205 protein-coding genes, 4 tRNA genes and 5 pseudogenes (1 of these 214 only partly in view) are annotated in these 227,788 nt (G+C 63.2%); 91 read left to right on the top strand and 123 right to left on the bottom strand.

Going from position 1 to position 227,788, the window contains the following annotated elements:
* A protein-coding gene (locus P6U24_RS19080) for an MBL fold metallo-hydrolase (RefSeq protein WP_407154071.1) crosses the window boundary here: on the bottom strand, positions 1–995 show its 5' portion. The gene continues 1 nt to the left of window position 1, outside the view; 995 of the gene's 996 nt are visible here — the first part of the coding sequence; it begins with the start codon at positions 993–995; its stop codon straddles the left edge of the window (only 2 of its three bases are visible, at positions 1–2).
* 307 nt (positions 996–1,302) lie between these two features.
* Complete coding sequence (locus P6U24_RS19075) at positions 1,303–2,097, bottom strand: transporter substrate-binding domain-containing protein (RefSeq protein WP_407154070.1); 795 nt, start codon at positions 2,095–2,097, stop codon at positions 1,303–1,305.
* A 73-nt stretch (positions 2,098–2,170) separates the two neighbouring features.
* Here P6U24_RS19075 and P6U24_RS19070 point away from each other — a divergent pair, with 73 nt between their 5' ends.
* On the top strand, positions 2,171–2,683 hold the full coding sequence (locus P6U24_RS19070) for a DUF1993 family protein (RefSeq protein WP_407154069.1): 513 nt from the start codon (positions 2,171–2,173) through the stop codon (positions 2,681–2,683).
* Here the strand turns inward: P6U24_RS19070 and P6U24_RS19065 are convergent.
* From P6U24_RS19065 to P6U24_RS19040, 6 genes are all read right to left on the bottom strand, one after another.
* Positions 2,680–3,081, bottom strand: a complete 402-nt coding sequence (locus P6U24_RS19065) for a hypothetical protein (RefSeq protein ID WP_407154068.1) — start codon at positions 3,079–3,081, stop codon at positions 2,680–2,682. The genes P6U24_RS19070 and P6U24_RS19065 overlap by 4 nt on opposite strands.
* A 261-nt stretch (positions 3,082–3,342) precedes the next feature.
* Entirely contained in the window at positions 3,343–4,338 is a 996-nt protein-coding gene (locus P6U24_RS19060; RefSeq protein ID WP_407154067.1) for a hydroxyacid dehydrogenase, read from the bottom strand.
* 33 nt (positions 4,339–4,371) lie between these two features.
* The gene (locus P6U24_RS19055) at positions 4,372–5,472 is read right to left on the bottom strand and encodes an ABC transporter ATP-binding protein (protein ID WP_407154066.1); all 1,101 of its coding nucleotides are present in this window, start codon (positions 5,470–5,472) and stop codon (positions 4,372–4,374) included.
* A 5-nt stretch (positions 5,473–5,477) separates the two neighbouring features.
* Positions 5,478–6,389 carry a carbohydrate ABC transporter permease gene (locus tag P6U24_RS19050; RefSeq protein WP_407154065.1) on the bottom strand — a complete coding sequence of 304 codons (912 nt, stop codon included), beginning with the start codon at positions 6,387–6,389 and terminating at the stop codon, positions 5,478–5,480.
* A complete protein-coding gene (locus P6U24_RS19045) occupies positions 6,386–7,327 on the bottom strand; it encodes a carbohydrate ABC transporter permease (protein WP_407154064.1) in 942 nt (313 codons plus the stop codon). The genes P6U24_RS19050 and P6U24_RS19045 overlap by 4 nt, the downstream gene beginning before the upstream one ends.
* Before the next feature lie 96 nt (positions 7,328–7,423).
* Positions 7,424–8,764, bottom strand: coding sequence for an ABC transporter substrate-binding protein (locus P6U24_RS19040; RefSeq protein WP_407154063.1), 1,341 nt, complete (start codon positions 8,762–8,764; stop codon positions 7,424–7,426).
* Positions 8,765–9,199: 435 nt separating this feature from the next.
* Between P6U24_RS19040 and P6U24_RS19035 the strand changes: the two genes are divergently transcribed.
* Positions 9,200–10,000: a Spy/CpxP family protein refolding chaperone gene (locus P6U24_RS19035; RefSeq protein WP_407154062.1), complete on the top strand. Its 801-nt coding sequence runs from the start codon at positions 9,200–9,202 to the stop codon at positions 9,998–10,000.
* A gap of 237 nt (positions 10,001–10,237) precedes the next feature.
* On the opposite strand, the gene P6U24_RS19030 is transcribed toward P6U24_RS19035, so the two are convergent.
* The 4 genes from P6U24_RS19030 to gspD all read right to left on the bottom strand — a co-directional run bounded on the left by P6U24_RS19030 (position 10,238) and on the right by gspD (position 15,119).
* Entirely contained in the window at positions 10,238–10,639 is a 402-nt protein-coding gene (locus tag P6U24_RS19030; RefSeq protein WP_407154061.1) for a VOC family protein, read from the bottom strand.
* 22 nt (positions 10,640–10,661) lie between these two features.
* Complete coding sequence (locus tag P6U24_RS19025) at positions 10,662–12,068, bottom strand: MFS transporter (protein ID WP_407154060.1); 1,407 nt, start codon at positions 12,066–12,068, stop codon at positions 10,662–10,664.
* Positions 12,069–12,250: 182 nt separating this feature from the next.
* Complete coding sequence (locus tag P6U24_RS19020) at positions 12,251–12,769, bottom strand: tetratricopeptide repeat protein (protein ID WP_407154059.1); 519 nt, start codon at positions 12,767–12,769, stop codon at positions 12,251–12,253.
* Positions 12,770–12,776: 7 nt separating this feature from the next.
* A complete protein-coding gene (gspD, locus tag P6U24_RS19015) occupies positions 12,777–15,119 on the bottom strand; it encodes a type II secretion system secretin GspD (protein WP_407154058.1) in 2,343 nt (780 codons plus the stop codon).
* A gap of 275 nt (positions 15,120–15,394) precedes the next feature.
* Between gspD and P6U24_RS19010 the strand changes: the two genes are divergently transcribed.
* The 10 genes from P6U24_RS19010 to P6U24_RS18965 are packed head-to-tail and all read left to right on the top strand — an operon-like array spanning position 15,395 to position 22,175.
* Positions 15,395–17,107 carry a GspE/PulE family protein gene (locus tag P6U24_RS19010; protein ID WP_407154057.1) on the top strand — a complete coding sequence of 571 codons (1,713 nt, stop codon included), beginning with the start codon at positions 15,395–15,397 and terminating at the stop codon, positions 17,105–17,107.
* 9 nt (positions 17,108–17,116) lie between these two features.
* A complete protein-coding gene (locus tag P6U24_RS19005) occupies positions 17,117–18,331 on the top strand; it encodes a type II secretion system F family protein (protein ID WP_407154056.1) in 1,215 nt (404 codons plus the stop codon).
* An 11-nt stretch (positions 18,332–18,342) separates the two neighbouring features.
* Positions 18,343–18,819: a type II secretion system major pseudopilin GspG gene (gspG, locus tag P6U24_RS19000; protein ID WP_407154055.1), complete on the top strand. Its 477-nt coding sequence runs from the start codon at positions 18,343–18,345 to the stop codon at positions 18,817–18,819.
* A complete protein-coding gene (locus tag P6U24_RS18995) occupies positions 18,820–19,284 on the top strand; it encodes a Tfp pilus assembly protein FimT/FimU (RefSeq protein ID WP_407154054.1) in 465 nt (154 codons plus the stop codon).
* On the top strand, positions 19,265–19,669 hold the full coding sequence (locus tag P6U24_RS18990; protein WP_407154053.1) for a type II secretion system protein J: 405 nt from the start codon (positions 19,265–19,267) through the stop codon (positions 19,667–19,669). Before P6U24_RS18995 ends, P6U24_RS18990 begins: the two co-directional genes overlap by 20 nt.
* Positions 19,666–20,397 carry a type II secretion system protein J gene (locus tag P6U24_RS18985; RefSeq protein WP_407154052.1) on the top strand — a complete coding sequence of 244 codons (732 nt, stop codon included), beginning with the start codon at positions 19,666–19,668 and terminating at the stop codon, positions 20,395–20,397. Before P6U24_RS18990 ends, P6U24_RS18985 begins: the two co-directional genes overlap by 4 nt.
* Positions 20,397–20,783: a hypothetical protein gene (locus P6U24_RS18980; RefSeq protein ID WP_407160810.1), complete on the top strand. Its 387-nt coding sequence runs from the start codon at positions 20,397–20,399 to the stop codon at positions 20,781–20,783. Before P6U24_RS18985 ends, P6U24_RS18980 begins: the two co-directional genes overlap by 1 nt.
* Positions 20,696–20,917: a PilN domain-containing protein gene (locus P6U24_RS18975; protein ID WP_407154051.1), complete on the top strand. Its 222-nt coding sequence runs from the start codon at positions 20,696–20,698 to the stop codon at positions 20,915–20,917. The genes P6U24_RS18980 and P6U24_RS18975 overlap by 88 nt, the downstream gene beginning before the upstream one ends.
* Positions 20,914–21,474, top strand: a complete 561-nt coding sequence (gene gspM / locus P6U24_RS18970) for a type II secretion system protein GspM (RefSeq protein WP_407154050.1) — start codon at positions 20,914–20,916, stop codon at positions 21,472–21,474. The genes P6U24_RS18975 and gspM overlap by 4 nt, the downstream gene beginning before the upstream one ends.
* 44 nt (positions 21,475–21,518) lie before the next feature.
* Positions 21,519–22,175 carry a hypothetical protein gene (locus P6U24_RS18965; RefSeq protein WP_407154049.1) on the top strand — a complete coding sequence of 219 codons (657 nt, stop codon included), beginning with the start codon at positions 21,519–21,521 and terminating at the stop codon, positions 22,173–22,175.
* A 25-nt stretch (positions 22,176–22,200) separates the two neighbouring features.
* On the opposite strand, the gene P6U24_RS18960 is transcribed toward P6U24_RS18965, so the two are convergent.
* Positions 22,201–22,671 (bottom strand): prepilin peptidase, encoded by a 471-nt coding sequence (locus P6U24_RS18960; protein ID WP_407154048.1) that lies wholly within the window; start codon positions 22,669–22,671, stop codon positions 22,201–22,203.
* A gap of 385 nt (positions 22,672–23,056) precedes the next feature.
* Between P6U24_RS18960 and P6U24_RS18955 the strand changes: the two genes are divergently transcribed.
* The 4 genes from P6U24_RS18955 (at position 23,057) to P6U24_RS18940 (ending at position 27,928) form a co-directional block, all read left to right on the top strand.
* A complete protein-coding gene (locus tag P6U24_RS18955; protein ID WP_407154047.1) occupies positions 23,057–25,123 on the top strand; it encodes a phospholipase C in 2,067 nt (688 codons plus the stop codon).
* Positions 25,124–25,279: 156 nt separating this feature from the next.
* Positions 25,280–25,948: a hypothetical protein gene (locus P6U24_RS18950; protein WP_407154046.1), complete on the top strand. Its 669-nt coding sequence runs from the start codon at positions 25,280–25,282 to the stop codon at positions 25,946–25,948.
* A 104-nt stretch (positions 25,949–26,052) separates the two neighbouring features.
* On the top strand, positions 26,053–26,496 hold the full coding sequence (locus P6U24_RS18945) for a hypothetical protein (RefSeq protein WP_407154045.1): 444 nt from the start codon (positions 26,053–26,055) through the stop codon (positions 26,494–26,496).
* Between the two features lie 187 nt (positions 26,497–26,683).
* Positions 26,684–27,928 carry a hypothetical protein gene (locus P6U24_RS18940; protein ID WP_407154044.1) on the top strand — a complete coding sequence of 415 codons (1,245 nt, stop codon included), beginning with the start codon at positions 26,684–26,686 and terminating at the stop codon, positions 27,926–27,928.
* A 70-nt stretch (positions 27,929–27,998) separates the two neighbouring features.
* Here the strand turns inward: P6U24_RS18940 and P6U24_RS18935 are convergent, their stop codons facing one another.
* Both P6U24_RS18935 and P6U24_RS18930 read right to left on the bottom strand, forming a co-directional pair.
* Positions 27,999–28,352 (bottom strand): XRE family transcriptional regulator, encoded by a 354-nt coding sequence (locus P6U24_RS18935; RefSeq protein ID WP_407154043.1) that lies wholly within the window; start codon positions 28,350–28,352, stop codon positions 27,999–28,001.
* The gene (locus P6U24_RS18930; protein ID WP_407154042.1) at positions 28,333–28,818 is read right to left on the bottom strand and encodes a hypothetical protein; all 486 of its coding nucleotides are present in this window, start codon (positions 28,816–28,818) and stop codon (positions 28,333–28,335) included. The genes P6U24_RS18935 and P6U24_RS18930 overlap by 20 nt, the downstream gene beginning before the upstream one ends.
* Positions 28,819–29,028: 210 nt before the next feature.
* On the opposite strand from P6U24_RS18930, the gene csgH reads away from it, so the two are divergent.
* The 4 genes from csgH to P6U24_RS18910 are packed head-to-tail and all read left to right on the top strand — an operon-like array spanning position 29,029 to position 31,125.
* On the top strand, positions 29,029–29,346 hold the full coding sequence (gene csgH / locus P6U24_RS18925; RefSeq protein WP_407154041.1) for a curli-like amyloid fiber formation chaperone CsgH: 318 nt from the start codon (positions 29,029–29,031) through the stop codon (positions 29,344–29,346).
* Positions 29,331–29,828, top strand: coding sequence for a hypothetical protein (locus P6U24_RS18920; protein WP_407154040.1), 498 nt, complete (start codon positions 29,331–29,333; stop codon positions 29,826–29,828). The genes csgH and P6U24_RS18920 overlap by 16 nt, the downstream gene beginning before the upstream one ends.
* 28 nt (positions 29,829–29,856) lie before the next feature.
* Positions 29,857–30,201 (top strand): curli assembly protein CsgF, encoded by a 345-nt coding sequence (locus P6U24_RS18915; protein WP_407154039.1) that lies wholly within the window; start codon positions 29,857–29,859, stop codon positions 30,199–30,201.
* A 33-nt stretch (positions 30,202–30,234) separates the two neighbouring features.
* The gene (locus P6U24_RS18910; protein WP_407154038.1) at positions 30,235–31,125 is read left to right on the top strand and encodes a CsgG/HfaB family protein; all 891 of its coding nucleotides are present in this window, start codon (positions 30,235–30,237) and stop codon (positions 31,123–31,125) included.
* 56 nt (positions 31,126–31,181) lie between these two features.
* Here the strand turns inward: P6U24_RS18910 and P6U24_RS18905 are convergent, their stop codons facing one another.
* The 3 genes from P6U24_RS18905 to P6U24_RS18895 all read right to left on the bottom strand — a co-directional run bounded on the left by P6U24_RS18905 (position 31,182) and on the right by P6U24_RS18895 (position 32,932).
* Positions 31,182–31,469 (bottom strand): hypothetical protein, encoded by a 288-nt coding sequence (locus P6U24_RS18905; protein WP_407154037.1) that lies wholly within the window; start codon positions 31,467–31,469, stop codon positions 31,182–31,184.
* A 390-nt stretch (positions 31,470–31,859) separates the two neighbouring features.
* Positions 31,860–31,949, bottom strand: a tRNA-Ser gene (locus tag P6U24_RS18900).
* 257 nt (positions 31,950–32,206) lie between these two features.
* Positions 32,207–32,932 (bottom strand): alpha/beta fold hydrolase, encoded by a 726-nt coding sequence (locus tag P6U24_RS18895; RefSeq protein ID WP_407154036.1) that lies wholly within the window; start codon positions 32,930–32,932, stop codon positions 32,207–32,209.
* A 336-nt stretch (positions 32,933–33,268) separates the two neighbouring features.
* On the opposite strand from P6U24_RS18895, the gene P6U24_RS18890 reads away from it, so the two are divergent.
* Both P6U24_RS18890 and P6U24_RS18885 read left to right on the top strand, forming a co-directional pair.
* Complete coding sequence (locus tag P6U24_RS18890; RefSeq protein ID WP_407154035.1) at positions 33,269–33,814, top strand: amidase domain-containing protein; 546 nt, start codon at positions 33,269–33,271, stop codon at positions 33,812–33,814.
* Between the two features lie 838 nt (positions 33,815–34,652).
* The gene (locus P6U24_RS18885) at positions 34,653–35,591 is read left to right on the top strand and encodes a septal ring lytic transglycosylase RlpA family protein (RefSeq protein WP_407154034.1); all 939 of its coding nucleotides are present in this window, start codon (positions 34,653–34,655) and stop codon (positions 35,589–35,591) included.
* Between the two features lie 50 nt (positions 35,592–35,641).
* On the opposite strand, the gene P6U24_RS18880 is transcribed toward P6U24_RS18885, so the two are convergent.
* Both P6U24_RS18880 and P6U24_RS18875 read right to left on the bottom strand, forming a co-directional pair.
* Positions 35,642–36,499 carry an alpha/beta fold hydrolase gene (locus P6U24_RS18880; protein WP_407160513.1) on the bottom strand — a complete coding sequence of 286 codons (858 nt, stop codon included), beginning with the start codon at positions 36,497–36,499 and terminating at the stop codon, positions 35,642–35,644.
* Positions 36,500–36,598 (bottom strand): alpha/beta fold hydrolase, encoded by a 99-nt coding sequence (locus P6U24_RS18875; RefSeq protein WP_407154033.1) that lies wholly within the window; start codon positions 36,596–36,598, stop codon positions 36,500–36,502. It abuts the gene before it with no gap.
* Between the two features lie 165 nt (positions 36,599–36,763).
* On the opposite strand from P6U24_RS18875, the gene P6U24_RS18870 reads away from it, so the two are divergent.
* From P6U24_RS18870 to P6U24_RS18840, 7 genes are all read left to right on the top strand, one after another.
* Complete coding sequence (locus tag P6U24_RS18870; protein WP_407154032.1) at positions 36,764–38,023, top strand: D-alanyl-D-alanine carboxypeptidase family protein; 1,260 nt, start codon at positions 36,764–36,766, stop codon at positions 38,021–38,023.
* A gap of 1 nt (position 38,024) precedes the next feature.
* Positions 38,025–38,708 carry a dTMP kinase gene (gene tmk, locus P6U24_RS18865; protein ID WP_407154031.1) on the top strand — a complete coding sequence of 228 codons (684 nt, stop codon included), beginning with the start codon at positions 38,025–38,027 and terminating at the stop codon, positions 38,706–38,708.
* Positions 38,705–39,745 carry a DNA polymerase III subunit delta' gene (locus P6U24_RS18860; RefSeq protein WP_407154030.1) on the top strand — a complete coding sequence of 347 codons (1,041 nt, stop codon included), beginning with the start codon at positions 38,705–38,707 and terminating at the stop codon, positions 39,743–39,745. Before tmk ends, P6U24_RS18860 begins: the two co-directional genes overlap by 4 nt.
* 54 nt (positions 39,746–39,799) lie before the next feature.
* Positions 39,800–41,776, top strand: coding sequence for a methionine--tRNA ligase (gene metG, locus P6U24_RS18855; protein ID WP_407154029.1), 1,977 nt, complete (start codon positions 39,800–39,802; stop codon positions 41,774–41,776).
* Positions 41,776–42,567, top strand: coding sequence for a TatD family hydrolase (locus tag P6U24_RS18850; protein WP_407160512.1), 792 nt, complete (start codon positions 41,776–41,778; stop codon positions 42,565–42,567). The genes metG and P6U24_RS18850 overlap by 1 nt, the downstream gene beginning before the upstream one ends.
* Positions 42,564–43,361: an MBL fold metallo-hydrolase gene (locus P6U24_RS18845; protein ID WP_407154028.1), complete on the top strand. Its 798-nt coding sequence runs from the start codon at positions 42,564–42,566 to the stop codon at positions 43,359–43,361. The genes P6U24_RS18850 and P6U24_RS18845 overlap by 4 nt, the downstream gene beginning before the upstream one ends.
* Before the next feature lie 180 nt (positions 43,362–43,541).
* Entirely contained in the window at positions 43,542–44,171 is a 630-nt protein-coding gene (locus P6U24_RS18840) for an antibiotic biosynthesis monooxygenase family protein (RefSeq protein ID WP_407154027.1), read from the top strand.
* 118 nt (positions 44,172–44,289) lie between these two features.
* Here P6U24_RS18840 and P6U24_RS18835 read toward each other — a convergent pair whose 3' ends face one another.
* The 4 genes from P6U24_RS18835 to P6U24_RS18820 form a co-directional block, all read right to left on the bottom strand.
* Positions 44,290–45,936, bottom strand: a complete 1,647-nt coding sequence (locus P6U24_RS18835; protein WP_407154026.1) for an acyl-CoA synthetase — start codon at positions 45,934–45,936, stop codon at positions 44,290–44,292.
* Between the two features lie 28 nt (positions 45,937–45,964).
* On the bottom strand, positions 45,965–47,860 hold the full coding sequence (locus P6U24_RS18830; protein WP_407154025.1) for a TRAP transporter large permease subunit: 1,896 nt from the start codon (positions 47,858–47,860) through the stop codon (positions 45,965–45,967).
* A 24-nt stretch (positions 47,861–47,884) separates the two neighbouring features.
* Positions 47,885–48,904, bottom strand: coding sequence for a TRAP transporter substrate-binding protein (locus tag P6U24_RS18825; protein ID WP_407154024.1), 1,020 nt, complete (start codon positions 48,902–48,904; stop codon positions 47,885–47,887).
* A 389-nt stretch (positions 48,905–49,293) separates the two neighbouring features.
* Positions 49,294–50,019 (bottom strand): GntR family transcriptional regulator, encoded by a 726-nt coding sequence (locus P6U24_RS18820; protein ID WP_407154023.1) that lies wholly within the window; start codon positions 50,017–50,019, stop codon positions 49,294–49,296.
* 232 nt (positions 50,020–50,251) lie between these two features.
* Between P6U24_RS18820 and P6U24_RS18815 the strand changes: the two genes are divergently transcribed.
* The 4 genes from P6U24_RS18815 (at position 50,252) to P6U24_RS18800 (ending at position 54,853) form a co-directional block, all read left to right on the top strand.
* Positions 50,252–51,829, top strand: a complete 1,578-nt coding sequence (locus tag P6U24_RS18815) for a sugar ABC transporter ATP-binding protein (protein ID WP_407160511.1) — start codon at positions 50,252–50,254, stop codon at positions 51,827–51,829.
* Positions 51,826–53,163 (top strand): ABC transporter permease, encoded by a 1,338-nt coding sequence (locus tag P6U24_RS18810; protein WP_407154022.1) that lies wholly within the window; start codon positions 51,826–51,828, stop codon positions 53,161–53,163. The genes P6U24_RS18815 and P6U24_RS18810 overlap by 4 nt, the downstream gene beginning before the upstream one ends.
* Positions 53,164–53,200: 37 nt before the next feature.
* On the top strand, positions 53,201–54,124 hold the full coding sequence (locus P6U24_RS18805; RefSeq protein ID WP_407160510.1) for a substrate-binding domain-containing protein: 924 nt from the start codon (positions 53,201–53,203) through the stop codon (positions 54,122–54,124).
* A gap of 135 nt (positions 54,125–54,259) precedes the next feature.
* Complete coding sequence (locus P6U24_RS18800; RefSeq protein WP_407154021.1) at positions 54,260–54,853, top strand: DUF1349 domain-containing protein; 594 nt, start codon at positions 54,260–54,262, stop codon at positions 54,851–54,853.
* A gap of 242 nt (positions 54,854–55,095) precedes the next feature.
* On the opposite strand, the gene P6U24_RS18795 is transcribed toward P6U24_RS18800, so the two are convergent.
* The 7 genes from P6U24_RS18795 to P6U24_RS18765 form a co-directional block, all read right to left on the bottom strand.
* A complete protein-coding gene (locus tag P6U24_RS18795; protein WP_407154020.1) occupies positions 55,096–56,019 on the bottom strand; it encodes a DUF2167 domain-containing protein in 924 nt (307 codons plus the stop codon).
* A gap of 178 nt (positions 56,020–56,197) precedes the next feature.
* Positions 56,198–57,145: a hypothetical protein gene (locus tag P6U24_RS18790; RefSeq protein WP_407154019.1), complete on the bottom strand. Its 948-nt coding sequence runs from the start codon at positions 57,143–57,145 to the stop codon at positions 56,198–56,200.
* 166 nt (positions 57,146–57,311) lie between these two features.
* A complete protein-coding gene (locus P6U24_RS18785; protein ID WP_407154018.1) occupies positions 57,312–58,475 on the bottom strand; it encodes a Wadjet anti-phage system protein JetD domain-containing protein in 1,164 nt (387 codons plus the stop codon).
* Between the two features lie 4 nt (positions 58,476–58,479).
* Entirely contained in the window at positions 58,480–61,920 is a 3,441-nt protein-coding gene (locus tag P6U24_RS18780) for an SbcC/MukB-like Walker B domain-containing protein (RefSeq protein ID WP_407154017.1), read from the bottom strand.
* The gene (locus P6U24_RS18775) at positions 61,917–62,555 is read right to left on the bottom strand and encodes a DUF4194 domain-containing protein (protein ID WP_407154016.1); all 639 of its coding nucleotides are present in this window, start codon (positions 62,553–62,555) and stop codon (positions 61,917–61,919) included. Before P6U24_RS18775 ends, P6U24_RS18780 begins: the two co-directional genes overlap by 4 nt.
* Positions 62,548–64,068, bottom strand: a complete 1,521-nt coding sequence (locus P6U24_RS18770) for a Wadjet anti-phage system protein JetA family protein (protein WP_407154015.1) — start codon at positions 64,066–64,068, stop codon at positions 62,548–62,550. Before P6U24_RS18770 ends, P6U24_RS18775 begins: the two co-directional genes overlap by 8 nt.
* Before the next feature lie 189 nt (positions 64,069–64,257).
* On the bottom strand, positions 64,258–65,718 hold the full coding sequence (locus P6U24_RS18765; RefSeq protein ID WP_407160509.1) for a GH1 family beta-glucosidase: 1,461 nt from the start codon (positions 65,716–65,718) through the stop codon (positions 64,258–64,260).
* A 149-nt stretch (positions 65,719–65,867) separates the two neighbouring features.
* Between P6U24_RS18765 and nthA the strand changes: the two genes are divergently transcribed.
* The 4 genes from nthA to P6U24_RS18745 all read left to right on the top strand — a co-directional run bounded on the left by nthA (position 65,868) and on the right by P6U24_RS18745 (position 68,491).
* A complete protein-coding gene (nthA, locus tag P6U24_RS18760; protein WP_407154014.1) occupies positions 65,868–66,488 on the top strand; it encodes a nitrile hydratase subunit alpha in 621 nt (206 codons plus the stop codon).
* Complete coding sequence (gene nthB, locus P6U24_RS18755; protein WP_407154013.1) at positions 66,485–67,144, top strand: nitrile hydratase subunit beta; 660 nt, start codon at positions 66,485–66,487, stop codon at positions 67,142–67,144. The genes nthA and nthB overlap by 4 nt, the downstream gene beginning before the upstream one ends.
* Positions 67,144–67,518: a nitrile hydratase accessory protein gene (locus P6U24_RS18750; RefSeq protein ID WP_407154012.1), complete on the top strand. Its 375-nt coding sequence runs from the start codon at positions 67,144–67,146 to the stop codon at positions 67,516–67,518. Before nthB ends, P6U24_RS18750 begins: the two co-directional genes overlap by 1 nt.
* A 253-nt stretch (positions 67,519–67,771) precedes the next feature.
* Complete coding sequence (locus P6U24_RS18745; RefSeq protein ID WP_407154011.1) at positions 67,772–68,491, top strand: hypothetical protein; 720 nt, start codon at positions 67,772–67,774, stop codon at positions 68,489–68,491.
* A 48-nt stretch (positions 68,492–68,539) separates the two neighbouring features.
* Here P6U24_RS18745 and queC read toward each other — a convergent pair whose 3' ends face one another.
* Complete coding sequence (gene queC, locus P6U24_RS18740) at positions 68,540–69,244, bottom strand: 7-cyano-7-deazaguanine synthase QueC (RefSeq protein WP_407154010.1); 705 nt, start codon at positions 69,242–69,244, stop codon at positions 68,540–68,542.
* Positions 69,245–69,365: 121 nt separating this feature from the next.
* Here queC and mazG point away from each other — a divergent pair, with 121 nt between their 5' ends.
* The gene (mazG, locus tag P6U24_RS18735) at positions 69,366–70,196 is read left to right on the top strand and encodes a nucleoside triphosphate pyrophosphohydrolase (protein ID WP_407154009.1); all 831 of its coding nucleotides are present in this window, start codon (positions 69,366–69,368) and stop codon (positions 70,194–70,196) included.
* A 162-nt stretch (positions 70,197–70,358) separates the two neighbouring features.
* Here the strand turns inward: mazG and P6U24_RS18730 are convergent, their stop codons facing one another.
* The 7 genes from P6U24_RS18730 to P6U24_RS18700 form a co-directional block, all read right to left on the bottom strand.
* The gene (locus P6U24_RS18730; RefSeq protein ID WP_407154008.1) at positions 70,359–70,712 is read right to left on the bottom strand and encodes a cupin domain-containing protein; all 354 of its coding nucleotides are present in this window, start codon (positions 70,710–70,712) and stop codon (positions 70,359–70,361) included.
* A 423-nt stretch (positions 70,713–71,135) separates the two neighbouring features.
* Positions 71,136–72,524 (bottom strand): GTPase HflX, encoded by a 1,389-nt coding sequence (hflX, locus tag P6U24_RS18725; protein WP_407154007.1) that lies wholly within the window; start codon positions 72,522–72,524, stop codon positions 71,136–71,138.
* A gap of 11 nt (positions 72,525–72,535) precedes the next feature.
* Positions 72,536–72,784 carry an RNA chaperone Hfq gene (gene hfq / locus P6U24_RS18720; protein WP_006020546.1) on the bottom strand — a complete coding sequence of 83 codons (249 nt, stop codon included), beginning with the start codon at positions 72,782–72,784 and terminating at the stop codon, positions 72,536–72,538.
* A gap of 306 nt (positions 72,785–73,090) precedes the next feature.
* Positions 73,091–74,461, bottom strand: coding sequence for a sigma-54-dependent transcriptional regulator (locus P6U24_RS18715; RefSeq protein WP_407154006.1), 1,371 nt, complete (start codon positions 74,459–74,461; stop codon positions 73,091–73,093).
* Between the two features lie 17 nt (positions 74,462–74,478).
* Entirely contained in the window at positions 74,479–76,827 is a 2,349-nt protein-coding gene (locus tag P6U24_RS18710; protein WP_407154005.1) for an ATP-binding protein, read from the bottom strand.
* A gap of 270 nt (positions 76,828–77,097) precedes the next feature.
* A complete protein-coding gene (locus P6U24_RS18705) occupies positions 77,098–77,817 on the bottom strand; it encodes an IclR family transcriptional regulator (protein WP_407154004.1) in 720 nt (239 codons plus the stop codon).
* A 93-nt stretch (positions 77,818–77,910) separates the two neighbouring features.
* Positions 77,911–78,591, bottom strand: a complete 681-nt coding sequence (locus tag P6U24_RS18700) for an RraA family protein (RefSeq protein ID WP_407154003.1) — start codon at positions 78,589–78,591, stop codon at positions 77,911–77,913.
* A gap of 236 nt (positions 78,592–78,827) precedes the next feature.
* Between P6U24_RS18700 and P6U24_RS18695 the strand changes: the two genes are divergently transcribed.
* Genes P6U24_RS18695 through P6U24_RS18680 form a run of 4 tightly spaced genes read left to right on the top strand, consistent with a single transcriptional unit; the run spans position 78,828 to position 83,066 of the window.
* A complete protein-coding gene (locus tag P6U24_RS18695; RefSeq protein WP_407154002.1) occupies positions 78,828–79,808 on the top strand; it encodes a hydroxyacid dehydrogenase in 981 nt (326 codons plus the stop codon).
* A 33-nt stretch (positions 79,809–79,841) separates the two neighbouring features.
* Positions 79,842–81,179 (top strand): MFS transporter, encoded by a 1,338-nt coding sequence (locus tag P6U24_RS18690; RefSeq protein ID WP_407154001.1) that lies wholly within the window; start codon positions 79,842–79,844, stop codon positions 81,177–81,179.
* A gap of 1 nt (position 81,180) precedes the next feature.
* The gene (locus tag P6U24_RS18685; RefSeq protein WP_407154000.1) at positions 81,181–82,149 is read left to right on the top strand and encodes an amidohydrolase family protein; all 969 of its coding nucleotides are present in this window, start codon (positions 81,181–81,183) and stop codon (positions 82,147–82,149) included.
* Complete coding sequence (locus tag P6U24_RS18680) at positions 82,146–83,066, top strand: SMP-30/gluconolactonase/LRE family protein (RefSeq protein WP_407153999.1); 921 nt, start codon at positions 82,146–82,148, stop codon at positions 83,064–83,066. Before P6U24_RS18685 ends, P6U24_RS18680 begins: the two co-directional genes overlap by 4 nt.
* Positions 83,067–83,073: 7 nt before the next feature.
* On the opposite strand, the gene P6U24_RS18675 is transcribed toward P6U24_RS18680, so the two are convergent.
* The 5 genes from P6U24_RS18675 to P6U24_RS18655 form a co-directional block, all read right to left on the bottom strand.
* Positions 83,074–84,393: an MFS transporter gene (locus tag P6U24_RS18675; RefSeq protein WP_407153998.1), complete on the bottom strand. Its 1,320-nt coding sequence runs from the start codon at positions 84,391–84,393 to the stop codon at positions 83,074–83,076.
* 157 nt (positions 84,394–84,550) lie between these two features.
* Entirely contained in the window at positions 84,551–85,993 is a 1,443-nt protein-coding gene (gene ntrC, locus P6U24_RS18670; RefSeq protein WP_407153997.1) for a nitrogen regulation protein NR(I), read from the bottom strand.
* 9 nt (positions 85,994–86,002) lie between these two features.
* On the bottom strand, positions 86,003–87,193 hold the full coding sequence (locus tag P6U24_RS18665) for a two-component system sensor histidine kinase NtrB (protein ID WP_407153996.1): 1,191 nt from the start codon (positions 87,191–87,193) through the stop codon (positions 86,003–86,005).
* Positions 87,190–88,143: a tRNA dihydrouridine synthase DusB gene (dusB, locus tag P6U24_RS18660; protein ID WP_407160508.1), complete on the bottom strand. Its 954-nt coding sequence runs from the start codon at positions 88,141–88,143 to the stop codon at positions 87,190–87,192. Before dusB ends, P6U24_RS18665 begins: the two co-directional genes overlap by 4 nt.
* 228 nt (positions 88,144–88,371) lie before the next feature.
* Positions 88,372–88,503, bottom strand: coding sequence for a hypothetical protein (locus tag P6U24_RS18655; RefSeq protein ID WP_407153995.1), 132 nt, complete (start codon positions 88,501–88,503; stop codon positions 88,372–88,374).
* Positions 88,504–88,584: 81 nt separating this feature from the next.
* On the opposite strand from P6U24_RS18655, the gene P6U24_RS18650 reads away from it, so the two are divergent.
* From P6U24_RS18650 to P6U24_RS18625, 6 genes are all read left to right on the top strand, one after another.
* Complete coding sequence (locus P6U24_RS18650) at positions 88,585–89,763, top strand: bifunctional 2-C-methyl-D-erythritol 4-phosphate cytidylyltransferase/2-C-methyl-D-erythritol 2,4-cyclodiphosphate synthase (protein ID WP_407153994.1); 1,179 nt, start codon at positions 88,585–88,587, stop codon at positions 89,761–89,763.
* 58 nt (positions 89,764–89,821) lie between these two features.
* Complete coding sequence (locus P6U24_RS18645; protein ID WP_407153993.1) at positions 89,822–90,436, top strand: CinA family protein; 615 nt, start codon at positions 89,822–89,824, stop codon at positions 90,434–90,436.
* A 189-nt stretch (positions 90,437–90,625) separates the two neighbouring features.
* A complete protein-coding gene (locus P6U24_RS18640; RefSeq protein WP_407153992.1) occupies positions 90,626–90,916 on the top strand; it encodes a hypothetical protein in 291 nt (96 codons plus the stop codon).
* A 91-nt stretch (positions 90,917–91,007) separates the two neighbouring features.
* Positions 91,008–91,991, top strand: coding sequence for an alpha/beta hydrolase family protein (locus tag P6U24_RS18635; RefSeq protein ID WP_407153991.1), 984 nt, complete (start codon positions 91,008–91,010; stop codon positions 91,989–91,991).
* Between the two features lie 8 nt (positions 91,992–91,999).
* The gene (locus tag P6U24_RS18630; protein WP_407153990.1) at positions 92,000–92,986 is read left to right on the top strand and encodes an alpha/beta hydrolase family protein; all 987 of its coding nucleotides are present in this window, start codon (positions 92,000–92,002) and stop codon (positions 92,984–92,986) included.
* 81 nt (positions 92,987–93,067) lie between these two features.
* The gene (locus P6U24_RS18625; RefSeq protein ID WP_407153989.1) at positions 93,068–93,361 is read left to right on the top strand and encodes a DUF3551 domain-containing protein; all 294 of its coding nucleotides are present in this window, start codon (positions 93,068–93,070) and stop codon (positions 93,359–93,361) included.
* A gap of 593 nt (positions 93,362–93,954) precedes the next feature.
* Here P6U24_RS18625 and P6U24_RS18620 read toward each other — a convergent pair.
* Positions 93,955–94,425, bottom strand: coding sequence for a type II toxin-antitoxin system RatA family toxin (locus tag P6U24_RS18620; RefSeq protein ID WP_407153988.1), 471 nt, complete (start codon positions 94,423–94,425; stop codon positions 93,955–93,957).
* A gap of 6 nt (positions 94,426–94,431) precedes the next feature.
* Positions 94,432–95,391 carry a lipoyl synthase gene (gene lipA / locus P6U24_RS18615; RefSeq protein ID WP_407153987.1) on the bottom strand — a complete coding sequence of 320 codons (960 nt, stop codon included), beginning with the start codon at positions 95,389–95,391 and terminating at the stop codon, positions 94,432–94,434.
* A 129-nt stretch (positions 95,392–95,520) separates the two neighbouring features.
* Here lipA and P6U24_RS18610 point away from each other — a divergent pair, with 129 nt between their 5' ends.
* Positions 95,521–96,186 (top strand): DNA-3-methyladenine glycosylase, encoded by a 666-nt coding sequence (locus P6U24_RS18610; protein ID WP_407153986.1) that lies wholly within the window; start codon positions 95,521–95,523, stop codon positions 96,184–96,186.
* A gap of 135 nt (positions 96,187–96,321) precedes the next feature.
* Here the strand turns inward: P6U24_RS18610 and P6U24_RS18605 are convergent, their stop codons facing one another.
* From P6U24_RS18605 to P6U24_RS18585, 5 genes are all read right to left on the bottom strand, one after another.
* Positions 96,322–99,189: a valine--tRNA ligase gene (locus P6U24_RS18605; RefSeq protein ID WP_407153985.1), complete on the bottom strand. Its 2,868-nt coding sequence runs from the start codon at positions 99,187–99,189 to the stop codon at positions 96,322–96,324.
* A 318-nt stretch (positions 99,190–99,507) separates the two neighbouring features.
* Positions 99,508–100,248: a PopZ family protein gene (locus P6U24_RS18600; RefSeq protein ID WP_407153984.1), complete on the bottom strand. Its 741-nt coding sequence runs from the start codon at positions 100,246–100,248 to the stop codon at positions 99,508–99,510.
* 586 nt (positions 100,249–100,834) lie between these two features.
* Positions 100,835–102,220, bottom strand: a complete 1,386-nt coding sequence (locus P6U24_RS18595; protein WP_407153983.1) for a TolC family outer membrane protein — start codon at positions 102,218–102,220, stop codon at positions 100,835–100,837.
* Between the two features lie 489 nt (positions 102,221–102,709).
* The gene (locus P6U24_RS18590) at positions 102,710–103,375 is read right to left on the bottom strand and encodes a protein-L-isoaspartate O-methyltransferase family protein (protein ID WP_407153982.1); all 666 of its coding nucleotides are present in this window, start codon (positions 103,373–103,375) and stop codon (positions 102,710–102,712) included.
* A gap of 152 nt (positions 103,376–103,527) precedes the next feature.
* Positions 103,528–103,713, bottom strand: a complete 186-nt coding sequence (locus P6U24_RS18585; RefSeq protein ID WP_407153981.1) for a hypothetical protein — start codon at positions 103,711–103,713, stop codon at positions 103,528–103,530.
* A gap of 254 nt (positions 103,714–103,967) precedes the next feature.
* On the opposite strand from P6U24_RS18585, the gene P6U24_RS18580 reads away from it, so the two are divergent.
* The 4 genes from P6U24_RS18580 (at position 103,968) to P6U24_RS18565 (ending at position 105,305) form a co-directional block, all read left to right on the top strand.
* Positions 103,968–104,042: transfer RNA gene (locus tag P6U24_RS18580), tRNA-Asn, on the top strand.
* A gap of 112 nt (positions 104,043–104,154) precedes the next feature.
* Positions 104,155–104,418 (top strand): hypothetical protein, encoded by a 264-nt coding sequence (locus P6U24_RS18575; RefSeq protein WP_407153980.1) that lies wholly within the window; start codon positions 104,155–104,157, stop codon positions 104,416–104,418.
* Positions 104,419–104,502: 84 nt separating this feature from the next.
* Entirely contained in the window at positions 104,503–104,679 is a 177-nt protein-coding gene (locus tag P6U24_RS18570) for a hypothetical protein (protein WP_407153979.1), read from the top strand.
* A 377-nt stretch (positions 104,680–105,056) separates the two neighbouring features.
* Positions 105,057–105,305 carry a hypothetical protein gene (locus P6U24_RS18565; protein WP_407153978.1) on the top strand — a complete coding sequence of 83 codons (249 nt, stop codon included), beginning with the start codon at positions 105,057–105,059 and terminating at the stop codon, positions 105,303–105,305.
* A gap of 162 nt (positions 105,306–105,467) precedes the next feature.
* On the opposite strand, the gene tnpC is transcribed toward P6U24_RS18565, so the two are convergent.
* From tnpC to P6U24_RS18530, 7 genes are all read right to left on the bottom strand, one after another.
* Positions 105,468–107,081, bottom strand: coding sequence for an IS66 family transposase (tnpC, locus tag P6U24_RS18560; protein ID WP_407153977.1), 1,614 nt, complete (start codon positions 107,079–107,081; stop codon positions 105,468–105,470).
* 62 nt (positions 107,082–107,143) lie between these two features.
* Complete coding sequence (gene tnpB / locus P6U24_RS18555) at positions 107,144–107,494, bottom strand: IS66 family insertion sequence element accessory protein TnpB (RefSeq protein ID WP_407153976.1); 351 nt, start codon at positions 107,492–107,494, stop codon at positions 107,144–107,146.
* The gene (gene tnpA, locus P6U24_RS18550; RefSeq protein WP_407153975.1) at positions 107,491–107,895 is read right to left on the bottom strand and encodes an IS66-like element accessory protein TnpA; all 405 of its coding nucleotides are present in this window, start codon (positions 107,893–107,895) and stop codon (positions 107,491–107,493) included. The genes tnpB and tnpA overlap by 4 nt, the downstream gene beginning before the upstream one ends.
* A gap of 481 nt (positions 107,896–108,376) precedes the next feature.
* A complete protein-coding gene (locus P6U24_RS18545) occupies positions 108,377–108,847 on the bottom strand; it encodes a hypothetical protein (protein WP_407153974.1) in 471 nt (156 codons plus the stop codon).
* A gap of 869 nt (positions 108,848–109,716) precedes the next feature.
* The gene (locus P6U24_RS18540; RefSeq protein ID WP_407153973.1) at positions 109,717–110,664 is read right to left on the bottom strand and encodes a hypothetical protein; all 948 of its coding nucleotides are present in this window, start codon (positions 110,662–110,664) and stop codon (positions 109,717–109,719) included.
* Positions 110,665–110,744: 80 nt separating this feature from the next.
* Entirely contained in the window at positions 110,745–112,643 is a 1,899-nt protein-coding gene (locus P6U24_RS18535; protein ID WP_407153972.1) for a GumC family protein, read from the bottom strand.
* Between the two features lie 28 nt (positions 112,644–112,671).
* The gene (locus P6U24_RS18530; protein ID WP_407153971.1) at positions 112,672–113,922 is read right to left on the bottom strand and encodes an O-antigen ligase family protein; all 1,251 of its coding nucleotides are present in this window, start codon (positions 113,920–113,922) and stop codon (positions 112,672–112,674) included.
* 828 nt (positions 113,923–114,750) lie between these two features.
* Between P6U24_RS18530 and P6U24_RS18525 the strand changes: the two genes are divergently transcribed.
* The 11 genes from P6U24_RS18525 (at position 114,751) to P6U24_RS18475 (ending at position 128,646) form a co-directional block, all read left to right on the top strand.
* Positions 114,751–116,040: a polysaccharide biosynthesis/export family protein gene (locus P6U24_RS18525; protein WP_407153970.1), complete on the top strand. Its 1,290-nt coding sequence runs from the start codon at positions 114,751–114,753 to the stop codon at positions 116,038–116,040.
* 192 nt (positions 116,041–116,232) lie between these two features.
* Complete coding sequence (locus tag P6U24_RS18520; protein WP_407153969.1) at positions 116,233–116,862, top strand: hypothetical protein; 630 nt, start codon at positions 116,233–116,235, stop codon at positions 116,860–116,862.
* Complete coding sequence (locus P6U24_RS18515) at positions 116,859–117,659, top strand: hypothetical protein (protein WP_407153968.1); 801 nt, start codon at positions 116,859–116,861, stop codon at positions 117,657–117,659. Before P6U24_RS18520 ends, P6U24_RS18515 begins: the two co-directional genes overlap by 4 nt.
* A complete protein-coding gene (locus P6U24_RS18510) occupies positions 117,656–119,086 on the top strand; it encodes an oligosaccharide flippase family protein (protein WP_407153967.1) in 1,431 nt (476 codons plus the stop codon). Before P6U24_RS18515 ends, P6U24_RS18510 begins: the two co-directional genes overlap by 4 nt.
* Before the next feature lie 18 nt (positions 119,087–119,104).
* Positions 119,105–120,670, top strand: a complete 1,566-nt coding sequence (locus tag P6U24_RS18505; protein WP_407153966.1) for a hypothetical protein — start codon at positions 119,105–119,107, stop codon at positions 120,668–120,670.
* Positions 120,671–121,119: 449 nt separating this feature from the next.
* Positions 121,120–122,550 (top strand): MBL fold metallo-hydrolase, encoded by a 1,431-nt coding sequence (locus P6U24_RS18500; RefSeq protein ID WP_407153965.1) that lies wholly within the window; start codon positions 121,120–121,122, stop codon positions 122,548–122,550.
* Positions 122,547–123,755, top strand: coding sequence for a glycosyltransferase (locus tag P6U24_RS18495; RefSeq protein ID WP_407153964.1), 1,209 nt, complete (start codon positions 122,547–122,549; stop codon positions 123,753–123,755). Before P6U24_RS18500 ends, P6U24_RS18495 begins: the two co-directional genes overlap by 4 nt.
* Before the next feature lie 466 nt (positions 123,756–124,221).
* Positions 124,222–125,820 carry an NAD-dependent epimerase/dehydratase family protein gene (locus P6U24_RS18490; RefSeq protein ID WP_407153963.1) on the top strand — a complete coding sequence of 533 codons (1,599 nt, stop codon included), beginning with the start codon at positions 124,222–124,224 and terminating at the stop codon, positions 125,818–125,820.
* Between the two features lie 10 nt (positions 125,821–125,830).
* Positions 125,831–127,078 (top strand): DegT/DnrJ/EryC1/StrS family aminotransferase, encoded by a 1,248-nt coding sequence (locus P6U24_RS18485; protein ID WP_407153962.1) that lies wholly within the window; start codon positions 125,831–125,833, stop codon positions 127,076–127,078.
* A gap of 57 nt (positions 127,079–127,135) precedes the next feature.
* Positions 127,136–127,813, top strand: coding sequence for a sugar transferase (locus P6U24_RS18480; RefSeq protein WP_407153961.1), 678 nt, complete (start codon positions 127,136–127,138; stop codon positions 127,811–127,813).
* Positions 127,814–127,848: 35 nt separating this feature from the next.
* On the top strand, positions 127,849–128,646 hold the full coding sequence (locus P6U24_RS18475; RefSeq protein WP_407153960.1) for a class I SAM-dependent methyltransferase: 798 nt from the start codon (positions 127,849–127,851) through the stop codon (positions 128,644–128,646).
* Between the two features lie 205 nt (positions 128,647–128,851).
* Here P6U24_RS18475 and P6U24_RS18470 read toward each other — a convergent pair whose 3' ends face one another.
* The 3 genes from P6U24_RS18470 to P6U24_RS18460 form a co-directional block, all read right to left on the bottom strand.
* Positions 128,852–129,220: a VanZ family protein gene (locus P6U24_RS18470; protein WP_407153959.1), complete on the bottom strand. Its 369-nt coding sequence runs from the start codon at positions 129,218–129,220 to the stop codon at positions 128,852–128,854.
* Positions 129,221–129,383: 163 nt separating this feature from the next.
* Entirely contained in the window at positions 129,384–130,328 is a 945-nt protein-coding gene (locus P6U24_RS18465; RefSeq protein WP_407153958.1) for a LuxR C-terminal-related transcriptional regulator, read from the bottom strand.
* A gap of 550 nt (positions 130,329–130,878) precedes the next feature.
* A complete protein-coding gene (locus P6U24_RS18460; RefSeq protein ID WP_407153957.1) occupies positions 130,879–131,172 on the bottom strand; it encodes an H-NS family nucleoid-associated regulatory protein in 294 nt (97 codons plus the stop codon).
* A gap of 205 nt (positions 131,173–131,377) precedes the next feature.
* Between P6U24_RS18460 and P6U24_RS18455 the strand changes: the two are divergent.
* Both P6U24_RS18455 and P6U24_RS18450 read left to right on the top strand, forming a co-directional pair.
* Positions 131,378–131,634: pseudogene (locus tag P6U24_RS18455) on the top strand (transposase); the annotation flags it as partial.
* A 65-nt stretch (positions 131,635–131,699) separates the two neighbouring features.
* Positions 131,700–131,991, top strand: a pseudogene (locus P6U24_RS18450) (transposase); the annotation flags it as partial.
* Positions 131,992–132,350: 359 nt separating this feature from the next.
* Here P6U24_RS18450 and P6U24_RS18445 read toward each other — a convergent pair.
* The 7 genes and pseudogenes from P6U24_RS18445 to P6U24_RS18415 all read right to left on the bottom strand — a co-directional run bounded on the left by P6U24_RS18445 (position 132,351) and on the right by P6U24_RS18415 (position 145,202).
* Complete coding sequence (locus tag P6U24_RS18445) at positions 132,351–132,956, bottom strand: hypothetical protein (RefSeq protein ID WP_407153956.1); 606 nt, start codon at positions 132,954–132,956, stop codon at positions 132,351–132,353.
* Positions 132,953–133,618 (bottom strand): hypothetical protein, encoded by a 666-nt coding sequence (locus tag P6U24_RS18440; RefSeq protein ID WP_407153955.1) that lies wholly within the window; start codon positions 133,616–133,618, stop codon positions 132,953–132,955. Before P6U24_RS18440 ends, P6U24_RS18445 begins: the two co-directional genes overlap by 4 nt.
* Positions 133,615–134,652, bottom strand: a complete 1,038-nt coding sequence (locus P6U24_RS18435; protein WP_407153954.1) for a TAXI family TRAP transporter solute-binding subunit — start codon at positions 134,650–134,652, stop codon at positions 133,615–133,617. The genes P6U24_RS18440 and P6U24_RS18435 overlap by 4 nt, the downstream gene beginning before the upstream one ends.
* Positions 134,653–134,708: 56 nt before the next feature.
* Positions 134,709–138,335 carry a hypothetical protein gene (locus P6U24_RS18430; RefSeq protein WP_407153953.1) on the bottom strand — a complete coding sequence of 1,209 codons (3,627 nt, stop codon included), beginning with the start codon at positions 138,333–138,335 and terminating at the stop codon, positions 134,709–134,711.
* Between the two features lie 272 nt (positions 138,336–138,607).
* Positions 138,608–143,788, bottom strand: coding sequence for a Calx-beta domain-containing protein (locus P6U24_RS18425; protein ID WP_407153952.1), 5,181 nt, complete (start codon positions 143,786–143,788; stop codon positions 138,608–138,610).
* A 376-nt stretch (positions 143,789–144,164) separates the two neighbouring features.
* A pseudogene (locus P6U24_RS18420) lies at positions 144,165–144,524 on the bottom strand (calcium/proton exchanger); the annotation flags it as partial.
* A gap of 528 nt (positions 144,525–145,052) precedes the next feature.
* Complete coding sequence (locus P6U24_RS18415) at positions 145,053–145,202, bottom strand: hypothetical protein (protein ID WP_407153951.1); 150 nt, start codon at positions 145,200–145,202, stop codon at positions 145,053–145,055.
* A gap of 389 nt (positions 145,203–145,591) precedes the next feature.
* On the opposite strand from P6U24_RS18415, the gene P6U24_RS18410 reads away from it, so the two are divergent.
* The 3 genes from P6U24_RS18410 to P6U24_RS18400 all read left to right on the top strand — a co-directional run bounded on the left by P6U24_RS18410 (position 145,592) and on the right by P6U24_RS18400 (position 146,946).
* A complete protein-coding gene (locus P6U24_RS18410; protein ID WP_407153950.1) occupies positions 145,592–146,056 on the top strand; it encodes a response regulator in 465 nt (154 codons plus the stop codon).
* On the top strand, positions 146,034–146,477 hold the full coding sequence (locus P6U24_RS18405) for a response regulator (RefSeq protein ID WP_407153949.1): 444 nt from the start codon (positions 146,034–146,036) through the stop codon (positions 146,475–146,477). Before P6U24_RS18410 ends, P6U24_RS18405 begins: the two co-directional genes overlap by 23 nt.
* Positions 146,478–146,760: 283 nt before the next feature.
* A complete protein-coding gene (locus P6U24_RS18400) occupies positions 146,761–146,946 on the top strand; it encodes a hypothetical protein (RefSeq protein ID WP_407153948.1) in 186 nt (61 codons plus the stop codon).
* A gap of 70 nt (positions 146,947–147,016) precedes the next feature.
* On the opposite strand, the gene P6U24_RS18395 is transcribed toward P6U24_RS18400, so the two are convergent.
* Both P6U24_RS18395 and P6U24_RS18390 read right to left on the bottom strand, forming a co-directional pair.
* Positions 147,017–148,759 carry a methanol/ethanol family PQQ-dependent dehydrogenase gene (locus P6U24_RS18395; RefSeq protein ID WP_407153947.1) on the bottom strand — a complete coding sequence of 581 codons (1,743 nt, stop codon included), beginning with the start codon at positions 148,757–148,759 and terminating at the stop codon, positions 147,017–147,019.
* Between the two features lie 75 nt (positions 148,760–148,834).
* On the bottom strand, positions 148,835–149,416 hold the full coding sequence (locus P6U24_RS18390; protein ID WP_407153946.1) for a ubiquinol-cytochrome c reductase iron-sulfur subunit: 582 nt from the start codon (positions 149,414–149,416) through the stop codon (positions 148,835–148,837).
* A gap of 282 nt (positions 149,417–149,698) precedes the next feature.
* Here P6U24_RS18390 and P6U24_RS18385 point away from each other — a divergent pair.
* A tRNA-Cys gene (locus tag P6U24_RS18385) sits at positions 149,699–149,772 on the top strand.
* An 88-nt stretch (positions 149,773–149,860) separates the two neighbouring features.
* Here P6U24_RS18385 and P6U24_RS18380 read toward each other — a convergent pair.
* Genes P6U24_RS18380 through P6U24_RS18355 form a run of 6 tightly spaced genes read right to left on the bottom strand, consistent with a single transcriptional unit; the run spans position 149,861 to position 160,098 of the window.
* Positions 149,861–150,037 carry a hypothetical protein gene (locus P6U24_RS18380; protein WP_407153945.1) on the bottom strand — a complete coding sequence of 59 codons (177 nt, stop codon included), beginning with the start codon at positions 150,035–150,037 and terminating at the stop codon, positions 149,861–149,863.
* Positions 150,038–150,087: 50 nt separating this feature from the next.
* Positions 150,088–150,825: a tRNA-uridine aminocarboxypropyltransferase gene (locus P6U24_RS18375; protein WP_407153944.1), complete on the bottom strand. Its 738-nt coding sequence runs from the start codon at positions 150,823–150,825 to the stop codon at positions 150,088–150,090.
* A 42-nt stretch (positions 150,826–150,867) separates the two neighbouring features.
* Entirely contained in the window at positions 150,868–153,972 is a 3,105-nt protein-coding gene (locus tag P6U24_RS18370) for an efflux RND transporter permease subunit (RefSeq protein ID WP_407153943.1), read from the bottom strand.
* Entirely contained in the window at positions 153,972–157,124 is a 3,153-nt protein-coding gene (locus P6U24_RS18365; protein WP_407153942.1) for an efflux RND transporter permease subunit, read from the bottom strand. Before P6U24_RS18365 ends, P6U24_RS18370 begins: the two co-directional genes overlap by 1 nt.
* A 36-nt stretch (positions 157,125–157,160) precedes the next feature.
* Positions 157,161–158,681 (bottom strand): efflux RND transporter periplasmic adaptor subunit, encoded by a 1,521-nt coding sequence (locus tag P6U24_RS18360; RefSeq protein WP_407153941.1) that lies wholly within the window; start codon positions 158,679–158,681, stop codon positions 157,161–157,163.
* Entirely contained in the window at positions 158,671–160,098 is a 1,428-nt protein-coding gene (locus P6U24_RS18355) for an efflux transporter outer membrane subunit (protein ID WP_407160507.1), read from the bottom strand. The genes P6U24_RS18360 and P6U24_RS18355 overlap by 11 nt, the downstream gene beginning before the upstream one ends.
* Before the next feature lie 604 nt (positions 160,099–160,702).
* Here P6U24_RS18355 and P6U24_RS18350 point away from each other — a divergent pair.
* Entirely contained in the window at positions 160,703–161,737 is a 1,035-nt protein-coding gene (locus P6U24_RS18350; RefSeq protein ID WP_407153940.1) for a cysteine synthase A, read from the top strand.
* 79 nt (positions 161,738–161,816) lie between these two features.
* On the opposite strand, the gene P6U24_RS18345 is transcribed toward P6U24_RS18350, so the two are convergent.
* From P6U24_RS18345 to P6U24_RS18330, 4 genes are all read right to left on the bottom strand, one after another.
* Positions 161,817–162,557, bottom strand: coding sequence for an amino acid ABC transporter ATP-binding protein (locus P6U24_RS18345; protein WP_407153939.1), 741 nt, complete (start codon positions 162,555–162,557; stop codon positions 161,817–161,819).
* A gap of 11 nt (positions 162,558–162,568) precedes the next feature.
* Entirely contained in the window at positions 162,569–164,056 is a 1,488-nt protein-coding gene (locus tag P6U24_RS18340; protein WP_407153938.1) for an amino acid ABC transporter permease, read from the bottom strand.
* A gap of 73 nt (positions 164,057–164,129) precedes the next feature.
* The gene (locus P6U24_RS18335) at positions 164,130–165,335 is read right to left on the bottom strand and encodes an amino acid ABC transporter permease (RefSeq protein ID WP_407153937.1); all 1,206 of its coding nucleotides are present in this window, start codon (positions 165,333–165,335) and stop codon (positions 164,130–164,132) included.
* A gap of 30 nt (positions 165,336–165,365) precedes the next feature.
* The gene (locus P6U24_RS18330) at positions 165,366–166,382 is read right to left on the bottom strand and encodes an amino acid ABC transporter substrate-binding protein (RefSeq protein WP_407153936.1); all 1,017 of its coding nucleotides are present in this window, start codon (positions 166,380–166,382) and stop codon (positions 165,366–165,368) included.
* A gap of 287 nt (positions 166,383–166,669) precedes the next feature.
* Between P6U24_RS18330 and metC the strand changes: the two genes are divergently transcribed.
* A complete protein-coding gene (gene metC / locus P6U24_RS18325) occupies positions 166,670–167,863 on the top strand; it encodes a cystathionine beta-lyase (RefSeq protein ID WP_407153935.1) in 1,194 nt (397 codons plus the stop codon).
* A 97-nt stretch (positions 167,864–167,960) separates the two neighbouring features.
* A complete protein-coding gene (locus P6U24_RS18320) occupies positions 167,961–169,661 on the top strand; it encodes a Na/Pi cotransporter family protein (protein WP_407153934.1) in 1,701 nt (566 codons plus the stop codon).
* A gap of 37 nt (positions 169,662–169,698) precedes the next feature.
* Here the strand turns inward: P6U24_RS18320 and P6U24_RS18315 are convergent, their stop codons facing one another.
* From P6U24_RS18315 to P6U24_RS18290, 6 genes are all read right to left on the bottom strand, one after another.
* Positions 169,699–170,037 carry a lipid-A-disaccharide synthase N-terminal domain-containing protein gene (locus P6U24_RS18315; protein ID WP_407153933.1) on the bottom strand — a complete coding sequence of 113 codons (339 nt, stop codon included), beginning with the start codon at positions 170,035–170,037 and terminating at the stop codon, positions 169,699–169,701.
* A complete protein-coding gene (locus P6U24_RS18310; RefSeq protein ID WP_407153932.1) occupies positions 170,031–170,774 on the bottom strand; it encodes a glycosyltransferase family 2 protein in 744 nt (247 codons plus the stop codon). Before P6U24_RS18310 ends, P6U24_RS18315 begins: the two co-directional genes overlap by 7 nt.
* Before the next feature lie 67 nt (positions 170,775–170,841).
* Positions 170,842–171,675, bottom strand: coding sequence for a phosphatase PAP2 family protein (locus P6U24_RS18305; protein WP_407153931.1), 834 nt, complete (start codon positions 171,673–171,675; stop codon positions 170,842–170,844).
* Between the two features lies 1 nt (position 171,676).
* Positions 171,677–173,419, bottom strand: coding sequence for an ArnT family glycosyltransferase (locus P6U24_RS18300; RefSeq protein ID WP_407153930.1), 1,743 nt, complete (start codon positions 173,417–173,419; stop codon positions 171,677–171,679).
* 51 nt (positions 173,420–173,470) lie between these two features.
* Positions 173,471–175,585 (bottom strand): penicillin-binding protein 1C, encoded by a 2,115-nt coding sequence (gene pbpC / locus P6U24_RS18295; protein WP_407153929.1) that lies wholly within the window; start codon positions 175,583–175,585, stop codon positions 173,471–173,473.
* The gene (locus P6U24_RS18290) at positions 175,582–180,804 is read right to left on the bottom strand and encodes an alpha-2-macroglobulin family protein (protein WP_407153928.1); all 5,223 of its coding nucleotides are present in this window, start codon (positions 180,802–180,804) and stop codon (positions 175,582–175,584) included. The genes pbpC and P6U24_RS18290 overlap by 4 nt, the downstream gene beginning before the upstream one ends.
* A 347-nt stretch (positions 180,805–181,151) precedes the next feature.
* Here P6U24_RS18290 and P6U24_RS18285 point away from each other — a divergent pair.
* Positions 181,152–181,228, top strand: a tRNA-Arg gene (locus tag P6U24_RS18285).
* Positions 181,229–181,716: 488 nt separating this feature from the next.
* Here P6U24_RS18285 and P6U24_RS18280 read toward each other — a convergent pair.
* The 4 genes from P6U24_RS18280 to P6U24_RS18265 all read right to left on the bottom strand — a co-directional run bounded on the left by P6U24_RS18280 (position 181,717) and on the right by P6U24_RS18265 (position 184,475).
* Complete coding sequence (locus P6U24_RS18280) at positions 181,717–181,959, bottom strand: hypothetical protein (RefSeq protein ID WP_407153927.1); 243 nt, start codon at positions 181,957–181,959, stop codon at positions 181,717–181,719.
* A complete protein-coding gene (locus P6U24_RS18275; protein ID WP_407153926.1) occupies positions 181,959–182,207 on the bottom strand; it encodes a hypothetical protein in 249 nt (82 codons plus the stop codon). Before P6U24_RS18275 ends, P6U24_RS18280 begins: the two co-directional genes overlap by 1 nt.
* A gap of 474 nt (positions 182,208–182,681) precedes the next feature.
* Complete coding sequence (locus tag P6U24_RS18270) at positions 182,682–183,575, bottom strand: hypothetical protein (RefSeq protein ID WP_407153925.1); 894 nt, start codon at positions 183,573–183,575, stop codon at positions 182,682–182,684.
* Positions 183,576–184,229: 654 nt separating this feature from the next.
* Positions 184,230–184,475 carry a hypothetical protein gene (locus P6U24_RS18265; RefSeq protein WP_407153924.1) on the bottom strand — a complete coding sequence of 82 codons (246 nt, stop codon included), beginning with the start codon at positions 184,473–184,475 and terminating at the stop codon, positions 184,230–184,232.
* A gap of 356 nt (positions 184,476–184,831) precedes the next feature.
* On the opposite strand from P6U24_RS18265, the gene P6U24_RS18260 reads away from it, so the two are divergent.
* Complete coding sequence (locus tag P6U24_RS18260; protein WP_407153923.1) at positions 184,832–185,038, top strand: hypothetical protein; 207 nt, start codon at positions 184,832–184,834, stop codon at positions 185,036–185,038.
* A gap of 18 nt (positions 185,039–185,056) precedes the next feature.
* Here the strand turns inward: P6U24_RS18260 and P6U24_RS18255 are convergent, their stop codons facing one another.
* From P6U24_RS18255 to P6U24_RS18180, 16 genes and pseudogenes are all read right to left on the bottom strand, one after another.
* Positions 185,057–186,610 (bottom strand): hypothetical protein, encoded by a 1,554-nt coding sequence (locus P6U24_RS18255; protein WP_407153922.1) that lies wholly within the window; start codon positions 186,608–186,610, stop codon positions 185,057–185,059.
* Positions 186,610–186,801: a hypothetical protein gene (locus P6U24_RS18250; RefSeq protein ID WP_407153921.1), complete on the bottom strand. Its 192-nt coding sequence runs from the start codon at positions 186,799–186,801 to the stop codon at positions 186,610–186,612. Before P6U24_RS18250 ends, P6U24_RS18255 begins: the two co-directional genes overlap by 1 nt.
* Complete coding sequence (locus P6U24_RS18245) at positions 186,798–186,995, bottom strand: hypothetical protein (RefSeq protein ID WP_407153920.1); 198 nt, start codon at positions 186,993–186,995, stop codon at positions 186,798–186,800. Before P6U24_RS18245 ends, P6U24_RS18250 begins: the two co-directional genes overlap by 4 nt.
* Positions 186,967–187,377, bottom strand: coding sequence for a hypothetical protein (locus tag P6U24_RS18240; RefSeq protein WP_407153919.1), 411 nt, complete (start codon positions 187,375–187,377; stop codon positions 186,967–186,969). Before P6U24_RS18240 ends, P6U24_RS18245 begins: the two co-directional genes overlap by 29 nt.
* A complete protein-coding gene (locus P6U24_RS18235; protein ID WP_407153918.1) occupies positions 187,374–187,634 on the bottom strand; it encodes a hypothetical protein in 261 nt (86 codons plus the stop codon). Before P6U24_RS18235 ends, P6U24_RS18240 begins: the two co-directional genes overlap by 4 nt.
* Positions 187,631–188,821, bottom strand: a complete 1,191-nt coding sequence (locus tag P6U24_RS18230; RefSeq protein WP_407153917.1) for a hypothetical protein — start codon at positions 188,819–188,821, stop codon at positions 187,631–187,633. The genes P6U24_RS18235 and P6U24_RS18230 overlap by 4 nt, the downstream gene beginning before the upstream one ends.
* A gap of 6 nt (positions 188,822–188,827) precedes the next feature.
* On the bottom strand, positions 188,828–189,022 hold the full coding sequence (locus P6U24_RS18225; protein ID WP_407153916.1) for a hypothetical protein: 195 nt from the start codon (positions 189,020–189,022) through the stop codon (positions 188,828–188,830).
* A gap of 55 nt (positions 189,023–189,077) precedes the next feature.
* On the bottom strand, positions 189,078–190,073 hold the full coding sequence (locus P6U24_RS18220; RefSeq protein WP_407153915.1) for a phage tail protein: 996 nt from the start codon (positions 190,071–190,073) through the stop codon (positions 189,078–189,080).
* Positions 190,073–190,459: a hypothetical protein gene (locus tag P6U24_RS18215; protein WP_407153914.1), complete on the bottom strand. Its 387-nt coding sequence runs from the start codon at positions 190,457–190,459 to the stop codon at positions 190,073–190,075. The genes P6U24_RS18220 and P6U24_RS18215 overlap by 1 nt, the downstream gene beginning before the upstream one ends.
* Positions 190,452–190,613 (bottom strand): hypothetical protein, encoded by a 162-nt coding sequence (locus P6U24_RS18210; RefSeq protein ID WP_407153913.1) that lies wholly within the window; start codon positions 190,611–190,613, stop codon positions 190,452–190,454. The genes P6U24_RS18215 and P6U24_RS18210 overlap by 8 nt, the downstream gene beginning before the upstream one ends.
* A gap of 164 nt (positions 190,614–190,777) precedes the next feature.
* On the bottom strand, positions 190,778–191,053 hold the full coding sequence (locus P6U24_RS18205; protein ID WP_407160809.1) for a hypothetical protein: 276 nt from the start codon (positions 191,051–191,053) through the stop codon (positions 190,778–190,780).
* 81 nt (positions 191,054–191,134) lie between these two features.
* Positions 191,135–191,206: pseudogene (locus P6U24_RS18200) on the bottom strand (hypothetical protein); the annotation flags it as partial.
* A gap of 148 nt (positions 191,207–191,354) precedes the next feature.
* Positions 191,355–193,262 (bottom strand): AAA family ATPase, encoded by a 1,908-nt coding sequence (locus P6U24_RS18195; RefSeq protein WP_407153912.1) that lies wholly within the window; start codon positions 193,260–193,262, stop codon positions 191,355–191,357.
* Complete coding sequence (locus tag P6U24_RS18190; RefSeq protein ID WP_407153911.1) at positions 193,259–193,492, bottom strand: hypothetical protein; 234 nt, start codon at positions 193,490–193,492, stop codon at positions 193,259–193,261. The genes P6U24_RS18195 and P6U24_RS18190 overlap by 4 nt, the downstream gene beginning before the upstream one ends.
* Positions 193,493–193,679: 187 nt before the next feature.
* Positions 193,680–193,880 (bottom strand): DNA-binding protein, encoded by a 201-nt coding sequence (locus P6U24_RS18185; RefSeq protein ID WP_407153910.1) that lies wholly within the window; start codon positions 193,878–193,880, stop codon positions 193,680–193,682.
* A gap of 65 nt (positions 193,881–193,945) precedes the next feature.
* On the bottom strand, positions 193,946–194,410 hold the full coding sequence (locus P6U24_RS18180; RefSeq protein ID WP_407153909.1) for a MerR family transcriptional regulator: 465 nt from the start codon (positions 194,408–194,410) through the stop codon (positions 193,946–193,948).
* 108 nt (positions 194,411–194,518) lie between these two features.
* On the opposite strand from P6U24_RS18180, the gene xerC reads away from it, so the two are divergent.
* Together xerC and P6U24_RS18170 are read left to right on the top strand one after the other, a co-directional pair.
* Entirely contained in the window at positions 194,519–195,727 is a 1,209-nt protein-coding gene (gene xerC / locus P6U24_RS18175) for a tyrosine recombinase XerC (protein ID WP_407153908.1), read from the top strand.
* 368 nt (positions 195,728–196,095) lie between these two features.
* Positions 196,096–196,223 (top strand): annotated as a pseudogene (locus tag P6U24_RS18170) (IS481 family transposase); the annotation flags it as partial.
* 226 nt (positions 196,224–196,449) lie between these two features.
* On the opposite strand, the gene P6U24_RS18165 reads toward P6U24_RS18170, so the two are convergent.
* Positions 196,450–196,803, bottom strand: a complete 354-nt coding sequence (locus tag P6U24_RS18165) for a hypothetical protein (RefSeq protein WP_407153907.1) — start codon at positions 196,801–196,803, stop codon at positions 196,450–196,452.
* Between the two features lie 612 nt (positions 196,804–197,415).
* On the opposite strand from P6U24_RS18165, the gene P6U24_RS18160 reads away from it, so the two are divergent.
* Positions 197,416–198,540 carry a YihY/virulence factor BrkB family protein gene (locus P6U24_RS18160; protein WP_407153906.1) on the top strand — a complete coding sequence of 375 codons (1,125 nt, stop codon included), beginning with the start codon at positions 197,416–197,418 and terminating at the stop codon, positions 198,538–198,540.
* Positions 198,541–198,691: 151 nt separating this feature from the next.
* Here P6U24_RS18160 and P6U24_RS18155 read toward each other — a convergent pair whose 3' ends face one another.
* Complete coding sequence (locus P6U24_RS18155) at positions 198,692–199,174, bottom strand: hypothetical protein (protein ID WP_407153905.1); 483 nt, start codon at positions 199,172–199,174, stop codon at positions 198,692–198,694.
* A 278-nt stretch (positions 199,175–199,452) separates the two neighbouring features.
* Between P6U24_RS18155 and P6U24_RS18150 the strand changes: the two genes are divergently transcribed.
* Entirely contained in the window at positions 199,453–199,698 is a 246-nt protein-coding gene (locus tag P6U24_RS18150; protein WP_407153904.1) for a hypothetical protein, read from the top strand.
* 222 nt (positions 199,699–199,920) lie between these two features.
* On the top strand, positions 199,921–200,184 hold the full coding sequence (locus P6U24_RS18145) for a hypothetical protein (protein WP_407153903.1): 264 nt from the start codon (positions 199,921–199,923) through the stop codon (positions 200,182–200,184).
* 11 nt (positions 200,185–200,195) lie between these two features.
* Here P6U24_RS18145 and P6U24_RS18140 read toward each other — a convergent pair whose 3' ends face one another.
* Positions 200,196–201,800: a DHA2 family efflux MFS transporter permease subunit gene (locus P6U24_RS18140; protein WP_407153902.1), complete on the bottom strand. Its 1,605-nt coding sequence runs from the start codon at positions 201,798–201,800 to the stop codon at positions 200,196–200,198.
* A complete protein-coding gene (locus P6U24_RS18135; protein WP_407160506.1) occupies positions 201,797–202,945 on the bottom strand; it encodes an HlyD family secretion protein in 1,149 nt (382 codons plus the stop codon). Before P6U24_RS18135 ends, P6U24_RS18140 begins: the two co-directional genes overlap by 4 nt.
* 205 nt (positions 202,946–203,150) lie before the next feature.
* Between P6U24_RS18135 and P6U24_RS18130 the strand changes: the two genes are divergently transcribed.
* The gene (locus P6U24_RS18130; protein ID WP_407153901.1) at positions 203,151–203,405 is read left to right on the top strand and encodes a hypothetical protein; all 255 of its coding nucleotides are present in this window, start codon (positions 203,151–203,153) and stop codon (positions 203,403–203,405) included.
* A 70-nt stretch (positions 203,406–203,475) separates the two neighbouring features.
* Here P6U24_RS18130 and P6U24_RS18125 read toward each other — a convergent pair whose 3' ends face one another.
* Both P6U24_RS18125 and P6U24_RS18120 read right to left on the bottom strand, forming a co-directional pair.
* Positions 203,476–203,844 carry a PRC-barrel domain-containing protein gene (locus P6U24_RS18125; RefSeq protein ID WP_407153900.1) on the bottom strand — a complete coding sequence of 123 codons (369 nt, stop codon included), beginning with the start codon at positions 203,842–203,844 and terminating at the stop codon, positions 203,476–203,478.
* A 323-nt stretch (positions 203,845–204,167) separates the two neighbouring features.
* Positions 204,168–204,386 carry a DUF6894 family protein gene (locus P6U24_RS18120; RefSeq protein WP_407153899.1) on the bottom strand — a complete coding sequence of 73 codons (219 nt, stop codon included), beginning with the start codon at positions 204,384–204,386 and terminating at the stop codon, positions 204,168–204,170.
* Positions 204,387–204,632: 246 nt separating this feature from the next.
* On the opposite strand from P6U24_RS18120, the gene P6U24_RS18115 reads away from it, so the two are divergent.
* On the top strand, positions 204,633–204,884 hold the full coding sequence (locus P6U24_RS18115; protein ID WP_407153898.1) for a hypothetical protein: 252 nt from the start codon (positions 204,633–204,635) through the stop codon (positions 204,882–204,884).
* Positions 204,885–204,979: 95 nt separating this feature from the next.
* Here P6U24_RS18115 and P6U24_RS18110 read toward each other — a convergent pair whose 3' ends face one another.
* A complete protein-coding gene (locus tag P6U24_RS18110; protein WP_407153897.1) occupies positions 204,980–205,111 on the bottom strand; it encodes a hypothetical protein in 132 nt (43 codons plus the stop codon).
* Positions 205,112–205,249: 138 nt separating this feature from the next.
* Positions 205,250–205,435, bottom strand: coding sequence for a hypothetical protein (locus P6U24_RS18105; protein ID WP_407153896.1), 186 nt, complete (start codon positions 205,433–205,435; stop codon positions 205,250–205,252).
* A gap of 172 nt (positions 205,436–205,607) precedes the next feature.
* Between P6U24_RS18105 and P6U24_RS18100 the strand changes: the two genes are divergently transcribed.
* A complete protein-coding gene (locus P6U24_RS18100) occupies positions 205,608–206,063 on the top strand; it encodes a DUF4142 domain-containing protein (RefSeq protein ID WP_407153895.1) in 456 nt (151 codons plus the stop codon).
* Between the two features lie 21 nt (positions 206,064–206,084).
* Here P6U24_RS18100 and P6U24_RS18095 read toward each other — a convergent pair whose 3' ends face one another.
* Positions 206,085–206,384 (bottom strand): hypothetical protein, encoded by a 300-nt coding sequence (locus tag P6U24_RS18095; RefSeq protein WP_407153894.1) that lies wholly within the window; start codon positions 206,382–206,384, stop codon positions 206,085–206,087.
* A 275-nt stretch (positions 206,385–206,659) separates the two neighbouring features.
* Here P6U24_RS18095 and P6U24_RS18090 point away from each other — a divergent pair, with 275 nt between their 5' ends.
* On the top strand, positions 206,660–212,956 hold the full coding sequence (locus P6U24_RS18090; RefSeq protein WP_407153893.1) for a HAMP domain-containing protein: 6,297 nt from the start codon (positions 206,660–206,662) through the stop codon (positions 212,954–212,956).
* A 14-nt stretch (positions 212,957–212,970) separates the two neighbouring features.
* The gene (locus P6U24_RS18085; protein WP_407160505.1) at positions 212,971–214,467 is read left to right on the top strand and encodes an HWE histidine kinase domain-containing protein; all 1,497 of its coding nucleotides are present in this window, start codon (positions 212,971–212,973) and stop codon (positions 214,465–214,467) included.
* A gap of 104 nt (positions 214,468–214,571) precedes the next feature.
* On the opposite strand, the gene P6U24_RS18080 is transcribed toward P6U24_RS18085, so the two are convergent.
* The gene (locus P6U24_RS18080) at positions 214,572–215,132 is read right to left on the bottom strand and encodes a type 1 glutamine amidotransferase domain-containing protein (protein ID WP_407153892.1); all 561 of its coding nucleotides are present in this window, start codon (positions 215,130–215,132) and stop codon (positions 214,572–214,574) included.
* A 206-nt stretch (positions 215,133–215,338) separates the two neighbouring features.
* Between P6U24_RS18080 and P6U24_RS18075 the strand changes: the two genes are divergently transcribed.
* Positions 215,339–215,659 carry a hypothetical protein gene (locus P6U24_RS18075; protein WP_407153891.1) on the top strand — a complete coding sequence of 107 codons (321 nt, stop codon included), beginning with the start codon at positions 215,339–215,341 and terminating at the stop codon, positions 215,657–215,659.
* Between the two features lie 205 nt (positions 215,660–215,864).
* Here P6U24_RS18075 and P6U24_RS18070 read toward each other — a convergent pair whose 3' ends face one another.
* The 3 genes from P6U24_RS18070 to P6U24_RS18060 form a co-directional block, all read right to left on the bottom strand.
* Complete coding sequence (locus P6U24_RS18070) at positions 215,865–216,674, bottom strand: hypothetical protein (protein ID WP_407153890.1); 810 nt, start codon at positions 216,672–216,674, stop codon at positions 215,865–215,867.
* Positions 216,675–216,842: 168 nt separating this feature from the next.
* Positions 216,843–217,079, bottom strand: coding sequence for a hypothetical protein (locus P6U24_RS18065; RefSeq protein ID WP_407153889.1), 237 nt, complete (start codon positions 217,077–217,079; stop codon positions 216,843–216,845).
* A 15-nt stretch (positions 217,080–217,094) separates the two neighbouring features.
* Positions 217,095–217,337, bottom strand: a complete 243-nt coding sequence (locus P6U24_RS18060) for a hypothetical protein (RefSeq protein WP_407153888.1) — start codon at positions 217,335–217,337, stop codon at positions 217,095–217,097.
* A gap of 311 nt (positions 217,338–217,648) precedes the next feature.
* On the opposite strand from P6U24_RS18060, the gene P6U24_RS18055 reads away from it, so the two are divergent.
* Entirely contained in the window at positions 217,649–218,002 is a 354-nt protein-coding gene (locus P6U24_RS18055) for a DUF6481 family protein (RefSeq protein ID WP_407153887.1), read from the top strand.
* Between the two features lie 176 nt (positions 218,003–218,178).
* Here the strand turns inward: P6U24_RS18055 and P6U24_RS18050 are convergent, their stop codons facing one another.
* Positions 218,179–218,418, bottom strand: coding sequence for a pentapeptide MXKDX repeat protein (locus P6U24_RS18050; protein WP_407153886.1), 240 nt, complete (start codon positions 218,416–218,418; stop codon positions 218,179–218,181).
* A 496-nt stretch (positions 218,419–218,914) separates the two neighbouring features.
* Here P6U24_RS18050 and dctP point away from each other — a divergent pair, with 496 nt between their 5' ends.
* Genes dctP through P6U24_RS18035 form a run of 3 tightly spaced genes read left to right on the top strand, consistent with a single transcriptional unit; the run spans position 218,915 to position 221,837 of the window.
* Complete coding sequence (dctP, locus tag P6U24_RS18045; RefSeq protein WP_407153885.1) at positions 218,915–219,937, top strand: TRAP transporter substrate-binding protein DctP; 1,023 nt, start codon at positions 218,915–218,917, stop codon at positions 219,935–219,937.
* Positions 219,934–220,482: a TRAP transporter small permease gene (locus P6U24_RS18040; RefSeq protein ID WP_407153884.1), complete on the top strand. Its 549-nt coding sequence runs from the start codon at positions 219,934–219,936 to the stop codon at positions 220,480–220,482. Before dctP ends, P6U24_RS18040 begins: the two co-directional genes overlap by 4 nt.
* The gene (locus P6U24_RS18035) at positions 220,479–221,837 is read left to right on the top strand and encodes a TRAP transporter large permease (protein ID WP_407153883.1); all 1,359 of its coding nucleotides are present in this window, start codon (positions 220,479–220,481) and stop codon (positions 221,835–221,837) included. Before P6U24_RS18040 ends, P6U24_RS18035 begins: the two co-directional genes overlap by 4 nt.
* A gap of 223 nt (positions 221,838–222,060) precedes the next feature.
* Here P6U24_RS18035 and P6U24_RS18030 read toward each other — a convergent pair whose 3' ends face one another.
* Positions 222,061–222,972 (bottom strand): hydroxymethylglutaryl-CoA lyase, encoded by a 912-nt coding sequence (locus P6U24_RS18030; RefSeq protein ID WP_407153882.1) that lies wholly within the window; start codon positions 222,970–222,972, stop codon positions 222,061–222,063.
* A 103-nt stretch (positions 222,973–223,075) separates the two neighbouring features.
* Here P6U24_RS18030 and P6U24_RS18025 point away from each other — a divergent pair, with 103 nt between their 5' ends.
* Positions 223,076–224,032 carry an IS481 family transposase gene (locus P6U24_RS18025; RefSeq protein ID WP_407153881.1) on the top strand — a complete coding sequence of 319 codons (957 nt, stop codon included), beginning with the start codon at positions 223,076–223,078 and terminating at the stop codon, positions 224,030–224,032.
* A 98-nt stretch (positions 224,033–224,130) separates the two neighbouring features.
* Here P6U24_RS18025 and P6U24_RS18020 read toward each other — a convergent pair whose 3' ends face one another.
* Together P6U24_RS18020 and P6U24_RS18015 are read right to left on the bottom strand one after the other, a co-directional pair.
* Positions 224,131–226,137: an acetyl/propionyl/methylcrotonyl-CoA carboxylase subunit alpha gene (locus P6U24_RS18020; RefSeq protein ID WP_407153880.1), complete on the bottom strand. Its 2,007-nt coding sequence runs from the start codon at positions 226,135–226,137 to the stop codon at positions 224,131–224,133.
* Between the two features lie 17 nt (positions 226,138–226,154).
* Positions 226,155–227,762: a carboxyl transferase domain-containing protein gene (locus P6U24_RS18015; RefSeq protein ID WP_407153879.1), complete on the bottom strand. Its 1,608-nt coding sequence runs from the start codon at positions 227,760–227,762 to the stop codon at positions 226,155–226,157.
* Between the last annotated feature and the right edge of the window lie 26 nt (positions 227,763–227,788).

Below are 227,788 nucleotides of genomic sequence, written 5' to 3'. Positions count from 1 at the left end.
CAGTACGGTTCCTCCCGGACAGCCAGCCTGCGATAAACCGCAAGGTCATCGAAGATCGGCCCCTCGCCCCGTCTTGTGCCTGATGTCCCTCCTTCCAGCGAAATCGAGGTGCCCAGGCCGGCGTAGAGGTACTTGTCGCCGAACGCCTTCTTCAGGGCGGCGAAGGTCGGTTCGCCCGTGCAATGTCCCGGCGCAATGCTTTCGACCTTGAAGCGGTCTTTCAGCGCGACGACGACCTTTGCGATGATGTCGTCGGAGGCCACGACCAGGTGGAAGCCGCCGGCGATCAGGCGAATTTTCGGGTTGATCGCTGCGGCGGCCTCGACGATCCGGTCGATGCCGGGATGCGAACAGCCGACGACGAGCACGAGTCCGTCCGGCGTGTTTGCGGCCAGCGACAATTCCTTCAGTTCCCGCGTGCCAGGCGTGTCGGACACCATGGCGATCAGGGTGATACCGGGCGCGATTTCGGTGGTCTGATCGATCAGTTCGAAGCGAGCCTTGGGCCACGCCGAGCCGAACATCATGGTCTCGGGCGGCTTGCCGCCATAGTAGCGCATCTCCGCGGGCAGCGAGTCGTCCTTGCGGTAGAAGCTCGAGGGAAGGGACGAGCCAAAAATCCCAAATCCCTCTTTGGGCGCGTAGATCTTCACCGTCGGATTGACGCTCAAGACGTGGCTCAGGCCCGCCATGTGATCGGAATGGCGATGCGACAGAACAACAAAATCCAGCTGGGTGAGGTCGACGCCTTTCGCCTTCACGTTGGCTGCGAAGATTTCGGCATTGTCGCCGGTATCGAACAGGATGCGCTTGCCCGCGACTTCCACAAGTGCGGAGAATCCCCAGTCCTTGGTCATGGTGGGATCGGTGCCAAAGGCATCGTACAGGATCGTGATGCGGCTGCCGGGCTCTGCCGCCGGACTTGCCACCGGAGTGGCCAGAATAACGATGCCTGCGAGGAGAGCTGTGATAAGCAAGCTTCTTCTGAGAGTCATGCGACGTCCTCCCATTCGCGTGCGCAGGAGAGTCCTCATCGTCGCCCGGGTGAACGCAACTCGAATGGCCTGAGAAACGAGGCTACGTCTGCAGAGTTGTTTGTTCCTGCCGGCGCTGCATTCTCGCGCTCAACGTGCGGCCTGCTAATTCTCACTCACCGCTCAGACGCGCGCAAGAAAGCAATTGCGGCAGAAGTGCTGACTCGATTTGCGGTGCGCAGCCCCAATGGGCGCAACGACATGCGGGAGGGGGATTGGTTTCCCCTCACGTTATCGCTGCGTCCATCGGCGCAGCAAACGTGCAGAGCTATTCGAACCACGCCGCCATCAGCTTCTTGAAGCTGCCGTCCTCGGTCTGCAGATGCAGCCACTGGTCGACGAAAGCCTTCAGCGCCATGTCGCGCTGCAGCCAATACGCCTTCTCGGCGAAGTCGAACGGCTGATCCGGATGAACCGAGCAGAGCACGCCGGGGTGCAGCTTCTGCTGATAGCGGGTCTCGGAGGCATCCGTCATCATCAGGTCGGCGTCGCCTTTGGCGATCTGGTCGAAGATGGTTACGTTGTCATTATAGACCTTGATCTCCGCGGCCTTGATATGGGCGCGCGCGAAGCGCTCATTCGTGCCGCCGGGATTGGTGATGACCCGCGTGCCTGGTCTGTCGATCTCCTCGAGCGTCTGGTATTTGGCCACATCGCCGCAGCGTGCGATCGGCGTCTTGCCTTCGCGCATGATCGGCGTGGAAAAATAGCCCTTCTTCTGCCGGTCGAGCGTGATGGAGACGCCGCCCATGGCGATGTCGAACTTGTCGGCCTCGAAATCCTTCATCAATTGCGGCCACGCCGTGTGGACGTACTCGACCTTGACGCCGAGCGCCTTACCCAGCGCCTCGGCCATATCGACGTCGAAGCCGGTGAACGTGTCCGTCGTCTTGTCGAAATAGGAGAACGGCTTGTAGTCGCCGGTCATGCCGACCCGCAAGGCGCCGCGGGTGACGATCTCATCGAGGCGGCTGGAGGACTGCTGGGCCGGGGCTGTCGATATCGCGAGGATGGACGCGATCAGGCCGGCGAAAAGTGAAATGCTGCACTTGCGAATGTTCATGCTTTGAGGTCTCGTTACCACTCCCTGACAAGCCTCTTACACATCGCGTCCGCGCAAAGCGAGCCCACAAGCCATGAGTATTTCGATGGTCCAGGCCTCGGTCGAGGTCTTCGTGCCGTATCTGACGAATCTGGCCGGGTTGCTCGACCGAGCCGCTGACCATGCCGAGCGCCGCGGGATCGATCCGGCGGTGCTGCTTGGGATGCGGCTCGCGCCCGACATGTTCAACCTGACGCGACAGGTGTGTGAGGCCAACCGCCATGTATTGCTGGGTAGCGCGTTGCTGGCGGAGCAGCCCGCGCCGGCTGTCCTGGAAACGGAAGCGGATATCCCCGAATTGAAGCGGCGCATCGGCGCGGCAATCAATTACATCAAGGGCTTGCCGCACGACGTAATCGAGGCCAGCGCGGATCGCGAGGTCGTCTTTACGTTCAGGAACGGGGTGACCCGGTCATTCACCGGCCGCTCACTGCTTCTCACGTTTACGCTGCCGCAGTTCTTCTTTCATGTCACGACAGCCTACGACATCTTGCGGCATGCCGGTGTCGATCTCATCAAGAAGGATTTTCTCGGACAGCCTCGCTAGGTCGGCGGGCGTTGGCCGGTCATCTCGTTCTTCAGCGCCTGGAAGCGCTCCTGCGCCTCGCGCGCACGATTATCGACGAACGCGATCGCCGCCTCGCCGCTCATCGGCCCGTTGACCACCGGCACCGAGCCGGCACCGACGGTCTCGTCGACATAATAGCCGTCATCGCCATGCCGGACCGTCCACTTGAAGCGGAGCGCGGCCATCGGCCCCGGACCGGTTTTGGAATAGCCTGCGGGCTCGATGGCCTTCTTCGGGGCAGTGGTGGCCTCGTCAGCAGCTGCAGCGGGCTTGTCAGCGCCCGCGGGCGCCTCCCCATGGGTCGTCTCCCGTGCGCGCCCGAGCGGGCCCAGGATACTCGCAATGGTCGCAAGCGCATGATCGGTCGCGAGGCTCATCGGCAGCTCCCATACTTACGCGCGCAAATGAACAATATAATGCTGATAGTTGTAGCGGTATCTCGGTCGGTTGTGCAAGGCGCGCAGGATTGCTCCCATGGATTGCGACAATAAGCCTGTGCACAACGCGCCGGATATCGGCTGCCGAATGCTGCCCACTCTGCCGTCGCATGCAAAGGGCGGCCATTGCGGCCGCCCTTGCTTCGAGGAAAACCTGAGTTCCCGAGTTTAACGCCGCGACTTCGCTGCGAGACCGGCGTGTTACAGCACGTCCTGATTGATGACGTTCTGCCGGATCGGCTCGCCATCGAGCACGCTCAGGATGTTGCGCGCAGTCTGCTCGCTCATGCGGTCGACCGCCTCGCGGGTCACGCCGGCAACATGCGGCGCCATGATGACGTTCGGCAGGGCATGCAGCGCCGCGCCGACCGGAGGCGGCTCCTGCTCGAACACGTCGAGCCCGGCACCGGCGATCCGGCCGCTGACCAGGGCGTCGAGCAGCGCCGCCTCATCGATCAGGCCGCCACGGGCGGTGTTGATCAGATAGGCGGTCGGCTTCATCAGCCTCAGACGCGCCGCGTTGAACAGGCCGACCGTCTCCGCCGTCTTCGGGCAGTGGATGGTGACGAAATCGGCGCGCGGCAGCGCCGCCTCGAGATCAGCGACCGGCTCGCAGCCCGCGGCCGTGATCTCCGCCGCCGGCTTGTAGGGGTCGTAGACCAGCACCTGCATTTCCATCGCCAGGCAGCGCTTGGCGGTCCGGCTGCCGATGCGGCCGAAGCCGATGACCAGCACCGTCTTGCCATAGAGATCGAACGGCAGCATGCCGAGCCGGGCGGCCCAGGTGCCGTCCTTGACGACAGCGTGCATCTCGGCGGCGCGCTTGGCCAGCCACAGCATCATGAACAGCGCGCACTCGGCGACCGAGGGCGAGTTCGCGGTGCCGGCCACCATCAGCGGAACCTTGCGGCGGCTCAGCGCCGGCACGTCGACGGCGTCATAGCCGACGCCGATGCGGGTCACGACCTTCATGTCGCCGGCGGCCTCGAGCTCGCTCTCCCCGAAACGGGTCGCTCCCAGCGCAACACCATGCACAGGGGCATGCGACTTCAACAGCGCAGCAAAATCAACCGCCGAAATCATGTTGGGAAAATGGACCATCTCGATGTCGTCGCGCGCGGCGAGTAGCGCCTGGCCCTTGGGTGAGAACGATTCGGTGACGAGGACCTTCTTCTTGTTGCTGGTGCTGATTGCCATTTCCTGCCCTTGACCACTTCTCTTCTTAGGCCGTCAGATGATGACGCCTGTGGTCACATTTAGCAGGTGCATGTGATTGAGGTCTATCGCCAATCTCAGCGGGGCGCCGTCGCGTGCCCCGGCAGCGGGATTGACGCGCGCGCAGACCTGCGTTGCGTCCAGCGTGAAGTAGACCAGCGTCTCCATGCCCATCGGCTCGGTGACGTCGAGCACGGCATCGAAGACCTCGATGCCCGGCTCACGATGCGGTCGCGCCTCGGTAATATGCTCGGGCCGGATGCCGAGCAGCATGCTCTCGGTGCGGGGCGCGGCTTGATAGCGCGCCGCGCGCGCCGGCGGCAACGGGAAGGCGAGCCGGTCGGTGAGACGAATGCTGAGCGTGCCTGCGGCATCCTCGAGCCGGCAGGGAATGAAGTTCATCGCGGGCGAGCCGATGAAGCCGGCGACGAAGCGGGTCGCCGGATGGTGATAGAGCTCGTTCGGCGTGCCGATCTGCTCGATGCGCCCCTTGTTCATCACCACCACGCGGTCGGCGAGCGTCATCGCCTCGACCTGGTCGTGCGTGACGTAGACGGTCGTGGTGCGCACCTTCTGATGCACCTTCTTGATCTCGATCCGCATCTGCACGCGCAGCTTGGCGTCGAGATTGGAGAGCGGCTCGTCGAACAGGAACACTTTCGGATTGCGCACGATGGCGCGCCCCATGGCGACGCGCTGGCGTTGTCCGCCGGACAGCTGCTTGGGCTTGCGGTCGATCAGATCGGCGATGTCGAGCATGCGCGCGGCTTCCGCCACCCGGCTCTTGATCTCGGCCTTCGGATAGTGCTTCAGCCGCAGCCCGAACGACATGTTCTCCGCGACCGTCATGTGCGGGTATAGCGCGTAGTTCTGGAACACCATCGCGATGTCGCGGTCCTTCGGCGGCACGTCGTTGACGACATCGCCGCCGATCATGATGTCGCCGTCGGAAATATCCTCGAGACCAGCAATCATCCGCAACGTCGTCGACTTGCCGCAGCCGCTTGGTCCGACCAGCACGACGAATTCGTGGTCGGAGATATCGAGGTCGATGCCGCGCACCGCCTCGACATCCTCATAACGCTTCACCACCTTCCGCAAGCTTACGTCCGCCATGACCATCAACCCTTCGTCGCGCCGGCGGTGAGGCCGGCAATGTAGTAGTCCATCAGGAAAGCGTAGATGATCAGCGGCGGCGCGGCGCCGAGCAGTGCGCCGGCCATGATCTGTCCCCAGTTGAAGACGTCGCCCTTGACCAGGGTCGTGACGATGCCGACCGGCAGCACCAGCTGGTCGGTCGAGGTCGTGAACACCATGGGATAGAGGAATTGGGCCCAGGACACCGTGAAGGCGAAGATGGTCGCCGCGATCAGGCCGGGCAGGGCGACGGGGATGAAGATGCGCGTCAGCGTCTGCAGCCACGACGCGCCGTCGATGATGGCGGCTTCATCCAGCTCTTTCGGGATCGAAGCGAAATAGCCGATCATGATCCACGTGCAGAACGGCACCGTCAAGGTCGGATAGACCAGCAGCAGCACATACCAGCGGTTGATCAACTCGATGCCGGTCCAGGCGCTGAATACCGAAAACATCTTGAACAGCGGCAGGAACAGCAGCGAATCCGGGATCAGATAGGTCAGGAACACACCGGTCGCGAGCGTGGCCGAGCCCCAGAACTTCATCCGCGACAGCGCGAACGCTGCCGGCACGCTGATCAGCATGGTGATGATGACGACGATGACCGACACCATCGCCGAATTGAGGAAGAAGCGCAGATACTGGCTGGACGTCAAAAGCTCGATGTAGTTCGAGAGCGTGGGATGGTACACCCACCACGGATTGGTCGCCGCCGAGATCTCGGCGCTGCTCTTGACCGACGTAATCAACATGTAAAGCGGCGGCGTCAGCGCCGCGATCGCAAACAGGACAAGGAAGAAGTACGACCAGCGCAGCGCCCAGGCGCGGTCGCGGCTGATGCTGCCATGCTTGACTTTGCGCGACGGGCCGGCCTTGTCGATCGCGAGCGTGCTCATGAGGCTTCGTTCCCCCGTTTCGAAATATCGCGCAGGATGAAGATCGCTGCGATCGCCAGGATCGGGAACATGAAGAGCGAGACGCTGGCGCCGAGCGGAATGTCGCCGCTCTCGATGCCGAGCTTGAATGCCCAGGTCGCGAACAGATGGGTGTGATCGAGCGGGCCGCCCGAGGTCAGGATGCGCACGATATCGAAGTTGGCGAAGGTGACGATCAGTGAGAACAGCGTGGTGATGGCGATGATGTTGCGCATCATCGGCAGCGTGACGTACCAGATGCGCTGCCACCAATTGGCGCCGTCGATTGCGGCCGCCTCATAGAGCTGCTCGGGAACGGATTTGAGCGCCGCCAGATACATGATCATGAAGAAGGGGGCGCCATACCAGACATTGACGAGAATGACGGAGAAGCGCGCCCACATCGCATCCCCGAGCCACGGCACTGGCCCGATGCCGAACAGCGACAGCGTGTAGTTGAAGGCGCTGTAGGAGGGATCGAACAGCCACCACCATACCAGCGTGCTCATCGCCGGCGGTATCACCCAGGGCACCAGCAGCATGCCGCGCCATTTGCGCTGTCCCTTGGCCGGGACGTTGTGGACGAAATGCGCGACGATGAAGCCGAGCAGCGCCTTGAAGACCACGGCCGTGATCGCGAAGATGCAGGACTGCTTCACCACCATCCAAAATGTGTCCCGCTTGAACAGGAAGAGGAAGTTGCCAAAGCCGACGAACTTCTGCATCGATTTGTTCAGCGTCGCCAGGTGCAGCGAGTAGAACGCGGGATAGACGACGAGGATCGCGATCAGGAGGATCAGAGGTAGCGTCAGCAGGAAGGCGACCGTCGACTTGCGTCTGAGCGCATGCTTCAGGCCCGATCTTCGGGTGGCTGATCGCGCGACGGCGGTGCGGGACTGATCAAGGACGACATCGACCATGGCGCAGAATCCTTGGCTGACTCTCGGAAGTGCTGGGAGGCGATGGCCGACGGCCACGTCGAATGGCCGCCGGCAATACAGCATGCCGGCCCGGCTTCAACTGCGCAGGAAGCCTTCGCACTCGCCCTCGGCCCAGGCGAGCGTATCCTCCATCTTCTCGCCTTGGGCGTAGCGCAGGCACATCTTGGTCATCGTGGCCTGAAAGTAGATCTGCTGGGCCACTTTGGGGGGAGCAGGCGAGGCGGCGATTGATAGGACCTGGCGCTTGTAGGGATCGGGATAGTGGAACAATGTGCCCTTCGGCGGTTCCGCTTCGGCCCACACCTTCAGCTTCGTCAGTTTCTCGAAGGCGGGCAGGTCATAGCCGCCGCTGATATTGACCATCTTCTCGATCGAGGACGGTTTCGAGAGGTGAACGAGCAGGCTCTTGGCCGCCTCCTTGTTTTTCGAGAAGGTCCAGATGGACCAGAAGAACGGCAGGAAGGGCGCGAAGCGTCCCTTCGGGCCAACCGGGAAGCCGTGAGTCCAGCATTGCTCGGCCACCTGCGGCGCGTCGCGCTTGGCAACCGCCCAGGCGCTCGGCGGGTTCATGATCATCGCGCCCTTGCCGGATATCAGCCATCTGTTGTTGGAGGCATCGTCCCAGGCGCCGACATCGGGCGGCAGGAATGCGATCAGCCGCTTGTAGTAGTCGAGGGCTTGCCTGACCTCGTCAGTCTTGACCGTGACATCGCCCTTGGCATCGACGAGGTGTGCTCCAAAGGACTGAAAAAGCGCGCCGGCGGTGTCGACACTGTCGCTGGTCTCGCCGAGGCCGATCCCGAAGGGATAGCCGGCCTTGTGGCAGGCTTCGGCCGCCTTGAGGAAGGTATCCGTTGTCCAGTTTTCATCCTTGGGCTGACTGCCCGCCGGATACATCTCCTGCACGTCGATGCCGGCATATTTCTTCATCAGGTCGATGCGCGAGCAGGGGCCCTTGATCTGGCTGCCGACACAGGCCGGCACACCCATCCATTTGCCGTCGAGCATGCCGAGATACTTGACCGTGCCGTTGACCTCGCCGTTCTCTTTGATGATCGGCTCCATGATATCGTTCACGGGTTCCAACAGGTCGGAGTTGGAGTGGCACCACCAGGTCGGCATCTGGAAGATGTCGTGACCGGCCTTGGCTTGCGCTTCGGCCGCGATCGTGACTAGATTCTTGTTGCTTTGACTGGTGATGTAGTCGATCTGGACCTCGACCTTCTCCTTCTCGCCCCATTCCTTGCACAGCTCGGTGGAAGCGCTGTTGGCGCCCGGCACCCAATGGTCCCAGAAGCCGATCGAGACCTTTCCTGCGGCATAGGCGCTGCGTATGTAGGGGGCGGTAACGAGTGCGGCTGAGGTGGCAGCAGTGGCCGCAACGAACTGACGACGAGTGAGCTTCCTCCGTGACATGGCGTTCCCTCCCTGGTGAGCCGACCGGATGGTGAACCTCAGGAAATCCCGTTCTTTATCTTGTTGCGTCGCAGGCGATTGGTCCTGCGGAGATTTCGCTGACCTGATCAGAGCAGAAATGTTTTGCTCTGTCGAGAAATGAGAGGCGTTCGTCATCTCAAACTAATTGCCAGCGAAAAAAGTTTGAGGCGGGCGTGATGCGGGCCGTGGTGGACTGCTTTTGCGTTGCACACGGTACCAGCCATGTGCCGTGTCCACCAGCGCGCCATGCTGCGCCTGGCGCGGATTTTAGGTCGTGTCGCGCTATGCCGTCCGACGTGGACTTGCGTGAGGCGATAACGCTAGAAATAGAGCCGGAATGCGAGTCGTGCCTGTCCGGTCCAACTTCGAGAATCCCGCTCGATCCGAGCTCAATTTCTGATGGAGTGATTTCCCATGCGCATTCTTCGCTCGACATTGCGGACAGGCTTACGCCCGTGCGTCGCAATAGGCGCGGCGCTCGTCCTGGCCTGGAGTGTGAGCGGGCCGCGACAGGTTGACGCGCAAGGTCTGTTCAAGGGATTGGAGCAGGGCGCGCGCGAGGGCAACAAGGCCGCCGGTCCGGTCGGCGGGGTCCTGGGCGGCGCGATTGGCGGCGTGGTCGGTGTGGTGACCGGTGTGACCGGGACGTTCGCACCTGCGAACAGCAACACCGCGAATAACAACAGCGCAGCTAGCAACAACAGCACGGCTAATGGCGGCGCCCCGCCGAGCCAGCAGGCATCCGAGCCGAACGAGGCGAAAAAGCCCAAGGGCGCGAAGGCCTCGAAGGCAACTAAGCTCGCCAAGGCCGCGCCAGCGGCACCATCGGCCATGCTGACCCAGCAGGGCGTGCCGGAACTGACGGCCGAGCAGATCGTGGCGACCAGCGATGCCAATATCGAGCGGATCAAGAAGGAGCTCAACCTCACGGCCGAGCAGGAGAAGAACTGGGGACCGTTTGCGAGCGCTATGCACTATCTCGGGCATAACGGCGCCGATCGCCTGAACCTGCGCATCGCCCGCGCCAAGCGTGATCCGCCCGATGACATCATCGAGCAGATGCGCAACGAGGCCCAGTTCCTGGTCGACCGCGCCGCTGACCAGCGCAATGTCGCCGATTCCGCCGAGCCGCTGTTCGCCACTTTGGACGATAAGCAGAAGCAGCTCTTCATCGACGAGATGGTCCGGCTCAGCCACGAGCGCGGGCTGGATTAGGTCCGAACGATATTCGATGGGACTGACGCAGTATCAGCGAACTCGGTTCACCTCTCCCCAGCGGGGAGAGGTCGATCGCGCAGCGATCGGATGAGGGGGGCGCGGCTATGTCGATGGACCGTAACCCCTCACCGGGATTGCATCTGGCGATGCAATCCGACCTCTCCCGATGGGTGAGGTGACATCTCTTGCCGCGCCAGATACGCAAACAAGCTCGATCCGGCGGGTGCCGGGTCGTCAGGTCTTCGGAAAGTTCAGCTCCACGCCCACGCCATCGGGATCGGAGAGAAAGATCTGGGTGTCTCCTGTGCGCGGCACGACCTGCTCGCGAAAGCTGACGTTCCCGGCTTTCAGCCGCTCGCGCGTGGCTTCGACATCGGTAGCGGCAAAGGCGATGTGATCGAGCCGGCCGGTATGCTCGTATTTTTTCTCGGTGCCGCGCACCACGATGCCCTCACGCGGCTTTCGCGTGCCCATCAAATGCACGGTGGCGACGCCGCCCGAATAGAGCCAATAGCCGGGGAAATCGAGCGGCGGCCGCTCGCCGACCTCGAGGCCGAGCACGTCGACGTAGAATGATTTGGTGCGTTCGAGGTCGGACGGCTCGATGGTGAAATGCTGCAACGTCCCCAAGGGCATTCCATGCCTCCTGACGGTGAAGTTAAGCTTCGCGCACTTGCGCGGCGGCGAGGTCCGGCTGCACCGCCTCGAGCTCGCGGTCTATGTCCTCGATCGACTTGCCCTTGGTTTCCAGGCCAAAGCAGTAATAGACGATTCCGGCCATCAGGAACCAGCAGCCGAGATAGAGGAAGGCCACCGGGATCTGCGGCAGCGGTACGTCGGGCTTCAAATAGTTGTTGGAGCCGACGATCAGCGCCAGCCCGACGGGCCCGATGATCTTGCCAATGCCGCCGAAGCCATAGGCCGATCCCATGCCCGTCGTGCGCAGATGCGAGGGCCAGACCTCGGCCGCATAGGGACCGACGATGGCGAAGCCGCCGTCGGCGAAGAAGAAGGTCACGGCCAGGATCAGCCAGAATGCCGAAATGCCCATCAGTTCGGCGTCATGATTGAAGCCGGCGAGAATGGTGAGCAGGCCGGCGCCGAAGCCGAGCAGGCCGCCGGCATTGCGGCGTCCGATCCATTCGGACAGGAACGAGAACGAAACCCGCCCGATGAAGCCGAACACGCTGAGCAGGATCATCATCTTGGCGGCCTGCTGCGGTGTCACCCTCAGCAGCAGCACAAACAGAGACGGCGCCCACAGCGTGAGGCCGTAGACGCCGGTCTGCGCGCCGGCATTGCCGAGCCACGACACCAAGAGGCTGCGCGGATATTTGAACAGGTCGAGCCAGTTGCTGGTCACCGGCGGCCCGGCATCGGCCGCCGTCGGCAGAGGCAGGGAGGATGGCGGAACCTGCAGCGCCCAGGCCAACGACTTGCGCGCATCGGCATAGCGGCCTCGGCGGCACAGCCAGCGCGGGCTCTCCGGCACCCAGACTCGGACCAGCAGCACCACCAGTGCGGGCAGCACGCCGATCGCAAACAACAGCCGCCACTGATCGCCGCCCATCAAAGCGCCGAGCACGGCGCCAAGGCCGACACCAAGCGGGATGACGCAGGTGACGAGGCCGCCGACCCAGCCGCGCTTGGACGACGGCATGAACTCCTGCACCAAGGGCAGGTCGACGCAATACAGTCCGCCGACGCCGGTTCCGACAAAGAAGCGCATGATCGCCAGATAGATCCAGCCGTTGTCGGGGGTGAAATACAGTAGGCCGGTGGCGATCGAGAAGTTCAGCACGGTGCCCATGAACACCAGGCGCCGGCCGATGCGATCGGCAAGCCAGCCCCACGCATAGGCGCCGATGATCGCGCCGATGCCGGAGCTCATCAACACGGTGGCGGATTGCCCGAAGGTCAGCTTCCACGGGCCGATCAGGAACGCGAGCACGAAGCCGATCAGGAAATAATCGAAGAACTCCAAGGCGTCGCCGATGATCGCGGCGATCAGGATCTTGAGCTGGTTGCGGGTCAGGCGCGTGCGGCGATCGAGCTCCTCGAACATGGCGTTCCCCCCGAGGCGCATGTTTATCGTGACGGAATCCAATCAAGCGCCGCGCCTGCACCCGACCGCGGGATGAAGGCTACCCCCGCGATAGCGGCGGCGGCAAGGCTACCGCAAAGCGAGATGCTTGCGCGCCGCAGCATTGTGGCGCGCCGGAGAGCTTTCGGATCAGGGCTGGCAGATCAGGGCTGACCTGGCGCCCACAGCAGTGCGAGGCGCTGGCCCTCGGCGATCTGCGCCCGCGACATCTTCGAGGCCACCGCATTACGGAGCCGCAGGACGTATTCGCGCTCGCGGATCGAGGCGCGCGCGGCCGCGAGGTTGAGCCATTTGTAGGCCAGCACGACGTCCTGCGGCACGCCATGGCCCTTGTCGTACATCAGGCCGAGCATGCTCTGACCAAACGGATTGCCGCAGATCGCGGCCTGCCGATAGAGATCGGCGGCCGCGTCATAGGCCTGCGGCGCGCCATAGCCATTCTCATACATGAAGCCGAGAAAGGACTGCGCCCGCGCGTTGCCGTGTAGCGCAAGCGGCGTCAGGATGCGCACGGCCGCGAGATAGTCGTGGCGCGCGTAAGCGGCCGTGGCGCGCGCCACGCCATCGGCACGCGCTGATGCCGCGGGGCCGAGCAGGGCGGCGAGCGCGAGCGCGCCGGCAACAAAGGTCGATCGATACGAGGCGGAGCGGAGCGTTGGCATTATCGCCTCACCGGACCGTTCGCATGGTGAGATCGTCCGTGCTCGCTCCGACGCTGCCACGCAGTTTCGAGCGCAGCTCCTCGGCGATATGATGGGCATCGGTGCCGTTGCGGATGATCTGCGGCCGGATGAAGATGATCAGCTCGGTCCGCGTGCCTTTCTTGTCCTGATGCGAGAAGGCATCGCCAAGGCCCTGGATCTCATCCAGCAGCGGGATGCCGTTGCGGCTGCCGTTCTGCTGCTCGCTGATCAGGCCGGCCAGCAGCACGGTCTGTCCCGACGCAACCGAGATCGAGCTCTTGACCCGCCGCTCGGAGACCGTTGGCGTCAGGCTGGCCGCACTGCCCGGCGCCACATTGCTGATCTCCTGCTCGACCTCGAGCCGGACATTGCCGTTGACATTGATGCGCGGCGACACCCGCAGGATGATGCCGGTGTTGCGGTAGTCGATGGTGTTGACGACGGTATTGCTGGTGGTGAGCACTGTTGCGCTTCCGGTCGAGACCGGCACGACGTCGCCGACCTGCAGGGTGGCGACCTGATTGTTGATCACGACCAGCGACGGGTTGGACAGCACCTTGACGCTGGTGACCGCGTGCAGCGCATCGAGGATGACAGCCGGATTCGTATCCGAGCCGATCAGGAAATTGAAGCCGGGGAAGGCGCGGTTGATGACGGCGCTCGTGACCGTGGACACGACCCCGTTCGCATCCGTCGACGTCGTGGTCGTCGGCGCTGATGTCGACTGGCTGTTCGTGATCGAGCCCTGGTTGCCCTTCAGGCCGAGCTGCTTGCTGGTGATATAGGTCTGGACGCCGTAACTCAGCTCGTTGGTCAGCGTCACCTCGGCGATGGTGGCGTCGATCGCGACCTGAAGCGGCGCCTGATCGAGCTGGGCGAGGGTCGCTTCGATGATCTTGTAATTGGCCTGATCGGCATAGATCAGCAGCGAGTTGTTGACGACATCGGGCGTGATCCGCACGCCCTGCATCAGCGGCTGCCCGCTACCGCCGCTTCCGCGCGAGCTGTCGAGTGCACCGCCGCCCGACTGGCTTGCGTTGCTGGATTGCTGCTGTCCGAAGCCGGAGGGGCTGCCCGACATCGCGCTGGGCGAAGAAGACCGGGTGCCGAAGCCACTCGACTGCGACGCGGATGCCGAATTGGCGTTGAGCGAGAGCCGGTCCGCGCTCGATGTCGACGACGAGCCCGAGCCTGGCGCGAGCTGGCTGTCGGCATTGTCGAGCGAAGACGAGGAGCCGCCGACGAACATGTCGTTCAGCACGCGCGCGATCTGGCGGGCGTCGCCATATTTGATCGCGTAGACATGCACGCTGTTGCGGGTGGAATCCTCGCGATCGAGCCGCTTGATCCAGTTGGCGGCGGTCTGCAGCAACGCCGGCTTGCGGCTGACCACCATGATCGCGTTGAGCCGGCTGACCGGCTGGAACTTGACGACACCCTGGCTGAGCCCGGCTTCACCGGAATCCATGATCTTCTCGAGCTCGGCGACAAGCGGCTCGGGCGCGCTGTTGTTGAGCGGATAGATGCCGACGGACTGGCCGCGCATCCAGTCGACATCGAAGCTCATCGCCGTCTCGACCGCATTGCGGCGCTCAGGGCCGGTGCCCTGGATCAGCAGGAGATTGCGCGTTGAATCAGCGCGAACCGTCCCGGGCTTGGTCGCAAAGGAGTCCATCAGCTTCAGGATAGTTTGCGCCGACACATATTGCAGCGGCACGACCGAGACGCCGTAGCCGGCTTCGGGATTGGCCGCCGCCGCATCCACGCGGCCCGCGCCGACCGCATCGCCGAGCGGGGTCAGCCGATAGCCGGTGGAATCATGGACCAGGACCACGCCGTTCACCCGCAGCGCGTTCTCCAGAACGAACACGATGTCCGATTTCGGCACCGGCCGTACCGAGACCAGGCTGACCGTGCCTTGCACGCGCGGATCGATCGTATAGCCGGTGCCAAGAATGTCGCCGATCACCACCTTTGCGACGGTGGCAACAGGCGTGCTCTCGAAATTCAGGTCGTATCCGCCGCCGCTCGCCGGGACCGGGCGCATGCGTGCATCGGCGACGTCGGTCACCTCCGTTCCTTCATAGACGGCGGCGCGTCCGCGCTGACCGACTTCGCTACGACCCACGCCGGGGCCGTCGGGCTGCTTCGGCATGATGTCAAGCGAACGTATCTTGTCGAGCGGGTCAACGTCCGCAGGTGCGATCGCGTTGACTGTCGCCGAGTTGCAGGACGTCAATATGGCGCCGGCGCCAAGTAAAGCCCCCAGCAGACATGCTCTCAGAACAAGTGCCGCCCGGGACCGACGCCGAATGCCGCTACTCACCATAACCCACGCCGATCCAACTGAATGTCTTTCGTGAATCGTGCGCAGGGCCGACCCATGAAGCGCTATCCCTAGCCCGGCAACATGACAGTAATTTTCACGCCGATAGATTTTTGTCACCCGCCTGTCGATGACTGATGGCAGTGGATGCAATCGACGACAGTCCGGTTTTTCGTACAACTGTCATGGTCCCGTTCGATAAGCAGGGCTCTTGCGCCGCACGGTTCAGCCCCGCGCGACGTCGATACACGCCACGAGAAGTGCGACTGGAAAGACGCATGACGGCTCCACAGCCATCGCAATTTGTCGAGCATCTTCGGCACGCGGGCCATCTCAGGTCGGCGGAAGCAGCTGGTCGAACCGGGGCGGGCATGTCGGAGTCCGCCGCGCCGGGCATTGCGCGCGGACAAAATGGTTCGAGCAAGTTGTGGGAGCTGACCGACCTCTCGGCCAATGAGTTCGCGGATGAGGCGGCACGCTTCTATGGCTGTGAGCGCGTGACATTGCAGCAGCTTCTCGCAGGCGCGCCACTGGCTGAGGCATTTTCGCCACGCTTTTTGCGTGAGACATTTGTCTATCCCTACCGCTCGGCCGACAGCCACATCGTGCTCGCCGTTGCCGATCCGTCCGACCAGGCCGCGCGCCGTGCGGCCGAGATCGTGCTTGGCCCGGACATTGCCATCGCCATCGCCACCCACGAGGACCTCGTGGTGGTGCTGGATCGGCGGCTGGCCGAGGAGGCCGTCGCGGAGGAGGGCGGCCGCGATGGGCTGCCGGCGCCGCGCGACGACGACATCGAGAGCCTGCGCGATCTGGCGAGCGGCGCGCCGGTGGTGCGTGCGGTCAACGATCTCCTGGAAAAGGCGATCGAGCTCAGGGCCAGTGACATCCATATCGAGCCATTCTTGAATGGCCTTGTGGTGCGCATGCGCATCGACGGCCTGCTGCGCTCTGTCGTGGCGCCGAGCGGCGTGCTGCCGCACGCCGTGATCTCGCGCATCAAGATCATCGCGAGCCTCAATATCGCCGAGCGCCGCCTGCCACAGGATGGTGCGGCGCGGCTGCGCGCCGGTCGGAGCGAGATCGACATCCGCGTCGCCATCATGCCGACGCAGCACGGCGAGTCGGCCGTCATCCGCATCCTGCCCAAGGATCGCAATCTCCTGGTCGTCGACAAGCTCGGTTTCTCGCCGGCCGACGAGCGGCGGCTGCGGCGGCTGCTCAAGCTGCCGCATGGCATGATCGTCATTACCGGGCCGACCGGCAGCGGCAAGACCACGACGCTGGCGACCATCCTGTCGATCCTCAACGAGCCCTCGCGGAAGATCCTGACCATCGAGGACCCAGTCGAGTACGAGATCGCTGGAGTCAACCAGTCCCAGGTCAAGCCGGCGATCGGCCTGACCTTCGCAACCGCCTTGCGCGCCTTTGTCCGCCAGGACCCGGATGTGATCATGGTCGGCGAGATCAGAGACTCGGAGACCGCGCACGTCGCCATTCATGCCGCGCTGACCGGCCATCTCGTGCTGACCACGCTGCACACCGAGACGGCGGCGGCGGCGCTGCCGCGCCTGCTCGATCTCGGCGTCGAGGCTTATCTCTTGCGCTCGACCCTGCGCGCGGTGATCGCCCAGCGCCTGGTCCGGCAGCTCTGCGAGCGCTGCAAGACGAGAACGACATTGGGCGCGGGCGACTTCAGCGAAGATCCGCGCCTGGCTGCGCTCGGTTTCCGCGTCGGCGAGAGCCTCTATTCTCCTTGCGGCTGCGAGCGTTGCGGCGGCAGCGGATACCGCGGGCGGCTCGGCGTGTTCGAGGTGCTGGAGCTCGATAACGAGCTGCGCAGCCTGATCGGGGAGCGCACCGACGGCCACAAGATCGATCAGGCCGCGATCAAGGCCGGCATGACGACGATGCTCGACGACGGCGTCGCCAAATGCCGGGCCGGGCTGACGTCGCCCGCGGAAGTCCTCCGCGTCACGACCACGCGCTGAGGTGAAGGGATGCCAAGCTTCCGCTACCGCGCACTGACGCAGAATGGCGAGATCGTGCACGGCACGCTCTCGGCGCCGAGCGCGCGCGAGGTGGCGGCCCGCATCGAATATCTGAAGCTGCTGCCGATCGAGACGATCGAGGAAAAAAAGAAGGCCGTCTCGGGCTCGTTCGGCCTGCGCGTCTTCAACCACCCGAGCTCGGCGGAGGTCACCACCTTCACGCGCGATCTGGCGCTGCTGCTGAAAGCCGGTGCGCGGCTCGACGATGCGCTCGAACTGCTGGCCGCCGATGCCGATGTCGGCCGGCTGCGTCCAGTCGTGGCGAAGCTGCGCACGGCGCTGCTCTCAGGCGAGAGCTTTGCCGATGCGGTCGGTGCGCATCCCGCGTTGTTCCCGCCGATGTATGTCGCGCTCGCGCGGGTCGGCGAGGTCTCCGGCACGCTCGACCAGGTGCTGGAGGCGCTCGGCGCAGAGCGGGCGCGATCCGAGCAGATGCGCCGCAAGCTGACCGATGCGATGCAGTATCCGGCCTTCGTGCTGGTCGCAGCCGCCGGCGTGATGCTGTTCTTCATCCTGTTCGTGCTGCCGCAATTCTCGTCGGTGCTGCAGGATTTCGGCGGCAAGTCCGACACCGCGCTCGGCTTCTTCATCGGCCTGTCGGATGCCATGCGCGCCAATTCGACCGTGCTGTTGCTGGGGGCGGCGGCACTGATCGCCGCGGCCTGGTGGCTGCTGCGCCAGCCGGGCGCCAGATCGGCGCTCGTCGGCGGCGCTGCGCGCGTGCCGGGCCTGGCCGCCATCTTCCAGTTCTACCGCACCAGTCTGTTTTGCCGGAATCTCGGCGTGCTGCTCGGCAGCGGCGTCAGCCTGACCGGCACGCTCCGCATTCTCGTCGACATCATGGCGGTCACAGGCAATGCGGCGGGCTGGTCGGCCGCCGCCGAGCGCGTCCGCCATGGCGGCAAGCTGTCGGATGCGTTGTCGGCCGACAGCAGCCTGCCGCCGATGGCGCTGCGCATGCTGCGTCTTGGCGAGGAGACCGGGCAATTGCCCGCCCTCGCCGGCCGTGTCGCCGACTTCTATGAAGCGAAACTGCAGCGCAGCCTCGACCGCGTCGTCGGCATCATCGGGCCGCTGGCTATCATCACCATCAGCACCGTCGTCGGCGGCCTGATCGTCTCGGTCATGACGGCGCTGCTGTCGGTCACCCAACTCGTCGGATGAATGAGGGTCCAATGTCACGGAAAATGATCGTCGCGCAGGGCAGGCGGCATCTCGATCGCGGGGGCGAGCAGGGCTTCACGCTGGTCGAAATGCTCGTGGTGATCACGATCATCGGCCTGATCATGGGCCTGATCGGCCCGCGCGTGCTGAACTATCTCAGCGAGTCCAAGGTGAAGGCGGCGAAGATCCAGATGCAGAGCTTCGCCAGCGCGCTCGATCTCTACAATCTCGATACCGGCCGCTATCCGTCCTCCGCCGAAGGTCTCGCCGCGCTGGTGCAGCCGACAACGGGGGTGGCATGGAACGGTCCGTATCTGAAGGGCGCCGCATTGCCGAACGATCCCTGGAATCATCCCTACATCTATCGCGTGCCGGGCGAGCACGGTCCCTACGACATCATGTCGCTCGGCTCCGACGGGCAGGAAGGTGGCAGCGGCACCGCCGCCGATCTGTCGCTCGATGCGATCAACACCGTCGGGAAGAACTAGATGGCGCGATCCGGCCAGCAGGGTTTTACGCTGCTCGAGATGGTGTGCGTGATCGCGCTCATCGCTCTCGTGGCGGCCGTACTGTTGCCGCTGGTTCCGCGTCAGACGTCCCGGGCGCGGCTGCAGGCCTATGCGCTGCAGGCAGCCACGCTGCTCAAGAGCGATCGGAATGCCGCGATCCGGCGCGGCGTCGACGTGGCCACGCTGGTCGATCCGCATGCGCGGGCGATCCGGTCGGGTGCGAGCCAGGAGATGCTGCGGATTCCGGGTGACGTACGTTTCGATGCGCTGCTGCCGCAGCGCTGTCATCAGCGCGCATCGCTGTCGGTGATCAGCTTCTTTCCCGACGGCATGTCCTGCGGCGGCACGATCGCGCTCAGCCGTCTCGATACGGCCTATGAGATCCGGGTCAACTGGCTGACCGGCAGGATTGAGATGAACTCCCGTGCGCCGCTTGCCAACTGACCGCCGCGATGCCGGCTTCACCATCATCGAGGTGCTGGTCGCACTGGCGATCGTCGCCGTGTCGATCGTGGCGATCGGACGGCTGATGTCCACCAACGCACGCGGCGTGCGCAAGCTGGAAGAGCACGTTGCGCTGGTGCAGAGCGCGCAGACGGTGATGTCGACGGAAATTCCGGATCGTAGCAAGCTCGCGCCCGGACGGCTGATGGGACGAAACGGGGATACGCGTTGGCAGATCGACGTCGGTCCGGTCGGTGGCGACTGGATTGTCGACAAGGAGGACGTCAACTGGATTCCCGAACTCGTCAAGCTGCGCGTCCGCGATGGCTCCGGCGCGACGCTCGAACTCGAAACGGTGCGTCTGATGCGCAAGCCGAAGCCATGAGCAGCCATCACCCCGACCAACGCAACGGCAAGCAGGGATTCACGCTGATCGAGACCCTCGTAGCGCTGGCGCTCACCGGGCTCGTGTTATCGGCGCTCGCCACCATCACCGCGCAATGGCTGCCGAACTGGAATCACGGTATCGACCGCATCCAGCGCAGCGAGCTGGTCGGGATCGCGATGCAGCGCATCGCCGCCGACCTCGCTGCTGCCGAATTCGTCACGGGGCCGGCAGCGGATGGCGAACGACGCAAGCCACTGTTCGACGGCTCGGCGTTCTCGGTCACCTTTGTGCGAACCGCTGTCGGTCCCAATGTCGGCCCCGGCCTCGACGTGGTCAGGATCGGCGAGACCGCCGATCGGGGGCGGCTCTTGACCGTGCGCTCGCGCGCGTCCTTTGCACCATTGCCGCCTGGCACCTCGCTCTTGGAGCAGGTGCATCCGGGCGATCCAGTGGTGCTGCTCACGCCGCCGATGCGCTTGTCGTTTGCCTATGCCGGCCCCGACCGGGTGTTCCGTGACGATTGGCATGACAACGACCGGCTGCCGGCGATCATCCGGCTGACGGTGAGGGAGGCGGGCAGCGAGCGCATCCTGGCGGTCTCGACCGCGACGCCGGTCCATGTCGATGCGCCGGCGGCGGCCGCATCGACCGACGACGCAAACGGCAAGAAGGCGCCCACAGGCGGCAAGCCGAACGCTGCACAGCCACAGCAGAAGGAGCTGTGATGGGCGCGATCTCACGGCCGAGCGGCGTATTCGGCTCCGAGCGCGGCTTCGTGCTGGTCGCGGTGCTATGGCTCTTGGCAGCGCTGGCGGCCTTAGCGGCGATCTTCTCGGCCTTTCTGGCGAACTCGGCGCGTGCGATCGCGGTCAACGACAATGCCCTGCAGACCGAGGCGCTGGTCTCGGCGGCGGTCGAGCTCACGGCCTATCAGCTCGGCCTCTCCGGCGAAGCCCGTCCGGCGCGCGGCTCGTTCCATACCCGCCTGAACGGCGCCGAGATGTCGGTCAGCTGTCGCGCACGTTGCCGGACACGACCTATGTCACGGAGTTGCGCATCGAGGGCGACAAGATGCAGGTCGTCGGCCTGTCGCAGGATGCGCCGTCGCTGATCCGTCTCCTGGAGCAGTCGCCACAATTTAACCGTGCGATCTTCTTTGCGCCCACGACGCGATCGCCTGAAGAATCGGGCGAGCGCTTCCACATCGAGGCGCATGTGACGCCGTATTTCGGGTCGGGATCATGAACCAGAATGCGACCTTGGTCAGAGTGCTCGCCAAGCCGCTGCCCGCCGCAGCGGCCTATCTCGGCGTCATGGCCGTCCTGCTGTTCGTCATTGTCAGCTCCGCGACCGACATGCTCGGACGTCGCGCCGCGGTCGCGGCCACCGCCGCGATGCTCGACCAGTTCCAAGGGCGGCGATCGACGCCCGCGGCGGGCCACGCCGGCGATGTCTCGGCGCCGTCGGGATCGCCCTTCCTGGAAGGCGCCACGGTGACGGTCGCGGGCGCAGCGCTGCTGGAACATGTCACCACCGCTATCGCACGGCTCGGCGGCAATGTGCAGTCCTCGCAGATCGACCTGCAGGGCAACCAGTCCAAGAGCGGCTTCATCACGATGATCGCGAGCTGCGATATCGATCAGCCGGGGCTGCAGCGCCTGCTGTACGACCTCGAGGCCGGCATGCCGTTCTTGTTCGTGGATCAGCTCGTCGTGCAGGCGGCGACGGGACCGGCATCAGGCGGCGAGGGCAGGCTGCGCGTCCTGCTGGGCGTCTCCGGCCAATGGCAGGGCGCGAAATGAGACCGCCGAAGATGATCCGGCTGGGCAGCTTGCGGGCGAGCCTCATGCTGGCCTCAGTTCTCAGCCTTTCGGCCTCGACCACCGCGCTGTCGATCGCTGCACCAGACATGGAGCTTGACCCGACGCAGCGTCCGGCCGATGCACCCGCGACCCCGTCGATATGGGAGACGCCGGCGCCGATCCAGGTGCGGCCCGTGTTGCCGAAGCCGCCAGCACCGCCGTCCCCGCTCGGTGCCAATCCGCTCTGGGCGATTCCATTGGCGAGCCTGTCGAACACGCGCGAACGGCCGATCTTCTCTCCGTCACGTCGGCCGCCGCCGGCCCAGACGCCGATCGTCGTTGCCGCGCCGCCGGCGCCACCGCCACCACCGCCGCGTGTCGAGCGGCCGCCGCTGACACTGGTTGGTACGGTCGCGGGCGACAGCGAGAGCTTCGGTATTTTCGTCGACAACGCCAGCAGCACCGCGCTGCGCCTGAGAGTCGGCGAGGATTACCAGGGCTGGCGGCTGCGGCTCGTGCAGGGCCGCGATGTGTCGCTGGAACGCGATCAGCAAACAGTGGTGCTCAGCCTGCCGGAGCCCGGCGCTGAAGCCGGCTCCGTGCCTGCACCCACCACCGGTCCCGCGCCGATGCCGGTCATGCCCGCGAACTCGACGACCGATGACGAACAAGCGTCATCGCTGCCGCGGCGACGGCGCTGACCGGAGGTGGACTTGAGCGCCGCCGTCAATCGAGCGCGCCGCTTTGCTGCAGCAGAATGGCGACCATGAGCCCGAACGCGAGAAACGGACCGAACGGCAGCGCCGTGTGCCGTGTCATTTTCGTTCCGGCAACATGCAAGGCCAACGCTGTCGCCAACGCGGTGAACGCCGCGACCAGAAGCTGAACTGGAACTCCGGCGATTCCGATCCACAGCGTGGAGGCGGCCAGTAGCTTGACGTCGCCGAGCCCGAGGCCCTGTGTGTTGCGGAGCCGGAAATAGATCCATCGCAACAGCCAGATCACGGCGCCCACGACCACGGCCTCCGCGATAGCTTCCGCGACGAACGGCCATCCTCCGAGCGATACGGCTCGGACCATTCCGAGCAATGCAATCCCGAGATTGAGCCAATCAGGAATGATGCCCTGGCGGAAATCGATCCAGGCAAGCGATACGGATGCGCAGCCGAGCAATATGAGGCAGAGGAGGGCGATCATGGCGGGATGAGAACAGGACGATTGAGGCGATGCGCCTGATAGCACACTCGCTCATGGCATTGTCTTAGATGTTTCGGAGGGCACTCCTTCGATGGGACGACTGGCGCGCACGCGCGAATTGCGGCGCTTCGTTACAAAAATTGCAAATTGCAATATCTGCGTCACAAAACTGCGTATGAAGCGCGACGATGGTGCAGGACGCGGTGACCATTCGTCATATCGACGCGCGCCGCGGCCGACCTATGTAGTGACCATCGTTCGATGATGGTCGAAAAATATTTCCTTCTGCTACGCTTTGTCGTGCGCTTTCATGCCGGCGATAATCCTGCGTCATAATGACCCACTAGACAGCGCGATGCTAACCGCAACCTCTTGGGGGTCCAGAATGGATGTCAATTTGAAGAAGGGCTGGCGCGCGACCACCGCGCTGTGCGTGATCGCGACGCTCGCGATCCAGACGACAGCTTATGCCGCTGACGGCGTCAGCAACTGGGACACGCGCGCGCATCCGAACCACCATGTGTCGCCACAGAGCTCAGTTCAGGATCTGCTGCAACAGATTCAAAACGACACGGCCAAGGCCAACAAGAGCAAGGACCCGACCGAAACCATCAAGACGGCATCTCCGATCAAGCATGTCATCGTGCTGATCGGCGAGAACCGCGGTCTCGACCACACGTTCGGCGTCTACAAGCCGAAAGGCGCGGGCCAGACGATCTCGAATCTGCTCTCGAAGGGCATCGTCAACGAGGACGGCACGCCCGGTCCGAATTACGCGAAGGCGCAGCAGTTCTCGGTCGCCGCGCAGTCGTCGTTCTATATCGGCGCGCCCGCGATCGCGAAGTCGCCCTATAACCCGGTCAACCTGATGCCGCAGCCGAACACGGCCGGCACGCCGACGGCGCAAAGCGACACCAGTCCGCCCTTCAAGACCATCGCCGAGGCTGGTGTCGAGAAGGACATGGATCCGAGCGACCTCGACATCCTTACGACCGGCGCTAGCGGTCTGCCGACCAACTCGCTGGATACCCGCGTTCCGGGTGCCGGCTCGCTTACCGGTCCGTTTCCGCTGCAGGGGCCCCATATCAGCGATGACGACTACACCGGCGATACAACGCACCGGTTCTATCAGGACTGGCAGCAGGAAGATTGCAGCGTCACCAGCGTCACCAAGACGAACAATTCCGGCTGCCTGAACGACCTGTTTCCGTTCGTGATGGCGACCTATTCGGCAACGAACAAGAGCCAGGGCAACTCCATGGGCTTCTACAACGCCCAGCAGGAGCAGGCTCCGATCCTCAAGATGCTGGCCGACCGTTTCACGCTCGGCGACAACTTCCACCAGTCGTTCCACGGCGGCACCGGCGCCAACCACTTCATGCTCGGCACCGGCGATGCGGCGTTCTGGAGCGATGGTGCCGGCAACCCGGCGACACCGTCCAGCATCGCCAACCCGAACCCGAAGCCGGGAACGGTCAACACCTACACGGTCGATGGCAATTTCAGCAACTGCGCCGACATCAACCAGCCGGGTGTCAAGCCGATCATCAGCTACCTGGAAAATCTGCCCTATGCGGCGGAGCCGAACTGCAAGCCCAACCACTACTACATGCTCAACAACGTCAATCCGGGCTACCTGCCGAACGGCGCGCTCGCGCATGGATCGACCCTGCCGCCATCCTCGGTGCGGACGATCGGCGACGCCCTGATGGAGCGGAACATCAGCTGGGCCTATTATGGCGGTGCCTACAATGACGCGGTCGCGCTGTCGAACGTCGCGGTCGCGGCGAACCCGGCCAGCCCGAACCTCAGCGCCGCGGCGGTGGCGGATCCGGCCCACGCTCTCGGGGTAGCCTACTGCCAGATCTGCAATCCGTTCCAGTATGCCACCTCGATCATGGGCGACCCGACCATCCGCGCGGCCCATATCAAGGATACGGCCGACTTGATCACGGCGATCAAGAACAACGCCCTGCCGGCGGTCTCTTTCGGCAAGCCGGATGGCCTGCTTGACGGACATCCGCAGAGCTCGAAGGTCGACCTGTTCGAGGCCTACGTGCTCAACATCCTTGGTGCGCTCGACGCCAATCCGCAGCTGAAGGCGGAGACGGCGGTGTTCATCACCTTCGACGAAGCCGGCGGCTACTGGGACTCGGGCTACATCCAGTCGATCGACTTCTTCGGCGACGGACCGCGCATCCCGATCCTGGTCGTCTCCCCGTACTCGACAGGCGGCAAGGTCTACCACAACTACAGCGACCACGTGTCGATCCTGAAGTTCATCGAGCGTAACTGGAAGCTGCAGCCGCTGACCGTCCGCAGCCGGGACAACCTGCCGAATCCGACGTTCAAGAACGACAATCCGTATGTGCCGACCAACAGCCCGGCGCTGTCGGACCTGTTCGACGCGTTCGACTTCGGCCGTCAGGTCAAGCTGAACTACGTCGAGTGAACGGCTTTTGCGAACCGCAGCGGAACGGTTGCGGATCGGATCGACAATGGCGTGGCGCCGATCGGACCCAAAGGTCCGGTTGGCTCTGCGCATCTTGCGACGCGCCGCTGGCGCGTTGCGCTCGCTCGGCAGGTGACAAGTGCGATGATCAGATCGATGCCTCATGCCGCGCGCCGCCGCTCGATATCCTACCTGCTGGCGATTGGCGCTTGGCTCATGGCAAGCTCGAGCCTGCCACAGGAGAGCAAGGATTTCGACGCCGATCTGCTCCGTTGGCAGCAGGGATCGACGCCCATGCCGGCTGGACGACTGACCGTCTCGGCGGGCCGGGCGCGGCTTGACCTGTCCGATCTGCCTGACGGCTATTTCATCATCGATGGTGCGGGGCCGTCCGCCACTTTCGTCAAGCCTGGCTCAGCCATCTACATGGAGGCACGGCAATCCAGCCGTCTCACGCAATGGTTCGTGCCGGTCCATCCTGCCGATCCATGCCCGCAGTGGCAGGCGATGGCACGAATTGCCGGCGAGCCGGATCACGGCAGCTGGCATTGCGAACAAGACGGGGAGGCAGTGATCGGCGGCCGCCACGTGATCGGCTATCGCGCGATGACCGGGACGGAGCGGCAGTTTCTCGCATGGATCGATCCGACGCTTTCGTTTCCCGTGCGGATCGAGCTTGGGGATGGCGCCGTGTTCGCGATCGACGCGGTGAAGGAGCGGCCTCAACCGCCCGAGCTCACGCAAATTCCCTCGGGTTTTCGGAAATTCGATCCTCAGGCACTGATCGAACGGATCAAGCAAAGCGATGTCTGGGTCGCCCACTGAGGCCCTGTGGATCGCATCAACCGTAATGATGCCGTCACACTCGTGAGGGAAGACGCTCGCGGGATGTCCTTACGATCGACACGGCATCCTCTGGGCAGTCGGCAATGGACCGGTACGGGTATTCGATCTTCTGTGACGACATCCGCAACGAGCCCGGCGGCAAGCTCAGCTTTGTTGGCTGCTATAACGGTGTGATCTTCATTTCCGGCCAGTTTCCGCTGGTGCTGCCGAAACTATGCGTCCACACGCATATCCTGTCGCCGGCCTCGCGGCCGTTCAGCTCGATCCTGGTTCGCTGCTATCTCCCGGGAGACGAGCAGCCATTTGCCGAGGAGCCGGTCGAAACGCCGCGGCAGGCGGCGCAAAATGAGCTGGTCGCGAGCCTCAAGCCCGAGACCAGCGCGCCGCTCTATATCGTGGCCGCGACCAGCCTGATCTTTACGCCGATCGAGCTTCGCAGCTCCGGCCTGATGCGCATTCGCGCTCTTGTCGACGCCGAGCAGGAGATCAGGCTCGGTTCGCTACGCATCGAACAATCGCGGCCCTGAGGCTATCCAAGCTCGCGACGCCAAAGCGATTGATCCCGTTACGAAGTCACATTTGCAGCGCAGCGGACGCGCTCGGCACGCCATGTCCGGTACACTGTCATTCGGCCGTCAGGTTAATAATGTTTTAACGCTCTCCGAGGGCGGCGATCCCCGCCAGCCCCGCTTTGGATAGCAAGGGATAATTTCCATGAGGATGATGACTGCGCTCGCGCTCGTCCTGGCGAGTGCCCCGGCCGCCTATGCCGCCGGTGCGCTGAGCAATGAATCGTTCATCGAGCAGGTCGGCACCAAGAACGATGCCACCATTACCCAGAAGAACGGCAATAACGACCAGGCGACCTTCCAGGCCGGCAAGAAGAACTCGGTGCTGACCACTCAGACCAGCAATCTCGCGAGCGGCAAGAACACCTCGGGCAACGTCCAGGTCGGCAAGGACAACACCGCGACGACCAGCCAGACCAACTCGGCGCCCAACGCGCTCGCGACCGGCGCCCCTACCACAAACAATTCGTTCAGCGCGCAATATGGCGTGAAGAACAATGTCATCGTCGGTCAGGATGGCGGCCAGAACACCCAGGGCACGCTGCAGGTCGGCAACAAGAACATTGCCGGCACCGCGCAATCCAACAGCAGCATCACTCCGGCCACGGCGTCGCCGGTCGGCGGCGACAACAACGCGTTCACCGGCCAGTTCGGCAACAACAACAAGGCCGCCGTCGTCCAGACCAGCGCGGACGGCACCTCGTTCTTCGGCGACAATCTGCCGGGCCACAGCAACACCTCCAGCACGATGCAGATCGGCGACAAGAACGAGGCCGCCACCCAGCAGACTTCGGTCGGCGACACCGCGCAGGGGCCGCGCAACGTGGCGGCCGCCATCCAGGTCGGCAAGGGCAATCTCGAGACCACGACCCAGGGCGGCAACGTGTCCGGCGCCTTCGGCGCCACCACCGCCGAACAGATCGCCAACTACACCAATGCGTCGTTCACGAGCCAGGTCGGCACCAAGAACGTCGCGGAGGTCGATCAGGAGAATGGTGCCAATACCCAGGCTCTGTTCCAGACCGGCACCAAGAACGCCGCCACCATCAACCAGACCACGCAGACCTTCGGCACTGGCAATGGCGCCAACAACGCTCTGACCAGGCAGGTCGGCAAGAACAACCTCGTCAACCTCAATCAGGCGATGGCCGTTCCGCTTGCGCTCGGCAACAACAACTCGTTCATCAGCCAGGTCGGCGGTTCGAACATTGTCAACGCCGCGCAGACCACCGGCCAGCAGGCCTCAGCCGGCAACAACACGCAGGCCGCGATCCAGGTCGGCACGGGCAATTCGGTGCAGCTCGTCCAGGCCACCGCTGCGAACGTGACCAACACCTCGTTCACCGCGCAATACGGCATGCACAATACCGCGACCGTGTCGCAGCACTAACAAAGCAGGCGGCGGGTCGTGCCCGCCGCCTACTATCTGCCGTTTCGAATTGATCCGAAGATCTGGCCGGTCAGTCCTGTCGCGTCTTCGGCGTGATGATCCTGACCGGCTGGTGACCGACGGTCGATGTCATCGGCGCGATGTTCTGTCCCTCAGGTCGGTCCGGGCGGCGCAGCTCGACGGTGATCTCCCGATCGAGCGCCCAGGCGAGATCGGCGAGCCCGCGCAAGGTGATCTCGGCTTCACCCGACAGCTGACGATTGATGGTCGCCCGTTGCGCCTGCAGCCGCTGCGCCAGCGCCTGCTGCGTCAGGCCGGCGCTGCGCTCCTCCATGACGGCCTTCAGCAGCTCGCGGCGGACCCGTCCCATCAGCCGCGCGGCCTTTCGCGATCGCGCCTGGATGTCAAAGCGAAAGAACGTCATCGGGCGCGCCTCCTTTTACGCATAGGCCAGCATCGATCCCGAGCTCGCGGCGGAGCCGCCGGATCGCGATCCGGTAGCCGCGATAGAGATCATGGTCCTTGATCGTGTCGGCCCAATTGCCGAACACCGCGGCAAAGCAATCCTTGGCCAGAAACCAGCCGAAGATCCGGACATCCGGCGTCTTCAATTCCCACACGGCATTGTCCTCGACCCGGATGGCGCGAAACTGTCTGTTAAAGGCGAGCGGCGCGCCGCTCAAGAACGAATAGAACAGATCGTCGATCTGCTCGGCCGCGGACATGTGATCGAGAGGGCGGGGAGGCACGGCGCCCGCGAGCACGTCCTTCAGCCATCTGACAAAGTCAGGCGTGCCGTAGAGCAGCCGCATCGGCTGCTCGCGGGGCTCGAGCTCGACGTCGATCTTGACGAGCGCGCCACTGTCCACGAGGTCCGAGATGGTTGGCATGAGTGGAAGACCGGGCAGGGCAGGCGGCGAGGATGTTGGAGAGATGAAGCCGACCGCACGCCGCGATCGGTCGGCATTGTTGCACATCTCACACGCGCTGACGACCGGGTGCCGAAAGCGCCGTCCGATATGACCGATTGTCAAAAAAGCGAAAAGAACGGCCGATAGGTTGCGCGCGAAATCGTCGCAGATGCGGCGAACCAGTGACAGGTGAGTAACGCGCCGATGCAGGCCTCTGCAGCCCCGGCCATCGAATGTGTGATCCGCGCCGAGCCGGATGCCGATGGTCTGCACATCGCGGCGTTGGCGCGTGCCGCCACGGCGGCCAGCGGGCAATATCGGCTTCGGATCGCCAAGTGGAGCGAGAGCGGACGCTCCAGCAACATCCAGAGTGGGGCCTTTGCGCTAGTGGCCGGGCGCGAGCAGGTGCTGGTATCGGTGATGCTCGACCGCTCGGCCGTCGGCCATTACCGCGCCGAGCTGACGTTGCAATCGGATCAGGAGACATCGTCGTGCACATCGCCATGATCTCGCGCGCGCTGCTCGGCGGTGCGCTGGTTGCAGCCGGGATGGCTACGAGCGCAGCGCACTGCGCCGAGTCCGCCTATATCTCGCAGGTCAGCGCGAAGGCGGGCGCGACAGCCCCCACCACGATCTCGCAGCCCGCGCCCATCGCGCCAGGCGGCAACTACGCGCAGCGCCAGGTGGCATTCGTGCCGACCCCGGAAACCACGCGCGCCCGGAGCAGCAATTTCGCCAATACGCTGGAGATCGGCAGCGCGAATAACGTGTTTCAGGCGCAGGCCGGCGGCAAGAACTTCTCCAATGTCGGCGTGCTCGGCGGCAACGACAACAACGTCGCCGTCCTGCAGGGCGGCCGGGACTTTTCCAATCTGCAATTGGTCAATACGCAGGGCCTGTCGATCGCGGTGCTGCAGCCGCCGGGTTCGGCTCCGATCAACATGCTGATTGCGCGGCTGCCGAACGGCGGCCTCTTGATCAAGCGATGATCCTTCAATTCCAGTAGAGATCTGTATCATGCGTCATTTCAGCCTGCTCATTTCGTGGATCGTCATGCTCGGCGCCAGCTCGGCTGCTGTTGCATCGGAGATCGTCTATCATCCGGTCAACCCGACCTTCGGCGGCAATCCGCTCAATGGCAGTTCGCTGCTCTCGCAGGCCCAGGCGCAAGGCGAGGGCGTGAAATCCGGCTCACAGGGACCGGACCTGTCGGGCCTCAACAATGCGCTCAGCAATCTCGGCTCGGGCGCCGTCATTATCGGCGGCAACGGATCGAACGGCAACGGATCGAATGGCTCCGGGTCGGGCGGCTCCGGCGGCACGACGAGCACCTCCACCGCGGTCCGCTCTATCGTTCCCTGACCCGCATCGCGCCGCGGCGCAGGATCTTTACTCATGATGAGACAAATCAGACGCATCGCCTGTCTCGCGGTGCTCGCTCTCGGCTTGGCCGGATGTGTGATGGCCGGATCAGCCAAGGACCCGCTTGTGCAGCAGGCGAAGCTGGTGCCGAGCACCAAGACCGGCATCGTGCTCGACAGCCTGCCGCCGCCGCGGCGCAAGCTCGACGTCACCGTCTATAACTTCCCCGATCTCACCGGACAGAACAAGCCGAACGACAATTTCGCGGAGTTCTCGCGCGCCTTGACGCAAGGAGCGAGTGCCGTGCTGATCGATGTGCTCACCAAGGCCGGCAACGGCGAATGGTTCAATGTGGTCGAGCGCAACGATCTGCAACCCTTGCTGCAGGAGCGGCAGATCATCCAGAACACGCGGACCGCGGCCGAGGGCGACAAGGCGCCGAGCCTGCCGCCGCTGCGCTTTGCCGGCATCCTACTCGAAGGCGGCATCATCGGCTATGACAGCGACGAGACCACCGGTGGCATCGGCGCGAACTATCTCGGCATTGGCCTCGACTCCCAGTACCGGCAGGACATCATCACGGTCGCGCTGCGTGCGGTCAGCGTGCAGACCGGCCGCGTGCTTGCATCCGTGACGACCGCCAAGACCATTTATTCGATGCAGCTCCACAGCTCGGCCTATATGTTTGCCGCGGTCGACGAGCTGTTGCAGGCGGAGATGGGCTTCACGAAGAACTCGCCGGCGACGCTCGGTGTTCGCGAGGGCGTGCAGCTCGCGGTCTATTCGCTGATCTTCGAGGGCGTGAAGAACCACCTTTGGGAGTTCAAGGATCGCGCCGCGGGCGATGCCTTCATGCGCGAGCTCGACAAGCAGCAGAAGGCGGCCGTCGTCGTCTCTGCCGCCAAGGACGCGCCCAAGAGCTAGCAGGAAGACTTGACGTGCGCGGGAGCGAGGCGCCGACTGCCGTTCGAGCGACCGTGTCAGCGCGACGCCGGTCGCGCCTGCTGGGTCGCGGTGTAGCAGGCCTGTGACGAGGCAGCGTTCTGCGCGTTGCAGGTGTCGGGCGCGGTCGGCGAGACCGGCGCAACCTGACTGGGCTGGGTGGTTGATTCCGGCGGCGGCTTCGTCATCACGGTGCTGCCGGGTGCAACATGGCCACGCGCCTGTTGAATATAGACCTCCGACCCGGCGCTTGCCGCATGCGGCAGGCTGAGCAGGGCAGCCAGCACCGCCGCAATGATCGAAGGAATGGCTCGGCTCGGCGTCATCCGATGTCGCTCGTCTTTCCGCTGTCTCGCATAGACGCGTCGCGAAGTAGCAGCGTTCGCGCAGAGACCTCATCTTCCGTTGCAGCGGGACATTGCCCGGGATTTTGCACGAGAGCAACAGAGCGCAAACCCATTGTTGTCGGCACCTCTCAAGTGCGCGATATAGCGGGTATTTGGGAGCCAGCCTGCCAACCCAGCCCGCACACACTCACGCCATTGCCGCGATGAACCAGGGGGAAGGGCCAACCGAGCGAGCGACGAGGCCCGGGCGCGCGAGCCGTTCAAACCGCTTGCTCCGGTTGTGCCGGCTGGAGGCGGGCACGCGCGACTGAAGCTGGGCCTGACTCTGAAACGACTGGTCAGGCCGGCGTCCCCAGCTCTGTCAGGAATTGGCGGAAGGGGTGGGATTCGAACCCACGGTACCCTTGCGGGCACGCCGGTTTTCAAGACCGGTGCCTTAAACCACTCGGCCACCCTTCCGGATCAATAATTCAGTCGCTTAGCGCGAGCCAAAGCCCGACGCAACGCGAACTTGGGCCCAAACCGGACCCGACGAGCGCTGGCGACCATGAACCCGATTATGGCTCGGCTGGCAAGAAGGATCAGGCCGCGACTTGAGGGGGATCAGGCGGCTGCCTCAAGCGCGACGACGCGCCGAGCGCCAAGCCGCCGGCGTCAGTCGTGTCGTGGAGAATACAAGACCGACGGTGCCGCCCGGACGAGCCGATTGGGTGCGCTCAGTCGCGGCCGGCTTCCAGGATCGCTTTGGCCAGCCGTGCCGGATCGGAGAAGCAGAGCTCGTGGCTGCCTGTGGTCTGCACGAGCCGAAACAGACCGAGTTTCTCCGAGAGACGCGGATGCCGCCAGGCACCGTGCGGCAGCGCGGTATCCTCGGTGCAGACGAGATAAGACTTCGGCAGCACCATCTCGGCCGGATTGGTCCGCAGCGAAATCTTTTCGGTGAAGGTTCGAAACGGGTGCAGGTTCAGCAGCTCGTAAGCACGCGTCGCGGTCTCGAGATCGGCATCATTGATGAAGGCCTCGCGCCAGACCTGAAACGGCAGGACCACTGAGCCGTCGCCGCGCCCGGCGGCCAGGGCCTCGAGTATCGCGACCCGATCGGGCGGCACCATGTCGACCAGCGCCTCGCCGTCATTCGGAACGAAGGCGACCCAATAGATCAGCCGCCGAAGCCGTTCGGGGATGCGATCGGCGACGCCGGTGATGACCATGCCGCCGTAGGAATGGCCGAGCAGAATGACATTGGAGAGGGAGTTCTCAACCAGATAGTCGAGGATGGATTGGATTGCTTCTGCAAGCCCGGTGGTTTTCACGTCGTCAGAGCGATTCCCCGCGATCGTGGGCGTGAACACGGTATGGCCGGCTTGGCGAAGGTGGGCGGCGACCGGCGCGAACTGCGCACCGGTGTGCCAGGCGCCGTGGACCAGAACGTAAGTTGACATCAGGAGTCCTCCGCGCCTTGACCATCCACGAGACAGGTATTGTCTCGCGATCGTGGAAGCCACCTATGCTTCGGCGACTACGCTTCGGTTACATCCCATCGCAAATCGAATTGCGGTTGAAACACCGCAGACCGTTCGTCGGACCGGATCGCCGCGGCCAAGCGCTCCGGATTTGTGATCAAGCGTCCCCCGAAGGAGGGACGCGCGGCGACAGAGCCTGCCGATATCCCTTCCTCTCCTGCAGCACCTCGCGGAATGCCTGCGGCATCCCCTCAGCAGTGTCACCCGAGTTGCTTTGATCCCAACACCAAGATGACGGGTATGAGGAGGCGATGGATGTCGAACGTATTCGACCGCAAGGCGGCCGCGAACTACGCTATGGCATGGGCGCTGATGTACAATCCCGAATGGCCAATTGTTCAGGGGTCGGATTGCACAAACTTCATTTCACAGGCCCTGCATGCCGGTGGCTGGCCTATGATCGATAACGGTCGAGCACCGTCGGATCATTGTTCCTGGTATTGCTACGGCTCGGCCCGGAGCTACTCCTGGGGAGGCGCTCAGCCGTTCGCGAGCTACCTGCAGGCGTCGGCGCGCGGCGCAAAGTGCCAGAAATCGGAGCTCGAGCTTGGTGACATCGTTCAACTGCTGGACCAAAGCGGCTCGGCTCATCACTCGATGATCGTGACAATGATCGACCCCGAGACCTCAGAGTATTATCTTTCGTACCACACCAAGCATGTCTTGAATAAACCGCTCTCAGCAATTGCGCCGCAAGATTATGACGGCATCACGTATTGGAAGATCAAAGACCACATTCCCAAGCCACCCTCGCTTTCACGGCAGGAAGCGAGCCTTCGTTGGAAGCGGGGACAATTTTGACGTCGGCCTCCCAGCAAGCAGCCCAGTGAGGAGCGGGAAAGCTGCCGGCAAATCAAGGATGTGCCACTGGGCGACCGCCCAAATACAAAGCCCTCGCCGATGCGCTCAGCATCGACAAGGGCCATAAGTCCCCCAACCCGGCAACGCCGCGTCAAGCGCGTACGTTGTCACCATTCATTCCTATGCCAGCGCGAACGCGATCAGGCTCGAGCAGAGCACGGCGAAGCTCGCCGCAGTCAGGGCGAGAAAGCCGCCCGAGACGATGTCTTGATGTCGCATAAGCCACCTCCCGCGTTCGATGCTCGTCCGAATTGGTTAAGACTTTCGGAAGAAGCCGGATTGCCAAAAAGTGCTGCTAGGTGGTCCGGGATCGATCCTTGGGGGATCAAGCCGCGTCGCACGATCAGGCGCGTGAACGCACGCCCTCGAATGCATGAGCGAGGAAGATCCCCGCGCCGACCAAACCCATCATCGCTGTCACTGCTTCGAACATCGCAAAACGTCCTTTTGCGCCCCGCGAGAACCAAACGACGTGCACCCCCGCACAGTCAAAAGGATTCACCGAGGCGAAATCAGATGGGGGCGCACTGGGGATTCCCGGCAACAGGTGTGTCCTGCGGGGATCAGTGGAAACACGCAAACCGTGTGCTGATAGGCTGGTGCTGCCGGCAATCGGTAAGAGCAGGGCAGGGATTGGTTAACCACGCCGCGGGCGACCCCATTTCCGCCGCGTTCGGGTTGCGTTATCCTTGCGTGCTCAGTCGCGGTGGGACGCGACTCGGGACGGTCCGGTACGGCCTGACAGTGGGCGCGACCGGTAGAGTGGTCATTGGGGTCGATGGGGATTCGGCGGACAGATCCGGTCGAGCGGGTGGTGCGTGGCGCGGTCGCGGTGGCGGCGTGCCTGATGGTTGCGAACTGCGCCTCCTCGGGCAAGTTCGCGAGCCGGGTCGATCCGAAGTATGGCGTGTCGTCGAGCCCTCGCGTGGTCGCCTTTGGCGAACCCGTGCCGAAGGGCGGCGGCGTCTACCGGGTCGGCAAGCCCTACACGGTCGCGGGCAAGATCTACGTACCGGAGGAAGACGTCAATTATCGCGCCGAGGGCCTGGCATCCTGGTACGGCGACGACTTCCACGGCCGGTTGACCGCCAATGGCGAGGTATTCGACATGGCGGCGCTGACGGCGGCCCATCCGACCCTGCCGATGCCCTGTTACGCCCGCGTCACCAATCTCTCCAATGGCAAATCGCTGATCGTGCGGGTCAATGACCGCGGCCCGTATCACAATAACCGCCTGATCGACGTGTCGAACAAGGCGGCCGAGTTGCTGGACTTCAAGGGCAATGGCGTCGCCCGCGTGCGGGTCGAATATGTCGGCCGCGCTCCGCTCGAAGGCTCCGATGACGTGACGCTGATGGCGACCCTGCGCACCGGCACGCCGGCACCTGCACCGTCGCTGGTGCGCGTCGCCTCCGCTCGGCCGTTCGTACCGGAATTGTCGACCTCAGGCGGACGTCCGGTTCGCGGCGAGATCCCTATGCCGCAGGATCGACCCTACACGCTCGGCAGCACGTCGGCCGACCTGGCCTCGATCAACGCGACTTCGGAAATGTCGGCATCGAGCCGCAGTCGGGGCCGGGCGCTGTCCAACGCTCGCGCCGTGTCTTATGACGAGAACGGCAGCTACGCGACCGACTCCAGCCGCGCGTCGGCTTACGCGCCCGATAATGGCGCAAGCGAAGCGCGCGAGATCCTGAGCGGGCGCGGCCTTTACTAAGCTTCCATCGTCATGAGGTGCGAGCGCCGCGCGGCGAAATGTTCACCGCGTCAGCCCGTCTGCCTGGTCTGATGCAGGAAGGCGAGCAGCGCCGCATTGACCTCCTGGGGGCGCTCCTGCTGGATCCAATGGCCGGCGCCGTCGATGATCAATTTTTTCGTCAGGTTCGGCAGGACGCGCTCCAGCTCGTTGATGCGCTTAGCGCCGATCAGGCCCGTGACGACGGCGTCCTTCGAGCCCGCAATGAACAGGGAAGGCTGTTTGATCTGCGCATCCTGCCACGGCGCGGTCAGCTCCCAGTTGCGATCGATATTGCGGTACCAGTTCAGGCCGCCGCGAAAGCCCGACGCGCGATAGGCCTGCGTGAACACTGCCAGATCGTCCTTGCTAAGCCACGGCGGCAGCGGCAGGTCCGGTTTCGCGTCGCCGAGAAACCCCTTGTCCTCGTCCACGAACAGCGAGGCGTTCGGGTCGGAGAAACCGCGGCCGAGCAGGGTGCGCATCGTGAGCGCGACATCGCGCTCGAACTCGGCCTCGGCGACGCCGGGCGGCTGGAAATATTGCCAGTAGAAATTGCTGATGCCGTTGTCGCGCAGAGCGTCGAGCGGCCGGGCGCGGCCACGGAACGGCGGCGGCACGCTCAGGCCCGCCACCGCCGTGAAGATGTCGGGCCGGAATAGCGCGGCGTGCCAAGCGACCGGGGCGCCCCAGTCATGGCCGATGATGACGGCCTTGCTCTCGCCGAGCGCCTTGACCAGGGCCACCATGTCACCAACCGTGTCGAAGATCGTATAGGCGCCGATCTCCGGCGGCGCCGAGCTGCACCCGAAGCCGCGCATGTCGGGCGCCACGACATGGTAGCCGGCCCCGGCCAACGCCGGAATTTGATATCGCCATGAATGCGACAGTTACGGCCAACCATGGCAGAGCAGCACCAGCGGGCCATCGCCGTGTTCCAGCATGAACAATTCGATGCCGTTGATGCTAATGGTTCGTGAGGTCGGCATCGCTGTTTCGCTCCGCTTCGGTCGGCGTTTGAGGCGTTTTGTGCTGCCAGCTAGGTATCTCAGAATAGCGTCGCAATTGCGTGCATCGCGCCGCATGGGGCGGGAAGTCGTGTTGTTTGGGCCCGGCCCAACTGTTAGAAACGGCATCTCCAGGACTTATCGTCGATGGCATCGTCAAACTTACCGTTCCGCTCCTGCGTTTCACCCTCCAGGCGGCTGTTGCGTGCGCTGATCGCGCTTGCGACTGCCGTGGCGATCGGCTGGGGCGGCGTGCTTCACGCCGCCAACCAGAGCGTGCAGGGCGCCCGCAAGGATGAGGGCGGGTTCGAGGGCGATGCGCCGACCGCGATCCTGATCGAGGCCACCAGCGGCAGCGTGCTGTTCGAGAAGAATGCCGACGAGTTGCGCGCGCCCTCCAGCATGATGAAGCTGATGACTGCGGAGGTGGTTTTCCACGCCGTCAAGGAGGGCGCGGTCAAGCTGACCGATGAGTACCGGATCAGCGAAAATGCGTGGCGCCGGGGCGGGGCGCCGTCCGGCACCTCGACGATGTTCGCGGCGCTCAACAGCAAGGTCTCGGTAGACGATCTTCTGCACGGCGCCGTCATCCAGAGCGGCAATGATGCCTGCATCGCGCTCGCCGAAGGCATGGCCGGCAACGAGAAGATCTTCGCCGCCGACTTCATGACCAAGCGCGCTCGCGAGCTTGGCCTGACCAAATCGACCTTCGCGAATTCGAACGGCTTGCCCGATCCCGGCAACAAGATGACGGTGCGCGAGCTCGCCATGCTCGCGCGCCATATCATCCTCGATTACCCGGAGTTCTATAAGCTGTTCGGCGAGAAGGAGTTCACCTGGAACAAGATCCGGCAGCTGAACCGCAATCCGCTGCTGAACGCGATGGAAGGCGCCGACGGACTCAAGACCGGCTACACCAAGGAGGGCGGCTACGGCATGGTCGGCTCGGCCGTGCAGAACGGCACAAGGCTGATCGTGGTCGTCAACGGGCTCGAGGATTCCGATGACCGCGCCACCGAGGCGAAGAAGATGCTGGAGTGGGGCTTCCGCAATTTCGAGACGCGGACCCTGTTCGCGGCCAACCAGCCGATCGGCTATGCCAAGGTGTTTGGCGGCGATACCGGCTCGGTGCAGCTGTCGAGCCCGGAGCCGGTCAAGGTGATGGTACAGAAGAACGGCAGCGACAAGCTGATCGCGCGCATTGTCTATAGCGGGCCGGTGCGCGCGCCGATCGAACAAGGCCAGAAGGTCGGCGTTATCAAAGTGTGGCGCGGTACCAATATCGCCGTGGAAACGCCGGTCTATGCGGCGGAGTCCATCGGCAGGGGCTCGACCATGCGGCGCGCGATCGACGGGGTGAGCGAGCTCGTGATCGGCATGTTCCGCGCCGGCGTCGAGAAGCTCTGAGATGGCTGAAGCTGACGTGAAGCGCGGCCCCGGCCGCGGCAAGTTCATCACCTTCGAGGGCGGCGAGGGTTCCGGAAAGTCGACGCAAATCAAGATGTTGGCGCAACGTCTTGAGGCGGCTGGCGTGCCCAATATCGCAACTCGCGAGCCCGGCGGCTCGCCGGGCGCGGAGATCATCCGCCATTTGCTGCTCTCCGGCGTCGGAAAGCTGCTCGGCCCCGAGGCCGAGACGCTGCTGTTTGCGGCGGCTCGCGACGATCATGTCCGAACCGTGATTCTGCCGGCGCTGAATCAGGGCACCTGGGTGCTGTGCGACCGCTTCTTCGATTCCACCCGCGCCTATCAGGGCAGCCTCGGCCAGGTCTCGCCCGATATCCTCAACGCCCTGCAGCGGGTGACGATCGGCGACCTCAAGCCCGACCTCACCATCATTCTGGACGTGCCGGTCGAGGTCGGGATGCGCCGCGCGGCGGTCCGGCGGGGCAGCGGTTCGGCAGATCGCTTCGAGAGCGAGGATATGAGCTTTCACGAGGGGCTGCGCGCCGCTTATCGCAAGATCGCGGCCGATGATCCCAAACGCTGCGTGCTGATCGACGCCACCGCCGATGCCGACAGCGTCGGCCAGGCCGTCTGGAGCGCCGTGCGCGAGCATCTCGCAACCGTAACGGCAGCAAGCCCGGCATGAGCGCACGCAAGGTCGAGCAGGAGATTGCGGTCCGGCATCCGCGCGAAACCACCGCGCTATTCGGACATCGCGACGCAGAGGCGGCGCTGCTCAATGCGTATCGCAGCGGCCGCATCGCGCATGCCTGGCTGCTTGGCGGACGGCAGGGCATCGGCAAGGCGACGCTCGCCTATCGGATGGCGCGATTCGTGCTCGCCAATCGCGATTCCGCTGCGCCGGCCGTGCGTGGGGCCGAGTCGCTTGCGGTCGATCCAGACGATTACGCCGCGCGTCTGGTCACGTCCGGCGCCCATGGTGGCCTCTTGACCTTGGAGCGCTCGGCCAACGACAAGGGCGTGATGCGCACCGTCATCACCGTCGACGAGACGCGCGAGACCATCAGCTTCTTCGGCTCGACCGCCGCGGTCGAGGGCTGGCGGGTCTGCATCGTCGATACCGTCGACGAGCTCAATCCCAACGCTGCCAATGCGCTGCTCAAGATCCTCGAGGAGCCGCCGCAGCAGTCGCTGTTTCTCCTGATCAGCCACGCGCCGGCGCGGGTGCTCGCGACCATCAAGTCGCGCTGTCGCCGGCTGTCCTTGCGTCCGCTCGCGGTCGAGGACGTGGTCCGCGCCGCGGCCGAGGCCACCGGGATGGATGCATCCGACCCGGGGCTGCAGGAGGCGGCGGAGGCTTCCGAAGGCAGCGTCTCCCGCGCACTGGCGCTGCTCGGCGGTGATTCGCTGCAGCTGCAGACCCGTACCGCGGCACTGCTCGCGACCCTGCCGAAGGTTGATCCAGCCGAGCTGCACGCGCTGGGCGATGCGCTCGGCACCAGCGACCGGGTGGCGCTGGCGAGCTTCCTCGACAGCATCGAGCGCTGGGTGGCCGAGCGGCTGCGCACCGGCGATGCCAATGCCGATCTACCCCGCCTTGCACGGCTGGCGGAGGTGTGGGAAAAGATCGTCCGCGCCGCGCGCGACACCGAATCCTACAATCTGGAGCGAAAACCGCTGGTTTTCTCGGTGTTCGGGATGCTCGCCGAAGCCACGCGCTAGTCGCGCCGTCTGTCATCCCGAGATCATTTGTCCGACGTCGAAGAGGAATTTGCCGTGGCGAAGGCCAGCAAGAAGACTGTCAAGAAGAAGCCGGCGAAGCAGGCGCGCAAGTCGCAAGCGCCGCGCGCCGCGAAAAAGGCTGCCAAGAAAACTGCGAAGCAGCAGCGCGCAGTGGCCAAGGCGGGTAACAAGGCCGGCAAGAAGGCTTCCAAGGCGAAGGCGTCAAAGGCCAAATCCGCGAACAAGCCTGCCGGCAAGCGCGGCGTGAAGCAAGCCGCCAAGGCTCCGGCCAAGAAGGCGGTGAAGAAGGCGGCGGCAAAGGCGCCGAAGAAGGCTGCCGCAGCGGCTGCCAACAGGCGCGACGTTAAGACGCCGCCAGCGGAAGTCGCTGAACTGGCATCCAAGCCGGCCAAGGCCACAAAGCCGAAGGCGCCCCGCAAGCCGAAGGCCGCCGCTATGACCGACGTCGCTGCGCCGTCCGCCACCGAGCGCAACAGCTTCTACGTCACCACCGCGATCGCTTACCCGAACGGCAAGCCGCATATCGGCCACGCCTATGAGGCGATCGCGACCGACGCGATCGCGCGCTTCGCCCGGCTCGACGGCAAGGACGTGTTCTTCCTGACCGGTACCGACGAGCACGGGCTGAAGATGGTGCAGACCGCGCAGAACGAAGGGCTGCCGCCATCCGAGCTCGCGACCCGCAATGCGGCCCGCTTCAAGGAAATGGACGAGCGGCTCAACGTCTCATTCGACCGCTTCATCCGGACCACAGAGCCCGTGCACCACAGATCGAGTCAGGCGATCTGGAATCGGATGCGCGACAACGGTGACATCTACGCCGACGTCTATTCCGGCTGGTACTCGGTCCGCGACGAGGCCTACTACGCCGAGGAGGAGACGCGCCTCAACGACGACAATGTGCGCCTTGGTCCGCAGGGCACGCCTGTGGAGTGGGTGGAGGAGAAGAGCTATTTCTTCCGCCTCTCCGCCTACCAGGACAAGCTGCTCGCCCTGTACGAGAGCCAGCCCGATTTCATCGGGCCGGATGCGCGGCGCAACGAGATCGTCAGCTTCGTCAAGGGTGGGTTGAAGGACCTGTCAATCTCGCGCACCACCTTCGATTGGGGCGTGCGCGTGCCGCATGACCACGAGCATGTGATGTATGTGTGGGTCGACGCGCTGACCAACTACATCACCGGCGTCGGCTTTCCCGACGAGAGCGATCCGAACTGGCATTACTGGCCGGCTGATGTCCACATCATCGGCAAGGACATCATCCGCTTTCATTCGGTGTATTGGCCGGCCTTCCTGATGTCGGCCGGCATCCCGCTGCCGAAGCGGGTTTATGCCCATGGCTTCCTGTTCAGCAGGGGCGAGAAGATGTCGAAATCGGTCGGCAACGTCGTCGATCCGTTCTCGCTCGCCGATCAGTATGGTGTCGACCAGATGCGCTATTTCTTCCTGCGCGAGGTGCCGTTCGGCCAGGATGGCAACTACAATCACGAGGCCATCGTCGCGCGCATCAATGCCGATCTGGCCAACGATCTCGGCAATCTCGCCCAGCGCTCGCTGTCGATGATCGCGAAGCAGCTCGGCGGCGTGCTGCCGGAGCCCGGCGAGTTCTCGGCCAACGACAAGGCAATCCTGGCCGAGGCCGATGCCATGATCGGCGCCGCGCGCAAAGCGATGGCGACGCAGCAGATCCATCAATGGCTCAATACCGTCTGGTCGGTCGTCGCCGAGGCCAACCGCTATTTCGCGGGCGAGGCGCCGTGGGCATTGGCCAAGACCGATCCGCCACGCCAGCGCACGGTGCTCTACGTGACCGCTGAGGTGATCCGGCAGATCGCGATCCTGACCCAGGCGGTGATGCCGACAGCGTCTGAAAGACTGCTCGACAGCCTCGGCGTTCCCGCAGGCGAGCGCAGCTTCGATCGGCTCGGCGGCGAGGTGCGGATCGCACCGGGCACGACCCTGCCGGCGCCGCAAGCGGTGTTCCCGCGCTACATCGAGCCGACTGCCGCGTGATGCTGGTCGACAGCCATTGCCATCTGGATTTTCCGGATTTCGCCGAAGATCTCGATGGCATCGTCGCGCGCGCGGCATCCGCCGGCGTCGGCCGGCTGGTGACGATCTCGACCCGGGTGCGGCGGCTCGGCGAACTGCTTGCGATCGCCGAGCGCTACGAGAACGTCTATTGCTCGGTCGGCACCCATCCGCATCACGCCGACGAGGAAGACGGCATCTCCGCGCAAGAGTTGATCGCGCTCACGCAGCATCCGAAGGTCGTCGCACTGGGCGAGGCGGGGCTCGACAATTTCTACGACAACGGCTCTCCGGAGGCGCAGGAGCGCGGCTTCCGTGCCCATATTGCCGCGGCTCGCGCGACAGGGCTGCCGCTGGTGATCCACACTCGCGAAGCCGATGCGCGGTGTGGCGAGATCCTGGAGGAGGAGGTCGCGAAGGGACCTTTTCGTGCGGTGCTGCATTGCTACACCGGCGGACGGGAGCTTGCGATGAAAGCGATCGACCTTGGACTGCACATCTCCTTCACAGGCATCCTGACCTTCAAGAAGTCGCAGGGCTTGCGCGATCTCGCGGCCGAACTGCCGGCTGACCGCATCATGGTCGAGACCGACGCGCCGTATCTGGCGCCCGGTAAGTTCCGCGGCAAGCGCAACGAGCCGGCCTATGTCGTCGAGACCGCGAAGGTCCTCGCGGAGACACGCGGCGTGTCGCTGGAGCAGATCGCGGAGCAGACCACGGAGACGTTCTTCCGGCTGTTCTCCAAGGTGCCGCGCCTGGCGGGGGCTGCATGACATTGACGCTCACGATCCTTGGCTGCGGCTCCTCGGCTGGCGTGCCGCGCCCGGCGCTCGGTTGGGGTGCGTGCGATCCCGACAATCCCAGGAATCGCCGCCGCCGCTGCTCGCTGATGGCCGAGCGCACGTCGCCGCAGGGCACGACGCGCGTCGTGATCGACACCTCTCCGGACCTGCGCGAGCAACTGATCGACGCCGAGGTCGATCACATCGACGCCGTGTTCCTGACCCATGAGCATGCCGACCAGACCCATGGAATCGACGACCTGCGCTCGGTGGTGCTGCATCAGCGCCGGCGCATTCCGGTCTATCTGAACCAGTCGACCGCCAAGGATGTCATTCACCGCTTCTCCTATTGCTTCATCTCACCCGCCGGCAGTGACTATCCGCCGATTTTGAATCAGGAGAGCATCGAGGCCGGCGAGAGCCGCACCATCGAGGGCAAGGGTGGCGCCGTCGAGATGACCGCGTTTCTGGTTCAACACGGCAACATCCCCGCGCTCGGCTACCGCATCGGCAAGGCGGCCTATACGCCCGACCTCAACGACATCCCGGAAGCGAGCTGGGGCGCGCTGGAGGATCTCGATCTCTGGATCGTCGACGGTTTGCGCTACACCCAGCATCCGAGCCATTTCTCGGTCAACGATGCGTTGTCGTGGATCGAGCGCTTCAGGCCGAAGCGTGCAGTCATCACTAATATGCATTCCGACCTCGACTACGAGGTGCTGCGCCAGAGTTTGCCGGACGGCGTCATCCCGGCCTATGATGGGATGCGGTTGGAGATCGGATAGTCTTCAAATCATAGCGACCACTGAGGGCCGCTGGATGTCTGTGTTTCGTCATTGCGAGCGAAGCGAAGCAATCCAGGGCGTAAAGATCTGGATTGCTTCGTCCGCTTCGCTCCTCGCAATGACGGACTGACCGACGGCCCGCGATCATCGCCTATGAATCAGGAACATGGAGATACTGCGATGCTGTCCCTGTTCTTCGAAGTCGCAATCAAGCCGGGCCGCGTCGACCAATATCTCAACCTGGCGGCATCGCTGAAGCCCGAACTCGAGGCGATGGGCGGCTGTCTGTTCCTCGACCGCTTCAAGAGTCTCAAGCGCGACAACCTGATCCTGTCCTACCAGATCTGGCAGGACGAGGGCTCACTGACGGCCTGGCGCGTCCAGACGCATCATCACGAGGTGCAGACGCTCGGCCGGGACAAGGTGTTCTCGGACTATCGCATCCGCGTGGCGCAGGTGGTCTTTGAGGCGAGGCGCGGACAGCCCGTGTGGCAGTCGGAGCAGCGCTCGCTCTACAACGATCCGAAGCGGCGGCCGCCGACCTATGTGCTGGCGACGGAATCGAAGAGTGCAAAGCTTCCGGTTGCCTGCGACTGGCCCAGCGAGGCGTTCGCCAGCGTCTATCGCGAGGGACAATATGGGCATCTGATCGAGCTGCCGGACGAGCAATCCGGCCACGCGCTCGCGCCACGATTATTCGACGAGCCTTCCACCGATTATGTCCGGATCGTCGAGGTCACCAGGGATTACGGTATGTACGATCGCACCGAAGCGCCACAGTTCTATCCTCCGAAGAGCAGGGAAGAGTAGCGGTTCCCCGGCCTTCATTGCGAGCGAAGCGAAGCAATCCAGAATATCGCGGCGCTTAGTCTGGATTGCTTCGTCGCTGCCGCTCCTGGCAATGGCGTTGATGGCGCAGCGTCAAAAGCTACGCCGAGATCGCCTTCGCCGACTGCACCTCGTTGCGCAGCAGGAATTTCTGGATCTTGCCCGTGGAGGTCTTCGGGATCGGGCCGAACACCACGGCCTTGGGCGTCTTGAAGCCGGACATCCGCTCGCGGCAGTAGGCGATGATCTCGGCCTCGGTGGCCTCGGCGCCGTCCTTCAGCTCGATGAAGGCGCAGGGCACCTCGCCCCATTTCGGATCGGGCTTGGCGACCACGGCGGCGAACAGCACCGCCGGGTGCTTGTAAAGGATGTCCTCGACTTCGACCGAGGAGACGTTCTCGCCGCCGGAGATGATGATGTCCTTGGAGCGATCCTTGATCGTGACATAGCCGTGCGCATCGAGCACGCCGAGATCGCCGGTGTGAAACCAGCCCCCGGCAAAGGCCTCCTGCGTGGCCTTCTCGTTCTTCAGATAGCCCTTCATGACGATATTGCCGCGGAACATGACCTCACCGATGGTCTCGCCATCGCGCGGCACCTCCTGCATCGTCACTGGGTCCAGCACGGTGACGGCTTCCTCGAGCGGGTAGGGCACGCCCTGCCGGCGCTTGAGCTCCGCGCGCGCGGCACTCGGCAAGTCGTCCCATCCAGGCTGCTCGGCGCAGACGGACGCTGGTCCATAGACCTCCGTGAGCCCGTAGACATGGGTGAGCTTGATGCCGATCCGCTCGGCACCTTCGAGCACCGCGACCGGCGGCGCCGCGCCGGCGATCAGTCCGACAACAGGCTTCGCTCCCCCTTTCGGCGCATCGGCTGCGTTGATCAGCGTGTTGTAGACGATCGGAGCGCCGCACATATGGGTGACGCCATGCTCCCTGATCAGCGCAAAGATCCTGCTCGGCTCGACCTTGCGCAGGCAGACATTGACCCCGGCCGCAGCCGCCATGGTCCAGGGAAAGCACCAGCCATTGCAGTGAAACATCGGCAAGGTCCAGAGATAGACCGGATGCTGGCCGAGATTGCCGGCGAGGATATTGCTGACCGCGTTGAGATAGGCGCCGCGATGATGCGTGACGACGCCCTTGGGGTTTCCAGTCGTCCCTGAGGTGTAGCTGAGTGCGATCGCGTCCCACTCGTCCTTCGGCCGACGCGGCTCGAACGTTGGATCGCCCTGCGCGAGCGCCTCCTCATATTCGATCGCGCCGATGCGGCTGCCGCCTTTGTAGGACGCATCATCCGCGTCGATCACGAACGGCTTCTCGCCACTCATCAGCGGCAGCGCCTCGGCGATCACCTTGGAAAATTCCGGATCGACCACGATGACCTTCGCCCCGCCATGATCGAGCTGGAACGCGATCGATGGCGCATCGAGGCGGATGTTGAGTGCGTTGAGCACTGCGCCCGCCATCGGCACGGCGAAATGCAGCTCGTTCATGGCCGGCACGTTCGGCAGCATCGCCGCGACAGTGTCGCCTTCGCCGATGCCACGACCGGCGAGATACGACGCGAAGCGGCGGCAGCGTGCGTAAGTCTCGGCCCAGGTGAAGCTGCGGCCTTCATAGACGGTGCTGACATGGTCCGGGTAGACGGCCGCGCTGCGCGCAAGGAAGCTCAGCGGCGTCAGGGGCACGTAGTTGGCAGGGGTCTTGTCCAGGCCAATGTCATACTGGTTCTGCTGTCCGCTCATCCTGGCCTCCTGTGCTCACGTGAAGATTCTACAGGAACCCGATCGAAATCCAGGGGAAAATCGCCACGATGATGAGGCCGATCAGGAGCGCAACCAGATACCCCCAGATCGGCCGCATGCCCTGTGCCGGATCGACCCGGCCGATCGCGCAGGCCGCGTAATAGCCGACGCCGAACGGCGGCGCGAACAGGCCGATGCCCATCGCCAGGATGATGATCATGGCGTAGTGCACCTCGTGCACGCCGACGGCCTTGGCGATCGGGAACAGTAGCGGCCCGAACAGCACGATCGCCGGGATGCCTTCGAGCACGCTGCCAAGGATGACGAAGGCGATGATCGACACCGCGATGAACGAGGCGCTGCCGCCGGGCAGCCCGGTCATCGCTGATGCCAACGAGCGCGAGAAGCCGGATTGCGTCAGGCCCCAGGCCATGCCGGTGGCCGCGCCGATGATCAGCAGGATCGCGCCTGACAGAGCCGCCGTCTCGACCAGCATCGACGGCAGCCGCCGCCAGTCGAAGCGGCGATAGATCAAAAGCCCGATGATGACGCTGTAGACGATGCCAATGGTGGAGACTTCCGTCGCGGTCGCGATGCCCTCGACCACGGCATAGCGGATCACGAAGGGCAGGGCGATGGCGGGCAGGGCGACCATAAAAGTCTTTGCAATCTGGCTGCCGCGCGCCCTCTTCACATGGCTCAAATCCTCGCTGCGATAGCGCCACCAGACCAGCACGGAGAGCGTGATGGCAAGTACGATGCCCGGCAGCAGACCACCGGTGAACAACGCCGAGATCGACACGCCGGTGACCGAGCCGATCGTGATCAGCACGAGGCTCGGCGGAATGGTTTCGGTCTGCGCGCCGGTGGCAGCTAACAGCGCGACGAGGTCGCCGGGCCTGGCGCCGCGCTGCTTCATCTCCGGGAACAGCACCGGCGCCACCGCGGCCATGTCGGCGGCCTTCGAGCCGGAGATGCCGGAGACGAGGTACATCGCGCCGACCAGCACGTAATGCAGGCCGCCGCGGACATGGCCTAGCAGGCTCGCCAGGAACGCCACCATGGCCCGCGCCATGCCAGTCATCTCGATCAGCAGCCCGAGGAAGACGAACAGCGGCACCGACAGCAAGATCAGGTGGCTCATGCCTTCGTCCATGCGGCCGACCAGCACCATCAGTGGCGTATGCGTGGTCAGCGCCAGATAGCCGAAGGTGGCAAGCCCGAAGCCGAACGCGATCGGCACGCCGGCGAACACGCAAAAGCCGGCGACGCCGACAAAAAAGATGATCAGGTTGAGATTGCCGAGCGGCCGCAGCAGCGGCTGGGCCAGCCAAAAGACGCCGATAATGCCGGCGACCGTCAGCAGCGCCGCCAGCAAGGCCTTGACGTTGCCGTCGCGTGCCAGCCGCAGCATCGCAAACAGCGCCATCAGGCAGACGCCGACCGGCAGAGCGGCGGCGCGCCAGGTGTTCGAAATCTGCAGCGCCGGCGTCGTGATGAAGCTTTCCTCGTAGGCATATTCGTAAGCTGGATGCACGATCATGACCAGGAAGGCCAAAGCCGCACAGGTCGCCACCGCATCGAGATAGAACCGCACCGCCGGCGGCGCACTGCCGATCACCGCGGTCATGCGCATGTGCTCGGCGCGCCGGAAGGCGACCGCGGCACCGAGCATCGCCAGCCACAGGAACAGCATCGAGGCCAGCTCGTCCGACCAGATCAGCGGCCGGTGCAGCACGTAGCGGGCGATCACGCCTGCAAACAGGATGACGATCTCGGCGACGACGAGGATTGCCGCCGGGATTTCGACCATGAGGCCGAGCAGGGACTCGATCCGCCGGAGCAGGGAGTGGCGAGGGGGCCCGGCCGTCGTCCCAATGACCGTTTCGGTGACGGAGAATTCGGTGATTTCGACGTGAGCCATAGCGCAGCACGAGCCCCCTACGCGTTACGAGAGCTTGCCGACCGCTTTCTCCAGCAGCGACCAGGCCTCCTCGCCATATTTGCCCTTCCACTCGGCATAGAAGCCGGCGGAGCGCAGCTTGTCGCGGAAGGGGCCGACCTCCGGCTGGTTGAACACCAGGCCCTTGGCCGAGAGTTCGTCCTTCACCGTGGCGTTCAGCTTCTCGGTATCCTCACGCTCCTTCACCGCGGCGGCATTAACGTGCTTGGCGACGATCGCGCGGATATCCTCCGGCAAGGCTTGCCACGCGCGACGGTTCATCAGGAACCAGAAGCCGTCCCACATGTGGTTCGTGAGCGAGCAATATTTCTGCACCTCGTAGAGCTTCGCCGCCGAGATCAACGCGAGCGGGTTCTCCTGGCCCTCGACGATCTTGGTCTGCAGCGCCGAATAGACCTCGCTGAAGTTGATCGAGGCAGGCGCCGCATCGAACGCCTTGAACATCGAGGTCCACAGCGGCGACACCGGCACGCGGATCTTGAAGCCCTTATAATCGTCCGGCCCGTTGATCGGCTTGGTCGACGACGTGGTCTGGCGGAAGCCGTTGTCCCAGATCTTGTCCATGACCTCGAGCCCGGCCTTGTTGATCTGGCGGCGCACATAGGCGCCGAGCTCGCCGTCCATGGCCTTCCAGACCGTGGGATAATCCGGAAACGCGAAGCCGATGCCGTTGATCGAGGCCGCTGGCACCAGGGTGGCCAGGATCAGCCCCGACAGCGTGAAGAACTCGACGCCGCCGGATCGGAGCTGGCTCAGCGTGTCCGTATCCGAGCCGAGCTGGCTGTTCGGGAACACCTGCATATCGAACCGGCCATTGGTCTCGGTCTTGATAGCTGCCGCCATCTCGCGGGCCCGGGCCACAAAGGGATGGGATTCCGGGAGGTTATTGGCGAATTTGTAAGTGAACTCGGCGCTCTGCGCGCGCGCCACATGCGGTGCGGCAATCCCGCCCAGAACCGCTGACGCTGCGGATGCCTTGAGTAGCGTGCGCCGTGACAGGCTCATTCTCGTTTCTCCCAGATGCTTCTTGTTGTGAGACGCATGAGTCCCATCAGGACCAATCCTATACGGACCAGAGCCCGTCAGGTCATCTGCGTTCTCATCGTGCTCAGCGCTTATTTCAGCCCAGGACAATGGCGGCAATCTCGGGAGGCGACGACACTCGAATGCACCTCGGGCCATGAGCTGGGAACCGACGATTTGGTGGCCGAAATTCATGCCGGTTTCGAGCAATTTACGCCAAGCCATTGATTGTCCTTAGAATAGATATATTCCATAATATACCTTATGCGAATTGTGTATTTGGGCTGAACCTGAGCGCGGATTATGCCGCTGATCGATTCTGCTTATGCGGGCAGCCTTTGAGGTCTTGGCTGGCGTCCCCGGCTTTGTGGCTAGCTTCTTTGAAGACTAGATTCGGACCTGGGGTTCTTGGCCGCGAATGCATTCAGCTCGCGCGCGACGCGATCCAGGTGATTAGCCATCTCGTGCTGGGCTTTACGCGGATCGCGACCGGCGATCGCGCCGTAGATCGCCTCGTGCTCGCGGTACGTCCCTTCAAGCCGGCCCGGCTCGGGAAGCAGCGTACGGCGAACGCGTTCAAGATGGGTTCGGATCTGATCAAGCACCTCACCGACGCGTGCGAGACCAAGGCTCTCAGTCATTTGGTGATGGAACCTGGTATCGAGCGCGTGGAAGCCCTCGAGGTCTCCGCTTACAATCGCTGCGTTTTGATAGGCAACATTTTGGCCGAGCGCTTCGATAGCCTGGTCCGACATGCTGGCCGCGCAGACGCCGACGACCTCCACCTCCAGAGCACGACGCATCAGCATCCACTGACGGACGTCTTCGAGATGGATCTTGGCGACATAGGAGCCGCGTTGCGGCTCGACCACGACGAGTCCTTCGAAAGCCAATCGATTGATCGCGGTCGTGATCGAGAGTTTCGACACATCAAAGATGGCGCACCACTCGTTCTTGTCGATCGGCGTTTCGGGCGCGAGCGTGCCGGAGACGATGGCCCGCTTGAGTGCCAGATAGGCCTGATCGACTTTCGACCCTCCTGCCCTGCGCCCACGCGCTGGTCTCGTGCCGCCGCTGAAGCCACCGACTGAATGCATGCTCTGTTCCCTCGAGCCGATCTACGCGTTTCGATCCCGTGACGCCAATCGTGCAGCCAAACCGCTTGACGAGCCTTATCTGATATAACTAGCATGTCAGTTAATAAGCAACGATCACCTGCGGCTCAATGTCTCCAGGGACTGACGGGCACGCCGGGAGGAAAATCCAATGGAGACACGCTTCGGCGCGCTCGGCGCAGAAGATGAGCGCGGCGCTTCTCGATCTTCTCCCATGGTCCAGCTTGGCAGCCGCGCCGGCGCTCCGGGCAGACATGTCGTGCTTTGCGCGGAGCAGATCTCCAAATCCTTCGCAGGCGTAAGGGCGCTCCACAACGTCGATTTCGATTTGCGCCATGGCGAAGTCCATGCGCTGATGGGCGAGAACGGTGCCGGCAAGAGCACCCTGATGAAGATCCTCGCCGGCGTGCACACGAGCTACGACGGCAGCATCCAGGTCGAGGGCCAGGCTGCATCGTTCAGCGGCGTGCGCGACGCCGAAGAAGCGGGCATCGCCATCATCCACCAGGAGCTCAATCTCGTTCCCGAACTGAGCGTGGCCGCGAACATCTTCCTCGGCCGTGAGCCGCTGATCGGCGGCGTGCTGATCGACCGGCGCAGCATGATCAGAGCGGCCGAGCGACTGCTCGCACGTCTCGGCGTGACCATCCCTCCTGAAACCAGAATTTCCGGCCTGCGCGTCGGCGAACAGCAGCTCGTTGAGATCGCCAAGGCGCTGTCGCTCAACGCCCGCATCCTCATCATGGACGAGCCGACCTCGGCCTTGTCGTCCTCGGAATGCGACACGTTGTTCAAGATCGTGCGTCAGCTCGCCAGCGAAGGCGTCGCCATCATCTACACCTCCCATCGCATCGAGGAGGTGTTGGAGCTTGCCGACCGCGTCACCGTCCTGCGCGACGGCAGGCGGGTGGTGACGGCACCGATCGGCGAACTCTCGCGCGGTGCGATCATCTCGGCGATGGTCGGCCGCGAGATAACCGCGAACGAGTCCGGCAAGACGGCGCAGGATGGCGCGGTCGTCCTCTCGGTGCGGAACCTGACGCTGGATACGCTCGGCCCGCACGGATGGCGGCGGACGCTGCACGGCGTCAGTTTCGAGCTCAGGCGCGGCGAGATCCTTGGGATCGGCGGGCTGCTCGGCTCCGGCCGAACGGAGATCCTGGAATCGATCTTCGGCGTCTCACGCGGCTGGCGCGACGGCAACATCGCGATCGATGGCGCGCCTGTCGATATCAACTCGCCGGCCGACGCCTATCGTCTCGGCGTCGCGCTCGTCAGCGAGGATCGCAAGGAGCGCGGCCTGCATCTTGGCGCGTCGATCTGCGACAATGTCGCCCTGCCCTCGATCGGCGTGCTCTCGCGCTTTGGCTTGCGCTCTTTCGCCAGCGAACGTGCACTTGCTGCAGACATGGTCAAGCGGCTCTCGGTCCGCTGCTCCGGTATCGGCCAGGACGTTGCCGCACTCTCTGGCGGCAATCAGCAGAAGGTCGTGATCGGCAAATGGCTCGGGACCGAGCCTCGCATCCTGCTGCTCGATGAACCGACCCGCGGTATCGACATCGGTGCCAAGCAGGAGATCTACCGGCTGATCTTCGATCTCGCCGCGCAAGGGCTCGGGATCATCGTGGTGACGTCGGAAATGCCGGAACTGCTGCTGTTATCAGACCGAATCCTGGTCATGTGTGAGGGACGACAGACCGGGATTCTCGCGCGCGAGAATGCAACGCAGGAGCAGGTCATGCGCCTGGCGGCGCCGGGCATGGCGGCGTGGTCGCAGGTATCGGCATCATGACAACTCTCCTTCGTCTTCTGTCCCGGACCAAGCTCTATTGGGGCCTCTTGCTGATCTGCCTGATCGGCGCCCTCACCTCACCGCACACCTCATCCGGCCACAACATCTTCCTGTCCTATGGCAATCTCACCGACGTCCTGCGCCAGGTCTCGATCACCGGGCTTGTGGCGACCGGCATGACCATGGTCATCCTGCTGGGCGGCATCGATCTCTCGGTCGGCTCGGTGATGGGCTTCTCGACGGTGATCTGCGCGATGCTACTCACCAAGCGCGGCTGGACCTCGGCGTCGATCATGGGCGTGCCGGCCGCTATCATCGTCGGTGGTGTCGCCGTGGCCCTGGCCGCGCGCTTCGTATTCGCAGGGCTCGCCCGCGGCCGTGATGTCAGCGCCGGACGGCGACGAGAGATCACACTCTCGCGCTGGCAAAGCATAGGTATCCCGGGGCTGCTCGGCCTCGCCGCTGCGACTACGATCGGGTGGTGGACGATGCACCAGGTGCCAAGCAAGTTCGGCGTTCTCGGTGTTCTCCTGATCGCGCCCTGCCTTGCCTTGGTGCTCGGCGGCTTCAACGGACTCCTGATCGTGACCGGACGTTTGCAGCCCTTCATTGCGACGCTCGCGATGATGGTCAGCGCGCTCGGCATCGCACGGTTGACCGCCGGTTCTGACAACGCCGTTGTGCCCGTGTACACCGGCACCAACGCGACCGAGGCGTTCGAGCTGCTGCGGTCGATGCTCTGGGGCGTACTGCCGGTACCAAGCGTATTCTTCCTCGCGGCGATCATCCTGTTCGGCGCGATCCTGCGGTTCACGACCTTCGGACGCTACGCCTATGCGATCGGCGGCAATATCGAGGCCGCAAAGCTCTCTGGCATCAAGGTCGCGGAGGTGCAGCTCACGGCCTATCTTCTGTCCGGCCTTCTGGCGGGAATCGCCGGCGTGCTGTTCGTCGCGCAGTACCGGCAGGGCAAGCCTGACGCTGGCGCCGGGCTCGAGCTCGACGCAATCGCCGCGGTCGTCATCGGCGGCACCAGCCTGATGGGCGGGCGCGGCGGCCTTGCCGGTACCTTTGTCGGCGTCCTCATCTTCGGCCTGCTCTCCGACATCCTGCAGCTTCAGAACATCGACTCCAACGTCCAGCTCGTCATGAAGGGATTGATCATCGTCTGCACCGTGCTGGTGCAGGAACAGAATCTCGGTCAGCTCGTCGCATGTTGGCGATTCCGCCGATCGGGCGAAGCACATGCCGATCCGAAAACAGCCGAGTCCCATCGGCTGCCAAGCGCCGCAAAGGCCCAATTCGCAAGGGAGGATCTCGATGAAGCGTCGTGAGTTCTTGAAATTGTCGACCACTGCGGCCGGGGCCGCAATGACGATCTACCTGCCAGCCGGTTGGACCCCTGCAAGAGCCGCCGGCAAGTCGAAGGTCGGCTTCAGCCAATGCACCACGCTCGAACCGTGGCGCGTGCAGTTCAACAAGGACATCCTGGCCGAAGCCAAGAACCATCCTGATATCGACCTCATCATCACCGACGGCCAGGACAAGACCGAAAAGCAGGTCGCCGACTGCGACAACCTGATCGTGCAGCAGGTCAACGTGCTGCTGATCTCGCCGAAGGAATCCGCCGGCCTGACCGGCGTTGTCGAAAAAGCGATCGATGCAAAGATCCCAGTCATCGTGCTCGACCGCAATGTCGACACCAAGCGCATCACCCAATTCATCGGCGGCGACAACGTCGCGATCGGCAAGGCGGCCGGCGAGCACGCGGTCAAGCTGCTCGGCGGCGCCGGCAAGGCGGCCGGCAATGTCGTCGAGATCTGGGGCGGCATGGGCACCCAGCCTGCGCATGACCGCCATGACGGCTTCCACGCCTTCACCGACAAAGAGCCTGGCATCAAGTACCTGCTCAACAATCAATCGGGGGATTGGAAGCAGGACAAGGCCTACGACATCATGACCACGGCGCTGCGCAACAACGAGAAGATCGACCTGGTCTACGGCCACAACGATCCGATGGCCTATGGCGCTTATCTTGCCGCCAAGGACGCCGGCCGCGACAAGGATATCAAGTTCATCATCGGGATCGACGGCCTGCCGGACGAAGGCGTTACCTGGGTCTCCAAGGGGCTGCTTACCGCCACCTTCCTCTACGCGACACCAGGCGCGGAAGGACTGCGGCAGGCCGCCAAGCTCTTGAAAGGAGAAAAGCTCGAACCGGTCATCACCTTGCCGACGATGCTGATCACCAAGGAGAACGCGCCGGACATCCTGAAGAAGAACGGATTGCTCTGATCGGGCAACACTGAACTGGTGTTTCGAAGAGCCAAGCGCGGTCACATTCCGCGCCGGCTCTTCGTCCGTCTCGCCTCTGTTTCACCACACGAGAATGACCTCGTGTGAGATCGTCTCCCCTCTTCGAGTTCCGACATGAGCGATGCGATCTTTCGCAGACAGGACGGCATCTGGCTGAACGAACCGAAACGATGGACCGCGCAGGGCGATGACCTGAAGATCGTCACCGACAAGGCCACCGATTTCTGGCGCGAAACTCATTATGGGTTTTGTCGGGACAGCGGTCATTTCCTGGGCTTTCGGACAGCGGAATCGTTCACCGCGGAGCTGCGTATCCGCTGCGATTTTCAAGCGCTCTACGACCAGGCTGGCATCATGGTGCGCATCGATGCAGAACGTTGGGTCAAAGCCGGGATAGAATTTTCGGACGGGCGGCCGATGCTCGCGAGCGTATTGACCGATGGGCGATCGGATTGGGCAACTGCTCCATATGAGCATGACGCCGGCGACTTCTGGATGCGGGCGACCGTCGCGAACGGCGTTCTTCGATTGCAGGTTTCCGCCGACGGCCAACTCTGGCCACTGACGCGATTGGCGCCTTTCCCGACGGCGACGTCCTATCTTGTGGGGCCTATGGCCTGCACACCCGAGCGAGAGGGATTACCGGTCACCTTCTCGAGCTTTTCCCTGAAGCCGCCGCTCGGCAAGGATCTGCACGACCTCAGCTAGACGACCGTTTACAAAGTCATGGCTCTATGTATAGGCCCTCGCTGTCATCGTCCGCGAAGGCGGACGATCCAGTACGCCGTGACGTTTCGGTTCGATCTCTTCTGCCGCGGAGTACTGGACGCTCCGCCGGAGCCTGTCATCCGGCCGGCCGAAGGCCGGACCGGGTGGCGAAGCATGACAGCGTTGGAGATGGCGAGAGCTCAACCCATCCACCGACCAACCGATTTCAAGGAAACGCTCTTCTAAGGAGCGTCGCTCTGCGGCTTGCGGCGGAAGAACTTGATGATCCCTGCTCCCAGCGCTAGCACGCCGACGAGGATCATCTTGGCGAACTTCAGCGCCATGGCGCCGAGCAGCGCGAACAGGCCGAGCTTCTTGGCCACGGCGCCGCCGACCAATGCCATCAGGCCGTATTGGGCGACAAGATCTGTGGCCGCGCTGAAGTCCTCATAGCGCTTGCCGGCATTGTACTGGAGCGCGGCCAGCAGCTCGCGCGCGGCGGCCTTGTCGGTTGCGATCCGCTGCGAGTCCGACAGCAGGTTCAGGCTGAAATAGCCATCGCGGCCAAGCGCATAGGTGTTGTAATTGACGTTCCTGGGCGTGTCGTCAGCCTGGCCCTTGTCCTTGCCCAGCAGCGACCAGACCAGCCGATGGGTATCGGCGTCATAGGCTGGCGGCTCGATCCAGCCGACCACCTGCAGCTCAGGAAAGCCGCGGGCGACGCGATCCCGGTTGGTCTGCTCCACGCCCTCGCTGATGGTCTTCAGGAGATCGTCGGCGTTCCAATCCTTGGCATCATCGTCCTTGATATAGCCTTCCTTGATGTAGCGGATCACGACCATCCATGGCTCGTTCTGACGCGTGCTCAGCACGAGCCCGATGAAGGTCGTCTCGTCCGGGACGTTGCCCAGCGCGCGCAGCACGCGCAGGCCCTCGGCCTTGGGAACGAAGAAGCGATCGGCCGCCAGGTTCAACGTGGCCTGGTCGATCAGGCTGATCTTGCCGGCGCCTGCGGTACCAGCCTTGCCGGCGGCCTGCCAGGCGGCGCGCAACTCGGCCTGGCGAGCCGCCTCGCTCGGCGGCGCTGCCTGAGCCGACACCGAGAGCGATCCCGGCAAAGCCAGCAACATGAGGCCGGCCACCACGGCGGCAATGAGCTTACGCACCAGCTCCGGTCCTTCTGAAATGTATCGAGCGGCAATATTGTCGTGAGAACGTCGATATCAGGACCGCGATACGCAAGCCGCGGCCATTCAACCGAGTTGGCCAAGCCGCCGAGAAAAGGGCCGCGTGGCCTCGGATTGAGAAGGGGCGTTGCGGCCCCTCCTCGCGCATATAAGGTGCCTATCGGCAGGCGTGCGTCCGGTGGTCGTAGCCGAGATAGGTGCCGTTGTCGGGGTCGTAGCTGCGGAAATGCGTGCACTTCGCAGCCGCGCTGTGGACGCGCCGGCGATGCCGCTTACGCGGTGCGTCCTCGTCCTCATGCGCATGACGCCTCGCGCGCTTCTGCGGTTTGGCTTCCTCATGCTCGGCGTGTTCAGGTTTGGCCGCGGCCGACTTGGCTGCGGGCTTGGCTTCGGGCGCAGCCGGCTTCGCAGCCGCAGGCGTTTCGGCCGGAACGGGCTTGGCTTCCGGCGCAGCGACAGGTTTTGCCTCCGCCGTTGGCGCTGGTTTCTTCTCTTCGGCGACCGCGGGCTTCTCGTCCTTTGCGACCGGCTTGGTCTCCGCCGTCTCGGGCTTGACCTCCGTCGTCGCCGGCTTTGCTTCGGCTGCCGCCGGCTTGGGCTCGGTCACGTCGGGCTTTTGCGCAGGCTCGGCAGGCTTTTCGTTCGCAGCCGCGGGCGGCTTGTCTTCGGACGCGACGGGCTTCTCCTGCGCCGCTGCCGGCTGGGCCTCCAGCTTCTTCTCCTCGACGATTGCAGGCTTTGCCTCGGTCGCTGCGGGCGTCTCCGTCGTCGTGGCCACAGGCTTGTCGGCCGCGCTCGACGAAGCCTCGTCCTTCACGGCCGGCTTCTCCTCGGCCTTCTCCTCGGCAGCGGCCGGCTTGTCCTCTGTAGCCGCAGGCTTGGCTTCCGCCGATTCCGGTTTGTCGGCCGTCGCCTCCGGTGCCTGCTCGGGCGCTTTGGGCTTCTCCTCGGAGGCCGCTGGCGCCTTTTCCTCGACAGCGGCAGGCTTGTCAGCCGTAGGCGTCTCGTCGGCGCGTGCGTGCGCGCCCAGCATCACGGTGAACAGCAGACAGCACAGAACGCCGGCGCGCTGCATGATCGCGGTCGGTAAGGCAGACGAACTCATGGGATGAATGTCTCGATTGGAGGGAAGCTCGACAGGGCTGCATCATCTCTTTACGGCAAGTCTGTGAATCCTGCCGCATCGGCGTGGCGCACCGAGGCATATCGCCGCGCAGTGTGTGCCGGCGGCCTCAGCCGCTGCAATTAACGGGAGAAGTTGGCTTGCCCATCTACTCAGGGACGGCAGGGTCGAGCTCTTCCTGCTCGAGCCATTTGGCGCTCGGCCCGGACAAATAGGCGATCAGGGCGGCGATCGCCGTGTCTTTCGCCTGCTTCGGTGGCCGGCCCTGATCGTCGGGCGGGCGTCCAAGCGTCTGGGCAAGCTCCGGCGTCATCAAATGCGGCCGCAACGGTCGTGCGATGATCCGCTCGATCGTGCGAAAGATCCAGGCACCGTCCGGGTCGATATCCGACCAATGGAAGAACGGCACCTCCTCCGGCACCAGGCGCGCGAGCGCCCGCAGTGCATCCTGCGTCGCTAGCGACGGATAGCCGCCGACATAAATCGTCAGGCCCGTGGCATCGCGATCCGCCTCGGCGATATGCCGGTGGAAGCTCGCATAGTTCTCGATCGTCAGCACGTACCGCGGCGCTTCGCGCAGGCGGATGCGCGGTGCTTCCTGCGGCGGAATGCCGAAATAGGCGGGCCGTGCGAGCGACAGCTCGGCGGAATCGAAATCGATGCGGCCGGCCAGGAGGAGCGGCGGCGCAAACTTCTCCAGACCCAGCGTTCGCAAGGCATCACGCGGGCGGGCGCCCGGCGGCAATTCGAGTGCGGCGCCAAGCAGCCTCACGACCGCACCTTCGAGCCGTTCCAACGCCTTGCTGTCGCCGGCGATGCGGCGCGAGAAGGTGCGGTAGTCGAGACCTTTGTGCTTGTCGTGGAGAATGGCTGTGGCGAGCATCAATGCGGTCCGCAGCCGATCGACCTCCGCCGCAGCAAAACCTTGCCATGGCCGGCCGCGCTCCCATTGTGCGCTGATCGCGGCAATCGAGGGCGCAAGTGCATCCGGTACTTCTAACACACTGAGCAGGCGCTCAACTGTCGTTGCAGCAAGCTCTGCGACCGGGCGGCGTCCGAGCAGATCGTAGAGCCGCGTAGGGTCTTGCAAGCGGACATGCTTGATCTGCTCGCTGTCGCGCCCCTTGCCCTTGGTGATGCGGATGGCACCGGCGGACGCAGCCTCTTCGAGTTGACTGACGAAACGGTCGATTTCAGAGATGTCGCCGAGAGACGAGAAGTCGGGGCGAGCGATCGGATCGGCGACACCATCCTCCCGCCGGTCCAGCAGATAGGACATCAGCGCCCTGGCATCGGAAAACCGGCGTCCCATCGCCCTACTCGGCCGCGAGCTTCTTCAGCTCGTCATCGGACAGCAGGTCCGGGTCCATGGCCCGCAGCTCGGCGCGGGCGCGCTCCTTCAGCTGCGCAACAGTGGCGCGGGCGCTCTCGCCGATGCGGTCGACCTCGATCACGGTATCGATATGCTCGAGCACCGCGACGCGCTTCTCGTTGGGCGCCGCAATGATGATCTGCAGGCCAAGCTTTTTGTAGAAGCTCATCATCTGCCGCTGGTTCTTGCCGTCCATCTTGGAGAAGGCCTCGTCGAAGATCGCGAGCGCCATCCCCGGCGCGCGGCCGCCGTGCCGGCCGCCACTGCCATAGACGGACGCCAAGGAGGCGCCGATCGAGACATAGATCGGCACCTGCTGCTCGGCGCCGGAGCCGGTCGCACGCCGGTTTTCCCACCGGGTCTCGCGGCCGCTGACAATGTCCTTCATCAAAATTTCGAAGGTGAAGAAGTTGCGATAGTCCTCGAACTCGCTGAAATCCTTCTCCGGATCCTCAAGCAGCAGCTCGATCTCGCGCAAGGTGTCACGGTGCGGGAAGTCCTCGGGTACTTCGTCGCCGCGAAAGAGCATGTCGAGCGCTTCCGGAGAGGTCTTGCCGATCTCGATGATCTTCAGGATCGGCTGGAATTCGACCAAGCGCGTGTGATGAAACGAGTATCTTTCATTGTGGAACGGATGATCGGCGAGACCGCGGTTCATCGCAGCCAGCTCGCGCTCCATCTTGGCAATCCGCGAGGTCAGCGCGTTGATGAACTGGCCGCGCAGCAGGGTCGCCGCCTTCTCCGCAGCCTCGCGCGCCTGCCGTTCATACTTGCGCAGCTCGCTGGTTTCCATCTCCTCGATCAGGAGATCCATCCACGGCTTCACCTCGCTGAGCGGCTCGCTTTCGACGCCCACTTGGGTCACGACTCCGAACTTTTCGAAATAGGTTGACAGCGCGCGGCGCACGTCGCGCTCGATCCTGTTGCGCTCGGTCTCGGCGGCCTCGGCCGATTTCGCGGCGGCATCGGCGATGGCGCGGTGCCGCTCCGTCTCGGGCCGCTTGGGCGAGGCATCCAGCCGGTTTCGATACGCCGCACGCCCGGTAATGCGATCGTAGAGCAGCAGCGTCTTTCCGTACAGGGTCCAGGCCAGGCGGACGCTGAGCCTGGAGCCGGGGATGTTCTCGCCGCCTTCGATCGTGCCTTCCGCCTTGCCGGCCTCGACCAGATGCTTGTTGTACGCCTCCTGCTGGCTCTTGCGCTGCTCGAGCCTGAGAGCGCGCAGCTTGCGCTGCTCTCCCCGCTTGTCGCGCAGGCCGCCGTCGCCCTCGCCGTCCAGTGCGGCGATGCGCTCGCCGATCTCGTCGTTTTCCTGGCGGGCTTTCGCGAAGTCGGCCACGACCAATTCGAACGTAACGGACCTATCCTCGAAGAACCGGCGCAGCTCGCCATAGGCCTTGTCGGCGAGCCTCGCCGCCGCCTCGCTGCGCTTACACGCCTCTCCCAATCGCTCGACTTCATCCCGCATCTCATTCGCAAGGCGAGCTTGTGCGCTCTTGCCGATCTTGAATGAGGCGGGATCGGCGGCGCGGTGCGACCGCACCAGGCCATCGTCGTAGAGGCCGTCGCGCATGATCGCCCGACCGGGCTCATTGAACTCCGCGAGCGTGTCGGCCAGTCGCACCGAGCCGTGACGCCGCGCGATGAAGGCGAGCGCGTCCGCATCGTCGGACTTGAACAGCGAGGGAAATGTGCCGGGCAGCGGCGGCGTTTTGAGCGGATCGAGCTTGTTCAAGCTCACCAGGGAGGCGCCGCGGAACTCGCGCCTTCCCTCCTTGAACAGCGCGGTCGCCTGCGCAATATCGGAGCGATCGACGAACACGGCTTCGCGGTCACGGCCGAGCAGACCTTCGGCCGCGGCCGTCCATGACTCGTCTGATACCTCGACCAACTCACAGAGGACCCGCGGCACCATGTTGGCCTGCCGCAGCCTGCGGCAGAGATGCAAGGTGACGTCGCTGAGATGCGCGGCCCCTCGTCCGCTCGCGTGAAGGCGCAGCCGCTCCCGGAGCTGCTCGCCGCGCGCGCGCTCGTCATCGGCCTGCCGGATCAATCGGCGGCGCGAATCGTCAACCCTGTCGAGAAGCGCCTGGTCGGATGACAGCAGCCTCTTTTCGGCCTCGACCAAGGCAGCCGTCGCGCGATCAATTGCGGCGTCGCGACCCGCTTTCGTGAGTTGCGACAATTTCGGGATGAGATCGTCGAAGCCGAACCCGGTCATGGCGCAGAGCGGCTCGAGCGCCCGCACGCGGCCGAGCCGGGTCTCGAACGCAGCCACCGCCCGCTGCGTGGCTTGCGTTGCCGAATCCCGCGCCTGCGCAAGAGCGTTGCGCCCGGTCCTGGCGTCGTGCTCGGCGATCGCCCGGTCGAGCCTGCGGATCTCGGTATCGATCGCCTCGATGTCCTGATCGAGGAATTCCATCTCGGCCTTGGCGGCATCGCGCTTGGCGGTCTCCTCACTGAGTTTTGCGACCTGGATCGCGTAGGCGGCGCGGGCGGCCAGCCAGTTGCCGCGCCGTGTGATCCATTGCTCGCAGGCCCGCCGCTCATAGGCGCCGGCGAGCTCGGCAATGATGGCGCGCAGCGCGAGAAGCGCCTCCAGTTTCTCGCGCATGGTCTTGATGGTATCGTTGATGCTGCGGTAGGTCCGGATCGACTCGCGCAGCTCGCCGACCCGCATGTTATTTCGTTCCAGGACGTAGTTGCGGACGAACTCGGTGGCGGTCTGGTCGTGGTCGAGCGTCATCGCGTTGACGACCGCCTTCTGCAGCGCATTCGCGTTCTGCTCGCCCATCACGGAGACATGCGGCACCAGCTTGCGCATATATTCGCGGACATAATCGATCGCCTTGTCGCGGTGATTGACGAAATTGCCCTGCCCGACAGATGCGATGATGCGGTTGCGGACAACATCCCATTCGGCAGGGAATTTCCTGCCGTCGCGCATCTCGACGAAATCGTCCGACGTCAAGATTTTCCCCGTGACAACAAAACGCCCGAGCACGGTCTCGTTGCTTTCGGAGCGGCGCGCCTCGATCGCCATGCCGATCGTGACCGGATCGCGCTGGCCCTCGCTATCGGCAAAGCCGAGGCAGATATAGGTGCGCGCCTGGTCGCGCTTGCGCTGGTCCTCGCCCAGCGTGCCCAGGCAATAGTCGACCACGCTGCGCTTCGACGCGCTGCGGCTGCGGCCCTTGTCGCCGGCCACGGCATTGAGCCGCTGGACATTGCGGTTGCCGCCGGTCAGCACCACCTGCGCCATGTCGAGGATTGTCGACTTGCCCGACCGGTTCTCGCCGAACACGCCGACATGGCCTGAAATCTCGATGTCCTCGATGTCGAACAAATGCCAGTTCACCATGGCGACGTGACGCAACTCCATCATGCGTCGTCTCCCTCGACCACGGCGAGGCCGACCTCCTGCGAGCGCACGTAGCGCTCGATGCGTTGCAGGGCGTCAGCACCGGAGATCAGCTTGATCATCGGGCGGATCGCAACCTCCAGGTCCTGCGCCTCGGCGTCGAGATCGCCGAGATCGACCAGGCCGCGCTGCGACGCCTCTCTCAGGATCTCGCGGAAGCGCGCCGGCGAGATCGCGCTCGATCCGTTCCGCTGCACCATGTCCTTGTAGCGGTCATGCAGCGTGTTGAGCGTCGTCACGACGATGGCGCGATCCTCGACCGCGCCGACATTGACCTCGTCCTGCCAATGCGCCGCCAGCACCAGGATCACGATGGTCTCGTCGAGCTTCATCCGCGGCAGCGGCACGTCCTCGCCCATCGCGGTGATCCCGGCCCATTGCGCTTCGGCGTCGCGGTGGACGCGATAGCCGCAGCTGTCGAAGAAACCGTCGACGACGGCCCTGAAGCGGCCGTCCATCACAATGTTGTAGACAGTGGCCGAGCGCGGATCGCCTGAAAACACGAACTGCCGCCGCAGCAGGAAGTGCAGCGCCTTGCGCAAATCGCTCGCGCGCTCGGCGCCATAGGTCCGTTCGATGGCCTCGAATTCGCTAAGCATGGGTGCGTCTCATTGCTGTGGCGGCACGCCGGCGGATGATGAAGTTGGCGCAGCGCAGCCATTCGCTGTCATGCGGCGGCGTGCCGGGCGCAAATTCGAGCTCGAAATGCTTGGCAATTTCGGCCGGCACGTCCTTACCCAGGGCAAGGCGGCGCGCAGCATCGAAGGCGAGGAAATCATCCACCGTCTGCAACGAGATGAATCGTGCTTCCCGCATGCCGCCGCCAGGCACCTGCCGCTCCAGGAAGGAGCGGATCTGCGCCGGACCTGGCGCGATGCGCGAGATGTAGTCCAGCCGGAGCTGCTTTCGGATCTCGTAGAGCGGATCGGTCGGCCGCTCGCCGAGCGCCTGCGCCTCCATCGGCCTCCTTGGCTCACGGCTTGGAGCGTGCTGATATTCCGACCATGGCGAGCGCAGCGGCTCGAGACTCCATTCCATGGTGGCGGTCGCGTGACGCCCGAGAGCGAGCAGCCGGTCCAGCCGGCGCACGATGTCGCCCGCGCGACCGACCAGGCCCTGGCTGCCGCGCTCGGCATATTTGATGGTGTTGCGGACCCGCCCTTCGAGCTGGCGGCGGAACGACTCGATTCGCTCGAACATCTCGCCGATCTGGCCGAAGGTGCTCTCGATCGCCAGCAGATCATCCTCGGCGTCGCGCGCGCCCTCTGAAAGTGAAGGCGAGATGCCGGCCGCCTTGTACTCCTCGGCCAGCACTTGCATCGTTGGTGGTGTGTGCGTGATCCGCCGCGCCAGATCGACGATCGCATCCCGGAAACGATAGGGGTGATTGAAAGTGAGGATGGACTCGAAATCCCTCAGCAGCAACTGGCCGACGAACTCTTCGAAGAACGCCTCCAGCCGGTCGCCGACCGTTTTCGAATCCATCACCGCGCGGCGGATGCGCTTGAGATCGGACAGGATCGCGCGCAGGCTCTTGGTGAAATGATCGACCTGGTTGCGGGCCTCGCGGACGGCGAGCGCCACCTCGCGCTGCTTGCGGTCGGTCACGTCCGGCGTGAGCTTCTCCACCGCCTCCAGGTTGAGCCGCACCGTCACGATCAGGCCCCCGAACCGCTGCGAGACGTCCTTGTTCAGGCTCGCCAACCGCTGGATGACCAGGAGCGGCCCCATCGACATGTCCACGGTCACCCGCAGCCCGTATTCCTCCTCCTCGAGCCAGCCCCAGCCGAGCAGCCGCGCATAGACCTGGCGCGCGATGTCGAGCGCCCGGTCGGACTCCTCGCTCTTGCTGGAACCTGCTCGCTTGATGCGGCGCCTTCCGGCCGAGATCACCTCGGGCAGCTGGTCCCCGAAATCGTCATTCTCGTTCCACAGCGTCGGATGGGCCCGCATGACATCGTAGATGGCGTGCGTCACCTCCTGCGGTGTCGGGAACGCCGGCGCACCCGAGAAGAAGCGCTCGTACAGATCCAACAGGCAGGCCGCGTAGAGATGCTTGTGCTCCCGCGAGAAGGCGAGGAAAGCGTCGTCGTGGAGGTAGCGGAACAGCAATGCCTACTCCTTCGGGCGGATGACCTTGCCGGGTCATCGCCCGCGAAATCGTTCCCTTTTCGTTCGAAAATAAGGCGATCAGCGGCAGTTGTCTACCGGCGGCTCCTCATCTTCCGGCCGAACTTTTGAGCGGCCGCTGCATCGTTTCGCATCGCCGCGCCACGCCCGCCCCCGCTCGACCCTGCCAGATCAGGCGCGAAGCGCGTTTTTCGCAATCACGTCGCGGTAGAAGGATGCGCTGAGCTTGGCCGTGCGCGCCTGGGTCTTGAAGTCGACGTGATAGACCCCGAAGCGCTGCTTGTAGCCGAACACCCACTCGAAATTGTCCATGAGGCTCCAGAGGAAATAGCCCTTGACGGGGACACCCTCGGCGGCCGCGCGCTGCAGCTGCGTGAGATAGTTGCGCAGGTACATGACGCGGTCGAGGTCGTGGATCCTGCCATCCGGAGAAATCCTGTCCTCGGACGAGGTGCCGTTCTCGGTGATGTAGATGTCCTTCAGATTCCACACCTTCGCCGCCAGCCGCGGCACCCAATAGGCGATCTCCGGTCCGAGCATGAGCCAGGGTGAGCTCATGTGTGGGAACGAGGTCGGAAACGGCAGGGACTGAAATCCTGGCGGATGATCCGCGGCCACCACATAGGCCTGCGGCGCGTAGATGTTGAGCCCGACGAAATCGACCGGCGCGGAGATGATGGCAAGCTCCTCTGCGGTGAATTTTGGCGCGTCCGTGCCGGCCCAGGACAGGAACGGCTCGGTGTACTGACCTGTGAGGATGACGTTGAGGAAGCCGGCATTCAGTTCGCGCGTCGCGATCTCGGCGGCACGGATGTTCTCCGGCGTGTCGATCGCCGGCACGCAAGCCGTGATGTTCTCGGCCATGCCGACCCGCGTGTCGGCTCGAGCCTTGGCGCGGATCGCCTGCACCGCGAGCCCGTGCGCGAGCGCCACGTGGTGCCGCGCCTGGTTCACCTCGGCCTGCGGCAGCTTCAAGCCTGGCGCGTCGATGCCGGAGCCGTAACCAAAGGGAACAAAACGCCCGCATTCGTTGATCGTGAAGATGGTCTTGAGGCGGTCGCCGAGCCGTTCGGCGACGTGACCCGCATAATTCGCGAAGGCCTTCGCGGTATCGGCCGAACGCCAGCCGCCGAGGCGATCCTGCAGCGCCTGCGGCAGATCCCAGTGATACAGCGTCGCATAGGGTTCGATGCCATTGGCAAGCAGCTCGTCGACCAGGCGGTGATAGAAATCGAGACCTTTCGGATTAGGCGTCCCATCGCCAGTCGGAAACACGCGCGGCCAGGCGACGGAAAAACGATAGGCCTTGCAGCCGAGCTCCGCGATCAGGCGCACATCCTGCTTGTAGCGGTGATAGTGATCGCAGGCGACGTCGCCATTGCTGCCGTCCTCGATCGTCCCCCGCTTCTTCGTGAACGTGTCCCAGATCGAGGGCCCGCGTCCGTCCTCACTGACCGCGCCTTCGATCTGGTAGGACGAGGTCGCCGTGCCCCAGACGAAGCCATCGGGAAAGCGGCCGGCGCTGCCCGCCGCCGCGCCGCTCGCTCTGCTCGCGTCCGGCTCCGCGGCACCGGCCGATCCGCTCGCCAGCGCCAGCGCGCCTGCTGCGGCCCAGGTCGAAGCCCATGTCATCGCATCGCGGCGCGAGAGCGTCCGTCCTGCGCCTTCGTCACTTCCGTCCAACTCGTTCAACGCACGTCCCTCTTCCGCTTTTCTGCGCGCGGACGATAGCGGAGCGAGGTGTCTCGACATAGCCGGAATTTTCCGACTATCCTGCCCCCATGACCGAGCATCATCACGAGCACGACCATTCGGAATTATCCGAGACCGAGCTGCGCGTCCGCGCGCTCGAGACCATTCTGACCGAGAAGGGCTATATCGAGCCGGCCGCGCTCGATGCCATCATCCAGGCCTACGAGACCAGGATCGGCCCGCATAACGGCGCGCGTGTCGTTGCCAAGGCGTGGACCGATCCGACGTTCAAGAAAGCGCTGCTGGAGGACGCGAGCAAGGCGGTCGGCACGCTCGGCCATGTCAGCCGGGTCGGTGATCACTTGGTTGCGGTCGAGAACACGCCGCAGCGTCACAACATGGTCGTCTGCACGCTGTGCTCCTGCTACCCCTGGGAAATGCTGGGGTTGCCGCCGGTCTGGTACAAGGCGGCGCCGTACCGCTCGCGCGCCGTGAAGGACCCGCGCGGCGTGCTCGCCGATTTCGGCATCAGCCTGCCGAAGGAGACCGAGATCCGCGTCTGGGATTCCACCGCCGAGACGCGCTTCCTGGTGCTGCCGATGCGCCCTGAGGGCACCGAGGGCTGGAGCGAGGCACAGCTCGCCGAGCTCGTCACCCGCGACTCCATGATCGGCACCGGATTTCCAAAAGCGCCGGGAGCGCCATCATGAACGGCGTGCACGACATGGGCGGCATGGACGGCTTCGGAAAGGTCGAGGCCGAGCCGAACGAGCCGGTGTTTCATGCCGAGTGGGAAGCCCGCGTGCTGGCCATGGTGCGCGCGATGGGCGCGGCCGGCGCCTTCAACATCGATACGTCGCGATTCTATCGCGAGACGCTGCCTCCGGACGTCTATCTCGCCAGCTCCTATTACAAGAAATGGTTCCTTGGGCTCGAGGACATGCTGCTCGACAAGGGCATCATCGCCAGGGACGATCTCGCAGCCGGCCATGCGGTGACGCCGGCAAAGCCGCTGACGCCCGGCAAGCTCACGGCTGACAATGTCGAGCGGACCATGGTGCGCGGCAAGTTCGGACGGCCCGCGCCCTCACCGGCGAAATTCAAAGCTGGCGATCGCGTCCGCGCCAAGAACATGCACCCGGTCACCCACACGCGGCTGCCGCGCTATGTACGCGGCCATATCGGCATCATCGAGCGCGACCATGGCTGTCACGTCTTTCCGGATTCAGCCGCGCAGGACGCCGGCGAGAATCCGCAATGGCTTTACACGGTGGTGTTCGAGGGGACCGAGCTGTGGGGCCCGGACACTGATCCGACGCTGAAAGTGTCGATCGACGCCTTCGAACCTTATCTGGAGCCGGCGTGATGGACGCCGCAGCCCGCGCAACCGCCGCAGTTCCGAGCATTCCGCGCGACGATGACGGCCCCGTATTTCGGGCGCCCTGGGAGGCCCAGGCTTTCGCCATGGCGCTGACCTTGCATGAACGCGGGCTGTTCACCTGGACGGAATGGGCCGCGACGCTCGCCGACCAGATCAAGCGCGCACAGGCGGCTGGCGATCCCGACACTGGCGAGACCTACTATCAGCATTGGCTCGCTACGCTTGAACGTCTGGTCGCCGAGAAGGGCGTGACGTCGTCCGCGATGCTCGCGCGCTATCGCGACGCCTGGGACCACGCCGCCGATCGCACGCCGCATGGCAAGCCGATCGAGCTCAAGCCCGAGGATTTCTCGGGCTAGCTGCCCGTTTCCAAAGTCTTGGTCCTATTGATACGGCCCCGCTGCATCGTCCGCGAAGGCGCACGATACAGTACGAGTGCTACTGTGTCTCCGGAATGCACGCGTCATGGAACCGTCATGTGACTACGGTTGCTTTGTCTAAGCTTAGCTGCCGCCATTCATGGCGCGAGAGCCGTGTTCATTCGAAATTGAACGTCGGCTGGTTCTCCAATAGCGTCAGCGAATCAAGCGAAGGGATTTTAGAGGACCCACAATGGCTGACGTCGCATCTTTCGGTGACATCGTGAATTCGCTTCTCGCCCTGCGCCAGGACTATCACGAGAAGCTTAGATCGATCCCGCAATATGAGGCGTATCTGCTGGTCGAAAGCTCGACTGAAAAGGCTGCCGGCGCGCTGCATGCGTCGGCCGGCTCCCCGGCATCGATCGCGGCCGAAGTGATCGATTCGCTGCAGTTCGCCCGCAACCGGTTCGAGCAGCATCTCGGCAGCCTTCCCGAATATCGCGCGCTGCTCGCGATCGACCGGCTGATCGACGAGATCTCCGTCGACCTCGACGTCACCAAGCCCGAACCTGCGAGCGCGGCGAAGCTGCCGGAGCCGGTGTTTGACGCTGCTCCCTCCCCTTTGAGCGAAAGCATCGAACCGGTCGCGGCCGAGCCCGAGGCGGCCGCGGCTGTGCACGAGGATGTCGAGGCCAATGCGCCGTTGCAACCGGCACGGGCGATGAACATTGATCTCGATGACGTGCAGCCGGTCAACGACGATAGTGTGCCCGTCCCTACGCCACGCCGCGAAAGCTCGATCGAAGGGGGCGAGGATGAGGACTTGCTGGAGATCGTCTATCGCGACGTGACAAAGGCGGCCGCTGAAACCGCGGATGTCGAGCACGCCGACGACGTGACGGAGCCCTCGCCGGCTCTTCCGCCGCAGCCCAAAGTGTTTGACGGGGATACAGACGAGGCCGCAGCGTAACGATGCGCGGCCCACGCCTGCTATCAAGGCCGGGGCCGCATTCGCGCATCAGGCGCCGCGATACTCCCGCCAGCCTTTGGCGCGCAGCGCACAGGCCGGGCACGTGCCGCAGCCATAGCCCCAGTCGTGCCGCGCGCCGCGTTCGCCGAGATAGCAGGTGTGGGACTGATCACGAATCAGGTCGACCAGCCCTGCCCCGCCGAGATCATGCGCGAGCTGCCAGGTCGCGGCCTTTGACAGCCACATCAGCGGCGTGTGCAGCTCGAACGGCCTTGCCATGCCGCGATTGAGCGCGGCGTTGAGCGCCCTGATGGTCTCGTCGCGGCAATCCGGGTAGCCGGAATAGTCGGTCTCGCACATGCCGCCGACGATGTGGGCGATGCCGCGCCGATAGGCCAGTGCCGCCGCGAAGGTCAGGAACACGAGGTTGCGGCCCGGCACGAAGGTGTTCGGCAGCCCGTCGGCCCCCATCTCGATCGCGACGTCGCGGGTCAGCGCGGTCTCCGAGATCGCGGCCAGCGTCGGGATCTCCAGCGTGTGGCTGTCAGCGAGCTTTCCGGCCCAATCCGGCCGCAGCGCCTTGATGCCGTCGAGCAGGCGCGCCCGGCAATCGAGCTCAATCGCATGGCGCTGGCCGTAGGCGAAGCCGATGGTCTCCACCCGCGCAAAACGGTCCAGCGCCCAGGCCAGGCATGTCGTGGAATCCTGCCCGCCCGAGAACAGCACGAGCGCGGTCGCATCCGGTTTGGTCATCGGTCCCGCTTAGCACCGTCGGACGATCGAGCCAATGGCGCGCGTATTCACCTGTTTTCACTGGGACGGCCGCGTCACTTGAGGCATACAGACGGTCCTCGTCATCGTTCCAGGACCTGCAATGACCCCGTCCCGCGACATTTCCCGCCTGATCGAGATCATGGCCGCGCTGCGCACGCCTGTCACCGGCTGTCCCTGGGATCTCGAGCAGACCTTTGCCACGATCGCGCCCTACACGATCGAGGAAGCGCATGAGGTCGCGGATGCGATTGCACGCAATGATCTCGACGATCTCCGCGAGGAGCTCGGCGACCTGCTCCTGCAGGTGGTCTATCACGCGCGGATCGCCGAGGAGCAAGGCGCGTTTGCTTTTGGTGACGTGGTCGAGGCGATCACCAGTAAGATGATCCGGCGCCACCCGCACGTCTTTCCCGATGAGGACGGCAACGTCGCCAAGCCCACCAAGGGCACCTGGGATCGCATCAAGGCCGAAGAGAAAGCCGAGCGCGCCGCGCGGCGGCCGACCGAGGAAGCGAACCATAAATCGCTGCTATCGGGCATCAAGGCCGGCCAGCCGGCGCTGGTGCGGGCAATGGAGCTGCAGAGGAAGGCCGCGACCGTCGGCTTCGACTGGAACGACCCGCGCGCGGTGCTGCAGAAAATCCGCGAGGAAGCCGACGAGATCGAGCGCGCACTCGACAAGGGCCGTGCCGACGAGCTTGCCGATGAGACCGGTGATCTGATGTTCGCACTTGTCAATCTGGCGCGCCACGCCCAAGTCGACCCGGAGATGGCGCTGCGCGGCACCAATGCCAAATTCGAGAGTCGCTTCTCCTATATCGAGCGCGCGCTCGCCGCCGAAGGGCGCACGCTGGAGGAGGCCACGCTCGACCAGATGGACGAGCTGTGGAACGAGGCCAAGGCAAAGGAGAAGGCGGAAGAAAATGGGTAGCTGTTAGCGTCACTCACGAACGTCATCCCGGCGAACGCCGGGATCCATAACCACCGGAGCTGATTGTTGCACGCGGTACTCGCCGAGTGCCCGTTTCGAACATCACGCGGTATGGGTCCCGGCGTTCGCCGGGACGACAGCGGATGATGTTGCTACGCCTCGTCACACCAGAATGCGCGGCGCTGCGGTGGCCTTGTCACCTGAATTCGGGGTGCCGGTCGGCTCGATCAGCAGGATGTGCACTTCGCCATGCGCGACGGGCCGATGCTCGACGCCCTTCGGCACGACAAACACCTCGCCAGGGTTGAGGGTGACGGTGCGATCTCGCAGTTCGATGTCGAGCGTGCCCTTGAGCACCAAAAAGAAATCGTCCGTGTCGTCATGCTTGTGCCAGTGGTACGGCCCCTCGAGCTTGGCCACCATGATGTCGTTGCCATTATAGGTTGCGACCGTGCGGGGAGAGAAGCGATCGGAGAACATCGCGAGCTTGTCGGCGAGATTTGCTGGTGCTTTCATGGACTTGATCCGGCTGGAATGCTGGATTCGAAATGTAGCACGTTTATCGCGTGCTGCTTGCTGAATGGGCTTGGCATTGCGCTGCAGCGCGTCGCTCGCCTTTCAGCTGCAGGTCATGGCGGAGGCTGCTAGCTAGCGAACGCTCACGAAATCATTTCTCAGGCTGCACGAAACGACGTTGAAACAGACCCGGCGCAGCATATGACCGATAGCGAACAATGGAGTTCGGTCGATGCTTGCCGAAAAATTCATATTGATGCTCGAGGCTCTGATGAGGGCGCAAACTCATCCCGATGGATCGCCCCGGGTGGTGAGTACATCGCCACACGTTCCGGTGACGCTGACGAACCGAAACGCAACCAAATAGGGGATCATCGCTTCGCTTGGCCCATACCTGACGGTCGCCCGAAGCAAAATGGATCGTCACGCCACCCGCGGTACCGCCTGATAGCGCTCGACCACGACGTCGCGCTTGCTGGGATCGACGCGCACGGTCATGTCGTAGCGGCCGTCGTGCAGGTCCTTGGCAAGCACTTCGGAGTTGCGGTGCAGCCAGGAGATACCCGCGCCGTCGGCGGCATCGATCGAAAGATCCAACGTGATGCGCGAGGCGGCGAGCCGATCCTCGATCGTCTGCAGCAGCGCCTCGATGCCCTCCCCTGTATGAGCCGAGACGAGCAAGCACGGCCGTTCCGGCGGGCGGCGCGCGGCGATGTTGACGAGGTTCTCGCGCGCAGCGTCGTTGAGGCGATCGATCTTGTTCCAGACCTCGATGATGTTGTCGCTGGCCTCCGGATCGATACCGAGCTGGCCGAGGACGGCCTCGACGTCATGCTGCTGGGCCTCGGCGTCTTCATGCGAGATGTCGCGGACATGCAGGATGACGTCGGCCTCCAGCACCTCCTCCAAGGTGGCGCGGAAAGCCGCGACCAGCTGCGTCGGCAGATTGGAGATGAAGCCGACCGTGTCCGACAGCATCGCCTTGCCGCCATGCGGCAGCGCGATCGCACGCAAGGTCGGATCGAGGGTGGCGAACAGCATGTCGGCGGCCTGCACGTCCGCCCGCGTGAGCCGGTTGAACAGCGTCGACTTGCCGGCATTGGTGTAGCCGACCAGAGCGACGACGCGATAGGGCACGCGCTGCCGCCCTGCCCGATGCAGCCGCCGTGTCGCCTGCACCTTCTTCAGCTCGTTTTCGAGGCGGGTGATGCGATCCCCGATCAAGCGCCGGTCCGCCTCGATCTGGGTCTCGCCTGGGCCGCCCATGAAGCCGAAGCCGCCGCGCTGGCGCTCGAGGTGGGTCCAGGAGCGCACCAGGCGGCTACGCTGATAGTTCAGATGCGCGAGCTCGACCTGCAGCGCGCCTTCCTTTGTCTTGGCCCTGCGGCCGAAGATTTCCAGGATCAAGCCGGTGCGGTCGAGCACCTTGGTGTTCCAGGCTTTCTCGAGATTGCGCTGCTGGATCGGCGACAACGCGCAATCCATCACCACGAGCTCGATGCCCTGACCCGGGACTTGGCCTGCGATCAGCCCGGAGACCTCGTCGACCTTGCCCTTGCCGAGATACGTGGCGGGCCGGATCTGGGTGATCGGCGCCAGCACGGCCTCGGTCACGACCAGATCGATGGCGCGCGCAAGCCCCGCGGCTTCGTCGAGACGAGCCTCGAAATCGCGCGCATCAGGCGACGCCGGCTGTGCGCCATCGCCGCGGCGCGTCCGCAAATACGGGCCGATGACGATCACCCGCCCGCTGTTCTTGCCATCTGCCGACCTTGGTTGGCCGGCGCCCCCTTCACGATCGCGGGGTTCCAATCAGATCACTCTCAAGCCGGCGCATCCTCGCCACCTTCGAACAACTGGATCGGGGCGCCCGGCATGATGGTTGAGATCGCATGCTTGTAGACGAGCTGCGAGTGACCGTCACGCCGGAGCAGAAGGCAGAAATTGTCGAACCAGGTGACGATTCCCTGCAGCTTGACCCCGTTGACCAGAAAGATCGTGAGCGGCGTCTTGGTTTTGCGTACGTGGTTGAGGAAGGTGTCTTGAAGGTTTTGTGCGCGGTCTGCCGCCATTGTTTTTATCTCGCCGTCTCGTGCTTCTTCTTATTGAACAGTCCTGAGGTGGCCGGTTGCAACATTATTTTGCGTCGCTTTCCGGTTGCCGCTATTCCCCGAGATCCCCCTCCAGGAACACAGCCGGTACGATTAGAAGGCAGCTGCCGCTAATAGGCAAGCCGGTTACGGGAATGCCGGTTCCGAAACACCGGCATTTCTCCGTAAAACACCGGAAAACCTTGATTTTTCCCAAGTAAATTCGCCGGCAGGCCGCCTCTGCCGGCCTGCGGCTCCGTTTCAGGTCCGCCAACTCTGCCCGTGTTGCTACCCTACGCCGAGCGCCTTCAGCTTGCGGTGGAGTGCCGAACGCTCCATGCCGACGAACTCGGCGGTGCGCGAGATGTTGCCGGAGAAGCGACTGATCTGCGCGATCAGGTAGTCGCGCTCGAACACCTCGCGGGCCTCGCGCAGCGGCAGGCCCATGATGTGCTCGCCATTGTTGCTGGTCGGCATCGCCGGCACCATCGACCCGACATCGGGCGGCAGCATGTCGGCGGTGATGATGACCTCGGGGCCGCCCGCGGCCAGAATCATCACCCGTTCGACATTGTTGCGGAGCTGCCGAACGTTGCCCGGCCAGACATGGGACTGCAGCACCGCCATCGCATCCTGGCCGATCTGCCGCTTCGGCAGACCCGTCGTGGCCGAGATCTGGTCCATGAAATAGTCGATCAGCTCCGGAATGTCCTCACGTCGCTCCGACAGCGGCGGCACGCGGATCGGCACCACCGAGAGGCGATGATAGAGATCCTCACGGAAACGCCCTGCCGCGATCTCCTCCTCCAGGTTGCGGGCGGTCGACGAGATGATGCGGACGTCGACATGCACCTTGGTGGTGCCGCCCGAGCGCTGAAAAGTCTGATCGACCAGCACGCGCAGGATCTTGTTCTGCGTCTCGCGCGGCATGTCGGCGATCTCGTCGACGAACAGCGTGCCGCCATGCGCCTCTTCGAGCGCGCCCGTCTTGCGCGGCTGCTCGCCGTTGGACTGCTCGATGCCGAACAGCTCCTCCTCCATCCGTTCCGGCGTGATCGCGGCGGCATTGATGACGACGAACGGACCTTCGGAACGTGGCGATGCCATGTGGAGCGTGCGCGCGGCAAGCTCCTTGCCGGATCCCGGCGGTCCCACGATCAGGATCCGGCTGTTGGCCTTGGCGGCGCGCTCGATGGTCTGGCGCAGCTGGTTCATCGATGGCGAGCGGCCGGTCATCGTGCTGGCGGTCGGCGCGAGCTGCTTCAGCTCGCGCACCTCGCGCTTCAGCCGCGAGTTCTCCAGCGCGCGCGTCGCCACCAGGATCAGCCGGTCCGACTTGAACGGCTTCTCGATGAAGTCATAGGCGCCGCGCTTGATCGCTGCGACCGCGGTCTCGATGTTGCCGTGGCCGGAGATCATCACCACCGGCAGGTCCGGATGATCCTTCTTGATCTGCTCCAGCAGCTGCAGGCCGTCGAGCTTGGAGCCTTGCAGCCAGATGTCGAGAAACACCAGGTTCGGCCGCCGGTTGGTGATCTCGGCCAGCGCCGAATCGCTGTCGCGTGCGGTGCGCGTGGTGAAGCCCTCGTCGTCCAGGATGCCCGCGACAAGCTCCCGAATATCGGCCTCATCATCGACAATCAGAATATCACTCGCCATGGATCACGCCCGTCTTGTCAGTTGCCGGTTGCGGCTTGGATTTTTGTGTCATTGTTGGTCGTCTCCGCCGTCTCGGTGGTTTCCGCTGCCGGCGTATGTATTGCTGTCGTCGCGGCCTTCTCGCTTCGCTGCACTTTGGTCTCCGCGGAAGCCGCTTGGCCCGAGACCGCGAATCGCAGCCGCATCCAGGCTCCGCGCTGTCCGGGGCGGAAATCGGACGCATCCTTCAGTTCCAGCCGTCCGCCGTGGTCCTCGAGCACGCGGCCGACGATGGCGAGGCCCAGCCCAGTGCCCTTGGCACGGGTGGTGACGTAAGGCTCCAGAAGCCGTTGACGCGCCACCTTGGGCAGGCCGATGCCGTTGTCGATCACGTCGATCAGCACATCCGCGCCCTCTTGTGCGGCGACCACGTCGATGCGTCCCTTGCCGAGCTCTTCCGGCGGCACCACCTCGATCGCCTCAGTGGCGTTCTTGATGATGTTGGTCAGCGCCTGCGAGATCAGCCGTCGGTCGAACTGCGCGCGCAGCGGATCGGTCTTGATGTCTGTCTCGATATCGATCTCGGGATGGGCGACCTTCATCAGGAACACCGCCTGCCTCACCGTGTCGGCGACATCCTCTCCTTCCATCACGGGCTTGGGCATCCGCGCAAAGCGCGAGAACTCGTCGACCATGCGCCTGATGTCGTCGACCTGACGCACGATGGTCTCGGTGCATTGCTCGAAGACGGCCTTGTCCTCGGTGATGACCCTGCCGAATTTGCGGCGAATCCGTTCCGCCGAGAGCTGAATCGGCGTCAGCGGATTCTTGATTTCATGGGCGATGCGGCGTGCCACGTCGCCCCAGGCCGAGGTGCGCTGCGCCGACACCAGCTCGGTGATGTCGTCGAGCGTGATGATGTAGCTGTCGCGCGACTGATTGGTCTTCTCGGCAGTGACGCGGACCGAGAGGTTGCGCTCGTTGCCGTCGCGCTGGATCGTGATCTGCCCCTGCACCAGCCGCTGCGCGCCCTCGCGTGCCGTCTTCATCATCTCGTCGAGCTCGGGCAGCACCTCGGAGAGCGGATGACCGAGCGTCTCCGATTCGGCGTGCCCGATCAGCTTCTCGGCCGAACGGTTGAGAATGCCGATCGAGCCCGAGGCATCGACGCCGATGATGCCGGCGGAGGCCGAGGACAGCACCGCCTCGATGAAGCGGCGGCGGCTGTCGATCAGGTCGCTCGCATTGACGAGCTCGTCGCGCTGGGTGCGCAGCTCCTGCGTCATCTTGTTGAAGGTCTCGCCGAGCTGGGCGAGATCGCCTTCCGATCTGTGCACCGGCACCTGGACGTTGAGGTCGCCGGTCGAGACCGTGTGCGCGGCGTTCATGAGCTGGCGGATCGGCGCCACCAGCCAATTGGCGAAATTCAGCCCGATCAGCACAGAGGCCATCAGAATGGTGAGCGCGATCACCGCGAACATCAGCGCCAGCGCCACCTGGATACCGAGCCGTCGCGATTCGACCTGGGCATATTCAGCGACCGACAGCTCGGTCTGCTTGAGCTGGTCGACGACGCGCGGATCGAGCGGTCGCGCGACATAGAGGAACATGTTGTCGAAGGCCCGCAGCCGGATCACCGCCGCGACATAGTTCTGCTCGGGCAGCACCGCGATCTCGGGCTCGTCTTCGTTGACGTTGTTGAGGAAATCCGGCGCTGGCGGTGAGAACGCGAGCTTGATGCCGCCGGTCTCCGCGGACACGATCGGTGTCGTCTCCTTGTCGATGATCATGGCGCCCGGCAGGTTGCGGGAAGCAGCGCTCGCCGTCAGCAGCTCGCGGAAGGTGCCGCGATCCTGGTCGAACAGCGGCCGGATGCGCGCAATGTCATTGGCCATGCCGATGATATCGCCGCGGATCAGCTGGGCATGCTCCTGCATGTAGGCGCGCGCAATGGTCAGCGAGTTCTGGATCACCGCGCGCGTCGGGCCCGAGAACAGCCGGTCGAGGCCGCGGTCGATGGTGACATTGGCAACGATCGCGACCAGGACGGCCGGCAGCACCGCGATGATCGAGAACAGGCTGACGATCTGGACGTGCAGCCGCGCGGCCGCCCGCCCGCGCCGGCGGGCCTGGACCACCTGCCAGACCTCGCGGACGATGATGCCGACCAGGATCAGGATGGTGCCGGCATCGATCAGGTAGAAGGTCTTGACGATCTCGCTGGTCGGCTCGATCGGCGACAGCCCCGTCAGGACCACGAAGGTCAGGATGCTGGATACCAGCGCGAGGCAGACCGCGAACGGCGCCAGCCAGCGGCGGACCGGCCAGCCGGGGCGTTCGTCGGGCGACGGCTCAAAGGGTTTGGCCGAGGTGTCTGTGCTCGTCATTCCGGCAATGGAGGTGGTGAAAAGCAGGCGTCAGCTCGAATCAGGACATTCGGACTGATGCATTCCTACCACAATGTTGCCGAATTGCGACAAATCCACGGCGTGTCTGCGCTCGCGGGATTTGTTTGCCCCGTTCCGGCGCGTCGGACGCGCCGGCCAGAGGTATCGTAATGTCGGACAAAAGATTGGCCGCCGGCCCAGCCGGAGGGCTCCAGACGCGGAGAAAGCGCGGCACGCGCGCGGGCAGCAGCCCTGACGGCTCATGCCGCCCTACCCGCCGCACGCCTTCGTCAGCTCGGCGCCGGCGCTCCTCAGTTCTGGACGGATTTCGTCGGCGCGCCCGGCCGTCAACCGGGTGACCGGACCTGACAGCGCGAGCGCGCCGAGCAAGACGCCGCCAGGACCGAATACCGGTGTCGCCAGCGCAGCGGCATGCGGATCGGCGACGCCGCTGGTGAAGATCGGCACGTCGATGACCGGGGCGGCGCGCCCAAGGTCAAAATGACGCAGCACCTGCGCGATTGCCGACTTGTCCATCGGCTTCTGATCGCCGGGCTGGACGTGCATGCGGATCTGGCTCGCGCTCTCGACCCGGAACAGGCAAAGCCGGAAGTTGCCCCGGCGGGTATAGAACGAGGCCGTCTCGCCGGTCGATCGCGCCAGCCGCTCCAGCACCGGCGTGATGTGATCCGCGAGTCCGAAGGCATGCTGATAGCAGGCGGCCAGCCGCATCACTTCGGCATCGAGCCGATAGCCGCCATCGTCGAGCCGCTTCAACAGCCCGAAGCTCTCCAGCGAGAGGGCCATGCGCATCACCGTCGTCTTGATCAGCCCGGTGCGCTTGGTGAGTTCGGCGAGGCTCAGTTCGCCGTCGCCGCGCTTGAACGCCGTCAGGACGGTGAGTGCGCGGTCGACTGCGGAGACGCCCTGAAGGCCGGCGGCCTTGGCGGGTTTGGCTGCTTTCTTGGGCTTGGTCGGTGACTTGGCCAAGGGGACGTGATCCTGCAATTGGCCGCGAAAGGGCGGCGTTGCAGGATGCTATACACGGCCTTGCGGCGAACTTCACGTCCGCGGCCGGCGCCATCAAGCGATGTATTCGACGCCGCGCCTTCTCAGTTCTTCCTCGACCCAGGAGCGATCGTTGCGACCGGCCGCGATCGCAGCCAACTGCGCCGTCTCGGCGTCATGCTTCTTCTTTGCCGCGGTGTAGACCGCCTCTGCATCGGCGAGCGGAACGCAGACCAGCCCGTCATCGTCACCGAGAACGAGGTCACCGGGATTGATGATCATGCCATCGATCGCGATTGCGACGTTGATCTCACCGGGGCCGTCCTTGTAGGGGCCGCGATGGGTGACGCCGGCCGCAAAGACCGGGAACGTCCCGGCTCGGATCGCGGCGGCATCACGGACGGCGCCGTTGATGACGACGCCGGCAAGGCCGCGGCGCGCGGCATGCGCGATCATCATTTCGCCGATCAGGGCGTTGGTGAGATCGCCGCCGGCATCGACTACGACGACGTCGCCGGCCTCCGCCATATCCAGTGCCTTGTGCAGCATGAGGTTGTCGCCGGGCCGCGATTTCACGGTGATCGCGGGACCGGCGAGGACGCCGCCCCCATGCATCGGCCGCAGGCGCGGGCCCGCCGCATTCATTCGCGACATGCTGTCGCTCACATTGGCGACCGGCAGCTTGCGATACCGCTCGACGAGATCGGGCGAGGCCTTCTGCTTCGGGTTCGGATAGATGCGGAAACCTGCGGTCATGGCGTGCTCCTTGGTGCGATCGTCCCTGCGGCCCGGCCGATCGGCGATTGACAAAACGAGCCGTTCGGCCGATACGTACAAAAAATGCAACGCCGTTTCAATTTTGAAATTCGGCGTGGGAAACGGTCAGCGTCTCGTCAAGGAACGGGTCGGGCGGCGCGATTGCCGCAGGATTCGGCTGCGCGCCGCATTGCGCGCGAGTCGGGGGCGTTGCCGCCAGCACGTAAGGCAGCGACATGCGCTTTAAGATTCTCATTACCGGCCCGGCTCTCACTCCGGAGGCGACTGAGCTCGCCACCCGCCGCGGGGCGGTGCTCGTTGACCACCCGCATTATGTGAGCTCAAAGGAATTGGCCGAAGTCGCGGCCGTTCAGCAGCCCGATGCGATCATCGTGCGCCAGGGCAAGATCGACGATGAGGTGATCGGCGCGTCCGCCAGGCTCAAGGTCATCGCCAAGCACGGCGTCGGCTACGACAACATCGATATCGACGCGGCCGATCGGCGCGGCATTCCCGTTTTCGTGGCGCGCGGCGCCAATTCGCAATCCGTCGCCGAACTCGCCTTCGCCCTGATGTTTGCGGTCGCCCGCGAGATCCCGCGCCTCGACGCACGCATCAAGAGCGGGCACTGGGACAAGGCGACCACCAAGGGCGCGCAGTTGCTCGGCCGCAGTCTCGGCGTGGTCGGCTTCGGCGAGATCGGGCGCATTCTGGTCGGCCTGGTGCAGCCGCTGCGCATGCAGGTGCGCGTCTTCGATCCCTACATGCCCGCTGACGTCAGCGTCGAAGGTGTGGAGCGCGTCGGCAGCTTGGACGATATCCTGGCGACCAGCGACGTTATCAGCCTGCACTGTCCGCTCACGCCACAGACGCGCAACATGATCAGCCGCGATCAGATCGCGCGCATGCGCCGCGGATGCATTCTGGTCAACACCGCGCGGGGCGGCCTGATCGACGAGACGGCCTTGTTCGAGGCGCTGCGCGACGGGCTCATCGCTGGCGCCGGCCTCGATTCCTTTGCCGAGGAACCGGCGAGGCCCGATCTGCCGCTCCTGCGCCTGCCCAATGTTGTGGTGACGCCGCACGCCGGCGCGAGCACGCAGGCGGCCCGCGACGCCATGGGCGTCATCGCGGTCAATCACGTCATGGATGTGCTCGAGGGGAAGGAGGTCGACCAGCGGGCGATCGTCAACAAGAAGCAACTCCGCGTCGCCTGAACGGCGCGCATCAATCAAAATCGGGAGGAAACCATGAGTGAAGCCCAGATGGCGCCGAGCGCGCTCGAGCAGACGACCATGCGCCGGGTCTCATGGCGCATCATGCCGTTCATGATGATCTGCTATTTGTTTGCCATTCTCGATCGCGGCAATGTCGGCATGGCATCGTTGCAGATGGTCCAGGATCTCGGGATGTCCAAGTCGGTATTCGGCTTCGGCGCCAGCCTGTTCTTCTTCTCCTATTTTCTGATGGAAGTGCCGAGCAATCTCGCCCTGCAGCGCTTCGGCGCCCGGCGCTGGATCGCGCGCATCATGATCACATGGGGCATCATTTCGGCCGGCATGGCGTTCGTGCAGGGCCAGAATTCCTTCTATGTGATGCGCTTCATCCTGGGCGCGGCGGAGGCCGGCTTCTTCCCCGGCGTGCTGCTCTATCTGACCTACTGGCTGCCGGCCAACTATCGCGGTCGCCTGATTGCCCTGTTCGGAATCTCCATTCCGGCCGCGACGTTCATCGGCTCTCCGCTCGGCGGCCTCCTGCTCGGTCTCGACGGCATGCTCGGCCTGCGCGGCTGGCAGTGGCTCTTCATCGTCGAAGGCGTACCGTCGGTCCTGCTCGGTCTGATCTGCCTGGCTGTACTGACCGACAGGCCCGAGCAGGCCCGCTGGCTGCGCGATGACGAGCGCGCCTGGCTGTGCGCCGAACTCGCGCGAGAACAGGCGAGCCGACAGGCGACGATGGAACGAACCGGATGGAGCTCCTTCCTGCAGTTGCTGCGCAATCCCTATGTCTGGGCCATGGCGCTCGCCTGCTCCGGTGCTTCGGCCGCCGGATCGGTGCTGGGCGTCTGGCAGCCGCAATTCCTCAAGTCGTTCGGGCTCACCAACCTGGAGACGGGACTGATCAACTCTATTCCCTACGGCATCGCCTGCATCCTGATGGTGCTGTGGGGCCGTCACTCGGATCACACCAAGGAACGGCGCTGGCACACCGCGCTGACGCTGCTCTTGATCTCGTTCGGCTTCCTCGGTGTTTTCGTCATTCATTCGCTGATTGGGACGGTTGTCCTGCTCAGCCTGGTCCTTGTGGGCGCCTACGCCTTCAAGGGGCCATTCTGGGCGCTGACGTCAGGCTGGCTCGGCGCCGGATCGGTCGCGGCGGGTCTTGCCATGATCAATGCCGTATCGAACCTGATCGGCGGCGGTCTGATGGTGAACATCTACGGCAGCGTCCTGGAAGCGACCGACAATTACGGATTGGCGCTGCTGCCGACCGCGATCGTGACCATCGTCGGCGCCGTGCTGATCCTCGCCATCAGCCGGCCGCAGCGAGTCCAGGCGCTCAACCCCGCCGTCGCGAAGGGAGCCTGACATGAGCAAATTCGGCACCAGCAATTTCGGCACTAGCAAATTCGGCACCATCTCGCGCCGCAGTCTGTTGGTCGGCGCCGCCGCGGCCGCACTGCCCCGCCTGGCAACGGCCCAGTCGGCCGAGACCGTCCGCTGGTCGGCAGGCACGGCACGGCCGGTCGCGAAAGCGCCGCCGAACGCAACCGACTGTCACTTCCACACCTACGATTCCAAATATCCGACGGCGCCGGGCGCGACACTCTCGCCACCTGATGCGTTGCCTGACGATTACAAGGCGCTGCAGAGACGTATCGGCACCACGCGGGGCGTCCTCGTGACTCCCTCGACCTATGGCACCGACAACAGCCTGCAACTGGCGTCGATGAAGGCGCTTGGTCCTGACAATTTCAGGGTGGTGGCGGTGGTCGCCGAGGACGTGTCAGACGCCGAGCTCAAACGGCTCGATTCGCTCGGCGCGCGCGGCGTACGTTTCAACCTGCCCTTCCCCGGTCCACTGTCGGGCGCTTCGCTCGAAAAACTGTCGCCACGGCTTGCGGCACTGGGCTGGCACTGCGAGATCAACATGCGACCGCAACAGCTCGAGGCGGCGCAGGACATGCTCCTAAAACTGCCGTCGCGAATCGTGATCGATCATCTTGGTGCGCTGCCTGCCGACGGCCTGAAGAGCCCTTCCTATGCAATCATTCGCAAGCTGCTCGACAGGGGCAACACCTGGGTCAAGCTCTCCGGCGCATATCTGAGCAGCAAGTCGCCCTACGGCGAAAGTGCAGAGATCACCGCGGCCTATGTCCGGGCTGCCCCCGAGCGCATGGTTTGGGGCAGCGACTGGCCGCACCCGACGCGAAAGGCCGATGACAAGCCTGATGATGCGGAGCTGTTCGATCTGATGGCGAACGCCATGCCGGATCAGGCAACGCTGCAGCGGGTCCTGGTGGATTCGCCCGCAGAGCTCTATGGATTTCCGTCATGAGCTGGTTCGCGCCGCCTCGCCGTATCGAAACCAAGATATTCAGCCGGCTGCCGGATCAGTTCCGGAAGGCGCGGCGCAGCGCCTGGGCTGATGCCAACCAGGGCGGCCGCGCCATCGACAGCTTTCTCGAAGGCCCCTCCTTCGACCGCGATGGCCGTCTCTACGTCACCGACATTCCCTTCGGCCGGATCTTTCGCATCGACCCGGACGGCGCGTGGACTCAGATCGCCGACTATGACGGCTGGCCCAACGGCCTGAAGATCCACGCCGACGGGCGTATCTTCGTCACCGATTACAAGCGCGGCCTGATGCTGCTAGATCCCGACAGCGGCACTGTCACGCCGTTTCTGGAGACCGCCGCGACAGAGAGCTTCAAGGGCGTCAACGATCTGGTGTTCGCTCGCTCCGGCACGCTCTATTTCACCGACCAGGGGCAAACCGGCATGCACGACCCAACGGGGCGCGTCTGGCGCCTCGGAACGGATGGCCGCCTGAGCTGTCTCGTCAATACGATTCCAAGTCCGAACGGCATCGTGGTCGATCCTGAGGAGAGCTTTCTCCTGGTGGCCGTGACCCGCGCCAACCAGGTCTGGCGCATTCCACTGCCGCAAAGCGGCATCACGACCAAGGTCGGCGTGTTCGTGAACCTGCATGGCGGGCCCGGCGGTCCCGATGGCCTCGCGCTCGATCGCGACGGCAATCTTCTGATCTGTCACACCGGCTTTGGCTCGGTGTGGCGCGTGTCGCCTGTCGCCGAACCGCTCGACCGCATCATCTCTTGTGCCGGCGTCGGCACCACCAATCTCGCGTTCGGCGGCCCCGACAATCGCAGCCTGTTCATCACCGAAAGCCGCACCGGGTCGATCCTGCAGGCCGCGCTCGATACGCCCGGCCTGCCGATGTATTCGCACGCGTGACGGCTGATCATGCGGTCTCCTTCGTGGCGGGTTTGTCACGGCCGGGATCGCCAAGCACAAGCATGACGATCGCGCCAAACAGCAGGATTGCGGAGAGAACGTAGAGCGGAGTCGAGAAGTTGCTCGTCATTTCCCTGAGATAGCCGATCATATACGGCCCGACGAAGCCGCCGAGATTGCCGATCGATACAATCAGCGCGAGGCCGGCGGCCGCGGCGCGGCCGGTAAGAAAGCCGGACGGGATCGCCCAGTAGGTCGCCTGGAATGATAGGATGCCGACGACGGTGACCGTCAACGCCAGCATCGCCGGCAGTGGCATGCTGAAGCTCGCGCTGACCGATAGCGCAACTCCGGCGGCCGCAAGCGCGCCGCAGACGAACCAGAGACGGTGCCTGGCGCGATTGGCGAGGCGCGCCCAGAGCAGCATGCAGATGGCACCGAGCGCGTAAGGCGCTGCGGAGATGAAGCCGACGGCGACATAGCTGACGCCGAAGCCGCGCACGATCTGCGGCAGCCAGAGGCCAACGCCGAGTGAACCGCAGATGCCGCAGAAATTCACCAGCGCCAGCACGAACACCTTCGGATTGGCGAAGGCATCGCGCAGCGTGTTGCCGTGACGCGCAGCCAAGCTCGCCTGCTCCGCCGTCAATTGCGCGCCGAGTTCGCGCCGTTCCCTTTCATCGAGCCATTTGGCCTCGGCCGGTCTATCCGACAGCACGTACAGGCAGGCAATGCCGAGCAGCACGGCAGGCAGGCCTTCGATGATGAGCAGCCACTGCCATCCGGCAAGGCCGCCGAGCCCGTCCATGGTGAGCAAGGCTCCGGAGACCGGCGAGCCGATCATGTTGGCGACGGGGATGCCGACCAGGAAGGCAGCGGTCGCCCGGCCGCGCCAGGCGCCGGGAAACCAATAGGTGAAATACAGATAGACGCCCGGCGTGAAGCCAGCTTCCGCCATGCCGAGCAGCAGACGCATCACGGAAAAGCTGACCGGCCCGGTGACCAGGCATGTCAGGGTCGACAGCAGGCCCCAGCTGATCATGATGCGCGCGATCCACAGCCGCGCGCCGACCCGCTGCATCGCCAGATTGCTGGGAATTTCGCAGAGAAAATAGCCGAGGAAGAACAGCCCGGCCCCCCAGCCGAACTGCGACGGCGTCAGGCCGAGATCGCGGTTCATCTGCAGGCCGGCGAAGCCGACATTGATGCGGTCGAGATAGCTGACGACGTAGCAGACGAAGATGAACGGGATGATGCGCCGCATCACCTTCTTCATCGTCGGCGCGATGTCGACCGCCGGCGCCGCGCGCGCAGCCGCGCTCTCCATTCCGTTCCTCCCTGGTGCCGTGTTTGACCATGTTCGGTCTATTCGGCCGGCACCATAGGAGCTGGAACACAATAATGCAACGCCGTTTCATTTTCGATCCGGGACCTCGAAAGGTCCCGGACATCCCCTGTAACGCCGCAGGAGGGTTGTCGTCGGGCTACGCGCCGCTGCGATAGACTTGAATGTCGAGATCGCGGATCTTCTTGCGCAGCGTATTGCGGTTCAGACCGAGCAGATCGGCAGCTCTGATCTGATTTCCCCGCGTTGCGGCCAACGCGGCGGTGAGCAGCGGAATCTCGATTTCCTTGAGAATGCGGTGATAGAGCCCCGGCGGCGGGACGCCGTTCGGGAAGCCCTGGAAATGCGAGGATAGATACGCCTCGACGGCGCCGCCGAGATTATCGATCGAGCTCGGCGCGTTCGATCCGGTGGTCACCGCCGGCGGCGCCAACTCGCCGTCGATCACCGAGGCCGTGATGACATCCTGCGGATAGAGCGCGGCGAGACGACGCGCGAGGTTCTCGAGCTCGCGGACGTTGCCCGGCCAGCGATGCTGCTTCAGCCGCTCCAGCGCCGCAGCGTCCAGCTTCTTCGGCGGCAGCCCGTCCTTCTCGGCCAGCGCGAAGAAATGCCGCACCAGGTCGGGCAGATCCTCGATGCGCTCGCGGAGCGGCGGCAGCCGCAGCGGTACCACGTTGAGACGGAAGAACAGGTCTTCGCGGAACAAGCCCTGCTGGATCAGGATGCGCAGGTCCTTGTTCGACGCTGCAACGATGCGCACATCGGTCTTGATCGGCGTGCGGCCGCCGACCGTGGTGTATTCGCCCTGCTGCAGCACGCGCAGGAGCCGCGTCTGCGCCTCCATCGGCATGTCGCCGATCTCGTCGAGGAACAGCGTGCCGCCCTCGGCCTGCTCGAAGCGGCCGGAGGCGCGGGTGTTGGCGCCGGTGAAGGCGCCGCGCTCATGGCCGAACAGCTCGGATTCGATCAGGTCGCGCGGGATCGCCGCCATGTTGACCGCGACGAACGGACCGTTGCGACGCTTGCCGTAATCGTGCAGCGCGCGCGCCACCAGCTCCTTGCCGGTGCCGGACTCGCCGGAGATCATCACGGTGAGATCAGTCTGCATCAACCGCGCCAGCACGCGGTAGATCTCCTGCATCGCCGGCGAGCGGCCGACCAGCGGGATCGATTCGAACTCGGCATCATCGGCCGGTGTCGCCGAGCGCTCCTTCGGCTCGGCGAGCGCGCGGCCGACGATCGCGATCAGCTCCTTCAGGTCGAACGGCTTCGGCAGATACTCGTAAGCCCCCCGCTCCGACGCCCGGATCGCGGTCATGAAGGTGTTCTGCGCGCTCATCACGATGACCGGCAGGTTCGGCCGCATCTTCTTGATCCGCGGCAGCAGGTCGAAGGCGTTCTCGTCCGGCATCACCACGTCGGTGATGACGAGATCGCCCTCGCCCTGGCTGACCCAGCGCCACAGCGTGGCGGCGTTGCCGGTCAGCCGCACCTCGTACCCGGCGCGCGACAGCGCCTGGTTCAGCACCGTCCGGATGGCGGTATCGTCATCGGCAACAAGAATGCTACCTGCAGGCATGGTCAGTCCTCATCTTGATCCCTGTGAGGCATGCAACGGCGTCCCGGCAACGTCATCGCCATGGCTTTTTGGGTTTGGGCTTTGGTCTGGTTGCTTGGTGGCGCTGTACACTGGCATCAGCACCCGGAACGTGGTCTTGCGCGGCTGTGACTCGCATTCGATGATCCCGCCATGGTCGCCGACGATCTTTGCAACCAATGCAAGTCCGAGGCCGCTGCCGGTCGGCTTGGTGGTGACGAAGGGATCGAACAAATTCGGCATCAGGTCTTCGGGCACACCAGGGCCATTGTCCTTGACGCAAAACTCCAGCGGCAGCGACACGCGAGACTTTTTGCCGGGCACCGAGAGCCGCACGCCCGGGCGGAACGCCGTGGTGAGCTGGATCTCCGCATCGGTGCCGAGATCGACCACGGCTTCGGCTGCGTTCTTCACCAGGTTGAGAAACACCTGGATCAGCTGGTCCTGGTTGGCCAGCACCGGCGGCAGCGAGGGATCGTAATCCTCGATGAAGCGGATGTTGCGGGCAAAACCCGATTGCGCCAGCCGCTTCACATGGTCGAGCACCGAATGGATGTTGACCGGCCCGCGCGCGACCGGGCGGTCGTCGCCGAACACCTCCATGCGGTCGACCAAGGTGACGATGCGATCGGCCTCGTCGCAGATCAGCCGCGTCAGCATGCGGTCCTCAGAGGAAGCCTGCTGCTCCAACAGCTGCGCGGCGCCGCGAATGCCGGACAGCGGGTTTTTGATCTCGTGCGCCAGCATCGCGGCCAGCGCGATCACCGAGCGCGCGGCGCTGCGATGGGTGAGCTGGCGGTCCATCTTGTCGGCGATGGTCCGCTCCTGCAGCATCACCACGATATGGCCGGGCCGCTCCGGCAAGGGGGCGACATGAAGGTCGACGAGCCGGTCGGCGCCGGTGCGCGGCGTGCCGAGATCGACCTTGTATTCGTTGACCGGCGCATTGCCGGTGCGCACCTGGTCGATCAGCGACAGCAGCGGGCTGCCGAACGGCACCAGGTTCTTCAGCGACTGCCGCTGCAGGAATTGCGTCGAGGAATCGAAGAAGGATTCGGCCGCCATGTTGGCGTCCATGATCTTGCCGTCCGGGCCGATCACCAGCACCGGGTTCGGCAGGGCGTTGAGGATGGCATCGCCATCGGAGGGGCGGGTCCTGCGCTGTTCTGCGGCTGAGCTCATGCGGCTGCACTCCAGGCAAAGTCGTCGAAGGCGTCGGTGAGCGACTGCCGCACCGCGGCCGGCTCGTCGGAGGTGAGGATGCGCGCCCGCCAGGCCTTCAGCGTCTCGGCCGCCGCGCCGGCGCTTTGCGCGGCGACGTCGAGACCCCAGCCGAGATGCTTACGGGCGTGGCGCAGGCCGACGCGCTCGCCATAAAGCGCGCAGATCTCGTCATAGAGCGTGCGGAGATAGCCGAGCTGCTGGCCTAGCTCCGGCGCGGTTTCCATCTCGCCGCCGTCGAGCCGGCGGCCGATCTGTCCCGGCAACCACGGCCGGCCTTGCGCGCCGCGGCCGATCATCACGGCATCGGCGCCGGAAGCGTCGAGCGCCTCGCGCGCATCGTCAAAGGAGGTGATGTCGCCGTTGACGACCAGCGGCAGCGCGGTCGCCTCGCGCACCTCGCGCACGGCGCTCCAGTCGGCCTCGCCCTTGTAGAACTGACAGCGGGTGCGGCCATGCACGGTGATCAGCTGCACGCCGGCGGATTCCGCGCGGCGCGCCAGTTCGGCTGCGTTCTTGCTGCGCTCGTCCCAGCCGAGCCGCATCTTCAATGTCACGGGAACCTTGACCGCGGAGATCGTCGCCTCGATCAGGCCGAGCGCATGGTCGAGGTCGCGCATCAGAGCCGAGCCGGACTGGCCGCCGGTGACGTGCCGCGCCGGGCAGCCCATGTTGATGTCGATGATGTCAGCCCCGGAGGCCTCGGCGACGCGGGCGCCTTCGGCCATCCAATGCGCTTCGCAGCCGGCGAGCTGCACCACATGCGGCCCGATGCCGCTGGCTTCGCAGCGCAACCGGGAGATCCAGCGGCCGCGCACCAGATCGTCGCTCGCGGTCATCTCGGAGACCACGAGCCCTGCCCCGAGCTCGGCCGTCAGGCGGCGGAACGGCGCGTCGGTCACCCCCGACATCGGCGCCAGGAAGGCCCGGTTGGCGAGTGGAACCTCGCCGATTTTCAAAGGCTTGGCGGTATGATGTGCCGGACCGGTCAAGGACGACTCGTCTGCTCTCTGGTACGCTTCATTGCGACGACACTGCATTGTGAGCACATTTCTTGTGCAGTCAAGCGTCATGCCTACAGTTTAGACAAAACAGCTTTGCATGCAAGTGCACTGCAGCAAAATATGCTTGTATAGCGGTCATGGTAAATTCCACAGCGTGCCGATTTCTGCATGGCTGATCTCGAACGCCGGGTTGTGAAGCCATCGCGGATTTGGCATTGGCTCGGCCACGCCCTCGTCAAACGCGCGCACGAACGGCGTTTGCTTCATCGCCGCTAATCGCGCTCGCGTGCGCCGTCAGGCGGATGCTAGAAGCCTCCACCTCTCGCGCCTCTTATGTAACCTGGTCACATGACGAACACTCAGCGGACTGCAGCCATTCTTGTCGCGGCCGGTCGCGGCCTGCGCGCCGGCTCTGGCGGTCCGAAACAATATCGCAACGTCGGCGGCCGCGCCGTCATTCACCGCGCGCTGGCGGCGTTCTCGGGGCATCCCGAGATCGCGATCGTGCAGCCGGTGGTCAATCCTGACGACATGGCGGTTTTTAATGCGGCCGTCAGCGACCTCCGTCATGCCGCGCCTGTGAATGGCGGCGCGACGCGGCAGGCATCGGTGCTGGCGGGCCTGGAGGCGCTGGCGCCGCATCGTCCCGACATCGTGCTGATCCACGACGCGGCGCGTCCCTTCGTCTCCGCGGACGTGATCTCGCGCGCGATCGTCGCTGCGAGCCGCACCGGTGCGGCCATCCCGGTGGTGGCGGTCACCGACACTATCAAGCAGGTCACTGAGAGCGGCGACGTCACGGCGACTCCGGAGCGCGCGACCCTGCGCATCGCGCAGACGCCGCAGACGTTCAAGTTCGATGTCATCCTCGATGCGCACCGCCGCGCCGCGCGCGAGCGCTCGGATTTCACAGATGATGCGGCGATCGCCGAATGGGCGGGATTGACCGTGACGACCTTTGAGGGCGATGTTGCCAACATGAAGCTCACTACACCGGAAGATTTCGTGCGCGAGGAAGCGCGGCTCGCGGCCGCGCTCGGCGACATCAGGACCGGCACCGGCTATGACGTGCATGCCTTCGGCGAAGGCGATCACGTCTGGCTGTGCGGGCTACGTGTGCCGCATACGAAGGGCTTCCTTGCCCATTCGGACGGCGATGTCGGATTGCACGCTCTGGTTGACGCAATATTAGGCGCCCTGGCCGACGGCGACATCGGCTCGCACTTCCCGCCGAGCGACATGAAGTGGAAGGGCGCCTCCTCCGACCAGTTCCTGAAATATGCCATCGAGCGCGTCACCGCGCGCGGCGGCCGCATCGCCAATCTCGAGGTCACCATGATCTGCGAGCGGCCCAAGATCGGCCCGCTGCGCGACCAGATGCGGGCGCGAATCTCTGAGATCTCCGGCGTCGACATCTCGCGGATCGCGGTGAAGGCGACCACCAGCGAAAGGCTCGGCTTCACCGGCCGCGAGGAAGGCATCGCGGCGACCGCGAGCGCGACCATCCGCCTGCCCTGGAGCGCATGAGCCATGCGCGACAGCGGCCTATAGCCCAATTGACGTTCGCATGAGGACAACACGGCAAATGGCTAGCGAACGTCAAATCACCTCCACCAGCGCCCTCGCCCGCTCGCTGCTCGATCTCTGCCGGTCGCGCAAGCTGATGATCGCGACCGCTGAGTCCTGCACCGGCGGCCTGGTCGCTGCGGCGCTGACCGACATCCCCGGCTCCTCCGACGTCATCGATCGCGCCTTCGTCACCTATTCCAACGAGGCCAAGCGGGAGATGCTTGGCGTCGAGGCCTCGACCTTGCAGACCTTCGGCGCGGTCTCCAAGGAAACCGCGATCCAGATGGCGGTCGGCGCGCTGGAGCGCGCCGATGTCGATTTGGCAGTGTCGATCACCGGCATCGCCGGCCCCGGCGGCGCCACCCCGGGCAAGCCGGTCGGCCTGGTCCATTTCGCTGCCGCTGCGCGCGATGGCCGCATCACCCATCGCGAACATCGCTTCGGCGCGATCGGCCGCAGCACTGTTCGCGCCCGCTCGGTGGTCGAAGCGCTGCGCCTTTTGATCGAACTGGCGCGCCCGCAAGTAGCCGTCAAGCCGAAGCGCGCCGCCGCCACCCGCCTGCGCCCGCGCGTCGCGCGCAGCCCGCGTCTGCATCCAGCGAAGCGGCCACGAAGGCCACCGAGGGCTTGACTAGCAAAGCAAATTATTTGTTTCCGTCATTGCGAGCTAAGCGAAGCAATCCAGAATCGCAGTCCCGGACAGTGCTGGATTGCTTCGTCGCTGACGCTCCTCGCAATGACGCCGTAGACGGTTCGTAATTCGTAGCGGGGGGTTAGCCGAAGGCGTAACCCGCCGCGCGGGTGCAAGGAAGTCTCTGCGATGAACTATGCTCCCAAAATCGTTTTGCAGTTGCCGATATCCAATCCCGAATTGCTGGATTCATTCGTCGAAGACTGCCTCCGAGACGGCGTGTCTCCGATCGCTGTCGTCGGAGACGGCGCTACCCAGATCGAGGACATCATTGATGAGCTGATCGTTGGCGATGGCTCAGACCGGAGCCGTTTCATCACCACCTCTAGTCACCAGAACGAGACGCTTGACGAGGTTCTGGCTTTCGCCCGGTTGTATGATCAGGACCTAAGCCAAGCTGTGCAACTGGTGAAGTTATGACAACTTGACGTCTGTCGTTTGAGAGACCCGTCCGGCGACACATTTCCGCCGCGCCCTCCCGCTCAAGTAGCATTTTACCTGGGAGGGAATTTTGCTGCACAGAACATTTGGGGCGCTCGCCCTCGCATTGATTTGCCTCACCTCGCCCGCGCACACCGCGGGCCTCCAGCTTCTTGATTCCGATCCGAAACTCCGTGGCGCGATCTGGACACCCTGCGCGGCCGCGCCTCAAGCCGTGGCGCTCGGCAGCCTTGCCGCCCCCGGAGTGGACTCGCTGCCTGGCATGAAGGACTGCCCGATCAAGGGCACGAAACTGCCGCTTCTCATCATCTCGCATGGCCACGGTGGCTGGTTCGGCCAGCATCAGGACATCAACGAGGCATTGGCGAATGCCGGCTTCATCGTCGCCGCCATCAACCATCCCGGCGACACGGTCAATGATCTTCGTGAGGATGATCCGATGTCGATTTGGGCATCGCGCCCACGCGATATCACGCGACTCATCGATTTCGTGCTGAACGACTGGAAGGATAAGTCAGCAATCGATCGCGACAAAATCGGCTTCTTCGGCTTCTCGCTTGGTGCCTATACCGGATTGGTGCTGATCGGCGCCAAAGCTGAGTTTGCCAGGCTCGCCACATGGTGCAAGCCCGACAGTAAGTGGAAGCCGTGCGAACAGGCGCGGAGCGGAGATGTTCCTGAGAGCCCGCCGCCCGATCCCCGCATTCGCGCCGCGGTGCTGGCCGATAATGCCTTGTCATTTGCCTTCACGCCCGAAACGCTGGCTGCGATCCAGGTGCCCTTGCAGGTTTGGCGATCAGAGCAAGGCGGCCATGGCGTCAATGCCGAGAGCACGGCGTTCACCGCAAGCAAACTACCGGCGAGAACCGAATTCCACGTCGTGCCTGCCGGTCACTACGCTTTCCTGGCGCCCTGTTCCGCGCAGATTCTGGCAGCTAACCCGCGCGTCTGCCTCGACACCCCGCCGGATTTCGACCGCGCGGCGTTTCACCGGGCGTTCGATGCCGACGTCGTGCGCTTCTTCTCCGAGCAGCTTATCGGCAAACGAAGTTGAGTGCGATTATGCTGCATAGGACATTTAGGGCATTCACCCTCGCATTGCTTTGCCTCGCTTCGCCTGTGCGTTCTGCGGGCCTTCAGCTGCTCGACTCCGATCCGAAGCTCCACGGCATCATCTGGACGCCCTGCGTAGCTGAAGCTCAAAGCGTGCCGCTCGGCAGCCTTGCCGTGCCGGGGTTGGAGACGCTGCCAGGCGTCAAGGATTGTCCGATCAAGGGCGAAAAGTTGCCGCTGGTCGTCATCTCGCATGGCCGTGGGGGCTGGGTCGGCGGGCATCACGATCTCGCCGAGGCGCTAGCCGACGCCGGCTTCGTGGTCGCTGCGATCAACCATCCCGGCGACAGCGTCGATGACCGTTCTCAAAGTGAGAGCCTGTCGAACTGGGCATCGCGACCTGCCGACATCGTGCGCTTGATCGATTTCGTGCTGAAGGATTGGAAGGATAGAGCCGCGATCGATCCTGAGCGGATCGGGTTCTTCGGCTTCTCCAAGGGCGGCTATACGGGGCTGGTGCTGGCGGGAGCCGATCCGGACTTCCGTCGCGCAGCGCATCATTGCACCGATCCAACGCCGTTCTGCGAGCAGATCCGCAAAGGAGATGTTCCCAAGGACTTCGCACACGACACGCGGATCAAGGCGGCGGTGCTCGCAGACACGTCGCCCGCATTTCCTTTCTCCGACGCCAATCTGAGCCACATCAAGATCCCGCTGCAGATCTGGCGCTCGCAGCTCGGCGGCTTTGGTGCCGATCCCGACAACACCGGGCGAGTGGCTGGCAGCCTTTGGAACCAGCCGGACATTCACGTCGTGCCGGCCGCTCATTTCGCATTCGTCGCCCCCTGCTCCGCAGAGCTTGCTGCAACGGCCCCGCGCATCTGCACGGATGCGCCAGCCGATTTCGACCGCATGGCGTTTCACCGCACGTTCGATGCCGAGGTCGTCAGGTTTTTCTCCAGGCACCTGATCGAAGGGCCCGGCCGCTTCCACTAGGGTCTCGCTGCTATTTGCTTCGCCCGATGAATCCCTACATGACGCCTTGCGGGGGCGTGAGCGAGCGGCGTGGCGGCTCGAATGGAGGCTCTGATGCGCAGGCTGCCCTGGATGATGCTGGCTGGCGGACTCTTTCTATCCGCCGCACCTGTCCACGCCCAGACCTACGATCCGAGCTACCCGGTTTGTCTCAAGGTCTATAGCGGATCGAGTGGTGGCGGCGGCGAGTACAATGACTGCACGTACACTTCGCTGGCCCAATGTGCGGCGTCGGCATCGGGCCGCGCAGCCACGTGCTTGGTCAACCCGTTTTACGGGCCAACATATGGCACTTCGTACAGCCAGTTCTATCGTCGCCACCGTCGCGCATATTAGCTTTAGCTTTGCCAGAGCAGGAACGCTTGCCCGCCGGGCAAATCGCCCGAGGTGCGCAAGCAATCGACGCCAGCCGATGATCGACAGCGCAGCAAAAGGTCCTGCGCTCAAAAACCGATTTCCTTTGCATTCTCAACGGGTCGTTGCGTGTCCAGCCCTCCGTGCGAAAATATTCTTCTTTCGTTTTTCGGAAATTATGATTGTATGACACCATCCCGCCTCGGCAAGAGGGACGTTTCGGCCAATCGTCACGACACGTGAGGCGGGGAAGCGGTGGCCGCGTTTCACCCGGCATTCCCTGCGCCCTCCTCTTGAGAGGGTATGAGCTTCGTATCACTCGGACGCGACGGCGCCGCGGGAATGTGGACGCACATCTGCTGTTTGAAACGTGGATCAGAGAAGGACGACCGGTCTCTCAGCTCGTCATTGCGAGGAGCGAAAGCGACGAAGCAATCCAGTCTCTTGTTCGGGGGAAAGCTGGATTGCTTCGCTTCGCTCGCAATGGCGACTGGAGAGAACTCGCGCTACAGTCTCACTGTCGTCCCGGGCAAGCGTGCGAAGCACGCGCCGAGCAAGAATCGACAGCCCGTCGCTTACGACGACGCCGCCGGCTTCCTGCCGTAGATCGCATCGGCGCGCTTCTCGAAGGCGGCGGAGAGCCGCGCGAATGCCGTGTCGAACATCGAGCCCATCAGCATCGCCAGCATCCGGCTCTTGAACTCATAGGCGATGAAGAAGGTGACGTCGCAGGCGTTCCCCTCCTTCGGCTCGAAGCTCCAGCGGTTCTCCAGTGACGAAAACGGTCCGCTGACATATTCGACATGGATCTTGCGGCCCGCGCGGTCGAGCGTAACGCGGCTGGTGAAGGTCTCCTTGACCAGCTTGAAGGACACCGTCATGTCGGCGACGATCACCTCCAGACCGTCGGGCTTGGCGCTGCGCTGGCGCACTGTCAGCGCCGAACACAGCGGCACGAATTCCGGATAGCGCTCGACATCCGCGACGAGATCGAACATCTGGTCCGCGGTGTGCAGGACGCGGCGCTTGTTGGAGAACCTCGGCATAAGTCTTCAGCGCGCGGTCGCGGCGCGCGCGGCCTTCAGCTTGGCGAAATCCTCGCCAGCATGGTGCGACGAGCGCGTCAGCGGGCTCGCCGACACCATCAGGAAGCCCTTGGTGTAGGCGACGGTCTCATAGCCCGAGAACTCATCCGGCGTGACAAAGCGCATCACGGCGTGATGCTTGCGGGTCGGCTGCAGATACTGCCCGATGGTAAGGAAATCGACCTCGGCCGAGCGCAGATCGTCCATCACCTGCAGCACCTCGTGGCGCTCCTCTCCGAGGCCCACCATGATGCCGGACTTCGTGAAGATGGTCGGATCGATCTCCTTGACCCGCTGCAGCAGTCGGATCGAATGGAAGTAGCGCGCGCCGGGCCGCACCGAGAGATAGCGCGACGGCACCGTCTCGAGATTGTGGTTGAAGACGTCGGGCTTGGCCGCCACCACGAGCTCCAGCGCGCCGTCCTTGCGCAGGAAGTCCGGCGTCAGCACCTCGATCGTCGTGGTCGGGCACTTCTCGCGGATGGCGCGGATCGTCGCGGCGATATGTGCAGCACCGCCGTCGGTGAGATCGTCACGGTCGACCGAGGTGACGACGACATGGGTCAGGCCGAGCTTGAATGTGGCCTCCGCGACATGCGCGGGCTCGCCGGCGTCGAGCGCGGCCGGCAGCCCGGTCTTGACGTTGCAGAAGGCGCAGGCCCGGGTGCAGGTGTCGCCCATGATCATGAAGGTGGCGTGCTTCTTGTCCCAGCACTCGCCGATATTCGGGCAGCCGGCCTCTTCGCATACCGTGACCAGCCCGTTCTCGCGGACGATATTGCGGGTGTCGGCATAGCCGCGGCTGGTCGGCGCCTTGACGCGGATCCAGCTCGGTTTCGGGGGCGAGGCGGAATCCGGCCGGTTCACCTTTTCCGGGTGACGAGGACGCAGCGGCGTGTTCGAGAGCGTGTCGACGATGGTGACCATGGGCAGTCCGGGCGACGAAAAGGCTTAGCTAGTCCGTTGGTTGCCGCCATGCAACCGGCTCGCGGACCCTAGCAGGACATGGCAGATATGGGCAGCATTCCCGCCATATCCTGCCCTGATTCCCTCAAAATGGTTCGAAAACCGGCCCCCGCCCCCGCAATCTCACGGCCTTCCGGCCCTTCGAAAGGCAAACGCCTGACGCGCGGCTTTTTCGACCGCAGCGTGCACGAGGTGGCGCGCGAGCTGATCGGCGCGACTTTCCTGGTGGACGGCGTCGGCGGCCTCATTGTCGAGGTCGAGGCCTATCATCACACTGAGCCGGCCGCGCATTCCTACCGTGGCGAGACGCCACGCAACAGGATCATGTTCGGCCCGCCGGGCTACGCTTACGTCTACCGCTCCTACGGTATTCATTGGTGCGTGAACTTCGTCTGCGAGGGAGCAGGATCGGCGAGCGCTGTGCTGATCCGGGCGGTCGAGCCGACGCATGGAATCGAGGCGATGCGACGGCGGCGCGGCTTGGAGGATGTTCGCGCGCTCTGCTCGGGGCCGGGCAAGCTGACCGAGGCGATGGGCATCACGATCGCCCACAACGGGCTGCCGCTCGATGCGCCGCCGATCGCGCTCTATGCGCGCAAGGCGGATGTCGAGGTAGTCACCGGCATCCGCATCGGCATCACCAAGGCCGTCGAGCTGCCCTGGCGCTACGGGCTGAAGGACTCGCGGTATCTTAGTAAGCCGTTTGCGCTCCCTTCTGTCGTCCCGGGCAAGCGCAGCGCGACCCGGGACCCATAACCCCAGGGAGAAGTTTTGCGAAGAACGAAGACCAGTGTGCCCCTTTCGAACATCACGCGGTATGGGTCCCGGCTGGAGGCCGGGACGACAGCGGAGATTGTCGATGGGACGCAGCTTGCAACGCGAAGAAGCGACCTACCCCGCGTTTTGCAGCCGCTCCAGCGCTTCCTGGAACTTGGCCTTGCGGGCGATGGCCGCCTCGCGCTTGTCCTTTTCCTCCTCGACGAGCTCCTCGGGCGCATTGGCCACGAACTTCTCGTTGGCGAGCTTGGTGTCGACGCGCTTGATGTCACCATCGGCCTTGGCGATCTCCTTGGCGAGGCGAGCCCGTTCGGCGGCGAAATCGACGACACCCTTGAGCGGCAAGGCCACGACCTCGCCGCGCACGACGAGCTGAGCCGAGCCTTCCGGCGCGCGGTCGGCGAAAGAAATCTCGGCGACGCGGGCCATGCGCTTGATGGCGTCGGTCCAGCGTGGTGCACGCTCCCTGGTTTCAACGGACGCGCCGACGAGAACAAGCGGCAGCAAGGTGGCCGGCGCGATGCTCATCTCTGCCCGGACCGAACGGATTGCAGTCATCAGATCGACCACCCAGCCGATCTCGGCTTCCGCCGCCTCATCCTTGAAGCTCGCGGCATCGAAGCCGATCAGGACCGGCGGCACCAGGGGATCGTTGAAGCTGGAGGCGGACAGCATCGCAACCTCCTCCATGCTCGGCGTGTCGACGCGGTGCGGCCAGGGCGCGAGCGCCAGCAGCCCCTCGCGGCTTGCCGTGGTCTCCCACAGCGCCTCGGTGACGAAGGGCATGAAGGGATGCAACAGCTTGAGGATCTCGTCGCGCGCCCAGGCAACCATCGCCTGCGTCTCTGCCTTTGCCGGGCTGTCGGCGCCGAGCAGCGTCGGCTTGCAGAGCTCGACGTACCAGTCGCAATAGACGTCCCAGACGAAGCGGTAGATTGCATTCGCCGCATCGTTGAAGCGATAGGCCTCGATTGCCTCGGTGACCTCGCGGGTGGCGGCGGCGGTCTCGTGCGCGATCCAGCGGTTCAGGGTCTCCTTGGCCTTGGCCGGATCGAAGCCTTGCGGCACCGCGCAGCCGTTCATCTCGGCGAAGCGGCTGGCGTTCCAGAGCTTGTTGGCGAACTTGCGGTAGCCTTCGACGCGCTGGGTGGACAGCTTGATGTCGCGGCCCTGGGCGGCCATCGCGGCCAGCGTGAAACGCAGCGCGTCGGCGCCGTGCTCGTCGATCAGCGCCAAGGGGTCGATGACGTTGCCCTTCGACTTCGACATCTTGGCGCCCTTCTCGTCGCGGACGAGCGCGTGGATGTACACCGTCGAGAACGGCACCTCTTTCATAAAGTGCAGGCCCATCATCATCATGCGGGCGACCCAGAAGAAGATGATGTCGAAGCCGGTGACCAGCACGTTGGTCGGATAGTAGCGCTTCACCTCCGGCGCATCCTCCGGCCAGCCCAGCGTCGAAAATGGCCAGAGCGCCGAGGAGAACCAGGTGTCGAGCACGTCTTCGTCGCGCGTGATGAACCCTTCGCGCTTGTTTCGGTCGAGCGCCATCTCCCTGCCCTGCTCGGGCGTGATGATCTCCTGCTCGACGTAGTAGCCGATGGCGTTGCCGACGGCCTCCTCCTCGGTCTCGGCGACGAACACTTTGCCGTCGGGGCCGTACCAGGCCGGGATCTGGTGGCCCCACCAGAGCTGGCGCGAGATGCACCAGGGCTGGATGTTCTCCATCCAGTCGTAATAGGTCTTCTCCCAATTCTTCGGCACGAACGTCGTCTTGCCCGACCGCACCGCCGCGATCGCGGGCTGGGCCAGGGTCTTGGCGTCGACATACCATTGATCGGTCAGGAACGGCTCGATCACGACATTCGAGCGGTCGCCATGCGGCACCGTATGCGTGTTCGGCTCGATGCGCTCGAGGAAGCCGAAATTCTCCAGCCGTTCGACGATCGCCTTGCGGGCGGCGAAGCGCTCGGTGCCATGGAATTCCCTGGCGAACTCCTCGGAGCCTTCGGGGAGACCGCGCAGATAGTCCTCATTGTCGACGAGCGAAAGGCGCGCCTCCTTGTCGAGCACGCTGATCTGCGGCAGGCCGTGGCGGCGCCCGATCTCGAAATCGTTGAAGTCATGCGCAGGCGTGACCTTGACCGCGCCGGACCCCTTCTCCGGATCGGAATAGGTGTCACCCACGATCGGGATCTCGCGGCCGACCAAAGGCAGGATCACGCGCTTGCCGATCAGATGCTGATAGCGCTCGTCCTCCGGATGGACCGCGACCGCAGTGTCGCCAAGCATGGTCTCGGGCCGCGTGGTGGCGACCACGATGAAGCTCGTCGGATCCTCCGGGCTGAAGGTCTTGCCTTCGAGCGGATAGCGCAGGTACCAGAGATGGCCTTTGACCTCGACCTGCTGCACTTCGAGATCGGAAATCGCGGTCAGCAGCTTCGGATCCCAGTTGACCAGGCGCTTGTCCTTATAGATCAGCCCGTCACGGTGCAGTTCGACGAACACCTTCACGACGGCCTTCGACAGACCCTCGTCCATGGTGAAGCGTTCGCGCCGCCAGTCGCAGGAAGCGCCGAGGCGCTTGAGCTGGTTGATGATGGTGCCGCCGCTCTCGTCCTTCCATTGCCAGACGCGCTCGAGGAATTTTTCGCGGCCCATCTCGCACCGGCCCGGCTGCTGGCGCTCCATGAGCTGGCGCTCGACCACCATCTGGGTCGCGATGCCGGCATGGTCGGTGCCGGGCTGCCATAACACGTCACGGCCGCGCATGCGCTCGAATCGGCAGAGAATGTCCTGCAGCGTATTGTTGAGCGCGTGGCCCATATGCAGCGAGCCCGTCACGTTCGGCGGCGGGATTACGATCGTGAACGGCTCGGCCTCGCGCCGGTCGGGACGGCCGGCGCTGAAAGCGCGGGAATCCTCCCAGACCAGGGACATGCGGCTTTCGATGTCGGCGGGCTGATAGTTTTTCTCGATCATGGCGTGCGCGGCCGGCGCGGGACCGGCCCTTTCAAGGTTGGTTGGCCGATGCGGGCAATCCTCTCCCTCTTCCGAGGGACGTGATGATATGCCCACAAGCTCGTGATTTTACGGGTCTTTTTGTATCGATGCCCGATCCCCGACGAAGGCGCGGGGCATCACATCGTCGGCACCGGGTTCTTATCGGGTAAAAAGCCGCCAGGGCGTCTTAAGTCAACTCCATCAGGAGATGGGCTGGTGCCACAGCAACGAGGGGCGGCGGAGCGTCCGCCCTGCCCGATATTGTGCTTTCCGGGCAGAGGCCCGGTGCAACGGTCGTTAGCGGCCGCGCGAGACGCGCTCGATCTCCGCCTTCACGATCCGCTCGACCAGGGCCGGCAGATTGTCGTCCAACCAGGATTTCAGCATCGGCCGCAGCATCTCCTTGACGAGATCCTCCAGCGTCCGGGCGTTGTTGCTGAGCACAGTGTTGGCAAGCGCGTTGAAGGCCGATTCCACGGAATTCACGGTGTTCTGCGACAGGATCGCCTGCCGGGCGGTCGCCTCAAAGGCCGGCGAGTCATAGGCGGCCGGCGCCCTGGGCGTGGCCCGGGACGCCGGCTCGACGAAGTCGATATCGTCCTGCGGCTCCACCTTGCGGAAGGAGGCGGCTGCTGTGCTGGGGGCGGAGATCGGGGGTGCCACTGCCATGTCGTCCGTCAACTCGAGTACTTCGGGCTCCGGTTGCGCCGGTCTAACTTCTTCGGGAGTTGTTGTCTCGTCCAACCCCGCCAAAAGTGCGTCGATATCATCCTGATTGTTGCTCGCCGATGCTGCGGCCGGCGGCGCGGGGGCTGGCGGCGGCGCTTTGGCTGCAGCGGCGACCGCTGCTGGAATCTTCGACGGCGGAATGTCGTTCATCACCGGTTTGGCGGCCGGCTTTTCAGCGCGCGGCGGCTCGGGCGCCGGAGCCGCCTTCTCGGCCGCTGGCGGCTTACCTTCATCGTCGGCGATGATGCGCCGGATCGATGCCAGAATCTCCTCCATCGAGGGTTCTTGGACCTTCGCGGGCTGCGTCATTTCCGACTCCAAATCATCGACGCCGTCGCACGCGTCGCCATAACCCAACCACGGCAGGATTCGCGGCCTTCGGATCCAAGAGGCTTGGACTTCACTTCACCCATCGCCCACTCGTCTCCCGAACGCGCCGCTCGATCCAGAGGAGCAGTGCGATACGTTCCGTACCGGAGATCCATTAACGAAGAGCATCCGAAGCGCTGCGAATCGTTCCGCGGCCTTTTTGAGGCTATGTCATGGCAACAAATGATTGCAAGCAACGCTCGCCGCGAACAGCTCAAGCGGATCGAGTTAGAAACAGGCCGACGCAGACGGGACACAACCTCTGACGGCATCGTCACGTGCCTTTTACGGATATAACCTTGGCCTGCATCATCGAAGCTCGGCCAATGGCCGAGGCGCTCGTCCGTGCGATCCGCTTTGGCTGCTCGGTTTTCGACGTTCGCATCAGCTTGCCGCGGCAACTTCGCGCACGGCGGACGCAAGGCTGCGCCGGCAAGTCCACCCTTGCGGCGCCGCCTTGAATTTGAGGTCCCTACCCGCTGGCGTTGTGACGACCTGGAGGAACCTCATATCAGCACGCCAAGCCTTAGCGGCCGTCAGGCGTCCGCACCCCTGCCCAGCTGTCGCGAACCTGCTGGTAATGCACGCTCGGATCGTAGGTGGTGGTCGGCAGCTTGAGCACCTGGGGTGACAACCGGCCGATCCGCTGCAGCACGTTGTACGATGCCACGACCCGGTCATGTTGAGCGGTCACCAGTGCGACACGCGCATTGACCAAGGCCTGCTGCGCGTTGAGCACGTCGAGCGTGGTGCGTTGCCCGGCCTTGGCTTCTTCCCGCACGCCGTTCAGCGCGATTTCGGACGCCGTGACCTGCGCCTGGGCCGAGGCCACCTGGGCCTTGCCCGCGACCAGTTGTCCCCACGCCGTCACCACGTCGGCGCGCGCCTGATCGCGTGTCGTATCGAGGGTGAGGCGCTGCTGCGCCAGGCTTTCCTTGTTCTGGCGGATCAAGGCGTATTCAGCGCCGCCCTGATAGATGGGAACGTTCAACTGAGCGACCGCCGACGCGCCGAACGAACGGAACTGCTGCAAGGTCTGCTCATCGGCCCGCTGCGCCTGGGCCGACACCGTAATGGTCGGCAGCAGCGCCCCCTCGTTGATCTTCACCTGGAGATAGGCGACGTCGATGCCATACATCGCCGATGTCACGCTGGGATTTTCGATCAGCGCGATCTCGATGGCCTGCGGCAATGTCGGCGGCAAATAACGATCAACGGGCGATCCGGGGGCCAGATTGGTGGGATCGCTGCCAATGATTCGACGGAAGTTGGAGCGAGTTGTCGTCAGATTCGATTCGGCCGTGAGTTGCTGCGTCCGCCCCGCGGCGAGTTGCGCCTCCGATTGAGCAACGTCGGTGCGCGTCACCTCGCCGACATTGAAGCGATCCTGCGTCTGCTTCAGGGTTTGCTCGAGCACACGGGTGTTGCTGCGCTGAACCTCGACGATCGCAGCGTCGCGCAGATAGTCCATGTAGACGCTGGCCGCGGCGAACAGCACGTTCTGATCCAGCAACCGCAGCGCTTCGCGCTGACCCGACACGGTCGACTCGGCCTTCCGGACGTTGTTGGCGGTCTGGTTGCCATTGTACAGCGTCTGCGTCACGTTCAATCCGACGCTTCGCGGAACGGTCGTCCCATGGATGGGCGCGGTGGCCGGCGAGAGCTGAATGTCCTGGTACTGGTAGCCGCCGGTTGCAGTGAGATTGACCTTCGGCCGATAGCCGGACAAGGCCTGCGGGACACCCTCGTCGGTGGCACGGACCGAGGCGCGCTGGGCGTTCAGCTGCGGATTGCTCTGATAGGCACGGACCAGCGCAGCCTCAATCGTATCGGCGAGCGCAGGCGCCGGGCCTGCACAAGCCATCAGGAGGACCACAGCCGCCGCTGCGGTGACGACCTTCACCCCAAACATCCTTGTTCCATTCATCGTTGTCACCGGCTCAACGCCAAAGCCGGGCAGTAAAACCCCAATGAGACTCCCGCGCACCCTTGCACCTTATTCCCCATGCAAGCGCGACGGAACCACTTCGCGCCGGAACTGATGCGGAAACTCTCCACCTGCAGCATCCGGGCCACACTTCTGATTTCAAACAGATTTCAGGCCCGCCATTGCCGCGACACCGACTCAATGACTGGGTGGGCCCGCAAGCCCACCTAAAGCATCGTTCAGATCCTGTCCGTTCCGACGGCGGTTCTACCCACAAATTGTGGGCATAACCCAGCCAGTCACGGACGCTTCAACGATTGCCGACCACGGCACATGGGACGCAAATACGCGCGAAATAACGGCAACGACATCCCCGTCGTGCCGCATCTCAATGCTAGAGCCTAAAGATTATCTTTCTGAAAAGATTCTGGCGGTCATGCGGGAGATGGACCGGAGCCCTCCCCACCAGATATATCAGAAGGTGAATTCCGGAACCCGCTCGAGGCCAGGCAGAACTGGCGCCGTGGCGTCGAACAATACCCGGGCACCGAAATCATGATGTGACCGGGTGATGATCATGGCACGCGCCGGTTTGCCGATGGCGAAGACACCGACCAGACGGCCGCCCTCGTCGAGCTGCTGGCAAAGTCCGTCCAAGGGAACCTCGGTGGCCCCATTCAAGAGAATCACGTCGTAGCGCTCGTCGGCTGGATCGCCCAGCGCTGCAGCGGCGAGCTTGACCGTAACGTTGGCCAGGCCGAGCTTGGACAGGAGCTGCTTGGCGTTGCCTTCGACGGCCGGCTCGCTTTCCGTCGCCGTCACGTGGCTCGCGATTCTTGCCGCGAGCGCGGCGGCATAGCCCGAGGCGCAGCCTACGACCAGGACGCGGTCGGTCGGCCTGATTTCCGCCGCTTGCAGCAACTTTGCGGTGAGCGCCGGCTTGACCAGGAATCGCTTCACGCCGCCGGCGGCTGACACGTCGAGATCGAGATCGAGATAGGCCATGCCCTGCCTGTCCGCTGGCACGAACGCTTCGCGTGGCACGGTCAGCATCGCATCCAGCACACGGTGATCGGTGACGTCACTGGTGCGTACCTGGCCATCGACCATTTTCTGGCGCGCAGTCGCGAAGGCTGACATTTGGCGGACCTGCAGATAAGCGTTGCGGACGAGCCGCGGAGGAACTGCGCCGTCTTTTGGTACAAGCCATGTGAAAACGCAACACGACGATCGCATTGGGCGGCGGATGTCACCCGCCGTCTCCACGCTTGCCGCCGACCAATCGCGGACCGCTACTCGATCACGACCGGAAGCCGCCCGAGCAGTTGCGCCAGATCCTCCAAATGCCGGGAATCATGCTCCTCGACCGCATGTGCGAGACGCGCCACACATTCCTCGTCGCTGAGGGTCGTAATTCCCGTCGCAATCAAAGGCGGCGAGTTCGTTCCGCGGACGGGCGCGACATTGGTGCTCGGCATGGAATCACCTCCAGGAGCCCGGCAATTGCGGTGCGCGGCAAATATGATCGCGGGCGATGACCGCTCCTAGTGAAATTCCTGTCATCCGCTTGTGGGCGATCGGCCTCGTCCAGATCGAATTTCCGCTATAACCCCCTGGTTCGGCGTGGATTTTTGGCTGTCTTCGGGAAGTCCAGCGGAATGCGATTTCCTTCTATGCAAGGCGAAAAGGCTTTGTTATACGCAGCCCCGCTCGCGACATTTGCGTCGCCTGTTCCTCGGTAGCTCAGCGGTAGAGCATTCGACTGTTAATCGAATGGTCGCTGGTTCGAATCCAGCCCGGGGAGCCAATAGGCTCTCTCCACGGTTGTTTTTGATGGTCCGCGGCCATCCCTCTTCCCTCAAAAGCCCGCCAATGCGTTGATGACGCGGCCTTTTTGGCCCAGTTATGCGATGCGTTCGGTGTTAGCGCTGTTCAAGTCCGGATATCGCCGGGGCAAGGGGTTTGCGGACGTTCCCGTGGAGGAGACAGCCCACCTGTCGAGCTTGGCAGAGAACTTCAACAAGCCGACCCGTGTTCGCGTGGTGTCCGCCGCGCGCAAGATCATGGCCGTCGCCAAGCGCAAGGGATTGATCAAGCACTCGCCCTTCTCCGAGGTAAACTTCGGCGAGGGCTTTCCCGCCCATCGCGCGAAGAAGCGCCCGGCGTCACGGATGAGCCTATGAAGGGCGCGGCAACAACCTGACTTGGTACGACCTCGAGTTGCTGGCGCTGACCTTCGTGCGGCCTGACACCATGACAAAGGCCGAATGGAAGCACTTCGACCCGGCGCGCGATGGATCATCCCGTTCGACAAACTCAAGATGGAGCGGCTGCGTACCCAGAACGGCGAAGCGGCGGAAGACTTCGTCGTGCCGCTGTCGCGACAGGCCGTCGCCCTGCTCCTCGGGGGTTTGGCGTCGGGTAAACCATCGGTGGAGTCGTAGGATTCGAACCTGTTACCAGCGTCCCGAAACCATGAGCATCTTCTTCGTACTGAAGTGGACACGCGATACGGTCTCTTGCGCGGAGCTAGCTATCAGGGCGTCAATCGAGCTCCGGGCTGGTCACCGTCAATGAATAGCACGCCTGCAGCCTCGATCGTGCCTCCGTTCTGGAGTGAGATGTCGACAGCTCACCGCAGCCCTGCGTAGAACCTTGGGAAATTAGATATCTGTGCGCACGAATAAGGTGCGTGATCCGCAGCGTTTGAAAACATCAATTCACGCCTATTAAACCTAATCAGCAATGTTAATCGGCGGGATTTCTTGCGAAGGTCTGTCGCCGCGGTAGCGTCCGCCTCATTTGATCACGAGGCTGACAGATGAGCGATAAAACGACACCAGCGAAGCCGACAAAGGCTGAGTTGCGCAAGATGCTCGAGGAGGCTGTTCTCAATACGCCCGGCGCCACGCAGCTCAAGCCAGTCCGCGATGCGCTATCTGAACCGATGGCGAGCAAACCGTTGGGGCCGAAGCGAGTGGGCAAGTCCAAGCGTGCCGGCGCATCTTCGACGCGCAAGTCGCGAACTGCAGGCCTGCCAGCGAAAGGGCGAGCCGTTCGGTCTAAGTGAGACTATGGGGCACTGTGCTGCGCGACGAGGTGATCCCAGCCGTTCACGGCGAAGCCAGAGATCGCCGGCTGGGCGGCATCTGCTGCCAGCACCGGCATGATGTCCTGTAAGTATCCGGTGAAGACCGCGGGTTAGTCGATTGCCGCCCCGCCAGTCCAAGGATCAGGCGACGAGCTTCTGGGCTGAGAGCTTCCAATTCCAAGGCAGAAGCTGGTCAAGCGTGCGGATGTTGTGGTCGTTGATTCGAGCGAGGACGTCGGCGAGCCAAGCCTGAGGGTCGACGTCGTTGAGCTTGGCGGTCTGTATCAGCGTGTACATCACGGCGGCCCGTTCGCCGCCGCGATCGGAGCCGGCGAACAGCCACGCCTTGCGGCCGAGTGCGATGCCGCGCAACTCGCGCTCGGCGGCGTTATTGGTCAGGCAGATGCGGCCGTCGGAGAGAAAGCGCGCGAACGTCTCCCAGCGCTTGAGCATATAGTCCATGGCCTTGGCGACCTCGGAGTGCCGTGACAGCTTAGCGCGCTCGGTGCGCATCCAGATCTGCAGATCAGCGACCAGCGGCGCAACGCGCAGCGCGCGCTCGGCGAGCCGTTCGAGCGGCACCCGGCCGTTGATCTTGCGTTCGACGTCAAAGATCGCGTCGATGCGCTTCACCGCCTCGAACGCCATCGGCGCGATGACGGCGAGTTTGCCACGCGCCTTGGCGGTGACGTCGGCGAGCACGAAGAACTTGCGCCGAGCATGCGCCCAGCAAGCGGCCTCGGTGATCGGCCCTCCCTTGCGGCCGGCCTCGTACAGCCGGTTGAAGCCAGCGTAGCAGTCGGCCTGCAGGATGCCGCCATAGCCGTGCAGGTGACGCTCGGCGTGCTCGCCCGCGCGGTCGCGCGAGTAGAAGAACACTGCCGCTGGTGGATCGTGGCCGCCGAATGGGCGATCGTCGCGCACATAGACCCAGGCCCGTCCAGTCGCCGTCTGGCCCTTGGCAAGCACTGGCACCGGGGTCTCGTCGCCATGGACGCGGTTGCCCGCGAGCACGTGCGCACGGATCAGATCATGCAGCGGCCGCAGCAGCGCCGCGCAACCGCCCACCTGGTCGGCGAGCGTCGACAGGCTCAGCGCGATGCCCTCGCGCGCGTAGCGCTCCGACTGGCGATTGAGCGGCTGGTGCTGCCCGTACTTCTCGAACAGGATCATCGCCAACAGAGAAGGCCCGGCGAAGCCGCGCGGCAGAACGTGGAACGGCGCAGGCACCTGCGTGATCTTCTCGCAGTCCCGGCAGGTGAACTTCTCGCGCACGTATTGCACGACCTTCCACTGCCGCGGCACCACCTCCAGTGTCTCAGTAACATCCTCGCCGAGCTTGGCGAGCCGGGTCGAGCCACAGCAGGCGCAGGCATCGGGACCGGGCAGCACGACCCGCTCGCGCGGCAGATGCGCCGGGAACGGCTTGCGCGCAGGCTTGTTGCGCGGGAACGCAGACAGCGGCGGCGTCTCGCCAACAGCAGCGGCTGTCTTCTCGGCCGCAAGTTCGTCCTCCGCCGCAGTTGCTTCCAGCTCCTCAAGCTGAAGCTCCATCTGGTCAAGGAGCCGCGCCTTGTGCTCGCTGCGCTGTCCAAAGAGCTCGCGCCGCATCTTCGCAATCGTCAGACGCAGATGCGTGATCAGAGCCTCCGCGCCAGTCGCCTCGGCACGCATCCGCGCGATCTCGGCGTCGCGATCGCGCAGCAGGCGCGTCAATCTCTCGATCTCATCCGTGGGAGAATCACTGGGGCTCATCGCCAATGATGGAATCACAGGGCGCGCGGTTTGTATGCCCTTCCTATCGCGCTCCAACGCGTTCAGCCCGCCGCCTCCGGCCGCCATGTCCGCTGCGGCAGCCGCCAGTCGATCCCTTCCAGGAGATACCCGAGTTGGGCCGGCGTGATCGCCACCGTCCCGTCCGCCGGCGACGGCCAGATGAAGCGGCCGCGCTCCAGGCGCTTGGAGAACAGGCACATGCCCTGGCCATCGTGCCACAGCACTTTGATCAGGTCGCCGCGCCGGCCGCGGAATACGAACAGGTGGCCGCCATGCGGATCGCGCTTGAGGGTCTCCTGCACCAGCAGCGCCAGCCCATCGAACCCCTTGCGCATGTCGGTGCGGCCTGTCGCCAGCCACACCCGCGCCCCGCTCGGAATAGGGATCGTCATCGCCGCTCCAGCGCGCCGATCATCCGCGCCAGCGCACCGGGATCGACGCCTTGCTCGACGATGACCCGCAGCCCATCCGCAAGCACGATCTCCATGCGTCTGCACCCACCAGCGGGAGGCGGCGATGCCGCCGCGGCCGATCCTCCATCCGCAATCACCGCTTCGGCAAACGACACGGGCTCGGCATTCCCGCCCAGTCGCCCCTTGCGTGCCAGCCGACGCCAGGTGAACAACTGACCGGTCGACAAGCCATACCGCCGGGCGGTTGCCGAGACCTGCCGCGTGCCGCTATCGCTCTCGGCGACGATCCGCCGCTTCTCTTCCAGCGTCCAGCGACGCCGCGACCCGGTCTGGATCACCTCAAGCCGCGACACCTTCGGCATAGTCGTATGCTCAGTCATACGACTATGTCTTCGCGCCTCCCTGCATCAGCGCAAGGCGGTTCTCACCGGAGGGGTACGATGTCCTCGAGGAGGAGAAGATGCAGCCTGGTTTGCTTGGCGGCGGAAGCCCGTACTGCTCTGCCCACTTGCCGCGAGCTGTATGGTAGCGTTCGCTTGCTGGAGCGATTTGACTATGAAATCTAGGTCGGATTCCTAAGGCCGATTCTTCTGCAACGTGCGACGAGCCCTCGTCGATGATCTTGAAGCTTGGCCGGCGCGCCGCGATAGCCTTTGTGTTGATCGATCGTCGTCGCCCCGAGAGCTCGCCTCCGCCTTGGCGCGTCGCGGTTCGGGTTGCTGTAGCGGCGCTACAAGCGGTGCGCAGGTCTTGCGAACATCGGAGGCGGAGATCGGCCCTAAAACCGATGTACAGGATAGTCACATCCTGGACGGCATCTTCTCCGTGATCTCAGTCTTGGATGATCCCAACGACTGGCAGTTAGGACACTCTATTCAAGGGCAGCTCGCCTTTAAAGGCGATCTTTTCCTTCAGATCGGTGCAGGTCTGGCGGACCTCAGCCGTCACTCGCGAGCAGCTCTCAATCTGAAGGAACACGCGCTTGGCCTCCTCGCGGTAGCGCCTTGCGGTTTCGTTCAGTTCCTCCGTCACGGCGAGTGCATCGCGTGTCATCGCCTCGCATTGCTTGACGCGCTCGATCAACTCCACACCCATCGCCTCAATCTCTTTCGCCGCAGCTTCATATTCGGCAACAACGGCTTCCGCCGACAGCCTACCTATCTCCGTAGCGCCATCGCTGTGTTCGACATATTGCGGCATCGCAATAGCAGGCGAACGCACGCTTGGCGGCGCGAAGGGATCCCGCTCGTGAGGAGACGGCCTGTTTCGAAGCTCTTCACCGATTTCGCGCTCCAGATCTGTCAAGATCCGTCCTATTGTTGGTTGTGCCATCAATAGTACTCCTTGCTAATTAAGGGAACCGAACACAATCATTAGTTGCTTTGGAGGATCCGGCAACAAGAACTATTGGTTAAGGTTGCGGATTAAGCTTTATGTCCGCACTCCAGGTTAACGCTGGTGCGCTCATACCGGGATAGTCCGTGAGGCAGTGCAAGTCGATCGCTCGGACAGCATGCCCAGACTTTTTTTGCACGGTGGCAGAAGAGCCCCACGATTTGCCGGCCTGTCGTTTTCCTGCACGAAAATTAGTGACTTCAAGACGTTCAACTGACGCTCGCGGGCGCGGCGCGGAGGGTTCGGGCGTCGTCGTTTGACCGGTCTAGGCAGTGCGGATTCTTGCTTATGCGCTCGAGTTGGTTGGCGTGCCGATTGCTGCAGCGTCCTATTGACGACAGGTTCGAAGCTGGAGACCATCTTACGCTTCTATGAGGGAGCGGGCTTTTCATCATGGGGGCAAACCGACCTCAAAGCCCGCAGTCCTTGGCGTGCCGTCTTGTAGCTAACATACGGTGACAACGTCTACGCCACGCTCATTCCCTAAAGCGTTTTCAAGCGAAGTGGACACCGGTTCGCGTCAAGAAAACGCGTCAAAACAAAAAGCTAAAGCCCCGTTCCGATTCAATCGAAACGGAAAAGGCTCTAAGATGCAACAAGGACGGCGCGCTTGGGCAAACGGGGACTCCCTGCCCCGTCCCTCTGCTCCATCAAGCCCATGGATGCAATCAATCACTCATCCGCGGATGAGAAACGGGGCTCCCGTTATCCCTGACCTGATGGGTTCCGTGGTCCAGGCGCCTGACAATCTGGTCGCAGATTTTGGCGCAACTGGGCAATATCGGAACATATGACGTATTCCGCCATCAGTGAGAGGACGCCTCCTTCATACGCGCGAAATAGTCCTCATAGAATGAGCGCAGGTTCGGATGCGAACCGCCGTCCGCCATCTGCAGGGTGGGACATGCAAGGGTCGGCTGCGTTCCCCACGAGTATGCCATGTCGAAGGGCCGGTCTTTCACCGGGACCTTCTCGTCCCAGATGGCCAGCATGGCTTCCGTCTCGGCCACGGTGGGCATTCGATAGTATGGGGGGTACTTGCGGTTCAGGCTTGTGCAGACTTGCCCGAATGTCTGGAAGACCGGTACGATGCGGGTGGTGGGAATGCCGGCCCCGAGAGCTTGATCGATGCGCTGCCGGAGCGCGGCGTACGCGCACCCGGTACGCTCGTTCTTGACATTGCAGGGATAGGGATCGACGCCGATATAGTCGGCCGCGTCCTTCATCTGCGTAAACTCTGTCGGAGCGGAGGAACCGTTCAGGACCACCGTAAACGTCCGGCCGCGCGGATCGAGAGAATGGATTAACGCGGTTCGCTCCGCCAATCGCTGCGGTGCGTCCGCGCAGACCCCCGGATGCGGTTCGTCGGAAATATAATAGATGCCACTGAACTTCGGGTCGTCCTTGATCGCCAGGACAACATCGGTGACTTGCCGATCACTGAGCCGCCACGAGCATTCAAGATTGTAGCCGTTGCCGAGCCAATAGACACCCTTCATACCTTCCGGTAACGCTCTGAGCGCGAGCTGAGTGCTCACACCCGCAAGATTGAACCCAGCTGAAGCCGCTCCGGTATAGTCGCCGCGCAAATTAACGGTCAAATGCAAATGCTCACGCGGCTCGGTAGCAAGAGCCTGGCCCATGAGCCCGAGCACAACTGAAATCACCAGCAACCCGCTTCGCCTCGGGGCCCAGCCACGGACGGCGGCCTTGGTCGGGGCGCTGAAAGCCGTTCTGGCGATCGCGTGCTGCATGCTTGTGCTCCTCGCCTCAGTGCCAATACTGGTCCTCGTTCCGCATCGTCGCTCCGCCAGCGCATCGATCTCGACTGACGTCACACCGCATGGGACTTTGTACGCAAGAGATTTTCACTAAAGTCGCCGTACCGATAACGTGCATGCCTCTTTAGGTTCACTTGGGTGATCACCGCAATGATGGTATCTCGAAGGGAGACCTTTCCCAACGCGGATCGTCGCAATAGCTCCAGCGCATTCTGCGCAGTCTCACGCGAGGTGCTCCCCCACTTGACCGCGAAGAGGATCTTATCGACCATCGAAGCGAGCAGCCTCGCCTCCGTCGCGCTGAGCAGCGAAGCGCTGTCGATCACCACGCAATCATAATTTTCTCCCAGTTGGCGCAAGAGCTTTGGCATCCTCTCTCCTGCAAGTGCCTTAACGGGATCCGTCGACTCGCACGACAGGGGCAGATAATCGAATCCCAGGCCTTGAGCGGCTCTTATCAAGTCAGCCGGCGTCCGGCCTTGCAGGACTTGCAAGATCCCGCCGCCCTCGCCTCCGCCAAGCTCCCTCGCGATTGATGGGTGTCGGAAAGAGAGATCGATCAAGAGAACGCGACGCTGAATCCGTGCAGCGTAAACCGCGAAGCTGATTGCCAGTGTCGTCTTTCCTTCGCCCGGCACGCTCGAGGTGACGAGGAGCGTCTTAGGCGATTTTTGCGGATCTGCCAGCTGCAGCGCTGCAGCAACAACTGATCGAACCGCCTCTGTATACCGCTCGTTTTGTGGAATCAGCTGATACGGCCGGAGCTTCCTTCCGCCCGTGAGCTGCGGAACGATACCGATGCAGGAGATGTCGAGGGCATCGGTCACCTCTCGCTCATTGCGCAATGTCCCGTCGAGTTGGTCGAGCAGTATCGCCAGCAGGCCGGCACCTATCAACGCGAGCACCATGGCCGGTGGAATAAATAGGAGCGGATTGAGCGAGCTTGGCAGAGTCGGGACCGCGGCGGGCGATATTACGCGCACATCCGGCTGAACGTCGCCCCCTTCAAGAATTGCCTTCTGACGCTGCACAAGACCATCATAAAGCTGAGCGAAAGTCGTTGCTTCACGTTGCAGTTCGCGCAGCCGTGCCTCGGGCTCCCGCACCTCGGTGCTGGCGTCCTGCAAAACAGCGATCCGTCGCTCTAGCTGTTGCATCCGTGTCTCTAAGGTGCTGCTTTCCGCTGCCAACTGGCTCTGACTGGCGGTATGGTCGATGCTCGACGGGGTGGGTCGCCCATGCAGCTCCGCGAGATCCGACTTCGCAACGGCCAGTTGACGGTTTAGATCGACGAGTTGCTGGTCGACCATGTCCATCCGGCTGGTTTCGGTAAAGCCGTGCTTGATACGATAGCTTTGCAGTGCAGCCTCGGCGCGCACGACCTCTGCTCTCACGAAAGGAATCCGCTTGCTCAGGCTGCGCAGAGCGTCGTTACGATCGGCGACATTCCGCTCTGTGAGGGTTGCGAGGTAGAGCTCCACGCTGCGATTTGCGACCGCTGCGGCGAAGGCTGGGTCGGTAGACACATATGTGATCCCGATCATACGCGAGTGAGTGTCCTTGAACGCGTTGATGCGGAGCGTGAAAGTATCGATTGAGAACTCCTCATTGGGGAGCAGGCGTCGTATCTCCTTCGGACCGGGTCCCCATTCTGCGACAAGGCTGTCAAATACGCGCTGGACATGATTTTGCGAGAGAAGCGCCGCGACGTGGGTCAGTACTCCGGCATCGTCGAGCACACCGGCAATACTTGGCTCGGCGACGCCGCTGCTGCCTCTCGGCGGATCGACGATAGCCTGAGCGATCGCGGTATACCGGGGCGGAAAGACGAACCCGATGGTCCCGGCCAGGCCAACCGCGACGCCAACCGCCGCGACGATCAGCTTCCATCGACGATGGAGAACGTTCATGAGCTGGCGAAGGTGAAGTCCCGTCGGCTGCTGCGTGTTCATGATTTCCTGTCCACATTGCATTCGATTGTCATGGCGGAGCTACATCCGCGTTTTCCATCAAACGGGAGCTTCGAGCGAAGGCAGCTTCCAAGAAGCAAAGGATGACCGCGAACCAAAAGATTGGATGGCGGATGATGAAGTGGAACAGACTGAATACGACGATGGCGCACGAGAGCGCGGCCAGAGCCGGAAGCTTAGCTCTCGTGGTCGCGAGAAACATCGATGCGTAGAGAAGGACGATAGCAAGAAGCGCCAGAAGCCCTCCCTGGACAAACAGTTCGAGCGGAGTGTTGTGTGACTCGAACTTGTGTGGGGGTGCTTCCTTCCATACCTTCTTGGTCAGATGAGGACCCGGTCCAAGGCCGAGCATCGCGGCGCCCATGCCCTTATCGTAGGCTTCCGCCCAAAGATGAAACCGAGCGTCTCCCTGGTTATCCTCGTTGTAGAGCGCGTCGGATTTGGCTTCTACACGATCGATAGCTGCCGGGATGAGAGGGACGGCGCCTGCTACGATCACCGGCAACCCCACGAGAGCGAGGCTTACTGACGCCGCCTGAAAGGTCACGCCTCGTCTGAACGTCGCCAGCCAGAGTGAGGACTTGACCACGAGAAACACAATGCTCGCAGCCAACATGCCCACTGTGAAAGAATCGCTCAGGCTGAGCACGCCGACGGGGACGGTAAGTGCGGCACAGGCCGCAGCTGCGATCATTTTGACATGCGAGGTCGCGGTGTCCGCAAGATGGATCGAAATCACCGTCAGCAATGCCGCCACGAGACCGAGCTGGTTCGGGTCGGTCGACCAACCTCTCAAGCGAACGGAGTAGATCCAAGGATCGACAGGGAGCGGGAGCCGGATCAAGCCGTACGCGTGGGCTACCTGCAGGCTTAGCGACGCGGTACCGAACAACGCGACCAGCCACGTCACACGTCGCCGGTGCTCGCTCGCCAGCTCGACAGCCATAGTGCAGGAGACGCCACACAGAAAAGAATAGGCAGCGATGTCGTGGATGATGTGGGCGATATCGAAGAACCGCTCGGTCGCGAATCCCACGATCGCCCCGACACTTTCGGCGGTGATCAGGATCAACCAGAATGTAGCCACATGGCTGAGCGCGGGATTCGACGCCAGCGTCGGGCGCCCAGCCTGACGAAACAGACATATACCCATCCACACGACGAGACACATTTCGCCTGGCCCGAACGGTGTATCCCCGAATCGCAGCTGCGTCGCCGTCGCCAAGACCAGCCCGAACGCGAGCATCGAATCCATAATCATGGAATCGCCTCCGCAACACTCGAAGCCCGGCGCGCGGCGGCACCGCATTGATGTTGCTGCGCGGACGGCCGCCGCCGCGGCGGTGATCCACGCTGCAGGGAATACCGGCCATGCCCGGTGCGCCCTTGGCGGCTTCGTGGTGCTCGCCCCCGGATGATCTTGAGACAGCGGCCGGATAGACGCAGCCCAAGTGAATACGGCCGGGATTGTGCTACCTGAGCTCCCGGGCTTTGGGCCTGATGCAAAGTATCGTGACTACGCTCATTGCGGCGATTTCGCTTTGCAATGTCGCTCATTCTCTCCAGCCCTTTCGATGGACGGCGCAGACGCAGGAAAAAAAGTTGCACAGCATGTCCTGCAACTTTTGTAACCTTTGCGCTCGGGAGCCGCCCTGAGTAGCTCGGCGACGCTCAACATCACGCGAATAGAGTCGCAATTCGATAGATACCTTGTAAAGGAGCGAAATCATGCGATGAGCTGCAAATCGGTATTATGCTTCCTTAGGGGTAATCGGCGCGAAATTCTGACGGACATGCTCGACAACGCAAGGCCGCACCTTGCAGCACCTGTTCAACTCGCTCGAGGAGCTGGCTCGATGATCTGCCCGGCAATCTGGGATTCGGAGATCTTTGCCGCACCGCGAGAACGCCTTGCGACGGCGTCCGAGCACGCTCCAATCCGCTACAAGAGCCGGTATTCCATGAAGTAGGTACTCCGCATTGGTCGTAGGGAGTACTCCGCATGGGTCGTAGGGAGTAATTCGCGTGGAGTGTTGGGGGTACTTCCCATGGTCCAACGCCGGCAACGTGAAGTCATTTGACCCGACATATGAACGATGATTTCTTGTCGGTTATTATGATGTGCCTTCAACGCTCAATCGTTTTATTCGTCTTGGATACCAGCGTCCTCGCGGCGACGCTATGCTACTCGCTGAACCCGGCGCGAGCCGAATACCGCTTGCAGGGTGGCGATGTTGTCGAGATCTCCGTGTCCGGCGTTCCTGAACTGAGACAGCGTGCCCCCGTTCAACTCGACGGCAGCATTACGTTTCCCGTCCTCGGCACGTTCATGGTGGAAGGCGCCGAATTTTCCGAGGTTCGCGGCAAAATTCAATCCGCCGTAGCAAGCAAGATATTTCGCATCCGGACGCCGGACGGCCGTGAGTTCTCGCGGATGTTCGATCGGGATGAGGTCGCCGCGACGGTCGTTGAGTACAGGCCCGTCTTTATCACCGGCGACGTCACCCGCCCTGGCGAGCAGGCGTTCCGCCCTCGTATGACCGTGCGCCAGGCCCTGGCGTCTGCCGGCGGATTTTCTGCACCGGCGCGGGCTAACACGACGCCGTTCGATGCGGCGACTCTGCGTAGCGAGTATATCACGGTCTGGTTGAGCTTGGCGCGAGAGCACGTGCGGGTCTGGCGCATCAAGACGGATCTCGGGGAGACTATCGAGCTGGACCAAAAAGCCATTCCACCGGCACCTGTTCCAGACGAGGTGATGTCGCAAATTGTGAACCTCGAAATCGAGTACCGCACTGCAAGCTCTGCGGCTCGCGAACGGGCAAAAGACTTTCTTCGGCGATCAATAGAGGAGGCGGACAAGCAGGCTGTCGTGTTGTCGGAGCAGAAGCAGGCCGAAGAGGATGGCGTTCAGTCCGACACCCAGGAGCTCCAGAAGGCGAAGGCAGCCTACGGCAATGGCATGTTGCCGAGCCCGCGTGTGGCTGAGTTCCGTCGAGCTCTACTGTACTCTGCGACGCGCCAACTGCAGACCACGAATCAACTTATGCAAGTGAAGAGATCGCGCGCCGAGTTCGCGAGAGAGCTCGAGAAGATTGAGGAGCAGCGACGCATAGATTTGCTGTCGGAATTGCAGGACGCCACAGTGAAGCTGACCGGCGACCGCGCAAAGCTGCGAGGCGTAGAAGAAAAGCTTCAGCTGGCGGGCCTCAAGCCTCCATTGCCTTCAGACAACGCCGCGAAGGCCGAGATCACAGTGTTCAGAATCGGCACAAACGGCAAGGAACGCCATACTGCCGACGCCGATACCGAGCTCCAACCTGGAGACGTGGTCGAGGTCGCGTTGCGCGCGGCGGGCATCGACGTCGCTGCCCAATAGACAGCCGCTCGAGCCTCTCTTGATCGGCGCTGCGCCCGAAGCCCAAGTTGCGTCGTCGTCGCATTCGCATTGCTGTGCACGGTCTTCTTTTGAAATCAGGATGTGTAGTCCCAAAGGGTCTCTTAACCCGGAATAGCAATCGGTCTCGCGTCCCGCTTGGGTGTAAATGCTATGATCGGTTTAGGTGCACCCATGAAAGTCTCTCAGTTCAAACAAATAAATGAAACTGATGTGGATGAGACTCTCGTTGGCACCAGCCGACCTAATCTGATCGATGGCAATGGCGGCAATGATAAGCTCTACGGCTCAGGCGGCGATGACATCCTTGATGGCGGGACCCGAAATGACGTCATCGACGGTGGAACGGGCGCCGATATCATGTACCGCGGAGCTTGCGACGATCTCGCTCAGGTCGACAACATGGCCGACATGGTGAGCGAGCGGACCATCGACGCCGGTAATCCCTCGTTGGTAGAGTCGTTCGATCTCCAGATCGACTGGGCCGTGGGCGCGACCAGCGGCACGGCGTTCTCCATTGCCGGCAGCTCGGCCAGTGTTTCGCTCGCATCCCCGCCCCCCGCAATTGTCGCGATCACCGATACGGCGGCGCTTGGCAGCCTTGACCTGATAGGGATTACGTATGTGCCTGGATCAAACACTCTCCTCATGGCCGGTCCACAGAATTTGAGTACCCTGTACCATCTGAACCTCGATGGCACCCCGCAGCTCCATGGGGAGAGATTATTCGGCTTCAGCACAAGGCCTGCCGGCTTGGCGTGGCCAGTAGCTGCGCATTGCCTGCATGCAAGGTTCGACCGATGATCATCGAGCTGTTCGGCCCGCCCGCATCAGGAAAAACCACTCTCGCGCACGCGTTGGCAGCCGCGCTCGAGAAGCAGGGCTTCGACGTTCAGCTGATTGTGAGTTCCCGACCGGCGGAACGTGGTTCGATCCCGGGCGAGAGCAAACGAGCCTTATCGTGGTGCAGAACCGAGCTGGGCGCTCCTCTGAGCAGGGCTGCCAAGCTAGTCAGCGCCGCGCCTATTCTCTTGGGCGCGACGAGCGATGACCTGACCGCGAGCATTATGGATCTCCTGCCGCCCAGCAATTTGTTGCGGTCTGTTCGCTGTCGCCGATATCTTTCATTGCTAGCCCGCTCCTGGAAGGTGGCCAGCACATCTGACCGGATCGTCATCTTCGACCAGGGGTATGTGACGGCACTCTGTTCGATGGTACTGCTGGCGCGGTCCATCGATCGAAGCGTTATGATGCGCGGACTGGCCTTGATTCCGCGCCCGAACCTCCTCGTTCGCCTCGACGCGCCCCGGAAAATACTGGAGGCACGCCTTCGCGCGCGGCTGGGCCGCCAAGGCGCGCTCGAGCGATTGTTCGAATTCGACCTGCAAACAAGTCTTCAGCAAATTGAGACGACCAGTGAGGTGGCCCATGTGCTTCAAGAGCAAGGCGGCCGTATGATGCATGTGAGTTCCCTCGACTACTGCCGGCTTGAAAAAGCGGTCGATCAGATCGTGAGGGAGGCGAAGTCCTGGAAGAAGGAGGTGAATCAGGTCGATCCATCCCTTCTTGAGGGCCGGCACATCATCCGAGTCGCCAGATGACGCGCAATTCGGACTTGCGTCTTATCGATGCCGCAGCTACCGGCGAGAAGCTCAAGGGCGGCTTCGCCCCAGCCTTGGGAGCGGCTGCCATAAATGCCATATTTGCGGGAGACGGACGCGGCCAGCCACTCGCACGCTCCAGCATTGCCGCGCTCGCGGTATACGTCGTTGGTGCCGGACTAACCTGTGTGGCGCAACTGGTGATCGCGCGGATCATCGGCCCGGACAGTTATGGGGTCTACGCCTATGTCCTGGCCTGGGTGACGTTGCTGGGGTATCTGTCGACATTAGGATTCCACGTCTCCCTCCTGCGCTTCGTACCAACCTATCAAATCAACGATGAATGGGCGTTGGTGCGCGGCGTGATTCAGTACTCGCAACGCGGCGCAGCCGGAACCGCAATCACCATCGTCCTGATCGGCATCTGCGGGATCGTCGCCCTGCACCGCTCGCTGCGCCCCGAGCTCGCGCTTACATTCCTTCTCGGAATGATAATGGTGCCCTTTCTTACGCTGAATTTCATCGGCGCGTCGGTCGTCCGCGCCTTCGGCGGAATCATAGCGGCTCTCGCGCCAGAACGCATTGTCCGCGACGGCCTGTTGCTGGTGATCGTCACAGCCGTCTTCTGCGGCAATCTCTACCGCCTCGACGCAACGCTGGCGATGGGCGCGACGCTCCTCAGCTCGATCGCGGTTCTCGGTCTGGTCCGCATCTTCTTGCGCCAGCTGCGTCCGCCGGCCGTCAACCGTGCAAGCCCCGCGTATACGCCCGGTGACTGGTGGCGGCCAACGCTGCCACTCACGGTAATCATGATCTGCGACAATCTGATGAGTCGTTCCGCCGTCATCGCGCTAGGGCTGGTGGGTAATACGCGGGACGCCGGCATCTTTGCGCTGGCATTCAACATGGCAGCCTTGATGTCACTGCCGCGGATGGCCGTTGCCACCGCCTTTGCGCCCACCGTATCCGCATTGTTCGCCAGAGGGGATCGGGCTGGCCTGCAATCGCTCAGTGCCAAGGCGGCTTGTCTGTCTCTTGTCGGTTCGGCGTGCGCCGCTATCCCGCTACTGTTGCTCGTACACCCCCTCCTCGCGTGGTTCGGTCATGATTTCCTGGCAGGCGTCCCGATCGTCGCGATTCTTGTTTTCGGTCAGGTGTTCGCTGCCGCATGCGGACCTCAACAGCACCTCATCACGATGACGGGGCACGAGCGCGCCGGCGCAGCGATACTTGCCGCATGCGCCGTCTCAAGCTTCGTCGGCTGCGTATTCATGATCCGTTGGTTCGGGATGACCGGGGCTGCCTTCGCTACTACGGGAACCCTCGTCGGCTGGAACATGGCGATGGGCTTCTTTATCCACAGAGGCCTGCGCCTCATGCCGGGCCTGGCCGCTTCATTCAAGGCCCGGCCGAGATTGTGGATTTGATTCACCGGAGGTGCTGCGATGCGTTACGAGGCGGGATCTATCAAGGTGGGCGATATGGTCTCCTCTAATTGCGTGAGAGAAGCCGCCTCGGTTCAATCGGACGATGCGGGACCAGCGGTTTCGAGCAAGGCAGCCATCCGAAGTCTCTTCAGCTCCCTGGAACAGAAAGGCGTCCGCTACTGTCATTGGAAAAGCAATATCCGTCTCCAGGAGACGCTTGCGGCTGCCGAAGACATCGACCTCCTCGTCGACCAACGTGACGCGGAAGCCTTCTACATAGCCTTGCTTGAAAGTGGCTACAAGCTGACGCAGTCGCGCTCCGGCATCGGGCATCCAGGCGTATTTCACGCGTTGGGACTGGACGAGGCAAGCGCCGAACTGGTGCATGTGCACGCCTATTTTCAGATCGTCAGCGGCGATAGCTTGGCCAAGAGCTATCGCTTGCCCGTCGAAAGGTCCCTCCTGGAGCAGACCCGTTACCTGCATGGCGTGCGGGTCCCAACGCCTGAAGCGGAGCTCGTATTGTTCGCGCTCCGGATCGCGCTCAAGCACGTAGGTCCGATCGAGATCCTGATGACCTATCGCCACTATCACAGTGTGTCGAAGGAACTCGGTTGGCTCCGCCAGGCCGCAGATGCACAGCGCGCCGAGGCGCTTTGCGCAGCTTGGTTCCCGAGTATCCATCCTTCGCTGTTTCGGCAACTGCTGGATGCTATCGAGGCCAAGCACGCCGTGGCTCGACGCATCGTGCTCGGCTGGCGCGTCGCACGGCGGTTGCGTGGACTGCGGAGGCTGAGCCCGATGCTCGGAGCGCTTTCTCGATTTTGGCGAGTGCTCTCCTTGCTCGCGAAACGGTTCCAGCGCCGCGGCGACCTGGTGCTCCACACGGGCGGCATGATCGTAGCGCTCGTGGGCCCGAAAGCGACTGGTAAATCCACAATCGGTGGCAAGCTCGTAACCCGACTAGGGCAGCATCTCGACGTGATCCATATTCACGCCGGCAAGCCGCGTGCGACACTGCTTACGCTGTTGCCTCGCCTCTTGCTGCCTGCAGCGCGCTTTCTCCTCTTGAAGGAGCGCGCCCGAGAGTACGAGAAGCCTGAACGCCGCCAGCAGCAGCGATATTCGTTGGTTTACATTCTACGGATGAGCCTGCTCGCCTATGATCGTCGCAAGCTGGTTCGGCGCGCGCTGCGGGCAGCGACCGCGGGCACCGTGGTCATTACCGATCGATATCCATCAGAAAGCGTGGCTGCCATCGACAGCTCCTGCTTTGACGATATTGCGGTGGCAAGATGCAGATCTCCGCTGAAGCGCTGGCTGATGAATCAGGAGCGTGCCCTCTACAAGGGATTGCCTAAGCCGGACCTGCTCCTTCGCTTGACGGCGCCAATCGAGAAGACAATCGAAAGAGACGCGCGGCGAGTCAAGGAGGGGGGCCCCGATGCGGCGGCTGTGCGGCGACGCTGGGAGTTGGAGAACCGATCCGATTTTCCCGGAACACTCGAGATCCGTGTTGATACCGACCGACCATTGGACGAGACGATCCGGACGGTTGTTGGGACCGTCTGGGCTGCTCTCTGACAGGGCCAGGCGGCGGCAAGTATCGCCGCGTCAAAGACTCATCCGTGAATCGAATCGTCCTCAAAGCAAATTCTCCAGATGATCGACGCGATAAGCCGCGCGGGCAGAAGCCTAAGTCGGACGGCGATTGTTGTGCGGCACATTGCCTATCAGCGCGGAACCAGGCGGCTCGTCGGACTCGCCAGGGCCAAACTGAGCCGACTGTTAAAGCTGTACGTCGGACCGTGAGTGTTCAGATCTCCCTAGCATGGCTGAGGAGACGAATGGCGGCACCATTTAGAGCTACCCATCTTTAGCTGCAAAACTTCCCCGAAAGGAAAGCACGAGTTTTTGCATCTGAAATTATGATTACGGGATCGGCTACCGGAAATTCTTCACGAATTGGCAAAGTTATAAGGCATTTTTTTAAGCGGCTCGGACCCCGCGCCGCTGGATAAGGGACGGTCGTAATGCGATTCCGTATTCTAGGGCACGCGTGTCTCGAGGTTACGAGCAACAGCAAGCAGCTCCTGTGCGACCCCTGGCTGGTCGGCTCCGCCTACTGGCGCTCGTGGTGGAATTACCCACCCGTTCCTGATGGCCTTGTTGAGACGCTCAACCCAGATTTCATTTATCTGACGCATATGCATTGGGACCACTTTCACGGCCCAACCCTCCGTAGGCTCGGGCTCAATCGGCATATGCTTGTACCCAAGACCCCTGACCGCCGCATTTACGAGGACCTCCGGGCCATGGGGTGTACCTGGATTACAGAGTTAACCCATGGCAAGTCCTACGAGATCGCCGCCGGCTTTCAGATTACGAGCTATCAATTCGGGCACTTCCCCGATTCGATTTTAGTGATCGAGGCCGGAGGAAAGACGATCCTCAATGCCAATGACTGCAAGACTATGGGCCTCCCGCTCCAGCAGATCTTGCGGCGTCACCCGAAAATAGATTTCGTATTGCGAAGCCACAGCTCGGCGAACGCCCGGCTATGTTTCGAGATCACCGATCGGGGCGGAACCCACATTGATGATCCGCAGAAGTACAGCGCCGAGTTTGCAGATTTCGCACAGGCGGTCAGGGCCGAGTACGCTATTCCGTTTGCCAGTAACAATTGTTACCTGCACCCGGAGACAGAACAGTTTAATCGATACATAAACCTTGGAATTGACGTGAAGCGCTATTTCGAGGCGCACGGCATCACCGAGCCCAAGTGCATTGTCTGCGCGCCCGGTGACGGATGGGATGATGAGATCGGTTTCACCCTCACCGACAAGGATTGGTACACCAACATCGATGAGCACTTGAAGCTCTACAAAGAATCGGTGGCCGACACTTTGGCGAGGTCTGCACAGCAGGAGGCGCGGGCCGTGCTGACGGAGGACATCGTGGCGGGTTACGCCTCGGGCCTGCTTTCCGGAACACCGTTCTTCCTGCGGCGACTCTTTAAAGGAAAACCTATAACCCTGGTTGCGCATAGCGAGGCGGGCGACACGGCTTACGAAATAGACATCTACGGCAGACGCTGGCGTAAGCTCGATACCTGGAATGACGACGACAACCCCATCCAGATTCACGCAAACGCCAACGTTTTCATCATGTGCGTCAAGCAAGTGAACTGGAGCAGCCTGGGAATTTCGAAGCGCGTTCGTTTTCGCGTGAAGAACGACGACAAGATGATAGTGACGTACTTTACCGAGCTTAACGATCTCTTCGATTGCGAGGTGCTTCCGCTCTCAAAATCTCTAAACCCACGGTTCGTGACGGTCTGGCTGAGACGCTGGCGTGAATTCTTTCTCTATGTGCGGATCGCTGGCGATTTGGGGCGAGGACGCGATTTCGCCTATCGCAACTATCTGCCTCTCATTCGTCCTCCGAGCGGAGCGTTCCATTGAGCCCGCACCTGCTTTACGTTGGAGGCGAGGATCATCATCTGCGGATTCCCTTCATGCTCTCCTTGCGTGATTGCGGTTTTCGGGTGACCGCGGCGGGGAGCGGGGATTCCATTCCTTTCGGGCGGGCTGGCATTGAATTTCGTCCCTTCCGCTTCGATCGATTCGTAAGTCCATTCTCCGATTGGAGGGCACTCAAGACCCTGTCGAGGATCCTTCGTGACGTCTCTCCGGATTTGGCGCAGGCCTATGACACGAAACCGTGTTTGTTCCTCCCGTTGGCCGCCAGCGCTGCGGACCATCCTGCGATAGTGCGCACGATCTGCGGGCGTGGCTGGGTCTATTCGTCGCACTCGACGCTCGCTCTAGCGGCTCGTCCCGTCTATCGCGCGATGTATCGTGCGACAGTCCGATCGACTGCTGCTACGGTGTTCGAGACGGATGAGGATCGGGCCTTTTTCGAACGTCACAGGATGACAGGGACGAACGGAATCGTGATCCCGGCCGGCGGGGGCGGGGTCGATGTCGACGGATTTAGACGGGCTTTGACGCAGTCCGCTCCCGCAGACCAGCTTCGCCGAGAGTTTGATCTCGGCACGTCGCCAATTGTCATCACCGTCGCGCGTATGACGCGTGGAAAAGGCATTCCGACGCTGCTCAAGGCGGCCGCTCTGGTCCATCGGGCACAACCGGATGTTCGTTTTCTCCTGGTGGGGCCGCGTGAAAGCGAGGGTCCGTTTGCCGTCACACAAGCTGAGATCGACCAGCATGCACCCTATGTGATCGCCACGGGACCTCGATCCGATGTACCGGCGCTGCTCAAGCTAGCCGACGTGTTTGCCTTCCCGACGGCGTATCGCGAGGGCGTGCCTCGAGCGCTGCTTGAGGCGGCTCTTGCTGGCGTCCCGATCGTATCGACGAGCATGCCGGGCTGCTGCGAAGTCCTCCGCGACGGATGGAACGGACTCCTGGTGCCGCCAGAAAACGCCGATCGTCTGGCGGTGGGAATCATCAACCTGCTGCGTGACCGTAAGACGGCGGAAATAATGGCTCGTCGCGCTGAGGAGCTGGTTGCGCAGAAGTTCAGCCTGCGCATGATCGTGGCTCGTCACATCGCGCTGTATGCGAAGCTGTTAGCGAGGAGTTCTCGTGGACGCATGGGCGAGCTCGATTCGACCCAGCTCACACCTGAAGACTCACGCTGTTAGGAGCAGCGGTCCCTAGCTGGTTGGTTGGCAGACGCGATATCGCGCTGCTGCCCTCTTCGCGGCTCTCCGTCTAATAACCCGCAACGGCCTTCCGCCCAGGCGCCCGTTGATCGGAGGGGCACAACGCGAAGTCTCGCTGCACGAGCCTTGTCAGCTTCGCCAGCCTGCCTCGACTCGTGCATGAGGTCGGAATGCCTCTATCCTTTTGGGCAAGTACGCGCTTGGAGACGCGCCTTCTAGCTCTTGCTGGTTATAACCCGCTTTAGCCATACGACGAGACCGCGGACAAGCATAAGCTCTGGCAGCTACGCGCCGAACGATGAAAGTCAACAGGTCGCAAGCACGTTCGTATCCCCGAACAAGCGCGTGTGCCGATCTCGCTCAGGCCGCAGCGATCCGATAATCGAGATCAACACCAGGAGAAACACCAAACAATAAATACAAGTAATTTATAAGGGCTAGGCCAATGCCAACTCCGTTCATGACTCCGGCTTCGTCTGATCATCTTGCACTGTTTCACAATTCTCTTCGCAATCTTTCCGGGCTGCGACCGACATTAGGCGCCGTGCTGCGCATTAGCACCGATATCACCTCGATCTGGATCGCGTTTCTGTTCGGTTGGTTAATTATCGGCGGCCACAACTTGGCCGAGCTGATCGCCCCACACTCGGTCTGGATAGCCCTGTTGATCGGGTTGCTCTCGATCGTGCAAATCGCGACCTACACCGCCGTGGGGCTCTATACGTGCCCGGGCAGCTATAGCTTGTCGACAAAGATTTACCTGATCGTCGCGGCTAATCTTACGCTCTTGCTGATTGGCAGCGGTATCATGTCGATAACGGCAGCACCGACGAACCTTAACTTCGGCCTGCTGACCACAACTTTGGTAGCCTCGGCGATCCCGCTCTCCCTTGCACGTGTTGGTTCGGCGGTGCTCCGCATGGAGAATTGGCAAGGCGACGGCAGCAGGCAGCACGAGGAAGCCGATGACAACAAGGTTCTTGTCATCGGCGGCGCAGGCTATATCGGTTCCGCCCTGGTCGAAGAGCTCCTAAACTTAGGTCTGCAGGTCTCCGTTCTCGACGCCATGCACTACGGTGAGGAAACGCTATCGCGCGTCGCCGGACACCAAAATCTCAAGATCGTCCGCGAGGACTTCCGTCACATCGAAGCGCTTACCCGTGCGATAAGCGGCGTGGGGTCGGTGATCCATCTCGGCGGTCTGGTGGGCGACCCCGCCTGCGCGGTCGATACCGATCTCACGGTTGACGTGAACGTGACGGCAACCAAGGTCATCGGCGAGATCGCCAAGGCCCGCGGCGTTCACCGCTTCATCTTCGCGAGTTCCTGTTCAGTCTACGGTGCGTCCGACCAGATCGTGAACGAAGACTCGCATTTCAATCCGCAGTCGCTTTATGCACGCAGCAAGGTTGCGTCCGAAGCGGTGCTTAATAGCCTCAATGATCACAACTTCGCGGTGACCTGCCTGCGCTTCGCCACCATCTACGGCATTTCCGGCCGCACGCGCTTTGACCTGGTCGTCAACCTACTTTGTGCCAAGGCCGTCCGCGATGGAGTGATCACTGTGTACGGCGCAGATCAGTGGCGGCCGTTCGTGCATGTCCAAGACGTTGCCCGGGCGATCACGATCACACTACGGGCACCGATCGAGCTGGTCGCGGGCGATGTCTTCAATGTGGGATCCGACGCACAAAACTACACGTTGGGCGAAGTCGCAGAACTCATCAAACGGCAGGCACCAGACGCCCAGATCACGGCCGATGACACGTTTCTCGACAAACGCAATTACCGCGTCTCATTCGACAAGATCCGCACCAAGCTCGGATTTGAGCCTGCATGGACCCTCGAGCGCGGCATTGCGCAGGTTCTTGCGATCGTTCGCTCCAACCAGGTCGGGCACTATTCGCTGCCAACCTACAGTAACGTTCTCTACTTGAAGGAATGTGGAACCAAGAGCTTCGGCAGCTTCAAGATTACGGGTTGGGAGAACGATCTGATGAACATCGATCACATCCATCCCGCCGCGAACCGATCGGCCGCCTAGGGGCAATCCAATGCAATACCTTCGACCACAGCGCTCACTTGACTCGCCTCGCCCGCGCAAGCGCACGATACATCTATCGAAATCGGTCGCGAAAAGCCCAGGCGCCGCACCGACCAGCATACCCTGCTTCCAGCCAGCTATCGGTGAGGAAGAGATCGCGGCGGCAACAGCGGTACTGCGCTCCGGATGGCTGACCACCGGCCCGAAGGCACGCGAGTTCGAACAGAAATTCGCGGCCTACATGGGCGGCGGCGTTGAAGCTGTCGCCGTGAATTCCGCGACGGCGGGACTGCATCTTGCAGCCGAGGCGTGCGGAATCGGTCCGGGCGACGAGGTGATCGTGCCGACGCTCACATTTACGGCGACCGCTTCCGTTATCCGCTATCTTGGCGCTGAAGTTGTGCTGGCAGACGTCGACGAGACCACTCGCTGCATCGATCTCGAGGACGCCGAGCGCCGTTTCACCCCGCGTTGCAAGGCGATCATCCCGGTCCACTTCGGCGGCCTGCCATGTGATATGACCAAGGTGCTAGCCTTTGCTCGCCGCCACAACCTCAAGGTCATTGAGGATGCTGCGCATGCCCTGCCGGCCCGCTGTGACGATCGCCTGATCGGCTCTTGGGAGTCGCACGCCTGTGTATTCAGCTTTTATGCGAGCAAGCCGATAACTACCGGTGAAGGCGGCATGATCGTGACGCACGACCCCAAAATTGCTGCACGTGCACGCGTCATGCGAACGCATGGGCTCGACCGGGACGCCTTCGACCGATTTCGGAAGGTCGGCGCCTCCTGGGCTTATGACGTCGTGGCGCCAGGCTTCAAATACAACCTCACCGACGTCGCTGCCGCCATCGGCGTCGTTCAACTCTCGCGGGCGGAGACGCTGCAGGCAGCCAGGCAACGGGCGGCGGAACGCTACTTAGAAAAACTGGCAGGCCTGCCGATCCAGTGCCCGGCCTCCGCACCTCCCGGCGGCCTTAATGCGTGGCACATGTTTCCGATTTGTCTCCACGAGAGTGCGCGTGCCAACCGTGACGATCTGATCGCGGCCTTGGCCGCGAAAGGCATCGGCGCATCGGTCCACTATCGCCCCTTGCACGAGATGAGCTACTGGAGGGAACGCTATCACTGCGAGCCAGGTGACTTCGCAGTTGCAAGCCGCTATTTCGCCGGCGCGGTCACGTTGCCGCTGTTTGCCGGCATGACCGATGCCCAGGTCGATCGTGTCGTCGCGGCCGTGCGCGAAGTCCTGGGGTGACGCGTCATGCGAGCCGGTCGCGGTCGCCGAGTGCCAGCCTCTCCATCGCACAGAACGATGGCGGCAAAACGCACGTTGGACGTCGTGGGAGCGACACTCGGCCTCCTCCTGCTGTTGCCAGTGTTGGCTGTCATCGCGATCATCATCAAGCTCGACAGTTCCGGCCCGATCTTCTTCCGCCAAGAGCGGGTTGGGCTGCACGGTCGCTTGTTCCGCATCTTCAAGTTTCGCTCCATGGTAGCAGGCGCCGCACGCACCGGCACGGCACTTACGGTACGTGGCGACCCTCGGGTCACGCGCGTGGGAGCGTTGCTCAGGAGCAGCAAGCTCGACGAACTCCCTCAGCTCATTAACGTTCTGCTAGGCGACATGTCGATCGTCGGGCCGCGGCCCGAGGTGCCGGAATTCATGAGATTTTACACGCCGGATCAGCTCGCGATCATGCACTCGATGCGACCAGGAATCACTGACTACGCAGCTATCCTGTTTCGCGACGAAAGCTCATTGTTGGACGGAACGCGCAATCCGATCGACGTCTATCGGCTTGAGATCATGCCAGCCAAGTTCGCCTGCTACGAGCGCTACAGTCGCGAAATCGGCATCCTGAACGATTTGCGCATCATTCTAGCGACCATCTTGATGCTGGTCGCGGGACGAGTACCGCACTGGCTTGGCGGGCAAGTACTGCGGAAACAATCGTTGCCGCGCGATAGCCGAGTAGAGGTCAGCCCATGACTCCAGTCGAAGCAGGAACGGCAAGGAAGGGCACAATGTCCAGCGGCACTCTCCGCAAAGGCGCGGGGTGGATTGCACGCCAGCTTATCGCCTCGCAAGTCGCTCTGAGCTCATCGTTTGATCGACTCTTGCCGCAGTCGTTTCGTATCGATGGCTCGAAGGATTTCAAAAAGAGAATCGTCCCGAGCTATCTACGCCCTGGTCTCGTCGTCTACGACATCGGTGGCGGAGCGCGACCGTGCGTCGATCTTGAGACCAAGCGCCGCCTCGGCCTCACGGTGAACGGGTTGGATCTTGACGGCGAGCAGTTTGCAAAAGCTCCGCGTGGGCTCTACGATCGCGCCATTATCGCTGACATTGCGACGTATCAGGAGCAGAACGCCGCCGATCTGGTTGTCTGCAAGTCGACCCTCGAGCACGTTCACGATACCGAGGCCGCCCTTGCCAGAATGGCGCGCTTACTTAATCCGGGCGGCACCCTGCTCGTGTACGTGCCGTCACGCAATGCGCTCTATGCACGGCTTAACGTGCTGCTGCCGGAGCGGCTGAAACTACGACTGCTGTCGGCGTTCATGCCAAATCAGGCCGATCACTTGGGTTTCCCGGCGATCTATGATCATTGCACACCGCGCGATTTTCGGCGGTTCGCCGCCAACTCCGGGTTGCAGATTAAGGAACTCAGACCATACTATATCAGCTCTTATTTCGCTGTCGTGTTTCCAATATACGTCCTCTGGCGAGTCTGGATACTTGCCTATCGCGCGATGGCGCGGGAACACGCCGCCGAGTCCTTCGCATTGATCGCTTGCAAGCCCGGAGCACCCCGCATGTGAGGCGTGGTGATGAGAACGGCGCGATACGATGAATAGCTACTGTCGAGAGGTGCGAATTTCCCTCCCACGTTCACAAGCGCGTTCTATGTCACTGCACTCACGGGCCGCTACTCATCTGGATGTGCGCAATGCATTGACCTGGCCGGATGCTCGATGAGTAATCCTTTCGCTAGCCATAGCCATAAGTCTGGAACAGCAGCCGAATCTAGTCGTAAGAAACGACAAACATACGTTCATGCGCCCGTTTGACGATAGCTATGATCAGAAGATCAAGCCAAGCACCAATCGCGCCGGCCGCGACGTCGACAGCGCCCGCGATCCGGCCTGGGATCCACAATTGAGCGAGCTCCAATAAGCCAGCAGACATAGCGAGCAACGTGCCGCTCGACAGGATAGAGCGTTGATATCCAATGGCGAACAGACCGCCAGCAATGAAATACGCGGTGAAGTGCTCGGCATAATCATTCCCCAATATGTGGGGCCGCACGTCGCCTGGCACGACGGACAGGACAATGATGGTCAGCACGGCTAGCCAAGCGCCGATGCGGGACAGCTTCCGCGCGTTGTTCATCATCGCGTCTTCCTTTCCTCCGACGGGACGCCGGCATGCGTTTCCGGCTGCGCAACATAGCCGCCACCGGGCGCCCGCATCGCGTCAGCCAGCGGGTTCTTCGAAAAATCACCAGCGCAGTTACCGAACATCTAATCCGACCGGCTGGGAGTAGCGACGCAATAGCTCAACTGCTCTTGCGGACAAGACGCATGTTGCAAGGCATCGCGACGTGGTCCGCTCCGTTGAGGTCGAGCGACGGCAATGATGCTGCTCCGTTCGTCCGGCCGGCGGTTGAGGCATGTGTGGTAGCTAAATCAGTGGAGGGGCTCGCCGGCGGCTTGTCCAATGCAGACGAAGCGTCGCCCTTTGTCGGCATAGATGAGCCATTGCTCATCGCCCAAATCGCGGCCTGCGTGCGGTTGTGAACCCGCACTTTGCGAAGGATGGCTTTGACGTGAACCTTCACAGTAGCCTCGGCCAAGGCCATCTTACGGGCAATGGTCTTGTTCGAATCCCCCTGAATCAAACAGCGCAAGATGGACTGTTGACAAGCGGAGAGCCGCGACGGATGGGTGCCCTCGGGTGGAGTTACCCATCTATTCACTCGAACGTCAGCACCGACTGGTTCAACATCTTCACCGCGATCAACCTGTCCCCCGTCAGCTCCGTCGCCACTGCGGCGGCAGGCTTGCCGATCAGAGATGAGAGTCAAAACGTCGGAAGGCAACAAAGTCACACCTAGCATAACTAATTCGATCGATTTGATGAGTGTCTCGCAAGTCGCGCCCTTGGCCAAATACGCGTTGGCGCCAACTCGGAACGCCGAAACGATTTCAGTCAGCTCATACTCATCGGCAAGCACGACGATACGCCCATCTGGGTACAGTCGCTTGAAAGACTCGATCTGTCTCAATGCTGCCTCGAAATCATCGCTCAAATCTATCACGAGCAAGCTGGGCTGCTTTGGCGCGAGCGAGCTCAGGACCTGATCGCCTGCATAGAAAGTGGAAGCAATAATTCTAAAATCGGCCGAACTTAAAATCCGAGCCAGACATTCCCTCAGCAGTACATTTGCGCCGGCCAGAACGGTTCCAATAGCGCTTCCGGACACCCGAACTCTCTTTTTCACAATCCGCTCCTACCCGCATATAGCGGTTATCTCTCACCTCTCTAGCATGTGGCCAGTTTGGCCAGCGTTAGACAAGGCCGCACATGGATGGCGGCAAGGTACATTGGGGCTGTTGGGAGCAGAGACATGGGTACCTCAGCGGGAGTACACCGCAACTATTGCCGATAGTCCCCGTAGGACAGGGCACCAGTTCCTTGAACCGCTCTGGAGCGTGGTTCCTCGACGCCTAACGTCGATGCGCCGGCCGCGATGAGGATGAGTGGGACGTAAACGGAAGGACGACGATACCCTATCAGCGTCAGCCTGCCACGAAGTCGCCGATTGGGTCGCCACCTCAATTCATAGCGACTTGCGAATTGTTAGCCGAGGCGCGGCATGGTCGCCACTTCTCCGAAGAAGAACCTCGGCCGCGATAGATTTCATCTGTTTCATCGGTGCGGCTCAGGAAGGATGCAGTAAGTGACGCGCAATCAACTAACCGCCGCTGCCATTGCCCACCGGCGGCTTGCGCCAATCCAGGCAACCCCTTTGCGTACCCCCCTCAGTCCAACTATCTGGTCGCCAGTCGTTCTATTCGAAAGTCGTCCAGCTTCTTGCCGGATCGGAGCTGCGACCTCAACCAGCGAGGTCGTTTGCCGCGGCCAGCCCATGTCTCTGCGGGGTTGTTCGGATTTCGATACTTGGGGAGAACCTTTGGGTAAGAGCGACGCGCGTGCCTGAACTCATCATGAGGGGTGCCAAGTCTATGCAGGCGCTCGTCAAGCTTACTTTTCTCAGCTGCAATTTTACCGCTCAATTCTCCAACCACTTCTTCATGAAGGTTCCACAGCTCATCCACGGACATCGATCTTAGATCGCGGCGGCTTTGCATGTTTCCCAAACCAAGCGGCTTGTAATCCCGGCATCACAGCAACTCGAGATTAAAAGCTCCAAGATTCGATTCAATGGTTAGGATGGGGTACTCCATTTTTACTGGCTCGACGCTCTGACCGGCCGCTAAGCAATTCCTTTAAATCGAGTTAGGGTCCGCCCTTGACGAAGGACGGCAGATGAAGCGAAAGCGATTTGCGGAAGAGCAGATAGCGGTGCTGAGGGAGCATGAGGCCGGTGCGACGACGTCCGACCTGGTCCGCAAGCACGGGACCTCGGAGGTTCTACAACTGGAAGGCCAAGTGCGGTAGCTGGTAGGGCCCGCCGCGAAGCGCCGCCGCGGAGCACCTGCATCATGGAGGTTTGGGAGGCGAAGCGGCTCAAGGCGCTCGAGGATGACAATGCCAAGCTGAAGAAGTTGCTTGCCAAGCAGATGTTCCATGGCCAATGGCCCATCGTAACGGCGGGCGTCTTCGATCACCGGAGCAGATCGGACGATGGTTCTATCGGCCCGGCTGGTCCCTGGACTTCCAGAACGCTGTCGTCGAGAGCTTCAATGGCTGGATGCGCGATGAGTTGTTGAATGAACGCTATTCTTCGGCCTCGACGATACAAGACGCAATCTCGCTACGCGGGTTGCCGAATACAACGGCGAGCGGCCGCACTCCGCGCTGAAATACCAAATTCCCGAGACCTCACCGCAACCGGCGATCGACTACGCAACCCTGACCAGCTCTGCCGATCGCCCGTTGCTCCACCTACGCCAATCGGCGTTCACCCATCAGCGCTCTAACTGCCGCTGGATGAAAACATCGGTGGTAGGTCAGCTCCATCAATTGCCCAAAAGGGCTACCGCGCCTGACCGGTTGTGCCGCCATCGCAGCGATGTGAAAAATGAGGGTATGATTAAAGACGACGCCATCTGTCCCAAGTGCAACGCCGGTTTCCGGCGCATGGAACTTTCGACGCGACGAGGCATCAAGGGCGAATACCGCTGTCCCATATGCGATGAGCTTCTGGAGATCTTCGACGGGTCGACCGAAATAGCCTACCGGCTCACCATAGTACCCGTGAATGCAAGAGCTGAAAAGACAGAGCGGCCTGCGTGAACTGATTTTTGCTTTCGATCAGGCCTCATCGGAGATCGACATCTCAAGGCTTGACGTAGGTCCACCCCTGCTCTTCCAGCTCCATGACGCGCACGACGCCGGAGCGGACTACTTCCGCCTGCGGAATGATCGGTATGTCTTTGTCTTCTGCTTTGTGCATGTTCTCCTGCGTGTTGCCACAGGCTTTGAACGACACCTCGGGCGCACTCAATGCCATCGTCTCGATCCGAGCCTTCACCGGCGAGGTGTCGTCGCGCAGCATGTGTAGTCCCGGCCCGAACGTAATCACCTCGATTCTCACCTTTTCGCCGAGATCTCTGTAGTATCGCGTGACGTTCATTGCGTTATTCAGAGCCAGATTCATCGCCGCGGCATCGTTGCTATTTACCTGCAGGATCAGACGATGTTCTTGATTCTTCGCTGCAGAGGAAGCCATAGGGGTAAACGACGATTGGTTCGGCATCTGCGCGGTAGCGGACGGCATTGGAGGCTCTGTAGCCTGGGTGCTCCGCTTCTGTCTCTCGGCAGAGTGCTTCGGTGCCGAGGTAGACGATTGCCGGGTTTCCTGCGCCGCAGACAACGACGCAGCGACCAAAAGCGTCGCCACGCAAATCGTGGCGGCAATCGTAACATGACAAAGCTTGCTCATCGTCCGCCTCCTCCCCAAGAATCCTCGGATTCATTCTCGTATGTGGGCTTCGCGATCGCGTGCGGCCATTTGCATGCCACAGCGATCTTCGCGCGCACCGCGTCGAGCCCTGCCAGAGGAAAAATTCCATCCTTGGCGGTTCCCACTCGGGGCGAGAGATGCAGAGCGAGTTCGCCCTCGCTCGGAAGCGACCGTATCAAGCTGACCGCATCGCCCTTGAAAGCGACGCCGTCGCTAAAGGCCGCGACGCCCGCCGCGAATTGTACCGGTTGCCCTCCGTTTATGCGATACGAGGCGACGTAATCCTCGCCGCGATCGGAAATGCCAGCTCCGGCGACTGCGAGTTCAGCGCGTCCGCCGCGGCAGCGAATCGACAGCTGCATCGTGCGGCCGCTCACACCATCACGAGACGCGATGGTAGCCGTGGCAATCGGACTATAGTCGACGGGCGAGCTTGTCTGGCTGATGACCCAGCCATCCGTCCTGGGTGCGGCTGGAAGCGCGACAGCATGCGAGAGCTTGTCCATGCACTCCAATTGGTCCGCCCGCTCCATCGGCGAGCAGACGCGAATCCGCGCCTTCGGATCGTCCGCCCCTTGCGCCGGCGCGATGCCTTGTACAATCGCGAGAGCAACCGCGAATAGGAAGGCCGCGCGTTTCATTGCGATGCCTGCGCTGCGCTTAAGCGGACATCGAGCCAGGCCTGGGCGGCGGGGAAGCGGACCAGCCCAGGAACTGTCGCGGCGAGATTGATTGATTTCCATTTCGGATCGAAGCCAGGCCCCTGCAACTTTTCTATTTGCGAGAACAGGTGGTCCACGAAACGCGCAACGCGCTCAAAGCGTTTCGTCTTCGTCGGCCAATTGTAGGCAACGAGCGCGGTTGGCACGGCAATCGTCGCCACCTGTTCACCCTGCTTAATTAGGCCGGGATAATCGGTCGCATCGAGAGCCGCAGGAAGATAGTAGTCCTCCAACTTGCTTTCGTAGGGGACCGGCAGGAACTTAAATCCTGGCTCCCAGCGCCCGCGCACGAAAGCATCGACCGGTTTCGACGTAATAAACACGACCGCGGCCATTTCGCCGGTGCGCATTTGTTCCAGTGCGACCTGATGCGGGATGAATGTCTGTTCGACATCCAGACCCAGACGGCTGAAGATCAGCGGTCCCGAATAAGCTGCGGCGGTGCCCTGGGTGTTGAAATTCACCTTCTTGCCGATGAGATCGTGCAAGTTCTGAATCTCCGGTCGGACGAAGACATGCAACTCGGATGGGAATAGATTGAGCACGTAGGCCAGCCGGCGCTGGATGTCCGGGACCTGGCGCTTATACTCGTCAAGCACGTCGGAATTGATGATCGCCGCATCGATGCCACGCAGGTAGAGCAGCGAATTCACGTTTTCCGTGGCCCCCCGCGTCACGACCGGCAGAACATGCAAATTGTCCTGGTCGTCGACCACGCGGGCGATCTCTGCTGCAAGGCGAATAGGGGTGCCCTCGATGAGGCCTCCGGCAAGACCGACCGTCCAGGCATTCATCGTCACCTGCGGCCGAGCCTCATGCCGCCCCGGACGAGCGCTCTGCGTTGTCGAATTTTTTGTCCGCGCATCCACCGAGGAAGGCTGAACGAGCAGGAGCAGCGGAGCCAGCACCGCGAGCAAGAGCAGCGGGCCCGTTCCAAGAAATCTGTTGATCATTACCGACTCCTATCTGGCGAGTTTCGGTCGCGGTCGCGGCCGTTTGGACGGGCGCATTAGTGACCCAGCGCGTCCAACCGATTCGTCGCCTCCTTAATTCCGCCAGCCTGGGCCTTCGCATAGAGATCTCGTGCCCTCGCCGCATCGCCGCGCGTTCCATACGTCCTCCATTTGCGGAGGATGAGTGGATCATAGGTTTCCGCGAGCGTGAAGCTCGCCTGAGCACTTCCGGACTCGACAGCGCGCTCGAGCACAATCCGCGCCGATCCGACATCGCCCTGACTGAGCAGCGCGCTCGCGCGCCCCACCAGCCTTGCCACTTCCGCAGCAGCCGGTGGAGAGGGTTGAGCCCCGCCCCACGTCTTTGCGACGGCTGCGTTGTCCGCTGCGACTGGCTTGGCCGCATCCGTCCCGACTTGCTCGTCCTGCGCGCTCTGTCCGACAGTCACGATCTCGGATGTCTCAGGTAGAGCGTTCGCCTTCCGCCTGGACGCAAGCTCCCTCTCCAGCCGCGCTACCCGGTCGCGCTCCAGCTGTAGCGATCGTTTCAGCTCCGCCGAGCTATTCGCCGCGACTTGCCTTAGCCGTGCAGCCGCCTTGGCGGCGAGCGCAGCCCGCGTCTCGACGCCGCTCCGGGCGGCCGAAAGCTCCCGCTGCAGGCGTGCTGCACGCTCCCATTCCTGCTCTAGCGACTTTTGCAATGCCGCCACGGTGTTTTCGTCGGCTTGCTTGACGCCTGCGGCTTGACTGCTGAAGGTGCGGGTCTGGGCCTCGTACGCGTAGATGCTAGCATGCACCATCGAGAGGTCCTGAGCCAGCACCTCGGCCCTGTCGTGCTCTTTCTGCAGCGATCGCTTCAATTCCGCGGAGTCCCTCTCGGCAACTTCCTTCGCCCTCGCCGCCACCGCAGCCTGCATCTCGACCTCGCGCCGGGCCGCCGCGAGATCCTGCTCCAGTCGTGCGGCACGTTCCTGCTCCTGCTGCAGCGAATTGCGCAGCTCCACTACGCCGCTCTCGGCGGCCTGCTTGAGGTCGACGGCCTGCTCGTCCGCCTTCCGCGCTTGCGCTTCGTACGCGTATATCTGCGCACGCGCCATCGAGAGGTCCAGCGCCGAAGCTTCGGCCCTGTCGTGCTCCTGCTGCAGCGATGTCTTCAGCTTCGCCGCGTCACTATCCGCCGTCTGCTTCAGCTGGGCGGCATCATCGTTCGCCTTCGCCGCCAACGCCGTCTGCGTCTCGACCTCGCGCTTGGCCGCCACGAGATCCTGCTCCAGCCGTGCGGCACGTTCCTGCTCCTGCTGCAGCGAATTGCGCAGCTCCACTACGCCGCTCTCGGCGGCCTGCTTGAGGTCGACGGTCTGCTCGTCCGCCTTCCGCGCTTGCGCTTCGTACGCGTATATCTGCGCACGCGCCGTCGAGAGGTCTTGCGCCGACGCCTCGGCCCTGTCGTGCTCCTGCTGCAGCGATGCCTTCAGCTTCGCCACGTCGCCATCCGCCGCCTGCTTCAGCTGGGCGGCATCGTCGTTTGCCTTGGCCGCCAACGCCGTCTGCGTCTCGACCTCGCGCTTGGCCGCCACGAAATCCTGCTCCAGCCGTGCGGCACGTTCCTGCTCCTGCTGCAGCGAATTGCGCAGCTCCACCACGCCGCTCTCGGCCACCTGCTTGAGGTCGGCCGCCTGCTCGTCCGCCTTTCGCGCTTGCGCCTCGTATGCGTATGTTTGCGCACGCGCCGTCGAGAGGTCTTGCGCCGACGCCTCGGCCCTGTCGTGCTCCTGCTGCAGCGATGCCTTCAGCTTCGCCACGTCACCATCCGCCGCCTGTTTCAGCTGGGCGGCATCGTCGTTTGCCTTGGCCACCAACGCTGTCTGCGTCTCGACATCGCGCTTGGATGCCGCAAGATCCTGGTCAAGCCGCTCCGCCCGCTCCTGTTCCTGCTGCAGGGACGCCTTCAGCTTCGCCACGTCGCCATCCGCCGCCTGCTTCAGCTGGGCGGCATCGTCGTTTGCCTTGGCCACCAACGCTGTCTGCACCTCGACATCGCGCTTGGATGCCGCAAGATCCTGCTCAAGCCGCTCCGCCCGCTCCTGTTCCTGCTGCAGGGACGCCTTCAGCTTCGCCACGTCGCCATCCGCCGCCTGCTTCAGCTGGGCGGCATCGTCGTTTGCCTTGGCCGCCAACGCTGTCTGCGTCTCGACATCGCGCTTGGATGCCGCAAGATCCTGCTCCAGCCGCTCCGCCCGCTCCTGTTCCTGCAGCAGGGACGTCTTAAGTTTCGCCACGTCGCCATCCGCCGCCTGCTTCAGCTGGGCTGCATCGTCGTTTGCCTTGGCCACCAACGCTGTCTGCACCTCGACATCGCGCTTGGATGCCGCAAGATCCTGCTCCAGCCGCTCTGCCCGCTCCTGTTCCTGCTGCAGGGACGCTTTCAGCTTCGCCACGTCGCCATCCGCCGCCTGCTTCAGCTGGGCTGCATCGTCGTTTGCCTTGGCCGCCAACGCTGTCTGCGTCTCGACATCGCGCTTGGATGCCGCAAGATCCTGCTCCAGCCGCTCTGCCCGCTCCTGTTCCTGCTGCAGGGACGCTTTCAGCTTCGCCACGTCGCCATCCGCCGCCTGCTTCAGCTGGGCTGCATCGTCGTTTGCCTTGGCCGCCAACGCCGTCTGCGTCTCGACATCGCGCTTGGATGCCGCAAGATCCTGCTCCAGCCGCTCTGCCCGCTCCTGTTCCTGCTGCAAGGACGCTTTCAGCTTCGCCATGTCGCTGTCCGCCGCCTGCTTCAGCTGGGCGGCATCGTCGTTTGCCTTGGCCACCAACGCCGCCTGCATCTCGACATCGCGCTTGGCCGCCGCGAGATCCTGCTCCAGTCGTGCGGCGTGTTCCTGCTCCTGCTGCAGGGACGCTTTCAGCTTTGCCACGTCGCTGACCGCCGCCTGCTTCAGCTGGGCGGCATCGTCGTTTGCCTTGGCCACCAACGCTGTCTGCACCTCGACATCGCGCCTGGCCGCCGCGAGATCCCGCTCGAGTCGTGCGGCACGTTCCTGCTCCTGCTGCAGCGAATTGCGCAGCTCCACCATGTCGCTCTTGGTCTCTGGGCTGAGGTCGTTCGTCTGGTCGCGGTCCTCGCCCGCTTGAGCCTCGTACGCATGGATCGTCGTACGCACCCTTGAAAGCTCTTTCGCCAGTGACTCCGCCCTGTCGTGCTCCTGCTGCAGCGATGTCTTCAGCTTCGCCACATCGCTATCCGCCGCCTGCTTCAGCTGGTCGAGCACTTGCTCCGGAACTTTTCGCAGCTGGGCATTCTGAGTCTCCGACGCGTCACCCGATCGAGCCGATTCGGCAGGGGCTTTGTGCAGCGTCAGTAGCCTCTCGAACAGCTCCGCCCTGCGGCGTTCCAGTTCCAGCGCGCCCTCCAACTCCTTCGTATTTCCCGTGGTTGCTTGCGCGACCAGCATCGACTTCTCGGCAAACCGGCTCGCTTGCACCGTCTCGAGATGGAGGTCGCTCGCTGGCCTGCCGGAATCAATGTTGCTCGCGGCAATCGCGTGCTGTGTATTGGAAAGCGCATCCGCCTCTGAGTGCAGCGCTTCAGGATAACCCTGCGTTTCCGACGCCCACGTCGTGGCGAGGAAGGCCGCGGTGATCCACAGGCTCGCGGCTCGCCCCTGCGCAGGCAGGAGTCTCATTGCCTTCTGAGCAAACTGTCTCGCGCCCAACGCGATGCCCGAGACGACAATTTCGCGGGCGGTCTTCACGTGCTCGTTGAGAACGACGCTTCTTCGTTTCTTGCCCGGCGCATCCACAATCACCTGTCGCATGGTGAACATGGCCTATTCTGATGGTTCAACGTACATTTGTGACCGACCCGCGAATTCCGGCGTGGAATAGATCGCCTCCTCGGTAACACGCTTTGGCCGCACCGGCTGGCTCGATGTTTTCCGAACTGGGCTCCGACTACCTAAGCGTGGACGATGAAATCGCTGCCGTGCAGACTTGCGACAGCTACGTTTTTCAGTAACAGCGTGTCATTACCATCGAGCGTGATCAGCGTGTCGCTGCCTTGCTGAGTTTCGCTCGGAAGAGCTGAGGCCGAAATATTGCTGAATTGCCTGACATCGATCTTGTCCAAGCCGACCTGAAAATCGGTTATCGTGTGCTGCACCGATGGACCTGAAGTCGGCGTGAACACGAACTGGTCCTGCGCGGCTGCGCCGGTAAGGGTGTCCTGACTACTGGTCGCCAAAATGACGTCCTTGCCGGATGTACCTTGGAGCGTGATGTTGGGCCCCGCGCTAGGCCGAGCGAAGACAAAGTTTTCGGTATCGGCCGCGCCGAAATTGTCCGTAACGGTAAGAGTCACTTTGTCAGTCAACGGTGGCGTGCCTCCGGGGTGATACGTCACCCCTGTCGCGAGGACATTGTTAATACTTGTCAACGAGCCTGAGCTCGTTGGAGGCGTTATACTGCTGCCACCGGCTCCGGTAGTCGCCGCAATGCTGAAGGCCTGGGAAGAAGAAAGAGGATCCGCATCAGTAACTTGCAAGCCCGACAGTGTCATTGATCCGTCGGGATTTTGAACGGTGGTTAGATTGTTGGTCGCGATGACCGGCGCCGGGTGATTCCAAAAGAATGGGTTCGAGATCTCGAACAACCGGCCATCGTTGACATGCGACTGCCCAAAGTCGGCGGCGTAAAGGTTCAGCACCGACGGATCGTCGTTAGGGTCGCTGCTTGGAGCAAGGGTCAATCCCTTAAGATTGACGCTGCCGTTGTTGGCGGGATTGCGGTAGTCGGCGAAAATGTTGATGTCGTTCAGGATGTTTCCGTTGTGGTCGACCATCCAGATATCGTGGCCGTTCTCGATGCCGACAAAGAACACGTCATGGGCGACATCGTAAACGATTGCCTCTGGATCCTTGATGACCGCCGGCAACGGGATAGTGCTGATAACCTGCGTGCCGCTGTTGTCGGTCTCGATGATCATGGGATGAGCGATGTCGGAGCCGTTGGCAATGTACAGGTGGCCGTTGACCGGATTGACCGAAATGTCCTCGGGATCGTCGCCGCCAAGGGGTTTGGTTTGGAACTGCGCGAGTTTGACTGACGGATTGGCGACGTTGGCGACGGACACGGTGAACACATCGTCATCGGTGATGTACATTTTTCCGGTGGACGGGTCGAACGCAACGCCGGACGGCTCGCTCGTGTAGCCGTAGAGGCTGAACGACCCGTTCGGCTTGAGCGTGCCATCGAGGTTCAGCGCCCACATGTTGACTGGACTGGCCGGGGTGACCTCGTCGACCTCCGAGTCGACAAGATACAGGGTTTTGGTCGCCGGGTCGTATGCCAGCCCCGATGGATCCCAACTGCCAATTCCACTGGCGACCGCGGTCATGTCGTGAACCGCAACGACGGCTGGTCCCGCTGGTGCCGTATCGTCGTTGGCAATGGTACCGAGACCCGCGCTCTTGGTGATGGTGCCGCCGTTGGTCGCACCCGACAGGTTGACGAAAAATGTCTCGTTGGGCTCGTAGACCGTGTCGCCATTGATGGTCACTGACACCGTCTGGGTCGACGTGCCGGCAGCGAAGTTGAGGGTGCCTGAGGTCGCCACGTAGTCGGCGGGGCTGGTCGTGCCCGCCGTTGCTGTGCTGTTCGCGGTGGCGTAATTCACGGAAAAGGCTGCGCTGCCGGTATGGCTGACCGTGAAGGTAGCGACCTTGGTTCCAGAGTTACCCTCGGTGATTGTGACGTCGTTGATCGAGATGTTGCCGACGACTGGTCCGGTATCGTCGTTGGTGATGGTGCCGACGCCCTGGCTCTTGGTGATGGTGCCGCCGTTGGTCGCACCGGACAGGTTGACGAAGAACGTCTCATCGGGTTCGACGGTCGTGTCGCCATTGATGGTCACCGAAATGGTCTTGGTGAGATCGCCGGCGGCGAAGCTCAACGTGCTGGTTGGCTGGGCGACATAGTCGCTGCCGGCCGTTGCCGTGCCGTCCGCGGTGGCATAGTTGACGGCGAAGGCGGCGGTACCGCCGCTCCGCGTGACCGTGAAGGTAGCGACCTTGGTTCCAGAGTTGCCCTCGGTGATGCTGACGTCGTTGACCGAGATGTTGCCGACGCCTGCCGCGGCGTCGTCGTTGGCGATGGTCCCGACGCCCTGGCTCTTGGTGATGGTGCCGCCATTGGTCGCACCGGACAGGTTGACGAAGAACGTCTCATCCGGTTCGACGGTCGTGTCGCCATTGATGGTCACCGAAATGGTCTTGGTGAGATCGCCGGCGGCGAAGCTCAACGTGCCCGTCGGCTGCCCGACATAGTCGCTGCCAGCCGTTGCCGTGCCGTCCGCGGTGGCATAGTTGACGGCGAAGGCGGCGGTACCGCCGCTCCGCGTGACCGTGAAGGTGGCAATCGAGGTCCCCGAGTTACCCTCGGTGATGCTGACGTCGTTGATCGAGATGTTGCCGACGACCGGGTTGCCGGTGCCCCCGGAAATCGCGAAGTTGCCAGCGTTGACGACGGCACCCGCCTGCAGCTTCGCGATTGCGATCCCAGCGGAAGGACCGGAGCCGTCCGGGTCCCACATCACTGAAAGCGTGGTGGCATTGTACAGAAATTGGCCGTGGCCAGCGACCGTGCCCTGCGTCCCGGTCACAGTGGCGAACCAGGTCGGATCCAGCACGAGCGTCCCGGAGCCATTGTCGACGAGGCCGTTGCCCTGGGTCAGCCCGTAGTCGCTGGCGGTGATGCCAAACCTGTCCTCGGCCGCGAAATCCGTGATGGTGACGGTGTTGGCCGCATTGGCCGGGCCGAGCACGAAGGTATCGGCGCCTGCGCCGCCGGTGAGCGTATCCTTGCCGCCACCACCGTTGATGATGTTGGCGTTCGAGTTGCCGACGATCGAGTTGGCCTGGGCGTTGCCCGTGGCGCTGATGGCGGCGGCGGATTCGAGCAGCACCAGCCGCTCGAGGAATGGGCTCAAGGTATAGCTGACGGTGCTGTAAACCCTGTCGTTGGTGCCGCCGTCATCGACGCCAGCTACCGTCGTCTCGCTGACGATGTCGTTCACATTGTCGACAAAATAGTCGTCGTTGCCGGATCCGCCGAACATGGTGTCGGCGCCAGCATCACCGTGCAGGGAGTCGTCACCGGCCCCGCCCAGCAGCGTATCGTTCCCGGCACCACCGTTAAGGTGATCCCGCCCGCCGAGACCCGAGATGGTGTCGTCTCCCGCGGTGCCATTGAGAGTATCGTCAAGCTCGGTGCCGGTAATGTTTGCGCCACCCGCGGTGTCGTCATTGGTGATGGTACCGACGCCCTGGCTCTTGGTGATAGTGCCGCCGTTCGTCGCGCCGGACAGGTTGACGAAGAACGTCTCATCCGGTTCGACGGTCGTGTCGCCATTGATGGTCACCGAAATGGTCTTGGTGAGATCGCCGGCGGCGAAGCTCAACGTGTTGGTTGGCTGGGCGACATAGTCGCTGCCGGCCGTTGCCGTGCCGTCCGCAGTGGCATAGTTGACGGCGAAGGCGGCGGTACCGCCGCTCCGCGTGACCGTGAAGGTAGCGACCTTGGTTCCAGAGTTGCCTTCGGTGATGCTGACGTCGTTGACCGAGATGTTGCCGACGCCCGCCGCGGCGTCGTCGTTGGTGATGGTGCCGACGCCCTGGCTCTTGGTGATGGTGCCGCCGTTGGTCGCACCGGACAGGTTGACGAAGAACGTCTCATCGGGTTCGACGGTCGTGTCGCCATTGATGGTCACCGAAATGGTCTTGGTGAGATCGCCGGCGGCGAAGCTCAACGTGCTGGTTGGCTGGGCGACATAGTCGCTGCCGGCCGTTGCCGTGCCGTCCGCGGTGGCATAGTTGACGGCGAAGGCGGCGGTACCGCCGCTCCGCGTGACCGTGAAGGTAGCGACCTTGGTTCCAGAGTTGCCCTCGGTGATGCTGACGTCGTTGACCGAGATGTTGCCGACGCCTGCCGCGGCGTCGTCGTTGGCGATGGTCCCGACGCCCTGGCTCTTGGTGATGGTGCCGCCATTGGTCGCACCGGACAGGTTGACGAAGAACGTCTCATCCGGTTCGACGGTCGTGTCGCCATTGATGGTGACCGAAATGGTCTTGGTGAGATCGCCGGCGGCGAAGCTCAACGTGCCCGTCGGTTGCCCGACATAGTCGCTGCCCGCCGTTGCCGTGCCGTCCGCGGTGGCATAGTTGACGGCGAAGGCCGCGGTTCCGCCGCTCCGCGTGACCGTGAAGGTGGCAAGCGAGGTCCCGGAATTACCCTCGGTGATGTTGACGTCGTTGATCGAGATGTTGCCGACGACCGGGTTGCCGGTGCCCCCGGAAATCGCGAAGTTGCCAGCGTTGACGACGGCACCCGCCTGCAGCTTCGCGATTGCGATCCCAGCGGAAGGACCGGAGCCGTCCGGGTCCCACATCACTGAAAGCGTGGTGGCATTGTACAGAAATTGGCCGTGGCCAGCGACCGTGCCCTGCGTCCCGGTCACAGTGGCGAACCAGGTCGGATCCAGCACGAGCGTCCCGGAGCCATTGTCGACGAGGCCGTTGCCCTGGGTCAGCCCGTAGTCGCTGGCGGTGATGCCAAACCTGTCCTCGGCCGCGAAATCCGTGATGGTGACGGTGTTGGCCGCATTGGCCGGGCCGAGCACGAAGGTATCGGCGCCTGCGCCGCCGGTGAGCGTATCCTTGCCGCCACCACCGTTGATGATGTTGGCGTTCGAGTTGCCGACGATCGAGTTGGCCTGGGCGTTGCCCGTGGCGCTGATGGCGGCGGCGGATTCGAGCAGCACCAGCCGCTCGATGAATGGGCTCAAGGTATAGCTGACGGTGCTGTAAACCCTGTCGTTGGTCCCGCCGTCGTCGACGCCGGCTACCGTCGTCTCGCTGCAGACATCGTTGACATCGTCGACATAATAGTCGTCGTTGCCGGCCCCGCCAAACATGGTATCGGCGCCAGCATCACCGTGCAGGGAGTCGTCACCGGCCCCGCCCAGCAGCGTATCGTTCCCGGCACCACCGTAAAGGTGATCCCGCCCGCCGAGCCCCGAGATGGTGTCGTCTCCTGCGGTGCCAGTGAGAGTATCGTCAAGTTCGGTGCCGGTGATATTTGCCACGATCCTAACCTCGGGGGAAAAGAGAGCGGGTCTAATGCAACATGCGACAAAGATTGCGGTATCAAATGGGACAGGACCTGAATGGACAGTCTAAGCCCGCCCGTGCTCTCGCTCACGCGCAACGTGGGATTACCTCCTAATTTCCATGCGGTCCTAAATCGATGAATTTGCTCGCGCTGGATATCGTTGCGCTGGGCCTCGGCTGGGTCCTGCGTACCTTGGATCAATCAGCCGGCATATCTGCCGTCAGGACCAAACTCCGTTACGGGGAGTACAAGCGGGATTCGGGAGTCCGGAAGCAAGTTGGATCGCAGCTTCCCACGCCTACGATGGTCTCATCGCGCAACAGAATTGCGGCTCGGCAGTACGCTGCCCGCAATACGGCGAGGCTCGCGCTGAGCTTCTGCGTTATCGCTCCGCCCACCGCAAGATCGAGGTCTGCCACTGCCGCCGGCGCGAGAAGGGCGATCGTGGCCATCAGGAGCAGTCCCGAATACAGCCTTCCTCCAGCCCGATTGTATTCCTGAACGCGATGCCGGAGTCCGCCAAGCAAGAAGGCTCCGCCGAGCATGAAAAGCGCATTGGTTACGATAGCGCCCGCGATCGACGCTTTCACCAGCATGTATTCCCCCGACTGGAGCGCGGCGACCGCGATGATCAGTTCCGTCAGATTTCCCAAAGTCGCGTTGAGTAGTCCACCTATCGCATCAGCGGTTTTCGCAGCTGCTTGTTGCGATCGCTACGGCCATGATCTTGGCCGCCTCGTCATAGTGACGCCGGAGATCGGGATCGACCGGATTGCGGCATCCTGCTCGGCAGCGACATGATCACGGCCGTATCGGCCCATCTCTATCATCATGAGATCGCGACCGAGGCGCTGGCGGTGCTGCCTTCGCGCTGCCGGAAACGCGCCGGCTGATCGGTGTGCTGCAGCGTGGCGCCAGCGCGCCGTCGCTCGCCGCGCGTTTCTTGATCGATCAGCTGCACGCGATCGGGCAACTCTGAACTGCAGACTAGATCGGCTCGTAGGGCATTCCGACATACCGTTCGGCGATCGCAGTCTGGGCCGCGCGCGAGGAATGAATGTAGTCGAGCTCGGCGAGCTGCAGCTCGCGCCGATACGGATCCTGCCGGGGAACTCGTGCAGCAGCTCGGTCAGGCGGGTCGAATAGCCGACGGTGCGCCAGACCCGCTGCAGGTAATGCTCGGAATAGCGCGCAAGCTGTCATGTTGGTCGGTCCTGTAGAAAAGGGCGAGTCGTCGATTACGTACCCGAGCGGCGACAGCAGCTCCCGCGGCTCAACGACTTCATGATCGCGGGGCCGCGCAGCACTTCGGCATGAATCATCATCAAGAGAAGCAGGTCGTTGAAGCCATGGCCGACGCCGCCGGTCATCAGCCCGACCGCTTCCATCCTGTGACAGCCGCTCCCGTCGGCTCTGCTCGGTCATGTCACGTGCGATCTTGGCTGCTCCGATGATCTCGCCGCTGGAAGATCTCATGCGCGTCCAACATGTGCATCGTTTGGCGCAAACGCAGTACAGCGAGAACGGTTTACGTAGTTCCATTTGCATCGTGCGGTGCAAAGCAGCATCCCCCTACTCATCGGCTCATTAGTTCGTCGGCGACGAATCACGAAAATTTTGCGACCGCCGCTGGAAAAACTCCCGGTTGCAAACAAGAAAAATCTGATTCAGTCTGCAATTATGTTGCGGCTGTAACTCTTGAGTCTCGGCGGCGTTGAGTTCCCATGGAGTTCGGTTGCGTGCGCGTCCTTCAGTCTGACTGACACTGAGGTTGCCGATGCCGACAGTCCTGATCATCGACGACGATCAAGCGACGCGCGCTGCGCTGGAAATGCTGCTCAAGAAGAAGAAGTTCGGGGTATTCCTGGCGCCGGACGGGCCGACGGGCATTCGACTGCTTGGCAGCGTATCCTTCGACGCCGTCGTGATCGATATGTTCATGCCGGGGATGGATGGTCTCGCGACCATTCGTGAGCTGATCAAGATCGATCCGACCGTTCCATTCGTCGGCATTCGGGATACGCCTTCACCGATCGCCGGCAAGGCGCACCTGATTTCCTCGGCATGGCGATCAAGCTCGGTGCGACGGCTGCCCTGCAGAAACCATTCGATATCCTGGACCTGCTCGAGGCCGTTGACCGCGCAGTCGAGGGCCGCCAGCGACTGCTCACCGGGGCTCCGCAACATAGCAGCGGCTCTTCGTCCGTTCGGAAGGCATCATGACAAGAATACTGGTCGTTGACGACGAGATTGGCGTCTGTTGCGTCATTCAACATCTGCTGGCCAAGCACGGTTATGCCGTGACTGCCATGACCGATGGCCGGGCTGCGCGCGAAGCCGTAGCGTGCGGCGACTATGCAGCGGCCCTGATCGATCTCAATCTGGCAAATATTGACGGCAATGAGGTGATCCGGGCTGCACGTGCAGCCAAGCCCGAGATGCCGATCGTGATGATGTCGGGCATGGTGCTGGAATCCGGGCGCGGTGCGCCGGATCTTCTTGACATGCCGGTCAAGGTGCAAGATGTCCACCACCTCCCCAAGCCGTTCAAGCCGAAGGATCTGCTGCAGCTCATCTCGGACATCATCCCCCGAGAAGACATTCCGCAACGGACGGACTTGGCAGCGGCCCGCAGGAACCACGGCAGCCTTTCGGCGACCTGACACCGCTTGCCTTTCACGGATGACGAGCCGTTTTGGCGGTAACATGCGGCAGCACGGCCGCATGTCTGGTGCCGACCAAAGCTGCGCCGAGAATATTTCCCTGAAATTGTGATCTTTCCCACACGTTCCCGCCGTCTCCTGTCCCTACGGTCCGCGCGGGATTGAAAGCAGCCGTTAACCAATCCGGTCGCTGATCCCGGATCGCTACAATTCGAGCGATTCGCTCAATTGGTACACAGAAGTGTTTTGCGACCGTGCGCGCGCGAAGCGCCACGAGGGCACCATGAGTGAAGTTGAGTTCGAGTTATTGCTTGATGTTGTGCGCACCGCGCTGGAGCCGGAGCCGCAGGAGGATTTGATGGTCCGTCTCTTTCCCGCCTTTGTCGCTCCGCCCAAGGCGGCAAACGACAACCAGGCGACGTGCTGGCCGTTGATTCCGTTTCCGGATGGCTGGCACGCAGCATGTTGATCTCATGTTGTCCGGACGTGACCTGCGCATGTCACGTCCGGAACTCGCTGCGAGCCGCAATCCTCCGCTTCTATTTCTTGACCGCGAAGACCCAGACAACGCCGCCTTGCGGGACGTTGTCCTCGATGCCGACATTATCCTTCGACAGCGCGTCCTGAATGCGCTGGGCGTCGACGCCCCATCCTGATTGCACCGCGATGTATTCGACCCCATCAACCTCGTAGGCGATGGGCATGGCCATGATGCCCGAGTTCGTCTTCATCTCCCACAGCACTTCGCCCGTCTTGGCGTTGAATATTCGGAACATGCGGTCATTGGTGCCGCCAGCAAGCACGAGGTCTCCTGCCGTCGCCGTCACCGAACCGAACAGTTGTGACTTGGGGAAGTTGTGCGACCAGACCTTCTTGCCGGTCGCAGGATCCCAGGCCTGCAGCTCGCCGAAATGATCAGCACCGGGCCGCACCGACAGACCGATGTCTTCGGCCTTGGTGCCAAGCCAGAGTTGACCGGGAACAAGTGGCGTCTTCTCGCCGGTGAACCCACCGCAGAAGTTCTCGTTGGCGGGGACGTAGACCAGTCCGGTCTTCTGGCTATAGGCCGCAGACGGCCAGTCCTTGCCACCCCAAAGCGACGGACAGAATTCGATCCGTTTGCCCAGCGTTGGCTTGTGCTCGGGATCGACGATTGGCCGACCGCTCTCCGGCTCGATGCCCTTCCAGACGTCGGTATAGACGAAGGGCCAGCCCGCGACATAGTTGATGCGCTCGGGCGTGCGCTCCAGCACCCAGAAGATTGCGTCGCGTCCTGGGTGAATCAGGCTCTTGAAGCTGCGGCCGTCGCGCTGCAGATCGACAAGCATCGGCGCATCGACCTCGTCCCAGTCCCAGGAATCATTCTGGTGGTACTGGTGATAGGCTTTGATCTTGCCATTGGCGGGATCGAGCGCGATCACCGAACTGGTGTAGAGATTGTCGCCGGGATGGATCGAGCCGGGCCATGGCGCGGCATTGCCGACGCCCCAATAGATGGTCTTGGTGTCCTTGTCATAAGTCCCGGTCATCCAGGCCGAGCCGCCGCCCTGCTTCCAATCGTCGCCGCTCCAGGTGTCGTGGCCCGGCTCGCCTTCGCCGGGAATCGTAAAGGTGCGCCACAACTCCTTGCCATCATTGGCATCGAACGCGACCACGTAGCCGCGTACGCCGAACTCGCCGCCGGAGCCGCCGACGATCACCTTGCCGTCGACGATGAGCGGCATCAGCGTCAGATATTGGCCCTTCTTGTAATCTTGGACCTTCTTGTCCCAGACCACCTTGCCGGTCTTGGCGTCGAGGGCGACGACATGATCGTCGGTCGTGGCGAGATAGACTTTGTCCTGCCACAATCCGACGCCGCGGCTGGTCGGATGCAGCTGGAACAGGTCGTCCGGCAGCTCGCGCTTGTAGCGCCAATATTGCTCGCCGGTTTTGGCATCGAGCGCGATCACCTGTCCCATCGGCGTGGCGATGAACATGACGCCGTTATTGACGATCGGCGGCGCCTCGTGCCCCTCGATCACGCCGGTCGCGAAAGTCCATACCGGCACCAGGTTCTTGACGTTGGTGGTGTCGATCTGACTCAGCGGACTGTAGCCCTGCCCGTCATAGGTCCGACGATAGAGCATCCAGTTGCCCGGTTCCGGGTTCTCCAGGCGGGACGCGGTCACCGGGCTGTAATTGTCGATGGTGCCGGCGATGGCCGCTGGTGCGACAAGGCATGTGAATGCGACGGTGCTCGATAGCAGCCATTGCTTGATGGTGATGTGCTTGATGGTCATGGACGCAACCTCCCCTGTTTCGCTTCGATTGTTTTTCTGAACGGTGCGAAAGTTCGATACGGGCGCGTGACCGCGTCATCCCTGCTGGGCACCTACCTTTCCGACGAAGGTCCCGGCAACGACGAGTGAGCCATCGACGATCGCCAGCGGCAGCGCTGCGAGACGTCGTGGCGCGGGGCCGAACACGACCTGTGCCGAGTGGCGCGGATCATATTCGGAATTGTGGCACATGCATTTGAAGACCTCTTGCTCACCCTCGGTCGCCTTCATCCAGGCGGTGACGGGACAACCGGCATGGGTGCAAATTGCCGAATAGGCGACGATGCCATCGGCAGCGCGCGGCCGCGTTGCTTCGTCGAGTTCCTCGGGCGCAAGCCTGACGACAAGCAACTCGTTCAAGCGTGACCCGTCGCGAATCACCGCGCTCTCAGGGTCCTTCGGCCAGGCGAACAGCGGCGGCCCGCCGAGCTTGAGATCCTCCGGCTTGATCAGCTCACCCTCGCGCTCGCCCTCCGCGACGACCAGGAGGTCGCGCTGCTGCGGCCGCTTGTCGCTGCCGGGACGCTCCTCCTCGGCGGCTGCCGCGGCCATGGAGAGGCAGCTCGCTGCGCAGAGCGTGCCAAGCATCAAGGCGCGACGTGTTGGACGTGTGGACAAGTCCGCCGCGTCGGAAGGCATTTGCCCTGTCTTGTTCGGGTCTTTTGCACTGCACGCCGACATCGTGTCATATCAGCGGCACAACCTGACCAAAACAAGGCGAACGCCACCATCTTCTGCAACTTTCGTTTGTGCAATGAAGCAGAACCGCGCTGCGTTGCGAAGATTCGCGGAGGGGGCTCGCAACCAAACTGGAGGACTCGAGCTTTGGAAATTTGTGGTGGCCCGGCCCGAGGACGGTTGCCTAACCCATTGATCGTCTATATTGGTCGCCGCCAGTGGGGCCACGTGGCGGAGTGGTTACGCAGCGGTCTGCAAAACCGTTTACACCAGTTCAATTCTGGTCGTGGCCTCCATTTTCAACCCACTGAAATCATTGAGATATGACGTGCATTGCCGCGCTGCGGCGTGAGCTGTCGGCGTTGAAAAAAAGGTTCCCGCGCATCACACGGGCAAGTCGTCGATTCCGCCGGGATAGAGCGCGTGCGGCCGCGGAACCGGTGCGTCGCTGCGCTGGGTGATCGACAGGGTCGCTCGCGGGCGATCGAGATGCGCGGCACGACCGCGCAGGTGGGCGAAATCCCTGATCTGCACCACGTTTGATTTTTCAGCTTCCTGCATGAGCTCGCATCCTCTGTCCTGCTGCAGAGCAAGAAGCGTACCGGTTGTTCCTAAAACGATGATCTTGAGCGCCGCCGATCCTGGTTCCGACGGGGTTTCGGCCGTGGCGTCAGTTCGGGATGGCTGCGTTCCACCTCGCGGTAGCGCGCCAGCATCCGCTCGAAACTGGCATCGAGCGTTGCGGCGATATCGGGCCGCTGCTCCAGCGCCCCGAGCAGCATGCCGGCGGCCTCGATGGTCGACAGCCCATCGCGACGCGGCTCGCGGCGCAGATGGCCATAACGCGATGGGCGACGCGGTCCCAAGATCACGCGCTGGCATTTGAGCATCCATGGATTGCGCCACCACAGCGCCTTGGCCTGGCTCCAGGTGCCGTCCAGCAGGATGATCCCCGCGACCGATTTCAAGATGGCGCGCTGATTGTCTGCCGCCTCGCCCTTGCGCGTCAGCGCAATCACCTCGCTTTGTGGATCGAGGTCGGCAGCCTTCGCCGAGCCGAGATAGAGGATGGCCCAACGCGAGGGATCCGCGACCGGCCGGCCGAGCGCCTTGGCGAGGCTTGGCCAGGAGAGGCCGACCCGCACCACGGCATCCTTGAAGTGCTGCGCCGCCAGCCGCGCGGTGCCGAGCGCCCTGTCCTGCTCCTGCGGATGCTGCAGGATCAGAAGCTTGATGCGGCTTTCGACCGGCGTGACGCTGTCGCAGATGCAGAGCGGCTGCGGCTTCTGGCAACGGGGACAATCAGCGATCGCATCTTCAACATGCGACGTGGCGGGGTGTTCGGACATGGTCCGGCTATACGCGTCGCCACTCCTCGCGACAATGGCCGATCACTCCGCGGGCGCGGCCAGCGGCTCGGGCTCAGAGCGGCGGCGCAGCCTGTCGATCAGGAGATAGATCACGGGCGTGGTGTAGAGCGTCAGGATCTGCGAGACGAACAGCCCGCCAATGATGGTGATGCCGAGCGGCCGGCGCAGCTCCGTGCCGGGCCCGGTCGCGATGACCAGCGGAATGCCGGCGAATAGCGCGGCCATCGTCGTCATCAGGATCGGCCGGAACCTGGCCCGGCAGGCCTCGAAGATCGCCTCTCGCGACGACAGACCATGCTGGCGCTCCGCCTCCAGGGCGAAGTCCACCATCATGATTCCGTTTTTCTTGACGATGCCGATCAACAGGATAATGCCGACAAAGGCGATGATGGTCAGCGGTGTATCGGTGACCTGCAATGCGAGCAGCGCACCGAGGCCTGCGGACGGCAGCGTCGAGATGATCGTGAGCGGATGGGCAAGGCTCTCATAGAGCACGCCCAGCACGATATACATCGCGATCAGCGCAAACAAGATCAGGAGCGGCTGACGCGCGTTGGTCCGGTTGGCGTCGCCGGCATTGCCGTCGAAGCCGCCGCGGATGCCCTCCGGCATGTGCAGCTCGTCCACCGCGCGCTGGATGTTAGTGGTGGCGACTTGCAGCGGCACGTCCGGCAGCAGGTTGAACGACACGGTGGTCGACGGGAACGACTGCGAGTGAAACACCGCGAGCGGCGACAGGCCGCGCTGCGCATGCACGACCGCTGACAGCGGCACCTGTGTGCCCGCGGTGCCCGCCACATAGATGCGATCGAGGTTGGACGGATCGACCTGGAATTTCGGATCGATCTCCAGCACGGTCATGTACTGGTTGCGCTGGGTATAGACGATCGAGACCTGCCGCTGTGCGAAGGCATTGTTCAAGGCATTGTCGATGTCCTGCACGCGGACGCCGAGCATCGACGCTTTCTGGCGGTCGATCGTCAATGCCAGTTGCAGCCCGCCGGGATCGCGATCGCTCGAGATGTCGGTGATCCCCTCCACAGTCTCCATGCGCTTGGCGACGATAGGCGCCCACTTCTGCAACAGTCCAAGATCGGTGCTGGTCAACGTGTACTGGTAGTCGGAATCGCTCTGTCGGCCGCCGGCGCGCACGTCCTGGGCGGCAAACATGAACAGGCGGATGCCGGGCACCGGAAACAGATTGCGCCGGAGGCGGTCGATCACGAGCTGGGTCGACAGCCCGCCCCGCTCCTCCGGCGATTTCAGGCTAATGAACATGGTGCCGCGGTTCGATGCCGCGCCGCCCGGCCCGCCGCCACCGCCGATCACCGAGCCGATCCCGGCGACCGCCGGATCGGCCATCACGATGTCGGCAAGCCGCTGCTGAAGCCCGAGCATCGATTGGAACGAGATGTCGGCGGAGGCGCGCGTGGCGCCGATCACGAAACCGGAATCGTCGATCGGGAAATAGCCCTTCGGCGTCTTGATGTAGAGCGTCACCGTCAGGGCAATGGTGGCAACGAAGACGAGCAGGGTCAGCACGGGGAAGTCGAGCACGGCACGCAAAGTCCAGGAATAGAATGCGACCATGCGCGACAGCACACCTTCGACCAGCCGGTCGAACCAGGTGGCGCGGTCCGAGGTCGCCTCCTTGATGTATTGCGCGCAGATCATCGGCGTGACCGTCAGCGACACTACCGTCGACACCACGATCGCAAACGTCAGCGTCAGCGAGAACTCCCGCAGCAGCCGGCCGACCACGCCATCCATGAACACCAGCGGAATGAAGGCGGCTACCAGCGACAGGCTGATCGATAGCACAGTAAAGCCGATTTGACGCGCGCCTTCGAGCGCCGCGCGATACGGCCGCATGCCGTGCTCGAGGTTGCGATACATATTCTCGATCATCACGATAGCATCGTCGACGACGAAGCCGACCGAGATCGCGAGCGCCATCAGCGACAGATTGTCGATCGAGAAGCCGGCGAGCCACATCGCCGCACAAGTGCCGGCGAGCGCCAGCGGCACCGAAACGCCGGCCGCGATGGTCGGCACGACGCGGCGCAGGAACACGAACACGACGATCATGACCAGCGCGGCGGTCGCGAGCAGCGTCCATTGCATGTCCTCGACCGAGGCGCGGATGGTGCCGGTGCGGTCGACCAGGACGGAAATCTCGACGCCGGCCGGGATCAGCTTCTTGACCTCGGGGATCAGTGCCTTCACGCGGTCGACGGTCTCGATCACATTGGCATCGCCCTGCTTGCTGATTTGGATCAGCACCGCCGGCTGCTTGTTGAACCAGGCGACCTGGCGGAGATTGCGGACGGAGTCCTCGACCTCGGCGACATCGGACAGGCGCACGAAATTGCCGTTCGAGCTCTTGATCAGGATGTCGCGGAATTCCGCAGCGCTGCGCATCTGCTTGTTGATGGCAAGCGTCTCGCTCTGGCGGCCGCCGTTGAAGATGCCGACCGGGCCGAGCGGATTCGCGCTCACGATCGCGGTTCTCACATCATCGGTCGCAATCCCAGCATTCGCCAGCGCCACTGGATTGAGCGAGATGCGCACGGCCGGCTGGTCAGCGCCGCTGACCGTGACGTTGCCGACGCCGGGCACCTGGAACAGGCGCTGCGCCAGCACGGTATCGGCGACGTCGTAGATCGCGCTGGCCGAGATCGTCTTCGAGGTCAGCGCCAGCACGAACACCGGCGCGGCTGCGCTGTTGGCCTTGCGGAAGCGCGGCAGCGACGGCAGGTCGCTCGGCAGATCCGCCAACGCGGCGTTGATCGCGGCCTGCACGTCGCGCGCCGCCTTGTCGATATCGCGGCCTATCGCAAACTGGATCTGGATGCTGCTCTGGCCGAGCGAACTCGTCGAGGTGATCTGGTTGACGCCGGCGATCTCGCCGAGCCGGCGCTCGAGCGGCGCGGCGACGGTCGCGGCCATCACTGAGGGGTCGGCGCCGGGCCGGCCCGCGGAGACGAAGATCGAGGGAAAGTCGACATTCGGGACCGGCGCGACGGGGAGGAATCCGTAGGCCACCATGCCGACCAGGAACAGCCCGATCGAGAGCAGCGTGGTGCCGACCGGCCTGCGAATGAACGGCTCGGACAGCGACGCCATCACTGCATCCCCTCGGTCGCGCCGGCGACCGGGGGCTCCGGCAGTTCGGGGCCGACGGGAGGCATCGCATGCTCCAGGGCGCGGTTGATGCGGTCGAGCGCCAGATAGATCACGGGCGTGGTGTAGAGGGTCAGGAGCTGGCTGAGCAGCAGGCCGCCGATGATGGAGATGCCGAGCGGAAACCGGAGCTCGGAGCCGGTGCCGCTCTCGATCGCCAGCGGCAGCGCACCGAACAACGCGGCGAGCGTCGTCATCATGATCGGGCGGAAGCGCAACAGGCATGCCTGCACGATCGCGTCATACGGCGACAGGCCCTCATTGCGCTCCGCCTCCAGCGCGAAGTCGATCATCATGATCGCGTTCTTCTTGACGATGCCCATCAGCAGGATGATGCCGATCAGGCCGATCACCGAGAGGTCCTGCCCGCACAGCATCAGCGCCAGGATGGCGCCGACGCCGGCCGATGGCAGCGTCGAGAGAATGGTGATGGGGTGGATGTAGCTTTCGTAGAGCACGCCGAGCACGATGTAGATCGTGACGATGGCGGCCAGTATCAGCCAGGGCTGCCCGGCCAATGACTTCGAGAACTCCGCGGCGTCGCCTGCATAGATGCCGACGATGGAACCGGGCATGCCGATCCGGGTCTCGATGGCCTTCACGGCGTCGACCGCCTCGCCGAGCGCCGCTCCCGGCGCAAGATTGAAGCTCAGGGACACGGCCGGGAATTGGGCCTGATGCGAGATCGCAAGCGGCGCCGTGGTGCGCTTGAGCGTCGCCACCGCCGAGATCGGTACCTGCCCGGCCGGGCTGCCGACCGTTGCCGCCGCGCCCGGCACATAGAGCTTGGACAGGATCGACGGATCGCGCTGATACATCGGCAGCGCCTCCAGCACCACGCGGTACTGATTGGCCTGGCCGTAGATGGTCGAGATCTGCCGCTGCGCGAAGGCGTCGTTCAGCGTGTCGGTGATGGTCTGCAGGCTGACGCCGAGCTGGCCGGCCCGCTGGCGATCGATGCTGAGCTCGGCGCGCAAGCCGCCTTCCTGCGCCTCGGACGAGACGTCACGGAACAGCTGATTCTGCCGCATCTCCGCCACCAGCCTGGTGGCCCATTTCGACACCTCGGCGGCATCGGTCCCAGTCAGTGTGTACTGATATTGGGAGCGGCTCGATTGGGTCGAGATCTGCACGTCCTGCACCGGCTGGAAATAGACGGCGAGCCCCGGAATGGTCGCGACCTTCTGCTTCAGCCGGTCGACGACCACGGCGACGCCGTCCTTCCGCTCGCCGAGCGGCTTCAACGTCATTACCAGCTTGCCGACATTGGTGGTCGGGTTGACGGAGCCGGCGCCGATCACCGAGACGACCCCGAGCACGTCCGGATCGGACTGGATCGCTGACGCTGCCTCGCCCTGCCGCTTCTGCATCTCGGCAAAAGAGACATCCGGCCCCGCCTCGGTAACGGCGGTCACCGAGCCCGTATCCTGCAGCGGCAGAAAGCCCTTTGGCGCTACCACATAGAGCACAAGCGTCGCGATCAGCGTCGCAAAGGTGACGACCATGGTGGCGCGCTGGCGCTCCAGCACCCAGAGCAAGCTGCGGTGATAGACGTTGACCGTCCGGTCGATGAATCGGCTGATCGCAGCAAGCCCCGGCACCACCCATTCATCGCCGGTGTGCTTGAGCAGCCGCGAGCACATCATCGGCGTCAAGGTCAGCGACACGACTGCCGAGGTCACGACCGCAATCGTCAGCGTCAGTGCAAACTCGCGGAACATGCGGCCGACCAGGCCGGACATGAACAAGAGCGGAATGAAGACCGCGATCAGCGACACCGTCAGCGAGATCACCGTGAAGCCGATCTCGCTGGCGCCGCGCAGCGAGGCGTTCATCGCGCTCTCGCCATTCTCCATGTGGCGGACGATGTTCTCGATCATGACGATCGCATCATCGACCACGAAGCCGGTCCCGATCGTCAGCGCCATCAGCGACAGATTGTCGAGACTGAAACCGGCGAAATACATCACGCCGAAGCTCGTGATCAGCGATAGCGGCAGCGCTACGCCGGCGATGATGGTGGCGCGCAGCGAGCGCAGAAACAGCAGCACCACCAGCGTCACCAGCACCACGCTGAGCACCAGCGTGAACTGCACGTCGTGTACCGAGGCGCGGATGGTGACAGTGCGGTCGCTGACGATGCTGAGCTTGACGCCGGCCGGGATCGAGCGCTGCAACCGCGGGATCTCATTGCGGATCTCGCGCACCACCTCGATGACGTTGGCTCCGGGCTGGCGCTGGATGTCGATGACGACGGCCGGCGTGCCTTGATACCAGCCCCCGGTGCGGTCGTTCTCCAGCCCGTCGACGATGGTGGCGACGTCGCCGATCGTCACCGGGGAGCCGTTGCGATAGGCGATGATAACAGGCTTGTAGGCGTCGGCCGCGGCGATCTGGTCGTTGGCGGTGATCGTGTAGGCCTGCTGCGCGCCATCCAGCGAGCCTTTCGGCCCGGAGACGTTGGCGCCGGCGATGGCACTGCGCAGGTCTTCCATCGCAATGCCGTAGGCCGCAAGGCGGGCGAGATCGGCCTGCACGCGCACCGCTGGCTTCAGGCCGCCGAGCACGGAGACGCGCCCCACACCTGAAACCTGGCTGAGCCGTTGCGCCAAAATGGTGTCGGCGAGATCGCTCATCACCCGCAACGAGATCGTGTCCGAGGTGAGCGCCAGCGTCATGACCGGCGCGTCGGCTGGATTGACCTTGGCATAGGTTGGCGGATAGGGCAGCGTCTTCGGCAGCACGCCGGCGGCGGCGTTGATCGCGGCCTGGACGTCCTGGGTTGCGCCGTCAATGTCGCGGCCGAGATCGAACTGTAGCGAGATCTGGCTAACGCCGAACGAGCTGGTCGAATTCATCGCCGACAGCGACGGGATCTGGCCGAGCTGCCGCTCCAGCGGCGCGGTGATCAGCGAAGCGATCACGTCCGGGCTCGCGCCCGGCAATTGCGTCGTGACCTGCACGGTCGGGAAGTCGACCTGCGGCAGCGCGGAGACCGGCAGCGAGACATAGCCGAGCAGGCCGCCGATCAGCAGCGCGACGCCGAGCAGCGAGGTCGCGATCGGACGGCGGATGAAAGGTTCGGAGACGCTCATCGCGATATCCGTCTCAGGTCTTGGTCCCGCTCATTGCTATGGCCTCGCAGTGCCGCTGGACTGATCACTCGGGGTGGAGCTCGGAGAGGCGCCCTGCCCGAGACCTTGCCCCTCCTGGCCGCCCTCACGCGATCGCCTGCGGTGCTCGCCGTCCTTGCCTTGCTGTCCGCTTTGCCAGTCCTTCTTGCCCTGCCAGGACCTGCCGCCTTGACCATCTCCTAGCCTCTCTTGAGCCGGCTCGCCTTGCGGCTGCCCGTTTCCTGCGTGATCCCCGGGAGGATGGTCCTTGGCCTGATCCTTCTGATCTCTGACCTGCGGATTGCGGCCGCGCTTGCGCGGTGCAAGGTCGGCCTGCGGCGTCTGGTCGTCGCGCCCGATGATGACCTTGGCGCCGTCGGCGAGATTGGCAAAGCCGGTCGTCACCACGCGATCCGAAGTCGAGAGTCCGCTCGCGATCACGGCCTCGGTCTCGTTCTGCTGCGTCGCCGTCACCGGCTGCGCCTTCACCACGTTATCGTCGCCGATCACGTAGCTGAAGGTGCCGGCCGGGCCGCGCTGCACGGCGGAGGTCGGCACGACGATCGCCTGGGACAGAGTCTCGACCTTCAGCCGCACATTGACGAACTGGCCTGGCCAGAGCTGGAATTTGTTATTAGGAAATTCCGCCTTGAGCTTCAGTGTGCCGGTGGTCGGATCGACCTGGTTGTCGATGCCCTTCAGCGTGCCGGTGTCGATGACAGTCACGCCATCATTGCCGAACACGTCGACGGCGAGCGCGCCCTTGGCTGCGGCCGTATTGACCCGCATGATCTGCTGCTGCGGCAGGCTGAATTGCACCGCGATCGGCTGCAGCTGGGTGATGATGACGAGACCGGTGGCGTCGGACGCGTGAATGATGTTGCCCTGGTCGACCTGGCGCAGGCCGGCGCGGCCCGAGAGCGGCGCCACGATCTTGGTGTAGCTCAGCGTTGCCTGAGCGTTGTCGATCGCGGCCTGGTCCGCCTTGATCAACGCCTGCTGCTGGGCGACGGTCGCACGCTGCGTATCGGCCTGTTGCTTCGAGCCGGCATTGGTTGCCGCGAGCTGCTCGTAGCGCTGCAGATCAAGCTTCTGGTTGGTGAGCAGCGCCTCGTCCTGCGCCTTCTTGGCGACCGCCTGGTCATATTGCGCCTGGTAGATCGCAGGATCGATCTCGGCGAGCACGTCGCCCTTCTTGACGTCCTGGCCCTCGACGAAATTGACCGCGATCAGCTTGCCGTCGACCTGCGAGCGCACCGTCACCGTGTTCAGCGCGCGCACCGAGCCGACCCCATCGAGATAGACCGGCACGTCCTTGATCGTTGGCGTCGCGGCCAGCACGGGCACCGGCAGGGCCGGTCGACCGGCACCACCGCGGTTGCCAGCTTGTCCTTGCTTCTGCTGCAGCGCGTTCCAGCCGATATAGCCAAGGCCGCCGATGATCAGGAGCGCAATTGTGGTCGACACCAGGCGCCGACCAACGCCCCTGCGCCGCTTCGCCTTGGCTTCCTTGCCCTTCTCGTCCGGTTTAAAGAGCATCGACTGGTTTCTCCACCTTCGGCTCCCAGCCGCCTCCCAGCGCCTGATAGAGACTGACGATCGCCTGCAGCCGCGCGAGTTGCGCCTGCCAATATGCGTCCTCCGCCTGGAAAAGCGTCAATTGCGTATTGAGCACGGTCACGATGTCGGCCGTGCCGGCCCGCAACTGCTGCTCCGACAGTTGAAAGGCGCGCCGCGACGACGCCAGCACCTGGCGCTGCAACTCGAGCTTGAGCGTGGTCTGCTTGATCGAATACAGCGCATTGTCGACGTCGGTGAACGACTGGATCACCGTCTTGCGATAGGTCTGCAGCAGCTCATCCTGCCTCGCCTTGGCGTTCTCGAAATTCCCAAGGATCCTGCCACCATCGAAGATCGGCTGAGTCAGGCTGCCGGCCAGGTTGAAGAAGGCGGCATGCGGCTGGAACAGCGAGGTCAGCGCCGAACTTTGATAACCGCCCTGCCCCGTGAGCTGGATCGAGGGAAAGAACTGCGCGCGGGCGCTGCCGACGTTGGCGGTGGCCGACGCCAGCTGCGCCTCCTGGCGGCGGATGTCCGGCCGCTGGGTCAGTAGCTGCGACGGCAGGCCTGGCGTCACGCGTGGAATCCTGATCTGCTCGAGCGAGCCGCCCGTGATCCGGATGCTCTCCGGCGGCCGTGACACCAACACCGCGAGCGCGTTGAGATTCTGGTCGAGCGTCTGGCGCAGCGGCGGCACCGCGGCTCTTTGATTGGCCAGCACGCTTTCCTGCTGGGCGACGTCCAGATCGGTACCGGTGCCGGCCTTCTGGCGCTCCTTGATGGCGTCGAGCACGCGGCTCGCGCTTTCGATGTTGCGCGCGGCGGTGCGCAGGCGGTCCTGCGATGCCAGCACCTGGAAGTAGGCATTGGCGACGCTGGTCAGCGTCGTCAGCGCGGTGACGTCGCGATCGAACCTGTCGGCGATGGCGGTTTCTTCTGCAGCCTGCAACGCGTCGCGGTTCTGGCCGAAGAAATCGAGCTGATAGCTTGCAGCAAGCGATGCCTGGTAGTTGACGACCTCGCGGCCGCCGATCGAGAGTCCGCTCGCGCTCGACCCCGAGGTCCGCGAATAGGTCTCCTGGCCTGATGTAGAGAGGCTCGGCAGCAGCGGGGCGCCTGCCTGTCGCGCGAGCGCGTCGGCCTGCTTGAAGCGGGCGACGGCGGCTGCGATGTCGAGATTGACCCGCTGCGCCTCCTCCATCAAGTCGGTCAGCTGGCGCGAGCCGAAGCCGCGCCACCAATCGAGCGCAGGCGGGGCCACCCAATCGGCGCCCGCAGCCGCCTTGTAGCGGCCGGGAATGTCGAGCGCGGGATCCGGGATGTCCTGGGTCAGGAGACAGCCCGCGGAGCTTGCCGCCAGCACGACTGCGACACACCAGCGCAGGCCATGGTGCAAGGCCGCACAGCTGACGCGCCGGCGGTCGCCGGCGGGGACGTCGCCACATATGCTCACAGCCGTGCTCCGCAGCGCGACAGGCGCGCGGCCGCAGATCGCACACCTCGATGTGGGCGCGCGCGGCTGTTGTCGTCCCCGACGATCTGTTGGCTGGTCACCGGTGTGATGCTTCCCGAGTTCTTAAGGCGCTATACTACCCGCCGGCCCACCCGACGGACAGCCCTGCGGGCACCTCGTCCCGGGCGGTTCGCCTCGCCGTCAGGCGCGTTCCGGCCCGGGAGAATCAGCAAATTTCCCGTGTTTTATCGAATTATCCGCAATCGCGGGGGGCCGGAAATCGTTGTAAATCTTACCAAGATTTCATCTCTTGCCTGTCCTCCAGGTCGGCGGTGTGTCGCTCCGGCCACGCGTTGAGCTGCATGATCGCGCTCGGCACCTTGGGTGCGACGCGTTCCGGTCTCGTCCGGCATGGGGAACGAAGAACTTCAGCGAGCCTCAGGCATTCTCCTCGGCAAGGCGGCATTCCAGCGACATCATGCCAAGACGCTCGCGTAACGTAGTTCGCCACCCTATGATACGAACGCAAGAACCGGGACACTTTCACATGACCATTCGAAACGACGTCGTCGACGCGATCGGCAACACGCCTCTCATCAAGCTCAAACAGGCCTCGGAAGCGACCGGCTGCACCATCCTTGGCAAGGCCGAATTCATGAATCCGGGCCAGTCGGTCAAGGACCGTGCCGGCAAATGGATGATCCTGGAGGCCGAGAAGCGCGGCGATCTCAAGCCTGGCGGTCTTGTGGTCGAGGCGACCGCCGGCAATACCGGCATCGGGCTTGCCGTCGTCGCCGCGGCGCGCGGCTATCGCACGCTGATCGTAATCCCGGAGACGCAGAGCCAGGAAAAGAAGGACATGCTGCGGCTCTGCGGCGCCGAGCTGGTCGAGGTGCCCCAGCTGCCGTTCGCCAATCCGAACAACTATCAGCACGTCGGCCGACGGCTCGCCGACCAGTTGCGCCAGACCGAGCCGAACGGCGTGCTGTTCGCCGATCAGTGGAACAACCTCGACAATGCCAAGGCGCACTACGAATCGACCGGCCCCGAGATCTGGGAGCAGACCGGCGGCAAGATCGACGGCTTCGTCTCCGCGGTCGGCACCGGTGGCACGCTGGCCGGCACGACCCGCTATCTGAAAGAAAAGAACAAGGACATCGTCACTGCCTGTGCCGATCCGCATGGCTTTGCGATGTACAATTGGTTCAAGAACGGCGAGGTCAAGTCCACATCAGGCGATTCCATCACGGAAGGTATCGGGCTTGGCCGGGTGACACCGGTCGTCGAGACGGCGAAGGTCGATACGGCCTTCCTGATCTCCGACGAGGACGCCATCGGCATCATCTATGACCTGCTTCTGCATGAGGGCCTCTGCCTCGGCGGCTCGACCGGCATCAACATCGGAGGCGCACTTGAGCTCGCCAAACAGCTCGGTCCCGGCAAGACGATCGTGACCATCCTCTGCGATTCCGGCAACCGCTATCAGTCGAAGCTGTTCAATCCAGCGTTCATGCGAGGAAAGAACCTGCCGGTGCCGGCATGGCTGGAGAAGCGCAGCGACATCAAGCCGCCGTTTGTTTGAGATGCGAGTAGCGAATGGCGAGTAGCGAATAGAGCCGCCAGCTCTATCCCCCACTCGCTACTCCCTATTCGCCATTCGCCTATCGCAGGATCTGACTCAGGAACAGCTTGCTTCGCGCATGCTGCGGATGGGCGAAGAACTCCTGCGGCGCGTTGCTTTCGATAATCTGGCCGGCGTCCATGAACACGACGCGATTGGCGACCTCGCGGGCAAAGCCCATCTCGTGGGTGACCACCAGCATGGTCATGCCTTCCTTGGCAAGGTCGACCATCGTGTCGAGCACCTCCTTGACCATTTCCGGATCGAGCGCCGAGGTCGGCTCGTCGAACAGCATCACCTTCGGATTCATGGTCAGCGCGCGAGCGATCGCGACGCGCTGCTGCTGACCGCCCGACATCTGGCCGGGATACTTGCTGGCCTGGTGCGGGATCTTGACCCGCTCCAAAAATTTCATCGCGGTCGCTTCAGCATCCTTCTGCGGGATGTTGCGTACCCAGATCGGCGCCAGCGTGCAGTTCTCCAGCACGGTCAGGTGCGGAAACAAATTGAAGCTCTGGAACACCATGCCGACCTCGCGGCGGACCTCATCGACCCGCTTGAGGTTCGGACCGAGCTCGATGCCATCGACGATGATCTCGCCTTCTTGAAATTCCTCCAGCGCATTGATGCAGCGGATCAGGGTCGACTTGCCGGAGCCCGAAGGTCCGCAGATCACGATGCGCTCACCCCGGCCTACGGTGAGGTTGATGTCACGCAGAACGTGGAAGTCGCCGTACCATTTGTTGAGGCCGGAAATGCTGACGATCGGGTTTGCAGTCATGGATGCCATACTCAATTGCGCCGATGCGCATTCAGCCTGTTCTCGACGAACAGGGCATAGCGCGACATGCCGAAACAGAAAGCGAAATAGATCATGCCCGTGAAGGCGAAGCCGGTGAATGCCGTGGTCGGGGTCGCCCAGACTGGGTCGGCGAAGGACGCCTTGAGACTGCCGAGAAGGTCGAACAGCGCCACGATCGACACCAGCGACGTATCCTTGAACAGCGAGATGAAGGAGCCGACCAGGCCCGGAATGACGTGACGCAGCGCCTGTGGCATCACCACCAGGGCGGTGGTCTTGCTCCAGGACAGGCCGAGCGCGCTCGCCGCCTCGCCCTGCCCGCGCGGGATCGCCTGCAGGCCGCCACGAATCACCTCCGCCATGTAGGCGCCGGAAAACAGCGCCACGCCGACCAGGGCGCGGAGCAGCCCGTCGATCCGCAGGTTGCCCGGCAGGAACAGCGGCAGCATGTAGGTCGCGAAGAACAGCACGGTGATCAGCGGCACGCCGCGGACCAGCTCGATGAACGCGATCGAGAAAATGCGGATCAGCGGGATCGTCGAGCGGCGGCCGAGCGCGAGCGCAATGCCGATCGGCATCGACGCGACAATGCCGGTCACCGACACCACCAACGTCACCAGGAGGCCGCCCCACAGCCGCGTATCGACCACCGGCAGGCCGCCATGGTCGAGACCCATGAGTGCGATCACGACGCCGATGCCGGCGAAGGTGACGAGCGTGTGGATCGTCGCGCGAATGGCGCGGACACCGCCACCCAGGACGAAGACCAGCGCCGAGACGATGATCGTGGTGACGGTGAAATCGATCCAGACCGGCTGCCGCGAGGTCAGGATCTGCTCCCGCAGCCAGTTCAGCAGTCCGATCAGCTCGGCGACCGGCCAGAGCAGTGCATGGATCGCCGCCGCGTTCACGCCGACGCGGATCAGTGCATCACCGACGCTTATCAGGCTGTTGGCGAAGGCCAAAAGCAGGCCCGTCAGCCAGCTCACGCCAAAACCGGAGAGGCCCCCGCCATACAGCAGGAAGAACGCCAGCACAGGGAATGCAAGGAAGAACAGGCCGGCATTCAGCCCCTTCGCCGGCAGGCGGGGGATCAACAGCGGGAGCAGCAGCACGGCGCCCAGCGCGAATACGAGGTTGACCCGCCAGCGCTCGGCATCGGGATAGAAGCCATAGATGAACTGATTCATCTTGGCCGCCACATAGGGCCAGCAGGCGCCGACCGGGTGGCCGGCATTCTGCGCCAGGCACGCCTCGCGATCATGGCCCTGCCAGACCGCATCGACGAACAGGAAGCGCAGCGCCGGAATGACCGTGAACCAGATCAGCAGCGCGCTGACGATGGTGAGCAGGACATAGGCCGGCGAATTGAACAGCCTTGTGCGCAGGAAGCCGATGACCCCGGTGGTCTTGACCGGTGCTGCGCGCTCAGCCACCAGGTCCTGGCGGATGAAGGATGGTGCCGCGATGTCGCTCATGCGCCAGGCCTCGTCACATCAAGCCTCATCGCATCAAGCCGCTTTGCATCAGGCCTCTCTGCGTCAAGCCTCGTCATGCACCAAGCCTCTTGCCGAGCCGCCAGCCATAGATACTCATGATCGCGCTGGTCACCAGCGACAGCGCGAGATAGACGCCCATGGTGATGGCGATGATCTCGATCGCCTGCCCGGTCTGGTTGAGCGCGGTGCCGGCGAACACCGAGACCAGGTCGGGATAGCCGATCGCGACCGCGAGCGAGGAGTTCTTGGTCAGATTCAGATACTGGTTGGTCAGCGGCGGCAGGATCACGCGCAAGGCCTGCGGCACCACGATGAGGCGCAGCACGGCGCCGCGATGCAGCCCGAGCGACAGTCCGGCCTCCATCTGCCCCCGGTGAACCGACAAGATGCCGGCGCGAACGACCTCGGCGATGAAGGATGCCGTATACATCGACAGCGCCAATGTCAGCGCCACGAATTCCGGAATGACGCGCGTGCCACCGGCGAAATTGAAGCCCTTGAGCACCGGCACTTCGAATACGACCGGCGGACCGAAAATGATGGTGGTGACCAGCGGCATGCCGATCAGAATGACCAGCACATAGGGCCAGATCCGCATCGCGTGGCCCTTCAGGAAGAGCTCGCGCCGCGCATAGGCATGCACCGCAAGCGATGCGGCAATCGCAACGATCAGCGCGACAAGAAACGGCAGCAGACCAGGCTCGCCGAGCGGCCGCGGAATGATTAGGCCGCGGTTGTTGAGAAAGAAGCTTCCAAACACCGAGATGCTCTGCCGCGGCGCCGGCAGCGCAGCAACAACAGCGAGATACCAGAACAGGATTTGGAACAGAACCGGCAAATTGCGGATGATCTCGACATAGGCGCCGGCCACCCGCGACACGAGCCAGTTCGACGACAGCCGTCCGAGGGCGACGATGAAGCCGAGAACGGTCGCGAACACGATCCCGATCACCGAGACCAGGAGCGTATTGAGAAGCCCGACGAGCAGCACGCGGGCGTAGCTGTCGGACCCCGAATAGGAGATCAGGGTCTGGCTGATGTCAAACCCTGCGTTGTTGTCGAGGAACCTGAAGCCCGGCGTGATGTGCTGGGCATCGAGGTTGGCGCGGGCGTTGGCGACGATCTCGTAGCCCACCCACACCATGGCGGCGACGAACACAAGCTGCAGGACAAAGCCGTTCCACCCCGCCTTACCACCTAGCGTGCGCCTCAGGCGCAGCGCATATTGGGGCGGTGGTTGCCTGGCCTCGATGCTCATCGCCGCGTCTCCGACTTAGCGGTGCTGCGATCAGCGGATCGGCGGCGCGTACTGGATTCCACCCTTATTCCAGAGCTGGTTCAGCCCGCGCGCGATCTGCAGCTTGGAGCCGGACCCGACATTACGCTCATAGACCTCGCCATAATTGCCGACGGCTTTGACAATCCGGCCGAACCAGTCCTTGGTCAGGCCAAGCTGTTCACCGAGGTTGCCGTCAGTGCCGAAGGCCCGCTTCAGCTCCGGCTTGTCAGATTTGGCCATCTCGTCGACGTTCTTCTGGTTCACGCCCATCTCTTCGGCATTGATCATCGCGAACAGCGTCCACTTGACGATGTTGAACCATTTGTCGTCGCCATAGCGTACCATCGGGCCCAGCGGCTCCTTCGAAATGATCTCGGGCAGGACGACATGATCGGCCGGATTGGCGAGCTTGAGACGCTCGGCATAGAGTCCCGACATGTCGGTCGTGAACACGTCGCAGCGCCCGGAGTCATAGGCCTTGACGGTCTCGTCGGCGCCGGCGAACGCGATCACCTCGTATTTCATGTTGTTGGCCTTGAAGTAGTCGGCCAGATTCTGCTCGGTCGTCGTGCCGGTCTGCACACAGACGGACGCGCTGTTCAACTCCAGCGCCGAATTCACCTTGAGCGATTTCTTCACCATGAAGCCCTGACCGTCGTAATAGGTCACGCCGGTGAAGGAGCCGTAGGTATCGTCGCGCGACAGCGTCCAGGTCGTGTTGCGCGACAGCAGGTCGATCTCGCCCGATTGCAGCGCCGCAAAGCGATCCTTTGCGCTCAACGGCACGAATGCGACTTTGGTCGGATCATTGAAGATCGCCGCGGCGACAGCGCGGCAGACATCGACGTCGATCCCCGTCCAATTGCCTTTGTCGTCCGGATTGGAGAAGCCCGGCAATCCCTGGCTGACGCCGCAATTCAGCTTTCCCCGATCCTTGACCGCCTGAAGTGTGTCGGCGGCGCGAGCGCTGGGGGCAGCAATCGCGGTCGCGAGGGCAAGAGTGAGGGCCAGAGAGACGCGTTTCATGGGCACAGCCTTTCGAGGGTCGTCCGGTAAGCGTTGACATCGTCACGCGCGTGGATCGGGCCGACCTCGATCTGCCAGTGCAAACGCCGTACCAACTACGGACGTCGCTCCTGCCAAAAGAAACGGAAATCGCGGCAGGCCCCTCAACGTGCAGCGATCGAATTGCAGGCGCATCACAGAACGACTGGCTTGCCGGGTCAAGGGGTTGACGGCCCTCTTCTGCCTCCTGTTATTAACAATCGTGCTTCAGAAGCGGATTTTTCTCTAACCTGACGAACGGCAGACGAATGGCATCTTCGAACGACCGCGGTGCGGCAATGCGGCAAAAGGTCGATACGCGATTAGTGACCGCCGGCCGGGACACCAAGGCGCAGCATGGATTTGTCAATCCGCCGGTCGTCCATGGTTCCACCGTGCTTTATCCGACCGCCGACGATCTGCATGCACATCGTGGCGAATTCCAGTACGGACGTCATGGGACTCCGACAACCAAGGCGCTGCAGGAAACGCTAATGGCGCTGGAGGGCCCGCAATGCGCCGGCGTCGGGCTGGCGCCTTCCGGACTTGCGGCGATCTCGACGGCGCTGCTCGCCGTACTGAAGGCAGGCGACCATCTCCTGGTGTGCGACAACGTCTATCGGCCGACGCGGAATTTCTGCAATGGCCTGCTGGCGCGCTACGGCGTCGAGACCAGCTATTTCGATCCCCTGATCGGCACAGGAATTGAGCAACTGCTCAAACCGAATACACGCGCGGTGCTGGTCGAAGCGCCCGGCTCGCAGTCCTTCGAGATGCCGGACATTCCGGCGATCGCGTCAGTCGCCCATGCCCACGGCGCGCTGGTCATCGACGACAACACCTGGGCGACGCCGCTCTATCATCGCTCGCTCGAGCTCGGCGTCGACATCAGCATTCAGGCAGCGACCAAATATATCGGCGGCCATTCCGATATCATGTTCGGCACCATCTCGGCCAACGCCAAGGCTTGGCCGCTGGTCGCCGAGGGTATCCGACTGCTCGGCGTCTGTGCCGGCCCGGATGACGTGTTCCTGGCGCTGCGCGGCCTGCGCACGCTGTCGGTTCGGCTTGCGCAGCATCACCGGTCGGGCCTGGAGATGGCACGCTGGCTGTCGGCCCGCCCCGAAGTGATTCGTGTGCTGCATCCGGCGCTGGAGAGCGATCCGGGTCATGCCATCTGGAAGCGCGACTTCACCGGTGCCTCCGGCCTGTTCAGCATCGTGCTGCAGCCAAAGCCGCAAAAGGCCGTCGATGCCCTGCTCGACACGCTGAAGTTGTTCGGCATGGGCTACTCCTGGGGCGGCTTCGAGAGCCTCGCCATTCCATTCGACTGTAACGAGTATCGCACCGCGACCAAATGGGCGCCCGGCGGCCCGACCCTGCGGCTGCATATCGGGCTTGAGAATGTCGAGGACCTGAAGGCCGATCTCGAGCACGGCTTCGCAACCTTCAACGCAGCGTGAAGATTCGCCCATCGCGAATTTCGGGAGCCGTTGTCCGATAAAACCATTGATCCCCTCGCGGTTGGCGTTAGCTTTGCATCTTTGCGGATGAAAGCTGATGGGAACGATGGTTCTGCTTGACCTGATGGGCGGTGTGGCATTGCTGCTGTGGGGCCTTCACATGGTCCACAGCGGGATTCTACGCGCCTTCGGTCCTGATCTGCGGACGCTGCTGACGAAGACACTGAGCAACCGCTTCAGCGCCCTCGCCGCAGGCATTGCTCTGACCGCGCTGCTTCAGAGCAGCACCGCGACCGCTCTCATCACGAGTTCGTTCGCGGCCGAGGGCCTGGTGGCGCTGGTGCCGGCGCTAGCGATCATGCTCGGCGCCAATATCGGCACCACGCTGATCGTGCAGGTGCTGTCGTTCAACATCGCCGCCGTGGCGCCGGTGCTGTTCATCATTGGTCTGGTCGCCTTCCGCCAGGGGCCGCGCTCCCGCATCAAGGATCTCGGCCGTGTGTCCATCGGACTTGGCCTGATGCTGCTGTCACTGCACATCCTGCTCGACACGCTCGCGCCGGCCGAACAGGCGCCAGGCCTGCGTGTGGTCATCGACGGCATCACCGGCGATGTCACGCTATGCATCCTCATCAGCGCGGCGATCACCTGGCTGGTTCATTCCAGCGTCGCCAGCGTGCTCCTGATCATGTCGCTGGCTTACGCGCATTTCGTCTCGGCGGATGCGGCGCTCGCTCTGGTGCTGGGCGCCAATCTCGGCAGCGCGATCAATCCGGTGTTCGAAGGTGCGCGGCGGGACAATCCCGCGAGCTATCGCCTGCCGGTGGGCAACCTGCTCAACCGCCTGATCGGCGTGCTGGCGGTGATGCCGTTCCTGCCTGCGCTCAGCCGATATGGGCAGGCGATCGAGCCTGATCTCGCAAAGCTGACCGCCGGCTTTCACACGGCGTTCAATCTCGGCACCGCCCTGCTCTTCATTGGCCCGCTCGATGGCGTGGCGCGGCTGCTGGAGCGACTGTTTCCGGAGCGCGTGCCGGACGCCGATCCCGCCCGCCCGCGCTATCTCGACGAGACGGCGCTCGAGACGCCGTCGCTTGCACTGGCCGATGCGGCACGAGAGAGCTTAAGGATGGGCGACGCCGTCGAGCAGATGCTGCGCAACGTCATGACGGCGATGATGACCAACGACCGGGCGCTGGTCGATCAGGTCTCGCGCATGGACAACGTCGTCGACAGGCTCGATGAGGCGATCAAGATCTATATCACAAGGCTGACGCGCGGCAGCCTTGACGAGCGCGAGGGCCGGCGGGCGATGGAGATCATCTCCTTCGCCATCAATCTCGAGCATATCGGCGACATCATCGACAAGAACCTCAGCGAGCTCGCCACCAAGAAGATCAAGCGCCGCTTCCAGTTCTCGCCGGAAGGCGCCGAAGAGCTGTCGGATTTCCACAGGCAGATCGTGAACTCGCTGCGCATCGGCTTCGGCGTGTTCATGTCCGGCGACGTTGCGCAGGCGCGCGCGCTGCTGGCGCAGAAGGCCAGTCTGCGCAATGCCGAGCTCGGTGCCACCGAGCGGCATCTGGACCGGCTCCGCGAGGGGCGCGCCGAAACGCTGGAGACCACGTCGCTGCATCTCGACGTGCTGCGCGATCTCCGGCGCATTCATTCGCATGTGTGCTCGGTTGCTTATCCCGTGCTGGAGGCCGCCGGTGAGCCGGCATCAGCCATCGCAATCCACGAGCACGAGACGCCGACGCCCTCGTCCGGAACGATGGTGCAGCCTTTATCGCGCTGATCGAGATGCAGCGTCCGCGACTCCTTGACCCACGGCTTCACTGACTGAGCGTCTGTGACTCGCGCTGGCGGCTCTTGATGATCAGCATCACGTTACGGATGTAGATGATGTTCGACAGCAATTGCCCAAGGATGATCACCGGCTCGCGCTTGACGAGTCCGTAGATCAGGGTCAGCAGGCCGCCAGCGATCGAGAAGAACCAGAACGCCATCGGCACAACGCTCTTGCCGGCGCGCTCGCTCGCGATCCATTGCACCAGGAAGCGTGCTGCGAACGCGAGCTGTGCCGCCAGGCCGAATGCGAGCCAGAAGTCGAACTTAGCGACGAAGATGTCGTAAATATAGTCGCCAAGCGCCTGCCCGTATTGAATCAACATTCCTTCACCTCGGTCACGGCGGGAGTCGGCTTCTTGCGGCGGATCAGCCACCAGACGCCGGCGAGATCCATGATCCCGATCCACAGCCGGTCGAAGAAGCCGTAATTCGACACGCCCGAGTGTCGCGGACGATCGATCACGTCGACATAGGCGATGTCATAACCTTCTCGGCGCACCAGCGCCGGCAGGAACCGATGCAGGCCATCGAAATAAGGCATCATCAGGAACACGTCACGGCGGAAGGCTTTCAGGCCGCAGCCGGTGTCGCGGGTGCCGTCATGCAGAACGGCACTGCGAATCCTGTTGGCGAAGCGCGATTGAAATTTCTTGAAGCCGGTATCCTTGCGGCCGACGCGCTGCCCGGCGGCAAGACCGAAACGTCCGCCGCCCTGCTCCAGCGCCATGATCAACTCGCGCAGGAATGCCGGATTGTTCTGCCCATCGCCGTCCAGCGTCGCCACGATGGCACCGCGGGCGGCGCGCACGCCGCTGCGCACGGCCGCCGATTGACCCGAGGACTTCTCGTGACGGAGCACGCGCAGATTGGGCCGCAGCTTCATCTGCTCGGCCAAGCGCTCGGCGGTGGCGTCGGTCGAGCCGTCGTTGACGTAGATGATCTCGTAGGCCCACCCGCCGTCCAGCGCCGCCGCGATCTCGGCGATCAGCGGTGCGATGTTGCCGGCCTCGTTGCGCACGGGAACGACGATGGAGACGGCCACAGGTGAATCGGCGGACAAGGCAACGCTCATGGTGGGAGTGGCGGGATCAGGCGGGTGTCTCGCACGCCCGCAGCGCGGGGGCTTATTATGGGGCCGGCGCCCGGCTATCAACCCCCTTGAGCCGGCTCGGACCCGAGACGATCCGGCCGCCCGGCCCGATTGCAAATCCCAGCTGGCGCGCAGCAAACCAGTAGCGTGCGACCAGCGCGCCGCTGATCCCGACCAGCGCGCCGGCCACAACGTCGCTCGGATGGTGCGCCAGCAGAACCAGCCGGCTGCCGGCGATTGCGAGGGCGTAGAGACACATTGGAACCGTCAGCCGCGGCCAGATGGCGGCGACCGCGAAGGCCAGCGCAAAGCCGGTCACCGCATGCGAGGACGGCAGGCTGAAATATGCCTCGGTCCCGTTGAAGGGCTGGAAATTGAACGCATTGGCCTTGCCGCCGACGAACGGCCGCCCGCGGCCGATGCCCCATTTCAGCACCTCGGAGCAGGCGACCGGCACCAGCACCGCGAGAAACAGATATTGAACATGCGTGCTCAGATCGAACAGGCGTGCTCGCGAGGCTTGCGGCCATAATGGTGCAATTGCGGGGACCGCGACGACGGCGGCTCCCAACAGGCTCAGCACATACGCGTCCTTGCCGAAATCGGTCAGGATCCGCACCCACCAAAGGCTCGGGGTGCCGCGCGCCGGCATCATTCCGATCTCGGTGGCATCGAAGCCGACCATCAGCAGCAGGATCGCAATGAGGCCGACGCCATTAAGCAAAACGAGCTGGCGCCGCAAATGGCGACCGCCATCCGCCGCCGGCGGCGCTTGCGGCGGACGCGCGAGCCGCACCAAGGGTTGCCAGGTCGCGGCCACGAGTTGCGCGCCATAGCCGTCCGAGGTCGGCAAACCCTCCGGCGCGCTCATGCTACTCGGTGCCCTCCGACCGGAAGATGGCAATCGAGACGGGGCGTCCCTGCGAGATGTTGTAGCCCTCGATCCGCTTGGCCACATTGTAGCGCAGACCAATGGCCTCGGCGCGCTGGGCGAAGCTGCGCTCGGTTCGCTGCTCGACGAGGGCAAAGCGGCAGGTGCCCTGGTTGAGGAAGTCGGCCGCACCGGAGCCATCCGTCAACAGCGTCGAGGTCCCGGTCATGAATACGAGGCTCGGCTCCTGGAAGCCCGCGGCGGCCGCCTTCGGCCCGACGCAGACGACGTTGCGCAGGGCGCGCGCGATCTCCGCGCTCGGGAACAGCGGCTGCAGCGACGGCAGCACGACGCCATAGACCGTGAAAGCCAGGAAGAGCGCCGCGACGGCGGCATTCAGCAGCGAGCGCTCGGCACGGCTGTCGTCATAGAGCCACCACGCGAACAGCCCGAAGATCAATGACGCCGCCACGAACGGCCAGGCCAGGAAGACCGGCTGCCGGGTCACCATGATGGCGCCGATCACGGCGACCAGCGAGGTAATCGCGGGAATGGCGAACCACCACGCGGCGCCGCGCCGAAGCCACGAGCGCGACAGCACGCGCCGCTCCAGCGCGCCGACGGTGAGGATCGCGATCGCCGGATAGAGCGGCAGCACGTAGTGCGGCAGCTTGGTCAGGACAGCTTCGAACACGATCCATGACGGGACCAGCCAGGCCAGCAGGAATTGTGCGCCGGGCTCGCGTCGCGCCCGCCACACCGCAGGCGCGGCCATCACCGCAAGCGGCGCACCCGGCCAGAACGTAATCCAGAACAGGAGCAGATAGACGCCGGGCGGCGCGCCATGGGACTCCTGCGCCGACAGCTTGCTGAGCATATCGCCGCCGACGGAATCGGTGAAAAATGCATCGCCGGCGCGCAGGTAGATCGCGACGAACCAGGGCAGCACCAGCACCAGCACCCACATCAGGCCCCAGAGCGGCCGCAGCCGCCATAGCCAGGTGGCGCCGCGATCCATGATCGCGAGCGAAACGATCGCAAGGCCCGCGAACATCAGGATCAGCGGTCCCTTGAGCAGGATCCCGCCTGCGATCGCAGTCCAGAAGATCGCGGGCCAACTCCATGGCGGACGCACCGGATCCTCGCCGCGCTGCCAGGAGAGATAGACGCGCGCCAGCGCGCCCATGGCAGCCACCACGGTGAGCAGCAGCATCGCATCGGTCTTGGCAAGCCGCGCCTCGACCCCGAGCAGCACCGAGCAGCACATCAACAGCGCCGCGAACACGGCGCCACGTCGGGTAACGAAGGCAAGCGCCGTCCAATAGGTCAGCAGCACAGCGCCGATCGCACCGATCAGCGAGGGAATGCGATAGACCCAAATACGCAGTTGCGCACGCGGCAAGCCGAGCGCCGATGTCGTCTCCACCGCCGCGGCTTGCAGCCAATAGATGCCGACTGGCTTCTTGTAGCGGACATCGTCTTGGAAACGGATATCGACAAGGTCGCCCGCTTCGATCATCTGCTTGGTCGCCTGCGCGAAGCGCGCTTCGTCGCGGTCGACGGGCGGAATGGTGAAGAAGCCCGGCAGGAACAGCAGGAACCCGCAGACAACCAGGAACGCGACGGCGCGCAGATGGCTGACGGTGACGGCGTCGATCATCCGCACCAACCGATTGCCTGGATTTACCAGGTTTTTCGGCTCGCGCGGCTCTCCAAATCGGGGGCGGGCATAGGTCTCGACCATGGGGTTCCGCATACGCTGAAACCACCATGTCGACAACCGCTCAGCGAAATCTCACTGAATTCTGACCACAACTGTGTCCGCCGCGCCCGTGGCGTCGATCACGGTGAGGCGTGCAAAGCCCGGCCCCGGCGGGTCGATCAGGCGCTGGCGGCGGCTGTCGATCTCGCCGACCGAAAGCCCATTGACCATCATAGTGAGCGGCAGCACGCCGCCGGACACCTTGACCGGCATCACCGCAGCGTCGATTCCATTGGTGCGATCGACGTCGATGCGAGAGCCATTGAGCGGAAACTGGATGTGAGGCGCCTGATCGGAGCCGACCCGCACCAGTTCGCCCAGGGGACGGAACCGCCTGAGCGGCAACGGCAGCCGGGAGTTGCTGGCGATCAATGCACCTTTTGGTGCCTTCGGCATTCCCGCCGGCAATTTGCCGCTGCGCGCAAAAGCGTCGAACAGGATCGGCGCAGCGGCCATCCGACCGATCAAGCCGGGAACCGGCGCACCATCCGGCCGACCGACCCAGACGCCGATCGTGATGCGGCCATCGAAGCCGACCGACCAAGCGTCGCGGTACCCATAGCTGGTGCCGGTCTTGAAGGCGATGCGGTTGCGCACCGCGTTCTCGGGCGGGGGTGTGCCGAGCAACACGTTACCGACCTGCCAGGCAGCAGCCTGGTCCATCAGCCGCAGCGGCTCGCGCGCATCATCCCTCGCGTCTTCTCTCGTCATGATCTCGCGCAGCGGCTTGGTGGTGCCGAGCCGCGGCAGGCCGGCGTAGAGCATTGCCAGATCCTGCAAGGTGACACCAACGCCGCCGAGGCCCATCGCCAGTCCGGGCGCCTCGTCCTTCGGCAGAATGAGATTGGCGCCGGCGCCGCGAAGCCGCGAGGACAGCCGACCGGCGCCGACACGATCCAACAAGACGATCGCGGGCACGTTCAGCGAGAGCTGCAGCGCTTTGCGCACCGGCACCGTGCCCTGATAGGTCATGTCGAAATTCTCCGGCGCGTAGGAGCCGAAGCGCACCGGGCGATCCTCGATCAGGCTTTCCGGATGCACGAAGCCATCCTCGAAGGCGAGACCATAGATGAAGGGCTTGAGCGTCGAGCCCGGCGAGCGCACCGCGCGCGTCATATCGACCTGCCCTGCCCGCCGCTCGTCGAAATAATCCGCCGATCCGACGTGAGCGAGCACATCGCCGCTCGCATTGTCGACCACAATGATGCCGACTGAGACGTTCGGCCCCAGTGCAACGGCGCGATCATGCGCCAGCGGCTCCAGAACCTTCTGCAGGGACGCATCGAGCGTCAGCTTGATCGCCGATTGGCCCTTAATCGCGGCCGCCGCCTGATCGGCAGCATGCGGCGCAAGGATCGGCAGCGGCTTTCGCAAGCGCGGCACCGCTTGCGCCTTGGCCTGGTCGGCGTCTTCCTGCGAGATCACCTGCTCGGCCACCATGCGGTCGAGCACGCGGTCACGGCCCTGTTTCGCCGCTTCCGGATAGCGATCGAGCCGGCGCGTCTCCGGCGACTGCGGCAAGGCCACCAAGAGCGCCGCTTCCGCCAGCGAGAGCCGCTTCGGCTCCTTGCCGAAATAGGCAATCGACGCGGCGCGGATACCTTCGAGATTGCCGCCATAAGGAGCCAGCGTCAGATAGAGATCGAGGATCTCGTCCTTGCTCATCTGCCGCTCGATTTCGACCGCACGCACGATCTGGCGCAGCTTGAAATGCAGCGAGCGCCGCTGCCGCGGCTCGATCAGCCGCGCCAGCTGCATGGTGATGGTCGAGCCGCCGGAGACGATGTGGCCGCGCGTTGCGAGCTGAAACGCAGCACGCATCAGCGCCTGCGGATCGACACCGTGATGGTCACGGAAGCGCTGGTCCTCATAGGCGAGCAGGAGCTTCAGATAGGTCGGATCGACGTCCTTGCTGGCATCGACCGGCAGCCGCCAGCGACCGTCAGCCATCGCATAGGCGCGGAGCAGCTTGCCGTTGCGATCGACAATGGTGGTCGAGACCGCCCGCGCCTCGGCCAGCGGCAGCGGGCCGAGGGAGACGATCCACATAACGAAGGCCGTCAGAGCGACGAGCAGCGCCGCCGAGGCTATCGCCGCAAGACGCACTGCCCGCCGGTTCACCTTGCCGGCCGTTACGCTGTCGCTCATTTCGTTGCGCGGACCTCGACAGACCCCGTCCCGGTCCGACCATAGCGCGAGGGATTGTACATGTCCTCGACACTGGCCTGCGGCAAAACGTACTTGCCGGGCGTGACCGCGCGGACGACATAGGCCACCGTGAACACCGCCTTGGAGTCGGCGGCGCGATCGACAGCCGCGGTAAAGCGGTCATCGCGGAACTCGGTGTTCACGGGTTCCTGTCCGTCCTCGATCCACTCCAGCGTTCCGCTGTCGCCTGATGACACCAGATGCGGATTGTCGATCTCGAGTCCGGCGGGCAGATAGTCCGACACCATGATGTGGCCGAACTCCGGCTTGGCCTCGGTGATCTTCAGCACCACGGCGAAGCGATCGTTCTGCTTCGCCTTGCTGATATCGGCCGGCTTGCCGTCGAGCGTGAAGTAGCTGCGCTCGATCTTGAAGCCATTTGAGGCCGCCGGCTCCGGCGTCAGCGGCGAGCCTGATACTGAGACCACCGCCTGCACCGGCGCGTCACCGGTATTTGTGATCTTCAAGGGCTTATTGACCTCGCTCGCGCGATAGCTGCGATAGAGCGAGGTCTTCACCGGCTGCCCGTCGACATCGAGCGCCAATGTTTCCTTGGCGAGCGCCCGCGCCGCGAGCACCATCCAGGCATTCTCCTGGGTTGAGGTGTAAGGCGTTAGCCCGCGCGCGGCCTCGACACGCATCACGGCGCGGGTCAACGTTGCCTTCGGCGCGTTGCCCTCGCCGGCCAGCGACACCAGAGCTGCAGCATCGCGCAAATCCGAGCCGTAGTCGGTGCGGCCGAACACCAGCGCCGGCTTCGGCGCCAGACTGTCGGCCGCCACTGCATAGACCCGTTCGGCGCGGGCGCGGTCGCCGACCAGCGCCAGCGCCGCCGCAAGCTGCGCCTTCGCGATCGGGGTTGCCAGATTGTCGAGCTTGGTGTCGGCGAGATAACGCAGGTCGCCGATCGGCGCGGTGCCGTTGCGTGCCAGCACATAGAGCCCGTAGGCGAGATCGCGACCGCCATCCTTCTCCGGCTCCTGAGCATTGACCACCGAATTCCTGATACGGTCGAGCGCGCTTTTGAACAGCACGTCCGGCACCGCAAAGCCCTTCTCGCGGGCGCGGGTCAGGAAATCCGTGACATAGGCATCGAGCCATGGATCCTCGCCGCCTGCCGACCACAGGCCGAACGAGCCGTTCGACCCTTGACGCGCAAGCAGCCGGTCGATGGCATCACGGATGCGCTGGTCGATCTCGGTATCCATGGCCAGATGCGCGCCAGCCGCAAGCTCGTTGACATAGAGCAGCGGCATTGCACGGCTGGTGATCTGCTCCGAGCAGCCGTAGGGGTAGCGGTCGAGCGCTTTGAGGATGGTCGCCGCATCCAGCGCGCTGGACAGGCTCGCTGACACCGACACCGTACCGGTGCCCGGCACCAGCTCGGAGAACATGTCGGGCGACAAGGTCAGGCTTTCCCCCTTGGCCAGAGTGCGGATCGCCCGTCGCGCCAATACCTGCGTCGCCGGCTTGACATCGAGTTGATAGTGTCGCGCCAGCTTCAAACCGTTCGGCCCCGATATATCGACGTCGAACTGCGCTGCGCCTGTACCGCTGGCATCGAGCGCAAGCGTGGTCGTTGAGCGCTGATGCGCAGCGAGCTTCATTGTCGTGGCCGCATTGCCTGCCACCTTTACCGGCCCGCTCGCCTTCACGGCGATGACGTAATCGCCGGCCGCACCTTCGACATTGTCGAGATCGAAATTCAGCGTGCCATGATCCCCATGCAGCAGGAAGCGCGGCAGAGTCGCAGTCAGCACCACGGGATCGCGCACGGTGACGTCCACGGTGGCGCGGCCGAGCCTGGTCGCGCTCCAGGCCACCGCCATCACGCGCGCCGTGCCCGCGAACTCCGGAATGTCGAAGCTCACTTCGGCGGAGCCGTCCGCACCGACCGTGACGATGCCGGAATAGAGCGCCAGCGGCTTCTGAGTCGGCGGGCTGCCCTGCAGCTCGGCCGCGCCGGCATCGCCGCCGGACTTGATCTGGCCGCGGGTGCCCTGCATGCCGTCGATCAGCTGACCATAGAGATCGCGGATCTCGGCCGAGAGCTGGCGCTGGCCGAGATAGTAATCGTCCGGTGCCGGCGGCTTGTAGTTGGTGAGATTGAGAATGCCGACATCGACCGCGGCCACCACGATCTTGGCGTCCTCGCCCGGATTGAGCCCGCCGACCTTGACCGGGATCTTGAGGGCCGAGCCCGGCCGGACGAGCGCCGGCGGTGACAGATTCACGTTCAGCGTCCGCGCCTGCTTGTCGATGCCGAACCATTTCAACCCGATGGCGCGGCCGGGCATGCGCTGCGCGGATGTGTCCAGCGGACGGCGCAAGGTCGCCACCACATAGGCGCCGCTACCCCAATCCTTGCCGACCGTGAGCTTGACCTGGTTGGCGCCCTGCTTGACGTCGATGCTTTGCGTCGTCAGCAGCCGGTCGCCGAGCACGTTGACGGTGAGCTTGCCGGCGGTGCGCGCATTTACCGTTACCGTCATGGTGTCGCCGGAGGCGTATTGCGGCTTGTCGATCGAGGTCTCCAAGAGGTCCGGCGTGTCGGCGCTGCCGTCGGAATACCAGCCGACGTCGAACTGCACCGAGGTAATCGGCCCGTCGGCATCAGTGGACTTGACATCAAGGCGATAGCGCCCGGCCTGCGGGTTCAGCGCGATGTGCGCCGGCTTGTCGGCGGCGACATTCACATCACCGTCGGCGACGCGGCTGGTGGTCTTGACCGGCTCGTAGTCCCAATAGGAATTCTGCCGATACCATTGATAGCGGGACTCGATCTTCATCAGCTCGTAACGGAGCCCGCTGCGCGCGAGTTGCTTTCCGTCGGGCGAGACGAACACGACGTCGAACTCCGCCTTCTCGCCCTCGCCGAGGCTGCTGCCGGAAAACGCCGGCTTGACGCCAATCTGTGACGTGGTGGGCGCAACCGGCAGCGTCAGCTTGCGCTCGACCGCACGGCCGCCGCTCTCCGCCATGCGAATGAAGATCTGCGCCTCCTGCGGCTGGCTTGATGCCGGCGGCTTGGGCAGGCTGACCGGGAAGGTCGCCGCGCCCTTGTCGTCGGTCTCGGGCAGGTCCTCGATGGGCGTGCGCTCGTTGGAAGTGGTCTGCTCGTCGGCAACGCCGAACTGATAGCCCGGGAAACCGGGCCGCGCATCGGCCTTGGTCACCAGCATGTCGCCCTCGAGCTGCAGGCTCGAGGCCGGCGCGCCATAAAGGAAATGGCCGTCGACCTTCACCTCGACCGGCGCATCGGTCTTGATCACCTTGTCCTTCGACGACAGGTCGAATTCCAGCCGCTCGGGGATGTAATCCTCGACCATGAAGGTGGTCTCGCCGACGGAAGCCGCCTTCGGATCGGTGAAGGCGCGCACCCGGTAGGTGCCGGCCGGCACCGCGGAATTGAGCGGCACCGCAAGCGAGCGGCCACCGGCGCCCTGGTCGGCCAGCGTGGCGCGGCGGTACTCGACGCCATCGGGGCGCTCGACCACCAGCGTCAGCGGCGTGCCGGTGAGCGCATTGCCCTTCGCATCGCGTAGCAGCGCGGTGAGATAGACGGTCTCGTTGGAGCGATAGACGCCCCGTTCGGCGTACACGAATGCATCCGCGCTCGTCGGGGCCTCGCGGCCGGAGACGCCGCGATCGCTGAGATCGAACGCCGTGGTCTTCAGGCTGAGAAAAGCATAGTCCGCCTTCTCGCCAGTGACCGTCAGCATCGCCGGTGACAGGCCGCCCTCGCCGCGGGCCAGCCCCGCCTCGAACAGCACGTGGCCCGCCTCGTCGGTCTTGCGGCTCGCCAGGATCTCGTTGTTGCGCGCGATCAGCCGCACCTCGGCATGCGCAACGGCATCCGTTGACGCCAGCGAGTTGACGAACACATGGATGCCGTCCTTGCCCGAGAAGGCGGCAACGCCGACATCGGAGACGATGAACCACTGCGTGGCAAGCTGGCCGTCGTCGTCACCGCTGGCCGTCGGGCCCTTGGCCGCCGCGGTCATCACATAGACGCCGGGCTGCAACTCGCCCAGCGCCTGATCGACGGGAAACGCAGTGGTGACGTCCTCGTTCAAGGTCATTGCTGTGGCGATCTCGCCCGACCACACCTTCATGCCGCGCTCATTGCCAAGATCGGTGATCTGGTAGGAGCTCAGCGGCCGCTGGAAGTCGCTATCGATAACGGTGTTGATCAGGTTACGGTCGCCGATCCGGTAGACATTGACGCTGACGGCCGGCGTGTTGACGCTGACCAGCGGAATGCCCTTCTGTCCGGTGCGCGGCAGCACATAAGCCTTGCCGGTGAAGCGCACGAACGGCTTGCGGTCGCGCACATAGATGTTGAACTCGGCCGATTTCGGTAAGCTCTCCTTGACGGTCGACGGCAGGCCGGCGCGCAGGTTGATGTTGTAGCGCTCGCCGTGCTTCAGCCCCTCGACGCAGAGCTGCCGGTCCTCGCTTGACAGCGCCGGCTTGTCGGTACCGGCCAGCGCCACGAATGGCGTGAAATCGGTGCGCTTGGCGAGATCCTCGGAGAACTGGAAGCAGGCGCGCGGGCTCGCCGAATCGGAATCCACGGTGTAGTCGAGCAGCTTGAAGCCGTGCTCGTCGCGCAGCCGTTCATACTGGCCGCGCACCTCCGCGACCTCGCGCAGGTCGAGCGACATCCGAAGCGTATCGAGCGCCGGCCGCCACAGCTTGCGCTCGGACAGCGACCGGCCGAGCACGGCCAGCGCCTCAGCCTCCTCGCCGGCGTTTCCGGCGCGCTGATAGGCGATGTAGGCCGCGGTCGAAGCGCGCTCGAGCAGAACGGTCTGCTCGGACGAATTGGCCGGCTTGATCTGGAAGAAGCTGGTGCGGGCGAGCCGCAGCCAATTCGCCGAATCCTCCGGCGCGACCACGGCGATCTGGCCGAGGATCTGCAAGGCCCCGCGGACGTCATTGCGCCGGAGCGCTGCGTCCACGTCATTGCGCAAGGCCGCGACGGGCTTATTGACCGCTCCGGCCTCGGTCTTGATCTGCGCCTCCAGCTTGATCGCGGCGTCGGCCAGATCATCCCGCTTGAACGCCTTGTCGGCGGCCTCCGCCGGGACGAGACAGCAGGCCAAGCCGAACGCCAGCGCGGCCGCGAGGACGGCGTTGCGAACCAGACCGATCATGGAAAGCTCCTTGGGGGCACGGATGAAACGTCCGCGTCATTGCAGATTCGGGCGAAGCTGGGCGCGAAATGGTGACCGGTGTGTGGCAGCCAATCCGACAATGGCAATATGTCCAAGATGGCAAGGTCCCAAAATGGAATGGCGGTCAGCCGCGGAGCCCTGGACCACGGGGCCGGCTCGCCGACCCCCCGTCAGGTCGAGGGGAATCGCCCGGGACGATCCCCCTCGTTCGCTATGTCGCTCAGCCACGAACTCCGGTTCGGATAATCTTGGCGAAGGGCAAGATTTTTCATATGACCGTGCTATATAGCGGTCGCCCAGGAACCCGGTTCGCGGGCATGCCAGACGGTCCCGTAGCTCAACTGGATAGAGTAGCGGATTTCTACTCCGCGGGTTGCAGGTTCGAGTCCTGCCGGGATCGCCACGAAAAGCCCTATAAAACAAGGCACTTCCGCTCGTTTTGGCTTCGTTCTTTATGCCAAACCGTGTTGCGCCGTGTTCCGAACCACTTCCAGCGATTTCAACGGATTACGCGAGACTCCAAATCGTTCCGTGCAACACGGACGCAACGTGAGGATTCTCGCTTCGTTCGCGTTGGTGGCGATTGGGGCGGTCGGAACGATCCAGGCGAACGCGAGCCGCACGGAGAGGCACCGTTCTTGTTCAAGCTGTTCGTGGCGGGGTGCGCGGCTCTTGCGCTGTTGGGGCTGATCGAATTGCTCTGCCCCCTGCTCGCGGTCTGCCGATGACGGCGCTCGTTGGGTTGATGGCCGGCATGCTGATCGGAATTGCCTGCAGAGAGCTTTGGGCGCGATGGCGACAAAAGAAAAACCCGCCGGTCTAATTGCCCGAACCTCGGGCAATTAGATTGAGCCGGCGGGTCGAAAGCGTCGGGATATCCGACGCTTTAATTCACTCGCCCAAGAGGCGGTAGTAGAGTTCGTTGAACTCCGTCACCAGCCGCTCCATCAGCGTGGCTGCGAACACCGCGCGGCCTTGGCTGTCCTCGTTCTCCGGACCAGTCCCGGCCTCCATCACAAGGGATGCCGTAATCTCGGACATGCGGCGCAGATCACAAATCGCTGGCTCCAGATCGAGGAGAGCGCTTTTCGGATCTTTCGGGGAAACGTTCGTCGGGAAGGACACGATTTTCATTAGTTCGCCCTCCCTGTCTCGAGCGCGATCAACTGAGCCGAGACCGTATTCCGATCGGCGCCAGCGGCAAGATAGGAGATTTCTGTCAGCAGCTCGGCGGGCACGATCAGCTTGATTGCGACGATCTCCATGCCGGGGGAATCGACGGACGGCAGGGTGAAGACGAGGCGGCGGTTCGGCCCCAGGACGTCAATGCGTGCCAGCTTGTGGCAGTACATGTCAGCGGCATTGTCTAGAAGATTGCTCATTGTGGGCTTCTCTGGATTACCGGCTTTCCACGGCCGGGTGCCAGTGGACAGCACTGGCGCCGGGAGGGTGGAAACATGGCCAGAGACCATGCGCGACGGCCTTCCCCTGCGAAGGGTCTTGTATAGCCGCCGCACTCCCGGCATAGTGATGCCGTTCGCGCCGACGGCAATCGGCACGTTCGCTCTCGTTGGCAAAATTGATCCCGGCAAGGATCGCCCTGCCAACGCTCTGGGGCCAGCCAAGCCCGGCAAGGCCGCTGGCGGGAGTTTCCACGCTCCGCCGATATCGTCCCACTGATTTGGTTAAAAAACAATTCCCCCGTGTGGGGAAATCCGCTTGCGCGCAAGAAGACCGCCGCCTCTCGACGCTGGGGGCGAGGAGATCGAGGCGGCGGTCAGGCCGCGGAGACAGGGATCGTCCAACGGCAACCGAGCATGCACGCGGTCGTCGGGCCGCAAAATCACATATGTGATTCAGTCCCAGAGGCCGCGGACGATGGTGTCGCCGCGTGTCATGTTGCCGTCGGCGAAGATCGGCGCATCAAGTGAGACAAGGCCGTACTTGCCAACGCCGAGCCTATTGGCCTCCCGATAATGATCTCTGATAAACTGGCGCACATGGGCGTGGACCTGATCACGCTGTAAGGACCCCTCGATGATCGCCAGGAAGATCGACTGTATGACGTCGTCTCTGACGTCACGTGGCAGCTGGTAAGGCACGAGATTGGCGATCTGATTGTACTCAGCCATCTCCGGCGTAATGATGTTGTTTCGGCGCAGCAGAATCTTTGTTGGTTGTCGCCGAACACGCGGTCGCGACAAGCTCACCAGCCTGTCGAACTCTGGGTCCCGCTGCCGAAGCAGTGTCAGCTTAGGATGACTCATTATGCGGTCAGCAACCTTCTTGCCGTTGATTACTCCCCAGCAAATTCGGCTAATCGTCTGCCCAGCATTAAGAACTGCTGTTGCGCGTTGGATCTGATCTTCAGATGGTGGACGCGGCGCCGCCGCGCGGCGAGCCATGCAGACTCGACACCTTCGAAATTTGGTCCTCCCCTCGATCAAGAGATTGTCGCCAGATAGCGGATGTCCGAATTTGCAGTGCGTCTGGCTTCGCTTGAACTCACCCCTTCTTGCGTTCGCCGCCTTCATGTTTTCAGCGAGGAGTGCATTGGCCTGCCGCGCAAAGTCGGGATGCTCTGCGCAATATTCCCGAAATCGGATGTGGGTAGCAATGATCTCACTCGACACCCGCTTTCCATTCACCTTGCCGCTACAAAGCACGTGCAGGGTTTTCCCCTCGCGCAGTCCTGAAAGAAAGCGCTGTGCTTTATCGGCGTCGATCGGCTTGCTGTGGGTCGGCCTCATAGCTCGCTCCATTGCGCGGAATGCGCAGCGGCAGCGGGCTCCTGAGTCGCGGCGGGTCAACGCCTCAAGCGCGACAATCCCCGTTCATCGAGGTGTTCTTTGCTTGCCGGGGAAGCGATCTAGGCGGCCGGCCTTATGCCGAAAAACAACGAGGGCCCACAGCGGGGCCCTCGCGCATTAGGTCAGGAAGTAGATCAGAAGCGCGATTGCCCGAAGGCAGTCCGCGACATCGATCTTAAGCATAATCCGGATGATGAGCTGCTTGCGCATGCTCGAGTCCTCCGGGTAGCAGCGCGCCGCGTACCCAAGGGGGTGGCGGTGGGAGCTCTTGTCGAATCGAATAAGCCGTCGTTCACAAGCGCATCGGCCCGCGATCAGCGTTCTAGAAAGGCTTCACGCGGCCCCGTGTGACTATCCTGAACGCCACCTGTCGCGTTGCGAGCTCCGGGCTAGCAGCATCCGCCGCCTGCCCGCCAGCAGCATCCGCCGCCGGCTATCGCATCTGACTAATGGGTCAGGCACGGGCTATGCGGGTCTCCGGTCGGATTGGCGGGGGAGTCACCCACCGGCCTCCTACTGGGCCGCACGCTAAGTACGTTGGACCGAATCAGAGGGGAATGTCTAGTCGCAAGCCGTAATTTAGCACAGGCGATCTCACGGCAGGTCTCCGCTGCGCTGCCGCCCCGGCGTGCCGGCCGGGGTTGAATGCGGCCTGTTCCAGAAGAACTCACGATTGCCGGTTGCGGCTTCGGCGTATTGGTCAATCGCGATAATGATCGCTTGGACGTGGTGATAGCACCAGCCCTCGTGGACGGCGATGCGCCGGACCTCGGCGAGCGCCTTTAGGAATGGCGGCTGATCTTCGCTGTCGCTGAAATAGCGGATGGATGAATGCACCATGGTCGTGTCTCTCGTCTTGAAGTGAGCACAAGAACATAACGAGAACATAGAGTCCAGTCGGAAGTTAGAGACAACGAGCAAAGGAAGAGGCAACATCTTGATACCGTTGCTTTTTCGACAGGAACGAATCCGCAGCGAGCGACTCGAATCCGTATGAGTAAGTGTCGGCGTTGTGACGGTGCCAGATGGGTTTGCGAGGCCCATCCGATGCGACCATGGGGTGACGGGCCACGAGCCTGCCCCTGTGGGGCTCCTGGTGATCCCTGCCCGCTCTGCAACAAGGTCGAGGAAGGCGAAATCCCGGAGATGCCAGCGGGCTTCGTTACCGACGCGAAGCGCGATCCGTGGTGGTGGTAATGACGCGCCCCCTTGAGATGCCGTCAGAAGTAGCCAAGGCCTTCGTCGAAGATATGCGGGCCTATTTCGAGGAGGAGGACCCGATCAAGCGGGATGAGATCGCGGTTCTCCAGATGCACTCATTGCAAAAGTACTGGCCCGGCAAGCTTCGGCTCAGCGATGTGAAAGCATTGTTTGAGCAAATGCACGACCGGCTAGACGATTGAGAGCGGCGTGCCGTCGCCTCAAACATACCCGTACGAGGGATACTGGATCGGCCCGCGTCGTGACCACGGACTGACCGCAACAGGCGATCCACCCGGCGCCGAGAAGCAGAGCGCAACCGCGTCCCCCTCGTCGGGACTTGGCACTCCGCGGCGCCGCATGTCCTCTTTCGACTCCAGAAGCAACTTCCCATCGCTGGTGTACTTGTAGCCAATCGACGTCAGATCGCCCTGCAAGCTATCCATATCAGGCAAGGACATGCGGCCGCCCTCCAGAGCTCGGCGTAGGTTGACGTACAGTTCGGCGCGCCTGTTCGCAGGGCCGCCAGCGGGCTTGCCAGTCTCATCGAGGGCCGCCGGCTCCATCGGCTTGCCGCCGAAGTTCACGCGGTTGATGACGCTGCGGAAGCCCATCTCCTCCAGGCGATCGGCAACGCCAACCCCCAAGCCGCCAACGTCAATGTTCACCTTGTCCGGCTTCTCTTCCCGGATAATCTTCGCGACCAGACCCGCAACCTCCATCGTATCGAGCCCGCGGTGGGATTCGATCTTGAAGACTGCTGAGCCGCGGCGCCAGGCAAGCGACGTGCGATCAGCACCCTTGCCGGCCGGATCTACGCCAACGATCAGTTGGCCTACCGCCTCAACCTTCGTCTTTCTGGCCTTCAGGATCAGGTCGGCCGGAATGTAGCTATCGAACTGCGAGGCAATGAACGCCTCGCCGGGCGTCAGGGGATATTCCTGGCAGAAGTACTCCTCGGAGCCTAACTGCCCGATCTTGTTTCTGCGCCAGCAAATCTGCTCGGCATCGAGCTTGTGCCGCTCGGCAATTTCGGCTTCTTCCGCTGTCATCTTGAAGCCTTCCGGCAGTCGCGCCCGATAGCCCGGATCGATAGACCAGGGCAGGAACACCGGAATAAACTCGCTCTCTCCGGCCTCGGCTTTGCGCCAGAGCTTGTAGAACTCATTGAAGCTATTCGCGGTCGTCTCGAGGATGATCTCGGTCCCGTCGATATCCGGAACGGTCTGCATCAGCGCGGCGAATTGACCTCCAAGATCCTTCCAGAACGCCACCTCCGAAGCATGCAGCGCCTGAGCGGTTGCCGATCGGCCTGCCCCCTCCTCCGTCGCCACCGAGACGAGATAGCCGGAATCGATGCTGTCGAAGATCAGCTCCTCCGCGTTCGAGGCGCCAACCGATTGCCGCTGGTCGTCCGGCATGTGCTCATGGAAGCGCTTAACGAGCTGAAACAGGTTTCGCGATGCCGGCTTTTCATGCCCGATGATGATGGTACGAAGGCCTGGCGTGCTCACTGTGTTGCGATAGTACCTGGCCGCAATATAGGTGCTGATCCCCATCTGCCGTGCCTTCAGAACGATCGCGCGCACCTTGCCGGTTTTGGCCTTCTGCTCCTCAAGCCTGCGATGCAATTCGCGCTGCGCCGGATTGAACAGGAAGGGCTCCAGCCCGCCCGCCTTCGGCCTAATCTTTAGGAGTTGTGCGGCGAAATACTCGAGATCGCGCTTAAGCTTAATCTCGTGCTTGCCGGCCGCGATGATGTTGTCCCAATCCATCACTCTGCCGCCTTCGACGCGCGCCGCCGCAACGGAATGACGTTGCTCTCAGCAGCCTCGAGCTCAGCCTCGCGGATGCGCTCTGCCGCCCTCTTTCGCTGAACCTCAAAAGCTTCATCGAACGAGCAGCCGAGTTCCTGCTGAATTTCGTTCGCCTCCGTAAGGGCGCCGAGGATGCCGCCGTGGATCATTTCGCCTCCGTGATATCGAGGTACGCGCGACACTGACAGCCGCCGCTGCCTGCGGTCAGCATATTGCGAAGCACCCCGACTGGAATGCCTGGATTTTCCGCTTTCATCTCCTCCGCCTTCGCGTCAATGAAGGCGTGGACCTCGTCACGGATCGCCGTTATGCGCTCAAGCAGCGTTGGCTTTGTTAGCTTCATGGGACTTTTCCTTTGATTTGCGCCAGAGGTCGGCATGGGCCTGACACCGCCTCACTTCACGATCGCGATCGGTTTCGCGCCTTCTGATGATCGCCTTGATTGCCCACGGCAAAGTCAGAAAAAGCAGCTTTTCTTCCTTCGACCATGACCTCGGAGGTTCGACAGGATGCGCATCGGCGAAGGCCTTCAGCGCCACCGTCGACCGGCCAGGCGGTGCGTAGCCGAGAGCCTCGTGCGCCACGTCGATGCTAACGACCTCGGCCCACAAGGTTTCAGGGTCAAGCCCTGCATGATTATTGATGAACCCCGCCACTGCCAGCGGGCTTGCTGGCAGTGGATGCTGACGCGCAATGGCGCACCAGCGATGGAATCGCTCGCTCATCGGCCGGATCGCCGCAAAGCACCATGGATCTGCCGCAGGCGGCTAACATGCAGATGCCGTTCCATCGCTCCACGCGCCTCCTCGAGCCCAAGTTCCTGATCGGCATTTGCCGCAGCCTCGGTGTCGTATCGATCGAGAACCAATGCCCGATCTTCGGGATTGAGGCCGGCGAACCATCTCTCCTGGTTCTCCGGCGTCGGCTCAACGCCACGATTCAGGCCCGATCGCACGTTCTGCTGGTAGTAATCGTCTCTCATCTTCGGCTTGCCCTCGTCGCGTTCAGAAGTGCGACAGCGTCATCGATTGAACCTGACCTGCTCAGTCTGGAATTCAGCGACGAAAGATCGACGTGCCTCGCCTCGCCCGGGACCCGCGCAATACCGGGCCGCTGAACTGGAGGCAGATTCTTGGGCACCACCTTGGGAGGTGCACTCAGCAGTTTGTTATAGGCCGCAGCGTCGACAAGGGCTTTTTGTGCCCAGGCCGGCAATCGTGTTTGCGATAGCGCCGCGAAATCCTCGTCGGTTGCGCCGAGCCCTTCCAGGTACGACCTCACGCCATCACCCGTCTCCCTGTCGACGGCGCCGAAGCGCTCCACGAAGGCACGCTCCTGCTCTGCGTTATAGGCCCGCACAGCCTCCAGCTCCCGCTGTAGGGCAGCCTGACGCTCTTGTGCTTGTGCCTGGAGCAATTCGCTCGATTGCGCCGCCGCTTGTTGAATAGCCTGCCAGCGGCCAGGGTTTTGCTGCTGGATACTGCTCGCGATCGAGACGAGATGATCGGGATCGCTCACACCCCTGAATTCGGGGAATTGCGAGAGGAACGCGTGCTCCGCGACGGCAACCGCGCTTTCCAGCGCCTGCGAATAAGCCGCTCGTGCCGCCTCAGCCCTCGCGCTCTCTGCCTGGATGTGCTCGGAGAGCGTGGCGCGCACCTCTGGATTGTCCTGCAGCCACTGGACCGCCCGATCCTCCGCACTGCTAGGCTGCTGCTGCTCTGCCGCAGGTTCTTGCGGCTTCGCATCAACGGGGTCAGGCTTCGCCGGCTCCTGGAGGGGGTCGACGCCGACCTCAGCCAACAGCGCGGCGTCGTCCAAGCCATCCGTGTAGGTCTGCAGGTTAGCCCTATGCACAAGCAACGCATCGCGTGCCTGCTCGACCGTCAATGCGAGATTGTCGGGCGCCTTCTCGTCACCGACCGCCAACTCGATCGGCATGGGATCGGAGCTTTCCTCTCCGCGATGCCGATCCAGCTCCTCGGCAGCCTGCGTCATCTGCTCGTCGGAATCGCCCTCGAGATCGCCGGGCTTTGCCTCGGGATGATGCTGCCAGCCATGTTCAGCAAGCTCGGCTTCACGGCCGAAAAGCCCCTCAGTCGAGAGCGCCTCGCCTGACGTGAATTGGCCAGTCGTCTCGTCGCGCGGCTGTTCAACGGTTTCTGTCATTCAGCTTCACCCGCTCCGGCCGTTGCGTCGCCCAATCTCGCGGTTCATCGCGCCCTCGATGCTGCGGCCCATGGGAGGCTGCGGCGCGGGTTGTCCGCGATTGATGTAGCTCTCGATGCTACGGGGTTCGCCCTCCCAGTCCGGCCGCTGCCGAGAGACAGACTGGTTATCGGTGTCGCCGCTGCCCTTCAAATTTGCCATTTTCAGATTTCCTTTCGGTTTTGTGCTTGGAAATAGCCGTCAAAGAGCCCCCCCATCAGATAATCCTCATGATCTTGTTGAGCAGAAGCGTTGGTTGCAGAGTGTTGTGAGCAACGCCACTGCCCTGCGAAGCGTTGTTGATGGTGATTCCGGTCGTGCTTGAAGTGGTCGGTGTAAGCGCCGTGCTGATGAATGCGGGGTTGCCGCCTGAAGCAGGCTTTTGCTCAGTGCCGCTAACCACTGTGTAGTTGTGCGTGTGCCCAGGGTCAGTCAGCGTGTTGGAATGCGTGTGAGCCGCCAATTCCGCGACAGTGAGTTGATGCGCCGCTTCTCCACCGCTTCCGCCGACTCCCAGCCGACCGGACATATTCCCGTTGACGAGCCGGCCAGCGTCCGTGCTGCCAGGGAGCTGATCCGGACAAGCGCTCACTCGCCCGCGAAGGTCCGGCAGGTTGAACGTGGTAGAGCCGTCGCCAGCGCCGAAGGTCGTCCCGATCAGCGAGAACAGCGATGCATAAGTCGTCCGGCTGATCGCCTGCCCATAAGGGAAGGCGAACGCGCTGCTCGGCGCCGTCCCGCCCGCATAGTCCAGGAAGCCACCCAGCGGGATCAAGTACGGAGAGCCGTAGAAGCCCTTGAGGTAGAACGCACCATCGGTGTTGTTGTAGACCGCCTCATATGGCGTTCCCTGGATCAGGGTGCCGGCCGGCAATTCGACGTTAGGCGCCGAGCGCAGAGGCTTATTGCCAAGGGTGTCCACGTTGAGCGTTACGGTCGCCCCGCTGGTCGTGTGCGGCGTGAAGGCAATGACCTGATTGTTGAGCCGCACCAGCGTATCGAATTGCTCATAGCTGGATACGGCATAGCTGGTCGAAGTCCCGGTAGTGACAATCGCGCCGGCAATGTCATCTCGCCACTTGGCAGTAGACGCCATCATGGCGCGCGCAGAGTCGTTGATCGAACTTGGCGCCTGGCCTTCCTGCCAGTTGATCGACGGGTCCTGCGTCGCGTTGGAATTGGCGACTTGCGACCACCATGCCACACCCGTCATTAGGCGTGCTCCCAGGACTTCACGATAACCGGGTATTCCCGGACAACCCGGTCGCCCTCGATGCGCAGAGCAAGAGGCTTAAGCCGGTAGTGCTTCTCCGGATCGAATGGCGCAGAGTCGATGTTCTCGATGGGCAACCACTCGCCGCGAGCATCAGACGCCGGCCGGAACGTGGTGCAGAAGTTGCCCGCAGGAGATTCCACCAGGCGACCATCGGAGACCAGCGCGTATTGCGTCTCAGGAGCCTCTAGGGCGAAGCCAGAGGCCTTCAGAGCGGCGTCGCAGGACTCCCGGAGCCAGTCGCTCAGACGCAGCCCAGCGCGCTCCGCAGCGGCCCTGTAAAGCTCACCCTTGGGCGCCCGGAAGGTAACGGACAGATCAGCCATTGCTCGAGGCCTTCGCAGCAGCCGGCGCCGTGATGGAGTAGCCGCACTCCTCAATCAGGAGCAGCGCGTTCACCACCTCCGCCTCGGAAAGCCGGCTTAGCGCGGTACGGTCGAGCAGCAGCTTGGTCAGGGCTCGAATTTCAGTCTCGGACATTGGTCGTTCCATCATCAAATCAGATGCGAACGATCGTAAGACGAGCGGCCGACAAACGCTCTAACAGCGTCTCGCATCATCTACCGCCGATTGCGGTTGGCTCCGAAAATCAGCCTGTTTTGCAACACCGATGCAACACGAAGCACTCAAGCTATTGATATCGCTTAGCTCAGAGCGGATTTCGTATCTGTTTGCTCGATTTGGAGGGCAGATTTGGATCTCAGCGCGTGCTCGATGGTGTCGCGGATCTCCGCCGGCATCGCCGTGGCGCCGACGGGCAAGCTCCCTTTGATGAGCTCCACGAGCTCCAGCATGATCTGCCAATCCTCCGGCGCCATGTTGCCTGGTGTTTTGTGCTCGACCGTCAGGAAGACGTCGCGCGGCAGCAAGCCATAGGCGATCGTCGCCAGCTTGCCGGGGTCGGACGTCGCCAGCTTCAATAGGACGTCTTTTCCGTGCTCCTCCCAAACCTCCGCGAGATCGGCCAGCAGCTTCTCGGAAATGCGCTGACGGGCTCCTATTGGCCTTCCAGCGGGGTTTCCGGACTGACCTGGCTTCCACGAATGAGGTCGCAACTGCTTCGGTTGTTTCATCAGTTTCCTCTAGGGGACACACAGGGGGACACACCCCCGGACACACAGGGGACACACAGGGGACACACAGGGGGACGTACACACACCACGCCTATCCCTTACGGTGTGTGTACCGTGTGTACCCACACCGTCATGGGAATAGGCTGCCTCAAGGTCGGCATTTGAGCCGCCAGAGACCACGCGAGGGTTTATCGTACTGCTCGATTGCGATCCTGTTCGCGCTAAACAGATCGCGCATGGCCTGCTCGAGCGCCGCCTTTCTCAGTCCGAGATCCTTCGCCTCTTTCTCTTTTGCAAACTCGGCTGGGGCGTAGTTTCTTGCCGCTGGCTTGTCGCTCACGTTGCGATCTTGCGAGGAGAACCTGCGCAGAAGATCAAGGAACACCTCTTCGGCCTTTGCTCTCCGCGCAATCTGATCCAGATTGGAGATGCCGGACTCCGGCAGAAACAATCCGTTTTGATATCGCAAGACGATGTTTTCGCCGAGCGGGCCATATTGGTTCTTTTTGAACTCCAGCTGCCGCAAATCATTGTCTGGCTGTTCGCCGTCGGATCCTTTGACGCCCTTCAGGTACTGCCGGAAACGGAACGCTCCGTGCCAAGCCGTTGAGCCCGATAGGCCGGAGCCCGAATTGATACCTTGCAAACTGGGATGGCTCAGGACGGTGACTGATCCGCCCGCCACCATAGCCAAAGCCTGCATGTGCATCGCGAACGCATAGACCTGGACTCGGTCAATCTCATTGCCGGAGAACGCTCGGCTCAGGGTGTCTATTGAGATGTTCTTAGGCTTGATGTCGCCAGCCGCCTCGTAGATCTGCTTGTACAACGGCGTGACCTCGACGTTGCCGCCACGGGTCAAGGCACAGAGTGTTGCGTCCTGACCGAGTAACGGCAGGACATGCAGGCCGCCTTCCATCATCTCGCGGAATGTAACGTTGAAGTGCCTGCCGATTGCGGAAAGACGAATGTGAATCTCGTCTTTGTCGTCTTCGGCGCCGAGATAGAAGGCTGGGCCTTGCTCCGGAAGCGATCCCAGCCAATCCCTCCCGATGACATGAGCCACGTTCTTCATCAGCTCTATGATGCTCTTGCCGGTGCCACCCTCTCCGCTAAACAGGCCCGCTTGCCGGAGGGGTACGCGATCTCTGATCGACCATTGACGTTCAGGCACCGGTTCACTGTCCCAGGCGGACATATCGAGCCATCGAAGCGGGCTCGGGGCTTCCACAGCGGGCCTAGTCTCCGCTTTCTCAGCCGACCGCATAAGCCTATCGAGATCTTCCACGCTCCCGCCCTGGTCCAGCCAGTCCGAAACGTCGCCCTTCGGGGGCAGGTTTGGCAGTCGCACGATGCGAATCTCGCGCGCGAGCGGGGCAAGCATCTCCGTAACGAGCGCCGCATGCCTCTCTCCCGCTGCGTCATTATCGGGTAGGACAAAAATGTCTCGTCCGCGGAAATGCTCGTTGAGATCTGATGTCCACTTCTCAGCACCCCCCGCATTAGTCGTTGCGAGCAGGCCCAAGCCCGCCAAGCGGTCTGCATCCTTCTCGCCTTCAACGATGAGCACGGTGTCGTGCTCCGCCTCCAGGAGCTCCGGAAGACGGTAGGGAATTTTCGGCCCTTGCGGGGCGCCATTCACCCATGCCGATCCTGTCCAGTGCTGCTGGTAGAACTGCTTATCCGCGGTCCGCTTCACCCGCAGATATGGCGTTCCATCGCCGAGCCGATAGACATACTCGGCCGGCGCCGAGGGTTTCCGCTCGGCTTGAGCAGAAACCCGCTCCTGCATCCGGGCAATCGACTGGCTCGCCGGACGTTGGCGTTCCGGCTGCCATTCGGGCAAGCCGGCCGCCTTCGTCACATGATCCCGGCACGCGATAGGATCGTCGCCGGCAAAGCTGTGGACAACGAAGCCACCAGGCGCGTCCGAGCTGAGCTTGATCGACAACGATCGATCCTTAGGCGAGTGCCCCGGTCCCGGAGCAAGCACCTCGTTGCCGTGAGCGTCGCCGCCGAGCGCCTGGGCTAGCTGCTTGGGAGAGATACTGATCAAGGCGCGTCTCCCTTATTCAGCATCAATTTGTCCAGCAGCCCGATGTAAGGCGGCATCTGTACATTCTCACGGATGTAGAGGGCTTTTACCCGCAGCTTGCTGACTGCGGCTTCGTAAGCATCTGCGATTGCCTCGATGTCTTCTGCGCTGAAGCGATCGCCGAAGCTGCTGGCGAAATAATCCACCAGCCTCTCGGACTGCAAGATGAACGGTTCTTTGTTGAAGATCATGCTGCGCGCTCTCCGTAGTAGAGGCGCGCAACGGTCCGTGCAGTCGCGATCGGAAGCGAATAGGCAAGCGACAAACGAGAGGCTTGCAGAGTGAGAGTGTTGCGGCTATCTTCCGCACCGTCCGCCAAGACAGTATTCGGAAGGGGCCCGCCGCTTTGGTGGGCCTTTTCTTTGATAGACATGAGCGTTATGCGGCCTCCGTGCCTGCGGCGCGCCGCTCATAGCCTTCCCTGATCTTGCTTTTCAGCCCGACCCAGCGATTGCCCTGTTTGAAAACGCCTGGAAGCTCGCCCTTCTCAGCAAGGTAGAAGGTTCGCCGTTCCGTCGTGCCGATGAATCGGCTGATTGATTTGACCCCCTCGAGGAGGTCGTCCGCGATGTTATTCATAGTCCTCTCTTTTCCCATTTGCACCAAGTACGCATTACGCACTTACAGACTCAAAAAAAGGAACGTCAGTCGAGCTTCGCCAAGTATGTCTCCAGGCGAATCGCAATCATGACGTCCGGCCAGCTCACCGTCCGCTTCACGAACTGCTCACGAGTGGAGATCGTGCACTGGAAAATCCAATCGGGGTGCTTCTTAGTAGTCTTATTGGGGCGGTGGCCCTCATAGGCCAAGATCGTATCCCCGGTCCCTCCAATGACGGCGAACTGTTCGGGCATTGTTTTGATCAACCGACGAAGGTCGGCAGCAATCGTCACCAACTCTCCAATTGAGATCTGCCTCTCGGCAAACGGATGGATCAGGCAAGCGATCATCGCTTCCGTTCGGCTGAATTGGCGATGGACGCCAGTGCCGGCATTGCCGGATCCAGCCTCGGGAATGATAACCCCGCGATCTGCCCACACTTGTAGCGAACGGCGCTTCGCTCCCGTCACCTCGACAAGGTCGCCGATCGAATATCTGTCTTTCGCCATGTCACCCTCAAGAACGAAGTGCGCACTTAGTGCTTTACATGGGCTGCCAAGCCATGGCAATATCTTTTTCGCGTTACGTCGGGTTACACACAGGGGGAGTGCAAAACCATGGCCACCGTCCGCAAGCGCAAGCTGCCATCTGGCCTGATCCGCTGGCAAGCCGCCTATAAGGACGGCTCGGGCGCGCGGCGATTCAAGATGTTCGAACGCAAATCCGACGCTGAGGCCTGGCTGGTTGAGACCCGCCACGATGTTGCCCGCGGCATTCATACCCCCGGCAGTCTATCCCCAACTGTCAAAGAGGCGGCAGCACTATGGATCGCCAGATGCAAGGAAAAGCGCCTCGAGCCCATGACGGTCAAGGGCTATGAGGAGCACGTAAACCTTCACATTGTGCCATTCATCGGCGCCAAGAAGCTTACCGAGATAACCGTTCCGGCGGTGAACGCGTTCGCCGATCAGCTACGGGACGCAGGACGCTCGGCCCCGATGATTACCCGCATAGTGCGATCGCTTGGAGGAATATTCAAAGAGGCCCGACGTCGCGGTCTGGCATCAACTGCCCCGACCTCCGGGGTGGAACTAGACTTGCCTGATCGGGATGATCCCCGCCCCGTCATCCCGACTAAGGCAGAGCTCCAGGCGATCATTGCCAATGCCACCGGTCGCTGGCGCCCAGTCATACTGGTGGCAATCTTCTGCGGCCTGCGCGCTAGTGAGATCCGCGGCCTACGTTGGGCTGACATTGATCTGGATGCCAAGCAGTTGAAGCTAACGCAACGAGCGGATGCCTCACACCGGATTGGAAAGCTCAAGTCCAAGGCAGCTTATCGATCGATCCCCTGCCCGCCCATCGTGCTCAATGCATTGAGAGAATGGAAGTTGGTATGCCCGAAGCGAGACACCGGCAAGAAGGGACCCGATGGCGAGCCCGTTAAGGTGCTGGATCTCGCTTTCCCGAATGGTTTCGGCAAGGTCGAGAGCCACTCGAACCTCGCCGAGCGCGGTCTCCTGCCAGTTCTCATCGCGGCGGGCCTGGCAGAAGCCAAACCCCTCTTGAATGAGGCCGGCCGGCCCGTTCTGGACGCCGCTGGTGAGCCTAAAACCGTGATGATTGGGAAGTATGGCATGCACTCCCTGCGGCACGCCTGCGCCTCGCTGTGGATCGAGAACGGGCACAATCCGAAGCAGATCCAGCGCCTCATGGGCCACAGCTCAATTAAGGTGACGTTTGACGTCTACGGCCATCTGTTCGCCGATGCCGAGGCCGATCAGCGCGCGGCCGAAAGTTTGCAGGCTCGGCTACTTGGAGCCTGACCAATGATACAGGCACTGAAAGTCATCGGCGAGTTTTGGCTCGCAATGATCTTTTCCCTATTTGTCTTTGCTTTCCTGATCGAAGTCGCAAAACTGCCGTTTAGGCTGATCCGTCGGCTACGCAACACCAGTGCAACACGGAGGAGCTAAGTGATTGATATTTCTAGACTGATAAAAGGTTTCTACTCCGCGGGTTGCAGGTTCGAGTCCTGCCGGGATCGCCAATGCGACAGCGCGCAAATCCCTTGAAAACAAGCGGTTTGCATCCCGGCCCAATCGGGCAGCTTTCGATCACGAGCGAAACAGGTCGGGATCAGACAGGACATTTCGGGACCGATCGGGACGAAAGCCCCGGTCCGAAGTAGCGGCGCGACGGCGAGCTGCCACGATGGCTTCATCGCTACAACTGGCACCGCCCTCATGGCAGTATCGGATCAATGCCACCGATCAGCAGCCTGGTCTGACCAGGAACAACCTCCTGAGGCTCCACGTCTAGCTCAAGAGCTTCATGATGACCGTAGCGGCGAGTATCAAGATGATCTGGAGCAACCTTTCGGTAGAGAATATTCGATTAAAGGTCGTCATCGCACTGCCCAGGAGAACGTCCTTCTCCTGTAGCTGGTGGCGTTAGCCGCCACAAGCCGCCTCTCCTCGCTTCCGTAATCTTGCCGGGCGTCCAGGCGATCGGTGCGGCGAGACATCCGGTGCGCCCGGTACCAGAATCAGGCGGATGATTTGGCTTGTTCCGACTGCAACGCCGCGGTCTTCGATCGGCGCTGTTCAGCGGCATCATCCAAGGCCTCGCTTGAAGATCCCCGCAGGTTCGCCAGCATCTTTTCAGGCGAGCGGCCAAGCGCCCATGCGACGATGAGGTCGCGATCCGTCGACGTGCGGAACTCCTCGCTGAACGAACTACGAAGTTTTCCCTTCAGATCACCAAGCTGGCACTCGATCGACCGTAGCGCCACGAGAATGCAACAGCCTATGACCGTGATGTAGGCCGCAGTCGAGCTTTGCAGGACAAGTGCCCCGAGCAGGCCGACCAAGCCGACCATGATGGTGTAGCGTAGCTTCACGTCGCTCGCCCTCCCCGGGCCAACGATTACCTGACAACCAGTGATTGAACAAGCAGCAATTTGCTGCAGTGTGCTGTGTGCTAACCGCCGTATGAACACGCCTTCATGTCGAAATATCGAACACGTCAAGGAAAAGTCCATTCCGCTGCAAGCGGGAACTTCGTGGAACCGGTTCGGGGCACGGACAACATCGAGATGGAACCTGTTGGTGACCAGCGCCAGCACTCTAAAGCCTATGCATGAACCCTCACGCGCATCTCACCAATTGGAACCGACGATTTTGACCGTTGGATCAAGTAGTGTGACCACGCTACCCTGAACGACTCTTGGTGAGTGTTTGCCGGCAAGCCGATTTGATGACCTCGCAGCGATGGAGAACTTCGGTCGGTCGCAAATCGAATCGCCATCGCTGATTGTTCAGCCCAGCAACTGTTTGCTGACGATGCCCCGAACCAATGCCTGTGGCTGGTGCTGGCGAGTGCCGCGTTCGCTCTGACATGCGCTTGGAGGCGCTGCAGCGCGTGAATATCAGTCGGCCGCACAAGCATCCCTCACAGGAACATTCCTCAGCCCCCGCTCGTTCTGTCGTCGAACACTGAGCACAACAGGGCGATGGCGAGCAGGCGCGCGATTTCAGACGATTCCGAACCATCGAGCCGCTGGGCTTTGGCGTCGCTGCTCGCGTTGCTCAGCATTGCGCTTGCATCCGAATACCTCTTTCCGAGAGAAGACAGCGCGGACGGCTCACGGCGAGTCCGCTTTGGCTCGGTCCAGATAACGGCTGCCGATGCCGGGGATCGCGGTCGCCAGGCCACGGCGCCATCGGAGATTCCGCCGCGCGGCTGGAAGGACATTCTGCTGCGTGTCTATACCAACATCTCGAAGCACCGGATCCTCGCTCTGGCAGCTGGCATGACCTATTACAGCATCCTGGCGATCTTCCCGGCCATCGCAGCATTGGTCGCAGTGTATGGCCTGTTCTCGGACCCTACGACGATTGCGCGCCATCTCGACCAACTCGGTGGATTCCTGCCCGGCGGCGCCATTGACGTCGCGCGCGATCAGCTCACGCGTGTCGCCTCCAACGGCTCTCCGACCCTTGGATTGACCTTCCTGATCGGACTCGGCACCTCGCTGTGGAGCGCGAACGCGGCGATGAAGGCGCTCTTCGACACCTTGAACATCGTGCACGACGAGGACGAGAAACGCAGCTTCGTCAAGCTGAATGCCATGTCGCTCGGCTTCACCATTGGTGGCGTCTTTTTTATTCTGGCGGCTCTCGGCTCCATCGTCATTATTCCTGTCATCCTGAACTTCGTCGGCCTGTCGAACGCCGGCGACCTGCTGCTCCGGATCGGACGATGGCCGGCCATGTATCTGGTCCTCACATTCGCCCTGGCCGTCATCTATCGCTACGGCCCCAGCCGCGAAACCGCGCGGTGGCGCTGGGTGACGTGGGGCAGCGCCATCGCCGCCGTGCTCTGGCTCGCCGTATCGGGCTTGTTCTCATGGTACGCGGCCAATTTCGGCAAATTCAACGAGACCTATGGCTCGCTCGGCGCGATCATCGGCTTCATGACATGGTTGTGGATTTCAGCGATCGTCATTCTCCTGGGCGCCGAGATTGACGCCGAGATGGAGCATCAGACTGCGCGGGACACGACGACGGGATCGCCGAGGCCAATGGGGGTACGCGGCGCACGGATGGCCGACACGGTAGGCGCCGCGCAGGGATGAGCCAATAGGCCGCCCTCGATGCTGGGGCTCTCGATGCGCAGGAGTGAGTCTAGAGCGTTTTCAAACGAAGTGGACACCGGTTCGCGTCAAGAAAACGCGTCAAAACAAAAAGCTAGAGCCCCGTTCCGATTCAATCGGAACGGAAAAGGCTCTAGTCGCCGCCTTTCAGCGAGAGGCTGATGCGGGTGACGATGTCATCCCAATCATGCTCCTCGGCGGCGGGATAATTGATCAGCACGCAGTGCACGAAACGGTGCGAGAAATTGCAGCGGTCATACCAGACATCATCGCCCTTGTAACTCGACACCGCGAAGAAGCGCGACGTCACCCGCTTGTACTGGATGTGTGATGGCGGGTTTTTCCTGGCGAGAAACGCGGCCGGCGTATCGTGATCGGCGTTGGGCGCGGACTGGATGGTCATGTTGGCGCGACCATCGGCGGTCTTGAACCGCTGCCCGTACCCGTCGGGCCGCCCCGCGGGCTCGGTGAAGATGGTCGAGGGAAAATCGACCGAGGTGCCGGTCTCCGGGATCGAATAGCGCGTCCACTTGATCGGCTGTGCCGCCGCGATCATCGTCGAACCGGCGAACGTGACCAGAATGAGTCCGATGCAACGCCCGAGGATTAGTTTCATGCCAGAGCCTATCATGTTTGGATAGGTGATGTTTGTGGCGGGACATCGTCGGAGCGCCGCCCGTACCCGAAGCATCGGACAAACCAGAAAACGCGGGGCATGGCTCGCCAGTTCCGGCGCACTGCTGCTTGATCGCCAATAGCCGTCAGGATGATTGCTAATAGCCGTCAGGCGACCTGATCGATTCAATCCGCTTAGACTGATCGTGGCAGCGAGGACTTGGGAATATCCTGCGCCTGTTCCAGATAGACACTGGACCACTACGCCGGGAGCGTCCCATGCGGCCTACCTTGACTTCATGCCTTTGCGTGAGCCTTTTGATCGGCAGTCCCTCCAACGGACTGGTCGATGCGGCGGCCGCCGCACCGGCACATCACGTGCACGTCCGCCATCGCGAGCGCGTCGACGTCCGTCCCCGGCCGAGCGATGCGGTCCCGCCCGGTTGGTACAAGTTTCCCGGCTATCCGCCGATTCCCCCGGAGGAGAACAGGAATCTCGATCCGTCCAATTTTGGCGGCGGCTGAACCTCACGGAGGTCAGCAAAGGACCTGATGATCAAAGACCTGCAAAGAGCGCCAACTGCCATCAGTGGCTGCAATTCGACGAGCCACGCCCCGGTCAACCGTTGCGCGAGCGCAACGTCATCGCCCTGAAACAAACTTCGGCACATCTAGGCCCCGACCGTTTCACAATTTCGCCGCGACGGGATTGAAACCTAGAGCAGTTGTGTTGGGGTGAGTTGCGTGATGCGTGCGCCAGTTTACGATCTGTATCAGATGAAGCAGGAACGGCTGCCCAAGGGGGCGGGCTCGGCATGGCTCCGGACCCGGCCGAACGAGCCGCCGGCCTCGGTGGAAGATTGGGTGTTCGTCGGCAAGGAGCGGCATCCCAGCAAATGGACCATCGCCGAGATGGACGAGAAAGGCACCTGCTACCGCGAGATCCCGAGCTGGTTGACGCGGCGTGCACCGAGGGCAACCTCCGAGACCATGGACAGCACGACGGCTTGATCAATGGCCGTTCAGTGGCCCCTTGGCGCGGCACCGAGATCGATCGATCGCAGGCTGAGGGCCACGGGGATCATCGAGAGACCGAGGATCGCGAGCATCCAGAACACGTCGATATAGGCGAGCAGGTCGATCTGGTGCTGGAGGGTCTGGCCGACCCAGGCAATCGCCTGTCCGGCCGCATCGCTCGCGCTCGAGCCGCTAGCCTGAAAATAGCGCGTGATCGCGTCGATCGTCTGCTGATAGCCGATATCGGACGGCGCCGCATGCTCGATCAGGCGGCTCTGGTGGAATTGCTGACGCTGCGCCAGCATGGTCTGCGCCAGAGCCACGCCCATCGATCCGCCGACATTGCGCGCAACATTGATCAGCGCCGACGCTTGGTTGGTCTTGTCCGGAGGGACGCCATCGTAAGAGGCCGTCGTCACCGGCAGGAAGAGGAACGGCAGACCGACGCCCAGCATCACGCGTGACATCGCCGCATAGCCATAGGTGATATCGCCGTTCAGGCCGGTGAGATACCACATCGCAAGCGAGACCACCGCAGCCCCGAACACCAGCAGGTATTTCGGCTGCACCACACTGACGAGGCGCCCGACGACCGGCATCATCATCATCGTGACGATGCCGCCGGGCGAGAGCGCGAGGCCGGCCAAATAGGCCGTATAGTTCAGCTCGGTCTGCAACATCTGCGGCAGCATCTGGGTGGTCGCGATCAGCACCGCGCCGGTTGCCAACATGACCACGAAGCAGGCGCCAAACTGGCGACGGCCGAGCAGCGAGATGTCGACGATCGGATCCTTGCGGCTGAGCTCCCAGGGGATCAGCGTCAGCAGGCAGAAGCCCGAGACCAGCGCGAAGCCAAGGATCATGTTGGACCCGAACCAGTCGTTGCGCTGGCCCTCATCGAGCACGAACTCGAGCGAACCGAGGCCGATCGCCACGAGCGCAAAGCCGACGAAGTCGACCCGCAGGCCACCTCTGAGCAGCCGCGCCCGCTCCTCCTTGGCGCCTGAAGGCTCGCTGACCAGCATGCCGACGAGGAACAACGACAACAGGCCCATCGGCACATTGATCAGGAACACCCAGTGCCATGTGTAAGTGTCTGTGATCCAGCCGCCCAGCGTCGGGCCGACCACCGGCGCAACCACGACCGCGACACCATAGATCGCGAATGCCTGGCCGCGCTTCGCCGGCGGAAAGGAATCGGCAAGAATGGCCTGCTCGCTTGTCGCCATGCCGCCGCCGCCGAAGCCCTGCAGGATGCGGAAGAGCACCAGGGATTCGAGACTCCAGGCCAGGCCGCACAGCAGAGAGGCCAACGTGAAGGTGGCCACGCAGATCATGTAGAAGCGCTTGCGGCCGATCACGGTGGCGAGCCAGCCGGAGATCGACAGCACGATGGCGTTGGCGACCAGATAGGACGTGATGACGTAGGTGCTCTCGTCGATGCCGACCGCAAGCCCACCAGCGATATGGCGCAACGCGACGTTCGCGATCGTGGTGTCGAGCACCTCCATGAAGGTGGCGATCGAAACCACGAAGGCGATCAGATAGGGATTGTGCCCGCCGGCGGCTGACCGCTCCGGTGACCAGCCGCCTGCCGTGGTGTCCGTCATCGGACCTTGGCCCAGGGCACGACCGACATGCCCGGTCCGACCGGAAGGTCAGCCGGCCAGTCGTCGACATCAATCCTCACCGGCACGCGCTGCACCACCTTGACGTAATTGCCGGTGGCGTTCTCGGCCGGCAGCAGGCTGAATGCGGTGCCCGAGCCGGGCTGCACCGAGGTCACGTGGCCGGTCAACTTGCGGCTGGGATAGGCGTCGATCCGGAGCTCGACCGGCTGTCCCGGGCGCATGTCGGCGAGCTGCGTCTCCTTGTAGTTGGCGACGACCCAGACCTTGTCCGGTACGAACATCATCAGGCTTTGGCCCGCCGTAACGAACGTGCCCTTGGCAGCCGAGAGCTTGACGACATGGCCGGATTCGGCGGCGATCACGGCCGTATATTGTAGGTTGAGATTGGCCTGGTCGAGTTGCGCCTTCGCCTGCTGCAGCGAGCCCTTTGCGCTTTCGAGCTGAGCCTGCAGGGTTTTGATGCCGAGTTCGGCCGCCGTCAGCGCCGCCTGGGCTCGGGCCATATTGGCCTGCTGAGCCTGCAGGTCGGAGCGGGTCTGCTGCTCGCGCTGCACAGTGCCGGCGCCCTTCTCGACAAGGTCTCTCGCGCGCGCCTCCTCCTGCTGGGCGAAGTCGAGCTGGGCCTGCGCTTGCTCCACCTGCGCCTTGGCTTGCGCGATTTGCTCCTTTTGGCTTTCGATCTGAGCCTCGACGTTGTGGACGTTGGCCTCGCCGACCGCAACCTGGGCCTTGGCCTGATCAACGGCGATCCTGTAGTCGCGCTCGTCGATGCGAGCCAGCAGGTCGCCGGCACTGACATGCTGGTTGTCGGTTACGGGCACGTCGGTGACGTAGCCGCCCACCTTGGGCGCCACCGAGAAGCTGCGCGCCGCAATGAACGCATCGTCCGTGCTTTCATAGTGGCGGACGTCCAACCAATACGCGAGGGCGCCGGCGGCAGCCGCGATCAGGACACAGACGACAACGGCCGTCAGGACGGGATGCTGTCTCAGGCGGTCACGGAAGGAAGGCTTGCTGGAGGAGTCGCCGTGCTGTTCGGCCGGAGCTTCACTCTGGCCCGGTCGTTGCTCAGGCGATTGCGGCTTTTCCGCGAGCGCGCCCCGCGGCTTGGTCTGGGCATCCACGTCGATCGACCTCGGCTCGTAGCTGATGTGCCCCCTCGCCTGCTGCGCGTGTTGCAAAGGTAATCATTGCACCCGAGCTTCGTTCCCCGATTCGTGCTGCAATTGCTCACCTCGCGGGTCGCTTCGCATTGGTCCGCTGCGGGAACCGAGGCGCGGCTTTTTCGGTTGCTGCACCGGGCAAGGGCTATACAGGGAGAGTACGAGAATGAAACAGACCAAGATCCTCGCGGGCGCCGCGATGAGTGCCGGGATGCTCGCGGCGTCAATGGTCAGTGCATCCGCGGCCATTGTCTGCCAGGGCCGCGTCTGCTGGCACACGCATGAAGCCTATGACTATCCGCCATCGGCGAGGATCGTGGTCCACGAGGACAACTGGCGCTGGGGTCCGAGGGAGCGGTTCGTCTTCCGCGAGCACGAAGGCCGCGGCTATTGGCATGGTGGTCGCTGGACCACGTGGTGATCGCGGCCGCCTATGCAGCACCTGAGAGGCCGCCGGCGACGGCGGCCTCTCGTCGTTTCATGCCTCGCCCTTACACGAGCGGAACACCGTAATAATCATTCACCACCCGATTGGCGCCCATGTCGTTCCAATTCCAGTCGCGCTCATCCCGATATTTCGGAGCACCGCGCAGCTGGCTCTCGGTCACGCCGGTGACGTAGCCGCCGAGCCGGGTGTCGTATTTCAGCGACTGCCACGGCAGCGGATAGTGATCATTGCCCAGTCCCATGAAGCCGCCGAAGCCGAGCACTGCGTAGGAGACCTTGCCGCTTTGTTTGTCGATCATGACGCGCTCGATCGAGCCGATCTTGGTCGAGTCCGGTCCATAGACCGCGGTGCCTTCGACCTTGTCGCTGCCGATGAGGTTGCCCATCTCACGTTCGTCCATCGCGCTTGCCATGTGAACCCTCCATTCAATCGAACATGTAATCGACCTGCCGGAGCAACGAACGCGCTCTCACATCGTTCCGCGCGGCAGTGCGACCGGCAGCCGCGCGACCGATCAGTGCTTCGATCGATCGCGGCCCTCGCCAGATTTCGTTCCCGCACCGCCAGATGGATCATCGAGACTGGGATCCCGGGTCGCTTCACGCGAAACGGCTTGCGCCGAGTCGGTGTGATGCGCGGTCCGGGCGCGCTCCTTGTCCCTCGGCAACTCTTCAGCCTTGCGCCGGACAATGCCTTGATCGGAATGTGCCATGAACGTGTTGCTCCGCAGTATGATTAGTGGAGGATATCGAGCGGGATGCGGCAGATCTCGTCGCCGTCGTCGTTGGTGACGAGTACTGAAAAGTCCCGATTGCGCAGGTCAGGACGTTCGCCGAGCAGCCGCCGCGCCAATGCGTCCGCAGAGTCCATCGCCACGATGTCGTCGGGCAATTCAGCTCCGCCTTCGTCAGCGACAGTTCTGGAATCGATCAGATCGAAGTGATAGAAAGGCATCAACGGCTCCTGGACATATGTTGCTGCGATCGCCCCCGGCCGTCACACGTGCTGTGGCGGCCTAACGCGACGCCGCAACGATCAGGAGAGACGCCTTGCGATGCAAATTGTTCCGAGCGATGGCTAGCAGTTGCTCCTAAGTCCTTCCTTCTCATGTGCACGTTTTGAGGTGTAGCTGATCCTCTTGGTGGTCGCTTTTTGCATTTGCAAAAGCCCAGCTTCGAGGCAGTGATTCGAGGCAGTGAGATGATCGCGGACAAATTCAACTCACGCACTCTGGCCGCCATGAACGCAGCCCTTGACCGAGCCTGCGCGCGGGTACCTGACGGAGAAGATCACGCCGTTCGCAAGCGCGCCGCGAAAGAGATCGTTCGCTGCGCTTCAAGCGGAGAGACCGCGTTGGATGCGCTTATCGCTGCCGGCGAACGCGGGCTCGCGGGCCGCGCGACAGCGACGGCGCTGCTTCCTCGCCGGTCGCGCCGCCTCGCCTTGCATTGAGCGGCGCATGCGGCAGAATCAGAACGCTCGCAGCGCCATTCTGCCAACTGCCGTACTTTGGCAAGGGCGGCACATCGAATGTTGGTCTCGGAACACTAGATCCGCGTCACCGGCTGCGGAAGCGCGTAGTTGGCTGTCTTGACTTGGCGGATTGTGGTGATCGTCGCGGCCGCGGAGGCAATGCCGAAAGCCAGAAGCAGCGCAACCAGAACCAATCGTGGGGCCATGCGATATTCCTCCTTTCGGCACGAACTCTCGGGTGGATTACTCCAAGGTTGATACGACCGCGCAGCGGCAGGTCCGCAACACATCTCGGTTGAGGGGTACCCTCATATTCATTCGTACCGTGCGCGTGTCGCTTGTCGTCACGATCGTGCCGGCATTGGATCGACCGGGGGCACTTCGCCATCCAGCCAGTCTTGCTCGTCGGCCAGCGCGGTCCATCCTCGCGCCATTCGCACATAGCGTCTGTAAGCCGGTTCACCTTCGGCGCGCTCGGCAAGTTGAAGACAATTGTCTGCGTTTTTCCGCAGGAGGTCTGACTGTTTCATGCAGTTGACGTGGGAGCTCCGTCACAAAGCTCAACACCCTTACCGGATATTAATCTTTGCGGGAACCTCCATGCGAGTTGTCGGTTGAAATGCGATGCGACGTTTCGCGGCCACAAGATGTCTGATGTTCGGCTGTTTGCTAATTGCCTGCACAATGGCGAGAGCCGAGAGCATGTCAGACGCTAACACTCACCCCGTCCCTACAGCGGCGGACGTGATCTCTCAACTCTATCAGTTCGACCTGTTCCAGCAGAATGCCGTGGAGCGCACCGATGGTGCACCCTCGAGCGACGTGCTGATGACCGCGGCTGCGCGGGCTGACGCGGCCGCCAAGCGCGACAAGATCCTGGCAGAGCTGCAACGGCAGACCGGGACCGAGATCCCTGCACAGCACAAGGCAGCTGCGATGCGCGCCCACAGCATCGACGCCGTGGACAGCACCGAAGGGCCGGCGTATGTGCGCCAATTCTACGCTGCACAGCTTGCCGAATACGAGCTGGCGGTTGCTCTCATCGAGCGATACCTGCAGTCTCCTGATAACGAGGACGTCAGGAGCTTTGCTGCGGCTCAGTTGCCAGCCCTGCTGACCGAGCTCGCCGACACCAGGAACGCGCTGGCCGACAAGTGATCGACCGGCTGCGATGACAATTTACCTTCCATTCGGCGGCTTGTGCTGCTGATCGAGCGGCATGACGTTCTTATCGCTCTCCGGCATCTTGTCCAATCCCTGGTCGCCATTGGCGTCGCTACCACCGGAGCTTGAGGTGCCGCTGCCACTACGGGTCGGCTTCATGGAGCTTCCTGTGGTCGGCGATGTCCCTGGCGTGGCCGAACTCGCGGCCGGATCGCCGCTCACGGCGCCCCGTCCGCTCGCCCCGCCGGACTGCGCAAGTGCCGTTCCGGAACAGAGCATAAGCGCGGCAACGACTGCTGCTTTGATGACTTTCATGGCGAGATCCCTTCGCTTCCCCGATAAAGCCGGTGAGCGGCTCTCGTTCCCTGGAGCGTCAGTCAGCTTCCCAGAAGGCAATTTGGCATTGCAAAAAACTTCTTCGCTGGTCCGAGGAACCGGTACTGGCTCGTCGAGTTACCGTTCTCGGGCCCGGTGGCGCGGGTTCCACCTGTTGGAGCATCTGCTTCTGCTTGATTTGGCAAGTGGGCAAAGCTTCTATGCCAATGGTCTGCGCTGCAGATTCTGGCGATCGAGGCACGTGGGGGACGATTATGAGCGATCTCGAGTCCGGCGCGTCGTCGCCGCCGTTGCGGCAGGCTCCTCCGCGCAATGGCAATGGCACAGGTCAAGCGGACTCGCAGCAGGACCTGCTCCACGCTCTGCAGGCGATGCGCTCCGGCGACTTCTCGGTACGGATGAGCGGGGATTACCTCGGCATTGAGGGCAAGATTGCCGATACGTTCAACGAGATCATCGCCGCAAACGAGCGGATGGCCCAGCAGCTGGAGCGTGTCGGCCAGGTCGTGGGCCGCGAGGGCAAGACGAGGCAGCGCGTCAAGTTCGGTCTCGCCAGCGGCTCCTGGGCTGACATGGAAGGTTCCGTCAACACTCTGATCGACGACCTGCTCTGGCCCACGCGCGAGGTGACCCGCGCCGTAGCCGCAGTTGCGCAAGGCGACCTACTGCAGACGGTCAAGCTCGACGTCGACGGCCGACCGCTGGGCGGCGAGTTCCTGCAATCCGCCAACATCGTCAACACGATGATCAAGCAGCTCAGCGTGTTCACCTCGGAGGTGACGCGCGTGGCGCGCGAGGTGGGCACCGAAGGCAAGCTCGGCGGCCAGGCCCAGGTGCCGGAGGTGACCGGCGTCTGGAAGGACCTGACCGAGAGCGTCAACTCGATGGCCAACAATCTGACCGGTCAGGTCCGCAACATTGCCGAGGTGACGATCGCAGTCGCCAATGGCGACCTGTCGAAGAAGATCACGGTCGACGTCCGTGGCGAGATCCTGCAGCTCAAGGAAGCCATCAACACGATGGTTGATCAGTTGCGCTCGTTCGCGGCCGAAGTGACGCGTGTGGCGCGCGAGGTCGGCACCGAGGGCCGGCTCGGCGGCCAGGCCGTGGTGCCCGGCGTCGGCGGCACCTGGAAGGACCTCACCGACAACGTCAACCTGCTCGCGGCGAACCTGACCACGCAGGTGCGCAACATCGCCGAGGTGACGACCGCAGTGGCGCGCGGCGACCTCTCCCGCAAGATCACCGTCGACGTGAAGGGCGAAATTCTCGAGCTGAAGAATACGATCAACACCATGGTCGACCAGCTCAACGCCTTCGCCGGCGAAGTGACGCGCGTGGCGCGTGAGGTCGGCACCGAGGGCAAGCTGGGCGGCCAGGCCCAGGTGCCAGGCGTGGCCGGCACCTGGAAGGATCTGACCGACAACGTCAATTTCATGGCCTCCAACCTGACGGCCCAGGTCCGCAACATCGCCGACGTCGCTACCGCGATCGCCTCGGGCGACCTCTCCAAGAAGATCACCGTGAACGTGTCGGGCGAAATCCTTCAGCTGAAGGAAACGCTGAATACGATGGTCGACCAGCTCAACGCCTTTGCCGGCGAAGTCACGCGCGTCGCCCGCGAGGTTGGCACCGAGGGCAAGCTCGGTGGCCAGGCTTTGGTGCGCGGGGTCGCCGGCACCTGGAAAGACCTGACCGACAGCGTCAATTCGATGGCCGGCAATTTGACCGCCCAGGTCCGCAACATCGCCGAGGTGACGACCGCGGTCGCCAATGGCGACCTCTCCAAGAAGATCACGGTCGACGTTCGCGGCGAGATCCTGGAGCTGAAGGACACCATCAACACGATGGTGGACCAGCTCAACGCCTTCGCCGGCGAGGTGACACGCGTCGCCCGCGAAGTCGGCACCGAGGGCAAGCTCGGTGGTCAGGCACTGGTGCGCGGGGTCGCCGGCACCTGGAAGGACCTCACCGACAGCGTCAACTCGATGGCCTCCAACCTCACCGGTCAGGTCCGCAACATCGCCGAGGTCGCGACCGCGGTGGCGAAGGGCGACTTGTCCAAGAAGATCACCGTCAACGTGTCAGGCGAGATCCTTCAGCTGAAGGAAACCCTGAACACGATGGTGGACCAGCTCAACGCCTTCGCCGGCGAAGTGACGCGCGTCGCCCGCGAGGTCGGCACCGACGGCAAGCTCGGCGGCCAGGCAGAGGTGCCCGGCGTCGCCGGCACCTGGAAGGACCTCACCGACAGCGTCAACTCCATGGCCGGCAACCTGACGGCCCAGGTCCGCAATATCGCCGAAGTGGCGACGGCGATCGCCAGCGGCGACCTATCGCGCAAGATCACCGTCGACGTGCGCGGCGAGATCCTGAGCCTGAAGGAGACGCTGAACACGATGGTCGACCAGCTCAACCGCTTTGCGGGCGAGGTGACGCGCGTGGCGCGCGAGGTCGGCACCGAAGGCCGCCTGGGCGGTCAGGCCAACGTGCCCGGTGTCGCCGGTACCTGGAAGGACCTCACCGACAGCGTCAACTCCATGGCCGGCAACCTCACGGCCCAGGTCCGCAACATCGCCGAGGTCACCACCGCGGTGGCGCGCGGCGACCTGTCGCGCAAGATCACCGTCGACGTGAAGGGCGAAATTCTCGAGCTGAAGAACACCATCAATACGATGGTGGACCAGCTCAACGCCTTCGCTTCCGAAGTGACGCGCGTGGCCCGCGAGGTCGGCACCGAAGGCAAGCTCGGCGGCCAGGCCGAAGTGCCCGGCGTCGCCGGCACCTGGAAGGACTTGACCGACAACGTCAACTTCATGGCGTCGAACCTGACGGCGCAGGTCCGCAACATCGCCGATGTTGCCACCGCGATCGCCAGCGGCGACCTGTCGAAGAAGATTACGGTCGATGTGCGCGGCGAGATCCTGCTGCTCAAGGACACCCTGAATACGATGGTCGAGCAGCTGCGCTCCTTCGCGGCCGAAGTGACGCGCGTGGCGCGCGAGGTCGGCACCGAGGGCCGCTTGGGCGGCCAGGCCGTGGTGCCCGGCGTCGGCGGCACCTGGAAGGACCTCACCGACAACGTCAACCTGCTCGCGGCGAACCTGACCACGCAGGTCCGCAACATCGCCGAGGTGACCACGGCGGTGGCGCGCGGCGACCTGTCGCGCAAGATCACGGTCGACGTGAAGGGCGAAATTCTCGAGCTGAAGAACACCATCAACACGATGGTGGACCAGCTCAATGCCTTCGCGGGCGAAGTGACGCGCGTCGCACGCGAGGTCGGCACCGAAGGCAAGCTCGGCGGCCAGGCGCAGGTGCCCGGTGTGGCCGGCACCTGGAAGGACCTGACCGACACCGTGAACTTCATGGCCGCCAACCTGACCGAACAGGTCCGCGGCATCGTCAAGGTGGTGACCGCGGTCGCCAATGGCGACCTGAAGCAGAACCTCACCGTGAAGTCCAAGGGCGAGGTCGCGGCGCTCGCCGACACCATCAACAACATGACCGAGACGCTCGCGACCTTTGCCGATCAGGTCTCCAGCGTCGCCCGCGAGGTCGGCGTCGAGGGCCGGCTTGGCGGCCAGGCCAACGTGCCGGGCGCCGCCGGCACCTGGAAGGATCTGACCGGCAACGTCAACCTGCTGGCGGCGAACCTGACCTCTCAGGTGCGTGCGATCGCCGAAGTGGCAACCGCCGTGACCAAGGGCGACCTCACTCGTTCGATCCAGGTCGACGCGCGCGGCGAAGTCGCCGAGCTCAAAGACAACATCAATACGATGATCACCAATCTGAGGCTCACGACGGACCTCAATACCGAGCAGGACTGGCTGAAGACCAATCTCGCCAAGTTCACCAACATGCTGCAGGGCCAGCGCGACCTGACCACAGTCGGCCGCCTGCTCCTGACCGAACTGACGCCGCTGGTGAACGCGCATCGCGGCGTGATCTACCAGGTCGAGAACGAGTATTCGCCGCAGCTGCGTCTGCTCGCATCCTATGCCGATGACGGCATCTACCCCCACCGACAGCTCGTTCAGTTCGGCGAAGGCCTTGTCGGCCAATGCGCAGCCGACAAGCGCCAGCGGCTGGTCGGCGATATCCCCTCCGACGCCGTCCCGGTCGGCTCGGCCCTGATACGGATGGTGCCGAAGAACCTCGTGGTGCTGCCGGTGCTGTTCGAGAACCAGGTCAAGGCGGTGATCGAACTTGCCTCCTTGAGCGCGTTCACGACATCGCAGATGACCTTCCTCGAGCAGCTCACCGATTCCATCGGCATCGTGCTCAACTCGATCGAGGCCACGATGCAGACCGAAGGCCTGCTCAAGCAGTCCCAGCAGCTCGCCGCCGAGCTGCAGGCCCAACAGCGCGAGCTGCAGCAGACCAACGAGCAATTGGAGCAGAAGGCGCAGCAGCTCGCCGAGCGCAACGTCGAGGTCGAACGCAAGAACCAGGAGATCGAGCAGGCCCGCCGCGCGCTGGAGGAAAAGGCCACCGAGCTTGCGCTGACCTCGAAATACAAGTCCGAATTCCTCGCCAACATGTCGCACGAGCTGCGCACGCCGCTCAACTCGATCCTGATCCTCGGCCAGCAGCTCACCGAGAACCCGGACGGCAATTTGACCGGCAAGCAGGTCGAGTTCGCCCGCACCATTCACGGTGCCGGCACCGACCTCTTGAACCTGATCAGCGACATCCTCGATCTTTCCAAGATCGAGTCGGGCACGGTCACCGTGGATGCCGAGGAAATTCTCACCGCGAACCTGCTCGAGACGGTTGGCCGTCCATTCCGCCATGAGGCCGACAACCGGCAGCTTGCGTTCAATATCGAGGTCGATCCGAACCTCGCGCGCAGCATCGTCACCGACTCCAAGCGCCTGCAGCAGGTGCTGAAGAACCTGCTGTCGAACGCCTTCAAGTTCACCGCCGAAGGCGGCGTGCGTCTGAAGGTGGCTGCGGCGCTTGGCGGCTGGAGCGCGGAGCACCCGGTCCTCAACACCGCGCCGGCCGTGATCGCCTTCGAAGTGTCGGACACCGGCATCGGCATTCCGCAGGAGAAGCAGAAGCTGATTTTCGAGGCCTTCCAACAGGCCGACGCCGGCACCAGCCGCAAATATGGCGGCACGGGCCTTGGCCTTGCCATCAGCCGCGAGCTCGCCAACCTGCTCGGCGGCGAGATCCATCTGAAGAGCTCGCCCGGCACGGGCTCGACCTTCACGCTCTATCTGCCGCTGAAATATACCGGCCCGACAGTGTCGCCGCGCATCAGCGCGCCCTCGCCTCAGCCGCCCGCACTGGTCCCTGCCCTGCAGCAGGTCGTGCCGGCCGAGCGCGTCGCCGAGCAGCTTCCGGACGATCGCCTCAACCTGAACGCCGGCGACACCATTCTGCTGATCGTCGAGGATGATCCGCATTATGCACGCGTGCTGATCGACCTCGCACGCGACAAGGGCTTCAAGGTGCTGGTCGCCGGCCGGGGCGCCGAGGCGCTCGACCTCGCCAAGCAATATCAGCCGGCGGCGATCTCACTCGACGTGTTCCTGCCGGACATGCTGGGCTGGACCGTGCTGAGCCAGCTCAAGCACAACCCGCTGACGCGGCATATCCCCGTGCAGATCATCACGCTCGATGAGGATCGGCAGCATGCGCTGGCCCGCGGCGCCTTCTCTTTCGTCAACAAGCCGACGACCACCGAGGGCGTCAGCGAGGCGCTGACGCAGATCAAGGAATACGCCAAGCCACGGCGCAAGCGGCTTCTGATCGTCGAGGACAACGTGGCCGAGCAGCTCTCGATCCGCGAGCTGCTCGACCACGACGATATCGAGATCGTGGCAGCCGACACGGGCGCCGGCGCGCTGTCGATGCTGCGCGAGATGCCGTGCGATTGCGTCGTGCTCGATCTGCGGCTGCCGGATATGAGCGGCTTTGAGGTGCTCGACCAACTCCGCGCGGACACCTCCCTGTCCAACGTTCCGGTCGTTGTGTTCACCGGCCGGGAGCTGTCCGCCGAAGAGGACGCGGAGCTTCACACGATGGCGCGCAGCATCGTCGTCAAGGGTGTGGAATCGCCGGAGCGCCTGCTCGACGAGACCGCGCTGTTCCTGCACCGTGTGATCACGGAACTTCCGGCCGAAAAGCAGCGCATGCTGGAGAAACTCAACAGTTCCGACGAGGATCTCATCGGCAAGACCGTGCTATTGGTCGACGACGATGCGAGGAACATCTTCGCGCTCTCCAGCGTGCTCGAAAGGCGCGGCATGAAAGTACTCACCGCGACGACCGGCAGCGAGGCCATCGATCTCGTCGAGTCCAACCCGACGATCGCAATCGTGCTGATGGACATCATGATGCCGCAGATGGATGGGTATCAGACCATTGGCGTTATCAGGCAGAACCCGTCCTTCGCCCGCCTCCCGATCATTGCGCTTACGGCGAAGGCCATGAAGGGAGACCGCGAAAAGTGCTTGGAAGCCGGCGCCTCCGACTATCTGGCCAAGCCAGTCAACACCGAGCAGCTGCTGCTTGCGATCCGCATGTGGCTGCATCGCTGAACGGCCCGCCGATGATGGAACATGAAAAAGTAAACATTCTCCTGGTCGACGATCAGCCGGCCAAGCTTTTGGCCTATGAGGTCATCCTCAAGGAACTCGGCGAGAATCTGGTGGTCGCGACCTCCGGACGCGAAGCGCTGGAAATTTTGCTGAAGACCGAGATCGCCGTGATCCTGGTCGACGTCTGCATGCCGGAGCTCGACGGCTTCGAACTGGCGGCCATGATCCGCGAGCATCCCCGATTTCAGAAAACGGCGATCATCTTCATCTCGGCAATTCAGGTCAGCGATCTCGACCGCCTGCGCGGCTACGAGATGGGCGCGGTCGATTACGTTCCGGTGCCGGTCGTCCCGGAGGTGCTGCGCGCCAAGATCCGGGTGTTTGCCGAGCTCTATCGCAAGACCCGACAATTGGAACGCCTCAACAGCGAGCTCGAGGATCGCGTCCGCGCGCGTACTGCCGAGCTGGAGCGTTCAACCCAGCAGCTCGTCGAGAGCGAGCAGCGCCGCAGCATGGCGATTGCCGCCGGCAGGATGGGATCCTGGGATTGGGATGGGCTGAACGGGGACTGGATGTGGGACGAAGGCCAGTACCGCATTTTTGGCGTCGATCCCGCAAGTTTCGAGCTGACCTCCGCCAATATCGCTGCGCTGCTGCATCCGGACGATGTCGATCGCGTCAAGGACGTGATCGCGGAGTTCGGCAGAGGCGCTCGTTCCTATGAGGCCGAATTCCGCATCAATCGGCCGGACGGCGAGCAACGCTGGTGCGTCAGCACGGCGGCCGCAACTGTCGACAGAGGCGGCCGCGTCATCCGCGTCAGCGGCGTCACCGTCGATATCACGGAACGCAAGCGTGCGGAGGAACGCCAGAACCTGCTGACACGCGAGGTCGACCACCGCGCCAAAAATGCACTCACCTTGGCACAGTCGATCGTCCGTTTGACGCGGGCGGACAGCATGCAATCCTACGTCGACGCCGTCGAAGGCCGCATCAATGCGCTGGCGCGGGTTCACACCATCCTTTCGCTGTCGAGCTGGCAGGGTGCGGAAGTCGGCAAGCTCGTGGCTGAGGAGCTCGCGCCCTACGCCACCGCCGGGCAGGTTCGCTTTGAAGGCGCGGAGGTGCAGTTGCAGCCCGCCACTGCGCAGAGCCTGGCGCTGGCTTTGCACGAGCTCGTCACCAACTCCGCCAAGTATGGCGCGTTATCCGTGCTGCCCGGCCAGCTCGCAGTCACCTGGACCATCGAGAACGACCGGCTCGATCTGATCTGGGTCGAGACCGGAGGGCCGCAGGTGTGCGAGCCGACCACGCGCGGCTTCGGCACCCGCAGCCTGATGGCGAGCGTGGAGAACCAGCTTGGCGGCCAAGCCCTGTTCGACTGGCGACCGGAAGGCTTGATCTGCCGCTTGCTGGTGCCATTACGGCGCGATGCTGCCGCGCCCGAGGTCGGCAAGGACACCTACCGCGCCGAGGCCGACGACGCGCAGCTGCAGCGCGTGTGCGGATAGTCGGTTCCTTTCGCTCGGCGCGGCGGAGGTCCACGCGGCCGCAACTGGCGTCGACGATTCAACGAAGATAGGACCTCTGACGCTGGCGGCACCCTCGATATCGCTCAGGCCGCGCTGCGCTGGGTATGCCGGCCTTCCTTCACTTCTTCGATGATCTTGGCGCTGAAGGCCTCGAGATCTCCGGGATTGCGCGAGGTGATGACGCCCTGATCGACCACGACCTCGGCGTCCTCCCACTTCGCGCCGGCATTGGTGACATCGGTCTTGATCGATTTGTAGGAGGTCATCTTGCGTCCCCTGGCGATGCCGGTCTCGATCAGGAGCCAGGGTGCGTGGCAAACCGCCGCCACCACCTTCTTCGCCTCGAAGATGTCCTTGATGAATTTCAACGCCTTCGGCTCTACGCGCAACAAATCCGGATTGATCTGTCCGCCCGGCAACACGACGGCATCGTAGTCGGCGGCGGAAGCCTTATCGAGCGTCTTGTCGACTTTGACCGGACGTCCCCAATCCTTCTTGTCCCAGCCCTTGATCTCGCCGGAGGCGAGCGAAACGATCTCGACCGTGGCACCGGCGTCCTTCAGCCGTTGGCGCGGCACTTCCAGCTCGGACTGCTCGAACCCATTGGTGGCCAAAATCGCGATCTTCTTTCCTTGCAGATCCATTCGCGTGCTCCTCGCTGACCGTGGTGGCGATCAATCGAGCAGCGCCGGCTTCGTTCCAGGGCGTTGCCGCTGGTCGCCATTTGCAGATTTGACCGTACCGCTCTGGTGCTCCTGGAACCCCGCGTCGATGCCCGTCGTTGAGGAACACGCGGGGTGGTGCCGTTCCGACGATGCCTGATTCAGGCATGCAGACGGCTCCAAGAGGGATGACGAAGCTGGAGTTCATCGTGCCCTACGCTTTGTTTGAAAAAGACGAGCAACTGACCCGCCCTTTTCGCACCGAGCGAGAGGTGTGGGAGGCGGCCGAGCGAGCCGACCTGGTGGTCGCTGGAACGCATGGCGAAAAAATTCTCGATAACAACTTCGAGATCAAACCCTGCGAAGCGACTCCGGAAGAGCTCGCCGCGACAACACGTTCGGAGATCCTGTTTTCTGATCCATCACCCGAGGAGATGCCGCCCGCGAACGGCTCTCATGGGTCGAAATCGGCCCCATCCAAGATTGCGGCCAGGGACCGATCGTCATGATCGGAGCAGAGAGGTAGGCTCCGGCGGACCTCGGCCGGCCAACGCAACGTCGACCGGCACCAGCAGTTAGCGACCGCCGGTCCGGCACCGGATCTGCATGACCTCGGCGTCGCTCGGGGGGCTCGTCCCTATCCAGTTTCGTAGCTAGGGAACCAAAAACCGGGGTGCATGCACCCCGGTTCGAAAGCTACGCGACCGGATCAGGTCAGTAGCAGGCGCGTGGATCGACCGCGACGTACTGGCCCGAGGGATAGCGGTAGTAGCAGTTGCCCTGCGCGAGGTAATAACCGGGGCGCGACGCCGCCGTGGCTCCTGCGATCGCGCCGGTTGCACCGCCGATCACGGCACCGGCTGCCGCGCCGCTCGCACGCCCGGTCAGCAGGCCACCAAGCACGCCGCCGACGATGGCACCCCCGACCGCGCTGGCGCCGGGATCCGGCGGAGGCGGCGCCGGCTCGTAGGCCACCGGCGGAGGCGGATCGGGGTCATAGGCGGCCTCAGGTGCATAGACCACATCATCGGCATAATCTTCGGAGACATAGGTCGGCGGGCCATCCATCGGCTCCGGATAATAGTACCAAACGCCGCCAACATCCCACCACCACCCGTCTCGGCCGCCGTGCACCTCATGTCGCCATCGCCCTCGCTCCCAGCCGATCCGGCCACGATAAGGATGACCGCCGAAACTGTGCGCAACGATGGCCCCGTGCGTGAAGCGCGCATCGGGACCCCGCCCTACCATGGGAGCCGGATGTCCCGGGGCCGCGGCACGGAAGCCCCCGGCAGGCCCGCCGCCCGGATGGGCCACAACCGGTGCGGTCGGATGAACCGCAAGCGGTCCACCGGGACGACCGCCCGGAGGAGGTCCGGGCCGGGTGGCTGGCGCCGCGCCACGCGGGCCAGAGGGGGGTGTTCCGCCCGGGCTGGCATGCTCCTGAGCCTGTGCGGACAGCGATACTGCCGCCAGCAAGGACACCATCGGCACCACGAATTTCGCTCGGCTGAATGCAGTCATTCTGCCCCCCCACATGAAACGCCGTGCCGAAGCACCTGAAAACGGAAGCCATTGTCATGGCGATCGGACATCGGAGCAACACGACAGACGGCCCGAGCCGGTTACAAATCGGTAAGATCGCGACAATTTTGCGGTCGACGCGGTCTGTGGTAGCGGGCCGGCGCGCCGTCAACGCGCCGGCTCAATCGTGTTGCAATTGGTCCGGCCTGACATCAGACAATCCTGCAGCCGGCTTGCCGAGGTCAGACTATGCGCGAGCCACAAGCCGAAGCCGAGCATGGCTGCGGCGATCAACAGCCCAGCGATCGCGCCTCGCCGGCTGGGATTGACGTTGGGTTGGACAGGCGTGGACCGACCCGACTCGGACCCAGTCGGCTCGGACTGACCGGATGCGGGATCGGCCATCGCGCCCGCTCCCCGTCAAACCGGTCGTCGGGCGACTGGCTCCTTCTGCCGAACCCCGACCGCCGGGATCTCCGGCTGCACCCGGGTACAGCTGGTCACCCAGACAATGCGCTGGCATTGCCACTCCGCGCCCAGGACGCCGCTCGCAACGGTCACGGGACGCGCAAATACGGCGGTCATGATGCAGGCTCCGGCAGCCAGCGCTGCCGCTGCAACGGCGAGCGCAAGGCGTCTGCGCTGCGACGGTGAAGAGGTCATGCCGGTTCTCCTTTGAAAAAGCGCATGATGCAGAATAAAGCCGCGCCGCGCTTATTCCTGTGAGTCGGATCACAACCGGCCGACCACCATCACGTGACGGGTGGCTTAAATAAAGATTTGCGAACGGCTTGCAAGCATCTCACACCACCCATGTGCGTGAACGCGCGATAAACAATTGTCATAAGCCCGGAAGACAATGTAGACACGCCTTCTCGTCGCGCCGACCCTGCTTGATAGCCTCATGGCGAAGCGGCTATTTGACGGGAAAATCAGCCCCGAACCAACATTGGATCAGACGAAGACGACGTTCGATGAGAGGATTCAAGCAACCCGGATTTGCCGATCGGCAGAAGGCGGCACAACAGGCGCGGCAGAGCCTTCTGGAAAAATTCCGGGCTCAGCCGGGACCGGATGATCCCGAAGTCGTGAAGAGGCGTGAGGAGCGCGAGGCCATTGCTGCGCGCCGCGAACAGGCCCGTCTGCAGCGCGAGGCTGCCAAGGCCGAAGAAAAGCGCCGGCAGGAAGAGGCTGCAGCGGCGGAAGCCGCACGGCTTGCGCGCGAGGCGGAAGAAGCTGCCGCGCGGCAGGCCGCGCTCGAGGCCGAGCAGAAAGCAAAGCGCGACGCGCGCTATGCGGCGCGCAAGCAACGCGGCAAGAGGAAGTAGCGCGCAAGAGCACAGCCGGGTTGCGGCAATCAAAGCCGTCCCCCGCTCCCTCTTCGGATTGCACTCTCCATTCTCTGCGGTAAAGCCGCTGCCTATGTGGCATCGACCTGCCGCGGACCGGCGGTGCGATCGCGTGCGGGCCTGACCAAAATCGGGCCCGCGTCTGGCGCGCGGTCTCAGTTCTTCTTCATGCCGTCGTCCTTCTTCATCATGCCATCCTTGGACATGGCATCATCCTTCTTCATGCTGTCCTTCCCCATCGTGTCCTTCTTCATGCTGTCGTGGGACATCGTCTCCTTCTTCATGGCGTCGTCCTTGCCCATCTTGTCCTCCGCAAAGGCGACGGGAGCCAGGGCGAGGTTGAGCGCGAAAGCCGCGGCGGAGAGGCTGAGGATGAGGCTGGTGCGAGTGGTCATGATGAATCTCCCTTCGAAAGACACGGTTGGCCGCGGCGGAGATGCCGCTCCCATGCTCCTCGCCTCCGCAGGTGCATCCGTTACGCGCCGCCTGAATTTTTTCTGTCCCTGACAGTTCGCGGGTCCGCGCAACCATTCAGCCTGGGCCCGGCGACGATCGTCTCAAATCCAGTCACCCCCGGGTGTCGCGACAACCCTTGGCATGTAGTGAAGCGTGCAGATCAACGAATGCGCTTGGAGCAGCCGACTTTTGCAGCTTGATGCTTTCGAATTCCCTGGCTTCGACACAATTTCGCCCGTGATCGGCATGTTAGTGAATTGCGTACGCCGTTTGATTGGGCGGGTGCGCCGCAACAAATTGTCGCTTCCCGCGTGTTGGACCTCGAACGATCCGCGCTCATCGACTAGAGGTATTCCGACCGAAACCGGCTAAGATGCGCGCCAACCGCCGGCGCTGGCCGGCAAAACCAATCACAAGTTGTCCAGGGGAAAACTCATGCTCTCACGTCGTCACGTCATCGCCTCCGCGCTCGCCGCGCCCGCAATTCTCCGCCTGGGAATCGGGACCGCGCAAGCCGCTACGACCTTGAAGATCTCGCACCAGTTTCCGGGTGGCACCATCGACAAGGGCGATTTCCGCGATCGGCTTTGCCGCATGTTCGCTGAAGAGGTGAAGAAGCGCTCGGGTGGCGAGATCTCCGCCGAGATCTATCCCAACTCCTCGCTGATCAAGACCAACGCGCAATTCTCGGCAATGCGCAAAGGCGCGCTGGACATCAGCCTCTACCCGATGCCCTACGCCGGCGGCGAAGTGCCGGAAACCAATATCGCGCTGATGCCGGGCCTGGTGACCACCTACGACCAGGGTGCACGCTGGAAGACCTCGCCAGTTGGCAAGGCGCTGTCGGACTTTCTTGCCGATAAGGGCATCATCCTGCTCACCTGGGTCTGGCAGGCCGGTGGCGTCGCCAGCCGCTCGCGCGCGCTGGTCGCGCCGGAGGACGCCAAGGGCCTGAAGGTCCGCGGCGGATCGCGCGAGATGGACATGGTGCTGCAGACCGCCGGCGCCTCCGTGCTCTCGGTGCCGTCGAACGAAATCTACACCGCGATGCAGACCGGCGCCTGTGATGCCGGCATCACCTCCTCCACCAGCCTGATCTCGTTCCGGCTCGAAGAGGTGTCCAAGTTCCTGACCTCCGGCGCCAAGGCGTCCTACTGGTTCATGCTGGAGCCCTTGATGATGTCGAAGTCGATCTTCGATGCCCTGCCGAAGAACCAGCAGGACATCATCCTTACCGTCGGCGCCGAGCTCGAAGCCTTCGGTCGCAAGGGCGCGCAGGAGGACGATATCGAAGTCGCGAACGTCTACAAGAAAGCCGGCGCGAGCGTGAGCGAGCTCGATCTCGCCACCGTCAACAAGTGGCGCGACATCGCGCGCGACACCGCTTGGAAGGACTACGGCGCCAAGACCAAGACCGCGGCGAACCTGCTCAAGCTCGCCACCGACGTCGCAGCATGATGCACGGTCCGCTTCCTGGCGAGACCACGACGCAGATCCCCGCCGGCACAGGTCCGCTGGCGGGCATCGCGCGTGGCCTTTCATTGCTCAATCGTATCATCGTCGTCTTTGCCGCGCTGGCGCTGGTCGCGGCCTGTGTGATTCTGAGCTACAGCGTGATTGGCCGCGCCTTGTTCCAGGCGGCCAATTACTGGCAGGACGAGGCCGCCGTCTTCCTGCTGGTCGGCGCGACCTTCATGACCGCGGCCTATGTCCAGGAGCATCGTGGCCACGTCAGCATCGAGGCCTTTGTCGGCCTGCTGTCGCCCACAGCGAACCGGATCAGGCTGTGGCTGGTCGATGTCGCGACCTTCCTGTTCTGCGCGTTTTTCACCTGGAAATCCTGGACGCTGACCTATGAAGCCTGGGAAGACGGCCAGGTCTCCAATTCGATGTGGTCGCCGCCTCTGGCGATCCCGTATTGCCTGATGGCTGCCGGCATGACGCTGCTCTGCGTGCAATTGCTGCTGCAGATCGTAATGTCGCTGACTGGAGACCGTCGATGAGCGTGTTTGGAATTGGCCTGTCTTACGGCATCGCAACGCTGTTTGCGATGTTTGCAGGCATGCCGATCGCGTTCGCGCTCGGTGCCGTCGCCGCGGTTTTCATGGCGATCTATATGCCCGCCGCCTCGCTCGATACGGTAACGCAGAACGTCTATGAGGAGATGGCGTCGATCACGCTGCTATCGATTCCGCTTTTCATCCTCAAGGGCGCCGCGATCGGCCGCTCGCGCGCCGGTCAGGACCTTTACTCCGCTTTGCACGCCTGGTTGCATCGGATTCCCGGCGGTCTTGGCGTCGCCAACGTGTTCGCCTGCGCGCTGTTTGCGGCGATGGCGGGCTCCTCGCCGGCCACCTGCTCGGCGATCGGTTCGGCCGGCATTCCGGAGATGCGCAAGCGCGGCTATTCCGGCGGCTTCGCGGCCGGCATCATTGCGGCCGGCGGCACGCTCGGCATCCTGCTGCCGCCCTCGATCACGATGATCCTGTTTGCAGTCGCAGCCGAGAAATCGCTGGGACGGCTGTTCCTGGCCGGCATCGGACCGGGACTGCTGCTGGTGACGCTGTTCGGCGGCTATGCAGTGATCCGCTTCCGGCAAGAATACAGGACGGCGAAGATCGCCTATGACAAGGGCGGCTCCTTCTCTCCCATCCTGACCGAAGATGACTTCACCCTGGCGCAGCGCTTCTCCGTGCTGCCGCGGGTCATTCCGTTCGTGCTGCTGCTCACCGGCGTCATGGTCGCGCTCTATGGCGGCTTTGCCACGCCCTCGGAGACAGCCGGTCTCGGCGGCATCCTGGCGCTGGTCCTGATCGCGCTCATCTACCAGGTGTGGCGGCCCGCCGATCTCGCGCCGATCATGAAGGCGACCTTGCGGGAATCCACCATGCTGATGCTGATCATCGGCATGTCGCTGCTCTATTCCTACGTGATGAGCTATCTGCACATCTCGCAGTCGGCGGCGGAATCGATCGTGGCGATGCATCTGCCGCGCTGGGGACTTTTGTTCGCGATCTTGGCGATGGTGATCGTGCTCGGCTTCTTCCTGCCGCCGGTATCGATCATCCTGATGACCGCGCCAATCATCCTGCCGCCGCTGCGCGCGGCGAATTTCGACATCATCTGGTTCGGCGTGGTGATGACGATCGTGATGGAGATGGGGCTGATCCATCCACCGGTGGGGCTGAACATCTTCGTCATCAGGAACGTCGCGCCCGACATTCCCTTAAGCGAGGTGATCTGGGGCACGCTGCCGTTCGTGCTCTTGATGATGGCCGCTGTGCTGCTGCTCTGCTTGGTGCCGCAGATCTCGACCTTGCTGCCGGATCTGGTGATGGGTGTCGACACCAGCCGCTGAGAAGAAGCGAATGGTGAATAGCGAGTGGCCAATAGGGAGCAGCGATAGCGTCTGTTTCCTATCTCGCGACCTATCAGTCGCCGTCATTGCGAGCGAAACGACGTGTCCGCCATAGCCCGCGGGCGACGGCGGCAGCAATCCAGAGCCGACGAAGATTCTGGATTGCTTCGGCTCCTCGCAATGACGTCGCTTGCGAGCAGCCCTATTTGCTACTCGCCACTTGCTACTCCCTATTCGCCCTTTTCTTTTTCGCATTCAACGCATTGACCACGCGGCTGACCGGCGGCCGGCCAATCAGGCGGCTGATCTCGTTGGTTGCGGCGAGCAGCTTCTCCATTTCGATGCCGGTCGCAATCCCCATGCCTTCGAGCATGTAGACGACATCCTCGGTGGCGACATTGCCCGTCGCGCCCGGCGCGAACGGACAGCCGCCGAGGCCACCGGCGGCCGCGTCGATCACGCGGACGCCCTCCTCCATTCCCGCATAGAGATTGGCGAGCGCTTGGCCGTAAGTGTCGTGGAAATGCATCGCCAGACGCGCCACCGGCACGTCGCCGGCAACGGCACGCAGCATCTCGCGCGCCTTGAGGGGCGTGCCGACACCGATGGTATCGCCGAGCGAGATCTCGTAGCAGCCGAGATCCCACAGCGACTTGGCGACATCGACCACAGCCTGCGGCTTGACCTCGCCATCATAGGGACAACCGAGCACGCAGGAGACATAGCCGCGCACCTTGATGCCGTCGGAGCGCGCATGCGCCACCACCGGCTTGAACCGCTCCAGCGATTCGGCGATCGAGCAGTTGATGTTGGCGCGCGAGAAGCCTTCCGAGGCCGCGGCGAACACCGAGACTACCTTGGCGCCGGCTGCCCGCGCCGCCTCATAGCCCTTCACGTTCGGCACCAACACGTGGAATTCGGCCGGCAACTGCGCGACGCCCCGCATCACCTCGTCCGAGCCGACCATCTGCGGAATCGCCTTTGGCGAGACGAAGGCACCGACCTCAACCGTTCTCAGTCCGGCGGCGACCAGCGCGCGCACGAAGGCGATGCGGTCGGCCGGCTTGACCAGCGTTTTCTCGTTCTGCAGCCCGTCACGCGGACCCATCTCGATGATGCGGACGCTGTCGCTCATGGCTCACCTCGTCGACTAGATGTGGTCTTTCAGGAGGTTGTCCATCTGGCCTGAACCGAGGAAGCTGAGGTTGCGAAGCTTCAGTGTTCCAAGGAGAGACCAGATGAACATCCATAAGAATGCGCCTTTGACGCCTAAAGGTCGAGAGGCGATGGTTCGCAGCGTCGTGGAAGGCGGACTAAGCCAAGCCGACGCAGCCTACCAGTTCAATACGACGCCCAAAACGGTCGCCAAATGGGTCAAGCGGTTCCGCGCAGAAGGTGCGGCTGGGTTGCAGGATCGCTCCTCCAGACCTCATTCATCGCCAAGCCAAACCCCGCCTGCCACGTGCACGGTCGTCGAGACGTTGCGCCGGCAGCGCCACACCAGTAAGCAAATCGCCGCTGAGGTTGGGGTGTCACCGGCTACTGTGAGCCGCATTCTTCGCCAATTGGGATTGAACCGGATCCGCGATCTGGAGCCGGCCGAGCCGGAACGCCGCTATGAGCGCGAGAACCCAGGCGAGATGCTTCACATCGACATCAAAAAGCTCGGGCGTTTCGAGCATGTCGGCCACCACATCACCGGCGATCGCACCGGCCAGAGCAACAGCCGCGGCGTCGGCTGGGAGTTCGTCCATGTCTGCATCGACGATCATTCCCGCGTCGCCTTCTCCGAGATCAAGCTGGACGAGACGGCTAACAGCGCCGTTCGCTTCCTCAAGGCGGCGGTCGCCTATTACAAGAGCCTCGGCGTCACCGTCACGCGCGTCATGACCGACAACGGGAGTTGCTACAAGGCATTTGCCTTCCGCGATGCCTGCAAGGACCTGCGCATCAGGCACGTCCGCACCAAACCCTACACGCCCAAGACAAACGGTAAGGCCGAGCGCTTTATCCAGACCGCGCTCCGGGAATGGGCTTACGCCAAGGCCTATCCCACATCAGATCGGCGCGCCGAAGAGCTGCCGATCTGGCTGCACCAGTACAACTGGCATCGGCCTCACGGTGGTATAAAGTCTCAAACGCCTATCAGCAGACTCGGTCTAACCGAGGACAACCTCTTGAGGCTCCACAACTAGAGCGTTTTCAAGCGAAGTAGGTACCGGTTCGCGTCAAAAAAAACGCGTCAAAATAGACACTGGAGCCTCCGTTCCGATTCGATCGGACTGGAAAGGCTCTAGGCTGAGGGTTCGACTTCCGCGAGCTCGGCGCCTTCCTGCACGATGTCGCCGACCTTGCACTTGATCACTTTCAACACGCCGGCGAACGGCGCCCGCAGGGTCTGCTCCATCTTCATGACTTCGAGCGTCAGGATGGCGGCGCCCTTCTCCAGCGCGGCTCCTTCTTCCGCCAGCAGCGCCACCACGGTGCCGGGCAAAGGCGCGATGATCTTGTCCTCGCCGCTCTGCTCTTCGTCCTCGCCACCAAACGGATCGACCCAATGCAGATCGAAACGCCCGTTGCGGGTGCGCAGATAGAGTTCATGACCATCGACCACCGCCACGACATGGGTTTTCAGTCCGTCGAGGACAAGGTCAAGCCCGCCGTCGGCGGATGAAGCATGGGTGAAGGACCACGTGCGGTCCGCAATCGTCAGTGTCGATGACCCGTTGCCGTAGGACAGCATGACCGTCTGCGGCTCGCCTCCGGCGCGATCGCGGAACACGAACACGCGCTGCCGGCGGCCGACCGGCATCCAGCCGGAGCTGCGCCAGGGCGAAGGCGGATCACTTGCGGCCTTCGCCTGCTCGCCCGACAGGATCGCCGCCACAGCGGCGCAGAGCTCGAGCTCGCCCGCGGCCGGCGCTGCTGCAGTCAGCGCTGGCAGCTCGCGCTCGATGAAGCCAGTATCGATGGCGTTGGTGCCAACGCTTCTGTGCGTCACCAGCGCCGACAGGAATGGAATGTTGGTGATGACGCCGCGAATATCGGTCTCCTCCAGGCCGCGATCGAGCCGCGCAATCGCGGCCTCCCGGGTCGGCGCCCAGGCGATCATCTTGGCCAGCATGGCGTCGTAGTAAGGCGAGACCGCATCGCCCTCGCGATAGCCGGCATCGATGCGCAGGCCGCCGCTCTCCTCCGGAAGCCGCCATGTCGTGATGCGGCCGACCGAGGGCATGAAGTTCTTCGCCGGATTCTCGGCGTAGACCCGCGCCTCGATCGCGTGACCATGCAACTTGATCTGGTCCTGCGTCAGCGGCAGCCTTTCGCCGAAGGCGACGCGCAGCTGCCATTCGACCAGATCCACGCCGGTGATCAGCTCGGTGACAGGATGCTCGACCTGCAGGCGCGTGTTCATCTCGATGAAGAACACGTCCTTGCCGTCGGAGACGAATTCGATGGTGCCGGCACCAACATAGTTCACCGTGCCGGCCGCCCGACGAGCTGCCGCGCACACCGTCTCGCGCTGCTCGGGGTTCAGCGTCGGCGACGGCGCCTCCTCGACCACCTTCTGGTGGCGGCGCTGCAACGTGCATTCGCGCTCGAACAGCGAGACCAGATTGCCGTGGCTGTCGCCGATGATCTGGACCTCGATATGCCGCGGGTTCTGGACGTATTTCTCGATCAGCATGCGATCGTCGCCGAACGCCGCCTTGGCCTCGCGCTTGGCGCTGGTGAGCGCGTCCGCAAGCTCGGGCGCTGCGTTCACGACGCGCATGCCGCGGCCGCCCCCACCGGCCGAGGCCTTCACCAGCACCGGGAAGCCGATGCGGTTCGCTTCCCTTGCGAGCGTCGCCTCGTCCTGCGCCTCGCCATGATAGCCCGCGACCTGCGGCACGCCGGCCTTTTCCATCAGCGCCTTGGAGCCGGACTTCGAGCCCATCGCCGTCATCATCGCCGGCGTGGGCCCGACGAAGACGAGGCCGGCTTCGGTGCAGGCCTGCGCGAATTCGGCATTCTCCGATAGGAAGCCATATCCGGGATGCACGGCCTCGGCGCCGGTCCGCCGTGCGGCCTCGATCAACCGTTCGATGTTGAGATAGCTGTCGCGAGCTCGCGCCGGTCCCAGCAGCACGGCTTCATCGGCCAGCGCAACATGCATCGCACCGCGGTCGGCTTCCGAATAGACGGCGACGGTCTTCAGACCCATCGTACGCGCGGTCCTGATGACGCGCACCGCGATCTCGCCGCGGTTGGCGATCAGGAGCTTGTGGAAGCGGCGATACAATCCGGGAGCAGCCATCGTCACGTCCTGAAATGTCACATCCTGAACAGGCCGAACCTGGTCGGCTCGATCGGCGCGTTGGCCGCGGCGGAAAGGCCGAGCCCCAGCACCAGGCGCGTATCGGCGGGATCGATCACGCCGTCATCCCACAACCGGGCCGTGGCATAATAGGGATTGCCCTGGCTCTCATATTGCGCGCGAATGGGCGCGCGGAACTGCTCTTCCTCCTCCGCCGGCCAGCTCTCGCCCTTGGCCTCGATATTGTCGCGGCGGACCTGGCTCAGCACCATGGCCGCCTGCTCGCCGCCCATCACCGAGATGCGCGCGTTCGGCCACATCCACAGGAAGCGCGGCGAATAGGCGCGGCCGCACATGCCGTAATTGCCGGCGCCGTAGGAGCCGCCGATCACGACCGTGAACTTCGGCACCGAGGCGGTGGCGACCGCGGTCACCAGCTTGGCGCCGTCGCGCGCGATGCCGCCGGCCTCGTATTTCTTACCGACCATGAAGCCGGTGATGTTCTGCAGGAACACCAACGGGATGCCGCGCTGACAGCACAGCTCGATGAAATGCGCACCCTTCAGCGCGCTCTCGCTGAACAGGATGCCGTTGTTGGCGATGACGCCGACCGGATAGCCCCAGATATGCGCGAAGCCGCACACCAGCGTCTGGCCGTAGAGCTTCTTGAACTCGTCGAACTCGGAGCCATCGACCACGCGCGCGATGATGTCGCGGACGTCGAACGGCTTGCGGCCGTCGACCGGTACCACGCCATAGATCTCATCGGTCGCAAACAGCGGATCCCGCGGCTCGCGCATGTTCAGCGCATTGCGCGATGCCGGCGGCTTCAACGTTGCGACAATCCGCCGCGCAATCCCGATCGCGTGGGCATCGTTCTGCGCGTAGTGATCGGTGACGCCGGACTGCCGCGAATGCACGTCGGCGCCGCCGAGTTCCTCCGCGCTCACCACCTCGCCGGTCGCGGCTTTCACCAGAGGCGGCCCACCGAGGAAGATCGTGCCCTGATTGCGCACGATGATGCTCTCGTCCGACATCGCCGGCACATAGGCGCCCCCTGCGGTGCAGGAGCCCATCACGATTGCGATCTGCGGGATGCCTTGCGCCGACATCTGCGCCTGGTTGTAGAAGATGCGGCCGAAATGCCGCTCGTCGGGGAAGATCTCGTCCTGCAACGGCAGGAAGGCGCCGCCCGAATCCACCATATAGACGCAAGGCAAGTTGTTCTGTCGGGCAATGTCCTGCGCCCGCAGATGCTTCTTCACGGTCATCGGGTAATAGGTGCCGCCCTTGATGGTGGCATCATTGGCGACGATCACGCATTCGCGCCCGGCAACGCGCCCGACGCCGGTGACGATGCTGGCCGAATGCACGTCACCGCCATAAAGGCCATGGGCGGCGAGCGGCGACAATTCGAGAAAGGCGGTCCCGGGATCGAGCAGCAGATCGACGCGCTGGCGCGCCAGCATCTTGCCGCGCGCCAGATGGCGCTGCCGCGCCGTCTCCCCGCCGCCGCCGGCGACTTGGCCGAGTTTGTCCTTGAGGTCGGCGACCAGCGCACGCATGGCCTCGGCGTTGCGCGCGAAATCGGAGGAAGCGGGATCGATGCTGGAATGGAGTGGCATGGCCTTGAGCGCTAGCAGGAGCGCCG

The sequence above is a fragment of the Bradyrhizobium sp. STM 3557 genome, from assembly GCF_045571465.1.
Lineage (GTDB): Bacteria > Pseudomonadota > Alphaproteobacteria > Rhizobiales > Xanthobacteraceae > Bradyrhizobium.
This window is presented reverse-complemented; position numbering and strand designations above follow the sequence as displayed.

Excerpts from the sequence above, each read along its gene's own strand:
- P6U24_RS18060 (WP_407153888.1), bottom strand. The coding sequence starts at position 217,337 with ATGACCTCTTCACCGTCGCAGCGCAGACGCCTTGCGCTCGCCGTTGCA.
- gspD (WP_407154058.1), bottom strand. The coding sequence starts at position 15,119 with ATGGTGAGTAGCGGCATTCGGCGTCGGTCCCGGGCGGCACTTGTTCTG.
- P6U24_RS18065 (WP_407153889.1), bottom strand. The coding sequence starts at position 217,079 with ATGGCCGATCCCGCATCCGGTCAGTCCGAGCCGACTGGGTCCGAGTCG.
- P6U24_RS19005 (WP_407154056.1), top strand. The coding sequence starts at position 17,117 with ATGCCAAGCTTCCGCTACCGCGCACTGACGCAGAATGGCGAGATCGTG.
- P6U24_RS18345 (WP_407153939.1), bottom strand. The coding sequence starts at position 162,557 with ATGACTGCAAACCCGATCGTCAGCATTTCCGGCCTCAACAAATGGTAC.
- P6U24_RS18115 (WP_407153898.1), top strand. The coding sequence starts at position 204,633 with ATGATCGCGGACAAATTCAACTCACGCACTCTGGCCGCCATGAACGCA.
- P6U24_RS18110 (WP_407153897.1), bottom strand. The coding sequence starts at position 205,111 with ATGGCCCCACGATTGGTTCTGGTTGCGCTGCTTCTGGCTTTCGGCATT.
- P6U24_RS18220 (WP_407153915.1), bottom strand. The coding sequence starts at position 190,073 with ATGACGGGTGTGGCATGGTGGTCGCAAGTCGCCAATTCCAACGCGACG.
- dusB (WP_407160508.1), bottom strand. The coding sequence starts at position 88,143 with ATGTCGGGGGTGACCGACGCGCCGTTCCGCCGCCTGACGGCCGAGCTC.
- P6U24_RS18610 (WP_407153986.1), top strand. The coding sequence starts at position 95,521 with ATGGTTCGAAAACCGGCCCCCGCCCCCGCAATCTCACGGCCTTCCGGC.
- P6U24_RS18940 (WP_407154044.1), top strand. The coding sequence starts at position 26,684 with ATGAGGATGATGACTGCGCTCGCGCTCGTCCTGGCGAGTGCCCCGGCC.
- P6U24_RS18365 (WP_407153942.1), bottom strand. The coding sequence starts at position 157,124 with ATGAGCGTCTCCGAACCTTTCATCCGCCGTCCGATCGCGACCTCGCTG.
- P6U24_RS18095 (WP_407153894.1), bottom strand. The coding sequence starts at position 206,384 with ATGAAAGTCATCAAAGCAGCAGTCGTTGCCGCGCTTATGCTCTGTTCC.
- P6U24_RS18815 (WP_407160511.1), top strand. The coding sequence starts at position 50,252 with ATGGTCCAGCTTGGCAGCCGCGCCGGCGCTCCGGGCAGACATGTCGTG.
- P6U24_RS18510 (WP_407153967.1), top strand. The coding sequence starts at position 117,656 with ATGACGCGCAATTCGGACTTGCGTCTTATCGATGCCGCAGCTACCGGC.
- P6U24_RS18360 (WP_407153941.1), bottom strand. The coding sequence starts at position 158,681 with ATGCTCTTTAAACCGGACGAGAAGGGCAAGGAAGCCAAGGCGAAGCGG.
- P6U24_RS18690 (WP_407154001.1), top strand. The coding sequence starts at position 79,842 with ATGAGTGAAGCCCAGATGGCGCCGAGCGCGCTCGAGCAGACGACCATG.
- P6U24_RS18585 (WP_407153981.1), bottom strand. The coding sequence starts at position 103,713 with ATGCCGAGCACCAATGTCGCGCCCGTCCGCGGAACGAACTCGCCGCCT.
- P6U24_RS18235 (WP_407153918.1), bottom strand. The coding sequence starts at position 187,634 with ATGAGAGACGATTACTACCAGCAGAACGTGCGATCGGGCCTGAATCGT.
- P6U24_RS18275 (WP_407153926.1), bottom strand. The coding sequence starts at position 182,207 with ATGAGCAATCTTCTAGACAATGCCGCTGACATGTACTGCCACAAGCTG.
- P6U24_RS18435 (WP_407153954.1), bottom strand. The coding sequence starts at position 134,652 with ATGATCAACAGATTTCTTGGAACGGGCCCGCTGCTCTTGCTCGCGGTG.
- P6U24_RS18120 (WP_407153899.1), bottom strand. The coding sequence starts at position 204,386 with ATGCCTTTCTATCACTTCGATCTGATCGATTCCAGAACTGTCGCTGAC.
- P6U24_RS18265 (WP_407153924.1), bottom strand. The coding sequence starts at position 184,475 with ATGGTGCATTCATCCATCCGCTATTTCAGCGACAGCGAAGATCAGCCG.
- P6U24_RS18410 (WP_407153950.1), top strand. The coding sequence starts at position 145,592 with ATGCCGACAGTCCTGATCATCGACGACGATCAAGCGACGCGCGCTGCG.
- P6U24_RS18300 (WP_407153930.1), bottom strand. The coding sequence starts at position 173,419 with ATGGTCGAGACCTATGCCCGCCCCCGATTTGGAGAGCCGCGCGAGCCG.
- P6U24_RS18445 (WP_407153956.1), bottom strand. The coding sequence starts at position 132,956 with ATGAGCAAGCTTTGTCATGTTACGATTGCCGCCACGATTTGCGTGGCG.
- P6U24_RS18020 (WP_407153880.1), bottom strand. The coding sequence starts at position 226,137 with ATGGCTGCTCCCGGATTGTATCGCCGCTTCCACAAGCTCCTGATCGCC.
- P6U24_RS18515 (WP_407153968.1), top strand. The coding sequence starts at position 116,859 with ATGATCATCGAGCTGTTCGGCCCGCCCGCATCAGGAAAAACCACTCTC.
- P6U24_RS18180 (WP_407153909.1), bottom strand. The coding sequence starts at position 194,410 with ATGGCGAAAGACAGATATTCGATCGGCGACCTTGTCGAGGTGACGGGA.
- P6U24_RS18190 (WP_407153911.1), bottom strand. The coding sequence starts at position 193,492 with ATGATCTTCAACAAAGAACCGTTCATCTTGCAGTCCGAGAGGCTGGTG.
- P6U24_RS18715 (WP_407154006.1), bottom strand. The coding sequence starts at position 74,461 with ATGGCGAGTGATATTCTGATTGTCGATGATGAGGCCGATATTCGGGAG.
- P6U24_RS18260 (WP_407153923.1), top strand. The coding sequence starts at position 184,832 with ATGACGCGCCCCCTTGAGATGCCGTCAGAAGTAGCCAAGGCCTTCGTC.
- P6U24_RS18700 (WP_407154003.1), bottom strand. The coding sequence starts at position 78,591 with ATGACCGCAGGTTTCCGCATCTATCCGAACCCGAAGCAGAAGGCCTCG.
- P6U24_RS18500 (WP_407153965.1), top strand. The coding sequence starts at position 121,120 with ATGCGATTCCGTATTCTAGGGCACGCGTGTCTCGAGGTTACGAGCAAC.
- P6U24_RS18470 (WP_407153959.1), bottom strand. The coding sequence starts at position 129,220 with ATGATGAACAACGCGCGGAAGCTGTCCCGCATCGGCGCTTGGCTAGCC.
- P6U24_RS19065 (WP_407154068.1), bottom strand. The coding sequence starts at position 3,081 with ATGAGCCTCGCGACCGATCATGCGCTTGCGACCATTGCGAGTATCCTG.
- P6U24_RS18210 (WP_407153913.1), bottom strand. The coding sequence starts at position 190,613 with ATGTCCGAGACTGAAATTCGAGCCCTGACCAAGCTGCTGCTCGACCGT.
- P6U24_RS18090 (WP_407153893.1), top strand. The coding sequence starts at position 206,660 with ATGAGCGATCTCGAGTCCGGCGCGTCGTCGCCGCCGTTGCGGCAGGCT.
- P6U24_RS18525 (WP_407153970.1), top strand. The coding sequence starts at position 114,751 with ATGAACGATGATTTCTTGTCGGTTATTATGATGTGCCTTCAACGCTCA.
- nthA (WP_407154014.1), top strand. The coding sequence starts at position 65,868 with ATGACCGAGCATCATCACGAGCACGACCATTCGGAATTATCCGAGACC.
- P6U24_RS18845 (WP_407154028.1), top strand. The coding sequence starts at position 42,564 with ATGACATTGACGCTCACGATCCTTGGCTGCGGCTCCTCGGCTGGCGTG.
- P6U24_RS18340 (WP_407153938.1), bottom strand. The coding sequence starts at position 164,056 with ATGAGCGACATCGCGGCACCATCCTTCATCCGCCAGGACCTGGTGGCT.
- P6U24_RS18785 (WP_407154018.1), bottom strand. The coding sequence starts at position 58,475 with ATGGGACGCCGGTTTTCCGATGCCAGGGCGCTGATGTCCTATCTGCTG.
- P6U24_RS18475 (WP_407153960.1), top strand. The coding sequence starts at position 127,849 with ATGTCCAGCGGCACTCTCCGCAAAGGCGCGGGGTGGATTGCACGCCAG.
- P6U24_RS18650 (WP_407153994.1), top strand. The coding sequence starts at position 88,585 with ATGACGAACACTCAGCGGACTGCAGCCATTCTTGTCGCGGCCGGTCGC.
- P6U24_RS18535 (WP_407153972.1), bottom strand. The coding sequence starts at position 112,643 with ATGAACACGCAGCAGCCGACGGGACTTCACCTTCGCCAGCTCATGAAC.
- P6U24_RS18270 (WP_407153925.1), bottom strand. The coding sequence starts at position 183,575 with ATGAGGCCGACCCACAGCAAGCCGATCGACGCCGATAAAGCACAGCGC.
- P6U24_RS18805 (WP_407160510.1), top strand. The coding sequence starts at position 53,201 with ATGACGATCTACCTGCCAGCCGGTTGGACCCCTGCAAGAGCCGCCGGC.
- P6U24_RS18395 (WP_407153947.1), bottom strand. The coding sequence starts at position 148,759 with ATGACCATCAAGCACATCACCATCAAGCAATGGCTGCTATCGAGCACC.
- P6U24_RS18825 (WP_407154024.1), bottom strand. The coding sequence starts at position 48,904 with ATGAGCCTGTCACGGCGCACGCTACTCAAGGCATCCGCAGCGTCAGCG.
- P6U24_RS18130 (WP_407153901.1), top strand. The coding sequence starts at position 203,151 with ATGAAACAGACCAAGATCCTCGCGGGCGCCGCGATGAGTGCCGGGATG.
- P6U24_RS18035 (WP_407153883.1), top strand. The coding sequence starts at position 220,479 with ATGAGCGTGTTTGGAATTGGCCTGTCTTACGGCATCGCAACGCTGTTT.
- P6U24_RS18790 (WP_407154019.1), bottom strand. The coding sequence starts at position 57,145 with ATGAGTTCGTCTGCCTTACCGACCGCGATCATGCAGCGCGCCGGCGTT.
- tnpA (WP_407153975.1), bottom strand. The coding sequence starts at position 107,895 with ATGACTGAGCATACGACTATGCCGAAGGTGTCGCGGCTTGAGGTGATC.
- P6U24_RS18480 (WP_407153961.1), top strand. The coding sequence starts at position 127,136 with ATGGCGGCAAAACGCACGTTGGACGTCGTGGGAGCGACACTCGGCCTC.
- P6U24_RS18085 (WP_407160505.1), top strand. The coding sequence starts at position 212,971 with ATGGAACATGAAAAAGTAAACATTCTCCTGGTCGACGATCAGCCGGCC.
- P6U24_RS18545 (WP_407153974.1), bottom strand. The coding sequence starts at position 108,847 with ATGGCACAACCAACAATAGGACGGATCTTGACAGATCTGGAGCGCGAA.
- P6U24_RS19055 (WP_407154066.1), bottom strand. The coding sequence starts at position 5,472 with ATGGCGGACGTAAGCTTGCGGAAGGTGGTGAAGCGTTATGAGGATGTC.
- ntrC (WP_407153997.1), bottom strand. The coding sequence starts at position 85,993 with ATGCCTGCAGGTAGCATTCTTGTTGCCGATGACGATACCGCCATCCGG.
- P6U24_RS18125 (WP_407153900.1), bottom strand. The coding sequence starts at position 203,844 with ATGGCAAGCGCGATGGACGAACGTGAGATGGGCAACCTCATCGGCAGC.
- P6U24_RS18305 (WP_407153931.1), bottom strand. The coding sequence starts at position 171,675 with ATGAGCGCGCCGGAGGGTTTGCCGACCTCGGACGGCTATGGCGCGCAA.
- P6U24_RS19045 (WP_407154064.1), bottom strand. The coding sequence starts at position 7,327 with ATGGTCGATGTCGTCCTTGATCAGTCCCGCACCGCCGTCGCGCGATCA.
- P6U24_RS18830 (WP_407154025.1), bottom strand. The coding sequence starts at position 47,860 with ATGGCTCACGTCGAAATCACCGAATTCTCCGTCACCGAAACGGTCATT.
- hfq (WP_006020546.1), bottom strand. The coding sequence starts at position 72,784 with ATGGCGGCAGACCGCGCACAAAACCTTCAAGACACCTTCCTCAACCAC.
- P6U24_RS18710 (WP_407154005.1), bottom strand. The coding sequence starts at position 76,827 with ATGACGAGCACAGACACCTCGGCCAAACCCTTTGAGCCGTCGCCCGAC.
- P6U24_RS18380 (WP_407153945.1), bottom strand. The coding sequence starts at position 150,037 with ATGCAGGAAGCTGAAAAATCAAACGTGGTGCAGATCAGGGATTTCGCC.
- P6U24_RS18620 (WP_407153988.1), bottom strand. The coding sequence starts at position 94,425 with ATGCCGAGGTTCTCCAACAAGCGCCGCGTCCTGCACACCGCGGACCAG.
- P6U24_RS18140 (WP_407153902.1), bottom strand. The coding sequence starts at position 201,800 with ATGACGGACACCACGGCAGGCGGCTGGTCACCGGAGCGGTCAGCCGCC.
- P6U24_RS18505 (WP_407153966.1), top strand. The coding sequence starts at position 119,105 with ATGCGTTACGAGGCGGGATCTATCAAGGTGGGCGATATGGTCTCCTCT.
- P6U24_RS18640 (WP_407153992.1), top strand. The coding sequence starts at position 90,626 with ATGAACTATGCTCCCAAAATCGTTTTGCAGTTGCCGATATCCAATCCC.
- P6U24_RS18030 (WP_407153882.1), bottom strand. The coding sequence starts at position 222,972 with ATGAGCGACAGCGTCCGCATCATCGAGATGGGTCCGCGTGACGGGCTG.
- P6U24_RS18490 (WP_407153963.1), top strand. The coding sequence starts at position 124,222 with ATGCCAACTCCGTTCATGACTCCGGCTTCGTCTGATCATCTTGCACTG.
- P6U24_RS18280 (WP_407153927.1), bottom strand. The coding sequence starts at position 181,959 with ATGAAAATCGTGTCCTTCCCGACGAACGTTTCCCCGAAAGATCCGAAA.
- P6U24_RS18215 (WP_407153914.1), bottom strand. The coding sequence starts at position 190,459 with ATGGCTGATCTGTCCGTTACCTTCCGGGCGCCCAAGGGTGAGCTTTAC.
- P6U24_RS18600 (WP_407153984.1), bottom strand. The coding sequence starts at position 100,248 with ATGACGCAGCCCGCGAAGGTCCAAGAACCCTCGATGGAGGAGATTCTG.
- P6U24_RS18100 (WP_407153895.1), top strand. The coding sequence starts at position 205,608 with ATGTCAGACGCTAACACTCACCCCGTCCCTACAGCGGCGGACGTGATC.
- P6U24_RS18630 (WP_407153990.1), top strand. The coding sequence starts at position 92,000 with ATGCTGCATAGGACATTTAGGGCATTCACCCTCGCATTGCTTTGCCTC.
- P6U24_RS18145 (WP_407153903.1), top strand. The coding sequence starts at position 199,921 with ATGCGTGCGCCAGTTTACGATCTGTATCAGATGAAGCAGGAACGGCTG.
- P6U24_RS18350 (WP_407153940.1), top strand. The coding sequence starts at position 160,703 with ATGACCATTCGAAACGACGTCGTCGACGCGATCGGCAACACGCCTCTC.
- P6U24_RS19010 (WP_407154057.1), top strand. The coding sequence starts at position 15,395 with ATGACGGCTCCACAGCCATCGCAATTTGTCGAGCATCTTCGGCACGCG.
- P6U24_RS18485 (WP_407153962.1), top strand. The coding sequence starts at position 125,831 with ATGCAATACCTTCGACCACAGCGCTCACTTGACTCGCCTCGCCCGCGC.
- P6U24_RS18765 (WP_407160509.1), bottom strand. The coding sequence starts at position 65,718 with ATGACATGGGCTTCGACCTGGGCCGCAGCAGGCGCGCTGGCGCTGGCG.
- P6U24_RS19035 (WP_407154062.1), top strand. The coding sequence starts at position 9,200 with ATGCGCATTCTTCGCTCGACATTGCGGACAGGCTTACGCCCGTGCGTC.
- gspM (WP_407154050.1), top strand. The coding sequence starts at position 20,914 with ATGAACCAGAATGCGACCTTGGTCAGAGTGCTCGCCAAGCCGCTGCCC.
- P6U24_RS18530 (WP_407153971.1), bottom strand. The coding sequence starts at position 113,922 with ATGATTATGGATTCGATGCTCGCGTTCGGGCTGGTCTTGGCGACGGCG.
- P6U24_RS18905 (WP_407154037.1), bottom strand. The coding sequence starts at position 31,469 with ATGACGCCGAGCCGAGCCATTCCTTCGATCATTGCGGCGGTGCTGGCT.
- P6U24_RS18075 (WP_407153891.1), top strand. The coding sequence starts at position 215,339 with ATGACGAAGCTGGAGTTCATCGTGCCCTACGCTTTGTTTGAAAAAGAC.
- lipA (WP_407153987.1), bottom strand. The coding sequence starts at position 95,391 with ATGGTCACCATCGTCGACACGCTCTCGAACACGCCGCTGCGTCCTCGT.
- P6U24_RS18375 (WP_407153944.1), bottom strand. The coding sequence starts at position 150,825 with ATGTCCGAACACCCCGCCACGTCGCATGTTGAAGATGCGATCGCTGAT.
- P6U24_RS18675 (WP_407153998.1), bottom strand. The coding sequence starts at position 84,393 with ATGGAGAGCGCGGCTGCGCGCGCGGCGCCGGCGGTCGACATCGCGCCG.
- P6U24_RS18965 (WP_407154049.1), top strand. The coding sequence starts at position 21,519 with ATGCTGGCCTCAGTTCTCAGCCTTTCGGCCTCGACCACCGCGCTGTCG.
- P6U24_RS19070 (WP_407154069.1), top strand. The coding sequence starts at position 2,171 with ATGAGTATTTCGATGGTCCAGGCCTCGGTCGAGGTCTTCGTGCCGTAT.
- P6U24_RS18655 (WP_407153995.1), bottom strand. The coding sequence starts at position 88,503 with ATGAAGCAAACGCCGTTCGTGCGCGCGTTTGACGAGGGCGTGGCCGAG.
- P6U24_RS18590 (WP_407153982.1), bottom strand. The coding sequence starts at position 103,375 with ATGTCAGCCTTCGCGACTGCGCGCCAGAAAATGGTCGATGGCCAGGTA.
- P6U24_RS18955 (WP_407154047.1), top strand. The coding sequence starts at position 23,057 with ATGGATGTCAATTTGAAGAAGGGCTGGCGCGCGACCACCGCGCTGTGC.
- dctP (WP_407153885.1), top strand. The coding sequence starts at position 218,915 with ATGCTCTCACGTCGTCACGTCATCGCCTCCGCGCTCGCCGCGCCCGCA.
- P6U24_RS18290 (WP_407153928.1), bottom strand. The coding sequence starts at position 180,804 with ATGATCGGTCTGGTTCGCAACGCCGTCCTCGCGGCCGCGCTGGCGTTC.
- P6U24_RS18780 (WP_407154017.1), bottom strand. The coding sequence starts at position 61,920 with ATGATGGAGTTGCGTCACGTCGCCATGGTGAACTGGCATTTGTTCGAC.
- P6U24_RS18695 (WP_407154002.1), top strand. The coding sequence starts at position 78,828 with ATGCGCTTTAAGATTCTCATTACCGGCCCGGCTCTCACTCCGGAGGCG.
- P6U24_RS18890 (WP_407154035.1), top strand. The coding sequence starts at position 33,269 with ATGTCGAACGTATTCGACCGCAAGGCGGCCGCGAACTACGCTATGGCA.
- P6U24_RS18950 (WP_407154046.1), top strand. The coding sequence starts at position 25,280 with ATGCCTCATGCCGCGCGCCGCCGCTCGATATCCTACCTGCTGGCGATT.
- P6U24_RS18875 (WP_407154033.1), bottom strand. The coding sequence starts at position 36,598 with ATGCCGACCTCACGAACCATTAGCATCAACGGCATCGAATTGTTCATG.
- P6U24_RS18185 (WP_407153910.1), bottom strand. The coding sequence starts at position 193,880 with ATGAATAACATCGCGGACGACCTCCTCGAGGGGGTCAAATCAATCAGC.
- nthB (WP_407154013.1), top strand. The coding sequence starts at position 66,485 with ATGAACGGCGTGCACGACATGGGCGGCATGGACGGCTTCGGAAAGGTC.
- P6U24_RS18520 (WP_407153969.1), top strand. The coding sequence starts at position 116,233 with ATGAAAGTCTCTCAGTTCAAACAAATAAATGAAACTGATGTGGATGAG.
- P6U24_RS19060 (WP_407154067.1), bottom strand. The coding sequence starts at position 4,338 with ATGGCAATCAGCACCAGCAACAAGAAGAAGGTCCTCGTCACCGAATCG.
- P6U24_RS18945 (WP_407154045.1), top strand. The coding sequence starts at position 26,053 with ATGGACCGGTACGGGTATTCGATCTTCTGTGACGACATCCGCAACGAG.
- P6U24_RS18415 (WP_407153951.1), bottom strand. The coding sequence starts at position 145,202 with ATGGAAGCGGTCGGGCTGATGACCGGCGGCGTCGGCCATGGCTTCAAC.
- P6U24_RS18040 (WP_407153884.1), top strand. The coding sequence starts at position 219,934 with ATGATGCACGGTCCGCTTCCTGGCGAGACCACGACGCAGATCCCCGCC.
- P6U24_RS18995 (WP_407154054.1), top strand. The coding sequence starts at position 18,820 with ATGGCGCGATCCGGCCAGCAGGGTTTTACGCTGCTCGAGATGGTGTGC.
- P6U24_RS19030 (WP_407154061.1), bottom strand. The coding sequence starts at position 10,639 with ATGCCCTTGGGGACGTTGCAGCATTTCACCATCGAGCCGTCCGACCTC.
- P6U24_RS18915 (WP_407154039.1), top strand. The coding sequence starts at position 29,857 with ATGCGTCATTTCAGCCTGCTCATTTCGTGGATCGTCATGCTCGGCGCC.
- P6U24_RS18775 (WP_407154016.1), bottom strand. The coding sequence starts at position 62,555 with ATGCTTAGCGAATTCGAGGCCATCGAACGGACCTATGGCGCCGAGCGC.
- P6U24_RS18015 (WP_407153879.1), bottom strand. The coding sequence starts at position 227,762 with ATGCCACTCCATTCCAGCATCGATCCCGCTTCCTCCGATTTCGCGCGC.
- P6U24_RS18440 (WP_407153955.1), bottom strand. The coding sequence starts at position 133,618 with ATGAAACGCGCGGCCTTCCTATTCGCGGTTGCTCTCGCGATTGTACAA.
- P6U24_RS18850 (WP_407160512.1), top strand. The coding sequence starts at position 41,776 with ATGCTGGTCGACAGCCATTGCCATCTGGATTTTCCGGATTTCGCCGAA.
- queC (WP_407154010.1), bottom strand. The coding sequence starts at position 69,244 with ATGACCAAACCGGATGCGACCGCGCTCGTGCTGTTCTCGGGCGGGCAG.
- P6U24_RS18335 (WP_407153937.1), bottom strand. The coding sequence starts at position 165,335 with ATGAGCATCGAGGCCAGGCAACCACCGCCCCAATATGCGCTGCGCCTG.
- P6U24_RS18050 (WP_407153886.1), bottom strand. The coding sequence starts at position 218,418 with ATGACCACTCGCACCAGCCTCATCCTCAGCCTCTCCGCCGCGGCTTTC.
- P6U24_RS18320 (WP_407153934.1), top strand. The coding sequence starts at position 167,961 with ATGGGAACGATGGTTCTGCTTGACCTGATGGGCGGTGTGGCATTGCTG.
- metC (WP_407153935.1), top strand. The coding sequence starts at position 166,670 with ATGGCATCTTCGAACGACCGCGGTGCGGCAATGCGGCAAAAGGTCGAT.
- P6U24_RS18680 (WP_407153999.1), top strand. The coding sequence starts at position 82,146 with ATGAGCTGGTTCGCGCCGCCTCGCCGTATCGAAACCAAGATATTCAGC.
- pbpC (WP_407153929.1), bottom strand. The coding sequence starts at position 175,585 with ATGAGCGACAGCGTAACGGCCGGCAAGGTGAACCGGCGGGCAGTGCGT.
- P6U24_RS18330 (WP_407153936.1), bottom strand. The coding sequence starts at position 166,382 with ATGAAACGCGTCTCTCTGGCCCTCACTCTTGCCCTCGCGACCGCGATT.
- P6U24_RS18160 (WP_407153906.1), top strand. The coding sequence starts at position 197,416 with ATGGCGAGCAGGCGCGCGATTTCAGACGATTCCGAACCATCGAGCCGC.
- P6U24_RS18540 (WP_407153973.1), bottom strand. The coding sequence starts at position 110,664 with ATGCAGCACGCGATCGCCAGAACGGCTTTCAGCGCCCCGACCAAGGCC.
- P6U24_RS18080 (WP_407153892.1), bottom strand. The coding sequence starts at position 215,132 with ATGGATCTGCAAGGAAAGAAGATCGCGATTTTGGCCACCAATGGGTTC.
- P6U24_RS18960 (WP_407154048.1), bottom strand. The coding sequence starts at position 22,671 with ATGATCGCCCTCCTCTGCCTCATATTGCTCGGCTGCGCATCCGTATCG.
- xerC (WP_407153908.1), top strand. The coding sequence starts at position 194,519 with ATGGCCACCGTCCGCAAGCGCAAGCTGCCATCTGGCCTGATCCGCTGG.
- P6U24_RS19040 (WP_407154063.1), bottom strand. The coding sequence starts at position 8,764 with ATGTCACGGAGGAAGCTCACTCGTCGTCAGTTCGTTGCGGCCACTGCT.
- P6U24_RS18405 (WP_407153949.1), top strand. The coding sequence starts at position 146,034 with ATGACAAGAATACTGGTCGTTGACGACGAGATTGGCGTCTGTTGCGTC.
- P6U24_RS18665 (WP_407153996.1), bottom strand. The coding sequence starts at position 87,193 with ATGAGCTCAGCCGCAGAACAGCGCAGGACCCGCCCCTCCGATGGCGAT.
- P6U24_RS18860 (WP_407154030.1), top strand. The coding sequence starts at position 38,705 with ATGAGCGCACGCAAGGTCGAGCAGGAGATTGCGGTCCGGCATCCGCGC.
- P6U24_RS18730 (WP_407154008.1), bottom strand. The coding sequence starts at position 70,712 with ATGAAAGCACCAGCAAATCTCGCCGACAAGCTCGCGATGTTCTCCGAT.
- P6U24_RS18625 (WP_407153989.1), top strand. The coding sequence starts at position 93,068 with ATGGAGGCTCTGATGCGCAGGCTGCCCTGGATGATGCTGGCTGGCGGA.
- P6U24_RS18430 (WP_407153953.1), bottom strand. The coding sequence starts at position 138,335 with ATGAGACTCCTGCCTGCGCAGGGGCGAGCCGCGAGCCTGTGGATCACC.
- P6U24_RS18885 (WP_407154034.1), top strand. The coding sequence starts at position 34,653 with ATGGGGATTCGGCGGACAGATCCGGTCGAGCGGGTGGTGCGTGGCGCG.
- P6U24_RS18750 (WP_407154012.1), top strand. The coding sequence starts at position 67,144 with ATGGACGCCGCAGCCCGCGCAACCGCCGCAGTTCCGAGCATTCCGCGC.
- P6U24_RS18250 (WP_407153921.1), bottom strand. The coding sequence starts at position 186,801 with ATGATCCACGGCGGCATCCTCGGCGCCCTTACGGAGGCGAACGAAATT.
- P6U24_RS18315 (WP_407153933.1), bottom strand. The coding sequence starts at position 170,037 with ATGTTGATTCAATACGGGCAGGCGCTTGGCGACTATATTTACGACATC.
- P6U24_RS18935 (WP_407154043.1), bottom strand. The coding sequence starts at position 28,352 with ATGACGTTCTTTCGCTTTGACATCCAGGCGCGATCGCGAAAGGCCGCG.
- P6U24_RS19020 (WP_407154059.1), bottom strand. The coding sequence starts at position 12,769 with ATGCCAACGCTCCGCTCCGCCTCGTATCGATCGACCTTTGTTGCCGGC.
- P6U24_RS18895 (WP_407154036.1), bottom strand. The coding sequence starts at position 32,932 with ATGTCAACTTACGTTCTGGTCCACGGCGCCTGGCACACCGGTGCGCAG.
- P6U24_RS18985 (WP_407154052.1), top strand. The coding sequence starts at position 19,666 with ATGAGCAGCCATCACCCCGACCAACGCAACGGCAAGCAGGGATTCACG.
- P6U24_RS18910 (WP_407154038.1), top strand. The coding sequence starts at position 30,235 with ATGATGAGACAAATCAGACGCATCGCCTGTCTCGCGGTGCTCGCTCTC.
- P6U24_RS18800 (WP_407154021.1), top strand. The coding sequence starts at position 54,260 with ATGAGCGATGCGATCTTTCGCAGACAGGACGGCATCTGGCTGAACGAA.
- P6U24_RS18870 (WP_407154032.1), top strand. The coding sequence starts at position 36,764 with ATGGCATCGTCAAACTTACCGTTCCGCTCCTGCGTTTCACCCTCCAGG.
- P6U24_RS18980 (WP_407160810.1), top strand. The coding sequence starts at position 20,397 with ATGGGCGCGATCTCACGGCCGAGCGGCGTATTCGGCTCCGAGCGCGGC.
- P6U24_RS18605 (WP_407153985.1), bottom strand. The coding sequence starts at position 99,189 with ATGATCGAGAAAAACTATCAGCCCGCCGACATCGAAAGCCGCATGTCC.
- P6U24_RS18070 (WP_407153890.1), bottom strand. The coding sequence starts at position 216,674 with ATGACTGCATTCAGCCGAGCGAAATTCGTGGTGCCGATGGTGTCCTTG.
- P6U24_RS18685 (WP_407154000.1), top strand. The coding sequence starts at position 81,181 with ATGAGCAAATTCGGCACCAGCAATTTCGGCACTAGCAAATTCGGCACC.
- P6U24_RS18570 (WP_407153979.1), top strand. The coding sequence starts at position 104,503 with ATGGAAGCACTTCGACCCGGCGCGCGATGGATCATCCCGTTCGACAAA.
- P6U24_RS18230 (WP_407153917.1), bottom strand. The coding sequence starts at position 188,821 with ATGACAGAAACCGTTGAACAGCCGCGCGACGAGACGACTGGCCAATTC.
- P6U24_RS18225 (WP_407153916.1), bottom strand. The coding sequence starts at position 189,022 with ATGGCAAATTTGAAGGGCAGCGGCGACACCGATAACCAGTCTGTCTCT.
- P6U24_RS19025 (WP_407154060.1), bottom strand. The coding sequence starts at position 12,068 with ATGTTCGAGGAGCTCGATCGCCGCACGCGCCTGACCCGCAACCAGCTC.
- P6U24_RS18835 (WP_407154026.1), bottom strand. The coding sequence starts at position 45,936 with ATGAGCGGACAGCAGAACCAGTATGACATTGGCCTGGACAAGACCCCT.
- P6U24_RS18595 (WP_407153983.1), bottom strand. The coding sequence starts at position 102,220 with ATGTTTGGGGTGAAGGTCGTCACCGCAGCGGCGGCTGTGGTCCTCCTG.
- tnpB (WP_407153976.1), bottom strand. The coding sequence starts at position 107,494 with ATGACGATCCCTATTCCGAGCGGGGCGCGGGTGTGGCTGGCGACAGGC.
- P6U24_RS18460 (WP_407153957.1), bottom strand. The coding sequence starts at position 131,172 with ATGTCCGTGGATGAGCTGTGGAACCTTCATGAAGAAGTGGTTGGAGAA.
- P6U24_RS18025 (WP_407153881.1), top strand. The coding sequence starts at position 223,076 with ATGAACATCCATAAGAATGCGCCTTTGACGCCTAAAGGTCGAGAGGCG.
- mazG (WP_407154009.1), top strand. The coding sequence starts at position 69,366 with ATGACCCCGTCCCGCGACATTTCCCGCCTGATCGAGATCATGGCCGCG.
- P6U24_RS18820 (WP_407154023.1), bottom strand. The coding sequence starts at position 50,019 with ATGCATTCAGTCGGTGGCTTCAGCGGCGGCACGAGACCAGCGCGTGGG.
- P6U24_RS18240 (WP_407153919.1), bottom strand. The coding sequence starts at position 187,377 with ATGAGCGAGCGATTCCATCGCTGGTGCGCCATTGCGCGTCAGCATCCA.
- P6U24_RS18400 (WP_407153948.1), top strand. The coding sequence starts at position 146,761 with ATGAGTGAAGTTGAGTTCGAGTTATTGCTTGATGTTGTGCGCACCGCG.
- P6U24_RS18105 (WP_407153896.1), bottom strand. The coding sequence starts at position 205,435 with ATGAAACAGTCAGACCTCCTGCGGAAAAACGCAGACAATTGTCTTCAA.
- P6U24_RS18745 (WP_407154011.1), top strand. The coding sequence starts at position 67,772 with ATGGCTGACGTCGCATCTTTCGGTGACATCGTGAATTCGCTTCTCGCC.
- tmk (WP_407154031.1), top strand. The coding sequence starts at position 38,025 with ATGGCTGAAGCTGACGTGAAGCGCGGCCCCGGCCGCGGCAAGTTCATC.
- tnpC (WP_407153977.1), bottom strand. The coding sequence starts at position 107,081 with ATGAGCCCCAGTGATTCTCCCACGGATGAGATCGAGAGATTGACGCGC.
- P6U24_RS18810 (WP_407154022.1), top strand. The coding sequence starts at position 51,826 with ATGACAACTCTCCTTCGTCTTCTGTCCCGGACCAAGCTCTATTGGGGC.
- P6U24_RS18055 (WP_407153887.1), top strand. The coding sequence starts at position 217,649 with ATGAGAGGATTCAAGCAACCCGGATTTGCCGATCGGCAGAAGGCGGCA.
- P6U24_RS18245 (WP_407153920.1), bottom strand. The coding sequence starts at position 186,995 with ATGAAGCTAACAAAGCCAACGCTGCTTGAGCGCATAACGGCGATCCGT.
- P6U24_RS18370 (WP_407153943.1), bottom strand. The coding sequence starts at position 153,972 with ATGGCGTCGCTGTCCGAGCCGTTCATTCGCAGGCCGGTCGGCACCACG.
- P6U24_RS18155 (WP_407153905.1), bottom strand. The coding sequence starts at position 199,174 with ATGAAACTAATCCTCGGGCGTTGCATCGGACTCATTCTGGTCACGTTC.
- P6U24_RS18645 (WP_407153993.1), top strand. The coding sequence starts at position 89,822 with ATGGCTAGCGAACGTCAAATCACCTCCACCAGCGCCCTCGCCCGCTCG.
- P6U24_RS19075 (WP_407154070.1), bottom strand. The coding sequence starts at position 2,097 with ATGAACATTCGCAAGTGCAGCATTTCACTTTTCGCCGGCCTGATCGCG.
- P6U24_RS19050 (WP_407154065.1), bottom strand. The coding sequence starts at position 6,389 with ATGAGCACGCTCGCGATCGACAAGGCCGGCCCGTCGCGCAAAGTCAAG.
- P6U24_RS18930 (WP_407154042.1), bottom strand. The coding sequence starts at position 28,818 with ATGCCAACCATCTCGGACCTCGTGGACAGTGGCGCGCTCGTCAAGATC.
- P6U24_RS18150 (WP_407153904.1), top strand. The coding sequence starts at position 199,453 with ATGCGGCCTACCTTGACTTCATGCCTTTGCGTGAGCCTTTTGATCGGC.
- gspG (WP_407154055.1), top strand. The coding sequence starts at position 18,343 with ATGTCACGGAAAATGATCGTCGCGCAGGGCAGGCGGCATCTCGATCGC.
- P6U24_RS18565 (WP_407153978.1), top strand. The coding sequence starts at position 105,057 with ATGAGCGATAAAACGACACCAGCGAAGCCGACAAAGGCTGAGTTGCGC.
- P6U24_RS18840 (WP_407154027.1), top strand. The coding sequence starts at position 43,542 with ATGCTGTCCCTGTTCTTCGAAGTCGCAATCAAGCCGGGCCGCGTCGAC.
- P6U24_RS18255 (WP_407153922.1), bottom strand. The coding sequence starts at position 186,610 with ATGGATTGGGACAACATCATCGCGGCCGGCAAGCACGAGATTAAGCTT.